Raw genomic sequence first — 230,686 nt, forward strand, 5'->3', positions numbered from 1 at the left:
GCCTGGCCAGTCACGTACCGTGCAGTTGGTGGCCTACGCCGGCAAGCGCGAAGTCTATGGCTTCCAGGGCAAGGTGATGGGCGCGCTGGAGGACAAGGCATGAGCCGTATTTCCCGTCGGGCCTACGCCGACATGTTCGGCCCCACCGTCGGCGACCGCGTGCGCCTGGCCGATACGGCGCTGTGGGTCGAAGTGGAGAAGGACTTCACGATCTATGGCGAGGAAGTCAAGTTCGGTGGTGGCAAGGTCATCCGCGATGGCATGGGGCAGGGCCAGATGCTGGCCGCCGAAGCCGTGGACCTGGTGCTGACCAACGCACTGATCATCGATCACTGGGGGATCGTCAAGGCCGACATCGGCGTTCGAGGGGGGCGTATCGTCGCCATTGGCAAGGCTGGCAACCCAGACGTGCAACCCGGCGTCACCATCCCGGTTGGCGCGTCGACAGAAGTGATCGCGGCCGAGGGCAAGATCGTCACGGCAGGCGGCATCGACTCCCATATTCATTTCATCTCCCCGCAGCAGGTGGATGAGGCCCTGACCAGCGGCGTCACTACATTCATCGGCGGCGGCACCGGTCCGGCGACCGGTACCAACGCCACCACCTGTACGCCGGGGCCTTGGTACCTGGCGCGCATGCTCCAGGCTGCCGACAGCTTGCCGATCAACATCGGCTTTCTCGGCAAGGGCAACGTCTCCAAGCCCGAACCGCTGCGCGAGCAGATCGCGGCCGGTGCCATGGGCATGAAATTGCACGAAGACTGGGGTTCGACGCCGGCGGCCATCGATTGCTGCATGAGCGTGGCGGAAGAGATGGACATCCAGGTCGCGATCCACAGCGATACGCTCAACGAATCCGGCTGCATCGAGGACACCCTGGCAGCGATTGGCGATCGCACCATCCACACCTTTCATACCGAGGGGGCTGGTGGGGGGCATGCACCGGATATCATTCGCGCGGCAGGGCAGGCCAACGTGCTGCCGTCCTCGACCAACCCGACGTTGCCCTACACCATCAACACCGTGGATGAGCACCTGGACATGCTCATGGTCTGCCACCACCTGGACCCGAGCATTGCCGAAGACGTGGCCTTCGCCGAGTCGCGCATCCGCCGCGAGACCATCGCCGCCGAGGACATCCTCCACGACATGGGCGCGTTCTCCATGACCTCGTCCGATTCCCAGGCCATGGGCCGGGTCGGCGAAGTGGTGCTGCGGACCTGGCAGGTGGCTCACCAGATGAAGGTGCGCCGCGGCCCCCTGGCGCCGGACAGCAGCTACAGCGACAACTTCCGGGTCAAGCGCTACATCGCCAAGTACACCATCAATCCGGCGCTGAGCCATGGCATCGCCCATGAGGTCGGCTCGGTGGAGGTGGGCAAGCTGGCCGACCTGGTGGTCTGGTCGCCCGCGTTCTTCGGTGTCAAGCCGTCGGCGGTGATCAAGGCCGGTATGATCGTCACGGCGCCTATGGGCGATATCAACGGTTCGATCCCGACCCCGCAGCCGGTGCATTACCGCCCAATGTACGCAAGCTTCGGTGCGGCGCGCCACGCCACGCGCATGACCTTCCTGCCCCAGGCCGCCATGGACCGTGGGCTGGCCGAGGAACTGGGGCTGCGCAGCCTGATCGGGGTCACCCGCGGCTGTCGCCGGGTACGCAAGGCTGACATGGTGCACAACGGCCTGCAGCCGTTGATCGAGGTCGATGCCCAGACTTACCAGGTGCGCGCCGATGGCGAGTTGCTGGTGTGCGAACCGGCCAGCGAACTGCCACTGGCCCAGCGTTATTTCCTGTTCTGAAGGAGCAAGCATGATTGTCCTGACCCGCCGTGTCGCCGAGGCTGCCTCGGTCAGCGGCACTGTCACCCTGGATGTGGACAGCCGAATCAAGAGCCGCCTGCGCGTGACCCTCGACGATGGCCGCGAAGCCGGTCTGATGCTCGAACGCGGCCACCTGCTGCGCGGTGGCGAACTGCTCGCCGATGCCGATGGCCTGCACGTGGTGCAGGTGCTGGCAGCACCGGAGCGCGTTTCCACGGTGCGCTGCGCCGATCCGTTGCTGCTGGCGCGTGCGGCCTACCATCTGGGCAATCGCCATGTGCCGTTGCAGATCGAGGCCGGCCTTTTGCGCTACCAGCATGATCATGTGCTGGACGAAATGGTGCGCGGCCTCGGTCTTGAGGTGCTGATCGAGCAGGCACCGTTCGAGCCGGAGGCTGGCGCCTACCAGAGTGCTCCTCACGGGCACGCCCACAATCATCCCTTCGTTCGCCTGTAAACACCTTCCGAACTGCCTTGGAGCACACAATGAAAAAAGCCCTTGCCCTCGCTTTACTGATGATCGCCTTGCCAGCCTTCGCTCACCCCGGCCACGACAACAACCCGCTGCAGGACGGTTTGCTGCACCCGCTGACGGGCCTGGACCACCTGCTCATGCTGCTGGGTACCGGCGTGCTGGCGGCACTGACCCGACGCAACCTGAGCTTGCCCCTGGCCACGCTTTCGGCGATGTTCGGCGGCGCGGTGCTGGGGCATCTGTTCGGCGACCTGGTCGGAGTCGAGACCATGATCTCTATCTCACTGGTGGTGGCCGCCTGCGCCATGCTGCTGCCTAATCGCCAGGTACTGCTGGCCCTGGCCATGCCGGTGTTCGCCCTGTTCCATGGCTGGGCCCACGGCGTTGAAGCAACGCCCAGCGCGTTCTGGATGTTCAGCGCAGGCTTCGTCACCGTCAGTGCGCTGCTGCTGGTGGTCGGGTTCGGCGTGGGCTGCCTGCTGCGTCGCCACAGCAAGCTGCAGAAGCTGTTCGGTGGCGGCTTGCTGGCCGGTGCCGCGTTCGTGCTGGCCGGCTGATGAGCAGCGACCTGGCGCTGTTACGCCTGCTGCAACTGGCAAGCCCGGGCCTGCCGGTGGGTGGCTTCACCTATTCGCAAGGCCTGGAGTGGGCCGTCGAGGCGGGCTGGGTGCGTGACACGGCCGGCTTTTGTGCCTGGCAGCGTGAGCAGTTGCACGACACCCTGGGTTGTCTTGACTGGCCATTGCTGGCGCGCCTCTACCGGGCATGCCAGGGCGATGATGCCGAGGCCTTCGCACGCTGGACCCAGTTTCTGCTGGCCAACCGCGAGACGGCTGAGCTGCGGCTGGAAGAGCGCCAGCGAGGTAGCGCCCTGGCGCGGCTGCTCGATGGCTGGCAACTGGCCCAGGCGCCAGCCTGGCGTGAGAGCATCGAACTCTCCCAGCTCGGCGGCATGGCCTGGCTGGGCGCGCATTGGTCGATTCCGCTGCGCGACCTGGCCCTTGGTCATGGCTTCGCCTGGCTGGAAGGCGCCGTCATGGCCGGGGTCAAGCTGGTGCCTTTCGGCCAACAGGCGGCCCAGACCTTGCTGCGCGACTTGGGCGCCGAGCTGCCCGCCGTGCTCGACCAGGCCCTGACCCTGGAGGATGACGAACTGGGCGGCGGCCTGCCGCTGCTGGCCATTGCCTCGTCACGCCACGAAACCCAATACACCCGTTTGTTCCGTTCCTGAGGATTGCCAACATGCAAAGCTATCAGCAACCCCTGCGCGTCGGTGTCGGCGGCCCGGTCGGCTCCGGCAAGACCGCGCTGCTCGAGGCCCTGTGCAAGGCCATGCGTGACCATTACCACATCGCCGTGGTGACCAACGACATCTACACCAAGGAGGACCAGCGCATCCTCACCGAGGCCGGTGCTCTGGAGCCTGAGCGCATCGTCGGCGTCGAGACTGGCGGCTGCCCGCACACCGCAATCCGCGAGGATGCCTCGATGAACCTGGCGGCGGTCGAGGCGTTGGCGCGCAAGTTCGGCAACCTGGAGGTGATCTTCGTGGAGAGCGGTGGCGACAACCTCAGTGCCACGTTCAGCCCGGAGTTGGCCGACCTGACCATCTATGTGATCGACGTCGCCGAAGGCGAGAAGATCCCGCGCAAGGGCGGGCCGGGCATCACCAAGTCGGATTTCCTGGTGATCAACAAGACCGACCTTGCACCTTATGTGGGTGCGTCGCTGGAGGTGATGGAGCGCGACACCAACCGCATGCGTCCCGAGCGGCCCTGGACGTTCAGCAACCTGAAGAAGGGGGAGGGGTTGCAGGCGGTGATCGATTTCATCGTCGATCGCGGGATGTTGGGGGTGAGGGGGTAAGCCTTCTCTGAGCTTTACTCGGCCCTGTGGCAGCGGCGGTTTGCCGCGCCCACAGGTCCTTTGTCAGGCCGCGATCTTCGAAGGGTCGCCCTGCAGCAACCAGCGGCTGCGCTGCGATTGCAGCAGCCCCTCGAGCAGCGACACACCGCGATCGCGTTGGGCGATGCGGTCCTGCTCGAACGCATCCTTGAGCAAGCTCAGCACGTTGCGCGACTGGGTCACGGCCTTGGGCGTGGTCACGTCGCTTTTCAGGTCGCCATCGACATAGGTGAGGATCCGCTCTTTCTGGCTCGCCTGCTGGGTCGCGCTGGCCTCAACCAGTTGGCCTTTGTCATAGGCCAGGCGGGTGGTGCTGCTGGCCTGGTCGTCGATCAGGTGGTAGCTGTAGTTCTGCGACTCGCGGTCGCTGCCCAGTATCAGGTTGGTCAACGGATTGAGGCCGCGGTGGAACGAGGCAGTAAGCTTGCTCTGCTGGTTCTGCTCCACCGAGCGGTCCTGCATGCCACGGCTCTTGACCGTGGTGCTCTGCGAGGCGCTGAAGGTGAAACTGTCGGTTTCGTCCTGGCGCATCGGGTTGCTTCTGCGTGTGGTTTCGCTGATCGATGCGCTGAAGTCGGCCAGGCCGCTGAGCAGGGCACGGTCCTTGTCGTTCAGGGCGGATGGGCTTTGCACCGCAGGTTGGCGATTGTCGTCGATGCTGTTGAGCAGGGTGAACGCGGTCTTGAACAGGTTCATCAGGTTCTCGTCGCCACGACCGCGGCGCTGGGCGGCGTCGAACTGGGTCAGGTAGTTGTCGATCGCCGCCTTGCGCTGCGCCGACTTGCCCAGCAGCTCGGCGTCCTGGGTGTCCAGACTCAGTTGCACCTGGCCGGAAGGGCCCTGCAGGCTGAGGCTGCGCGCCTTGTCATCGAGGCTCAGGGAGAAGGTCTGCTCGCCGCTCAGGGATTGGAACTTGCTGCTCATCTGCAAGGCGCTGAACAGCTTCGGATCGAGCTTGACCAGTGCGCCGAGCTTGAGCTGGGGTGGCACCTCGTTGAGGCCGTCGATGGTAGATTGGAAGGCGTCGGCGAGGTTGCCCAGGCCCTTGAGTTCTTCGGCGCTGAGCGAGCCGCCTTCGACTTCGGCGCTCACCGCCAAGCCCTTCTCGCCACTGGCCAGCGACAAGCGGATGGTCGCGCCGGAAGCGGTGGTCAGGCTGAAGGTGACGCCGCTGTCGGGATTCTCGCGCAGGCGCTGCTGCTGCAGCTTGAGCACGCCAGGGTCGATCGGAGAGTCGTCGCTGAAGGCGAACACCGACTGCGAGATGTTCTTGCCGCCGTTCTGTGCAAGCTGCTCGATCAAGGCCGCACCAATGCCTTTGAAGCGGCCTGCGCTGCTGGACGACTGGAAGGCTGTCTGCAGTGTGGTGGCGAGCTTGTCCTGGCTGTCGTTTTCCCAGACATAGCGGACCTGGCCTGGCAGCAGCCCCTGGCGCGAGTAGGTCTCGGAATCGCTGATGGTGTTGTTCTGGCCGAGAATCACACTGGTGCTCGGGACTGCCGAGACACTGGCGATGCCGGTCGGTTTGCTGGCGCTGGTCGGATCTGGTTGCGGGGCAGCCAGGACCGGGGCCAGGCGCTGTGCTGCTGTTATCGGATTCATTAGCGTCCTGCCGAATTGAGGTGCGGGTACGTCAGTGATATCGGCAGGCCAGCGCCCAACATTAGAAAATCCCGCAAACGAAACGGCCCGCCAGAAGGCGGGCCGTTCGTTACAGCAGGCGGCGATCAACGGCGGCGGAACAGCGGCAGCGGCTCGTCGGTGGCACCCTGGTAGGTGACCGAGAAGTCCTTCAGGCTCTGCAGCGCGTCTTGCGGGTCCTTGTCAGCACGGATCGCGAAGGCGTCGAAACCACAGCGGGCCATGTAGAACAACTGGTCGCGCAGGACGTCGCCGATGGCGCGCAGTTCGCCCTTGTACTGGTAGCGGTCACGCAGCAGGCGCGCATTGGAGTAGTTGCGCCCGTCGGTGAACGCCGGGAAGTTCAGGGCGATGACCTGGAAGTGCTGGACGTCCTCGCCGATTTCCTCGGCTTCTTCGTCGCTGTCCAGCCACACGCCCAGGCCGCCGTCGCGGGCCTTGAGGGCATGGGCATGGTCACGCCACAGCTGCAGCGGAACGATGTAGTCGTCGCAGTTGGTCAGTTCGTCGAACGAGGTACCCTTGGGCAGCAGGTGCCAGGTTTCGTCGACGAGCTGGTTGTTCTTAATGATTCGCTGCATAGACGCGTTCCTTGAATGGGTCGATGCCGATACGCTGGTAAGTGTCGATGAAGCGCTCGTCTTCGTTGCGCTGCTCGACGTACACGTTGATCAGCTTCTCGATCACGTCAGCCATGTCGTCCTGGGCGAAGGAGGGGCCGAGGATCTTGCCAAGGGTCGCATCGCGCGCGGCGTTGCCGCCCAACGACACCTGGTAGAACTCCTCGCCTTTCTTGTCCACGCCGAGGATGCCGATGTGGCCCACGTGGTGGTGGCCGCAGGCGTTCATGCAGCCGGAGATGTTCAGGTCGAGCTCGCCGATGTCGAACAGGTAGTCCAGGTCGTCGAAGCGGCGCTGGATGGATTCGGCGATCGGGATCGACTTGGCGTTGGCCAGGGAGCAGAAGTCGCCACCCGGGCAGCAGATGATGTCGGTCAGCAGGCCGATGTTCGGCGTGGCAAAACCACTTTCACGCAGTTCCAGCCACAGCGCGTGCAGCTGACGCTGCTCGACGTCGGCGAGGATGATGTTCTGCTCGTGGGAGGTGCGCAGGTGGCCGAAGCTGTAGCGGTCGGCCAGGTCGGCGACGGCATCGAGCTGCTTGTCGGTCAAGTCGCCTGGGGCTACGCCGGTGGGCTTGAGCGACAGGGTGACTGCGACATAACCCGGCTTCTTGTGGGCGCGGGTGTTGCGCGAACGCCAGCGGGCGAAGCCAGGGTTTTCCTGGTCCAGGGCGCTGTAGTCGACGTTTTCCAGCGCGAGGTACTCGGGGTCGACGAAGTGACGTGCGACGCGTTGCAGCTCGGCTTCGGTCAGGGTGGTGCTGCCGCCGCGCAGGTGAGCCATCTCGGCTTCGACCTTTTCGGCGAACACTTCCGGGGTAAGGGCCTTGACCAGGATCTTGATCCGCGCCTTGTACTTGTTGTCACGGCGGCCGTAACGGTTGTACACGCGCAGGATGGCGTCCAGGTAGCTGAGCAGGTCCTGCCAGGGCAGGAACTCGTTGATGAACGCACCGATCACCGGGGTACGGCCCAGGCCGCCGCCGACCAGGACGCGGAAGCCCAGCTCGCCGGCTTCGTTGTGCACCGGCTCCAGGCCGATGTCGTGCACTTCGATGGCGGCGCGGTCGTCCTTCGAGCCGTTGACGGCGATCTTGAACTTGCGCGGCAGGTAGGCGAATTCCGGGTGGAAGGTGGTCCACTGGCGGACGATCTCGCACCAGGGGCGCGGGTCGATCAGCTCATCGGCGGCGACACCGGCGAACTGGTCGGTGGTGACGTTGCGCAGGCAGTTGCCGCTGGTCTGGATCGCGTGCATCTGCACGGTGGCGAGTTCGGCCAGGATGTCCGGGACGTCTTCCAGCGCCGGCCAGTTGTACTGCACGTTCTGGCGGGTGGAGATGTGGGCGTAGCCCTTGTCGTAGTCACGGGCGATCTTCGCCAGCATGCGGACCTGGCCGGCGTTCAGCTGGCCGTAAGGCACGGCGACACGCAGCATCGGCGCGAAACGTTGGATGTAGAGGCCGTTCTGCAGGCGCAGAGGGCGGAATTCTTCTTCGCTCAGCTCACCGGCCAGGTAGCGGCGGGTCTGATCACGGAACTGCTTGACGCGGTCCTCGATGATCCGCTGATCGTACTCGTCGTATACGTACATAAAAGTCCTGTCTCAGGCTGCATGCAGCTAATCGCGCGCACGGCCGCGCACTCCGGGTCGGAGCGGGGGAACGATAACAGGTTGTATTTATGCGCTAAAGTGATGTTTTTGCATATGAAAAGAACCAATTGGACTAAGTGAGACTGGCTGCTATTTGTCGGGTGGCTGGCCCGGCGCCGTTATACTGAGCCCCTTTGCATTGCAGGGATGTTGCGCATGTTCATCAGGGCGCTGTGCCGCAGTCTGTGCCTGGGTCTGCCATTGGTGGCGAGCGCCCAGGCGGCTTCGGTGGTGTTTCTCAACCCGGGCTTGTCCGATGAGACGTTCTGGGTCAGTTATTCGCACTTCATGCAGGCCGCCGCCGACGATCTGGGGATGGACCTGCGGGTGGAATACGGCGAGCGCCAGGCCGAGCGGCAACTCGAGCAGGCGCGGGCCGTTCTGCGGGGGGCGCACAAGCCAGACTATTTGGTGTTGGTCAACGAGCAGTACGTCGCGCCGGAGATCATGCGGCTGTCCCAGGGCAGCGGGGTCAAGCTGCTGTTGGTCAACAACGCCCTGACCGAGGGGCAGGCCGAGGAGATTCAGGCGCAGCCGGGCAAGTATGCCGCGCTGCTCGCGTCGCTGGTCGGCAATGACGAACAGGCGGGTTACCAGATGCTGCACGATCTGGTCGCCAGTTTGCCCAGGACTGGCGAACCGATCGAGCTGCTGGCGTTCTCCGGCATCAGCACCACGCCGGCTTCGCAACTGCGCGAGCAGGGCATGCGGCGGGCGTTGGCCGAGCTTGCGCAGGTACGCTTGCGCCAGGTGGTGTATGGCGGCTGGAGTCGCCAACGGGCCTTCGAACAGGCCCAACTGCTGCTGCAGCGCTATCCACGCGTGCGCCTGGTGTGGTCGGCGAACGACGAGATGGCGTTCGGTGCGATGCAGGCATTCGAGGCGGTTGGCCGGGTGCCGGGGCGCGATGTGCTGTTCAGTGCGGTCAACAGTTCACCCGAGGCCTTGCAGGCTCGCGTGGATGGGCGACTGAGCGTGCTCATGGGCGGGCACTTCAGCCTGGGGGGTTGGGCCATGGTGATGCTGCATGACGATGCCCGGGGCCTGGCGCTGAACCGTGACGGGCAACACCTGTACCGCCTGCCGGTGCTGCAGGCCATCGATGCGGTGAAGGCCAGGCGCTGGCTCGAACTGAGCGCCCGTAAAGGCTATGGCGTCGACTTTCAGCGCTACAGCGCCGAGGGACGAGACACCGATTATCGCTACCCGTTCCTGACGTCACCCGTCGATTATTGAAAAACCCTGCTTGAGCAAAGGGCATTGCTGGGCTTAACTGCTGATGTGACGTGCATTCCCATAACCACTACAAGAGGTAATGCAATGGGAAACCCGACCAAGCTCCGCAAGCCTGACAGCAGTGTCGACGCCTGGGCGATCCTGTGCCTGATCGTGCTGGTTGTCGTGACCGCTGTGTATTGGGTCAGCCATCAGTAACGCAAATTTCAGACCGTGAACCGCAACTGAGCCGCCCGCGGGAGGGAATTCCGCGGGCGGATGCGTTTGGGCGGTGGTATCGCGTTTCAAGGGCAATCAGCGCCCCGTCAGGTGCATCGCCAATTGCACCAGCCCCACCAGCACCAGGATGAACACCAGGGTGAACATCACCCCCATCACGATGAAGTGGCTGGCCTTGCCGTGGGTGAAGTCGCGTGCGCGGTTCTTGCCGCTCTGCACACCGAAGGCGGCGGCGAGGATGCTGTGCAGCATCTGCCAGAAGGTTGGCGGCTTGCCTTGGCTGGAATCGTCCATGGTCGCTCCTGGAAAATCTGAGGCAATCAGCGAAAGTGTAGGCAAGAACGGCGCTCAGCGCCCGACCCGCTTGCCTCGCTGCAAGCCCACCTCCAGTGCCTGGCCGTCACGTTGTTTGCCCTGGCGCGCCAGGCTTTCGAGCTGGGGAATGAGCATGCCTTCGGGCAAGTGGCGCCAGAACCGCCCTGGCATGTGCAGGCGCAGGGCATCAGGATTCAACCGCGCCGGATTGAAGGTGGAGCGGTAGTAGGTACGCCACAGTTCGGCGCCGGGATCTTCGGCATGGCGTGCCCAGTCGATCCACTCACCTGGACATTGCCGACGGTAGTCGAGATTGCTGCCGTCGAAACGAATGCCATCGGTGGGCGTTGCGATCAGCCAGCGTTGGCGCCCGAGGCGATCGGCAAAATGGCTACTGGCGCTTTCAAGGATGTCATGGGCGGGTTCGTGGTAGGCCACCAGGTCCAGTTGCAGGCGTTCGGCGACCGCTTCCGGCAGCGGCACGAAGCGCACGAAGGCGTGCAGGTGATGTGCCTCGCGGGAGACCTGCTTGATACGCCGCTGCAACTCGCTGCCCAGGCGATCACCGGCAAGCATTGCCGTGCGATCCCCATGGGCGACGCGCCAGAGCACTTCGTACAGCAGGTTCCAGCGTTGCGCGCCGCGATAGCGCGCCGCCTGCTCGAGTTGTGCGAGCAAGGCCGCCGGTACTCGCGGGCGGAATGGGCCGGGCCCTTCTGGCAACGGCGTGGCAATGGCGAGCAGGTCGTCCATCGGGCCCTGGCTCCAGGTCACGTCGGCCGGGTCGATGCCATGGCCGAGCAGTATCCGTGCTTGCTTGCGCCAGGTGTCGAACAGGTCGTCGCAATTCAGCGCGATCATGCCCAAAGCCCCATCTGCACCGGCGCCTGCGGCTCGCGCAGGCGTTGGCGCAACAGGCCGCTGCGCAGTTCGGCCTGGGCCGGGCGGTAATCACTGGTGACGATGAACGGACGGGCTTTTTCCAGCACGCAACGCAACTGGATCAGGTCGTCGTAGCGAATGCGCCGCTCGCGGCGCAGTGTCACCAGGCGCTGCACGCTGCGCAGGCCGATACCGGGGATGCGGGCGAGCAGGGCGGGTTCGGCGCGATTCAGGTCCAGCGGAAAGACCTCGCGGTTTGCCAGGGCCCAGGCCAGCTTGGGGTCGATGTCCAGCGCCAGGTTGCCGGCCTGGCCGAGCAGCTCGCCAGCCTTGTAGCCGTAGCCGCGCATCAGGAAGTCGGCCTGGTACAGGCGATGTTCGCGCAACAGCGGCGGGGCGGCCAGCGGCACGCTGTTGGGGCTGTCCGGGATGGGGCTGAAGGCGGAGTAGTACACACGCTTGAGGCCATAGCCCTGGTACAGCGATTCGGCGTTGCGCAGCAGGGTGCGGTCGTCGGTGGCGTCGGCGCCGACGATCACCTGGGTGCTCTGCCCGGCCGGGGTGAAGCGTGGCGCCCTGGGTTCGTTGGCCACGGCCTGCTGGCCCTGGTGAATCACGCCCATGGCCTGGCGGATGGTGTGCGCCTGTTTCTCTGGGGCCAGGCGCTTGAGGCTGGCCTCGGTGGGCAGTTCGACGTTGACGCTCAGGCGGTCGGCCAGGCGCCCGGCTTCCTCGATCAGCAGTGGATCGGCATCGGGGATGGTCTTGAGGTGGATGTAGCCACGAAAGCCATGCTCTTCACGCAACAGCCGCGCCACTCGATTCAACTGCTCCATGGTGTAGTCGGCCGAGCGGATGATGCCCGAACTCAGGAACAGCCCGCTGATGCAGTTGCGCCGGTAGAAGTCGAGGGTCAGGCGTACCACTTCCTCGGGGCTGAAGCGTGCGCGAGGCACGTTGCTGGAGCGGCGATTGACGCAGTACTGGCAGTCGTACAGGCAAAAGTTGGTGAGCAACACCTTGAGCAGCGATACGCAGCGCCCATCGGGGGTATAGCTGTGGCAGATGCCCATGCCATCGGTGGCGCCAAGCCCGTCACGCCCCCGCGAGCTGCGCTTGGGCGCGCCGCTGCTGGCGCAGGAAGCATCGTATTTGGCGGCGTCGGCGAGGATGCCGAGCTTGGCGATGAGTTGCATGGGGATGTCTCGTGATACTGGTTTTTCATACAGTATTTCGAGGCGCGTCCGGTTGCAAGTGTTGGCTGTCTTAATCTGCGCGGGTCAGGGTTGTAAAACATCACCTGGTTCAAAGGCGAGTCCAGCCTCTCGGAACGCGGCCTTGGCCAGTCTTTCCCTGGCCTTGAGCACCTTCAATTTGATCTCGTAATCATTCTTGGCCGCGTTGCCGCCCTTGGGTACCGCCGCAGCGGCGGCGTTGAGCGCGTCCAGGGCAGCCTGATACTCGGTCAGTCGGGTTGCGGCCGCCGTGGCGTCGGTGATCTGCGCGGCCTGGGCATCCTGACTGGACAACGAGAGACGAGTCTTGTCCTGTGCAAGTTTGACCAGTTCCTCGCGCTTGCTGGCCAATGCTTCTCCGACCATCTTGCTGAGTGCGCCGGGCTTGCCTGTCTCGATGTATTGGACTTTTAGATTGCCCGGCAAATAGGGCACGCTGCTGTTTTCGGGTGGCATGGTCACTTTTGCATCCACCGGTTGCCATGGCCCGCGGCTGGTACTGCTGACGAGCGGAAGATCACTTTTTTTCACCGACATCCTGGTCGACTCCATGCCGACCAGAACCTGGCCGCCCGGTATTCGTACTTCGGCGCTCAGTCGCACGTCACGCGTGCGGGCCACACCAAAACCTTCGCCGGCGAACTCCCTGATGACGAAGTACGGGGTGTCATACGACAGGAATCGGACATCCTTGGAATAGACCACATTGTATTCGGCGTAGGCATACAGTTTTCTCAAGCGCTGCAGTGTGGCGAGTTGTCCGGTGTCCATCCTCGACAAACGTGCCCGGGCGGTTTCACGAACATCGTCTTCCAGAGGCATCTGGGCAAGGATGTCCTGAGCCCATGTCTCCTGGTACTCCGATTTATCGAAGACGCCCACCACAGCCACCACACAACTGGCCTGGCCGTTCCACAAGGCACTGCCCTCTGTGACCGTCAGCAAATCGCTCGTCCTTTCGGTGGACTCGCTATTCACCTCCTTGTCATCCTTCAATTGAGCCGAAAGGGCATCGATACCTACGCCAATGGCCTGGCCCGCCAGATTTGCCGCGATGCCGATCAGTATTGGCTCCAGACCGGTCGCTTCGGGGCGTGCCGTTTCGCCGGTCACCGGGCACTCGCTGGCCAGGAAGGCGCGCGTTTCCACGCCCGGCGCAATATGGGGGGTGCAGCCGTTCAGCAGCATGGCGGCGGGTAACAAAAGACCCTTACTCAAGTTCATCGAGCATCTCCTTGGGAACAATGGTTGCCACGTTGTTTGCCTGGACGCCGACCGCCCGTTCGGTGCAAGGCCCGCCATCATCGAACCTTCCGGCCTCACCTCGGTTTATCGCAACCAGGTACGACCCACCTGGGGGGCTTGCGGACCTCTGTCGCACCATCAACGGTGCACCGCTGCCACCGGCAATGGTCCCGCATTTGTGCAACAGGCAGCCTGCTTCTGTCGGGTTATTCGGGCCGGCGATCTGGCAGAAACCGCCGCTGTAGCTGCGCAGTTCGTCACGATCCGCCAGCCCCAACGCAGCACTGCCGGGCCATACGCTGGTCACTTGCAGTTCGCTGAGGGGACCATCGCCGGGACGTATTTGCTGCGGGGTGGCGCTTCGCAGAGGGACTTTGTCTGGCCATGGCAGGGTGACCAGGATCACGAAGTCATTGTTTGGCGAAATCGCCTTGCCTATCAGGTCGGTACCCGCCTGGCGGTTTCGGACGATGCCACAGACTGGAAGGGGTTGATCAACCCCGGCGTAGCTGAAGCTTATGGCCAGAGGGGACACTTGGCGCGCCGTGCCTGACTCGGTGAACAGGCAGTGACGGCTGGTTGCCAGATAGCGCTTGCCCAGCCTCACCGCTGTGCAGGTCTGGTTACCTACCGTCAGCTTTCCCACCATGTGGGCAGTGTCCCCCGGCAGCGTGCGACTTGTGCATTTTTCGATCAGATCCCTGTATGCCAATTCGAAAGCTTTGATGCGAGTGTGCTGCGGGTCGTTGTCGGGTACGGGCAATCTTCTTGCGCGCAGCAGTTCGTTGGGTACATCGCCCCAGCGCTGCTGGGAGGCCAAGGTCGGCAGGACCTCACTCACTTGTCTGGAGGTTGTCACGAAGCGGTCGATGACTTGGGCAGTACACAGGCTCGATGACCGACGCAGTCGTTCATCATCGGACGGCTCGTTTCCCGCTTGAGATGGATTGCGCTTGCGCTCGTCCGAATCGGCCAGTGATGGTGGAACTACACGTTGGGGCAATGCGTTGGAGGCAAAATCCTGTAGGTCCAACAGCTTCAACTGCATCGGCGTGCTGCCCACCAGCCCCTGCGCCAATTGGTTCAGGGTCGAGTCACTGAGAGCGACCCTGGCGTTGTCCGGCAGTTTCAGGATGGCTCCGTCTGCGATCGCCAGGCTACCTGTGCGTACCAGGGGTTTGAGCTGCCCGGCTGCGATGGATCGCGCAGCCAGCAAGTCGTCGGCGTCTTCGAGACCACGCTGGGCCACGCGAGTCGTGAAGAGCACACCGAGGTTCTCGACATACAGCAGTTTGCTGGTGGGTTGGGGTAACTGCTCGGGGCAGGCGGTTTGTGGAAAGGCGAGCGACGGCGCCAGGAGCAGTGTCGTCGCAAGCAAACACCGAGCAGGTAAAGACGCATCCATGCTAAGGCCTCGCGGGAGTTAAGACCGTTTTGCCTGGTCGCCACGCCAGGGCGCCGATGTCGAGGTGTAGGTCGAAGTGCCACTATCGACATTGATTTGAGGTATAGCCACTGCGTGAGCCCCTCGCCAGCATCTCTGTTCAGAATCGCGAGGGCTCCAGCGTGCGGCTAACCTGAGTGAATCACTCAGCTAAGCTTGCCTGAGCTTTTGGACACCAAAGGCACGGGTGCGCGGACCAGGGGCAAGGCACATTCACGGACAGGATCGGGGCCAGCGGTGCCTCGACGGAGGGAGCATGAACAGAGGAATCGCATTCAAGCCGGCCCTGGCGGGCCTGGCCCTGGCCTTTGCCCTGACGGGTGTACAGGCTGCCGAGGGCAAGCAGGTTGACGTATTGCTGGTGGGCGGTGGGATCATGAGCTCCACGCTTGCTGTCTGGCTCAACGAGCTCGAGCCCGGATGGTCGATGGAGATGATCGAGCGGCTGGACAAGGTCGCCGAGGAAAGCTCCAACGGTTGGAACAACGCCGGTACCGGGCATTCGGCGCTGGCCGAGCTGAACTACACCCCTGAAAAGGACGGCAAGATCGACATCAGCAAGGCGGTGGAGATCAACGAGTCGTTCCAGGTCACCCGGCAGTTTCTCGCCTGGCAGGTCAAGCAGGGCGTGCTGAAGAATCCACGCTCGTTCATCAACGCCACCCCGCACATGAGCTTTGTCTGGGGCGATGACAATATTCGCTTCCTGCGCAAGCGCTATGAGGCACTGCAGGCCAGCCCGCTGTTCAAGCCCATGCAGTATTCGGAAGACAACGCGCAGATCGCCAAGTGGGTGCCGTTGATGATGGAGGGGCGCGATCCGAACCAGAAGCTTGCAGTGACCTGGACGCCGATCGGCACAGACGTCAATTTCGGCGAGATCACCCGCCAGTACGTGGCGTACCTGCAGACCCGCCCCAACTTCGACCTCAAGCTCTCCAGTGAGGTGCAGGACATCACCCGCAACGACGACGGTTCGTGGCATGTGGAGTACAAGAACCTCAAGGATGGCAGCACGTCGGCCACCGATGCCAAGTTTCTGTTCATCGGCGCCGGTGGCGCGGCGCTGCCGCTGTTGCAGAAATCGGGCATCCCCGAGGCGAAGGAATACGCAGGTTTCCCGGTGGGGGGATCGTTCCTGGTGACCGAGAACGCCGCCATTGCCGATCGCCACATGGCCAAGGCCTACGGCATCGCCTCGACGGGGGCGCCGCCGATGTCGGTGCCGCATCTGGATACCCGGGTGCTCGATGGCAAGCGGGTGATCCTGTTCGGGCCGTTTGCAACCTTCTCGACCAAGTTTCTCAAGGAGGGCTCGCTGCTCGACCTGTTCGGCAGCATGACCCTGCACAACAGTTGGCCGATGGTGCGTGTCGGGGTCCGCGAGTTCGACCTGGTGCAGTACCTGATCGGCCAGGTCATGCAGTCGGACGACGACCGCTTCGCTGCGCTGCAGACCTACTTCCCCCATGCGAAGAAAGAGGACTGGCGCCTGTGGCAGGCTGGGCAGCGCGTACAGATCATCAAGAAAGACCCTGAGCAGGGCGGGGTGCTCAAGCTTGGCACCGAGGTCGTGACCTCTGCCGACGGCAGCATTGCCGGCCTGCTGGGGGCTTCGCCGGGCGCCTCGACCGCGCCGCCGATCATGCTCGACCTGCTGCGCAAGGTGTTCAAGGACAAGGTCGCATCGGCACCGTGGCAGGAGAAGCTGCACCAGATCATCCCCAGCTACGGGCTCAAGTTGAACGAGCATCCTGACAAGGTGCAGCAGGAGTGGGACTACACAAATGAAGTGCTGCAACTGCAGCCTTTGACTTCGCCAGCGGGCTGAGCCCGGCGGGCTGGCGGCCCTGGTGCAGGGCCGCCAGAGGCGTGCCGCCATGCCGCAGGCCGCTTTGCTGTTCGCTTGCTAAGATGCGTCCAATCTCAAGCACTGGACATCCTCGATGAGCGACCGCACTCCGATCATTCCCGCCTCCCAGCAAAAACTTGCCGAGCGCGCCGGTTATCTGCCGGCCTTGAAGGTCGGTAATACGTTGCGGCTGCCGGTTGCAATTTCGCGGATGTGGTGGAACTGACCACCTATCATGTCGGCTTGCGCGAGCACATGGCAGTGTTTCGTGCGGTGAAGGACGAGCTGTTCCCGCGAGGTACCTGCCCCTGGACCTGTGTCGGTGTCAGCGAGCTGGCCCATGACGGGCTGCTGGTGGAGATCAAGTGCGTGGCGGTTGCGCGCCAGGGGTGAAATGCAGAAGGGGCGCCAACGGGCGCCCCTTCCTTTTGCTGCTTAGGCTTCAGCGTCCCATGGACGATCGCCTTTTTCATCCTTGACGCGGGTTGGCAGGCCCATCACGTCCAGCGCCTTGAGGAACGGCTCGGCGGGCAGTTCCTCGACGTTGACCATGCGCCCGGCATCCCACTCGCCACGAGCGACCAGCAGGGCTGCGGCCACTGGCGGCACGCCAGCGGTGTAGGAGATGCCCTGGCTGTCGGTCTCGGCGTAGGCCTCTTCGTGGTCGGCGACGTTGTAGATGAACACTTCGCGCGGCTGGCCGTCCTTGGTGCCCTTGACCAGATCGCCAATGCAGGTCTTGCCGGTGTAGCCCGGTGCCAGGGAGGCTGGATCGGGCAGTACGGCCTTGACCACTTTCAGCGGCACCACTTCAAGGCCTTCGGCGGTCTTGACCGGTTGCTCGGAGAGCAGGCCGAGGTTCTTCAGCACAGTGAACACGTTGATGTAGTGTTCGCCGAAGCTCATCCAGAAGCGCACATTGGGTACGTTCAGGTTCTTCGAGATCGAGTGCACTTCGTCGTGACCGGTCAGGTAGAGGTTCTGCGAACCCACCACCGGCAGGTCGTCGGTGCGCTTGACCTCGAACATGGTGTTGCTGGTCCACTGGCTGTTCTGCCAGCTCCAGACTTGCCCGGTGAACTCGCGGAAGTTGATTTCCGGGTCGAAGTTGGTGGCGAAGTACTTGCCGTGGGAACCGGCATTGACGTCGAGAATGTCGATCGAATCAATGCGGTCGAAATACTGCTGCTGCGCGAGCTTCGCGTAGCTGTTGACCACACCCGGGTCGAAGCCGACACCGAGAATGGCGGTAATGTTCTTCTGCTGGCACTCCTCGAGATGCTTCCACTCGTAGTTGCCATACCAGGGCGGGGTTTCGCAGATCTTGCCCGGTTCTTCGTGAATCGCGGTATCCAGATAGGCCACACCGGTTTCGATGCAGGCACGCAGCACCGACATGTTGAGGAAGGCGGAACCGACATTGATCACGATCTGCGATTCGGTTTCGCGGATCAGTGCCTTGGTCGCCTCGACATCGAGGGCGTTGAGCGAGAAGGCCTGGATGTCGGCGGGCACCTTGAGGCTACCCTTGGCCTTGACGCTGTCGATGATGGCCTGGCATTTGGAGATGTTCCGTGACGCAATCGCAATACGACCGAGTTCGTCGTTATGCTGTGCGCACTTGTGGGCCACCACCTTGGCGACACCTCCTGCACCAATGATAAGAACGTTCTTCTTCAATTTATCCCTTGCTCCTTACTGAAAGCCGGTCTTACGACAGGCTGGAAACGTAGTCTTCGAAACCGAACTCGCGCTTGACCTCGACGCTGCCGTCGAGCTGCTTGACGACGATGGCCGGCATCTTCAGACCGTTGAACCAGTTCTTCTTGACCATGGTGTAACCCGCCGCGTCGATGAACGACAGGCGATCGCCGATGGCCAGCGGACGATCGAATTGGTACTCGCCGAAGATGTCGCCGGCCAGGCACGACTTGCCGCAGACCATGTAGGTGTGCTCGCCGTCGTTGGGGGCCATCTTGGCGTTGAGGCGGTAGATCAGCAGGTCGAGCATGTGCGCTTCGATGGAGCTGTCGACCACGGCCAGATGCTTGCCGTTGTAGAGGGTGTCGAGCACGGTGACTTCCAGCGAGGCGCTGTTGGTGATCGCCGCTTCACCGGGCTCCAGGTAGACCTGCACGCCGTACTTCTGCGAGAACTCTTTCAGGCGTGCGCAGAAAGCGTCGAGTGCATAGCCTTCGCCGGTGAAGTGGATGCCGCCGCCGAGGCTGACCCACTGGACCTTGTGCAGCAGGTGGCCGAAGCGCTCCTCGATGTGCGAGAGCATCTTGTCGAACAGGCTGAAGTCGCCGTTCTCGCAGTTGTTGTGGAACATGAAGCCGGAGATCTGCTCGATCACCGCTTCGATCTTCTCAGGGTCCCATTCGCCCAGCCGGCTGAACGGACGCGCCGGATCGGCCAACAGGTAGTCGGAGCTGCTCACCTGCGGGTTGACGCGCAGGCCGCGGGTCTTGTCTTTGGACTGCTCGGCGAAACGCTCAAGCTGGCCGATGGAGTTGAAGATGATCTTGTCGCAGTTCTCCAGCATTTCCTCGACCTCGTCGTCGGCCCAGGCCACGCTGTAGGCGTGGGTTTCGCCGGCGAACTTCTGGCGGCCGAGCTTGAGCTCGTACAGCGAGGAGGAGGTGGTGCCGTCCATGTACTGCTCCATCAGGTCGAATACCGACCAGGTGGCGAAGCACTTGAGGGCGAGCAGGGCCTTGGCGCCGGAGTGTTCGCGCACGTAGGCGATCTTCTCCAGGTTGCCCAGCAGCTTGGTTTTGTCGATGAGGTAGTACGGCGTCTTGATCATTTCAAAGGCCCCCGGCCAGGCCGGCCAAAAAAAGGACACGCATTGTGCCTTCACTTGCCGCATATCGAAAGAGCGCGAGGCGCATTTCGTCCGAGCTCGCAGGCTGCGTGGCGTGTGAGGGGAGTAGAGCAGGGGAATGTGACTGTCTTAATCGTTGTGGTGGGGCGGATGGCCCATACAGGTACGGCGCTGTACCAGGACTGTCCGGCGATAGGGCCATCTGCCTCGCTACATCAGTGCGGCAACCGCGCAACCACCTTGATCTCGAAATCGAACCCATACAGCCAGGTCACTCCGATCGCCGTCACGGTCGGGTACGGCGCCGGCCCCCAGAATTCCGCCCGCACTAAATCCCAGATGGCCTGGAACTTGTCTTGTGGATCGACGATGAACAGGGTTACGTCCTGTACGTCATCGAAGCTGCAACCGGCGGCGGCGAGGATCGCATTCAGGTTGGCGAAGGCCCGGCGCACCTGATTCTCAAGGCCCGGCTCGGGTGAGCCGTCCTCACGGCTGCCAACCTGCCCGGAGACGAACAGCAAGCCGTTGCTGCGCACGGCCGGGGAGTAGTGGTTGATGTCGTACAGGGCCTGGCGGCCAGCGGGGAATACAACGTCGCGTTGCTTCATGGTGTTTGCCCATCAGTGAGGTGATGGGGCGACTGTACGGGCCCAGACCTGTTCGATAAACGCGCCAGTCTGGTTATCATTGTTTGTCGATTCCAAACAATCGAGGCGCAGATGGACCGGTTCGATGCAATGCGTGCCTTTGCCCGGGTGGTGGAGGCGGGCAGCTTCACCAAAGCTGCCGAGACGCTGCACATGAGTCGCACCAGTGTGACCCAGCTGGTGCAGCAGTTGGAAACGCGCTTGCGCGTGCGCCTGCTCAACCGCACCACACGCAAAGTGAGCGTGACCCGCGATGGCGAGCAGTTCTATCAGCGGGTGTTGCGCCTGTTGGCCGAGCTCGAGGATGCCGAGAGCAGCCTCAGCGGCGCTGCCGGTTTGCCGCGTGGCAAGCTGCGGGTCGATGTACCGAGCCCGCTGGCAAGCCTGGTGCTGGTGCCGGCGCTGCCGGACTTCCATGCCCGCTACCCGGACATCCAGATCGACATGGGCGTCAGCGATCGCATCGTCGACATCATTGGCGAGCACGTCGATTGCGTGGTACGTGGTGGCGAGTTGCTTGACCAATCGTTGATGGCGCGCAAGGTTGCCGACCTGCAGTTGGGGGTGTATGCGGCGCCGGCTTACCTCGAACGCCTGGGCACACCCGCCCACCCTTCGGAACTGGAGGATTCTGACCACCGCACGGTGGGTTTTCTCTGGGCGCGCACCGGCAGACCGCTGCCCTATGCCCTCGTTCGCGGAACCGAGCGGCTGCAGGTCAGGGGTACCCAGGTCTTGGCGGTGGACGACGGCAACGCCTACCTGGCAGCCGGGGTAGCGGGGCTTGGGGTGTTGTGGCTGCCGGACTACATGGCCCGTGCGCCACTGGCCAGTGGCGCGCTGGTGCGGGTGCTCGAAGATTGGCAGTTGGAGTCGATGCCGTTGTATGTCGCTTATCCGCCGAATCGGCATGTGGGCGCGCGGTTGCGGGTGTTCATCGACTGGGTGGTGGAGGTGATGGGCGCTGATCAGGGCCGTTTCCCCAACTCTGGGCTATAACCTTCAAAGGTACCCCATCGCGGAGTCGCCATGGACCTTGCCCCCCGTTCCGACAGCCATGACCTTGCCAGCACCGAGCGGGCGCACAAGCCGTTCGACCTGCTGCGCTGGTATGCCTGGGTCAGCCTGGCCATCATTCTCTCGGTGGCAATGGGGCTGGGGCTGATTTCCAGCCGTTTCGTCATCGACGAGAGTGTCGAGCGCGATGCGCTGCTGACCGCGCAATTCATCACCGCGATTGCCGATGCCGAAGTGCGCCATGTGGCCATCCCCAACGTACGTACCATGGGCGAGCTGCTCGATCCGCGCCTGGACGAGGCCATGCCCGAGGTCGATCCCGAGGCCCGGCGCAAGGCGCGCGGGGAGTTTCTCGACCATATCGCCCATCTGCCGGACATGCTCCTGGCCAACATCTATGCACCCGACCGCACAGTGATCTGGTCGAGCAATCCCGCATTGATCGGCAAGCTGATCCACGTCGATGAAGACCTCGACCGGGCCTTCGAATACAAGATGCGTGTCTCTGCCAGCTATCACAATTTCGAGCAGGCGCGCAGCGAGCAGAAGTTCGTGACGCCGCCGGAGCAATTGTTCATCGAGAACTACATCCCGCTGTTCGATGCCGATGGTGAACGTGTCACGGCGATGGTGGAGATCTACAAGGAGCCCCACGACCTGATCGTGCGCATCGAGCATGGCCTGATGCTGATCTGGCTGGCGATCGTGGTCGGTGCCGGGCTGGTGTACATCGGCTTGTACGGGATCATGCGGCGCGCAGCCAGGGCCCTGGCGGTGCAGCAGAAGCGTCTGGTCAACAGTGAAACCTTCGTGGCGTTGGGCGAGATGTCCTCGGCGGTGGCGCACAGCCTGCGCAATCCGCTGGCCAGCATCCGTTCCAGCGCCGAACTGGCCCAGGCGTTCGACGAGGGGCCCGCGCAGAAGAACATCAACGACATCATCGGACAGGTCGATCGCATGTCCCAATGGGTCCGGCAACTGCTGCAGTCGTTGCGTCCGCTCAATGACAGCGCGGTCCCCGTCGACCTGGCCAAGGTCCTGCATGAAAGCCTGCAGGCCTTTGCCGTCCCCCTGGCCCGCAGCGGTGTGCAACTGGACGTCCAGCCCTTGCCGGTGGTGCAGGTACTGGGCCATCCGGAACTGCTCGGGCAGATCTTCGCCAGTCTTATCGGCAACGCACTGGAGTCCATGGAGCAGGGCGGCCGGCTAAAGGTGGAAGTGGTGCGCCAGGATCGGCGGATGCTGGTACTACGCATGTCGGACACCGGGCGTGGCATGAACGAACAGCAGCAGCGCATGGCGTTCCGTCCGTTCTTCAGTACCAAGCAGGGCGGGCTGGGTGTCGGGTTGGTGCTGGTGAAGCGGATCATGGAGCGCTTCGGTGGGGCGGTCCGCCTGAGCAGTCGGGAGGGGGGCGGCACGCGTGTGTCGTTGAGTTTCCGGATTGCCAGATCTGATATTTTTTAGAGATTTTATCTTTAAATATATGATTTAAATAGGTTTTTGTTTATTGGGCGAAATCCCCCATATGTGGGGCATTATTCTCTAATTTACTTGACGTTATGCTTTCAAGTGCCTGATTTAATTCTATATTTTTTTCATTCATAAGCTGGCTGATTTTTTGCTTCACTGTTTCAAACGCTTCCAGGCCGTTACCCAATCGAGCGACCGACAGCATGCAGACCCTGCAAGACGATGCTTCCGACACCCAACATGTCTCGCCGAGTGCGTTGGCGGTTCCCCTGCGTGAATTCAACCTGTTGCGCTGGTTCTCGATCATCAGCCTGCTGATCATCGCTTCGGTCGCCGGTGGCCTGGGCTATTTCTCTACCCGCTTCGTGGTGCGCGACAGCGTCGAGCGCGACGCCATGCTCACGGCCCAGTTCATCCAGGCCATGGCCCAGGCTGAAGTGCGCCATTCGCAACTGCCCCCGGGAACGACCATGGGTGAGCTGCTCGACCCGCGCATGGATGGCCAGCACTTGCAGATCAGCGAAGCGTTGGTCAGGGCGACCCGGGTGGAGTTCCTCGATCACGTCGAGCACCTGCCCGATACCTTGCTGGCGAATGTCTATGCCCGCGATCACACCATCGTCTGGTCGACCAACAGCGAACTGATTGGCAAGCGCATCGGCGAGGACGACGATCTGCAACAGGCCTTCCATTCGCGCCAGGCGGTTTCGGCCAGCTATCACAAGGTTGATGAGGATCGTGAGGAGCAGAAATTCCTGCGTGAGCCTCAGTACCTGTTCATCGAGAACTACATTCCGCTGTTCGACACCCAGGGCGAGCAGGTGCTGTCGATGATGGAGATCTACAAGGAGCCGCAGGACCTGGTGCGGCGTATCCAGCGCGGTTATGTGCTGATCTGGGTATCGACCCTGGTGGGCGGGGCGCTGATCTACTTCGGGCTGTTCTGGATCGTGCGCCGCGCCGCGCAGTTGCTGCATCACCAGCAGGATCGCCTGGTGGCCAGCGAGACCTATGTGGCGCTGGGCGAAATGTCTTCGGCGGTGGCCCACAGCCTGCGCAATCCGTTGGCCAACATTCGCTCCAGTGCCGAACTTGCCCAGGATATCGCGAGCCCGGCGGCGCAGAAGAACATCACCGATATCATCAGCCAGGTCGATCGCATGTCACGCTGGGTGCGTGAACTGCTGGTGTCGCTGCGCCCGACCAGTGACGACCCCGAAGCCGTGGACCTGGTGGCGGCCCTGGAAGACACCCGCCTGGCGTTTGCCCAGCAGATCGAACGCAACGGTGTGCGGTTCAGCCTGGTTGGCCCACAGGTGCAATGGGTCGCCAGCCAGCCGCTGCAGCTCACGCAGATTCTCAACAGCCTGTTCGCCAACGCGCTGGAGGCGATGCCCAATGGCGGCGAACTGCGCGCCGAGGTCGGCGTTGTGGAGGGGCAGCAGGCGCAACTGGTGCTTAGCGACACGGGCAAGGGCATGACCCGGCAGCAGGAGCGGATGGTGTTCAAGCCGTTCTTCACCACCAAGCAGGGCGGGCTGGGCGTCGGCCTGGCCCTGGTCAAGCGGATCATGGAACGGTTTGGCGGCTCGGTGAGCCTGAGCAGCCGTGAAGAGGAAGGAACCCGCGTCAGCCTGATATTCAAACGTGCAGCGGGAGGGGACCATGGAGCACAGCATCCTGGTGGTCGAGGATGATGAAATCCTTGCCGACAACATTCGCACCTACCTGAATCTGAAAGGTTTCGAGGTCATGGTGTGTCACAGTGCCGAGCTGGCGCTGGAGCAGATCAAGCGCGTCCAGCCCGATGCGGTGCTGACCGACAACTCATTGCCGGGCATGAGCGGCCATGACCTGCTGCGTACCCTGGTGGCGCAGGCGCCGGCATTGAAGGTGATCATGATGACCGGTTATGGCAACGTCGAGGACGCCGTCCTGGCGATGAAGGAGGGGGCCTTCCACTACCTGACCAAACCGGTGGTGCTGGCCGAGCTCAAATTGATCCTCGACAAGGCCCTGGCCGCCGAGCGCATGGAGCGCACCTTGTCGTTCTACCAGACGCGCGAGGCGCAGAAGTCGGGGTTGCAGGCCTTGATCGGCGAGTCGCCGGTCATGCAGGGGCTCAAGCACACCCTGCGTCAGTTGCTCGATGCCGAGCGGCGTATGGCCAGTGACGACCTGCCGCCGGTATTGGTGGAGGGCGAGACCGGCACCGGCAAGGAACTGGTCGCCCGTGCCCTGCATTTCGACGGCGCACGGGCCAAGGGGCCGTTCATCGAGTTCAACTGTGCCTCGATTCCGGCCAACCTGCTGGAGGCCGAGTTGTTCGGGCACGAGAAGGGTGCCTTCACCGACGCCAAGGAGCGCCGGGTAGGGCTGGTCGAAGCCGCCGATGGCGGTACGTTGTTTCTCGACGAAATCGGCGAGATGGACCTGGTGCTGCAGGCCAAGCTGCTCAAGCTGCTGGAGGATCGCAGCATTCGCCGCATCGGTGCGGTCAAGGAGCGCAAGGTCGACCTGCGGGTGATCAGCGCGACCAACTGCAACCTGGAGCAGATGGTCCAGCAGGGCAAGTTTCGCCGCGACCTGTTCTTTCGCCTGCGGATCATTGCGTTGAAGGTGCCGCGCCTTTATGCCCGGGGGCAGGACATCCTGATTCTGGCCCGGCACTTTCTGGCGCACCACGGTCGGCGTTATGGCAAGCCGAACCTGCGCTTCTCAGCCGAAGCCGAAGCCCTGATGTTGGGTTATAGCTGGCCAGGGAACGTGCGCGAACTACGCAACATGCTGGAACAGACCGTGCTGCTGGCACCGACAGAGGTGATTGGCGCGCATCAGTTGAACCTGTGCCTGACCCTGGTCGACGAGCCAGTCGTACCGGCCGCACAACCTGTCTACGAACCCCAGCGTCCCGAGCCCGAGATCGGCGGTAGCTTGCCGGACATGGAGCGAGACATGGTTTGCCGCACCCTGGACCGCACCGACTGGAACGTCACCAAGTCGGCGCGTTTGCTCGGGCTGTCGCGCGACATGCTGCGCTACAAGATCGAGAAGCTGGGGTTGAGCAGGCCTGACAAGCGGCAGTGGTAGGCGTCAGGGCTTGCCGCTGCCGCCCTGGCTACCATTACCTTCCGAGCCGCTGCCATCCATGCCGGGCAGATCGCGGTTGTCGTTCTGCCGTGCTGGCGGGCTTTCCGGGTCGTTGCCCTGAATGCGCGGATCGGTATCGCGCGGCATGGGTTTCTCGACCGGATTGAGGGTGCTGTCTACACCAGGTTGCGGTGCAGGGTTGTGCGGATCGTCCGGGTAGGTGGTGCCGGTGCCAACCGCCATGGCCAGTGGTGAACAGAGCAGGGCGGCGAGCAGGCAGGTACGGGTCAGGGATCGCTTCATGGGGCAAACTCCTTTGCACAGGACAGGGGCGTCTTCCTCTTGGGCCCCGTCCTGCTTAGCAAGGTGCCATTACCCCGACCGGCGGTCACACCACCATCGACAACAGCATGATGAAGATGATGCCGACCACGGACAGGATGGTCTCCATCATGCTCCAGGTCTTGAAGGTCTCGGCCACGGTCATGTTGAAGTACTGCTTGACCAGCCAGAACCCGGCATCGTTGACGTGGGACAGAATCAGCGAACCAGCGCCGGTGGCCAGTACCAGCAACTCACGGTTGACTCCCGGCACCAGCTCGATCACCGGCGCGACGATACCGGCGCCGGTGATGGTCGCCACGGTGGCCGAACCTGTGGCGATACGGATCACCGCCGCCACCAACCAGGCGAGCATGATCGGTGAAATCTCGGCTTGCACGGCCATCTGCCCGATCACGTTGCCGACGCCGGTGTCCACCAGCATCTGCTTGAAGCCGCCGCCTGCACCGACGATCAGCACGATTGCCGCGGTGGGCGCCAGGCTCTGGTCGAGCATCTTCATGATCTGCTGGCGGCTGAAGCCGCGGGCCGAGCCGAAGGTGTAGAACGCCAGCAGCAAGGCGGCGAGCAACGCGCTGATGGGGTGGCCGATCAGGTCCATCCACTGGCGCACGATATGGTCGGTGGGCAGCACCACATCGGCGAAGGTCTTGAGCAGCATGAGCGCCACCGGCAACAGCACGGTGACCAAGGTGATGGTGAAGCTTGGCAGGTTTCTCTGGTCGGACTCGCGGGCGATCTGGTCCATCAGCTCCTGGGACGGGTTGCCGGGGATATAGCGGGAGATGAAATTACCGAACAGCGGCCCGGCGATGACTGCCGTGGGCAGCGCCACCAGCAGGCCGTAGAAGATGGTCTTGCCGATGTCGGCATGGAAGATGCCGATCGCCAGCAATGGCCCTGGGTGCGGCGGCACCAGGCCATGCACCACCGAGAGCCCTGCCAGCAGTGGGATGCCGATCTTCACCAGCGACACCCCGGAGCGGCGGGCGACGATGAACACCAGCGGGATCAACAGCACGAAGCCGATCTCGAAGAACAGTGGGATGCCCACCAGAAACGCGGCGAACATCATCGCCCAATGCACTTTTTGCTTGCCGAAGGCTCGGATCAGCGTTTGTGCGATCTGGTCGGCGCCGCCGGAGTCGGCCATCAGCTTGCCGAGCATGGTCCCCAGCGCGAGGACGATGCCGACAAAGCCAAGCACGCCGCCGAAGCCGTCCTGGAACGACTTCATGACCTTGGCCACCGGCATGCCGGAGGTCAGGCCAAGGAAGCCTGCGGCGAGGGTCAGGGCGACGAAGGGATGAACCTTGAAATGGGTGATCAGCAGGATGAGCCCGACGATGGTAACCAGCGCGTCGAGCAACAGGTAGGTATCAGTAGCCAGTCCGAACATGGGGTCTATGCCTCGGTCTTGTCGTTGTTGTAATGGCGGAGCTTGAGTGAACTTTTGACGCTCGCAGGCGTCGAGACAGCGCTGTCTTTGGTGAGCCGGGAAACCGCCGGGTCAGGCAGTTCGCGCCAGAGGCCGGTCACCGCAGGGCTTTAGCCAGTCATGCACGGATTCGGCGAGTGCCTCGATCGGGCGCGTGGCGTCCAGCGCCAGCGTGAGCGGTTCGCCAAACGGTGCTTCAAGGGTCGCAAACTGGCTGGCGATCAGGCTGGCGGGCATGAAATGGCCGGGGCGGGCGAGCACCCGTTTCTCGGCCTCCTCAGGGCTCAATTCGAGAAAGACGAAGCCCAGGCCTGGCACGGCCTGGCGCAGGGTGTCGCGGTAGCGGCGCTTGAGCGCCGAGCAGGTGAGGATCGGGCGTTCGCCGGCCTGGAGAATGGCCTGCAATTCTTCGCCCAGGCGTACCAGCCAACCGGCACGGTCGTTGTCGTCGAGGGGGATGCCGGCGCTCATCTTCTCGATGTTTTCGGCAGGGTGGAAGGCGTCGCCCTCGATCAGGCGTCCGCCGCTACGCGTAGCAATGGCCTGGCCGACGCAGCTTTTGCCGCAGCCTGCCACGCCCATGACCACGATGGCGCGAGGGGAAAGGTTCATCGATACCTCCTGCGGGGTAAGACAGCGCTGTCTCACGCTCGACGAGCAGTGGGTGCAGGCGCCACCCTCCCGGGTGTTATTGATCTTGTGATACGCAGTATGGACGCTGCGGCAATTATTACGTTGCCTGCGTTCTGAGACAGCGCTACCTTAGTGACCGTTCCCACTTCTTGCAAGTAGTAAAATTACAACATTCATGACCCGCACCGGCTCCCGCACCACAGGTCGTCCCACTCTGGCCGAAGTCGCCAGACTTTCAGGGGTTTCTCCCATTACCGCTTCGCGCGCGCTGCGCGGCGTCAGCACGGTTGCACCGGAGCTGGTGGAAAAGGTCATTGCCGCCGCCGCGAGCCTGGGCTACGTGGCCAATCCGGCCGCCCGGGCCCTGGCGTCGGCGCGCAGCCAGTCGGTGGTGGTACTGATTCCGTCCCTGTCCAACCAACTGTTCATCGACACCCTGGAGGCGATTCACGAGGTGATGCGTCCACGCGGGCTGGAAGTGCTGATCGGCAACTATCACTACGACAGCGCCGAGGAAGAGAACCTGATCCGCAACTACCTCGCCTATCAGCCCTGCGGCATCCTGCTGACCGGGTTCGAGCGCAGCGACGCTTCGCGACAGATGCTCGCCGCCAGCGGTGTGCCCTGTGTACACATGATGGAGCTTGGCGGGGAGCCGGGCGCGTTGTCGGTGGGGTTCTCCCAGCAGCAGGCTGGGCATGCCGCGGCTCGCCACCTCATCGAACGCGGGCGCAGGCGCCTGGGCTTCATCGCTGCGCAGCTCGATCCGAGGGTGATGCAGCGCGCCGAGGGTTTTCGCCAGGCGCTGCTGGAAGCGGGCTTGCAGGCACCGGAGCTGGAGATGCTGGACCCACAACCCTCATCGATCGGCCTTGGGGGCGAGCTGTTCAGTCGTTTGCTGGCCAAGGCACCGGACGTCGATGGCCTGTTCTTCTGCAACGACGACCTGGCTCAGGGCGCAGTGCTCCAGGCGCTGCGCCAAGGTGTAGAGGTGCCGCGGCAGGTGGCGATGGTCGGCTTCAACGACCTGCCGGCCTCGGCGCACATGGTGCCGCGCCTGACGTCGATCCGTACGCCAAGGGCCGCCGTGGGGCGCAGTGCCGCGCAGGCGCTGTTGAGCCTGCTCGATGGCAAGCGGGTCGCGCAGCAGCAGCAGGACATGGGCTTCGAACTGGTAGTGCGGGAAAGTACCTGACCGGGTGTGGGGGCGGTCGAAGCCCTCTGCGAAACCGTCTAATCACAAGGTGATATCAGATCGCTTGCACGGCAGCGGGGCCCATCTATGCTCAGGAAACCCCTGCGCATACAAGGAGGCCCGGCGCATGTTCGAGTACCATCGCAAGTCCGATCTGATCGAGATTCAGCGGTGCCGCCAGGCACTGGCGGGCATGGAAGCCAAATTAGCTGCGATCAGTCGCTCCATGGCGATGATCGAGTTCGCCCCGGATGGCAGCATCCTCGACGCCAACGACAACTTCTGCGCAACGATGGGCTACAGCGCCGAAGAGATCCGCGGCAAGCACCACCGTCTGTTCTGCGACCAGACCTATGCCAAGAGCGCCGAGTACCAGCAGTTATGGCATGAGTTGGGGCAGGGCAAGGCGATCAGCGGTACGTTCGAGCGTATCGACAAGGCGGGGCGCGAGGTGTGGCTGGAGGCGAGCTACATGCCGGTGCTCGATGATCAACAGCAGGTTACCAGCGTGATCAAGGTCGCGGCCGACATCACCCGCAGGGTCAACGAAGAGCACGAGAGCGAAAGCCTGCTCAAGGCCATCGGTCGCTCGATGGCGGTGATCGAATTCACTCCCGAAGGGCGGGTGATCACGGCCAACCAGAATTTCCTCGACACCATGGGCTATCGCCTGGAGGAAGTCACGGGGCGTCATCATGGATTGTTCTGCCTGCCCCATGAGCGCGAATCAGCCCAGTACCGGGAGTTCTGGGCATCGCTCAACCGGGGCGAATATCACTCCCACCGCTTCGAACGGGTCAACAAGCAAGGCCAGACGGTGTACCTGGAGGCCTCCTACAACCCGATCTTCGATGGCAAGGGCCGCCTGTACAAGGTGGTCAAGTTCGCCAGCGACATCACCAGTCAGGTCAGCACCCAGCAGAGCGCTGCCGATGCTGCTCACGCAAGCTCCGTGCAGACCGACGCCTGCGCGCGCAAGGGGACCCAGGTGGTGCAGCAGACGGTGCAGGTGATCGAGCAGATTTCCGAGGAGCTCAATGATGCGGCACGCAGCATCGATGCCGTGAGCAAACAGTCGGAGCTGATTGGGAAGATCGTCCTGACCATTCGCGGGATTGCCGACCAGACCAACCTGCTGGCACTCAATGCCGCCATCGAGGCCGCCCGGGCCGGTGAGCACGGGCGTGGTTTCGCGGTTGTGGCTGACGAGGTGCGCAGCCTGGCGGCGCGCACCAGCAAAGCGACGCTGGAGATCGTCGAGGTGGTGCGACAGAACCACGATCTGTCACTGACGGCGGTGGCCAGCATGCAGTCGAGCCTGTCGCGCACGGGGTTGGGCGTGGAGCTGGCCAACGAGGCCGGCACCGTGATCATGGAGATCCAGCAAGGCTCACGTCATGTGGTCGATGCAATCAGTCAGATCAGTTCGACGCTGCAATTGCATTGAGTCCCTTCCGTAGCTGATGCTCCAGGCCCTGGAGGTTTGCCTCCAGGCGCTCGAGCAATGCATCGCTGGGCGCTTCATCGGCCAGTGCTTGTTCCAGTGTTTCGCAATCGCGAACCACCCCCCTGACCTTGAGCATGCGCGCACCGCCCTTGATCCGGTGCACGAGCGTTTTCACCTGTTCCGATGTGCGGTCTGGCCCCAGTTCTCGCAGGGCCTGCAGATCTTGCGCGGTACTCTGGGCGAGTTGTTCGAGCAGACGCCGGGTCAGGTCCACGTCGTCCTGGGTGAGATGGCGCAGCTGAGCGATGTCGAAACCAGTGGCAGGTGGTGTGTCTTCGGTGAGCGGTGCCTCGGTGGTCGACGCCTGGGGCAAATGGGCTTTGAGGGTGCGCAGATCGATCGGTTTGAACAGGCATTCGTCCATGCCATCGGCCAGGCACTGTGCCTTGGCTTCGGCCTGGGCGTTGGCCGTGACGCCGAGGATTTGGCAGGGTTGCGCGCCGCGCTCGCGTTCCAGTGCGCGGATGCGCCGGGTCAGTTCGTGGCCATCCATGACGGGCATGCTGCAGTCGGTGATCACCAGGTCGAACGTTTCTGCCTGCCAGAGCGCCAGGGCCATCTCGCCATTTTCAGCCAGACGCACTTTGTGCCCGAGGGTGCAGAGTTGCTTTTCGAGGAGCATGAGGTTGGCGGGGTAGTCATCTACGACCAGAACCCGCAAAGGACCGGCCAGGTTGGTGTCGCCAGGTTCAGGCGTGGTCTGCGCGACCAGGGGCTCGGCGCTCGGCAGCGACAGGCTTATATCGACTCGGGTGCCGATGCCCTGCAGGCTCTGCAGTTGCAGGACGCCGCCCATGAGCTGGCACAGCGTACGGCTGATGATCAGCCCCAGCCCGGCACCATGGCGCGCGCGCTGGCCGTCGAGTTGGGCGAAGGCCTGAAACAGCCTGGCCTGATCGGCTTCGCTGATGCCGATGCCGCTGTCCTGCACCTGCAGTTCCACCTGCAGGACACCTTTGGTTTGCGGCTGCGCGCTCAGACTGACTTCGACCTGGCCTTGCTCGGTGAACTTGATCGCATTGCTGAGCAGGTTGGACACCACCTGGCGCAGTCTTACCGGATCGACCGCGGCCCAGACCGGCGTCTCCGGGAGCCTGGTTTGCAATGTCAGCCCCTTGAGCCTGGCATTGGCTTCGAACGCGCGCAGGGTCGAACGGACCAACTCGACCAGGTCGGTGGCTACCGGCTGCAAGACCATGTGTCCGGACTCGATGCGCGAGATGTCGAGAATGTCGCCGATCAGGTCGAGCAGTCCGAGCGCGGCATCGTGTGCAGTCTGCAAACCCTGTGGGTCGCTGCGGCCTTTACGGTTGTCTTCGAGTGCCAGCTCCAGCAGCCCGATCACCGCGTTCATGGGGGTGCGAATCTCATGGCTCATGATTGCCAGGAAGCTGCTCTTGGCCTGGCTGGCACGCTCAGCATCCTCTTTGGCCACGCGCAGTTGTTCGAGCAGGCTGCGGCTGAGTGTGAGCTGCGCTTGCAGCGCTCGTTGTGCTTCGCTGCGTTGGTGGATCAGCTTGCGTAGGTAGCCGTTCCAGAACACCACACCGGCCAGCAGCAGCGTCGAAAGCACCAGTACCTGCAATACCAGCGAGCGGTAGTTGCCCCATAGGCTATCGCTGACGACGGTGCTGGTGCGCCAACGGTTGACCAATTGGTCCAGTTCTTCCGGCGGGATACTCAGCAGCGCCTTGTCCATGATCGACTGCAGTTGTGGCAGGTCAGGCGCTACCGCAAAGGCCATGGCTGTATGACTGTCGTCCTGCAAGCCGGCGATGCGCAACTTGTCCTTGAACACATGGGTCAGGTAGTAGGATGCGCTGATGTTGCTGCTGAGTGCGATATCGGCATTGCCTTTGGCAACCGACTCCATCATTGCCAACACGTTGCTGGCCTCGACCACCCGAGCCTCTGGATAACGCTGGCGCAGCGCGACATGCTGGGAACCATCACGTACGAGCGCGATGCGCTGCCCTTGAAGAGGGGTAGACGAAGTGCTGCCGCGGCGCACGACCTGCACGTTCGGGCTGACCAGGTAGGGGCGGGTGAAACGTAGGCGCGATGCACGTGGCGTGCTGTAGTCCAGAGCTCCGATCATCTGTGCATCGCCCCGTGCCACCTCATCGACCATGGCAGCTACGGAGTCGCGTTCGACGATGTCGAAACGCAGGCCGGTGCGCAACGTGATCTGTTTGAGAACGTCCAGCGTGACGCCGCTGGGTTGCTGCTGGGAGTCGTTGAAAGTCAGCGGTGCAAGGCTGGGATTAATCAGCACCCGTATCCTCGGAGCGCTAGCCAACCAGCGCTGTTCTTCACCGGTGAGCGTGGAAGGGCGCCGTTCAAGGAGCAGGCTGGTGTTGCCGCTGGACCAGCGCCGCAGGATGTTCAGGCGCTCGCTGTCGGTGATCCTTTGCAACGCCTGGTCGACCAGACTCAGCAGCCTGACGTTGTGTTGGTCCAGTGCGAAAGCGAAGGCACCTGCAGGCGTCTGGACGAAATGGTCGATGCGCACCAGGCCTTGATAAGCCCGTCCAATGGCGAAGTCCGAGCTGATGGCATCGCCGATGTAAGCATCGGCATCGCCTAGCGCCACGGCGCTGAGGCCTGCCTGGGTCGAGCTGTAGAGGGTCAGATGCGCCTCGGGGTACAGGGCTTGGACAGTCGTCGTCGGCAGGTAGTGGTCGACCATCGCCAGGCGCAGGCCGGTCAGATCCTCACTGTGTAGTTGGGGACGGTCCTGACGCGTGACGATTACCGGAAGGTCGTCGGCATAAGCTTGGCTCAGGGACAACTGAGCATCGGCCGCTTCGAAACCGTTGGAGCTGCCAAGCAGGTCGATCTCCCCCTTGTGCAGGGCTTCGATGGCCGCCGTGCGGCTGGCGAAACGGCGTACTTCGACCGGAATGCCCAATTGCTCGCCGATCAGGCCTGCATAATCCGCGCTCAATCCCTCGTAGTCGTGCGGGCTGACATTGATTTCGAAGGGCGGATAGTCAGGGCGCGAGCTGCCCAGGATCAGCACCTTGCGCTCGCGCAGCCATTGGCGGTCGCTGTCGCTCAGCGGCAGCGCGGCACTGGCGCTGATCGAGCGGGCCAACAACTGTCGGGGTTCGTTTTCGCCAGCTGCGGCGCCCGATACCAGCAGGACGGCCGCTGCCAGTAGCAGGCCGCCAAGGGTGTGCTTCATGAGCGCGAGGCTCAATTCACGTGGTTGCGTTTGGCCAGGTCGACCATTTCGACCAGCGACTCGGTCTTGAGTTTTTCGCCGATTCGGCCGCGGTAAGTACTGATGGTCTTGGCGCTGAGGTTCATGGCTGTCCCTATGTACTTGTTGTTTTCTCCCCGCGCGAGCCTGCGCAAGACTTCCATTTCCCGGTTCGACAGGCTGTTGAGCCGTACCGTTTCCGATGCCAGGGTGTTGCTGTTCACCGACATCTGCGGAAACGTCGAATAACCTTTGACCAGTGCCTTGAGCGCAAACAACAGGGCATCGAGGTCTTCGTCCTTGTTGACGAAAGCCGCGATCCCGGCATCCAGGCAGCGACGAACATAGAGGTCGGAGGACTGCCCAGTGAGTACCATGATTTTTGGCGCAGGATCGAGCAATTGCAAACGCTTGATCACCTCCATGCCATCCAGGCCTGGTAGCCCAATATCGAGAATCACCACTTTTGGGGCAAGCTGGCGTGCCATCTGTACGGCTTCGATGCCATTACCCGACTCGCCAACGACATCAAAGCGTTCGCGTTCGAGCAGGATGCGCACGGCAAGGCGAACTGTGGGGTGATCATCGACCATCAGTACGGTGGTCATGGGAAAACTCCTGTACGAAGTAATGTTCGTTCCTGACGTTATCCAGGAATGGGTCTGTAGGGCCAATCTGGCTGCAGGCACGATACGTCCATCAGAAAGCTTTGATAATGGCGAGTATAGGCGCGTTGAAAAAGCCGCCACTGGTTGGTGAAAAGTCTTACAAAAAAGCGGCACGTGGGGCGGCGACGCCGCTCACGGGCCGGTATGGGGTGAGGATGCTCAGGTAGAGCGCAGACAAGCTGGGTGAGGTTTGTTCACGCGTTGCGTGGAGGCGGGATTGTTGATCAGCGCAGTGCCGACCCGCGTCGGGCGTTGCCGCAATTGTCCTGCGCAATTCGGGCACTGTCCCTGCAGATGGTGCTCGGCGCAGTGGCGACAGAAGGTGCATTCGAACGAGCAGATCAACGCGTCAAGGGTATCGGGGGGCAAATCGGTATCGCAACATTCGCAATTGGGGCGCAGCTCGAGCATGGCGCAACTCCGGTACGGACAGTGATGCGCCAGTGTCGGTCGCTGGACGCTGGCTGGCAATCCTCAGTCGCCGGGGCGATACAGGTGGGCGTGGCCGGCGCGGTACAAGGCCGAGTCGGCAAATGGCGCGTCGCCTAGCACGTGGCCGACGAGAATCAGCGCAGTGCGTCGGAAGCCTTTGTCGGCAACAGCGTCGACGATATCGGCGAGGCGGCCCCTGACCCAGTCCTGGTCGGGCCAGGTTGCGCGGTGGATCACTGCCACCGGGCAATCTGCCCCGTAGTGCGGCAGCAGCTCGTCGACGATGCGCGGTAGATGGCGTACCCCCAGGTGGATGGCCAAGGTACTGCGGTGGCGCGCCAGGTCCGCCAGTTGCTCGCCTGCCGGCATCGGTGAGCGGTCGCCGTAGCGGGTCAGGATGACGGTCTGCGAGATGTCCGGCAGCGTCAGTTCACAGCCGAGCAGGGCGGCGCTGGCGGCCGTGGCGGTAACGCCAGGAATGATCTGGTAGTCGATGCCCTGTTCGCGCAGGTGGCGGATCTGCTCGCCGATGGCGCCATACAGGCTCGGGTCGCCGCTGTGTACCCGGGCGACATCCAGCCCCTTTTCATGGGCGTCGCGAATGGCGGCGATGATCTGCTCGAGGTGCAGTTCGGCGCTGTTGATCACGGTACTGGCCGTGTGGCCTTCAAGTACCGCGGGCGGTACCAGTGAGCCGGCGTAGATGATCACCGGGCATTGGCGGATCAGGCGTTGGCCCTTGACCGTGATCAGCTCCGGGTCGCCGGGGCCGGCACCGATGAAATAGACCGTCATGGCAAGTCCTTGAACATGAAATGAAAAGCGATTATCCGTTGCTGGCCAGGGCAAGGGTAGCGTCACCGAGCACCTGTCGAGTGACTGTCAGGATCGGCGAGCGCTGACCCTCGTCAGCCAGTGCCAGCGCTGCGCTCTCTGCCACTCCCCAACAGCCTGTGGCGTTGAAGGCCATTTCGGAGCGGTAACTGAGCAGGGGCAGGAATGGGTGCAGTTGCTGGGCGCTGTATAGCGTCAGGGGCAGGCCGAGTTGCTCGGCCAGTTGCCGCAGGCCGGGCTCCTGAGCCTTGAGATCGATGCTGGCGATACCACGCAAGGCGGCCAGCTTCAGGCCGTTGTCGGCCAGCGCACGGTGCAGCAGGGTTTCCAGAACCGCCGCCGGGCAACCCCTGCGGCAGCCGAAACCGACATATAGCGCGGCCATCAGGCCTGCGCGGAGCGACGGTAGAGCCAGGCGCTCAGCAGCCCCAATGCAACCCAGAAGGCTGCGTTGGTCAGCCAGGAGGCAACCTTGAACTGTGCTTCCAGCGCTTCGGGTGCCAGGCTTTCATGCACCAGTGGCTGAGGGGCGCCGATCAGGTGTGGCACGACCAGCAGCGCTGCGCCGAGCACCTTCAGCAGCCAGTGGCGCGCGAAGACCAGCAACGCCAGGCCCACCGCAGTGGCGGCGGCGGTGCCGATCCACCAGGTCTGGCGTTGGCCCAGATCGGCAGCGGCGGTGCCAGGCAGTTCAGGCGGAAGGCCCAGGGTCGGTGCCAGGCAGAACACGGCGAAGCCGCCCAGGCCCCACAACGCGCCAGTACTGACCCGACCAGGTTCGCGCAGGCTGTAGAGTGCGGCGAGGATCAGCGCGAAACCGACTGCCACTACCAGATTGCCGCCGGCAGTCGACAGCACCCGCTGCCAGCCATCTTCCGGCGACCAGGCTTCTGCGTCGTGTTTATGGCCCCCGGCACCTTCACCTGTGTGTTCGTGCTGCTCGGTGGGCGCCGCGTTTTCATAGGTTTCGGCCTGCAGGATCAAGGGCGCGACCCAGAAACTCTGCAACAGCGTCAGCAAAAGTGCGGCGAGCAGGCCACTGAAGCCTGCAGTTCGAGCGATACGCTTGATCATTGTCGGGCACTCAGTGGCAAGGGAAGGCAGCGCTGTGGCGGGTATCGTGGGCAGCGTTGTGCACCGCCTCGAGATGAGAGAACCCGGCGAAGTACACCAGGCACAGGCCCAGCAGGCTGGCGCCGACCGCAACGACGAGGCGCTGGCTGAGGCTGACGGGGGTTGCGATGCTGTGTTTGGCGCTGGTGACGGACATGACGCATTCCTCTGCTTTTTTTCATGGGCGACAGGAAGCGCGGCAACCCCAGGCGAGAACCGCCCAGGGACATGCAACAGCGCCCGCCCACCGCGGGGTGTGATCACAAGACGTCGGGCCGGTCTCCGGGCTGACGAGCAGGAGCATGGCTCCTGGGGAGAGCGTCACCTTCCCATGCCGAACTGCGGACACAGTGGATCAGACGCTCGCTCGCTTACCGTTGCGGGGGCAGCACCGGACTTGTCAGGCCCATGAAGAGCCATTGACGCACCGGTTTCCCGTTTCACCCCTGCAAGGGGCACCCTACGTAATGTATTAGGAAATCATGGCCATGCTTTGGTCGTCAATTCTTGTTACGAATCGCGCAGGCGTAGCGACTGGAAATCATCAACCTGCCTTGCACGTCGCACTTTTTGGCGTTCAGGGGCTCTATGCATGGCCAGGCTGTGCCGATTTCCGGCCCGGCCGCTGACCCTGGACCCCGGTGCAGATGCCTGTTCCTGCCTATCGCCGCCGTGCCCGCCTGTCGCTGGTGGGTGTCTTGATCGCCCTGTGCGCGTGCACCGGGCAGCAGGGGCGCGACGTACTCACCCAGTTAGGCAATGGTCATCCCAGCGAGTTGTTCCAGACCAGTGTCGACCGCATGGCGACCTTGTGCATGCGCGACAACCTGCAGAGCCTGTATCTGCTGATGAACAAGCTCTACCTGCGCAACCCCAATCAGTGGAAGCAGTCCGGCTATCTGGACGCGGCCACCGCCGAGCGCCAGATCCGCCAGGCCATCGAGCAGCGCCAGCCATTGCCGCAACTGGGCGAGCGCCGTGACCTGGCGGCGCTGAGCTACGCCTTGAGCCCGGAGTTTCGTGGAGATCGAGTCGGGGCGTTCATCTATGCCATCGGCAGCATGTTGATTACCGCCCACGGTGGGCGCACCGAGTTCTACATCACCGATGCGATTGATCCACTGTTCGTCAATAACGCCGCGCGCAACATCGAAAAGGCTACCTGGATGCTCAGTCAGCGCCAGGACGCCAATGGTGTGTTGCTACTGTTTTCCAACGAAATCTCGGAGGAGGGCAGCAACCTCAGCTTTGCCGTCGAATTCGGCAAGATCGTGGCGCGCCTCGATCTGCTGGCGCAGATGCTGGATGAGCGTTATCGACGGATCGGCCTCAATTACGCGCAGAGCCTGTTATTGATGAATTTCCTGCCGGTGCAGTGATCGTTACCCGTGGTTTCACAGCAATGCTTCGATCGCGCGTCGATAGCGCTGGCCGGCCAGGCTCATGCTGTTGTTGTGGCTCGCTCCCGGCACCAGGAGCAAGGTCTTGGGCTGTTGGGCCGCCTCGAACAGCGCCTCGCTGAAGCGGGGGGGCACATACCGATCATCCAGGCCATGCACCAGCAGCAGCGGCAAACCGATATCGGCGATCTTGCCCAGCGAGTCGAATTTCTGCGACAGCAGCCAGCGCACCGGCAGTGTGGTATCGGCCACTGATGCCGCCGCGTCGCCAAGGGAGGTGAAGGTGGATTCGAGAATCAGGCCGCGCGCAGGTACAGGCTTACCTTGCTGGCGTGCCTGGCGTGCGAGCTCCGAGGCAAGCTCCACAGCGACCGCACCGCCCAGCGAATGGCCGAAGATCAGGCGCTTGCCCGGCACCGGCTGCAACTGGGCGAAGCGCTCCCAGGCAATTCGGGCGTCCTCGTAAACCGTGGCTTCGGACGGCAGGTCGCCTCGGCTCTGGCCAAAACCGCGGTAGTCCACGGCCAACACCGAATAGCCCATGGCGTGCAACTGCTCGATGCGGAACATCTGGCCGGTGAGGTTCCAGCGTACGCCGTGCAGGTAGAGTATCGCCGGCGCATCGGCGCGTTTGGCCGGCCACCACCAGGCATGCAGGCTCTGGTCGTCGGTGAAGTTGCGCGGGCGCAGGTCCAGTTCCTGTACGTCGGCCGGCAGGCCCCTGAACCAACTGGCCTGGCCCGGCTCGATACGAAACACCAGTTCGCGCTCCTTGTGCTGCAAGACCGCGCAGCCCGCGGGCAGGCCCACCACCAGCAGGGCCATGGCCAGCCACATGAGCCAGCGGCGTTTGAAGTGAGTGAGCAGGGTGTCGGTCATGGGTGTCATCAGGCTGCTGGGAATCGTCGTTTTTAGCAGAAGCCATGGCCTCGCTGCAGGCAATTTTTCCCGAGCGGTGTTGACACATGTTTGCAAGCTGTTTCCCCGGTGCCATCGAGGGGCTCTGCACGCTTGCCGCCGCGGGCGCCGAGGGGTAGGTTTCCCTGACCCTGCCGATGGAAGACTCACCTTGGACTCGATTACTCAAGCCGTACTCGGTGCCGCCCTGCAAGGTACGGTGCTCGGTCGCATCCAGGGCCGCCGTTCGCTGCTGTATGGCGCCGCGCTGGCCACCTTGCCCGATCTCGATGTGGTGATCCGGTATGCGGACCCCGTTTCGCAGATGACCTATCACCGTGGTTTTTCCCACTCGATCTTCGTCCTTACCGGTCTGGCGCTGCTGCTGGCGTGGCTGGTGGCCTGGGTTGGGCAAAGGCGCTGGCCCGACAAGGGATACCGTTGGCCCCGGTTGTTCGTGGCGTTCTGGCTGGTGCTGGTCACCCACCCTCTGCTGGACGCGTTCACGGTCTATGGCACGCAATTGTTCTGGCCGCTGCCGCTCATTCCCGAAAGCTGGGCGGCGGTGTTCATCATCGATCCGGTCTACACCTTGCCACTGCTGGTCGCTGTGATCTATGCCGCGTGGCGAGGGCTGAGCGGCAAGGCGATACCCCTGATGACGGCAGCCCTGGTGTTCAGCACGGCGTATCTGGGCTTTGGGCTGGCCGGGCGCATGGCGGTCGAGCAGCGTTTCCAGGAGGCCTTGGGCCGCCAGGGCGTTGCGGTCGATCACCTGCGTGCAGTGCCCATGGCCTTCAACAGCCTGGTCTGGCGGGTGCTGGCCAAGACACCGGATGGTCATTACTACGAGGGCGTGAGCAGTGTGTTCGACCGCGAACCGCCCGAGATGCAGCGCCTGTCGCTGAACCTGGAGGCCGCCAAGGTGCTCGAGGGCGTCGCGCTGCACGAGCGGCTGCGCTGGTTCACCGATGACTGGCTGCGTTATGACGTGGTGGGCGATGTACTGGTGGTAACCGACCTGCGCATGGGCATTCCCGGTAACTACACCTTCCGTTTCAGCATGGCTCACCGCGACAGCCAGGGACAGTGGGTGGTCGATACCCCGGCGAACTGGAGTGGCGGTGCCGCGATGTTCAACGGCCATGACCTGGGGCTGATCTGGCGTCGTATCCTCCAGCAGCAGCCTCCGCTGCCCCTGGCGGCCTGGACCACACGCTACCTGAACCCCTCGGCGCAATCCGAGGTGGGGCACTGAACGGCCGCTCGAGCGGGCTCGACCTGGTCAAGTGGACGGCGATCCTGAGCATGGTCGCCGATCATTTGCGCTACCTGTGGCCCAGTGCCGACGGGTTGTTCGTGATCGGGCGACTGGCCTTTCCACTGTTCTGCCTGGTCATCGCCTGTCATGTCGCGCGCGGCCAGCCAGGCGTGCTGTACACCCCCGCCAACGCTCGCTACCTGAGCTGGATGCTGGCCTTCTCGATACTTGCCGAAGGCCCGTACCGGTGGCTGGACAATGGCTCGCATACGCTCAACGTCATGCCCACCCTGACCCTTGGCCTGCTGGTCGCCTGGGGGGTGAGGCACCCGCAGCCTGCTGCGCGCATTGTCGGGCTCGGTAGTGCCGGGCTGGCGCTGGTTTTCAGTGATCGACTGATGTACGGCTTGCCGGGGGTGTTGCTGCCGGCGGCCTGCCTGGTGCTGTGGTCGCGAGGTTGGCCGGGATGGCTGGTGCCCTGTCTGTTGGCAATGGGCGCCAACCTGACCAACAGTTGGTTGCGGGCACATCCCTGGCAGCCTTTTTCCCTGCTGGTGCTGGCCACAGCTGCAATGGCGCTGCCATTGGGTTTGCGGATGCTGGCCTACCAGGGGGCGTCCATCGTGCCTGTAGGGCGCTGGGCCTACGGGTTCTATCCCTTGCACTTGATGGCGATCAAGGCCTTGCAATACCTGGATCTGCCCCCATCCTAGGGAGCCTCGGATATCCAGGAACAGTCCCATGGAACCCAACCGCTTCGGCGACATCGCAGCCTTCGTCAGTGCCGTGAAGGCCGGCAGCTTCACTGCAGCCGCCGCGAGCCTGGGCCTGACCCGCTCGGCGGTGGGCAAGAGCATCGCACGCCTCGAATCGCGCATGGCGGTACGCCTGCTCAACCGCACCACGCGCAAACTGAGCCTGACCGATGAAGGCCAAGTGGCGTTCGAACGCTGGCGGCAGATCCTCGAAGACCTGGACGAAGTCGAGACCACCATGGCCCAGCGCCGCGGACGACCGACAGGCACCCTGCGCCTGACGGCCCCGCTGTCGTTCGGCCAGCGTCACGTGCTGCCGATCCTGGATGTCTACCTCAAGCAATGGCCGGAACTGCGCGCCGATATTCGCTTCACTGACCGTTTCGTCGATCTGGTGGAGGAGGGGGTGGACGTTGCCGTGCGCATCGGTGCGCCCAAGGAGGACTCGCAACTGCTGACGCGTACCGTGGCGTGGCAGCAGTTCGTCACCTGCGCTGCGCCCGAGTACCTGCAGCGCCATGGTGTGCCCCAGGTACCGGCAGACCTCTATGGGCACGACAAGATTGCTTTTCTGGCGGGCGAGAAGGCCAGCCCCTGGCGTTTCCACACCGATGAAGGGCTGCACCTGTGCGAAGAGCCCGGGCGCTTGAACATCGACAGCTCCGAGGCCATGCTCGATGGCGCCCGCGCCGGTTTCGGGCTTATCCATCTACCCACCTACATCACCGGCAACGACTTGCGCGCCGGAACGCTGGTCGAAGTGCTCGCAGGTTTCCGGCCGCCGGCCGACCCGATTCGTATCGTCTACCCCAGCAAGCGCCACTTGTCGCCGCGGGTGCGAGGCTTCATCGACCTGCTGGTCGCCCGGTGGGAGCACGGAGTGCCGTGGGAACACTGATTGGGGAATGGAGGGACCGGGTGTAGGGCCCGCCTTGCGGTTTATCGCTCAGGCGTGGCCCGGGACACTGTGCAGTCATACCCGTCACGACTTATGGAGACGCCATGACTGCGTTGTCTGTCCTGGACCTGGTCATGATCGGCGAGGGCAAGACCCTGGCCGATGCGATCGAGGAATCCCGCCAACTGGCACGTCACGTCGAGCAGCACGGTTACGCTCGATACTGGATCGCCGAACACCATGACATGCCCGGCATCGGCTCTGCCGCCACCGCGCTGGTAATCAACGAGATCGCCAATGCCACGCGGCATATTCGCGTGGGTGCCGGTGGCATCATGCTGCCCAATCATGCCCCGCTGGTGGTTGCCGAGCAGTTCGGTACGCTTGATACCTTGCATCCGGGGCGCATCGACCTGGGGCTGGGACGTGCCCCAGGCAGTTCCGGGCCGACCGTACGTGCGTTGCGCGGCGTCGCGCCCGAGCGTGACTTTGGCCAGGATATTGCCGAGCTGCGCGACTACCTGGCCGACAACGGCCAGCGATCGGTGCGCGGGGTGCCGGGCAAGCACGAGGTGCCGGTGTGGATATTGGGCTCCAGCCTGTTCGGTGCCGACCTTGCGGCCCGGCTCGGCTTGCCTTATGCCTTCGCCTCTCATTTCGCCCCGCGCTACCTGTTGCAGGCCATCGCCCATTACCGCGCGAACTTCCAACCCTCGGCGCAACTGGCCAAGCCCTACGTCATGGTGGGCATGAATCTGTTCGCTGCAGCCAGCGATGCCGAAGCCGATTACCTCGCCAGCTCGCACCGCAAATGGATGCTCGATCTGCATGTCGGACGTCATGGCCTGCTGCCCTTGCCGCAGGAAGGTTATGTCCAGGGTTTGCCGGGCCATGAACGAGCGGTGCTGGAGCAGGTGATGGCCTGTACCGTAGTCGGTGGACCGCAGCGGGTGAGGGCTGGGTTGCGCGCACTGATCGAACAGACTGGCGCCGATGAGTTGATGATCGATTGCCGGATCCATGACCCGTTGGCGCGCCTGCGCTCTCACGCGTATGCGGCGCAGGCCCTTGCCGACCTGAACTGAACGGGGTGGCAGGCGCCAAAGCACGGCCTGCCATTGCCGGCCTTCACTGTGCGTCTTTCCAGCCCCCGCCCAGCGCGGCATAGAGGTTCACCTCTGCCAGCAGTTGCGCCAGCCGGTCGTTGATCAACCCCTGCTGAGCGCTGAACAGCGAGCGCTGGGCGTCGAGAAAGGTCAGGCTGCTGTCCACGCCAATGCGGTAGCGGTTGCGGGCCAGGTCGTAGTAACGCTGGGTAGAGGCCACCAGGTCGCGTTGGGCCACCAGTTGCCGCTCATACGTGGCGCGCGCGGCCAGACCGTCAGACACCTCCTGGAACGCGCCCTGAATCGATTTCTCGTAGCGGGCGACCTCGATTTCCTTTTGCAGGCGTGCATAGTCCAGGCTGGCCCGCAGGCTGCCGGCGGTGAACAGTGGCAGGTTGATCTGCGGCTGGAACAACCAGGTTCCGGTGCCGCCGTCGAACAGCCCGGACAACTCGCGACTGCTGCTGCCAGCGTTGGCGGTCAGGCTGATACTGGGGAAGAATGCCGCCCGTGCAGCACCGATGTCGGCATTGGCGGCGCGCAACTGGTATTCGGCTTCGAGGATGTCCGGGCGACGCTGCAGCAGTGCCGAGGGCAGGCCGGCTGGCAAACCGACGATCTGTGGCGAGGCTAGCGGCAAGCTGGGCGTGCGCTCATCGAGGGGCGCGCCGACCAGCAGGGTCAGCTGGTTGATATCCTGGGCAACCTGGCGCTGGTAGCGCGCTACTGCAGCACGGGCGGTGTCGACGCTGGTCTGCGCCTGGATCTGCTGCAATGCCGACGCAGTGCCGGCGCGGCGCTGACCTTGGGTCAGGCGCAGGCTTTCCTGGTCGGCGATCAGGGTCTGGCGTGACAGTTCGAGCAGTTCCAGGTCGGCACGCCAGGTCATGTAGCTGCTGGCCACGCTGGCCACCAACCCCAGTTGCACACTGCGTCGGGCCTGTTCGCTGGCGAGGTAGGTCAGCAAGGCCTTGTCGCTCAGGCTGCGCAGGCGGCCGAACAGGTCAAGCTCATAAGCGCTCACCCCGAGCGTGGCGGCGTAGGTCTGGGTAATGGCGCCTTCACCGGTTCCGGTCATGCGCCTCGGCAGGTACTGACGCTGGCCCTTGGCGTCGGCGGACACCTTGGGCAGCAACTCCGAGCGCTGGATACGAAACTGCGCGCGATAGGCTTCGACGTTGAGCGCTGCGACGCGCAGATCGCGGTTGTTGAGCAATGCGTTATCGATCAATTGGCGTAGCAACGGATCCTGGAACACTTCGTGCCAGTCGTCGTGCTGATGGCCGTGCGTCATGTCGCCCTGGGTGGTCTCCCCCAAGGGAAATTCAGGGGCGACAGGCAGGGCGGGGCGTTGATAGTCGGGGGCCAGGGTGCAGCCGGTCAGCAACACCGCCAACAAGGCAGCAGAGTATTTGGGCATCGCGGGTTCTCTGGGGTCAGGCACCGGCCATCCATCTGGCCAGGCCGTGGCGGCCACTGACGCCAAGCTTGGCGGTGGCGCGTTTGAGGTAGGTTTCCACTGAGCTGTTCTTCACGTTCAGGCGTTGGGCCATTTCCGGCACGGTGCCGCCGGTCAGCAGCCCCAGGCAGACTTCCTGCTCGCGACTCGACAGTTGCACCGCTTCCTGGGCCAGGCGCTCGCCGAAGCCGTGGCGCAACGCATCGGGCATCGCCGCGCCTTCGCCCTGGCCGTGCACCGGGTGTTGTGCATGGTGTTCGAGCAAGGGCAACAGGGTGTCGGAGAGGCGCTTGAGCAGCGACAGTTCGCCGAGGGAAAAGGCTGTCTGGCTGGGCGGGCGATGGAAGCAGATGACCCAACGGCGGTCGCCATTGCATGACACCAGGTTGCACTGGTGCGCGCTGGGTTGCGGGTTGCCGATGACATGCGGCGCCCTGACCTGAATGAGCAGGGGGTCCTTCATCTGCAGAATGTTCTGCAACAGCGGGTGATTGGGCTGATCAGGCGGAGGAAACTCCTGGGCCAGCCCTGCGCCGCCCAGCACCTTGACCCGGGTGACGCCGGTCTGTCGGGCATCCAGGGTCCACTCGCTCAGGTCGAGCCGGTGAATCGGCACGAGGCTGTCGACCAATTGGAGCATGCGCTCGGCAAAATGAACCTCGCCGGTGCTGGCGATCAGTTCTCCCAGTTGCAGGTAGAGGCGGGCGTCGTGGTGATGTTCGAGGCTGCGGGTCAGCTTCATGTCCTGTTCATCCTTGAGTCGGGTGCTGCGCGGGCGGGTGGCGAATGGGCTCACGCCTTGGCCGGTCGAGGGTGCGCTATTCAAGCCCGGGCCCGGCGCCTGCGTCTGTAGTGGAAACCGGGGACAGAAAATGGCATCGATTCGGACAAAATGGGGGGATGAATCGGACAGGTTGAAGGCAGATCTGTCTGTATTAGTCGGCAAATTGACGTCAGAAAGCCGCTGTTGCCACCACGTTTGCCACGGCTGGCGCGGCGGGTAGGCTATAGAAGGGGCTGATATGTAGCTGATTTCCTACAGAAAAATCAGCGACCGTGGATGCGCGGACGACTGTCCGGGTTTCCGGGGCCATACAGGTTACGGAAGCGGTGCTTGAATCCGCGGACGATCAACGGAGAAGGACCCTCCCAGCCCATGCCTGCCGCCGATACCTACCCCCTGACCAGCGCTCAACGGGACATCTGGCTCGACCAGTTGAGCAAAGGCGATTCTCCGCTCTATACCATCGGCGGCTATGTCGAACTCACGGGCGAGCTGCGGCCGGACACCCTGCATCACGCGTTGCAGCAACTGGTGGCGGCCAACCCGGTGTTGCGCACCGAGCTGCTGCCAGGTGCAGGTGCCGACGGCCTGCCGATGCAGCGCTTCGCCGAGCATGCCACGTTGGCGTTGCCTGTGCTGGACCTGTCGATTGAAGCCGACCCGGCAGCCGCGGCCACGGCATTGATCCAGGCGCAAATGGGCCAGGGGTATCGCTTCGACGGCACGGCACTGCTGCGTTTCGCCCTGATTCGCCTGGGCCCCGAACGTCATTGGCTGGCAACCCAGGCCCACCACCTGATCCTCGACGGCTGGGGTTTCGGGCAGATGCTCAAGGCACTGGGCGAGCATTACACGGCGCTGCTCGAGGGTGGCGAGGCGCCACGGGCCCAGGTCGGTTATGCCGATTTCATCGACGAAGACCGCCAGTACCAGGGCTCGATGCGCCAGGCCCGCGATCGCGCATATTGGCTCAAACGCTTCGCCAGTGTGCCGGAGCCGCTGCTGGCAGCGCGTCACCATTACCGTCGAGCCACCGATGAAGCACCTTCGCGCACCTGGGTTCAGGCGTTTCCCGATGCGTTGCATGGGCGCATGAAGCGCCTGGCCGAGGCTCACCAGGCCTCGGCGTTCCATGTCCTGCTGGCTGCACTGCATGTGCTGTTCTCCCGCAGCGCACAACGCGAGGACTGGGTGGTGGGGCTGCCGCTGCTCAATCGTGGCGGTGCACGTTTCAAGGCCACGCTGGGGACCTTCGTGCAGGTCAGTGCGGTGCCCCTGGCGTTTGCCCCGACACTGAGCTTCGCCGAACTGGTGGTTGCGATACGCGATACCCTGCGCCGGGATTTTCGCCATCAGCGACTGGCCGTGAGCGAGCTGAACCGAGCGCTTGGCCTGTTGCGCGAGGAACGCGGGCAATTGTTCGAGGTGTCGGTCTCCTACGAGCAGGACGATCACGACTACCGCTACGGCGAGGCCAGCGCCCACACGGTGAAGGTCTCCAACAGCCACGAATCCACGCCCTTGGCCATCCACCTGCGCAGCAATCGCCATAATGACAAGGCGTGGTTGCATCTGGTGCATCACCGCGCCTGGCTGGCAAGCGAGGAGGCCGAGGCATTGGCGCAGCGGCTGCTGCATGTGCTCGACCAAGGCTTGGCGACACCGGCGTTGGCGGTCGCCGATTTCGACCTGCCGACACCTGCCGAGCATCGCCAGATGCAGGCGTGGAATGCGACGGGGTGTGCCGTTGGCGAGCCGGTCGTGCACCGCCGGATCGAGGCCCACGCGGCGCTGATGCCCGACGCCATTGCCGCTGTGCACGAAGGGCGCAGCCTGAGCTACGGCGAGCTGAATCAGCGGGCAAATGCTCTGGCCCTGCGTCTGATCGAACGAGGTGTGAGGCCCGAGCAGCGCGTGGCAGTGGTTGCCCGCCGTGGCCTTGATACCCTCGTGGGTCTGCTGGCGATACTCAAGGCGGGGGCGGCCTACGTACCGATCGACCCGGCGCATCCGCGCGAGCGCATCGCATATCTGCTTGAAGACAGCGTGCCCGTGGTACTGCTGACACAACAGGACCTGCTGGCGCGTCTGCCGCGCCATGAGCTGCCGCTGATCGAACTCGACGCCTGCCCGGCAGCCACGACCATTGTGGACAACCCTCGCGTGGCGGGGCTTGGGCCCGAGAGCCTGGTCTATGTGATCTACACCTCAGGCTCCACTGGCCAACCCAAGGGGGTGATGGTCGAACACCGCATGCTGGCCAACCTGGTCGATTGGCATTGCGAGGCCTTTGACCTGGGCGTCGGCGGGCACACGTCGAGCCTGGCCGGCTTTGGTTTCGATGCCATGGCCTGGGAGGTCTGGCCAGCCTTGTGTGCGGGGGCGACGCTGCACCTGGCGCCCAGCAGCGACGGTGGCGAAGATATCGACAACCTGCTGCGCTGGTGGCGTGCCCAGCCACTGCAGGTCAGTTTCCTGCCAACCCCGGTGGCCGAACACGCGTTCACCCAGCACGATCACCCGACCCTGCAGACCCTGCTGGTGGGGGGTGATCGGCTGCGCAGCCTGTCGCGTGAGCGGGCCTATGCGGTCATCAACAACTACGGCCCTACCGAAGCCACGGTGGTCGCCAGCTCCGGGCGGGTGACGGCGGGTGGTGCGCTGCATATCGGCACGCCTGTGGCCAATACCCGGCTGTATGTGCTCGATGCGCAGCTCAAGCCATTGCCGGTCGGTATCCCGGGCGAACTCTATGTAGCAGGCCTGGGGGTCGCCCGCGGCTACCTGAATCGCCCGCAGATGACCGCCGAGCGTTTCCTCGACGACCCGTTCAGTGACGAGGTCGGTGCCCGGATGTACCGTACCGGCGACCGCGTGCGCTGGTTTGCCGACGGCACCCTGGAGTACCTGGGGCGCAATGACGATCAGGTGAAGATTCGCGGTGTACGCGTTGAACTCGGTGAGATCGAGGCTGCGCTGACCCGTCACCCGCAGGTGCGTGAAGCGGTGGTGCTGCTGCGCGATGGGCAACTGCAAGCCTGGTTCATTGGCGATGCGGTTACCCCCGGCGACCTGCATGAGCACCTGCGCGGGCTTCTGCCGGTGGCCTTGCTGCCAGCCGGCTACCAACGCATCGAGCACTGGCCGTTGACCGCCAACGGCAAGCTCGACCGTCGCGCCTTGCCGGCGCTGGATGAAACCGCATCGGTACGTCGCGCCCATGAAGCGCCTCGCGGCGACGTGGAGGTCCGCCTGGCTGCGCTCTGGAGCGAACTGCTGGGCGTGCAGCGCATTGGCCGTCACGACCACTTCTTCGAGTTGGGTGGCCATTCGTTGCTGGCGGTGCAACTGGTCGAACGCATGCGCCAGCAGGGCCTGCAGGCTGACGTGCAGGTGCTGTTCGGCCAGCCGACCCTGGCAAGCCTGGCCGCCGCCAGCCAGCGTCTGCTCGCGCAGGTGGAGGATAACCGCGTACCCGCTGACTGCACCCATATCACACCGGCGCTGCTCAGCCTGGCTTCGCTGACCCAGGGCGAAATCGACGCCATTGTCGCGGGCATACCGGGTGGCGCAGGCAATGTGCAGGAAATCTACCCCTTGGCGCCATTGCAGCAGGGGCTGCTTTATCACCACCTGCGCGACAGCCATGACCCTTATCAGCAACAGGCGCTGTTCGCCTTTACCGACCGCACGGCGTTCGAGGCATTTGCTCAAGCGTTGCAGCAGGTGGTCGAGCGTCACGACATCCTGCGCACCAGCCTGGCTTGGGAAGGGCTCGAGCAACCGCAGCAAGTGGTCTGGCGTCAGGCGCAACTGCCCGTCGAGGTGTTGCGGATCGGGCCGGGCGACACGGCGCAGGAGTTGTCTGCACATTACTCAGCAGCCCAGCGCCCGCTGGACCTGCGTCATGCGCCGATGATGGCGCTGGCGGGGGCTGAAGACCGTGAGCACGGTCGTTGGCTGGGGTTGTTGCGCTTCCACCATCTGGTCAACGATGCGGTGTCGGTGCAGGTGTTGCTCGGCGAGCTTCGGGCCTTGATGAGCGATCAGGGGCATGCGCTGCCGGCGCCTGTGCCTTATCGCAACTACGTCGCGCTCAGCGGCGCCGAGGTGCGGCAGCAAGGGCACGAGGTGTTCCTGCGGGCATTGCTGGCAGGTGTCGAGGCACCGCCGACGTTGCCGGGGATAGTAGAGGACCAGGTGCAGGCGGACGCGCTGGAGAGCCTCGCGCATGAGGTTCCGCTGGTGCTGACCGAGGCCTTGCGCCGCCTGGCCAGGCAGCAGGATGTCGGGCTGGCCAGCCTGTTCCACCTGGCTTGGGCGCAGGTGCTGGGGGCACTGGGCGGTCGTGACGACGTGGTGTTCGGCAGCGTGTTGCTGGGGCGGATGATGGCGGGTGAGGGGGCCGACCGAGCGTTGGGCATGTTCATCAACAGCTTGCCCCTGCGGGTGAGCCTGGCGGCGCGCAGCGTGGCGCAGGCGCTGGCCGACACCCATGCCGGCCTTGCCGGGCTGTTGGGCCATGAAGACGCACCCTTGCTGCTGGCCCAGCGTTGCAGTGGGCTGCCAGCGGGTGTGCCGCTGTTCAATAGCCTGATCAATTTCCGCCATGGGCTGGCGGCCGAACAATCGACGTTGCCAGGGGCTCGCTTGTTGGAGGCCAGCGAAGTACACAGCCATGCGCTAGTGCTGTCGGTGGATGATCAGGGTGAGGCCTTGCACCTGAGCGTTCGTGCGCCGCGAGCATTGGGTGCAGCGCGTGTGCTGGCCTATCTCGAACGTACCCTCGAGGGGCTGGCCGAGGCGCTGGAGCAGGGTGGTTCGGCACCGATCGAGCAGTTGTGCAGTGTGCCGGAGAACGAGCTGCACCGGCTGCTGCACGACTTCAATGCCACCGAGGAGCCCCATGAATTGATGCACAAGACCCTGCCGGCGCTGTTCCAGGCCCAGGTGCTGCGCACGCCCGATGCCGTGGCGCTGCAGACCGACGAGGCGACGCTGAGCTACCGTGAACTCGACGAGCAGGCCAACCGCCTGGCCCATCACCTGGTGGCCCTGGGCGTACAGCCTGACACGCGAGTCGGCGTCTGCATCGAGCGCGGCCTGTCGCTGCTGGTCGGGCTGCTGGGCGTGCTCAAGGCCGGCGGTGCCTACGTGCCGCTGGATCCTGGTTACCCGGATGAACGCCTGCGCTACATGGTCGAGGACAGTACACCGCTGGCAGTGCTGGTCCACGGGGCCACACGTGGCCTGTTCGATCCGTTGGCGATGCCGCTGGTGGATCTCGATCAGGGTGTCTGGCAAGCGCAGCCTGCCCAGGCCCCTCAGGTGCCGACACTGACGCCTTCGAACCTTGCCTACGTGATGTACACCTCCGGCTCGACCGGCATGCCCAAGGGCGTGATGATCGAGCACCGCGGGCTGGGCAACCTCATGCACTGGGGCTCGACCATCTGCCCGCCGCGTCCGGGCGATGCGCTGTTGCAGCGTGCGCCGTTCAGCTTCGACGGTTCGGTCTGGGAGTTGTTCTGGCCGTTGTGCGCAGGCTTGCGCCTGGTGCTGGCCCGCCCTGACGGTCATCGCGATCCGGCTTACCTGGTCCAGCTGGTCCAGGCTCGCCAGGTCACCACGATCAAGTTCGTCCCGGCATTGTTGCACCAGTTTCTCGAGCAGCCGGGCGTCGAACGCTGTACGAGCCTGACCGACATCTTCTGTGGCGGGGGGGAGTTGACCTTGACGCTGGCTGCCAGCTTGCGCCAGCGCCTGCCGCAGGTGCGCTTGCACAACGTTTATGGGCCCACCGAGGCTACGGTCGACAGCACGGCCTGGACGCTCGAACCGGATCAACCGCTGCCGAGCACGCCACCGCCGATCGGCCGGGCGATCGCCAACACCCGGCTCTACGTCCTGGATGCCCATGATCGGGCGGTGCCACTCGGCGTGGCAGGTGAGTTGCACATCGGCGGCGTCGGTGTGGCACGCGGCTACCTGGGGTTGCCGGTGCTGCAGGCCGAGCGCTTCATCGACAGCCCGTTCGTCGAGGGCGATCGGCTGTACCGCACCGGGGACCTGGTGCGCTACCGCGAGGATGGCGAGCTGGAGTTCCTCGGGCGCAACGACTTCCAGGTCAAACTGCGTGGTCTGCGCGTCGAGCTGGGTGAGATCGAGGCCCTGCTGGCCGGGCATCCCGCTGTGGGCCAGAGCGTGGTATTGGTGCGCGACGAGCGTCTGGTCGCCTACTTCACCTGCCGGGAGGGGCAACCCGCCCCGGCACTGGATACGTTGCGCAGCCACCTGCTGGCGCGGCTGCCGGAGTACATGGTGCCCTCGGCCTTCGTCGCCCTGGCCGACATGCCGCTCAGCCCCAACGGCAAGATCGACCGCAAGGTGCTGCCTGAGCCTGGTGCGGAATCGGTGATCAGCCGCGTCTACACGGCGCCACGCAACGCACTGGAGCAGACCCTGGCGCAGATCTGGAGCGAGGTGCTGAAGGTCGAGCAGGTTGGGCGGGACGACAACTTCTTCGAACTGGGCGGGCATTCACTGCTGGCGGTGAATCTGGTGGCGCGCATGCGCCAGGCGGGGTTGCAGGCCGACGCACGTACCTTGTTCCGTCAGCCCACGTTGGCGGGCCTGGCGGCCAGTACCGGGTGGGACAAGCCGCAGGTCGAGATCGCGGCCACCACCATCCCGGGGCTGAAGGCACGACGCAGGATCTGAGGCGGGCAAGGGGCTGCGTGGCAGCCCCGCGCTCACTGTGCCGGCGAATGACTGCTCCACTGTGCTTGACCCCATGGCGCCAGGGGGTAAGGCTACCCGGGTCCGCATGGAGAAAAAAAATGGACCTGTCGAGCCTGCTGCTGTTCATCCCCGCCTGTTTCGCCCTGAACATGGCGCCGGGGCCTAACAACCTACTGTCGCTGCACAACGCCAGCCGCCACGGCTTGCGCACTGCCTGCCTGGCGGGGGGCGGGCGTATCCTCGCCTTCAGCGGCATGATCACCTTGGCGGCGATGGGGCTGGCGGTGGTGCTACATACCAGCGAATACCTGTTCCTGAGCATCAAGCTCATGGGCGCGGGCTACCTGTTCTATATCGCCTGGCAATTGTGGCGGGCGCCCGTGGCAGAGGTGGCCCATGCCGGCGGGCAGTCGCGCGGCACCTGGAGCCTGGCACGCCAGGAGTTCTGGGTGGCGGCGGGCAACCCGAAAGCGATCCTCATATTCACCGCCTTCCTGCCGCAGTTCGTGTCGGTCGGCAGTACCACCCCGGTGAGCGAGCAGTTCCTGTGGCTGGGGTTGTGGTTCCTGTTGCTGGAATGGGCGGCGATCGCGATCTATGCGGCGCTGGGTGCCTACCTGCAGCGCTGGTTCAACCAGCCGCGGCCACGGCGGCTGTTCAACCGGATCAGCGCATCGTTGCTGGGATGCGCAGGGCTTGGCTTGCTGGCGGCGCGGCGATAGCCCCTCAAGATAGCCCCTCAACCGGTCTTTTCGCAGGTATCGACAGGCAAAGCGGCTTGCTCGCGCAGCGCCGACGCCACGACGAACGCCAGGGCCACCAGTGTCAGGACCGGCAGCATCGCCAGGCGCAAGCCATGATGTTCGCCGATAAAGCCCAGCAGGGGCGGGCCGACCAGAAACGCCAGGTAACCTGCCGTTGCCGCCAGCCTGACCCGTTGATCGCTGTGAGCACCACTTTCCCCGGCTGCCGAGATCGCCAGGGGAAAACCCAGCGATGCGCCAATGCCCCAGAGCATCACGGCGGCTGCGGCGATCCACTGCACGTCGCAGAACACCACCAATGCCAGGCTGGCTGCGCCAAGCAGTGCGCTGGCGCGCAAGGTGAGCGTCCGGCCAAAGCGGCGCACCACCGGCGCACCGGCGAATCGACCCAGGGTCATGCCCAGGGTGAATACCAGGTAGATCAGCGTGCCGGTGGTTTCTGCGAATCCGTGGCCGTCGATCATCAGCAGCGGCAGCCAGTCATTGGCTGCACCCTCGGCCAGCGCCATGGCCAGCACCACGAAGCCGATCAGCAACAGGCGTCGGTCGCTGAGCAGGGCGCCCCAGGCAAACTCGGCTGTCTGCGTTGTCGGTTGATTCGCTGCTCCTTCACTGGCCCGAGGGGCGTGAGGGGCAAGGGCCAGGGTCACCACGGCCGAAAGCAGTGCGGCGACGATCAGATGCAGGTCCAGGGGCACCTGCAGCGCGGTCATGCCCATGCCGGCCAGCGCGCCCACCAGGGTGCCGAGGCTGAAGAAACCGTGCAGGGTAGTCATGATCGGTGCATCGATTTCCCGCTCCACGGCTGCACCTTCGATGTTCACTGCGATATCCGCCCAACCCATGCCGATGCCGTAGATGAACAGCCCGGCAAAGGCGCACCAGGCACTGTTCAACTCGCTGCTGCCGGCCAGCACCAGCATGCCTGCGGACAGCCCGAGCAGGCCGGTGCGCATCATCCGGTGTGCACCAAAGCGGGCGATCAGGCGTCCGGCACTGAGAATCCCGCACATCGCTCCGGCTGAAAATCCGAACAGGATCATCCCCATCTGTTCGGTGGAGGCCGACAGGCCGTCGCGCAGGGCAGGGGTGCGGGTGACCCAGCTGGCGAGGGTCAGGCCAGGGAGCAGAAACAGCAGATACAAGGCGTAGCGGGCCAGGCGGTAGTTGGCGGGCATGGTACAGACTCGTTGGAAAGGTTTCGTACGGGCGTACGAATAAATCGTACGGATGTCCGAAAAGGGCGTCAATCCTGTATTGAGTCGTGTGCTGGCTGAATGTTCAAAGACTCCAGAGGCAACCGGCGCCTGGCCGGTCGCGGTCAGGAGAACAGGTCGGCGCCGGTGGATGCCGCGTCCAGCATCGCCTGCAACTCGGCTACCCGGCGCTGGTGACGGGCGATGGCCGCAAGGTGTTCATCGATCTGCTGGCGAATGACTGCCGGGTCTTCGGCCTTCCTCGAGAGCCGCTCGATCCGCCTGGACAAGCCAACCTTCTTGTCGGCCTCCAGGCGTGCCGACTCGTCCATCTGGGCGATGAGTGCCTGCAGGTCGTCCAGGCCATGGACGTTGCAGAACAATCCCGTCGCCTGGCGGTAAACCACCGACTTTCGGGCTCTGTCCAGCAGTTCGAAGACATTGCTCAGGGTGCCGGGGCTTTTGCCGTCCCAAATCATCAGGCCGAAATCGGCGGCTTCTGCCATTTCCAGGTCCTTGGCAGTGTAGAACGCGCGGCCCTTGGCATTGGCGGGTGGGCAGACAGCCACGAGTGGCCATGCACCAAGATTGTGGCGAGGCGTGTCACCGGTGCAGTACACCGTGACAGCGGCGTACTGGCGTTTGGCGAAATACTGCTGCACGCATTTGTCCACGCCTGCGGCATCACCGAGCAGCACTTCGTGGCCACTGGCAACGATATTGTCGAGTCGCGCCTCGACCTGAGGGTCGAGGCGCTTGAGCGTGATCGAGCCGGAGATGAAAACCTTCGGCATCAATGCCTCCGTGTAAGGGTGACGACTGCAATTGAGCGGATGCTAGCGTATCCGCGCAGGGCGGTACAGGCGGCTTCCAGCGAGGCGCCAGTGTCGAACAGGTCGTCGAGCAGCAGGACATTGCACGGGTGGAGTTTGTCTTGGGTGACAAAGCAACCTTGCAGTGCAGCGCAGCGCTCTTCATAGGTCGCCAGGTCTTTCATTGCGACGGTGCTGCTGTGCTTGATCAGTGTCTGGTCGCAGTACTCGAGCTCCAGCAACTGGGCTACCCGTTCTGCCACCGCGTGCACGGGCTGGCGAGTACGCTGGCGGCTGGCGGGCATGGGCAGCACGACATCCACCGGGACATTCTGTATCGCCTGGACGACAGATTCTGCGAGGAAGTCCACCAGGTCGTAGTCGTCGCGGTACTTGAGCTGGAACACCGCCTCGCCGATGGCGGTGCGGGTGGTGTCGAACTGCATGTAGCCCTGGGCGTTTTCGCCGACCGGCACGCTGCAGACGATGTGTTTGTCGAGGCTGATACCGTAATCCCAGGCGTCGTTGCCCGGCAGCGTGCGAATGTCCATGTGAGGCTTCCTTGTCGTTGATATGCCAGAGACTTTCTAACGGCCATCAATCAGCCGTGGTGGCAATGTTGCGACGGGGAAGTCCCAATTTCGACTTCACGCTTTCCGTTTTATGGGTAGGAAAATTCTGAGCTATCCGTGTGTCGCCCTCTTCGGCCAGTGGTCACGGGCCCGGCTAGACTGCTCAGGATCATCCACCGATCCGGGGGGCTGCCATGCCCAGCAAGAACACCATCTGCCTGTGGTTCGACAGCGATGCCGAGGCGGCGGCGAAGTTCTACGCCGCTACCTTCCCCGACAGCCGTGTGCTCGCCGTGCACAAGGCGCCGGGCGACTACCCCTCGGGCAAGGAGGGTGATGTGCTTACGGTGGAGTTCATCGTGATGGGCATTCCGTGCCTGGGTCTCAATGGCGGGGCCGCGTTCAAGCACTCCGAGGCGTTTTCGTTCCAGGTGGCCACCGACGACCAGGCCGAGACCGACCGCTACTGGCACGCGATCATCGATAACGGTGGCCAGGCCAGCGTGTGCGGCTGGTGCAAGGATAAATGGGGGCTGTCGTGGCAGATCAGCCCGCGAGTGCTGACCGCCGCGGTCGGCGGTAGCGACCGCGCGGCAGCCAAACGGGCGTTCGAGGCGATGATGAAGATGGACAAGATCGACATCGCCACGATCGAGCGGGCAATCCGGGGCTGACAGGCCTTGCCTGCCAGCCCGCGAGGGTCAGAAGCTGTACTTGGCCGTCAGCATCAGGTTGCGCGGATCGCCGAAGGTGTCGCCGCCGTAGTCCACCGACTTGGAGATGGACGAGTAGTACTTCTTGTCGAAGATGTTGTTGGCGTTGAGCTGCAGGTCCAGATGCTGGTTGACCTGGTAGCCGGCCAGCAGGTCGGTGACCGCGTAGCTGCCCTGTACCAGCCGATAGTTGCCGCCATCGACCGGGATGTCGTTGTACATGCGGCTCTGCCAGGTGATGCCGCCGCCCACCCGCAGCTTCTCCAGCGGGCCCTGGAAGCGGTAGGTGGTGAACAGCTTGAACTGGTGCTCGGGCGTGTCGGATTTGAGCGGCTTGTTGACGCTGGCCGGGTTCTTCTCGTCCTTGATGGTGTGCACGCGCGCGTAGGTGTAGCCAGTGCCGATCTGCCAATGGTCGGTCAGTGCGCCCTGCAGCTCGAAATCGATACCCTGGCTGCGGACCTCGCCCGAGGCTTCGTAGCAGGTCATCTGCGGGCAGTTGGCCGCACCGATCTCGACCTGGCGGTTTTCCTGATCGATACGGAACACCGCAAGGCTGGCGTTCAATGCACCGTCGAAGTATTCGCCCTTGATGCCGACTTCATAGTTCTTGCCGACGATCGGGATGATCGGCTTGCCGGAAACGTCCTTGCCGCTCTGCGGGGTGAAGATGTCGGTGTAGCTCACATACACCGAGTGATGCTCGTCCAGGTCATAGATCAGGCCGCCGTAGCGGGTGACGTTGCGGGTCACCTTGTAGTCGCCGTCGTTGCTGTCGCGCTGGTCGTAGTCGTACCAGTCCAGGCGCCCCCCGAGAATCAGCTTGAGCGGGTCGGCCAGGCTCAGGCGGGTGGTGGTGTAGACGCCTTCCTGGTTGATCAGGTAGCGACTGTTTCCGGTGTGCAGGAAGTTCGGCTTGCCGCCGTCGAGCGGATAGTTGGTGTCATAGGGGCTGTAGTCGCGCTCGTTCATGTCGTAGATGCGCTTGCTGGCACCCAGCACCAATTCATGGGTGCGGCCCAGCAGTTCGAAGGGGCCGCTGGCGAAGGCGTCCAGGCCCAGCTGGTTTTCGTCGTGCGCGGACTGGTAGACCGTCCTGCTCAAGGTCTTGGCAGTGTTCCAGCGCGACTGGTAAGAACCGCGGAACAGTGCGTTCTGCTCGCTGTAGTTGGCGTTGACCTGCAGTTTCCAGTCGTTGGCCAGGTGCTGGCGCACTTCGGCGAAGAGGGTGTTGATCTCCTGGTCCTTGTCTTCCCAGTCGGTGCCGGGGTTGTACGAACGCGACACATCCAGGTGATGGCCGCTGAGGTCGGTGGGGATCGCGCCCCAGAAGAAATTGGTCTTGTCCTTCTGGTGTGAAAAGCCCAGGGTCAAGGTGGTGTCATCGCTCAGGTCGGCTTCGCTGATGGCATAGAACAGCCCGTGGTTTTCTTCCTGGCCATCACGGAACCCGTTTGCATCGCGGTAGGAGGTCACGATTCGGCCGCGCAGGGTGCCGCTGTCGTTGAGCGGGCTGGAGGCGTCGAGTTCGCCACGGTAGTTGTCCCAGCTCCCGGCCGCGCCGGTCACGGTGACTTTCTGCTCGGCCAGCGGGCGCTTGCGCACCAGGTTGATGGCCGCTGAGGGTGTACCGGCGCCTGTGACCAGACCGGTGGAGCCGCGAACCACTTCGACGCGGTCGAACATCGCCAGGTTGGGTTGGGCGCCAACCACCGATCCGGTATAGGCGCTCGGGATGCCGTCGTACATCAGGTTGTCGACGTCGAAGCCCCGGGCGGTGTAGCTCTGGCGGCCGGGGCCGCTGGACTGGTTGAGGAACAGCCCAGGGGTGTAGCGGGCGACGTCGTTGATGCTGGTCATGTTCTGGTCGTCCATGCGCTGACGAGTGATCACCGTGACCGCCTGTGGCGTCTCGCGCATGGTCAACGGCAGCTTGGTCGCGGTGTTCATGGCGCCGGTGGTGTAGGACGTGCTGCCTTCGGTGGTGCTGCCCAGCCGGTTGTCAGTGATCTCGGTGGCGCCCAGTTCCAGTGTTCCGGCTGGTTGCTGGTCGTCGGCCATGGCATGGGGCAAGGTGCTGATACAGATGGCCAGGGTCAACAGGTTGGGCGCGAAACGACGAGGCGGAGCAGCAGGAGTCATGCCAGATATCCTTGTTGCTAGTACTTATGAGAACGATTAGCAATAAGTGTGTCAGGATTTGTCGCGGTCCGAAAGCGTGGTATGCCAAAAAAATCGCCAAATTTTTCACATTCGTCCGTGGGTTGCAGGATCGCGGGGCGTCCCGAGGCTTGCGCAAAGCGAGTAGAATCCGCGCTTGATCAAGTGTGTGAGGTCCATGTGGAGCTGCAGCAGGGTTTTGTCCTGACCCGTCATTGGCATGACACCCCCGACGGCACGTGCGTGGAGTTCTGGCTGGCCACCGACCAGGGCCCCCGGCGCGTGCGCCTGGGCGCGCAGGTTTCGGTGGCGTTCGTGCCCGCACAGCAGGCCGCCCACGCGCAACTGTTGCTCGCCGATGAGCCGGGCGCAGAGTTGCGCCCCCTTGAGCTGCGCGACTTTCAGCAGCGGCCGGTCATGGGCCTGTACTGCCGCCAACACCGCCAACTGATGGCCTTGGACAAACGCCTGCGCACGGCCGGCGTCGAGGTGCTGGAGGCTGATATCCGGCCGCCGGAGCGCTATCTGATGGAGCGCTTCATTACCGCGCCGGTGTCGTTCGGTGGTCGTGTCGATGCCCAGGGAGCGGTCGTGGATGCACAGCTCAAGCCTCATCCGGACTACCGACCGAGCCTGCGCCTGGTGTCTCTGGATATCGAGACCAGCGAACGTGGCGAGTTGTACAGCATCGCGCTGGAGGGGTGCGGCCAGCGTCAGGTCTATATGCTCGGCCCTGCCAACGGCCAGGCGCAGGTAGAGGATTTCGACCTGCACTACTGCGCCGACCGTGGCCAGTTGCTCGAATGCCTCAACCACTGGTTGGCACGCCATGACCCGGACGCGATCATCGGCTGGAACCTGGTGCAGTTCGACCTGCGCATCCTTCACGATCACGCTCGGCAATTGCAGGTGCCTCTGTGCCTGGGTCGCGACGGTGCGCCGATGACCCTGCGCGAGCATGGCAGCCGTACGCATTTCTTCGCCGACGCGCCGGGGCGGCTGTTGATCGACGGCATCGAGGCCCTGCGCTCGGCGACCTGGAGCTTCCCCTCGTTCAGTCTGGAAAACGTTGCCCAGACCCTGCTGGGGGAAGGCAAGGCCATCGACACCCCCTACCAGCGCATGGATGAGATCAACCGGATGTTCGCCGAGGACAAGCCGGCCCTGGCGCGCTACAACCTCAAGGATTGCGAACTGGTCACCCGCATCTTCGAGCACACCCGGCTGCTCGACTTCCTTCTTGAACGTGCCACGGTGACTGGCCTGCCGGTGGACCGCAGCGGCGGCTCGGTGGCGGCGTTCTGTCACCTGTACATCCCGGCCATGCACCGGCTGGGCTTCGTCGCGCCGAGCCTGGGCAGCCGCGAGGGGGAGGCCAGCCCGGGCGGGTTCGTCATGGACTCGCAGCCAGGCCTTTACGAGTCGGTGCTGGTGCTGGACTACAAGAGTCTGTATCCATCGATCATCCGTACCTTCCTGATCGACCCGGTGGGGCTGGTGGAAGGCTTGCGTGAGCCCGATCAGGCCAGCTCGGTCGAGGGCTTTCGTGGCGCTCGCTTCTCGCGTACCCGCCACGCTTTGCCGGCCATCGTCGAGCGCGTCTGGCAGAATCGCGAGGCGGCGAAGAAAGCGGGTAACGCCCCGTTGTCCCAGGCCCTGAAGATCATCATGAACGCCTTCTACGGTGTGCTTGGCTCCAGCGGTTGCCGGTTCTTCGACCCGCGCCTGGCCTCGTCGATCACCCTGCGTGGGCACCAGATCATGCGCCAGACCCGCGCCTTGATCGAAGCACGTGGTTATGACGTGATCTATGGCGACACCGACTCCACCTTCGTCTGGCTCAAGGGCGCGCATGACGAGGATCAGGCGACGAGTATCGGGCGTGCACTGGTGGCCGAGGTCAACCAGTGGTGGCGCGAACACCTGCGCCAGGAGATGGGCCTGCACAGTGCGTTGGAGCTGCAGTTCGAAACCCACTACCGGCGCTTCCTGATGCCGACCATCCGCGGCACCGAGGAGGGCAGCAAGAAGCGCTATGCCGGGTTGGTGCAGCGCGCCGACGGTCAGGACGAGGTAGTCTACAAAGGGCTGGAGTCGGTACGCACCGATTGGTCGCCGCTGGCCCGGCAGTTCCAGCAGGAACTGTATGGCCGGATTTTCCGTGGCCAGCCCTATCGCGACTATGTGCGCGATTATGTACGACGCACGCTGCTGGGCGAGCAGGATGAACTGCTGGTGTATCGCAAGCGCTTGCGTCGTCCGTTGCAGGACTACCAACGCAACGTGCCACCCCATGTGCGCGCCGCGCGTCTTGCCGATGAATACAATTTGCGCCTGGGGCGCCCGCTGCAATACCAGCGCGGCGGCTGGATCAGCTACGTCATCACCACGGCTGGCCCGGAGCCCCTGGAGAACCTGCAGTCGCCAGTCGATCACGAGCACTACCTGAGCCGTCAGTTGCAGCCGGTGGCGGATGCGATCCTGCCGTTCGTGGGGGATGACTTCGCCAGCCTGACCGATCGCCAGCTCCTGCTCTTCTGAGGGGGGGCGGCTGCCGCCGGGGTGGCATCTATCTACTGCCCGAGCATGGCCGCTGCCACCTAGCCTGCGCTTCTTTTCCAAGGAGCGCTACGCCATGACGACCCCCCGCGTACAGCACGAACAAGACGCCACCGCCGTCCCTGATGTTCACGCACTGCATCAGGACGCCGTGATTGGTCAGCGTTTGCCGGACTGGCTACGCCAGGCTTCCCCGGAGCAGGTCAAGCACCTGTACGAGGCGATGAGGCTCAGCGTGTATTTCCAGGCGCGGGCCCAAGCCATCATGGGGCAGTTGGACGCCCTGGACAGCTTTGCCGAAACGCGTTTGGCCGAGGCCCTCAGGCCCCATGTCGGTGGGCCGTTCGATGTCCGCGCGTTGCAGTTTCGTCGTGGTCACCGCGAGCCAGTGCTCACCTCGATACCCATCGGTTACCCGGTGACGGAGCCGGTGTACACGCAAATGCCCCTGGTCGAGGCGGCGCTGCGCAATTTCCGCGAGGAGGAAACCGAGGACGGCGGGCAGTTACCCGGCAACCGGCTAAGCGATCCTCGCAATGCATCTGCCCGGCTGCCCAACGCGCGCCGTTTTGCTGCATTGTGCCGGTCTCTGGACCTGGGCGGTCAATACCAGCGCCATTTGCACACCGTGCTGGAGCGGGACAGCCATTCGGGCGCTGCCGCCGAATCGGTGTTCGGCCGGGCCCATCGCTACGGCATGCTGGCTGATGCCTGCGTTGCGCGGCTCAAAGGTGTTCTGAGCGAGGACGAATACCTGCTGGTGCACAATCTCTGCGCGCAGAAAGCCTCGTTGACCTTCGAAGGACGTCCGGTGCAGTACAAGCGCCTGAGCCTGCTGGCGTGCACCCTGGAGCAGATCGTGGTGCTGGATGTTCGTGACGAGATCTTCAGCCCGCTGTACAGCTCCAGCTACCGCGTGCTGGTCCACATTCCGGGCGATCCGACGACTCCGTGGAGCGCATTCCCCGACCTGCGCCACTTTGCCAATGACCTGGGCAAGCGCCTGCGCCTGCCCGGGTACCAGCGTTTCTTCAGCCGCTTTGTGTTGCGCCGCGATGCGCAGTCGTTCTTTTCCGCCGTTGTTTCGGGCTACCAGGGCGTGTCGGATCTGGCAAACATTGCACTGGAAGAGCATATGCACCCCTGGGAGATCACCGACCAGGCTACTGCCAGTACCCTGGAAGGCTCGCTGTTCAGTGCGCTGGGCCGTGCGCGCATTGCGCAGGTCAAGGCCGATGCGGCGATGATTGCCGTGCCCTCGGCTGCGGTGGATGAACAGGTCCGGCGCGAGCACGATCAGCGCTTGTCCGCAGAAGGCTGGGCTTTGCTCAATATAGCGGGGCTCTTCGTGCCGGCCCTGGGCGCGGTGTTGCTCGCAGTGACCGCATGGGAACTGCTGGGTGAGGTCTACCACGGTGTCGAGGCCTGGCACGAGGGGGATAGCAGCGAGGCCCTCGATCACCTGCTCAACGTCGCCGGCGATGTAGCCATGATTGCAGCCACGGCGGCAGGTGCGCAGGTGGCGCGAGCGGCCTGGAGCCGTTCGGCGCTGGTCGATAGCCTATTGCCGGTCCGGCTGGAGGACGGCAGCACGCGGCTATGGAAGGAGGACCTCACGCCATTTCGCAATGCGCCGCCTGCCGGGGCGCTGCGTGACGACCAAGGTGTATACCGTGCTGGCGAAGGTTGCTGGATTGAAATGGATGGCCAGCACTATCGGGTTGCGCAGGGTAGCGATCAGCGCTGGCGCTTGCAGGGTGACGACAACCACGCGCCTGTGCTCAGACACAATGGTGCGGGCGGCTGGCGGCTGTGGTGGGAGCAACCACTGGAGTGGGATGAGCCTCGGCGTTCGTTCCGGCGCCTGGGGCATGACTTTGCCGAGCTGGACGACGACCAGATCGACGAAATCCTGCTCGCCCACGACATACAACCGCAGCATCTGCGCGCGGTCCATGTCGAGGGACGTGTGGCCGATGGCGAATGGCTGGACAGTGTCGTCCGCTATCGGCTGGACCTGCGCATCCGTCGAGTGGTCAGCCAATTGCGCAGTGGGATCATAGCCACCGACGAGGCTGTACTCGGTCAGGCACGGTTGCTGTCCGGCGGCGCTGATGCTTCCGATCAGGCATTGGCGGAGCTGATCTGGTCCGAACGCAGGCGTCTGTTCGAGCAGTTGTATGCGTTGGAGCAGCCAACCGGAGACGCGGGCGTCGAGCGTCTGTGCCGACAGTTCTCTTCACTGCACAGTCGGGCGGCCTCGCAACTGTTGCGCGAAGCCAGTGTGGTCGATCGTGGGCGCTTGCTGGACAACGGCCGGGTGGCGATGGACCTTGCCTCTCAGGCGGGCGCTGCGGTGTGGCGTATCAGGGTGGCCCGGGTGTTCGAAGGGTTGTACCTGGATGCCAGCCAGAATGCCGATCTTGCCCGCGTTGCGCTGCAGGTGCTGGACACACTGCCGGGTGCTTCGCGCAACGTGGCCTGGCGCTTGTGCGAGGGCTCGGCGGACGGCCCGGTATTGCTGTCGATAGACCGCGCACAGGCCGTTCGCACACTGACCCTGGTTCACACCGGTGGGCATTTCCAGTTGCTCGACGGTGCAACAGAGGTGGTGCTCAAGGAAGGCGAACTGTTCGACGTCCTGAGTGGCGCGGTGGACGACGGGCAGCGGGAGGCCCTGGGGTTGACCGAGCCCCTGGCCCACAACCTGCGTGTGACCCTGGCGCGCGCGACGGCGGCCCGTCGCTCGCAAGTGGTGGGGATGCTCGGCAAGCGCGCCTCTGCAGGCTGGTTCCGGGCGCCGCAACGTCTGGCGGATGGGCGAGTCGGTTACCCGTTGAGCGGTCGCGGCGCCGGACGTGGGCGATGCCGGCCGTTGTTCGGCAGGGTGCGTAACCTGTACCCGAACCTGAGCGACAACGAGGTGCGAACCTGGCTGGTCACGCTCGGCAACAGCGGCACAAACATTCACACCGAGCTGACTCGGCTAGAGGATGAAATGGCTTTGCTGGAGACGCACCTGCAGTTGTGGGCCAATCAGCCTGGCGGCCTGAGCGCCCGTGGAGAGCGAGCCTACCTGCGCGATGCCTTGCTCGCGGCCTGGCGGCGCACCCTGCCCAGAGTGTACGACCAGTTCGGGCGCGTGATCGGTCAACGTCTGAACCTGTGGGCCGTGTCATTGCAGTCGCTCCCGGAGATTGCGCAACAGGTCAGTTTCGATCATGTGGTGTCGTTGTCGTTGCGCGGCATTGGCTTGACCGAGATTCCCAGCACCTTCATGCGGGCGTTCGGTCGCCTGGAAGTCCTCGAGTTACCCAGCAACAGGCTTACCCGCCTGCCGCCGCGGTTACGTCACCTCTCGCGACTGCGGGAACTGGACCTCACCGGCAATCGGATCGTGCTGGACGATCGCCAGGCAGCCACGCTGTTGCAACTGACGCATCTGAGGTTACTGGATTTGTCGTACAACCCGTTGGGGCGTAGTTTTTCCGTGGCAAGCATGCCACATCTGAGCTCCCTTCAGCTGGCGCACACCGGAATCAGCCAGTTGCCTGACGGTTTGCTGAGTCGCGGCTCTCTGGCGATCGCTGACCTGCGTCACAACGCAATTGTCGAACTTCCCGACCACTTCTTCAGTGCCCCTAGGTGGTATGCCCGCTCGGTGCTGTTGAGCGATAACCCGCTGAGCGCCACCTCTACCCAGCGCCTGCGCAGCTTCATGATTCGTCATCAACTGATGGTTGAAGAGGAGCTGGAAGCCGAGAATGCCGGCGATCAAGCGGGGGATGTCGCTGCTACGCTCGACAGAGCACACGGTATCTGGAGACAGGTGATCGATGCAGGTTCCACCGCACTGTTCGACGAGCATTGGAATGGGCTGGCCGAGGCGCCGGGCAGCGCCGATTTCATGGACCTGTTGCGCCGCCTGCCCGAAACGCTGGATTTTCGCAATCACGGCACAGACCTTGGGCGGCGAGTGAACAGCATGATTCTGGCGATGCGCGAGCATGAGCAGTTGCGCGAGGAACTGTTCACCCAGGCGATGTTGCCCAGGACCTGCCAGGACAGTGTCATCGGGAACTTCAGTCGGCTGGAAGTGCGCATGCTGGTCTGGAAGGCACTGGTTGACGCCCGGGGCGGTGCCCAGGATGCGGCATTGGTGCACCTGGGGCGGCAGCTGTGGCGCCTGGATGAAATCGAACGGATTGCCGTCGATGACATTGCCGGTCGTGTGGTCGCGGGGAGCGACCCCGATGAAATCGAGGTCGAATTGGCCTACCGGGTCATGTTGCGCGATGAGTTCGATCTGCCTGCACAGCCGTCAGACATCGCCTACCAGCAGACTGCCGGCTTGAACCCTGAGCGTTTGGCTGCGGCCCGCCGGCGGCTGCGCGAGGGGGAAACCGAGCAGGCCATGGTCGAGTCGCTGTTCATGCGTGAATTCTGGACCGAGCACCTCAAGAACAGCCATCAAGAGGAATTCGACGCCATCAAGAGGCCGTTCTTCGAGCGTATCGAGGTGGCTCAGGAGATGGCTGGCGATGACTCGACAGGCACCCGGTCCTATGACGATACCTTGCAAGCCTTGAGTATCGAGGTTCAACGACTTCAGGCTCAGTCCGCCGAGCTTGACCTTCAACGCGGCGGCCTGACGGGGGATGCCCTGGAGGCCCATCTGCAGCGGCACGCGGATATCGACCGACAACTGCGCGAGCAGCGTGCCAGCCTTCAGATGCGCTTGGCCGATGGCGAATTTGCCGAGCGCATGCGCGCCTTGGGCACTGGCATGGATTCCCAGACCTTTCGCGAAACGATGGACCTGTTGTCGACCGAGCACGATGCGGCGGTGCAGGCACGCATCATCGAACTGACCCGAACGGCGCTGGCGCAGAACCCGTCGCAGGTAACACCGCCGACTTCCGAGCCGCAGCCGGGGCCGAGCCGTGGCAGCGGCATGGGCTGAGAGGCGAGGGTGCCAGCGTTCATTGTTAGGCTATGCTCTGCAGTGGGGGGCGGGCATTTCCGCACGTCCCGAGCGAAGGCCTGGACACCGGAAGTTACCTTTGCACAGCGCATGTTCCACTTCAGGTGGTTTAGGCTCCGTGTCGGATCTTTCTCTATGATCTGTAGTCATTGATATATCGAGAGAACAAGGAGATACACATGCTCGTCCGGTCACTGACCCTCGCCACTCTGCTTGCCGTCGCTGCCCCGCTGCTGGCTGCCGACAGCGATGCGCCCCTGGCCAAGGAGCTGGGCAAGGCACGGCCATTGGTCGTGATCGCCCCCAGCAGCGCCGACCCGACGTTGCGCGGGTTGGAGGAGGCCATGAAGGATCCGGCCACCCAGGCCGGGTTCAAGGAGCGCAACCTGGTGCTGTTCAGCGTCGCCCAGATGATGGGTAAACGCGAAGACAAGAACCTCGAGCAGCAGACCACCATGGCGCTGATCCGCGAACTCAAGCTTGGCGCGAGCAAGGGCACCAAGGTGATCCTGATCGGCAAGGATGGCGAGCGCCACATGCTCAAGGATGATGAAAGCGGTGAGAAGATCGACCCGCAGGCGATTTTCAAGGCCGTTGACGAACTGCCGGCGGCAGAGAAAGCCATTGCTGCCCCCGAGCCGGTAGCCGCTGCCCCGGCCTCGGAGCCCAAGGCGAAAGAAACTGGCAAGGCCGCCAAACCGGCCAAGCCGGCAGCACCGCCCAAGCCACTGGACGACTGAACCGCCAGCGCCGGTCTTTGCAGACCGGCGTTTTTGTATCCCACTGTATCAGCGGGCCCCGGTGACCGATTGCCATACAAATTCCTTCGCTTCTCGATACATCGGGGACACACCACTGCGGCGAAATGAGCTGACCTTTCGACCGACGTGGAGCTTCGCCATGACCGCCATCTGCAATCTTCTCCCGCCGCTCTGCCGTCTCATTCGAAACATCTGACTTTTCGCCGGTTAGCGCGCGGGGCAAGCCATCTTCCATCGTTCAACGGGAGGCGGCTTGCCCCGCGGTCGTTTCCGGCCCCTGCGGAGACTTTCCCCATGCATTCCGAACCCTTGCTCACCGGTCTTGGCTTGCGCCGCGGCCTGCTGGCTGAACTGCTGAAACTGGAGCCGGGCACCGTGGACTTCCTCGAGTGCGCCCCGGAGAACTGGATCAATGTCGGTGGCGCCTTTGGCCATGGGCTGGCGCAGCTCGCCGAACGTTTCGCAATCGCCTGCCATGGCTTGTCACTGTCGCTGGGCGGGCCGGAGGCGCTGGACTTGAAGCTGCTCGATGGCACCCGGCGCTTCATGGACCGTTACCAGGTGAAGCTGTACAGCGAGCACCTGAGCTATTGCAGCGATGACGGTCACCTCTACGACCTGATGCCGATCCCTTTCACCGACGAAGCGGTCCGCCATGTCGCTGCGCGTATCCGTCAGGCCCAGGATTGCCTGGGCAGGCGCATCGCCGTGGAAAATATCAGCTACTACGCCGCGCCCTACCAGGCGATGAGCGAGTTGTCGTTCATCTGCGCGGTGCTAGAGGAAGCCGACTGTGACCTGTTGCTGGACGTCAACAATGTCTTCGTCAATGCCTGCAATCACCGGTACGACGCATTGACCTTCCTCGAAGGGCTGCCGCGCGAGCGAGTGGTTGGCATGCATGTGGCGGGGCACTACGACGAGGCAGCGGACTTGAAGGTGGACACCCACGGCGCTGCGGTGAAGGAAGACGTATGGACGCTGTTCTCGATTGCGTGCCAGCGCTTCGGCAATCAGCCGACCGTACTGGAACGCGACTTCAACTACCCGCCCATGGCCGAGCTGCTCGCCGAGACTGCACGCATCCGGGCGCTGCAACAGGCTGCCGGAGGGTTGCGCCATGACTGAACTGCGCGAGCAACAATTCACCCTGGCCCGTCACCTGCGCGACCCGCAGCGTCATCCGGCGCCACCCGGTATCGAGGAGCGGCGGTTGAAGGTCTACCGCGAGCTGTTCTACGGGGCCATCGAGGGCCTGCTGGCCGGCGGTTTCCCGGTGATGCGCAAGACGTTGGGCGATCAGGTCTGGCATGCCCGGGTGCGTGATTTCTATGCCAACTATCGCAGCCAGACCCCGTTGTTCACCGAGGTCGCCGAATGCTTCATCGACTACCTGCAGGGTGTCGAGCTGGACGCACCCTGGCAACTGGAACTGGCGCATTACGAGTGGATCGAGGCGTACTTGAGCCTCACGGATGCGCAGGACCCCGCACACGATCCGCACGGCGACCTGCTTGACGGGGAACCGCTGCTATCCTGTGTGGCCCAGGTGCTGGCTTATCAATGGCCGGTAGAGCGAATCGGCCCTGACTATCAGCCAGAACAGGCGCCTGAGGTGCCGACTCTGCTGCTGGTGCACCGCGATGCAGGATTCAAGGTGCACTTTTCCCGCCTGGCACCCTTGGCGTGGCAGCTGTTGAACGCATCGGGCAGCGGGCGTGAGCGCTTGCTGGCACTGGGCGGCGAGGCGTTGCTCGAAGGCGGCAAAGCGATGCTTGAAGGGTTGCGCGCCCAAGGTGTGATCATCGGAACCCGGGCGGCCTGACGAGTCGCCTCAAGCTTTTCGGGAAGACACAAAGCCCACGCCTGTTGCCAGGCGTGGGCTTTGTGTTCTGCGGGCCTTGATCAGCCGTGCTGCCAGCGACGGGCCAGCCAATGATCCAGGCTCAGGCGGCCGGATCCCTTGAGTATCAGCGGCAGCAACGCCACCAGGTAGATCAGCGGCAGCTTGAAGTTGCCGAAGCCGCGGTCGGTAATGGTATAGCCCTGGGCCAGCTCAGCCAGCGATGACCAATGTGCCGGCCAATGCACGGAGGCGATCGCGACGACCGTCACCACGGCCAACACCACCGAGGCCAGCCGTGTACCGAAGCCCAGCAGCAGGAGCAGCGGGCAGATCAGCTCGGCCCACATCGACAGTTGCCAGTTGAATTCAGCGGGCAGCACGTTGAACGGGAAGGGGAAGTTGGCCTGCAAGTCGACGAACCAGTTGTTGCCGTTGAACTTCTCAAGGCCTGATTCGAAGAACTCCCAGGCCAGGAACAGCCGAAGGGGCAGGTCTGCGCTCCAGTTGCCGGTGTTGTCGATGCGTGAAAGGGTGCGGTTGATCAGCGTTGTCATGGTGCAGGTCTCGCTTCAGCAGGAAAGGGCAGGTTTGGCGCGGCGCAGGTGTTGAGCGCGCTTGGCGGTGAGCTTGAGGACGATGGCAGCGAACATCAGGGCGAATGCCAGCGGATACCAGCCGCCCATCGGGATGCGCTTGTAGAACGACAGGCAGAACACCCCGGCCAGCACCCAGGTGCCGGTGCTGTGCAGGCCTCGCCACAGACGGCCGCCGAGCAGGCGCATGGCGCCTTTAAACGAGGTCAGGGTCAGCAGCAGGATGAACAGGTAGCCAACACTGCCGGGAATGTTGGCCACTGCGGTGCGGCCGGCCCAGAACAGCTCCGGGAAGCGTTGCGCATAGAGGTAGATCAGTACCCCGTGAACCGTGTGGGAGAAGGCGAAGGCCAACCCGAGGAAGCGTCGCTCACGCAGCACCTGGCGACTGAAGACTCCAGGTAACAGGGTCACCAGCGAGGAGGCGAGAAACGTCAGCAGGAACAGCGCGAAGGAGCTGCGTGCGGTGGCGCGGATGGCTGTGCGCAGGGCTTCGGCAGAGCCGACGGGGTGCATCGACAGGGCCAGCCCGGTCATCAGCAGGGTCAGGCCGGCAAGGGCAGCGAACAGCTTCCAGCCGGAGGGTAACGCGAGGTTTTTCATGAGCAGCTCCCAGGTCTGCGACGGCGAAGGCCGTGGCGTTGTTGTGGCTGGGAGTGTGTTGGCGAGGGGTATCTGCAGTGTGTCGGCGGGGCGGGGGTTGTGTATCGGTGTGTAGCGTTGGGCGGGTGTGCTACAGATCCATACATGAACCGACCGTGGGAGGGAAGCCCGCTCCCACAGACAGCCCCACTTCTACAGGTGGGAGGGTGGCAGTTCTACCTGGGCGCACAGCCCGCCGCTTTCACGATTGCTCAGACTCAGTCGTCCACCCATGGCCTGGGTCAGTTGATGGGCAATGGCCAGCCCGAGTCCGGTCCCGCCGGTGCTGCGATTGCGCGAGCCTTCGACCCGATAGAAGGGTTTGAGCACCTCGCTCAATTCCTGTTCGGGAATCCCCGGGCCGTCGTCGAGCACTCGAATCAGGGTGTCGCCGGTACTGCCGTGGCTGACTTCCAGGCGCGCAGAGCCGGTGAACTTCAAGGCGTTGTCCAGCAGGTTGACCAGGACTCGGCGCAAGGCATGCGGGCGGGTGTGCAGCACCGTGTCGGTGTCACCGCAGCGCACGACCTGCGCGCCGCTGTCCTGGTAGTCGAACACCAGGCTGTCGAGAAACGCGTCGAGATTGACCTTGCAGGGCTGTTCGGTGCTGCTGTCCATGCTGCGGGCGTAGGCCACCCCCTCGCGCACCAGGTGCTCCATGGCGCTCAGGTCGTTCCACAGTTTGTCCTTTTCCAGCCCGTCATCCATCACTTCCACGCGCAGCTTCATGCGTGTGATCGGTGTCTGCAGGTCATGGGAGATGGCCGCCAACAATTGCATGCGCTCCTTGAGATAAGCGGCGATGCGTGCCTGCAGGGCGTTGAAGGCCACGGCGGCGTACTTCACCTCGCGCGGGCCGCTCTCATCCAGCTGTGGGCCGGGCTTGTCGGGGTCGAGGTGATCGACGGCCTGGGCCAGGCGCGTCAGGGGGCCGATCGCCAGGCGTACCGCAAGCCAGGTGCACAGCAGCAGGACCGCCAGCTGGAACAACAGCACCACGGGTAGCCAGGTGGCCAGTGGCACCGGCGCCGGGGTGACGTCGATGGTCAGCGGCGCGCCGTCGGCGAAGTGGAGATGAGCTTGGAAGTGTGCGTTTGGCCCAGGGATTTCCTGGAAGGTCAGTTGATAGTCCTTGCCAATCGCCTTGACGATCGACTCTGCTGCCATGGGCGGGTCGGCGCTGGGCATGCTCTGGCCGGCGAGGCCTTGGTCGAGGCGGTAGCGGTAGTTGTGACGCTCCAGGCGCGGCAGCCACGCAGCACGTTCGGCGGCGGGCAGGCGGTCGAGGATGGCCACCGAGGTGGCGACGTCCATTTCCAGGTTGCTCAGCATCATCGAGCGGCTGCTGACGTAGCGCTCGTAGAACTGAAGGCCGAACGACGAGCCGTAGGCCAGCACCAGCCCGGTCAGGAAGATCAGCGCCAGGCGCGAAGCCAGAGTGCCTGGCCACTTCATGTCGGCGACTCGATCAGCGAGACCGGCAGCGAGAACACATAGCCCTCGCTGCGCACGGTCTTGATGCAGGTCGGCTCGCGCGCGTCGTCGCCCAGGCGCTGGCGCAGCCGGCTGACCAACAGGTCGATGGAGCGGTCGAAGATGTCGGCTTCACGGCCCTGGGTGAGGTTGAGCAGTTGCTCGCGGCTGAGCACCCGCTGCGGATGGTCGAGGAATACCCGTAACAGGCGGTACTCGGCACCGCTCAAGGCCACGAGGGTGCCTTCGTCGTCGAGCAGGTGGCGGGCGGTGGTGTCCAGGCGCCATTGGCCGAAGGCGATCAGCCGGCTGCTTTCGCTGATGGTGAGGTTGGGCGGCAGCATGCGCGTGCGACGCAGCACTGCATTGATGCGCGCCAGCAGCTCGCGGGCGGAGAACGGTTTGGTCAGGTAGTCGTCGGCGCCCATTTCCAGGCCGATGATGCGGTCGGTCTCGTCGTTGCGGGCGGTCAGCATCAAGACGGGCGTGTTGCGGTGCTTGCCGGCACGGAGTTCGCGACACAGCAGCAGGCCGTCATCGCCGGGCATCATGATGTCGAGCACGATCAGGTCGACGGAGTTGCCTTCGAGAAAGCTGCGCATCTGCCGGCCGTCGGCGACGATGCTCGTGCGCAGGCCGTTCTTCTTCAGGTAGTTGCCGACCAGCTCGCGAATTTCGCGGTCGTCGTCGACGATCAGGATGTGATCGACGTGTTCCATCATGGTGGTCCTGTAATGAGTGCGATGGGCACAGTGTAACGAGGCTCGGCTCGCTTGCCTGCGGGTGTTTGTATTGCAGTGTATCCGCCTGCGACACAGATACAGAACGAAGCAGCACGGGCATTTCTCGACACATGGCCGATACCTGGCGGGCTTCAAATGGCTCTCGACCGGGGAGCGAACAGCTTCCCACCCAAAGCCCCCGCAGGAGATCCATCATGAACTTCAAGACCCTTGCCAGTGCCAGCCTGTTCGCCGTACTCAGCGTCGGCGCCATCGCCGCCCAGGCCAGCACCCAACCGATGCCCGACAGCCAGGCCATGCAGTACCGCTACGGTGATCACCTGGACGTCAAGCGCGTATTGTCGGTAAAGAACGACCGCAGCAACGCGTGTGGCGTGGTCAACACCCGCATGGACTACCTGGACTCGCAGGGCCAGACTCAGAGCGTCGAGTACCGTACCTACGCCACCGGCGGTTGCCATGACAACTGATCGTACCCAGGCCGAGCCAGGCAGCCCCTGGCGACGCCGCTGGCTCAAGCTGGGCGGTGTCGTCCTGGCGCTCGCTGGCCTGGGCCTGGCCGGGCACCTGTTGGCGCGGGACGACCTGGGGCCAATGCCTTCGCTGGCAGGTGCCCAGGCGTGGATCAACTCGCCGCCGCTGGATGCTCCGGCGCTCAAGGGCAAGGTCGTGCTGGTGGACTTCTGGACCTGGGACTGCATCAACTGCAAGCGCAGCATGCCGTACGTCAACCAGTGGGCCAAGCGCTATGCCGACCAGGGGCTGGTGGTGGTGGGCGTGCATACGCCGGAGTACGACTACGAGCATGATGTGGGCAATCTCAGGCAGAAGGTACGCTCGCTCGACATCGGTTACCCGGTGGCGGTCGACAACGATTACCGGATCTGGAATGCCTGGGGCAATCAGTTCTGGCCGGCGCATTACTTCGTCGATCGCAAGGGGCAAGTGCGCCATGTGCATTTCGGTGAAGGGGACTACGCCGGTCAGGAACGGGTGATCCGCGAGCTGCTGGCCGAGCCATCGACGTAGGCCCAGGCTAGCGCTGGCGCAGGAGACGACTCACCGCAAACTGGCAAAGTGTGCCTGCATCCGTATCGAGTCGGCCTTGCGACCGCTGAACAGCTCGAATGCCTTGACCGCTTGGAACACAGCCATGGTACCGCCGTCGAGTGTCTGGCAGCCCAGCGCCCGGGCATGGCGCAACAGCTCGGTTTCGAGCGGGAAGTAGATGATCTCGGCCACCCACAAGCGCCTGTGCAGCAGTTCGACCGGCAACGGTGTACCCGGCAGCTTGGCCATGCCCACTGGCGTGGTGTTGACCAGCCCGTCGGCTGCCGCCAAGGCGTCGGCCAGGTTCTCGCCCAATTGTGCGCGGCCGGTTCCGAAGCGTGTGTTGAGGTTGTCCACCAGCGCTTGCCCGCGTGCGCGGTCTATCTCGAACAGCACCAGGCACTCGACTTCTTCGGCCAGCAGCGCATGGGCCACTGCTGCCCCCGCGCCGCCAGCCCCCATTTGCACCACCTGACGCCGGGCAACGCCGGGCAGGCCTCGGCGCAGGCCTTCGGCGAAACCCAGGCAGTCGGTGTTGTGGCCGATGCGCCTGCCGTCCTTGAACAGCACTGTGTTGACGGCGCCGATGCCGCGCGCCTCGTCTGACAGTTCATCCAGAAACGGCAGGATCGCCTGCTTGAACGGGAAGGTGATGTTCAACCCGGTAAAGCCGGTGTGCTGTGCCGCGTCGAGCAAGCGGGGCAGGGCGCTGTCGTCCAGGCCCAGCTGGTCGACATCGATCAGCCGATACAAGTAGCGCAAGGTCTGGGCATCACCCTCTTGCTCGTGCAGCGCAGGTGTGCGCGAGGCCTGGATGCCGCGCCCGATCAGGCCAGCGAGGATGCTGTGCGGCCTCATGCAGCCACCTCCTGCAGCAGTTGCTGGAAATGCGCCAGCGCTGCGCGGTAGCCCTGGCTGCCCAATCCGCAGATCACCCCCACGGCCACCGCCGATACGAACGAAAGGTGTCGGAACGGTTCGCGCTTGTAGATGTTGGACAGGTGCACCTCGATCACCGGCAGCTCACAGGCGACCAAGGCGTCACGGATGGCAACCGAGGTGTGGGTCCAGGCACCGGGATTGATCAGGATGCCGGCGCAGCGACCACGGGCGCCATGGATCCAGTCGATCAATTCACCTTCATGGTTGGTCTGGCGAAACTCGGTTTCCAGGCCCAGCTCGCGGGCGCTGGCGGCGCACAGGTTCGCAAGGTCGGCGAGGGTTTCCCGGCCATAGTGACCGGGTTCGCGCGTGCCCAGCAGGTTGAGGTTGGGGCCGTTGAGTACAAGGATTGGGCATGACATGGCGCAGCATCGCTTTTATTGTTGGCTGCAGTAAGTTTTGTACTATCTGGTTAGTTTTGTAAATCGGTGGCACCATTCGGCATCAAAATCGGGGGCGATAATCGCCCATCGTTCCGGCTGAATTACAGAATCGTAATCTTCACGCCACCGCCACGATAACCGCCGCGCCCTAGAGTCCCTCGCCAGCAACCGCCAGCCGTCGAGGATCCCAGACCGTGCCGTTCAAACCCTCCCGCTCCCTTGTCCTGATTTGCCTGCTGTCGGCCAGTGCTTTCGCCCAGGCAGGACAGGGCCTGACCCTGGGCCAGGCGCTCGATGCGGCGTTTGCCGATAACCCGGACCTGGCTGTCGTGCGCCAGGGACTGGGCATCGCCGATGGCGAACGGCGCCAGGCCGGGCTGATACCTAACCCGGAGCTTTCCTGGGAGCGTGAAGACACTCGCCGCGATACCAGTACCACCACGGTCATGCTCAGCCAGGCGCTCGAGTTGGGTGGCAAACGGGGCGCGCGTGTCGAGGTGGCCAAGGCCGGTCAGGATATCGCCCGGCTGGAGCTCGAGCGCCAAGGCAATGGCCTGCGTGCCGATGTGACCCAGGCGTTCCATGCTGCACTGCGGGCGCAGACTGCGGTGGAGCTGGCCGAGCAGTCCAAAGCCTTGACCGAACGGGGCCTGCGGGTGGTACAGGCGCGGGTCACGGCGGGCCAGTCATCGCCGGTCGAGGCCACTCGCGCCGAAGTGCAGTTGGCCCAGGCCCTGGCGCAACTGCGTCGCGCCGAAGCGGATCGCGTGGTGGCCTGGCAGGCGCTGGCGCGCTTGACCGGCAGCGCCGAGGTGGCGTTCACACAGCTTGATGGCAGCGGCTTGTTGCCTGGCCCGGCGCCACAGGCCGAGGTCTTGCTGGGCAAGGTCGAACAGACTGTCGAGTGGCGCCTTGCCGCCGCGCAGATCGAGCGCTCAGAGGCTGCGCTAGGTTCGGAAAAAGCCCAGCGTATCCCCAACCTAACGGTCAGCCTGGGCAGCCAGTACAGCCGCGAGGACCGCGAACGGGTCAACGTGGTTGGCCTGTCCATGCCGCTGCCGCTGTTCGATCGAAACCAGGGCAACGTGCTGGCGGCCTCGCGTCGCGCCGACCAGGCCCGCGACCTGCGCAACGCGGTGGAACTGCGCCTGCGCAGCGACACCCGCAGCGCCCTGAGCCAGTGGGCCATGGCCATGGCCGAGGTCAATGCCTACGACCGCACAATTCTGCCCTCGGCACGCCAGGCGGTAGATACCGCCACGCGCGGCTTCGAGCGCGGCAAGTTCGCGTTCCTCGATGTCCTGGACGCCCAGCGCACGCTGATCGAAGCCCGTGGGCAGTACCTCGACGCCCTGGCTTCGGCAAGTGATGCGCGGGCCCAGATCGAGCGGATCTATGGCCAGCTGGATGCCGGGCGCTGAGGCGCGAATCGAGCGTTCCACCTTCTTCATTTGCAGCAGGAGCCCCCATGAACACCACCCGCAAGTTCGCCCTCCTTGCCACCCTGGTCGCCGTGATCGGCGCCGGTGGGTTGGCCTGGACCGGCAACCTCGGCCCCGGAAAGACCAGTGAGTCCGGCCATGACGACCACGGCAACGACGGCCACGACCACGGCAGCGCGCCGGCAGCGTCCGGCGAGGAAGGGCACGACGAAGAGGGCGAGCTGCACCTTTCCGCCGCGCAGATCGAGGCGGCCGGGGTCCAGTTGGTCACCGCCGGCCCGCGCGCCCTGGGGACGTCGATCAGTTTTCCTGGCGAGATCCGTTTCGATGAGGACCGTACCGCCCACGTGGTGCCGCGTGTTCCTGGTGTGGTCGAGTCGGTGCAGGCCGACCTGGGCCAGCCGGTCAAGCGTGGCCAGGTGCTGGCGGTGATCGCCAGCCAACAGATTTCCGAGCTGCGCAGCGAGCAGCAGGCGGCGCAGCGGCGGGTCGAGCTGGCGCGGCTGACGTTCGAGCGTGAAAAGCAGCTGTGGCAGGAGCGCATCAGCGCCGAGCAGGATTACCTGCAGGCTCGCCAGGTCTTGCAGGAAGCTGAAATCGCCTTGGCCAATGCCGGGCAGAAGGTGGCTGCCGTGGCCCCGGCGGGGGCGGGCAATCGCTACGAACTGCGTGCACCGTTCGATGCGGTGGTGGTGGAAAAACACCTGGCCGTTGGCGAGGTGGTGAGTGAGGCCAGCAACGCCTTCACCCTGTCTGATTTGAATCGGGTCTGGGCCACGTTCGCCGTAACCCCGCGTGATCTGGACAAAGTTACCAGCGGGCGCGCCGTGACGGTCAGTTCGCCGGACCTCGATGCGCAGGTCGAGGGCACCATCAACTACGTCGGCAACCTGCTCGGTGAGCAGAACCGCGCCGCCACCGCTCGCGCCACGCTGGCCAACCCCAAGGGGTCGTGGCGCCCAGGGCTGTTCGTCAATATCGCGGTGACTGTCGAGCAAGCAGAGGCTGCCGTGGTGGTTCCGCAGGTTGCGCTGCAGACCCTCGAAGAGCGCAGCGTGGTGTTCGCCCGCACCCCTGATGGCTTCCAGGCGTTGCCGGTCAGGACGGGTCGTCGCGATGGCGGTTTCGTCGAAATCACCGAAGGCCTGGCCAGCGGCACCCAGGTGGCGGCGGCAGGTAGCTTTGTCCTCAAGTCCGAGCTGGGCAAGGGCTCGGCCGAGCACAGTCACTGATCCGGGAAACCCTCATGTTCGAACGCCTGATTCAATTTGCCATCGAGCAACGCCTGGTGGTGATGCTTGCCGTGGTGCTGATGGCTGCGGTGGGCATCCACAGCTACCAGAAGCTGCCGATCGACGCGGTGCCCGATATCACCAACGTGCAGGTGCAGATCAACACCGCTGCACCCGGCTATTCGCCGCTGGAGACCGAGCAGCGCATCACCTACGCCATCGAGACAGCCATGGCCGGCCTGCCCGGGCTCAAGCAGACCCGTTCGCTGTCGCGTTCAGGGTTGTCGCAGGTGACAGTGATCTTCGATGACGCTACCGATATCTTCTTCGCCCGGCAACTGGTCAACGAACGCCTGCAAGTCGCTCGCGAACAATTGCCAGAGGGCATCGAAGCCAGCATGGGGCCGATCTCGACGGGCCTGGGGGAAATCTTCCTGTGGACGGTCGAGGCCCAGGACGGCGCACTCAAGGAGGACGGCACGCCCTATACCGCTACCGACCTGCGGGTGATCCAGGACTGGATCATCAAGCCCCAACTGCGCAATGTGCCGGGTGTGGCCGAAGTCAACAGCATCGGGGGCCACGCCAAGCAGTACCTGATTGCACCGGATCCCAAGCGCCTGGCGGCGTACAAGCTCACCCTCGACGACCTGATCGCGGCGTTGCAGGGCAACAATGCCAACGTCGGTGCCGGCGCCATCGAGCGCAACGGCGAGCAGTTGCTGGTGCGCGCGCCGGGGCAGGTGGCGTCGATCGAGGATATTGCCAATATCGTCATCTCCAGTGCCGATGGCGCGCCAATTCGTGTCAGCCATGTGGCCCAGGTCGGCCTGGGCGAGGAACTGCGCTCGGGCGCGGCGACCGAGAATGGCCGCGAGGTGGTACTGGGCACCGTGTTCATGCTGATTGGCGAGAACAGCCGCACAGTGTCCCAGGCGGTCGCGGCGAAGCTTGCCGAGATCAACCGCAGCCTGCCCAAGGGGGTGATGGCGGTCACGGTGTACGACCGCACCAACCTGGTGGAAAAAGCCATCGCCACGGTGAAGAAAAACCTGTTCGAAGGCGCCATTCTGGTGGTCGCGGTACTGTTCCTGTTCCTGGGCAATATCCGTGCGGCATTGATCACAGCCATGGTCATACCGCTGTCGATGCTGTTCACCTTCACCGGCATGTTCGCCAACAAGGTCAGCGCCAACCTCATGAGCCTGGGGGCGCTGGACTTCGGCATCATCGTCGACGGTGCCGTGGTGATCGTCGAGAACGCCATCCGCCGCCTGGCTCATGCCCAGCACAAGCACGGGCGCATGCTGACACGTGCCGAGCGCTTCCATGAAGTGTTCGCGGCCGCTCGCGAGGCACGCCGGCCCCTGATCTACGGGCAGTTGATCATCATGGTGGTGTACCTGCCGATCTTTGCCCTGACCGGTGTGGAAGGCAAGATGTTCCACCCCATGGCGTTCACCGTGGTCATGGCCTTGCTGGGGGCTATGATTCTTTCGGTGACCTTCGTGCCGGCGGCGATTGCGTTGTTCGTTACCGGCAAGGTGAAGGAGGAGGAAGGTGTGCTGATGCGTACTGCTCGCCAGCGTTACGCTCCGGTGCTCGCCTGGGTGCTGCAGCGACGCAAGCTGGCCTTCACCGCCGCTGCAAGCCTGGTGCTGCTGTCGGGTGTATTGGCCAGCCGCATGGGCAGTGAGTTCATCCCCAGCCTCAGCGAGGGTGACTTCGCCCTGCAGTCGCTGCGGGTGCCGGGCACCAGCCTGAGCCAATCGGTGGACATGCAGCAACGCCTGGAACGGGCGATCATCGCCCAGGTGCCCGAGGTCGAGCGGGTATTCGCCCGCACCGGTACTGCCGAGATCGCCTCGGACCCGATGCCGCCGAACATCTCCGACGCCTATGTGATGCTCAAGCCGCGTGAGCAATGGCGCGATCCAGGCAAGCCGCGCGAAGCGCTGATTGCCGAGGTGCAGCAAGCCGCCGCCAGTGTGCCTGGCAGCAACCATGAACTGTCGCAACCCATCCAACTGCGCTTCAACGAACTGATTTCCGGGGTGCGCAGCGATGTGGCGGTGAAGGTCTTCGGCGACGACATGGACGTGCTCAACGCCACGGCGGCGAAAATTGCCACCACCTTGCAGCAGGTGCCGGGGGCATCGGAGGTCAAGGTCGAGCAGACCACCGGGTTGCCGGTACTGACCATCGATATCGACCGCGACAAGGCGGCACGCCACGGTCTGAACATTGCCCAGGTGCAGGATGCGGTGGCCATCGCTGTCGGCGGGCGCAAGGCGGGGACGCTGTACGAGGGTGACCGGCGCTTCGACATGGTGGTGCGCCTGTCCGAAGCCCTGCGCACGGACGTCGACGGGCTGGCGAACCTGCTGATACCGGTGCCGGCCGGTGCTGGCGCGGCACAAATCGGCTTCATCCCGTTGTCGCAGGTGGCGAGCCTCAACCTGCAATTGGGCCCGAACCAGGTCAGCCGCGAGGATGGCAAGCGTGTGGTGGTGGTCAGTGCCAACGTGCGTGGCCGCGACCTGGGCTCGTTCGTCGAGCAGGCCGAGCAGGCCCTGATCGACCAGGTGCAGGTCCCGCCTGGGTACTGGACACGCTGGGGCGGGCAGTTCGAGCAGTTGCAGTCGGCTGCCGAGAGGCTGCGGGTAGTGGTGCCGGTTTCACTGCTGCTGGTGATGGCGTTGCTGCTGATGATGTTCAACAACCTGCGCGACGGCTTGCTGGTGTTCACCGGGATTCCCTTCGCCCTGACCGGAGGGGTGCTGGCCTTGTGGCTGCGGGACATTCCATTGTCGATTTCGGCAGGGGTCGGGTTTATCGCGCTGTCGGGGGTTGCGGTACTCAACGGCCTGGTGATGATCGCCTTCATTCGCAGCCTGCGAGAAGAGGGGCGATCGCTGCGGGTGGCGGTCGAGGAGGGCGCATTGACCCGCCTGCGGCCGGTGTTGATGACCGCGCTGGTGGCGTCGCTGGGGTTCATCCCGATGGTACTGGCCACCGGCACGGGCGCCGAGGTGCAGCGGCCGCTGGCGACAGTGGTGATCGGCGGGATCCTGTCGTCGACGGCCTTGACCTTGCTGGTGTTGCCTGCACTCTATCGCTGGGCGTATCGGCGGGAAGAAGAGTGAGGTGGCTGCCAGTCGGCTCCGGTGATGTCAGGCCTGGGCTGGCTGGCTCCCCAGCGATTCCTCATGCAGGGAAATGCGCGAAGTCTCTGGCAGCGCCAGCCCGCCAACCAGCGCCACCAGGGCGATGATCACCAGGTAGAAGGCGGGTGCCAGGCTGCTGCCTGTCAGTCCGATCAGCCAGGTCGCCACCAGCGGCGCGGTGCCGCCGAACAGGGTATAGGCGACGTTGTAGGTGATGGCCGAGGCGGTGTAGCGGGTGCGGGTCGGGAAGCTCTCCGACAGCAAGGCCGCTGTCACCACTCCGCTGGACAAGGCGCCTACCGCCAGCAGGATCACGCCCAGCAGCGCGCCTGGCATCGAGCCGGAGCTGGCCAGCCAGTACGCGGGGAACACGCAGACCATCACCCAGATGCACGTGAAGCCGATGGTGCGGCGGCGTCCGATCCGGTCCGAAAACGCACCTGCCAACGGGCAGCCGGCTGCTGCGAACAGCAGCGCCACGGTGGTTACCAACAGCGACTGGGCGCGGCTGAGGTTGCCGACCAGTTGCAGGTAGGTGGCGAAGTAGGTGGTGAACATGTAGAACGACAGCGCCGTCAGTGAAATGAATGCGCCCAGGTTGCGGATCGCCCGGCCATGGTGGCGAAGCGTTTCCTTGAGTGGCGAATGTTCATGCTCGCGGCCCTCGGCGATGGCCTCGCGGAAGGCGGGTGTTTCTTCCATGCGCCAGCGCAGGTAAAGCCCGACCAGGCCCAGCGGTGCGGCGATCAGGAAGGGCACGCGCCAGCCCCAGGTGTTCATGGCGTCCGGCGTCAGGCTGGCTTCAAGGGCATAGGCGATGACCGCCGCGCAGGCAAATGCCGAGAAGGTCGAGACCGGCACGAAGCTGCCGTAGAACGCACGTTTTTCCCGAGGCGCATGCTCCATCAGGTAAGCGCAGGCCCCGGCGTATTCGCCACCTGCGGAAAAACCTTGCAGGCAGCGCGCCAGGGTCAGCAGTGCGGGCGCGGCGATGCCGATGCTGGCGTAGGTCGGCAGCAGCCCGATGAGTGTTGTGGAACCGGCCATGAGCAGGATGGTCAGCGACAGGATGCGCTTGCGCCCCAGGCGATCGCCCAGTGCACCGAACACGATGCCGCCCAGCGGACGCAGGGCGAAGGCCACGGCGAAGACGGCGAAGGTCTTGAGCAGGGCGACGCTGGCGTCCTGGCTGGCGAAAAACTGGCTGGCGATCAGCGTGGCGAGAAAACCGTACACCGCGAAATCGAACCACTCGACGAAGTTACCGATGGCCGATGCGGCAATCACCCGACGCAGGGTGGCGGGCGATACCTCATGGGATACAGACATGCGAATGCTCTCCGGTTGTCATAGGCAGCCTGGCAGGGGGTGGACACGGTCGAGCCGTGTCGTCTGGTTGTCAGGGCCAGTAGAGCGGAGGGCGGGGGGCGGTGCATCCTTGAGGGCGACACCGGGATATCTGTTTCGACCGCGGATCTATCGCGAACAGGGCACGACAGTCGCCGCTCAGACAGCGAACACCACCCCGGTACGCGAGGCGGCGTTGCGGATATGCTCCTGCATCGCTCGCTGAGCCCCGGCTTGCGACCGGCGCTCGAGGGCCTTGAGGATCTTGCGATGTTCCTGCCAGGTCTCCATGGCCCGCTCAGGGCGAATGAACGGCAGCTTCTGGCTCTCCAGGAAAATTTCCTGGCTCGCGGTGATGACCTGCAGCATCGCCTGGTTGCCGCAGGCCTGCAGCAGCAATTGATGGAACTCGAAATCGAGCCGCGCCGCGTTCTCGAAGCGCCCCTCGCGCAGCTCCTGGCGCATGGCTTCGACATTGGCCTGGAGCCGGTCGATATGGTCGGCGGTCAATGCCAGCGCCGCTTGCCCGGCGGCAAAACCCTCCAGTGCATAGCGCAGTTGGAACGTATCGGCGGCCGATACCTGCTCGGCATAGGGCCAGGAGAACCCACTGGGTGCCGGACTCTGTACGAATACGCCCTTGCCGGGCTGCACGCTCACCAAGCCCAAGGCGCTGAGCGACGACAGCGCTTCACGCAGTGAGGCGCGGCTGACCCCGAGTCGCTCTGCCAGGTCACGTTGCGAAGGCAGGGCATCGCCCGGCTGGTAACCGCCTTCATCGATGAGCTTGCGGATGGCCTGCAGGGCCAGTTCCGGGACGGCGCGGGGGAGAGTGTCGAGCATGCTGTTCAGACCAGTCAGAGGGCAATGACGCTGACGTTTTACGGTGAACCGACCGTGCTGGCAAGCGTTGCGCCAACCTGGCGCAGCCCCGAAAGGCCTTGCACGAAAGCAGGGCGCGCTCCAGGTCAGAGGACGACCATGCGGTACAACTGTTCAGACCAGTAAGACCTTGCAGCCACGGGCCTGGCGGCCTTTCGCAAAGGGCGTGGGCGCATACTGGCATGCCCCCTGCAATGGCCAGGTCAGTCCCATCACCCGAATTCCAGCGAGGCCTTTTCATGACGACGTTCCGCTCCCTGTTCCTGGCGACTCTGTTCTGTGGCACCACTCTTGCGCTGCCCTTGGCCCAGGCCGACGCCTTGGCCGATATCAGTGCCCGTGGCGTGCTCAAGGTCGCCGTGCCCCAGGACTTCCCGCCGTTCGGTTCGGTCGGCCCGGACATGAAACCGCGTGGTCTGGATATCGATACCGCGCAACTGCTGGCCGACAAGCTTGGCGTCAAGCTGGCCCTGACCCCGGTCAACAGCACCAACCGCATCCCGTTCCTGACCACCGGCAAGGTCGATCTGGTGATCTCGAGCCTGGGCAAGAACCCTGAGCGTGAGGCGGTGATTGACTTCTCGCGCCCCTACGCGCCGTTCTACCTGGCCGTTTTCGGCCCGGCCGAAGCGAAGATCGATGACATTGGTGCAGTCGCCGGCAAGACCATCAGCGTCACCCGCGGCTCGATCGAGGACATGGCCCTGACTGCCGTGGCGCCCAAGGATGCGGTGATCAAGCGCTTCGAAGACAACAACTCGACCATCGCCGCCTACCTTTCCGGGCAGGTCCAGTTGATCGCCAGCGGCAGCGTGGTGATGTCGGCCATCGCCGAGAAGAATCCGGCCAAGGTGCCGGTGGTGAAGGTCAAGCTGAAGGACTCGCCGGTCTACGTGGGGGTGGCCAAAAATGAGGCGGCGCTGCTGGATAAGGTCAACAGCACCCTGGCTGCGGCCAAGGCCGACGGTAGCCTGAACCGCAATGCCGAGAAATGGCTCAAGCAACCTCTCCCAGCCGATCTTTGAGCGGCTGCGGACACCTCTAGCCATGGCTTATCAATTCGACTTCGCCCCCGTCCTTGCCCAGAGTGACCTGCTGCTCAAGGGGGCCTTGTTCACCCTGCAGCTGACCGCCATCGGCACCGTGCTCGGCCTTGCCATCGGCGTGATCGGCGCTGGTGTGCGGGCCTGGCGCCTGCGCCCGTTCGACCTGCTGTTCGGCCTGTACGTGGAACTGATCCGCAACACGCCGTTCATCGTGCAGCTGTTCTTCATCTTCTTCGGCCTGCCCGCATTGGGCGTGCGCCTGAGCGAATGGGAGGCGGCCGTGCTGGCGATGGTGATCAACCTGGGCGCCTATTCCACCGAAATCATTCGCGCCGGCATCCAGGCCATTCCCAGGGGGCAACTGGAGGCCGCAGCGGCCCTGGCCATGAGTCGTTTCGAGGCGTTCCGTCACGTGGTCCTGCGTCCTGCGCTGGCCAAGGTCTGGCCGGCGCTGTCCAGCCAGATCGTGATCGTCATGCTCGGCTCGGCGGTGTGTTCGCAGATTGCCACCGAGGAACTGTCGTTCGCCGCCAACTTCATCCAGTCGCGCAACTTCCGCGCCTTCGAGACCTACCTGCTGACCACCGTCCTGTACCTGCTGATGGCCATCCTCGTGCGCCAACTGCTGAACTGGATCGGGCAGCGCCTGCTGATGGGGAAACGCTGAATGGACTTCACCTTCTGGGACATCCTGCGCAACCTGCTGACGGGGCTTCAGTGGACACTGGCGTTGTCGCTGGTGGCATTCGCCTGTGGCGGCCTGGCCGGGTTGCTGGTGCTGATCGGGCGCATTTCCGAGCGGGCGCTGCCACGGCGCCTGGCGCGAGGCTACATCGAGCTGTTTCAGGGCACACCGCTATTGATGCAGTTGTTCATGGTGTTCTTTGGCATTGCGCTGTTCGGTATCGACGTTTCTGCGTGGATGGCGGCGGCCATTTCCCTGACGCTGTTCACCAGCGCGTTTCTCGCCGAGATCTGGCGCGGGTGTGTGGAGTCGATTCCACGTGGCCAGTGGGAGGCCTCCGGCAGTCTGGCGCTCAGCCGTATGGAGCAGTTGCGCCACGTCATCCTGCCCCAGGCACTGCGCATCGCCATCGCGCCGACCGTGGGCTTCTCGGTGCAGGTGGTCAAGGGCACGGCGGTGACCTCGATCATCGGCTTCACCGAGCTGACCAAGACCGGCGGCATGATCGCCAACGCCACCTTCGAACCCTTCATGGTCTATGGCCTGGTCGCACTGGGTTATTTCATTCTCTGTTATCCGCTCTCGCTGAGCGCCCGTTATCTGGAAAGGAGGCTGCATGCCCCTGCTTAGAGTGTCCGCGCTGCATAAATACTACGGCGACAACCACGTGCTCAAGGGCGTCGACCTGAGCATCGAAGAGGGCGAAGTGGTCGCGATCATCGGCCGCAGCGGTTCGGGCAAGAGCACCTTCCTGCGCACCCTCAACGGCCTTGAGTCGATCAGCGACGGGGTGATCGAGGTGGACGGTGAATACCTCGACGCCAGTCGCGCCGACCTGCGCGCATTGCGTCAGAAGGTCGGGATGGTGTTCCAGCAGTTCAATCTGTTCCCGCACCTGACCGTGGGCGAGAACGTGATGCTGGCACCGCAGGTGGTGAAAAAGGCCGACAAGGCCCAGGCGCGCGAGATGGCTGAGCGCATGCTGGCCAGGGTGGGGCTGGCGGAGAAATTCGACGCCTACCCGGATCGCCTCTCCGGCGGGCAGCAGCAGCGTGTGGCGATTGCCCGCGCACTGGCAATGTCGCCCAAGGTCTTGCTGTGCGACGAGATCACCTCGGCGCTGGATCCGGAGCTGGTCAATGAGGTGCTGGGCGTGGTGCGACAACTGGCCAGCGAAGGCATGACCCTGATCATGGTCACCCACGAGATGCGCTTTGCGCGTGAGGTGGGCGACAAGCTGGTGTTCATGCACCAGGGCAAGGTGCATGAAGTGGGGGACCCGAACGCACTGTTCGCCGCCCCGCGTACGGCGGAGCTGGCGAACTTCATCGGGATGACGGCGATGGTGTGAGCAAGACCGTGACAGGTGAGGGTCAACCAGTTCTCGCCCAGCCATCGCGTGGCGTGCAGTGACCTCCAGGCTTTCAGTGTTCGCGCAGATCGCTCAGCAGGCGCTCGAGCGTGGCGCGAGCTTGTTCATCCAGCCCGAACACCGGCCGACGCGGTTCGCCCACCGGCAGCCCGGTCATGGCCAGTCCGGCCTTGATGGTCGCTGGCAAACCGCCCTTGAGAATGAAGTCCAGCAACGGCAACTGGTGGTAGAACAGCGCCTGGGCCTGCTTGAGGTCGGCGTCGCGTACCGCCTGGTACAGCTGCAGGTTCAATTGGGGAATGAGGTTGGCCGCAGCAGTGCACCAACCTTTTGCCCCGGCCACGAAGGCTTCCAGTGCCAGCGGGTTGCAGCCGTTGTAGAACGGCACCTGGCCCTCACCGAGCAGTTGCAGCCTGTGCATGCGCTGGATGTCGCCAGTGCTCTCCTTGACCATGGTGACGTTGTCCACCTCGCGCACGATGCGCAGGATCAGTTCCACTGGCATATCAGTGCCGCTGGTGGCGGGGTTGTTGTAGAGCATGATCGGCAGGTCTATGGCCGCGCCGATGCTGCGGTAATGCGCGAGGATCTCGTTGGGGCTGAGTTTCCAGTACGCCGAAGGCAGCACCATCACCGCATCGGCGCCATGCTGTTGGGCGAAGCGGGCGCGACGGATCGCACCGACGGTGGTCAGATCGGAGACGCTGACGATGCTGGGCACACGCCGAGCGATGCGTTCGAGGCTGTACTGGGCGACCTGATGCCATTCGCTGTCGCTCAGGTAGGCGCCTTCACCCGTGCTGCCCAGCGGGGCGATGGCCTGGACGCCACTGTCGATGAGGCGATCGATGGACTGGCCCAGGGCAGGCAGGTCGAGCTGTTCGCCACTCTGGCTGAACGGGGTGATGGTGTAGCCGATGATGCCGTGGAATTCTGTGGTCATGAGGTGTGGCTCCGCAAGCAAGGCATTCAGGGGTCAGTCAAGGCAGTTGGCGTGTTTGCGCAGGCTCTGCCGGGCGAAATAGTTGAACGAGGCGCCGTGGCGCTTGGGGCGGTCGATCCAGTCGTGGGCTTCACGGCCAAGCTTGGGGTCGATGGGTTTGATGCTGCCGGCCGACATCGCCAGCAGCTGCAGGCGCGCGGCACGTTCGATCAGTTGGGCATAGACGCACGCCTGCTCGATACTGGTGCCGGTGGACAATTGGCCGTGGTGCGAAAGCAGGATGGCGCGCTTGTCGCCCAGGGCCTGACTGATGATCTCGCCTTCTTCGTTACCCACTGGCACGCCGGGCCAGGCACCGAGGAACGCGCAATCGTCGTACAGCGGGCAGAGGTCCATGTGCGAGACCTGCAGCGGCACCTCCAGCATCGACAGGGCGGCAACATGGGTGGGATGGGTGTGGATGATGCAGTTAACGTCTGGCCGGGCGCGGTACACCCAGCTGTGAAAGCGGTTGGCGGGGTTGGGCATGCCTTGGCCTTCGAGCACCTCCAGGTCTTCGTTGACCAGCAGCAGGTTGCTGGCACTGATCTCGTCGAAGCCCAGGCCCAGTTGCTGGGTGTAGAAAGTGCCAGGCTCCGGGCCGCGGGCGCTGATCTGCCCGGCCAGGCCTGAGTCATGGCCATGGTCGAAGAGAATTCGACAGGTCAGGGCCAGCTTTTCGCGTACAGTCCACGTATTATCGGCGAGTGAGCCTTGCATCTGTGCCAGCGCTTTGTGCACCAGTTGCTCTTTGCCGAGTGTCAGGGTGTTGGCCATGGGGATATCCTCTGTGGCGTGCTGTTGATGCCAGTGCTTGCCCGCCCCGCTGCTTTGATCGGGAGAGGGGCGGTCAATTGCATGACACAAATAAATCTACATGACACAAAGTGTCATTAGCAAGCCGTTCACTCGGGAAAACCGCGTCGCATGTCTATCCGCTTGAAACTGCTGAGAAAAAAACTGGGCATTACCCTGGAAGTGCTGGCTGAGAAATCCGGCATGACCAAGAGCTACCTGTCGAAGGTCGAGCGTGGGTTGAACACGCCTTCGATCGCGGCGGCGTTGAAGCTGGCCAGGGCACTGAACGTCAATGTCGAAGAGCTGTTTGCCGAAGATCACAACGTCCAGGCACGCTACAGCCTGGTGCGCTGCAGTGAGCGCCAGGCGCTGGTGGGAGAGGGTGGGGGCCCGGGTTATGCGGTGCTGACTTCGCAGATCGGTCAGCGCAGCCTGTTACCCTTTCTTGTTCAGCCACCCCGAGATTTCAGTGATCCCACGTTCAAGGAGCACCAGGGCGAGGAGTTCCTGTTCGTCCATGCGGGCCAGGTCGAGGTCGACTTCATGTCTGAACGGGTGTTGCTGGAGCAGGGTGATGCCCTGCATTTCAACGCGCAGACACCGCACCGCCTGCGTTCGGTCGGCGAGTGCCAGGCGCAGTTGCTGGTTGTGGTACAAGGCGGTGAGGCGTGAGGCGCGGACGATGATCGAAGTGTCGCGGTTCTGGCGCGATCCAGCGCTGCCCTTCGTCGAGGCGCGGCGGGTGGGTGATGGGCGCCAGGTCTGTTATGGCCCGCATTCGCATGAAGGTTTTTCCATTGGCGTGGTCACGGGCGGGCGCAGCAGCTACCTGTCCGGTGATACCTGGCGCGAGCTTGCGGCCGGGGCCACGGTGCTGATGAACCCTGGCGTGGTACATGCGTGCAATCCGATTGAGGGAGGGGTCTGGTCGTATCTGATGTTGTACGTCGACCTGCCCTGGCTGGAGGCGCAGGGCTTCGTCCTGCCTCAGGCCACCTACAGCGAGTCGCCAGCGCTCTATGCGCGACTGTTGCAACTCTTTGCTGGACTGTTCGATGGCGACACGGACGTCAGCGAGGTGATGCTGACGGCGTTCTTCAAGGCGCTGCCGGGATACCTCGAAGCGGCGCCAGACGCGCATTCCCAGGCACATCCGCGTCTGGAGACGGCAGCGGCCTTCATTCGTGCCCATCGCCTCGACCCTTTGAGCCTCGACGATATTTGCGCCGCCGCGGGGTTGTCGCGGGCTTATCTGATTCGCGCGTTCCGCCGACGCTTCGGCTTGACGCCCCATGGGTATCTGGTCGATCAGCGGGTACAGCACGCCCGGGCGCAGTTGCGCCGCGGACGCGGGATCGCCGAGGTGGCGCTGGAGGCGGGTTTTGCCGATCAGGCGCACCTGCAGCGTGCCTTCAAGCAGCATCTGGCGGCCACGCCGGGGCATTACCGCAGCGGCGGTTGTGCGCGTTAACCCAGCACCAGGTACAGCGCACTGGCGACCAGCAATACCGCCAATCCGCGATTGAACAGACGCATGTGGCGCGGGTTGCCCAGGTACTGACTGATCACGCTGCCAGCCCAGGCCCAACTGGCCACCGAGACGAAGCAGATGGGCGCATACAGCCAGGTGAACAGCCACAGCAGTTGGTGATCGCCGCCAGTGTAGGCGCCGATCCCGGCCACTGAAGCCAGCCAGGCCTTGGGATTGAGCCACTGCATCACAGCGCCGTGCCAGAACGACGGCGCTTGCGCCTGATGACCGGCGTTCAGCTGGCCGTTGTCGCTGGACAGTTTCCAGGCCATGTACAACAGGAACAGCACCCCACCCCAGTGCAGCAGGCGACTTAGCACTGGCCAGCGCAGCAGCACTTCATGCAGCCCCAGGCCGATCAGTACCAGCAGCAGGCAGAATCCCACGCTGGCGCCTGCGGCATGGCCCAGGCTGGCGCGCAGCCCGTGACGTGCACCGCTGCCGAGGGCGACGATATTCACAGGGCCAGGAGAAATCGAGGCCGCGAGGGCGAAGGCGGCCATGGACAGGGACAGGCTCATGAAGGGCTTCCTTGGTGTCGAATGAGGTCAGCATCCTGTGTCACCCTTGAGGTTCTGGTATTGAACGAAAGTGCTCAATCGACGCTGTTACAGCTTTTGTAATAGTTTCACACTGTCAGAAAAACCTGCTTCGATTGTAGGATCACCTTCCCAAATTTCTATCAAGGTATCTATGAGCACCTTCGCGGAGCCCCCTAGTCCTCGGCCGTCCTGGCCATCCTTTCCGCGTCTTCGTGACGTCTCTCCCGAGAGTACCCGCTAATGGAATGGCTAGCTGACCCTACAGCCTGGCTAGGCCTGCTGACGCTTATCGTCCTTGAGCTGGTGCTGGGTATCGACAATCTGGTGTTCATCGCCATCCTCGCCGACAAGTTGCCGCCGCATCAGCGCGACCGTGCCCGGGTGATCGGCCTGACCTTGGCCTTGCTGATGCGCCTGGGCCTGCTTGCCTCCATCTCGTGGATGGTGACGCTGACCGCGCCGCTGTTCGAGGTCTGGGGCAAGAGCTTCTCTGGCCGTGACCTGATCATGCTGTTCGGTGGTGTGTTCCTGTTGTTCAAGGCCACCATGGAGTTGCACGAGCGTCTGGAAGGGCATGTGGCCCAGAGTACCGGTGTTGTGCGTCACGCTGCCTTCTGGCCGATCGTCGCGCAGATCGTCGTGCTTGATGCGGTGTTCTCGCTGGATGCGGTAATCACGGCCGTGGGCATGGTCGAGCAGCTCTCGGTGATGATGATCGCAGTGATCTTCTCCATCGGCATCATGATCGTTGCCAGCAAGCCGCTGACCCGTTTCGTCAACGCCCACCCGACGGTGATCATGCTGTGCCTGGGCTTCCTGATGATGATCGGTTTCAGCCTGACTGCCGAAGGCCTGGGCTTCCATATCCCCAAAGGCTATCTGTATGCGGCGATCGGTTTCTCGATCCTGATCGAGCTGTTCAACCAGGTGGCAAGGGCCCGCCGCAAACGCAGCCTGCAACAGCACAAGCCGCTGCGTGAGCGCACGGCCCATGCGGTGCTGCGTTTGCTGGGTGGTCGACGGATGGAGGCTGACGAGGTGGGCGAGGAAATCGCCGACCTGGTCGAAGGGGGGGACGAACAGGTGCTGTTCGACCGCCGTGAGCGGGTGATGATCAGCGGTGTGCTGAACCTGGCCGAGCGACCGATCCGCACCGTGATGACCGTGCGTGCCGAGGTGGATGCGATTGATCTGGCTCTGCCGGATGAGGTCATTACCCAGGCCTTGGTCAACTCGCCCTACTCGCGACTGCCCCTGATTCGTGACGGTCGTATCGATGAGCCGCTGGGCTTCGTGCACAAGAAGGAGTTGCTCAAGGAGTTGCTCTCGGGCAACCAGCCAGACCTTGAAAGCATGGTGCGTACGCCGCTGAACCTGCTGGAGAGTTTCAGTATTCTCAACGCGTTGGAGCAGATGCGTGGTCAGTCCACTCACATCGCCTTCGTGGTCAACGAATTTGGTGACTTCACCGGCGTGCTGACCATGACCGATATCCTCGAGTCCATCGCTGGCGAATTGCCGGACGCCAGTGAGGTGGAAGGGCCGGGGATCGTCGAGGAGGCGGGCGGTTTCGTGGTCAGTGGTGCTCTGAACCTGAGCCAGGTCCAGGCGCGCACCGGCTTTGTCGCCCGCGCCACCGAGGATTACCAGACCCTGGCCGGCCTGGTGATGAGCCTGCTCGATCGTCTGCCGGTGGTGGGCGATCGGCTGGCCTGGAACGGTTGGACCATGACGGTAGTGGCAGTGGAGGAGCGCCGGGTACGCCAGGTGCGTCTTACACCGAGCGACGTCGCTGACGCAGCAGGTGCTTGATGCCTTCGAGCACCAGTACCAGCACCGCAGCCCAGATCGGCAGGTAGGTCAGCCACTGGTCAGGCGCGATGCTCTCGCCCAGGAGCAAGGCTACGCCGACCAGCAGCACCGGTTCGACGTAGCTGAGCAAGCCGAACAGGCCGAATGGCAGCAGGCGACTGGCGAGCACGTAGACGATCAGCGCCGAAGCGCTGATCGCGCCCAGCAGTGGGATCAGGCCATACAGGCCTGGATGTGCAGCCAGGTCGGCGCTCGACAGCGGGCCCTGGATCACGAAGTACAAGGCCCATGGCAGCAGCAGGCACATGTCGCACCACAAGCCACCCAGGTGGTCGGTGCGGCAGCGTCGGCGCAGCACGAAATAGATCGGGTAGCCGATCACCACCACCAAGGTCTCCCAGGCGAAACTGCCATGCTGGTAGAGCTCGTGACCGACGCCAAGTGCCGCGCAGCCTACTGCCAGCTTCTGCAGGCGTGACAGGCGCTCGCCATAAGCCACCCTGCCGGTCAGGACCATGGCCAGCGGCAGCAGGAAATACCCCATCGACACCTCCAGGCTACGCCCGTGCAGCGGCGCCCAGAGGAACAGCCACAACTGGACTCCCAGCAGCCATGACGTGCCAACCATGCCCAGGAACAGACGAGGGGCCTGGCGAACACGTGCCAACAGTTCGCCGACATGCCTCCAGTCCTTGCTGAGCAGCATGAACAGGGTAAGGCATGGCAGGGTCAGCAGGGTGCGCCAGCCGAAAATCTCCTCGCCGTCGAGCGGCGCGAGCATGGAGGTATAGAAGTACATCACGGCGAACAGACAGGATGCCATGACAGACGAGATGATGCCTTTTGACACGAAAGCCTCGGTTGCAGAAGGTGAGCGGACGAATCAGCCGGGCATGATCTCAGGGGGCACGCCCTGGGGCAACCGCAAGCTGGCGGGCTGTGCAGCGAGCGCCTTCAGGAATTCTTCCAGCGGCATTGGCCGGGCATACAGGTAGCCCTGTTGGAAGTCCACCTGGTGGCGCGCCAGGTAATCACGCTGAACGTCGGTTTCCACGCCCTCGGCGACCATGCCGAGCCCCAGCTTGGTCGACAGTTCGATGATGGTGTCGAGGATGTGCTGCGACAGCGCATCGCTGCCGATCATGGCGACGAAACTCTGGTCGATCTTCAGGTAGTCGATCTTGAACTGGCGCAGGTAGTTGAGGCTGGACTGGCCGGTGCCGAAGTCGTCCAGGGCAATCATCACGCCCATCTGGTGGAGCTTTTCGAACAGCTCCAAGGTGATGGGCGTCGCTTCGATCAATTTGCGCTCGGTCAGCTCCAGGGTCAGGACCACCCGGCCAGGTGGAAAATGCTGGAGAAAGGTGCGGCAATCGTCAAGCAGTCGCAGGTCGCGACAGTGGTCGGCGGTGATGTTGATGCCAATGTGGAAGCCGTCCTCCATCAGCGCCGAATAGGGCGCCAGGCCTTGGGCGGTAAGCAGCATCAGGGCACGGGTCATGGGCACGATCTGCCCACTGTGCTCGGCGTAGGGGATGAACAGATCGGGGCGTACCAATCCTTCGTGCGGATGTTGCCAGCGCATCAACACTTCGGCACCGGCCCAGCGGTAGTCACCCTTGCGCACCACCGGCTGAAAGTATGGGATGAACTCGTTCGCCTCCAGCGCCCGGTTCAACTCGGCCCTTGACGACGAGGCGCGTCGCAGTTGCCAGCGACAGGCCAGACCGATAAGTACACCGATGACCAATAGAAGACTGAGCAGCGCCGGGTACTGGCTGCGCAGCACTTCCATCGGTTTGTCCGGGCCGTAGCCTCCATGGACGCTGAACGGGTAGCGCACCGAATGTTGAGAGACTGGTGCGCTGGGGGCTGTTGGGGGGACGCCGGTATGGACCAGGCCATCGGCGCTCAACCAATGCTTGCCGATATGAATCTGCAGGGTTTCGTCATCGGCGATCAGGCGCAGGGCCGTCAGCAGGTGGTCGCCGTCGAGCGTTACGATGGCGCCGCGGCCCTCTTGACCGGTGCGATACACCAACAGCGGATGGCCCGGCGTGACCGAGTTGCCATCCATCAGCCATAGCTGGCCCTCAGTGTAGTCGAGGGTGTTGACCGGTTCGTCGTAATCGCCGAACAGCGAGGAGCAATACAGGGTGTCGTGGTCGAACAGGTTGGTTGAGCGCACGAACGCATTGCGTGTCACTTGCTCGCGCAGGGCCAGTGTGACTTCGCTACAAGGGCGTCCAGCCAGAGGCAACAGTGCTTGTGCTGCCGTGGAGAGCCCGCCCAGGATACGCTCCATGTGGCTGACGACCTGCTGCACGGTAGCCTGGCTGTTCTCTCGCAGGTCGCGTTCGATCTGCCAGTGCATGATCGCCAGGCCGCACAGCATTGGCAGTGCGCTGACGGCCCAGGGCAGCAGGCTGCGCCAGCTCCAGCGGGCAGAGCGTTTAACCGTAAGAGGCATGCGGGTCTAGACTTGAATGGCTGGTGGTAGCACAAGGATAGCTCGGACCTTCGGCACATTGCCGAACTAAAGCGCGACAAAGGAAATTACGCCCTGTAGAATCAGTTTACGAATACAAGAATAAGGTCTTCCCCTCCTGGGAGGCCGACCCAGCCGAGACCAGGTTCATATGGCATATCACGGGTTCAAGCTGCTCTTTGGCGATTTTCTCTCCCGCAGCGTGAGGGGTATTCCCTGCTCACCACCTTGTCTGTCCGACATCCCAAGCGTTTGACACCGTTTTTTCTGCTGTAGATGAGGACACGAACATGGCTGATATCTTCGACAACCCGATGGGCCTGATGGGCTTTGAGTTCATCGAGTTCGCTTCGCCCACGCCTGGCGTGCTGGAGCCGGTATTCCAGGCACTGGGCTTCACCAAGGTGGCGACTCACCGCTCCAAGGATGTCCACCTTTATCGCCAGGGTGGCATCAACCTGATCCTGAACAACGAACCCAAGAGCATCGCTTCGTACTTTGCTGCCGAGCATGGCCCGTCCGTCTGCGGCATGGCATTCCGCGTGCGCAATGCGCATGAAGCCTATGCCCGTGCACTGGAGCTGGGGGCCCAGCCGGTGGAAATCGAAACCGGCCCGATGGAGCTGCGGCTGCCAGCGATCAAGGGTATCGGCGGTGCGCCGCTGTACCTGATCGACCGCTTCGAGGAAGGCAGCTCGATCTATGACATCGACTTCAACTTTATCGAAGGCATCGACCGCAATCCGGCAGGCGCGGGGCTGAAGATTATCGATCACCTCACGCACAACGTCTACCGCGGGCGAATGAGCTATTGGGCTGGCTTCTACGAGAAGCTGTTCAACTTCCGCGAGATCCGCTACTTCGACATCAAGGGCGAGTACACCGGGTTGACCTCACGTGCCATGACTGCGCCGGACGGCATGATCCGTATTCCGCTGAACGAGGAATCGTCGAAGGGATCGGGCCAGATCGAAGAGTTCCTGATGCAGTTCAACGGCGAAGGCATTCAGCACGTAGCCTTCCTCACCGACGACCTGCTCAAGACCTGGGATGCCCTGAAGGCCATCGGCACACGCTTCATGACCCCGCCGCCACAAACTTACTACGAGATGCTCGAAGAGCGCCTGCCGGGGCACGGCGAGCCGGTCGACCAGTTGCAGGCTCGGGGTATTCTGCTCGATGGTGCGTCCGCGCCAGGCGACAAGCGCCTGTTGTTGCAGATCTTCTCGGAGACCCTGCTGGGGCCGGTGTTCTTCGAATTCATCCAGCGCAAAGGTGACGATGGCTTTGGCGAAGGTAATTTCAAGGCTCTATTCGAGTCCATCGAGCGCGACCAGGTCCGGCGCGGTGTGCTGAACGTCGAATAAGCCTTGAGAACAGGGCGTTACCGGTCAATGACCGGCAACGCCTTATTTGACTGGGTTCCGGTTACGCAAGAGGCTCCAGAGTACGAGCACCGAGGTGAACAGGCCGATGAGCACAAGGGACGGCATGATATTTGTCTTGACCTGTCGTGCCTCACGAGCGGTAAAACCGGCGGGGTAACCTGCTCTGATCATGTAACCGTACTTTTCCGAGACCCCGTTCTGGGGGAACTCCGACAGCGAGGGGCGTCCTGCGTCACGGCTGTCACCTTCGGCCCAGAGGTAGAGGCCGCCAAACTCCAGCAGCAATACAAGCCCGTCCTTGAAGCCGCGCAGTTCGTTACGCAGTTCAAGCCCGTAGGTGCTGGCGATTACCGCATGGGTGTCGGCGACCAAGCGGTACTCCACGAGTACACCATTGGGGATGGTCGGTGAATTCATGTTGAGTCGCAGGTATTCGCCCTTCGCGAAGCGAGGCGTGTGCAAGGGTTTTGTGCCCAGGCTGCTGCAAAACCCGGCATCGTTGCGGGTCAGCACCAACGAGTGAACCCGCGGGTTGCGCCTGGCCTGGCTTTCCAGTTCCTGTTGAACCTCCTTGCATGGCCGGGTGCCCAGCGGCTGCGCGTGCAGTGCCGCGCGATGCAGGCTATCGAAGACACGATCGATAGCGAACACGGCTTCTTCGATGGATACCTTCGCGTTTTCCTCGAGCTGTTTGTTCAATTGGTAGTCCATGACCACCAAACCCGAGATCACAGGGGCTGTGCCGATCAGCATGGAGACCATGAGATTTGTCATGCGGTGGCTCAGATGCCTGGATATGCTCATCGAACTTCTCCCTATCGCTTTGATGTAGGGAGAAGCTTGCTCTGGGCCCCTTGGTGGCGCTGTAAGTCATGTCGTGAACGGATAGGCACAAACCATCTCTTATCTGTGCGATTGATTACGCCTGATGTAGTCGCTAGACCACTTGGTCAGTGGCCAGCGCTTGTGAAACAGACCTGATGACAGGTACAAGCGCAGACTGATCAGCAGAATCGTGTTCGGGGCGGCCTATATAGCGATGTGCTAGCCTTCAGATACTTCATGATCTTCAGGAGTTGCCATGGATTCGGAAACCCTGTCTGCCAGGAGCATTGTTCTTGGCTGCTGACGAACAGGCGCAAAGGAGCGCCACACAAGTCATTCATCTGGTTCCTCCGTCGTCTTCGGTCGAGGTGCGCGCTGAGCATATTCTCCGCTTCGACTGGGGCAGCACACCGTTGGGGGCACTATCGCAATGGCCTCCCTCGCTGCGCATCGCGGTGGATATCATGCTGTTGTCGCCGTTTCCCTGTGCGCTGGCCTGGGGTAAGGAACTGACCCTGATTCCCAGCCAGAACTACCTGGCATTGCTGGCTGACGACCAGTCCCAGGTGGGCGTGCGCTTCGATCAGCTGTGGCAGGTCGAATGGGAACGCATTGGCCCACGGGTGTTCCAGGCACTGGACGGGCGCGCCAGCTTTGTCGACGAATCCCCCCTCCAGGTGCGTTATCGGGAGAACGGTGACTATGCCTGGTTCGCGTTCGGCTACGCCCCCCTGCATGATGAGCAAGGCGTGGTCGCCGGGATTTTGCACACAGCGATCAATACCACCGCCAGCGTGGAGCAAATCCGCCAGTGGCGTGAACTGGCGCAGGGCTTTCAGCAACAGATCGGATGTCATCTGCCCAATAGCGACTATCTCTGGCGCTTTTCACGGGATGCGATGATCATCGTCAGCCGCGATCTTGAACTGCTGGCCGCGAACGACGCGTGGCGTCGCGTGTTGGGATGGGACCAGCAGTCATTGAGCGCGATCGCGGTCGTCGATTTTGTCCATCCCGCTGATCGTGCGGAGGTCCGGCTGGCGATCAATGAGCTGCTGCTTGGCGAGGTCGTCGAACAGGTGGAATCGCGGCTCAGGCACAAGGATGGGTACTACCGCTGGATGAGTTGGAGTGCGCGGCCCGAGGGTGATGTACTGATTGCGGTAGGGCGGGATATTACCGAAGAGCGCACGACGATCTTGCGCGAGGCCGAGAACCTGCTGCGCGATAGTCAACGAATGGAAACCGTTGGCCAATTGGCAGGCGGCATGGCGCACGAGATGAATAACTTGTTGGCGGGCATTGGCGGTAGCCTGGAGTTGCTCCAGCGCCGCTTGGGCCAGGGGCGCCTGGAGCGCATCGACGAGTACGTGCATGTGGCGCGGGATTCGGTACAGCGTGCGATGGCGTTGACCCATCGGCTATTGGCATTTTCCAGCAGCCAGCCACTGCAGCCGCGTCTACTCGATGTGAATAGCCTGTTGCGCGGCCTTGAACCATTGATTCATCAGGCACTCGGGCCCGAGTTCGTTCTGAACTGGCAACTGGATCTCGCGCCCTGGCCAGTGCAGGTGGATCCTGGGCAGTTGGAAGTCGCGATTCTCAATCTGTGCAGCAATGCCCAGGATGCGGTCGTTGAACGGGGTCGCCTGACCATCCGGACGGCCAACGAACGATTTGTGAGTGGGGATAAGCACGGTGAAAGCATCCCAGCTGGGGATTATGTCGCCATTCATGTCGAAGACGAGGGGCAGGGTATGCCCGCAGACGTCGTAAGCCGTGCGTTCGAGCCGTTCTTCACTACTAAGCCCAAAGGTCGTGGCGCCGGGCTCGGGCTGCCGATGATCTATGGGTTTGCCCGCCAGTCTGGGGGCTATGTGTGGATCCAGTCGATGCCAGGGAAAGGCACCCAGGTTACCCTTCTGTTCCCGCGCCACCCAGGCGAGTTGCCGGTGGTCAGTGAAGGGGTGGAGGTGCCTGTGTTGAAGCGTGGCAGGAGTGAGCGAATACTGTTGGTCGATGACGAGGTCAATTTGCGGGCCTTGATGAAGGAGGTGCTGGTAGAACATGGCTTTGACGTCACCGAAGCCGGCGATGCCGGTATGGCATTGGAGCGCTATCGTGAGGGTGGTCTCTTCGATCTGGTGATCACGGATATCGGGTTGCCGGGTGGTATGAGCGGACGCCAGGTGGGCAAGACGATTCGCCAGGCCAAACCCCTGCAGAAAATCCTGTTCATTACCGGCTATACCGCGCAGCCCATCGAGCGCAGCCTTCTCGACCAGCCGGGAACAGCACTGATGCTCAAGCCATTCTCGCTCGAGAGCCTCGCGGTCCAGGTTCAGCGGATGCTTGAGCCGTGACGGCGATCATGCCTCGCCGAGCATCTGCGCTACGCGCTGGCTCAGTTGGTGCAACTCGAAGGGTTTGCAGATCAATTGCATGCCTGGGTCGAGGAAGCCCTCGCGGGACATGGCCGTTTCCGCGTAGCCGGTAATGAACAGGACCGGCAGGCTCGGGCGTAGTGCGCGGGCAATCTCGGCCAGCTGTCGGCCATTCATGCCTGGCAGCCCGACATCGCTGATAAGCAGCGCAATGGGCTGTGAAGAGCGCAAAAGATTCAGCGCCTGCGTAGCGTCGCAGGCGCTCTGGCATGGAAAACCGTCATCGCGCAGCGCTTGGCAGAGCAGCTCGCGCACTTCGCGGTCGTCCTCCACGATCAGCACCTCGCGGCAGCTTCCTGCGATGGGCGTGCTTGCAACTTCCAAGGCCTGCGGTGGGGTGCTCAGGCAGCGTGGCAGGTAGAGATCGACCCGTGTGCCCTGGCCAATCTGGCTTTCCATCGTGACATGGCCGTGGGACTGCTTGCTGAATCCGTAGACCATCGACAAGCCCAGGCCTATGCCCTGGCCCACAGGCTTGGTACTGAAAAAGGGTTCGAAGGCATGTTCCAGGGTGGCGTGTGACATGCCCTGGCCAGTGTCGCTGAAGGTCAGTTGCAGGTAGTCACCACTGCTCAGGCCTGCGCCCTCAAACTGTTCCGCGTCGATATGCTGATTGCGGGCTTCGATGGACAAATGCCCACCACTGGGCATGGCTTCACGGGCGTTGACCAGCAGGTTGTCCAACGATTCGCGCAACTGCTTGTCGTCTGCCTGGACTGGCCAGAGTGCGTCCGCCATGCGCAAGGATAGTTTCACCGAGTTGCCCAGTGTCGCCTGCAGCCGCGCAGGCTGCAGCAAGGCATGCAGGTCCACTGCTTGGCTCTGCAGCGATTGACGGGAAGAAAAAGTCAGTAGCCTGTGGGTCAGCATTGCTGCGCGGGCTACGGCGTCCTGGCCCATGCGCAGGACTTTGTCGAGCCCTTCGGTACGCCCCTGCTGCAGACGCCTGTCGATCAATTCAAAGCTGCCACCAATGCTGGTCAGCAGGTTATTGAAGTCATGGGCAACGCCGCCTGCCAACTGGCCGATGGCTTCCATCTTGCGTGTCTGGTGCCGGGCCTGGCCGTCAGCCTGTTGACTCTCCAGGCGCTCGCGCAGCGCGCTCAGCGCATTGCGCGCCATGTACTGACGACGTCGAGCGCGCAGGGCCTGGTTCGCCGCACCCAGCAGTTGTTGTTCATCGAAGGGGTAGCTCAGGTGCGACAGGTTGCCCAACCGTTGAGGCATCGAACCATTGTCGGTCGTCGCATGGGTGTTCAGCAGCAATACCGGCAGATCTGACCACTCCGGCTGCTCATCGATGAACCGGTGCAGGGGCGACTGTGGGTCATCGGTCAAGGTCTGCAGGTCGACGATTACCACGGCGACACCCTCGGCCAGCCATAGGCCGAAACGGTCCTTGTCGCCTGTGCACAGGCACCCGATACCGCTTCCAGACAACAGTTTGGCAGCGGTCGCTGCAACCTGCTCGGGTGCGAGGATGAGGGTGCGTTCGTCCAACGACAACGAGCCGGACAAGACAAATCTCCCATGGCAGTCGCCCGGCCGGAAATAGCCGAGCATTCAGCGAGCTACTACCCACTGGACCACCAGGGTTCTGTCAGGGTTCAAGCGAGTTCTACAAACCTTGTTGCAAATAGGGGTCGTCTGGATTCTGTCGCTCAAGTTCGGCCAGCAAGACTTGTACGTTCTGCAATTGGCCAGTTTCCTTCCAGTAGCGAATCAGCAACACCCGCGCACGGCGATTGGCGGGCTGGCGATCGAGCAGGGTTTCCAGTTGCTTCTGCGCTGCTTCGACTTGCTCAAGGTCATGCAGGGTGACGGCCAGCGTGTAGCGATAGTCGGCGTTGTCCGGTTCCAACTCCACGGCACGGGAAAAAGCCAGCAAGGCATATTCCCGTTGATCGTGGCGGCTGAGCCAGAGACCCAGCTCATATTGCAGAAACGCGGAGTCAGGGCGCAGGGCCAAGGCTTTGCCCAACACCTCGCGGGAGGCGTCGTGCTGGCCTTGCCGTTCCAGCAATCGTACCTGCGTTGCCAGCGCCTCCAGATCCTGCGGCGCCAGAGCCAGGCTGCGCTGAAGGGCTGCTTCGGCCTGCGGATAGTCCTGTTCATGAAGGTACAGGCGCGCCAGGTGGACTTGTGCCTCGGCATCGTCGGGCTGTTGTTCGAGTGCTTGCTGATATTGCTCAAGGGCTGCCTGCAGCGATCGGAAGTACAGGCCGATGGCATCGGGGTCGAGGCCCAGTAGTGCATCCACCACGGCGAACCGTACGCTCTGGTCGTCATCCTCCAGCAAAGGGCCGAGGACCAGGCTGCGTTGGGCGGGTGGCAGCAGGCGCCGGATGCTGGTGATCGCCGCACGACGTACCAGGGGGGCACCATGGTCGAGATCCTGCTGGGCCAATTTCAGCGCCTGTGGGGAGGGGTAGTGAGGCAGTTCGGCGTAGAGCGCAGCACGCCTGATAGGTGGCAGGTCATCGCGTTGCAACTGTTGGTACAGCACCCGTGCCGCACCCGGAAGACCTTCGTGGGCCTGGCGCAGCGCCTTGGCATAGCTCTGTGGCGGCTGGCTGGAGGGCTCTGGTTTCTGGTCGCGCCACAAGTAACCGATCACCCCCGGGATCGCCAGGACGAGCAGCAGTGCGATCAGATAGCGGCGACGTTTGGGCATTAGCGGTACCGGGGGTCAGGAGGGAGTGAGCTTGGGGCAGCTGGCGGTTAAATGCAACGGGGCCAGGCAAGCCTTAGTGTCGTGGGGTTTAGAGGGAGACTGTCCTGCATATGAGACGAATAAGGCTATTTTGCCCGCCTAATTCACGATTGTTTTCATCGGTAGAATGTTCGCCAGCCAAGAGAGGAGATATCTCATGAAAAAGATCCTGGGTATTTACCGTAGCCCCCATGCCCATTGGGTAGGGGATGGTTTCCCCGTGCGCAGCCTCTTCACCTACGACCAGCTCGCACGCCATATCAGCCCGTTCCTGATGCTGGACTACGCCGGCCCTCATACATTCACACCGACCGACGCCCGTCGCGGGGTTGGCCAGCATCCACATCGCGGCTTCGAGACCGTGACCATCGTCTATCAGGGTGAACTCGAACACCGCGACTCCACTGGCGCCGGTGGCTTGATCGGTCCTGGCGACGTGCAGTGGATGACCGCAGCCAATGGCATCATTCATGAGGAATTTCATTCCCCGGCCTTTGCTCGCAGCGGTGGCGTCCTTGAGATGGTGCAACTGTGGGTCAACCTGCCTGCACGTGACAAACTCAGCCCGGCGGGGTACCAGACGCTGCTGGATGCCGAGATTCCACAGGTAGCGCTCGACGAGGGTGTCGGCAGCCTGCGGGTGATCGCAGGTGATTACCAGGGGCATCGGGGGCCTGCCCGGACGTTCACGCCCATGGATGTGTGGGATGTGCGTATGAACGCTGGGGCAACGCTGCAATTACCGATTGCCGAGGGGCGGAATGCCGCACTGGTCGTACTGCATGGGTCGATACAGGTAAACGACCAGCAGGACGTCAGTCCAGCCAGCCTGGTGTTGCTGGAGCGCGAGGGTGAGCATGCCAGGGTCACTGCATTGGAGGACGCCACGCTATTGCTGCTCAGTGGCGAGCCGATCGATGAGCCGATCGTGGGTTATGGCCCCTTCGTAATGAACACCCAGGCTGAAATTGCCGAAGCATTCGACGACTTCCATGCAGGGCGTTTTGGGCAGATGGTGCCGTCTTGACAGCACACCACGCGGGGTAGCCGGAGCCTTCAGCCAGAAGCGCGCCAGCTTACCTCGCTGATGCCATAGCGCTCGGCCATGGGTCTGCTGACTTTCTTGATCTTCTCTCGGCCATAGCGCCCGATCTTGCCAACACCGGCATCGCAGCTTGCCCAGTGCCACGCTTCGGCATTATCCATGCGCTCGGCGCGAATGATGAATGACTTGTGCTGGCCATGCAGCGCATAGTCGATCACGAAAAGTTTTGCATCAATCATCGCTACCCGATTCCTCAGCGCAACGCGCAACACGACGGTCCATGGCTTGATGTTGTGAAATCGAGACGGCCGATAAAGTTTGCGCCATCTTCGTCGAACACGACGAACGGTAGTTTTACCGCCGTTTGTCGCATCGCCCAGGTAACCGATTGAACGGGCCATCGTGCAACGGTTTCACTCGCTAGAGTGGATAGGGCTTTTACATCACAGGCCAATATTGAAGAGAGGGTCATGACATGTCGTTGATCGGCGTTTCGATGCTGGAAATGCGTCAGATGATCGAGCAGGCCTGTCTGCCCGATCGTTGCGAGGTGAGCAGCCCGGATGGCGTCAACCTGACCATCCGCGTGGGGCGTGGTGAGAGCCTTGAAGAGGGTTACACGCTGACTGGAATACCGCTGGCCAGCCTGAACAGTTGTCGTGACCTGGTAGCCTTGGTCTGGCAGTTGCGTGAGGGGCAACGAGCAGGGCATGGCCCTGACGTCAAACTGACTACGCAGAAGGTAGCGTTCTAGCGCGCTACCGGCCGTTGACCGAATCACTGCAGCTCAAGCAGCAGATTCAAACCACCATCGCCGCATTTGCCCCGGTCCCGCACTATCCCCCGATATCGGCGTCCCTCCCACGCGAAGGTAACGCTATGGGCACGTTCAACCTTGTCGGGAAGTGGCGGGTGTATGTGCAAGCGCAGCGCGGGACGCCCTTGTAGATCAAGAGCGGCGAGCTGGGCGTGACATTCGACACTCTGTGCCACCGGGCCGAACAGCGTGTCGCGAACATAGTCGAGCTGCAGGCAACTGCTGGGCGCGCGGCCGGGCATCTTCATGGCTGTTGCCTGCGCGTCCGGTGATCATACGCACCAAAGAGTGATTGCATGGGGAATTCTCCGAAGGACCTAAGCATGTTGAGGGCGGCGGCCGGGCGGTGTTCCATTGGTATTTTCTACCGCCGTCCAGGTTCATCGTCCGGCTGCTGGCGCCAGGCTGACAGACGCCGTTCCAGGCCGGCGAGCAAGACATCGAAGAGCAGGGCACAGCATGTGAGAACGATGATGCCCGCCAACACGGTGTTGACATCGAAGGTGGCCTCGGCTTGCAGGATGAGGTAGCCGATTCCGCGAGTCGATCCCAGGTATTCACCCACCACGACCCCAACGAACGCCAGGCCGATGACGGTGTTCAGGCTGGAAAACACCCAACCTAGGGCGGCAGGCAGATACACGATACGAACCAGTTGCCAACGGTTGGCGCCAAGCAGTCTCACGTTAGCCAACAATGCAGGGCTTACCTCGCGCACACCCTGGTAGACATTGAAGAACACCGCAAAGAATACCAGCGTGATACCCAGCGCGACTTTCGAGGCGATGCCCAGCCCCAACCACATCACCAGCAAGGGCGCCAGCACCACCCTGGGGACCGCATTGGCGGCCTTGATGAACGGTGACAATACCCGTGCCAGCGTGGGGGTCAGCCCTAACCAGAGGCCGACTGCCAAGCCTGAGGCGAGTCCGAGCAAAAAAGCCAGTATCGTTTCGGTCAGTGTGATCAGCAGGTGAGGGTAGAGCGTGCCGGGAAAATTCAGTGTAGTCAGCAGGTGGTCCCGCCAGTACAGCTCCAACGAGCCGTTGCCAGTGCTCAACCAGCGCCAGAGTTGCTGCAGAACTGCGTGGGGGTGACCGACAAAGAACGCCAGATCGTCGTCGGCAGCCAACCACGACCAGAGTGAAAGCATTGCGAGCAGCAGGGCGGCGCGCAGTAGCCAGAGGGTGGTCCACGACATGTCAGCCTCGGTCGTTTGTGGGGGTGGGAGGCAGGTGCCCCAGCGCGTGCCAGAGACGCTGGTACAGGGCTGCGGACTCGGGATCCTTGCGTAGTGACAACGTGTCGCGTGGGCGTGGCAGGGGAATTCGAATGTCTTCGATGCACCGGGATGCGGGGCCGGCGTTGAATACCAGGACGCGGTCAGCGAGGGTGATGGCTTCGTCGAGATCATGGGTGACGAATAGCACCGATTTGCGTCGTTCGCCCCACAATTCGAGCAACAATTGCTGCATGGCTTGGCGCGTTTGCGCATCCAGCGCAGCGAAAGGCTCATCCATGAGCAGCAGCGAAGCGTTGTGGATCAGCGCCTGGGCTAGGGCAACACGTTTGCGCATGCCGCCGGACAATTGATGAGGGTAGTGATCGGGAACGTCGGTCAGCCCGACCCGCCTCAACCATTGAGCGGCTTGCTGGTTGGCGTGTCGCTTGTCCAAGCCGCGCAGTTGCAGGGGGAGGCTCACATTGTCGAGCGCCGTGCGCCACGGCAACAGCGCATCGTGTTGAAACATGTAGGAGGCGTGGCGGTTCAACCCGAGCAAGGGTTTTCCATGGCAGCGGATCTGCCCGCCGTGGGCCGGTTTGAGCCCTGCGGCGAGGTCGAGCAGGGTCGATTTGCCGCAACCGGTAGGGCCAAGCACGCAGACGAACTCACCTTCACGTACAGTGAGATCGACCCGTGCCAATGCCAGCAAGCGATCGTGGCGGGCTTCCACGTCGAGCATTTCCAGAGCGAGGGTGGATGTCATGGTTGCAAGGCTTGATCAACGAATTGATTGGTCCAGGTTGCCTGGAGGTCGATCTGGCGTTCGGCCATGATCGGGTCGAAACTCTGCAGTGCCTGCAAGGCGTTGCGCGCCCCCTCTTCAGGGAAGCGGCCGTTTACGCTGAGGGATGACTGGATGTTTCGAAACGCCTGGCGATAAAGCGGCGCGTCGCCCATCAGGTAGGGTGTTGGCACCAGTTCGGCGACTTCGGCATCCGTGGCGTCGTGTAGCCAGGTCAGTGCCTTGAGCATGGCATTGGTCAGGGCTTGGATGGTCTGTGGGTTGTTCTGGATATAGGTGCTTTTGGCATAGAGGGTGTTCGCCGGCATGGGGCCGCCGAACAGGGCTGCGGTGCCGGCTGGCGTGCGCGCATCTGCGATCAGGCGTATTGCCTGTTGTTGTTCCAGCAGGCTGATCAAGGGTTCGGCGTTGGCCAGTGCGTCGATCTTGCCGCTCAGCATCGCCTGCACGGCTGTCGCGCCGGTGCCAACGGTGGCAAATGCAACGTCCTCGGGGCTGAGCCCTCCCTGTGCCAGCACGCGGTTGGCGAGCATCTGGGTTGAGGAGCCGGGCGCACTGATGCCGATGGTCTTGCCTCGCAGGTCTGCGATCGACCGATAACTCGACAGAGTTTTGGAGGAGATGCCCATGGCGAGCTGGGGGGTCTCGCTTGCCAGCACGAACGCCTGAAGTGCCTGGCCGCGAGCCTGCAGACGCAAGGTGTGCTCGTAGGCACCGCTGACCACCTGTACGGCATCGGCCACCAGCGCTTGCGCCGCCTTGCCGCCACCGGTGAAGTCGATGACTTTCACATCGAGGCCTTCATCGCGGAAATAACCCTGCTCCAGTGCGACTGTCAGCGGCAGGTTATAAATGACCGCCTGGCCACCGACGCCCAGGTGGACAGGGGTCAGAGCCTGGGGTTGCTTCTTGGCCGTGGCGGATGCTGCAACCAGCAGCATCAAGCAACTGAAAACAAATGCGCGCATGGCACCTCCTTGTTGTGGAGGTTCACAGGGTAGGGCATCAAGGCTTGGGTGAGAGGGTGAGACGCTCCGAATTGCGTGTAGGAGTGCTCCTAAAACCCCTTTGGCTACTGAGCGTCAGGGTTGACGTTCGGCTACTGCTCTCAGCGTTCTGAGCGTGACCATTGGCGCGTCGACCACAAAGCGATTGGCCAGCCAGCCCGGTACATCGCCAGCGGGATCGGCTTGCAGGCGATAGGTGACCTGGGTATCGCGTTCGGCCAGTGGGTGCATGATCCACTCACCTTGCAATTGGCGCACGCGAATGAAGCCAGGGGCCTCGGGCACCTTTTCCGGGTCAGCGCTGAGCCTGCGAACCAGCGAGCCGTCGTCCAGCCGCTCGGTGCGTACGCGCAGGACCATGTCCCGCGGTTGCGCGGGCCAAGGCAGCTCGGTGGTGAGGTAGACCCAGGTACTGTCGCCATCGACCTCCAGCAGGCGCATCTGTGCGCAGGCATACAACCACTTGCAGGCGACACGCAGGTTTTCCTGAAGGTCGCTCAGGGTGCGAACACTGGCCTTGATCCGGACAACGCCGCGAAATTGCTGGTAGGGGGAGCCCTGGACGTCGCCAAGATAAATGTCGATGCCGCTTTCCTGATGGGCGAGGCGCCAGTTGTCGGCAGACAACGCAAGCGTCGGCAGCAGGAGTGCGCAGAGCAGGGCGAGGTGAAGTCGGGACAGGAGCTGCGGCATGTTCGGGCGCCACACTGGGGATCACCGTAGTATGCGCGGGAACAGGTAGAACGATCATGAAGATGGTGTTGCGCCGATCAGGGCCGTGGCCGACCCCGATCGGTTGATGCAGGCGGGCGCCTCAGCGCTGCGGATTGAGCGTCAGGTGCACGTGGCGGTTCACGTCCTTGTACAGCAGGTAGCTGAACGGACCTGGACCACCCGAGTAGCAGGCTTGCGGGCAGAACGCACGCAGCCACATGAAGTCACCGGCTTCGACTTCCACCCAGTCCTGGTTGAGGCGATATACCGCCTTGCCTTCGAGCACATACAGGCCGTGTTCCATGACGTGGGTTTCGGCAAACGGAATCACGCCGCCTGGCTGGAAGGTCACGATGTTGACGTGCATGTCGTGACGCATGTCGGCCATATCGACGAAGCGGGTGGTGACCCAGCGTCCTTCGGTGCCTGGCATCTCGATGACCGTGGCGTTATCGCGGTGGGTGACGAACGATTCTGGAACCGCCAGGCCTTCGACCTTCTGGTAGTGCTTGCGCAGCCAATGGAACGTGACGTTGGCCTTGCTGTTGTTGCGCAGGCTCCACTCGGCCCCTGGCGCGAGGAAGGCATAGCCGCCAGGCACCAGGGTGTGGTGCTTGCCTTCGACAGTGATGTCGATCTCACCTTCGACGACGAACACCACGGCTTCGGCATTAGGGTCCAGCTCAGGGCGTTCGCTGCCGCCCTCAGGGGCGACTTCGACGATGTACTGCGAGAAGGTTTCGGCAAAGCCGGTCAGCGGGCGAGCGATGACCCACATGCGCATCTTGTCCCAGAACGGCAAGTGGCTGGTGACGATGTCACGCATTACGCCCTTGGGAATGACGGCATAGGCCTCGGTGAACATGGCACGGTCAGTCAGCAGCTCGGTTTGAGCCGGGTGCCCACCGTGGGGGGCGAAGTAGGAGTGATTCGACATGGACAGTCTCGACTTGTTGTTCTCTCCCCGTGCCGTGAACCGCACCGGCCGGTGCGGCGCAGGGGATGCACGGACAGCATAGGGGCGAGGCCCTGGCATCCACAAATTAAATGTTGGAATACCCGGTATTTTCTTGCTGAATGCTGAGCGGCCGTGCTGTCAGCGATTGCTGGTCAGCCGCTGCTGGGCCGCCACGCAACCGTTGATCTCCACCGCCTTCTGCAGCAGCGCCTGACGCCGTTGTGGGTCGAGTTCACCTAGCAGGCGATAGACCTCCGCCTGGTAGTCACGCTGACGCCCCCACTGGAGCTCCAGGCCTTGCGGACGACTGCGGTTGCAAGCCAGGCGAGTGGCGGGCTGCGGATAGTAGGCGGCGTAAAGGGTCGCCATGCTCGGAATGGCTTCCAGCGCCTCGCGGTAGGCGGGGGTGGTGTTGTAGGACGGACACCAGTTGGCGATCGCCGTCGCTGGTGGGGCGAAACCCTGGCGCAGGCTGGCTTCGAGCAGTGGACAGGCCGCGTCGGCAATCTTCCCGGCGGGCAGGTAGGTCATGTAGTACAGCGCCAGACGGTACTGCGCCACGGGATGGCCCAAGGCAACCGACTTTTCCAGCAAGGCTACCGCCGTTGGCAATGTGCGTGCCATCGCCTGGCCCTGGCGGCTGAGCTCCGGATCATTGGTATCGGCTGTGCGCAGGGGGCTGGCGCTGTCATCCTCGGTGTCGGCCTGCTCGAGCAATGGCAATGCCTGGCGGTAGAGCAGGTCGGCATGGGGATCGATGCGAACGTCGAGCGCCTGGGCGGCAAACGGCGTCAGCGCCGCGAACAAGCCCGAAAGGAAGACGGCTCGACTCACGAATGGGCCTCGCAGGCTGGCGCCCAGGTGAGACGAACCAGAAGCGTTTGGGCAGCAAGAGTGTTCATGACGTGTACGCGTTTGCCTCGGGCGACCGGGAGCGGTGATGGATCATTCTAGCCATCCCGAGGTGCTGTCGAAAGAGTCTTTGTTTGCTGTCAGACGAGCTTGAAAGGCGTGACCTTGCGGTTAGCGCACTTTTCCTGGGCCAACCCCAGCTTTGCGGTGATGACCTTGGCCAAGGCGTTGTTGCCCAGATCATTGAAATGCAGACGATCGATGAACAGATGCTCATTGAATACCGGTGAGCTGCTGAGCATGCCGTTCATGTCATAGCAGGGTACGGTCTGCGCCTGACTCTTGATGCGCCGGAAGAAGGTTGAATGCAATTGACTGTCGTAGACACCCTCCAGCAAGCGGTCGAAGTTGCCCGGCTGACGGTCCAGCGCCGACAGCATGGCATGTTCGCTGGCGGGCAACTGCTCGCGGCACCAGGGCAGCAGTGGCTGAAGGATGAACGTCAGGGTGGTATGGCTGTCGGCCAGTAGCCGCTCCCATTGGCACAGGGTGCGGCCGATGCAATCGGCGGCACGAAGCAGGCGTTTTTCCGGCGCTGACAGCGGCCAGGCGCAGAGTGACGGTGGCGAACGACGGGGCGCGAGACTTTGCCCCAGGCGCTGCCAAAACGAGGCCCGCCCAGGTTTGGCCGGTAGTTGCACGCCTTCGTTGAAACTGTTGAGAAAACGCTGGTACGGCCGTGCTCCTTCAGGTTCCTGGTCGCCTGCGAGGATTTCGCCAAGCCCTTCCTGGGCCAGGGTGTTGAGGCCACTGAGGACCACGACATGGCCGATCTGGCCGAGGCGATGCTGATGACTGAGGAACATCAGCAGCTCCTGGGTGGCGTTCAGACCGCAGCCGGCCAGGTTCAACCAGATCTCGCCGGTGAGCATCGACAGGTAGGACGCCACGGTGTGTTCATCGGAACTGGCGCCGATACCCAGGGCGGTAGAGCCGCCCACCAGCAGGTTGATACGCGCCGCGCCGCCGCGCTCGGCCAGTGAAAAGCGCTTGCCGGCACAGTGGCTGTAGCGCAGGCCCAGGGCGTCGGTGTTGATGGTGTCGGAGCGGTAGCCACGCTCATGCACGTAAAGGGTATGCGGCGCGCGACGTCCGCCCAGCAGCAGGAAGCGCTGGTAGTCTTCTCGCAGGGGAATGGCGCTGCCCACGTCCGGGGTGATGTCGATCGGTGTCATGGGCGCTCCTGGGTATCGGGCGGGCTCAGGCGGCCAGTTCCTTGAGGTTGTAGAGCAGCCCCCCCGCGGCGATCAGCAGCAGGGCGACGCCAGACGCCAGGCTGATCAGGCGGTTGCTGCGCTGCGAGGCGATCTTGCCGATGGCGAAGATGTAGAGGCTCAAAACCGCGAAGTCGATGGCGATCCACAGCAGCGACAGCACTACCATGCTCTTCTCGAAGGATTCAGTGACCTGGATGAACTGCGGGAAGAAGGCAATGAAGAAGATGATGTCCTTGGGATTGGAAATGCCCACCATGAAACCTTGCAGCAGGCCGCCTCGGCCAGTGCTGCGCGGTGTTTCGACCGTTTCGGCAGCGTGCTCCCGGGGTTGCTGCTGCAGGGCTTCGCGCAGCGTGCCCACGGCAATGTAGCCAATGAACAGGCAGCCCAGCAGGCTCATGCCGCTGAGCCAGGCTTTGTCGATGGCGGCGCTGGTCATGATGATCCAGGCTGCAGCACCAATCAGCACCAGTGACGCCCAGTTGGTGCCGACGGCGGTGAACAGGGCTTTGCGCGAACCGGAGGCGGCAGCGGTATTGACGATCAGCGCCACTACCGGGCCTGGCGTGGCGATCAGCAGCAGGACGGTGAGGGCGTAGGTAGCAGTCAGTGCGGTATTCACGTTCAGTTCTCGATCTGGTTTTCAGGCGTTGCGGTGGCATGGAAGGGGCAGCGCGAGGGTTTGAGCGAGCCCATCTCCTGGAGTTGATATTGCTTCCATTCGAAGTTGTCGTCCTGGCCGAAGAAACCCAGGCTGTCGGGTATTACCCCGTCGTTGTACTGCGCAACCCGTTCACGGATCCGCGCGCGGATGCGCTGGCCACTTTCGGTGCTGGCACTGGCCACTTCGTCGAAGCTTTCCCGTGGATTGATGACGAAAGCGATGCTGTTGCCCAGGTTGCGGCTTTTCATCTGGCGATGGGCGGGAAAACTCATGTTGATGAACAGTGGCATGCCGGCAAAGCAGAATGACCATTGGGTGTCATGCGGGTCACGGGGCACATCCTGCGGCCAAGGCTGGGGATCGCGGGCGTGGACCTGCTGGAGGATCTTCCAGGCTAGCGCTTGCTGTTCGGCCAATGTGCCGTCGATGGTGGTTTCAAGAAACACCAGCAGCGGGTTGCCGATGCGCTGCTTGAGCGGGATCGGCGCGATGGTGCGGACATAGTCGGCGAGACCGCGGGCGATGTCATTGGCAGGATCATCGGCGCGTGCGAAAAGAATGTGGCAGGTGGCGGCGGCGACCGCCTTGCGTCCGAAGAGGCAGGGAAAGCCAGGGTTGCCGAGGATTTCCTTGAAGTGCTCTATGGTCTTGTACGTCCAATGCTGCTTGTTCCGAACATGTTCATCGGCCAGCTCTAGCGCATCCAGGCGATAGCAGTTTCCATAACCCGTAAACATGGTTTCCCCAGGAAATTTCTATAAAGTGGTTTTTCTGCCTTATCGCGGCGTGTTGGTTAGCTGTAATTGTTATTTACCGGCATTTTCGAAGAACCTCCCTAGGTTGTAAAATGCCTGGAACTATGACCTACTATTAGTTTCACTCATGCTTTGGAAGGCGACGATGTCAGAACGGATTCAAGCCCTGCATGCCTTGCGTGCCTTCGAAGTGGCTTCTCGTTACGGCTCTTTCACCCGCGCAGCGGAAGAACTGGCCTTGACCCAAGGGGCGGTAAGCCATCACATCAAGACCCTCGAAGCCATGTTCGGTTGCGACCTGTTCGAGCGCCGCGGCCCCAAGCTGCGCCTGACCGAGCACGGTCGGTTGCTGGCCCAGGAGCTCAAGGTCGGTTTCAAGATCATCGAGAATGCGTGCGCCTTGTTGCGCCAGGACCGTTACGGCCTGCGTCTGAAAGCCGCCTCTACGCTCACCGTGCGCTGGCTGCTCAAGGCTTTGGATGGTTTCAAGAAGATCGACGACAGCTGTAGCGTGCAGTTGTCGAGCGTCTGGATGGACATCGACACGGTGGATTTCTATTCCGAGCCCTACGATTGCGCCATCCTGCTGGGCAGCGGCAAGTTCCCTGCCGATGTCGAGAGCCTGAAGCTGTTCGATGAGTGGCTGATCCCGGTCTGTCACCCCGACTACCTCCAGGAGCCTGAGCCAGACCTGTCGGTGCTGCGCAACTGCGAATTCCTCCATCCCTCGTCCGATCGCCGAGACTGGCGGCGTTGGCTGGCGCGGGTCGATGCACTGGACATCAGCATCGATCAAGGGCAGGTGTTCGACACCCTTGACCAGGGAATTTCCGCGGCGCAGCAGGGCTTGGGCATTTCGGTGGTCGATCTGGTGCTGGCCAGTGCCGACCTTGCCGCCGGGCGCCTGATCACACCCTTCAAGCAGGCCGTGGCGACGGGCGATGGTTACTACATGACCTGGCTCAAGGCCAGCCCCAAGGCCCGGCAGATGAGCAAGCTTCGTGATTACCTGCTTGGCCAGGTACCAGCGCTGGCGCTCAAGGACATCAACTATCTGTACGGCTGAATACCGTTAAAGCACTTCGCCCAGGCCTGTCACGACAGGCCTGGGCGAATGCGTTCGCGAGGTCAGAAACCGAAGCTGCTCAGCCCCGGATGGTCATCCGGACGACGCCCCAGCGGCCAACGGAACTGGCGTTCCTCTTCGGTGATCGGCATTTCATTGATGCTGGCGTGGCGGTTCTGCATCAGCCCATCGGCGGCGAACTCCCAGTTCTCGTTGCCATAGGCGCGGTACCACTGGCCGCTGTCATCGCGGTACTCATAGGCATAGCGCACGGCGATGCGGTTTTCGGTGAAGGCCCAGAGCTCCTTGATCAGGCGGTATTCGTGCTCACGATTCCACTTGCGGGTCAGGAAGGCCTGTGCCTCGTCGCGGTTGGTGGCGAAGTCGACCCGGTTACGCCAGCGGGTGTCTAGGGTGTAGGCGAGGGCAACCTTGGCCGCATCGCGGCTGTTCCAGCCATCCTCGGCCAGGCGGACTTTCTCGATGGCGGTTTCGCGGGTAAACGGCGGCAATGGTGGGCGGGACATCGCGGTACTCCTCATGTGCAGGTCCGGAAGAAGTGGCCTGATGGATGAAGCGTAGGCTCAAGCGTGTTCGGAGGGAATCGATGCTGGTGGCAGTTCATAATTGCGGCAAGTGGAATAATCCGACCCGTTTCAGGGCTCGACCTCGTCCACATACGCTTCGAAGAACCAGTCCGGGATCTCCTCGGTGCGATATTGCAACTGCGTACCCGCGCTGACCCTGACCAACTCGCCGTCGTCAGTGGTCAGCACGCCCTGCTGGCTCACCTGCAGGGCGCGCTGATAGGCGCTGAGTGTCGCTTCACGGGCATGCTCGGGTACTGTCTGCTCGAGGGGCATCATAGCGCTGGCGGTGCAGGAAAACATCAGGCGGTGTCATGGCGAAGGTCCTGGGGAGGGCCTATTGGAGACTGGCAGAAGACGCGGTTCAGCGTTTCCCCATTACCTGTAGTCCCCCTCCGAAGAACCCTGGACGGCGCTTACAGCGCTTCGCTGATGGTGCCGTTCGCCACCTTGTTGCGTCCACCCAGCCACACCAGCAGCAGCGCGGTCGCCGCCAGCAAACCGCCGGCCATCGGCACCGCGGCGTAGCCCAGGTCGAGGCTGATCACCGCGCCGCCCAGGGCGGCACCGACAGCATTGCCCAGGTTGAACGCGCCCACGTTGATCGAAGAAGCCAGGCCTGGGGCCTCGGCAGCCGCGATCATCACTCGCATCTGCAGCGGCGGTACCACGGCGAAGGTGAACACCCCCCAGACCAGCAGGGCCAGCGCAGCACCGACATGGCTACCCAGCACCAGCGGCATGAGCAGCATGATCACCGCCAAGGTGCCGAGGAAGATCCGTGCCGCGCCGTCCAGTGACCAGTCGGCCAGACGACCGCCGAGGTTGTTGCCGATGGTGAAACCGACACCGATCAATACCAGGCCGAGTGTGACGAACGCATTGGAGGCGCCGGTCAGTTCCGCGAGCACCGGGGCAACATAGGTGTACAGCGTGAACATGGCGCCTGCGCCGAGCACGGTGGTGGCCATCGCCAGCAGCACGCTGGGGCGGGCGATCACCGCCAGTTCCTTGCGCACGTGGGGCACGCTGCCGCGCTCGCCCTTGGGCAGGGCGTACCACAAGGCACTGATGGCGATCAGGCCGAGTACGGCGGTGCCGGCAAAAGCCATGCGCCAGCCGATCTGCTGGCCGATCCAGGTGGCGGCCGGGACGCCGCCGATATTGGCGATGGTCAGGCCCATGAACATGGTGGCAATGGCACTGGCCTGCTTGTCCTTGGGCACCACACTGGCCGCGACCACCGCACCCAGGCCGAAGAAAGCACCGTGGTTGAGGCTGGTGATCAGGCGCGAGGCCAGCAGGGTGTAGTAGTCCGGCGACAGTGCCGACAGCAGGTTGCCGACGGTGAAGATGCTCATCAGCATCATCAGTGCAGCACGCTTGCCGAAGCGGCTGAACAGCAGGGTCATGATCGGTGCGCCGACCATCACGCCAATGGCGTAGGCGGTGACCAGCATGCCCGCAGTAGGGATGCTGGCGTTGACACCTTCGGCAATGACCGGCAGCAGGCCCATGGGGGCGAATTCGGTGGTGCCGATGCCGAAGGCGCCGATGGCCAGGGCAAACAGGACCCGTTTAGAGGAAAGCGCGCTCATCGGAAACTCCGGGTTATGGCGAATTCAGGAATGTCGGGTGTGGCGTCGACCGCAGTCGACGCCCAAGTGCGGTGAGGGATCAGTCCCAGGCCGGCGCCAGGCCATCCGGGCTGACCTCGCGGCCGTTGCGTTCCAGGTCTGCGATCTGCGCCATGTCTTCTTCGTCCAGGCGCAGGTCACGGGCAAGCAGGTTGCTGGCCAGGTTCTCGCGCTTGGTGGAGGAGGGGATGACGGCATAGCCAAGCTGCAGGGCCCACGCCAGGGCGACCTGGGCCACCGTGGCCTTGTGCTTGGTAGCGATGCTGGCCAGTACCGGGTCCTTGAGCACCTTGCCATAGGCCAGAGTCATGTAGGACGTGACGGTGATGCCCTGTTCCTTGAGGAAAGCCGTGAGCTTGCGGTTCTGCAGGTACGGGCTGAGCTCGATCTGGTTGGTGGCGATCTCGCCCTTGCCGACCACCTCGATGGCCTGGCGGGTCAACTCGATGTTGAAGTTCGAGATGCCGATCTGGCGGGTCAGGCCAAGTTTCTTGGCTTCGGCCAGGGCGCCCATGAACTCGCGCAGCTCGACACCGTTGCCTGGGGCTGGCCAATGGATCAGGGTCAGGTCGACATAATCAGTGCGCAGCTTGGCCAGGCTCTCGCGCAGGCTGGGGACCAGCTTGTCGGCAGCGTAGCTGTCGGTCCAGATCTTGGTGGTGATGAACAGCTCGTCACGAGGCACACCGCTTTCGGCGATGGCCTGGCCGACGTCGGCTTCGTTCTTGTAGATCTGTGCGGTGTCGATGACACGGTAGCCCAGCTCCAGTGCGGACTTGACCGAGTCGATGACGGCTTGGCCGGTGAGACGGAAAGTGCCGAGGCCGAAGGATGGAATGCTCATGGATCTGCTCCTGCTATGGGGGAATTCGGGGTCGATCGAGAGGCATTGGCGCCTGGATACATCGACCATTCGAGTGGGGAGCAGTTTGAAGGTTGCAGCGGGGTTGATTAAGAGGGGCGTGGGGCAAGGTCTTTTGACCTGGAATCATGAATAGCCGGTGATTGCTTCGCGCAGCGGGCATTTCCACGGCCTCAGAGCACATCGGGCCTGGCTGGCAGGCCCGATGTGGCAAGGGTTACAGCGTCCACCTCATGGTGACGGTGAAGTTGCGCGGATCGCCGAAGATGTTGGCCCCGGCCGGGTTGCTGATGTTCTGGTAGTAACGTTTGTCGAACACGTTGTTCAGGTTGCCTTGCACGGTGAAGTGCTTGTTGATCCGGTAGGCGGTCATCAGGTCGGTCACGCTGTAGCCGCCCTGCTGCACACCGAAGCTGGTGTAGGCCCGGCTCTGGGTACGGAAGCCGCCACCGATGCTCCACTGGCTCAGGTCACCCGGCAACTGGTAAACGGTGTTGACCTTGAACAGGTTGTAAGGGGTGTCGCTGTCGAAGCGGTCGCCCTTCTGTTGAGTACCGGTTTCCTTGGTGTACTTGGCGGCGGCATAGGTGTAGCCGACCGACGCCTGCCAGCCCTCGGCGAGCATGCCTTGCACTTCCAGCTCGACGCCCTTGGTCTCGACTTCGCCCGCCGCCTCGTAGCAGCTATCGGAGAGGTCCTGGCAGGACGACTGTGGCAGGGCCTTGGCGAGGTTTTCCTGGTTCAACTGGAAGTAGGCCAGGCTCACGTTCAGCGCGCCGCCGAAGTATTCGCCCTTGATGCCGGTCTCGTAGTTGCTGCCGGTGACCGGATCGAGGATGGAGCCGGTGGCCGAGCGGGATTCCTGAGGCTTGAAGATGCGCGTCCAGCTGGCGTACACCGAGTAGGTGTCGTTCAGGTCGTAGACCACGCCGGCATAGGGCGTGAACTCGCGGGTGGCCTTGGAGCTGTTGCCGAAGGCGTAGGTGCCGGATTGGGTCTGCTGTTCGTATTCATACCAGTCCAGACGCGAGCCAAGAGTCAGCTTGAGGTCGTCCTGGATGTTGAAGCGAACGGTGGCGTAGGTGCTGGACTGCTCGACCTTGCCCTTGCGCGACCAGTTGAAGTCGATCTCGGGCTTGGGCACCGAGCCGAAGTCGAACGACAGCGGATCGACCGGGTAATCGAAGGTGCCCAGCGGGCCGCCGCCAGGGCCGTCGTCGGTGCGGTCGTGGCGGTAGCTGCCACCGAGCACCAGTTCATGGGTGCGACCGAACAGGCTGAACGGGCCGCTGACATAGCCATCGACGCTCTTCTGGGTGTGCTCGTAAGTGTAGCGGCCTACGTTGAGCTGCAGCGTGTCGGCGGCCTGGTCGAGGCGATAGAAGCTGGTGCCGAGCATGTCCATCTCGCCACGCAGCCAGGTGGTGTTCAGGCGCAGCTTCCAGTCGTTGTCGAAGCGGTGCTCGATCTCGGCGAAGACGCTCTTGTTCTTCTTGTCCCAGTAGGTCCAGGACGGGCTCATGCGGTGCGAGCGGGAGATCGGCAGGAAATTGCCGTTGGCGAAGGTCGGCAGGCCGGACCAATCGGCACCAGGGTTGTCCTCGCGGTTGTAGTAGCCGCCCAGGGTGAGGGTGGTGTCCTCAGTCAGGTCGAATTCGGTGATGCCATACATCAACTGGCGTTTGTTGCTGTAGTCGTCGACGAAGCTGTCCTTGTCCTGCAGGGCGACGACAGCGCGACCGCGTATGCTGCCACTGTCGTTCAGCTTGCTGCTGGCGTCGAGCTCGGTCCGAAAGTTGTTCCACGAGCCTGCGCTGGTGGTGATCGACATCTGCGGCTCGACGGTCGGCCGCTTGCGGATCAGGTTCAGCGTACCCGACGGGTTGCCGGCGCCGACCATCAGGCCGGAGGCGCCGCGCACCACTTCCACGCGATCGAACATCGACAGCATCGAGGTGCCGAGGGTGTCGGTGTCGTAGGCCACCGGCAAGCCGTCGATCATGATGTTGTCGACCGAGGTGCCGCGCGAATAAAAGGTCGGACGTTCACCGCCGGTCTTGCGCAGGGTGAGGCCAGGGGTATACAGCGAGACGTCTTCGAGGGTCTGCATGTTCTGGTCGTTCATGCGCTGGCGGGTCAGTACCGTGACCGACTGCGGCGTGTGGCGCAGGGACGTCGGCAACTTGGTCGCCGTGCTCATCGAGCCTGTGGTGTACGAGCCTGTGCCTTCGGTGGTCTCGCCCAGTACGCCGGCGTTGACGTTGGTCGCCCCCAGTTCCACCGCGCCGCCTTCCCTACGGCCGCTGATGGTCACTGTGGTGCCGTTGACGCTGTAGCCAAGGCCCGTGCCGCCGAGCAATTGGCGCAACGCGGCATCGGGCTCCAGCGAACCCTTGACCGCGGTGCTGCGTAGGCCGCTGATCTGGTCGGGGGAGTACAGCAGTTGCCACTGGCTTTGCTGCCCAAACGCAATCAACGCGCTACCAAGCGCCTGCTGGGGGATGTTGAAGGCCACTTGCTGGGCCTGGGCAACCATCGGCGCTGCCAGCATCATGCCGACAGCGGTGGCGGGCAAGCCGGACGCCATGAGGCGCCGGACAAGCATGGCCTTTGACAACGGGCGAAGGGTAGGGAAGAAGTGCATTGGCAGACTCTATGATTATGTTGTAGATAATGATTTGCATTACATGTAGTGAGACGCACAAACACAGCAGAACCGGAAAAATCCGGTTCTGTTTTTTTTCAGGCGTGTGTTAGCTCCTCGACGACCTTGCCGGCCTCCAGCCTCACGAGCTGGTCGGCCATGTCGAAGTAGCGGTCATCGTGGGAGATCACGATGATGGTCTTGCCCAGGCGCTTGAGGTCCGGGAGCAGCTCGGTATAGAAGATGCGACGGAAGGTCGGATCCTGGTCGGCGGCCCATTCGTCGAAGACCAGCACCGGGCGTTGTTCGATCCAGGCATTGACCAGCGCCAGGCGCTTGCGTTGCCCGGTGGACAGGTCGGTGGTGCTGAACTGGCCGTCGCTGACCTTGACCTTGTGGGCGATTTCCAGACGCTCCAGGTACTGGTTGGCATCCTCGGGAATCGCCTGGTCACCCTGCACCAGATCGTCGAACAGGTAGTAGTCGGCGAAGACCGTGGTGAACAGCTGGCGGTAATCGTCCCGCGATTCGGCATCCACAGCCTTGCCATTGACCTTGATCTGGCCCTGCTGTGGGGCATACAGCCCCAGCAGCAGCTTGATCAGGGTGGTCTTGCCGCAGCCGTTTTCGCCGACGATGAACACGATGTCGCCCTGGGCGATCTTCAGGTTCACAGGCCCAAGGGTGAAGGGGCGCGCATCACCGACCGGCGGGAAGGCAAAGCCGACATTGCTCAACTCCAGGCTGTGCACCTGCGCTGCGGCCTGTCCGGAGTCGGCCAGCAACAGGTGAGGCTCGGGGGTGGCGAAACGCTCCGACAGCTCGGCAATGCGCTGGAAGGCGATGCGCGCCCGGCCGATGATCGGCAGGGTGCTGATCAGGTGCTCCAGCGGCCCTTTCATGTACAGCAGCACCAGCACGAAACCGCTCATGACGCTGGCGTCGGCACTGGGCCACAGCGACTGCAGCACCAGGGCCAGACCGATGACCACGAAGAACAGCATCGAGCCCAGGCTCTTGGCGACCACGAAGGTGTTGATCGAGCGTGTCTGCAGATCGCGGATCCGTTCGGCCGTGTCGCTGATGCCATGCTGGAACATGCGCTGGCGGCGCGGACGGTGGATACGCAGCTCCTTGGCACCGGCGGCGATTGCACTGTAGTGCTTCTGCAACTGGTCTTCGGCATCGCGCGCTGCCATGAACCCGCGAATGCCACGGGACTGCGCCACCGACTGGATAGCGATGCCGATGGCCAGCGCGGCCAGCATCATCAGGAACATCGGCCAGGACAGCATCGCCAGGTAGCTCAGGCAGCCCAGGGTGACGGTCAGCGAAATCGCCAGTGGCGCGAAGGCGAAAGCGAAGTCGCTGATGGTGTCCACATCGTGGGTCAGGACCGGGATCAGGCGGTGGCTGCGAAAGCGCTCGATCTGTTCGATCGGTGCCGCCAGCACCTTCTCGCCCAGCTCCTTGCGCAGCTTGGCGATGATGTGCTGGCCCACCTGGTTGGTGCCGATGTCGGAGAGGATGCTGCTGACCAACGCCAGGGCGCACAGCCCGACGAAGCCCAGCACCAGCCCCTGGCTCAGCCCGCCTTCGGTGTGCAGCCCGTTGTTGATGGTGGCCAACAGGGCGGTGACGCTCAAGCCACCGACCATGCCCAGGGCAATCGACAGGGCGACCACCGGCCAGAAGGGCCGCAGCAGCGTCAGCAGCTCGCGCACGGCCCCACGGGGTTGTTTGCTCATCGGAAGGTTCCTGTCTTCAGGCGCTGGTCATGCGCAGTGCGGCCGGGGCGTTGCTGGCGTGCTTGCCCAGGTGCTGATACAGCGACTGACCGATTTCTGCGGCACGTGCCGGCAGCACCGACAGCAGGGTGTCGCTGAGCCCGTGCGAGGCTTCGCAGAAGCCTTGCAGGTAGACGCTGGCACCGAACTCGGGGCTCGCCAGGGCGCGGTAGTCGCGGTCGACCTCGAAGTCTTTCAGGTGCTGCTGCAGCGGAGCCAGCAGGTCGCGGTGGGAGCGACGCTCGTAGCCGGTGGCGAGGATCACCGCGTCGTAGCGGTGGGTCTGGCGAACGTCGGTGGCCAGGTCGCGCAGGGTCAGCTCGATGCCTTCGGCGGTGTCTACCACTGCTTCGATGGTGCGGCGGCACAGCACGGCATGGCGATACTGATGGGCGACTTTCTGGCGATACAGGATGCCGTAGATGCGCTCGAGCAGGTCGACGTCGACCACCGAGTAGTTGGTGTTGTGGTACTCGCCGATCAGTTTCTCGCGTTCGGCGTGCGGCTGGTTGAACACCAGGTCGGTGTACTCGGGGGCGAAGATTTCATTGACGAAGGGGCTGTCGTCGGCAGGCTTGAGTGCCGAGGCGCGCAGGATCATGTCGACCTTGACCGACGGGTAGCTGTCGTTGAGGTCGATGAAGGCCTCGGCGGCGCTCTGGCCCGAGCCGATCACGGCGATGCGCATGGGCTTGCCGCTGTTGCACGGCAGTTGCTGGAGGGCGCTCAGATACTGGGAGTGGTGGAACACGCGCGGGTCGTTCTTGAACGGGCGGAAGGCATCGGGAACCTTGGGCGTGCCGCCGCTGCCGACCACCACCGAGCGGGCCCGGCGCTGGTGCTCCTGGCCGTGCTGGTCACGCGAGACCAGGCGCAGGTGATCGACCCGGCCATCACGCAGTTCCGGTTCGATGCGCAGCACTTCTTCGCCATACACCGCCTGGGTGGCGAAATGCTCGGCGGCCCAGCGCAGGTAGTCGTTGTACTCCAGGCGGCAAGGGTAGAAGGTGCCCAAGTTGATGAAGTCGGCCAGGCGCTGCTTCTGGTGCAGGTAATTGACGAAGCTGTAGGGGCTGGTGGGATTGCGCAGCGAGACCAGGTCCTTGAGGAAGGAAATCTGCAGCTCGCTCTGGGTAGCCAGGGTATTGCCGTGCCAGCGATAGTCGCTCTGCTTGTCGATGAACAGCGCGTCGAGGGCGTGGCCGTTGGTTTCGGCGAGCTCTTCCAGGGCAATGGCCAGTGCCAGGTTGGAAGGGCCGAAGCCAACGCCGATGAGGTCGTGGATTTTGTCGGGCGAAGAGGTCTGGCTCATGGTTGCGGTTCCTTGGATGGTCGAGTGGGGGCGCCGCGTGGGGCGCCCCGAGTCCTGCGCAAGTACACCGATAGGAACGAGCCGGGGGTGGGAGAATTTACCGCCGCGTGGCGCCTCAGAGCTCGCGGGCTACCCGGAAACCAAGCCAGTCGCCACGGTCTTCGCGTACCGTGGTGTTGCGGTTGCCTGAACGCGAGAAGATCGGCGCTTCACCCCAGTCGTTGCCACGGATGGAGATCTGCTTGCAGCCCGCCTCGGTGCGCGCGCTGCCGTCGGCGGGGGCGCCGAAATAGCTGTCGTGGTAACAGTCGGCGACCCATTCGTAGACATTGCCGTGCATGTCGTATACGCCGAAGGCGTTGGCCGGGAAGCTGCCGACCGGCGAGCTGAAGCTGTAGCCATCCTTGGGGCCATAGACGTTGGCGTTCTTGCTGATCTCGAAGTTGGCGTCCGGCTCGAATGGGAACATGCCGGTGCTGCCGCCGCGTGCGGCGTATTCGCGCTGGGCTTCGCTGACCATGGCGTAGTGCTTGCCGGTCTTCTTCGACAGCCAGGCGACATAGCGCTCGATGTCGACGTAGCTCATGCACACCGCCGGCTGGCGAGGGCCTTGCGGGTAGCTGGGCTTGCTGTTGGTGCAGCGCCGCCCAGGACGATCGTCGCCGTCGGCGATGACGATGCCAGTGGCCTTCTGGTAGTCGGCCCATTCACCGGCGGTGATCTGGAAGCGACTGATGGCGAACGGCTTGGCGAAAGTCACCGGGTGCTGTGGACCTTCGTCGTCCTGGCGGCCCATCTCGTCGGGCGGGGTGCCCATGGTGAAGGTGCCGGCAGGCAGCACGACCATTTCCGGGCAGGTCTTGTCGCAGTCGCGGAACACTGTGCCGGGCTGGTCCGACGGCTGCGCGGCCAGGGCCGGCAGGCTGCAGGCGGCCAGCACGGCGGCCAGGGTGAGGCGGTGCAGAGGTGCGCTCATGGGAGATGCCTTGTTCAAAGTTGCTGGGTAATCAGGTTCATGACCCGGTCGATCTGCTCTTCGTCGTTGAGCAGGCCTGGCGCCAGGCGGATGACAGGGCCAACGTCGCGTTCGACGGCATCGCACATCACCTTGCCGGCGATCAGCTTGGCGGCGAAGGCATCAGGGTCTTTGCCGGGCACACGGAAGAAGGTGAAACCTGCCGAGAACTGCGCGCTGCGCGGCGTCACCAGCTCGATGCGACGATCTTCAAGCAGGCGCTCCTTGAGCCGGGCGTTGAGCTGGTGGATGCGCGCCTGCACATCGGCCTTGCCCAGTTGCAGGTGCAGCTTGAACGCCTCGCCCAGCGACCAGCGGTATTCGAAGGCGTGGTAGCCGCCGGGGGTCATGATGGTGGCGAAGTCTTCATCGCGGGAGAAGGTGGCGACGCTGGGGGTGAGGTGATCCATGCTGGTCGAGGCTGCGCAGATGATGCCGGTGCCGCGCGGGCCGAACATCCACTTGTGGGTGCCGGCGATGAAATAGTCGCAGTTGAAGTCGGCGAAGCGCTGGTTTTCCACGCCGAAGCCATGCACGCCATCGACCACGTAGAGGATGCGCTCGGCCTCGCTGCGGTCGCGGTTGTGACGGCGCACCAGTTCGCCGATCTCGCCGACCGGCAGCTTGACGCCGCTGCTCGAGTGCACCCAGGTCATGCCCAGCACGCGGGTCTCGGGGCGGATGTTGCGCTCCAGGGTGGTCAGCACCTGGTCGGTGGACACCTCCCAGGGGTTGTCGAACAGGCGGATCTTGCGCACCTGCGTACCCTGGCGCTGGGTACGGAAAGCCAGGGTCTTGTGGGTGGAGTAGTGCTCGTGTTCGGTGGTGAGGATCTCTTGTCTGGCGCCGACCTGCAGGCCGCCATAGATCATGGCCAGGCCTTCGGTGGTGCTGCCGGTCAGGGCAATCTGCCGCGGGCCGACTTCCAGGTAGCGTGCGGCCCAGTCACGCACTTCGTCCTCGCGCTGCCATTCGTACTGGCTTTCCCAGTCCATCAGGGCCGCGGGGTTGCGGTCGAGGTCGGCGCGGTGGCGGTCGATCGCTTCCTGCACCGGACGCGGGTGGGCGGTGACCAGGAAGTTGGCGAAGTGGGCGATGTCCGGGTCCAGCGGGAACAACGTGCGCAGGTTGCGCCATTTGTCCGTGCCGGTGAGCGCTGCTGGCGACGAGGTTGCAGCCAGGGCGCCAGGCAGCAGCGGCAGGCTTGCGGCGACCAGGCCGGCCTGCTTGAGAAAGGTACGACGGTTGCTCATGCGGGCAGGCCTTGATCAGTGTTGGGTGGTGGCGACAGGTTGACCGGCTCTTTGCACCTGGTCCCAGACCCGCAGGAAGTTGCCCGCCCAGAGTTTGGCGATATCGGTTTCGCTATAGCCGCGGCTGAGCAGCTCGGCGGTGACATTGCGGATCTCGCTGACATCCTTCCAGCCATCGAGGCCGCCGCCGTCGTTGAAGTCCGAGCTGAGGCCGACGTGGTCGATACCCACTTTCTTCACCGTGTAGTCGATGGCGTCCGCGTACTGCTTGAGGGTCGCCTTGGGTTCTTCTTCAAGAATCCCGTACAGGCTGCTGGCGTACTCGCCGAAACGTGACTCAGGCCAGATGGCGATCACCGCATCGCCCGGCATCAAGGCATTGGCCAGGCCCTGCAGGGGCTGCAGGTCGAAGCGCGCGCGCAGCGCCTCGAGTTTTTCCAGCACCGGCTTTTCCAGCGGCTTGAGGTACTGGCCGAAGCCGACCACCTGGATCACGCCGCCGCTGTCCTTGATCAGTTGCATTTCCTTGTCGGAGAGGTTGCGCGGGATGTCCACCAGCGCCCGTGGCGCGGAATGCGAGGCCACGATTGGCGCGCGGCTCAGGCGCACGACGTCTTCCAGGGCCAGGGTCGACATCTGCGAGACATCGATGATCACGCCCAGGTCGTTGAGTCGCTTTACCGCCTGCTCACCCAAGGGTGACAGGCCGCCCAGGGCGTCGGCGGTGTCATTGAAGAACGGCAGTGGGCGCGAGGAATCAGCCCAGTCGTTGTTGCCGGTGTAGCTGAAGCCGAACATGCGCATGCCGCGAGCAGCCCACAGATCGAGCTGGGACAGGTCATGGCCCAGCGGGTAGGCGTTGAGCATGCTGATGAAGATGGCGAACTTGCCTTCGCCGTTCAGGCGCCGGAAGTCGTCGGGGGTATAGGCGATACCGACCTGGTTGGGGAAGTCGCGGACCATGCCGCTGATGATCTTGTAGCGCACTTCCTGCTGCTGGCGCGCCTCGTCGACGAAGCCCGGGGTTGGGCGGTGCGGGGCGTTGGGGCCGTTCCAGATCTCTGGCCAGCCGAAGATGGTAAGGGCCGCACCGGAAAGACGACCGCGATTGGCCTTGACCAGGTCGAACTGCCCCGGGCCATCCTTGTCGATCTCGTTGCCGGCGCTGCCCAAGTCCAGCGGCACCGTGATATGGCTGTCGAACGAGAGCATGTGTTCATGCAGGGCGTTGGCCTGTTCGACGATCTTGTGCGGGTAGCCGGCATCCTGGCGTTGCCAGTAGAAGTAGCCGGCGGCACTGCCCAGGGCGGCCACCAGGGCCAGAGGCAGGCCTATGTACAGGGCTTTGCGGGAGCGGGTCTTGGTCATTGCCATCTCGTTGCAGGGCTGATCGCAACCGCCTGGCGGGCAAAGGGCGGCGCCGGGCAGGGTTCGGGTATCAGGTGGACGAATGGCGTGGGGAGAGATTTACGTGCAGCAGCGGGTTTACCCGCGAAAAGCGCACCACGGCGGGTGACGCAGGCCTCGCCAGCGCAAGGCCATGGGCGCAGGCAATGACGCGATCAGATCGACAGGCGCACCATCCGGTTGTCCAGCGGCTGCTCCGGTGCGCGGCGCTTGTTCACCACCAGCTCGCCAATGGCGATCAGCCGCGTACGCGTGACGTTGCGCGACAGCCCCAGCAACTGCGCGGTATGCACCTGGTTGTAATGGCAGAAGTGATAGGCCGAGCGCAGCAACGCATTCTCTACCTTCTCGTACAGGTCGCCCGGCTGTTCCTCGTACAACCGGCTGAACGCCTGCTGCAGCAGTTCATCGATGCCGCCGCCCCTGCTGGCAGAGGCCGTCGAAGGCGGATCGTCCTGACGCTCCAGGCGCAGGTTCGACAGGCGCAAGTCGCGGGCATGGATCAACCCGTCGCCGCAGGTCAGCAGGCTGTGGTGAATCACGTTCTCCAGCTCGCGGATGTTGCCCGGCCAGCTATAGGCCACAAGCTTTGCCTGGGCGTCGGCTGCCAGCTCCACCGGGCCGTAGCCCAGGCGTTCGCTGTAGCTGCGAATGAAGTGGCGCGACAGCGGCAGGATATCGCCCGGCCGCTCACGCAGCGGGTGCAGCGAGAGGGTGACAACGTTCAGGCGGTAGTACAGGTCTTCGCGAAAGTGCCCGGCGTTGATCGCCTTTTCAAGTTGCACGTTGGTGGCGGCCAGTACCCGCACATTGATCGGAATGCTCTTGCGTGACCCCAGGCGCACCACCTCGCGCTCCTGCAGCACGCGCAGCAGCTTGACCTGGATGGGCAGCGGCAGGTCGCCGATTTCATCGAGGAACAACGTGCCGCCGTTCGCCTCCTCGAACCAGCCGGCCTTGGACGCCAGGGCGCCGGTGAAGGCGCCTTTCTCATGGCCGAACAGCTCGGCCTCGACCAGCGACTCGGAAAAGGCGCCGCAGTTGACCGCAACGAACGGGCCGTCGCGGCGAGCGCTGAGGTTGTGGATGTGGCGTGCGACCAACTCCTTGCCCGTGCCGGTCTCGCCAATGATCAGGACGCTGGCCTCGCTGGGAGCGACCTGTTGCAGGTGGGCGAGCAGCGCCTGCGACCTGGTGTCTTCGAAGACCTGTGCGGTCGCCCTGATCGAGGTAGCCAATGATGGTGAAGGGGGGAGGGTCAGCAATTGCATGGACGTGCCTTTAGGAATAGAAGGACGGGGCAGGGCGTTTGTCGTTCAGCGCCCACTCGCCGAGCTCATGGATGCGGTAGTCCACCGGATCGTGCAGGGTCTGGGTCCTGAGGTTGCGCCAGTGCCGATCGAAGCGCAGCGAGGCATGGGTGGCGCGGGCGCCGGTGACTTCGAACAGACGGTTGCAGATGTCCAGCCCATGGCGCGTTGCGGCAACCTTGGCGGTGCCGATGGCCAGGGCCAGGTCGCCACGCGCCTCGGCGCTCAGGTTGTGTTCGAGGGCCCAGGCCGCATCGAGCTGGTCGCTGGCGCGGCGGATCAGCAGGCGCACGCTTTCCAGACCCACCCAGAACTCACCATAGTGGCGCAGCACATAGGGGTCTTCGCGGCTCTCACTGGCGCTGGAACGGAACCAGGGGCGACTCTCCTTCAGCGTGTACTGGCGCGCTTCGTCGAAGGCGCCTTCGGCGATACCCAGGAACAGGTTGGCGAAGTGCAGTTGCGCGATCAACGGACGCAAGGCGGCGAACGGCGTGCTCAGCGGGCCGGGGTCGAGCAGCAGTTCGTTGTGCTCGACCCGCACCCGTTCGAAGGTGGCACTGCCACTGTCGGTCTGGCGTTGGCCGATGTTGTCCCAGTCACCGTGCAGGCTGATGCCGGTACGGCCACTGGGGATTGCCGCGATCAGCAACTTGCCGCCGGCGCGCTCGTCCACCGCCGAGGCGATGAGCATTTCCGAGTCGCTGGCGCCGGAGCAGAAGCTCTTCTTGCCGGAGAATTCGCACCACCCCTCGAAATGCTTGGCCTGGGTTCGCGTATCCAGCGGGTTGAGGGCATTGCCCCAGAACCAATGCTTGCGCGCGGTCTGCTCGAACCAGGGCTGCCATTGGTCAGGGCGGGAGAACAGGCGCACGGTGGCCAGCATCAGGTGGTGGAAACCGAACACGTGGGCAATGGAACTGTCGACCCGGGCGAACTCACGCACCACATCGAAGGTTTCGCGCCAACTCGCGCCCTGGCCACCGAAGGCCGTGGGGATGGCCAGTGACAGCAGGCCGCTGTCGCGCAGGGCATCACGCTCGGCCTTGGGGGTGCCGCCGCGTTCGTCGCGTTCGACAGCCGTGAGGGCGAATTGGGCGGCCAGGTCGCGGGCAATGGCAAGCGCCGGACGCGTGGTGGGGGTCACGGGTGCATTCATGGCGGTCACTCAGGCACTCTTGCGCAGCTGATGGTGGGGGGCGAACAGCGGTACGGCACGTTCGGCGGCCAGGCCGATGCGCGCAGCCAGGGCATCACTGGAAACGCGATAGTCCTGCAGCTCGGCCTGACTGGCATAGACGCCGATGGGCAGGGTCAGTGCCTGCAGGAAACTGAACAGTGGCCGCAACTGATGATCCAGCACCAGCGCGTGGCGCTCGCTGCCGCCGGTTGCGGCCAGCAATACCGGGGTGTCGACCAGGGCGTCCTGGCCGATCAGGTCGAACAGGTGCTTGAAGTGCCCCGGGAAGCTGCCCCGGTAGACCGGCGTGGTCACCACCAGCAGGTCGGCCTGTTCGATGTGCTGCAGTTGCTGCTCGACGGTGTCGGGCAGTTCGCTACGCCACAGTGCAGCACCCAGTGGGCGGGCAATATCGCCCAGCTCGATGAGGTGCGGCCGGATGTGCAGATGCTGGCCAAGCTCGGCGAGGATGGCTTCGGTCAATGCCAGGGTGCGCGAAGGGCGGGAAGTACCACCTGAGAGGGCAACGACGTTCAAGGGGGTGCTCATGGCGAGTCTCCTGTTCGGGTGAGCGGGGGACTTTGCTTGAGCAATCGTCGTGCCGAAGTTTCGATTCCTTTTGAATCAGCGCGTTGCCGCGTTTTCTGCGACAACCGCCGTGTTGCCGGAGCAGCGGGGTTGTTGATCGGGTGTTGCGCTGCAAACAGTTGGCCGGTGTTGGCTGCTGCACAGTTGGGAACGTTATAGAGGAAGTTTTAACCGCATAAAACGAATAAGAATTCATATTCTTATTCGTTTATTTGTAGTCCGCGCTTTGTCCCCCCTTACCCTGTCACCCCTTGCACCCCTGATCCTTTAGCTTGGCGCCATTTCCGACTGGCAAAAGCAGGATGCTTACCCATGCGCTTCAGCGAACTGATGGCTGTGCTCTCCACCCGTGCAATCCGACTTCAGCGTGACGATCAGGACCTCGTCGTCCATGGTGACGACGATGCCCTGGAGGACGCCCTGTGGGATGCATTGGCCGCACACAAGCCGGCGTTGCTGGAGATGCTCGCCCAACAGAACGACGACTGGCTGAGCCCGGCGTTCAAGATCACCCCGCAGATGCTGCCGCTGGTGGACCTCGACCAGCAGGCCATCGACCGCATTGTCGCCAGCATTCCCGGCGGCGCGGCCAACGTGCAGGACATCTATCCCCTGGCCCCGCTGCAGGAGGGCATGCTCTACCACCACCTGTCGGCCGATGCTGGCGACCCCTACCTGTTGCAGGCACAACTGCGCTTTGCCGACCAGGCGCATCTGGAGGCCTTCGCCGGTGCGCTGGACTGGGTGATCCAGCGCCACGACATCCTGCGCACCTCGATGTACTGGGAGCGCCTGGACGAGCCGGTGCAGGTGGTCTGGCGCGAAGCACCGCTGGGGCGCGAAGCGCTGCAACTGCCTGGCCAGGACGAGCCGCTGGCGCAATTACGCAGGTTGCATGACTCCCGCCACTATCGCCTCGACCTGCGCCAGGCGCCGCTGTTGCGCCTGGTGCATGCCCAGGGTACGGGCAAGGAGGTCGCCGCTCTGTTGCTGTTCCACCACACGGTGATGGACCACACCGCACTCGACATCGTGCGCCGCGAGATCGGCGCCTGGCTGGCCGGCAATGCCGAACAGGTCGGGCCGGCGGTGCCGTTTCGCAACCTCCTGGCGCAGGCGCGTCAGGCGCTGGACGTGCCGGCGCATGAAGCGTTCTTCTCCGCGATGCTGGCCGATATCGACGAGCCTACCCTGGCCTTCGGCGTGGCCGAGGTCGAGGACCCGTCGGTGGAAGACGCCCGCCTGACCCTCGAGCGTGGGCTGAGCCTGCGCCTGCGCGCCCAGGCACGCCGTCTGGGCGTGAGCCCTGCAGCCATCACCCACCTGGGCCTGGCCCGTGTCCTGGGGCAATTGTCGGGGCGCGAAGCGGTGGTGTTCGGCACCGTGCTGCTCGGGCGCATGGAAGCCGGCGAGGGCGGCGAACAGGCGCTGGGCATGTTCATCAACACCCTGCCGCTGCGCATCGACGTCGGCGAGCAAGGCGTGCGCCAGGGGCTGCAGGCGACTCACACGCGCTTGACCGGCGTGCTCGGCCATGAACAGGCGCCGCTGGCGCTGGCCCAGCGCTGCAGTGCGGTGGCGGCGCCTGCGCCGCTGTTCAACACCGTCCTCAACTACCGCCATAGCGATGCCGCCGACGCCGCCGAAGTCATTGACATCGCCCCTGGCATCCAGGTGCTGGGCGCCGAAGAACGCACCAACTACCCGCTGACGATCAACATCGACGACCTCGGCGAAGACCTGCGCATCACCGCCCTGGTCGGCGGCGGGCTGGGCGCCCAGCGGATCGCGGGTTACCTGGCGCGGGCACTCGAGCAGATCGTCGAGGCCCTGGACAACGACCCGGATGCTCCGCTGAACAGGATCGATATCTTGCCTGCCGACGAGCGTGAGCAACTGATCCATGGCCAGAACCGTCCCTTGCTCGAGTTCGCCCTGACGCCGCTGGTGCACCAGCGCTTCGAGGCCCACGCCCAGGCGCGCCCGCAGGACACTGCGCTGATCTTCGAGCAGCAGAGCCTGAGCTACGGCGAACTCAACCAGCGGGCCAACCAGCTCGCTCATCGCCTGATCGAACTGGGCATCGGCCCGGATGACCGCGTGGCGATCTGCGTCGAGCGCGGCCTGGGCATGCTGGTCGGCCTACTGGGCGTGCTCAAGGCCGGTGCGGGCTATGTGCCTATCGACCCTGCCTATCCTGCCGAGCGGATTGCCTTCACCTTGAGCGACAGTGCCCCACGGGCCATCCTCACCCAGGCCGACAGCCTGGCGCTGCTGGGCGAGGTGACGGCACCGGTGATCGACCTGGACGACCCGTCGTTGCAGCTACAGCCCACTGGCAATCCGAAGCTCGCCGGACTGCTGCCTTCGCACCTGGCCTATGTGATCTACACCTCCGGCTCCACCGGGCTGCCCAAGGGCGTGATGGTCGAGCATGGCAATGTCTCGCGCCTGTTCTCGGCGACCCACGACTGGTTCGCCTTCAACCGCCAGGACACCTGGGCGCTGTTCCACTCCTTCGCCTTCGACTTCTCGGTGTGGGAAATCTGGGGCGCGCTGGCCTTCGGAGGCCAGTTGCTGATCGTGCCGCAACGCATCAGTCGCTCGCCGGACGAGTGCTATGCCTTGCTTTGCCGCACGGGCGTCAGCGTTCTCAACCAGACGCCCAGTGCCTTCCGCCAACTGATCGCAGCGCAGGAGCGCAGCGAACTGCAACACTCCCTGCGCCAGGTGATCTTTGGCGGTGAGGCGTTGGAGCCCGGGATGCTCAAACCCTGGTACGCGCGCATCGGCAATGCCGGTACGCGTCTGGTGAACATGTACGGTATCACCGAAACCACCGTGCACGTCACCTACCGACCGCTGCAGGCCGCCGACGCGCAACTGGTTGGGGTAAGCCCGATCGGTTCGCGCATTCCCGACCTGCAGCTCTATGTACTCGACGCCCGCCGCCAGCCTGTGCCGACCGGTGTCACCGGTGAGCTGTACGTGGGCGGTGCCGGTGTCGCCCGCGGCTACCTGAACCGCGAAGCGCTCAGTGCCGAGCGCTTCATCGCCGACCCGTTCAACCCTGGCGGGCGTCTGTACAAGACTGGCGACCTGGCGCGCTGGGCCGCCGATGGCAGCCTGGATTACCTGGGCCGCAACGACGATCAGGTGAAGATTCGTGGCTTCCGCATCGAGCTGGGCGAGATCGAAGCACGCCTGGCGGCTTGTGCGGGGGTACGCGAGGCCGTGGTCATGGCACGTCGCGACAGCGCCGGCGAGCAGCGCCTGGTCGCTTACTGGCTGGCCGCCGCAGGCGCCGAGCCCGATGCTGCCGCGCTGCGTGACAGCCTGCTGTGCCACCTGGCCGAGTACATGGTGCCGGCGGCCTTCGTGCGCCTGGAAAGCTTCCCGCTGACCGCCAATGGCAAGCTCGACCGCAAGGCCTTGCCCGAGCCCGATGGCGAGGCCTTCGCCCGTCGCGCCTTCGAAGCGCCGCACGGGGAAGTGGAACAACGCATCGCGGCGATCTGGCAGCAATTGCTGGGCCTGGAGCAGGTGGGCCGGCACGACAACTTCTTCGAGCTGGGCGGCCACTCGCTGTTGGCGGTCAAGCTGGTGGAGCGCATGCGTCAGCAGGAACTGGCGGCCGACGTGCGCGTGCTGTTCGGCCAACCGACGTTGTCGGCGCTGGCGGCTGCGGTGAGCGCCGATCTACCGACGCAGGTGCCGATCAACCGCATTCCGCCGAACTGCCTGCGCATCGAACCGCACATGCTGCCACTGGCCGACCTCAGCCAGGACGAGATCGACACATTGACCGCCGGCATTCCGGGGGGTACGACCAATGTCCAGGACATCTACGGCCTGGCACCGCTGCAGCAGGGCATTCTCTACCACCATCTGGCCAGTTCCGGCGCCGACCCCTACGTGTTGCGGGCACGCTTCGCCTTTGCCGGCGAAGTGGAGCTGCAAGGCTTCGTCAAGGCGCTGGATTTGGTGATCGCCCGTCACGATATCCTGCGCACCAGCCTGCACTGGGAGGGACTGCAGGAAGCGGTGCAGGTGGTGCATCGCCAGGCGCAACTGCGCATCAGCGAGCAGGCCGACCTGCATCGCCTGGACCTGACATGCGCGCCGTTGATGCAACTGGTGCGTCATGCCCAGGGTGAGCGGCTGGAGGCGACCTTGTTGCTGCACCATATCCTGCTCGACCATACCGCCGTCGAACGGCTGGTGGCCGAGGTGGGTGCCGCACTGCGGGGCCAGTCGCTGCACATCGACAGCGTGCCGTACCGCAACTACGTGGCGCGTGCGCGGCTGGATGCCGATCCTGCGGCCGATGAAGCGATGTTCCGCGAGATGCTCGCAGATATCGACGAGCCGACCGAGGTGTTCGGCCTGCGCGATGTGCAGGGCAATGGCGTGGAGGTGATCGACAGCCACCAGGCGCTGGACGCCATGCTGGCCGGGCGCCTGCGGGTGCAGGCCCGCGCGCTGGGGGTGAGCGTCGCCAGCCTGGTGCACCAGGCCTGGGGGCAGGTATTGGCGCAACTGAGCGGGCGCAGCGAGGTGGTGTTCGGCACTGTGCTGCTGGGCCGCCTGCAGGGTGGCGCCGGGGCGGATCGGGCGCTGGGCATGTTCATCAACACCTTGCCGCTGCGGGTCAGTGTCGATGCCGTTGGCGCCGCCGAGGGTGTGCGTCGTACCCATCAGCGTCTGGCACGCCTGCTCGGCCACGAGCAGGCATCGCTGGCGCAGGCCCAGCGTTGCAGCGGTGTTCCGGCGTCCCAGGCGCTGTTCACCAGTTTGCTCAACTTCCGCCACAGCAGCGCCAAAGGCGCAGGGGATGGCCTGGGTTGGTCGGGCATCGAACTGTTGGCTTCGCGTGAACGCAGCAACTACCCGCTGGTGGTCAACGTCGATGATCTGGGGCAGGGCCTGGAACTGACCGTGCAGGCTGTGCCGCAGGTCGATGGCGTTCAGGTGTGCGCCTTGCTGGGCAGCGCCCTGGCGAACCTGGCCGATGCCCTGGAGACGGTTCCGGAAACACCCCTGCATGCGGTGTCCTGCCTGTCGCCCGAGGCGCGCGAGCAGGTGCTGCACGGATTCAACGCCACCGGCCGCGCCTACCCGCGCGAACACGCGGTGCAGAGCTTGTTCGAGGTGCACGCCGCCCAGACCCCGGACGCGGTTGCCGTGGTGCACGGTCAGTGCCAGTGGCGTTACGGCGAGCTCGATCAGCACGCCAACCGGCTCGCTCGTCACCTGCTGGAACTGGGCGTGCGCCCGGGGCACCGTGTGGCGCTGCTGCTGCCGCGCTCCTTCGACCTGCTGGCCAGCCAGTTGGCCGTGATCAAGTGCGGCGCGGTCTATGTGCCACTGGATGCCAATGCACCGGTCGAGCGTCAGGCCTTCATGCTCCAAGACAGCCGTGCCACGCTGCTGCTGACCCAGGCCGATCAGCCGCAGGTCGGCGCAACACGCAGGCTAGAGCTGGATACCTTGGATCTGGCGGCCTATCCCGCCCACGGCCTGGACATTCCCGTGGATGCGCGGGCTGCGGCCTACATCATGTACACCTCCGGCTCGACCGGCCTGCCCAAGGGTGTGTTGGTGGCCCATCGCTCGATCGTGCGGCTGGTCATCAACAACGGCTTCGCCGACCTGCAAGGCGAGGACCGCGTGGCCTTTGCCTCCAACCCCGCGTTCGACGCCAGCACCCTGGAGGTCTGGGCGCCGCTGCTCAACGGCGGGCGCGTGGTGGTGATCGATCAGCATCAGGTGCTGTCGCACGAGGCCCTGGGCCAGGCATTGCTGGAGCATGAAGTCACGGTGCTGTGGCTGACCGCCGGGTTGTTCCACCAGTACGCCGCGCACCTGCTGCCGGTGTTCCGTTCGCTGCGTTACCTGATGGTCGGTGGCGATGTGCTCGACCCCCAGGTGATTGCCCGTGTACTGCGCGAAGGCGCTCCGGCGCACCTGCTCAATGGCTATGGCCCGACCGAAGCCACGACCTTCAGTACCACCCATGAAATCCTCGCAGTGGGCGAGGGGGCGATCCCGATTGGCCGGCCGATTGGCAACAGCCTTTGCTATGTGCTCGATGCCTGGCGCCAGCCGGTGCCGATCGGCGCCGTCGGTGAGCTGTACATCGGCGGGGACGGGGTTGCCCTGGGCTACCTGAATCAGCCGGCCTTGACCGCCGAGCGCTTCTTCGAGGATCCGTTCAGCCAGACGCCGGGCGCACGCCTGTACCGTAGCGGCGACCTGGTCAGTTGGCAGGCTGACGGCACCTTGCGTTACCTGGGGCGCACCGACCAACAGGTCAAGCTGCGCGGCTTCCGTATCGAGCTGGGTGAAATCGAAGCGCGCCTTGCGGCGTGCGCCGGGGTGCAGGAAGCCGTGGTGCTGGTGCGCGAAGAGGGCCCGGGCGACAAGCGCCTGGTGGCCTGGTTCAGCACCGAAGACCGCGTCCCGCCGATCACCGAGCTGCATGCGCAATTGCAAGGCCAGTTACCCGACTACATGCTGCCGTCGGCCTATGTCCATGTCGGCCAGTGGCCGTTGACCGCCAACGGCAAGCTGGATCGCCAGGCGTTGCCGCAACCGGGCCAGGCCGCGGTGGTGAGTCGTGCCTTCGCCGCGCCTGAGGGCGAGGTGGAGATCGCGCTGGCGGCGATCTGGGCCGAAGTGCTCAAGGTCGATCGTGTCGGCCGACACGATCACTTCTTCGAGCTGGGTGGCCATTCGCTGCTGGCGGTCAGCCTGATCGAGCGCATGCGCAAGGCCGGCCTTGCCGCCGATGTGCGCGTGCTGTTCGCCCAGCCGACGCTGGCCGCGCTGGCCGCTGCGGTGGGCAGCGGACGCGAGGTGCGGGTGCCGGACAATCGCGTACCCGCCGGCGCCCAGCAGATCACCCCCGACATGCTCAGCCTGATCGAACTGGACCAGGCCACCATCGAGCGAATCGTCGCCACGGTGCCCGGCGGGGCAGCCAATGTGCAGGAGATCTACCCCCTGGCCCCACTGCAGGAGGGCATCCTGTACCACCACCTGAGTGCCGGACAGGGTGACCCCTACCTGCTGCAGTCGCGCCTGGCCTTCGACACCCTCGAACGCCTGCAGACCTGGGCTGATGCCCTGCAACAGGTCATCGATCGGCACGACATCCTGCGCACCTCGCTGGTCTGGGAAGGCCTGGCACAGCCGGTGCAGGTGGTTTGGCGCCAGGCGAAGCTGGCCGTGATGCCGGTCGAGCTGGAGGGCGAAGGCGAGGTCATCGACCAATTGCAAGCGCGCTTCGACGCCCGCCAGCACCGGCTCGACCTGTCCCAGGCACCCCTGATGCGCCTGGTCTACAGCCAGGATCCGCGCAACGGCCAGGTCGTGGCAATCCTGTTGTTCCACCACCTGGCCCTCGACCACACCGCGATGGACGTGGTCGGCGCCGAAATGCACACCCTGCTGTTCGGCGACGTGGCCAACCTGAGCGCGCCGGTGCCGTACCGCAACTACGTGGCCCAGGCGCGTCTGGGCAGCGATGCGGCGGGCGCCGAGGCGTTCTTCCGCGACATGCTCGGTGATATCGACGAACCGACCCTGCCATTTGCCCAACAGGATGTTCAGGGCGAAGGCCACGGCATCGCCGAGGCGCACCAGGCCCTCGATGGTACGCTGGCCCGACGCCTGCGCGAACAGGCGCGTACCCTGGGCGTAAGCGCCGCGAGCCTGATGCATCTGGCCTGGGCGCGCCTGCTCGGTGTGCTGGCCAACCGCAGCGAGGTGGTGTTCGGCACGGTGCTGATGGGCCGCCTGCAAGGTGGTGAGGGGGCCGACCGGGCACTGGGCGTGTTCATCAACACCTTGCCGCTGCGGGTCGACACCCAGGTGGCGGTGGCCGAAGCAGTGCGTGCTACCCATACCCGGCTGTCGGCACTGCTCGGCCATGAGCACGCGTCGTTGGCCATGGCCCAGCGTTGCAGTGGCGTACCGGCCGGGCAACCGCTGTTCAGCGCCTTGCTCAACTACCGCCACAGCGCTGCAGATGCGCCACGCGATGGCGAGGGTATCTGGCAGGGTGTGCGTCTTCTGGGCGGCGAAGAGCGCAGCAACTACCCGCTGACCTTGAGTGTCGACGACCTGGGCGAGGGGTTCACCCTGAGCGTGCTGGCCGTCGCCGACATCGGCGCTGAACGTGTTGCGCAGTGGATGACCAACAGCATCGCGCAACTGGTCGCGGCCCTGGAACAAGCGCCGGGCACGCGGCTGGATGACCTGTCGGTGCTGGGTGCCGATGAACGTCGCCGCCTGCTGGTCGATTTCAACACCAGTGCCCGTGGCTATCCGCAGGGCCAGACCGTGCATGCGCTGGTCGAAGCCTGCGCGGCCTGCTCACCAGAAGCTCAAGCGGTAGTGCAGGGTGACGAAGTGCTCAGCTATGGCGAACTCAATCGTGCCGCCAACCGCCTGGCCCACCACCTGATCGGCCTGGGCGTGCGGCCCGGTGCCCGGGTTGCGTTGTGCCTGCCGCGCACGCCGCAGCGCCTGGTGGCATTGCTGGCGGTGCTCAAGGCGGGCGCCGCCTACGTGCCGGTCGACCCCGGTTACCCGGCCGAGCGTATTGCCTATCTGCTCGAGGACAGCGCCCCGGCACTGGTGCTTGCCGACACGCGCCAGCACAGCCTGGCGCAGCACATCGCACGCCTGGACCTGGACCGCGGCGACTGGCAGTCCGCTGCCGAGCATGATCCGCAGGTGCCGGGCCTGGAGGCCGATGCGCTTGCCTATGTGGTCTACACCTCCGGTTCCACCGGCCAGCCCAAGGGCGTGATGGTCGAGCACCGTACCCTGGCCAACCTGGTGCACTGGCACTGCGAGGCCTTTGCCCTGCGCGCCGGTAGCCACACCTCCAGCGTGGCCGGCTTCGGTTTCGACGCCATGGCCTGGGAAGTCTGGCCGGCCCTGTGCGCAGGCGCCGTGGTGCACCTGCCGCCTGCTACGCTTGCCAACGAACAGGTCGATGCCTTGCTCGACTGGTGGCTGGAGCAGCCGCTGCAGGTCAGCTTCCTGCCAACCCCGGTAGCCGAGCAGGCCCTGCGCCGCGAGCGTCAGCACGCCAGCCTGCGTACGTTGCTGATCGGTGGTGACCGCCTGCGTCAGTTCGAGCGTGATCCGGGCTTTGCCGTGATCAATAACTACGGCCCGACCGAAACCACCGTGGTTGCCACCTCGGGGCAGGTGCAGGTCGGTGGTGCGCTGCACATCGGCACCGCCATCGCCAATACCCAGATCTATGTGCTCGACGAGCGCCGCCAGCCGGTGCCGGTAGGCGCGGCGGGCGAGCTGTACATCGGTGGCGACGGGGTTGCCCGCGGCTACCTGAACCGGCCCGAACTGACCGAGCAGCGTTTCGTCGCCGATCCGTTCAGCGCGCGAGCTGATGCGCGGATGTACCGCAGTGGCGACCTGGTGCGCTGGAACGCCGACGGCACGCTCGACTACCTCGGACGTAACGACGACCAGGTAAAGATCCGTGGTGTGCGCGTAGAACTTGGCGAGATCGAAGCGGCCGTGGCCGCCCAGCCTGGCGTGCGTGACGCGGTGGTACTGGTACGCGGCGAGCGCTTACTGGCCTGGTACACCGAGTACGCACCGGTCGAGGGCTTGCGCCAGGCCTTGCAGGCCAGTCTGCCGGGCCATCTGGTGCCGTTGGCGTTCATCCGCCTGCAGGCCTTGCCGTTGACCAGCCACGGCAAGCTCGACCGCAGGGCGCTGCCAGATCCGGATCCGGCCGATCTGCCGGTGGCGGCCTATGTAGCCCCGCAGGACGAGACCGAGCAGGTCATGGCGCAGGTCTGGGCCGAGCTGCTGGGCCTGGAGCGGGTAGGGCGGCATGACAACTTCTTTGAACTGGGTGGGCATTCGCTGCTCGCTGTCAGCCTGATCGAGCGCCTGCGCCAGCTGGGCCTGGAGGCTGATGTGCGCTTGCTGTTCAGCCAGCCGAGCGTGGCGACGCTGACCGCAGCGCTTGGCCAGGGCCGCCAGGTACAGGTGCCGGCCAACCGCATTGCCCCCGGCTGCACCCGTATCACACCCGACATGCTCAGCCTGATCGAACTGGACCAGGCCGCCATCGACCGTGTGGTGGCGAGCGTGCCCGGCGGTGCGGCCAATGTGCAGGACATCTACCCACTCGCACCGCTGCAGGAGGGCATTCTCTACCATCATCTGAGCGCTGCCGGTGCCGACCCGTACCTGCTGCAATCGCAGCTGGTATTCGACAGCCCGGCGCGGCTGCAGGCGTTTGCCGGCGCGCTGCAAAGCGTCATTGCCCGTCACGATATCCTGCGCACCGCCGTGCTGTGGGAAGGGCTGGCGCAGCCGTTGCAGGTGGTCTGGCGCCAGGCCGAACTGCCGATGATCGACACCGCCTGCGAGTCTGCGCAGCGTTTCGACACCCTGGCGCTGAACCAGGCGCCGCTGGTGCGCCTGCTCTATCGCCGTGCAGGGGAGCGCATCGAGGCGACCTTGCAGTTCCATCACCTGGTGCTCGACCACACGGCGCTTGAGGTGGTGCGCGCAGAGATGCTCGGTTACCTGCACGGGCTGCCCGCGCCGAGCGAGCCGGCCGTGCCGTACCGCAACTACGTGGCCCAGGCGCGCCTCGGCGTCAGCGAGGCCGAGCACGAGGCGTTCTTCCGTGAACAACTGGCCGATATCGACGAGCCGACCCTGCCGTTCGGCCTGCGTGACATCCAGGGCGACGTGCACAACATCGAGCAGGCCCAGGTGCACCTGGACCCGCAGCTGAACCAACGCCTGCGCAGCCAGGCACGCCAGCTCGGCGTGAGTACTGCCAGCCTGCTGCACCTGGCCTGGGCGCGCCTGCTGGGCAGCGCCAGTGGTCGCGACAACGTGGTGTTCGGCACGGTGCTGCTGGGGCGCATGCAAGGTGGCGCGGGCAGCGGGCATGGCCTGGGCATGTTCATCAACACCTTGCCACTGCGCGTTGACCTGGCGGGGCACGGTGTCCGTGAAGGTGTGCGAGCCACCCACGCACGGCTGAGCGCGCTGCTGACCCATGAGCATGCAGCGCTGGCCCTGGCCCAGCGTTGCAGCGGCGTGGTCGCACCGATGCCGTTGTTCAGCGCCATGCTCAACTACCGGCACAGCGCCGGCGCTGAGGAGGCCGAAATCCAGCGTCAGGCCTGGCAGGGTATCGAGACACTGGCCAGCGAGGAGCGCACCAACTACCCCTTGAGCCTGAACGTGGATGACCTGGGCGATGGCCTGCGCCTGACCGTGCAGGTACTGCCTGCGGTAGGTGCCGAGCGGGTCTGCGGGCAACTGCAGCAGGTGCTGGCGGGCCTGGTGGATGCCCTCGAGCGTCAGCCCGACCTGCCGCTGAACCAGCTGCCGGTGCTGGAGCACGAGGAACGCCAGCGCCTGCTGCTCGGCTTCAACGCGACGGCCGTGGACTACGACCTCACGCAGACCGTGCACGGCCTGTTCGAGGCCCAGGTCGAGCGCACGCCTGAGCGCATCGCGCTGATCGCTGAGCAAAGCCAACTGAGCTACCGCGCGCTGAACGCGGAGGCCAACCGCCTGGCCCATCACCTGATTGCACTCGGGGTGAAGCCGGATGATCGCGTGGCGATCTGCGTCGAGCGCGGTCTGTCGATGGTCATTGGCTTGTTGGCGATCCTCAAGGCGGGCGGTGCCTATGTGCCGGTCGATCCGGATTATCCGGCCGACCGCATCCGCCATATGCTCACCGACAGCGCGCCGGTGGCGGTGTTGGGGCATGCGGCTACCCGCGGGGTGCTGGCAGCGTTCGAGGTGCCGCAGGTCGATCTGGACCTGCCCGTGTGGCATGCGCTTTCCAGCGACAACCCAGAGGTTGTGGGCCTCACCCCACAACACCTGGCCTACGTGATCTATACCTCTGGCTCCACCGGCCTGCCCAAGGGCGTGATGAACGAGCACGCCGGGGTGGTCAATCGCCTGCTCTGGACCCAGGACGCCTATGGCCTGGGCGCTGACGACGTAGTACTGCAGAAAACCCCGTTCAGCTTCGACGTCTCGGTGTGGGAGTTCTTCTGGCCGCTGCAGACCGGTGCACAACTGATCATGGCGTGCCCAGGTGGCCATCGCGATCCGCAGTACCTGGCTGACGTCATCGCCGAGCGTGGTATCACGACCCTGCACTTCGTGCCGTCCATGCTCGATGTCTTCCTGGCCCACGGCGACCTGCAGGCCGCACGCCTCAAGCGCGTGCTGTGCAGTGGTGAAGCACTGCCCGGCAGCCTGGTACGGCGTTTCAAGGCGCAGTTGCCGAGCGTCGAGTTGCACAACTTGTACGGCCCGACCGAAGCTGCAGTTGACGTCAGTGCCTGGCACTGCGCCGAGCCACTGGAGCAGACCCCAGATAACACCCCGATCGGCAAACCGATCGCCAACACCACGCTTTACGTGCTCGACGCGCAGGGCCAGCAAGTGCCGCAGGGCGTTGCCGGTGAGCTATATATCGGCGGCGTACAGGTTGCCCGTGGTTATCTGAACCGCGAGAAACTGAGTGCCGAGCGCTTCATCGAAGACCCGTTCAGCACCCGCCCCGGCGCACGCCTGTACCGCACCGGAGACCTGGCCCGGCATCTGGCCGACGGCACCCTGGAGTACCTGGGGCGCAACGACGACCAGGTGAAGATCCGCGGCCTGCGCATCGAACTGGGCGAGATCCAGGCCTGCCTGACTCGCATTGCGGGGATCAAGGAGGCGGTGGTGCTGGCCGTGGATCAGCGCCTGGTCGCTTATTACACCGGCGCCATGCAGCCCGTCGAGGGCCTGCGCCAGCAGCTGTCGGCGCAACTGCCGGAATTCATGGTCCCGGCGCTGTTCATGCACCTGGACGCCTTGCCACTGAGCCCCAACGGCAAGCTTGACCGCAAGGCGCTGCCGGCCGCCACCGTGGCCGACGCGCGTCCCTATGAGGCCCCCCAAGGCGACACCGAGCAGTTGCTGGCTGCGCTCTGGTGCGAGCTGCTGGGTGTGGAGCGGGTAGGGCGGCACGACAACTTCTTCGAACTGGGTGGCCACTCGCTGCTGGCGGTGACCCTGACCGCCCGCCTGCGCCAGGAGGGTCTGGAGGCCGATGTGCGCGCGCTGTTCGAACAACCGACCTTGGCGGGCTATGCCGCCATCACAGACAGAATGGAGATCGTCCTGTGAGCATCAACGACCTACTGGCGACATTGTCAGCCAACGATATCCAGCTGGCGCTCAAGGATGACCAGCTGGTGGTCCAGGGCAACCGCCAGGCGCTGACCGATGCGAGCCTGGTGGCGCGCCTGCGCGAGCACAAGCCGGCGCTGATCGCACTGCTCGAGCGCGGTGAGTACGTGGCCAGGGCCGGCAATGCCGGCGCCCCGGACAACGCCATCCCGGCCGACTGCACACGGATCACCCCGGCGCTGCTCAACCTGGTCGAGCTCGACCAGTGCGCCATCGATGCGCTCGCCGCGCAGATTCCCGGCGGCCACGCCAATGTGCAGGACATCTACCCGCTGGCGCCCTTGCAGCAGGGCATTCTCTATCATCACGCCAGCGCAGAGGGCAGCGACCCCTACGTGATGCAGTCGCAATTCGCCTTTGCCAGCCAGGCGCACCTGCAGGCGTTCGTCCAAGCGCTGCAGGCGGTGATCGACCGCCACGATATCCTGCGCACTTCGGTGCATTGGCAGGGACTGGAGGCGCCGGTGCAGGTGGTCTGGCGCGAGGCCCGGCTGCAGGTGTGCCGCGGCAGGCCAATGGACGAGCGTATCGATCTCGACCAGGCACCACTGATCCGCCTGCATTGCGCGCCTGCGGCCAGCGACGGTCGCGTGCAAGCCACGCTGCGGTTCCACCATATCGCCATGGACCACAGCGCCCTCGAGGTGGTGCGTCACGAAATGCAGGCCGTGTTGCGCGGTGACGGCCACCTGTTGGGCGCGGCAGTACCGTTTCGCAATTACGTCGGCCAGGCCTTGCTGGGCGTCAGCCAGGCACAGCACGAGGCGTTTTTCCGCGAGCAACTGGGCGATATCGTCGAGCCGACGCTGGCCTACGGCCTGCAGGACGTGCAGGGGGACGGTAGTGCACCGCACGAAGAGAGCCTGACGCTGGCGCCGGCCCTGTGCGATGGCCTGCGCAGCCAGGCGCGGGCGCTGGGCGTGAGCCTGGCGAGCCTGTTCCACCTGGCCTGGGCACGGGTTCTTGGAGGGCTGACCGGGCGTGAGCAGGTGGTGTTCGGCACCGTTTTGATGGGCCGCCTGATGGGTGCGGAGGCCAACGACCGTGCACTGGGGATTTTCATCAATACCTTGCCGCTGCGGGTGGATCTGGCCGATCTGGACCTGGTCACGGCGATCAAGGCCACTCACCAGCGCCTGACCACGCTGATGCGTCACGAGCACGCCCCGCTGGCCTTGGCCCAGCGTTGCAGCGGTGTGGCCGCGCCCACGCCACTGTTCAACGCCTTGCTCAACTATCGGCACAGTGCGCCGGTTGCCGATGGCCAGGCCCGCGCGGCGTGGGATGGCATCGAAGTACTGGCAAGCGAAGAGCGCACCAACTATCCGCTGACCTTGAGTGTCGACGACCTGGGCGACGCTCTGCGCCTGACCTTGCTGGCGACTGCCGAAGTGCCGAAGCAGCGGGTCTGCGCCTATCTTGAGAAAACCCTCGAAAGCCTGGTAAAGGCCCTGGCGCAGACGCCAGCGCTGGGTGTCGATCGGCTCGACATGCTGCCTGCCGCCGAGCGCGAGCGAGTGCTCGAGACCTTCAACGATCGCCCAGGTGACACCGAAACCATGCTCACGGTGCACCAGCGTATCCAGCTCCAGGCCCGCGCGCAGCCCGAAGCCGTGGCCGCCACCTGCGCAGGCAGCGCGCTGAGCTACGGTGAGCTGGAGCAACGTGCCAACGCCCTGGCCCAGCGCCTGGTCATGCTGGGCGTGCAGCCTGAAGACCGCGTGGCGATTCTGGCCCGTCGTGGTCTGGACACCTTGATCGGCCTGGTGGCCATCCTCAAGGCCGGCGCGGGTTACGTGCCGATCGATCCGGCGCATCCCGATGAACGCATCGCCTACCTGCTCGATGACAGTGCCCCGGCCGCGCTGCTCACTCAGCACGACCTGCGCGCACGTCTGGGCGAGTGTTCGGTGCCGGTGGTCGAGCTCGACCGGGCAGACTGGCCGTCGAGCGAGCACGCCCCGCAGGTCGATGGCCTGGCTGTCGGCAACCTGGCCTACGTGATCTACACCTCCGGCTCCACCGGCCTGCCCAAGGGCGTGATGGTCGAACACCGCACCCTCAACAACCTGATCGACTGGCATTGCCGCGCCTTCGACCTGTGCCAGGGGCGCCACACTTCGAGCCTCGCCGGATTCGGCTTCGACGCCATGGCCTGGGAAGTCTGGCCGGCCCTGTGCGCCGGGGCCACCCTGCATATCGCGCCGCCCAGCGAACAGGGCGAGGATATCGACGCCTTGCTCGCCTGGTGGCGCGGCTGCCCGCTGGATGTCAGTTTCCTGCCGACACCCGTGGCCGAATACGCCTTCAGCCACCAGATCGATCACCCGACCTTGCGCACCCTGCTGATCGGCGGTGACCGCCTGCGGCAATTCACCCGTCACCCCGGTTTTGCCGTGATCAACAACTACGGCCCCACCGAAACCACGGTGGTCGCAAGCTCCGGGGCGATGACCCCTGGCGGTGTGCTGCATATTGGCGCGCCGGTCGACAACGCCCGGCTCTACGTGCTCGATGCGCACCGCCAGCCCGTGGCACAGGGCGTAGCCGGCGAGCTGTACATTGGCGGCGCCGGGCTTGCCCGTGGCTACCTGAACCGTGCACAGATGACTGCCGAGCGTTTCCTCGACGATCCGTTCAGCGCGCAACCGGGCGCGCGCATGTACCGAACGGGTGACCTGGTGCGCTGGCTGGATGACGGCACCCTCGACTACCTCGGGCGCAACGACGACCAGGTGAAGATCCGTGGCGTGCGCATCGAGCTTGGCGAGATCGAAAGCCGCCTGGCAGCGCTGCCAGGCATCAACGAAGCCGTGGTACTGGCCCGCGAGGACCAGCCGGGGCAGGCGCGCCTGGTGGCCTACTTCACCGGCCAGGACAGCGTCGAGGTGGCCGCGCCTGCGCAACTGCGTGCACAGCTGCAGGCGCACTTGCCCGATTACATGGTGCCGGTCGCCTTCGTGCGGCTCGAGTCGCTGCCGCTGACGGCCAACGGCAAGCTTGATCGCCGCGCGCTGCCGGCCCCCACCCGCGCCGACCTGTTCGAGCGTCGCTTCGAGGCGCCCCAGGGCGAGCTGGAGCAGACCCTGGCGCAGATCTGGCAAGGGTTGCTGCAGGTCGAGCGGGTCGGTCGACAGGATCACTTCTTCGAGTCGGGCGGTCACTCGCTGCTGGCCATGCGCCTGGTCGCGCAGGTTCGTCAGCGACTCGGCGTGGAGCTCACGCTGGGGACACTGTTCGCCCAGGCCGAGCTGGCGGCGATGGCCGAGGTGGTGGCGGGGGCTGCGCGCAGCGAGCTGCCGCCGGTGCTGGCAGTGGCACGCGATCAGCCGCTGCCGTTGTCGTTCGCCCAGCAGCGTCTGTGGTTCCTGGCACAGATGAACGGTGCCAGCCAGGCCTACAACATTCCCCTGGCGCTGGAGCTGCGCGGCGAACTGGACGCCGACGCCTTGGCGCAGGCCCTGGTGGCACTGGTCGAGCGTCACGAGGCGCTGCGCAGCGAGTTCTTCGAGGTCGATGGCGAGCCGCAGGTGCGGTTGTCGAGGCAGCGCTTGGTGTTGCTGCGCGAGCAGGTGGCCAGAGCCGATGAGCCGCGCCTGGACGAGGTGATCCGCGCAGAAGCTGCGCGGCCGTTCGCGCTGGGCGTGGCATTGCCGTTGCGGGCTCGCCTGCTGCAGGTCGCGCCACAGCACCATGTGCTGCTGCTGACGCTGCACCATATCGTCGCCGATGGCTGGTCGATGGGCGTGCTGACCCGTGAGCTGAGCGCGCTGTACCAGGCCTTGCGCGAGGGCCGCGAGGCGCTCCTTGCGCCGTTGCCGATCCAGTATGGCGATTACGCGGTGTGGCAGCGCCGTTGGCTGCAGGGCGAGGCACTGCAGCGCCAGGGCGAGTTCTGGCGCAACAACCTGGCCGGTGCGCCAGCGCTGCTGAGCCTGCCGACCGACCGGCCGCGTCCAGTGCGCCAGGATTACACGGGTGACAGCGTGCGTATCCGCCTGGACGCGCGCCTCGCAGACGATCTCAAGACCCTGTGCAAGCGTCACCAGGTCACGCCGTTCATGCTGTTCATGGGCGCCTGGTCGGTGCTGCTGGCACGTTTGTCGGGGCAGGACGAGGTGGTGATCGGTACGCCGGTGGCCGGGCGTCGACAGGCAGAGGTCGAAGGGCTGATCGGATTGTTCGTCAACTCCCTGGCCATCCGCCTGGACCTGGCGGACGCGCCGGATGTCGGCACCTTGCTGGCGCGGGTCAAGACCCAGGTACTGGCCGCGCAGGAGCATCAGGACCTGCCGTTCGAGCAGGTGGTGGACCTGATCAGGCCAGCGCGCAGCCTGGCCCACACGCCGCTGTACCAGGTGTCGCTGGAGTGGGAGGGCGTCCATGATTTCGCCACTGGGCTGGACGGCCTGAGCCTGCGCAACCTCGGCCAAGGGCAGGGCTTTGCCAAGTTCGACCTGAGCCTGAGCCTGGGCGAGACCGCAGAAGGCTTTGGCGGCGCGCTGAACTATGCCACCGCCTTGTTCGAGCGGGCCACGGTGGAGCGCTACTGCGGGTATCTGGAGCAACTGCTGTGGGCCATGGCCGGCAGCGACGGTGCAGTGCTGGCAAGCATTGCCCTGCCGGATGCGCTGGAGCGTCGCCGACTGTTGGTCGACTACAACGACACTGCCGTGGACTATGACCTGGAGCAGACCGTTCACGGGATGATCGAGGCTCAGGTTGAACGCACGCCCGAGCGCATCGCCCTGCGTGCCGAAACCGGGCAGATGACTTACCGCGCACTGAACGCCGAGGCCAACCGCCTGGCCCATCACCTGATTGCACTCGGGGTGAAGCCGGATGACCGTGTGGCGATCTGCGTCGAGCGCGGTCTGTCGATGGTCATTGGCTTGTTGGCGATCCTCAAGGCGGGCGGTGCCTATGTGCCGGTCGATCCGGATTATCCGGCCGACCGCATCCGCCATATGCTCACCGACAGCGCGCCGGTGGCGGTGTTGGGGCATGCGGCTACCCGCGGGGTGCTGGCAGCGTTCGAGGTGCCGCAGGTCGATCTGGACCTGCCCGTGTGGCATGCGCTTTCCAGCGACAACCCAGAGGTTGTGGGCCTCACCCCACAACACCTGGCCTACGTGATCTATACCTCTGGCTCCACCGGCCTGCCCAAGGGCGTGATGAACGAGCACGCCGGGGTGGTCAATCGCCTGCTCTGGACCCAGGATGCCTATGGCCTGGGCGCTGACGACGTAGTACTGCAGAAAACCCCGTTCAGCTTCGACGTGTCGGTGTGGGAGTTCTTCTGGCCGCTGCAGACCGGTGTACAGCTGGTCATGGCACGCCCGGGCGGGCACCGTGACCCTGGCTACCTGCGCCAGGTGATGGCTGCCGAGTCGGTCACGACCCTGCACTTCGTCCCTTCGATGCTCGACGTGTTCCTCGCCTATGGCGATGCCGAACCTGCAGCGCTGCGTCGGGTGCTGTGCAGCGGCGAAGCGTTGCCCGGCAGCCTGGTACGGCGCTTCAAGGCGCAGTTGCCAAGTGTCGAGTTGCACAACCTGTACGGCCCGACCGAAGCTGCAGTTGACGTCAGTGCCTGGCACTGTGCCGAACCACTGGAGCAGACGCCGGACAACACCCCGATCGGCAAGCCGATCGCCAACACCACGCTGTATGTGCTCGACGCCCAGGGTCAGCCAGTGCCGCAGGGCGTTGCCGGCGAGCTGTACATCGGCGGCGTACAGGTCGCCCGCGGCTACCTGAATCGCGAGCAACTGAGCGCCGAGCGCTTCATCGAAGACCCGTTCAGCACCCGCCCCGGCGCACGTCTGTATCGCACTGGAGACCTGGCTCGGCACCTGGCCGACGGCACCCTGGAATACCTGGGGCGTAACGACGACCAGGTGAAGATCCGCGGCCTGCGCATCGAACTGGGCGAGATCCAGGCCTGCCTGACCCGCATCGCAGGCATCAAGGAAGCCGCTGTATTGGCTCTGGACTTGCCGCCAGCCGGCAAGCGCCTGATGGCGTACTACACCGGGGGCGTGCACACGGCAGATGCCTTGAGGGGGCAGTTGCAGGTTCAACTACCCGAATTCATGGTGCCAGCACAGTTCGTGCACCTGCCGGCCCTGCCGCTGAGCCCCAACGGCAAGCTCGACCGCAAGGCACTGCCTGTTCCCGCCGTCGAGGCCTTGCAACGCCAGGCCTACCAGGCCCCCGAAGGTGATACCGAGCGCCTGCTCGCCGAGTTGTGGGGCGAGTTGCTGGGCGTGGAGCGGGTGGGGCGACACGACAACTTCTTCGAATTGGGAGGCCATTCGCTGCTGGCCGTGACCCTGGTCGCTCGCCTGCGCACCCGGGGGTTGGCCTTGGATATCCAGGCGCTGTTCACCGAGCCGGACCTGGCGGCCCTTGCCGCGACGGTCGAGACCCTCGACCAGGTGCAGGTGCCTGCCAACCGCATCGCCGCCGATTGCCCGCGCATTACGCCTGAGCTGCTGCCGCTGGTGGCGCTGACGCAAGAGGCGATCGAGCGCATCGTCGGCCAGGTGGATGGCGGTACCGCCAATGTCCAGGACATCTATCCGCTCGGGCCGCTGCAGGCGGGCATGCTCTATCACCACCTGGCCGGAGAAGGTGAGGCGGCCTATGTGCTGGAGGTGCGTTTCCTGCTCGCCGACCGGGGGCGTTTGCAGGCTCTGCACCGCGCCTTGGACCAGGTGATTGCGCGTAACGATATCCTGCGCAGTGCCTTCCACTGGGATGGGCTGGCCGAACCTGTGCAGGTGGTCTGGCGCCATGCACCGCTGGATGTGGTGCAGGAGGACGATGCCATCGAGCCGCGCCGCTTCGACCTGGCCCGCGCACCGTTGCTGCGCCTGGTACACCGTACTGACCCGAGTACCGGACGAATCAGCGCTACGCTGCTGTTCCACCATCTGGTCATGGATCACGTCGCCCTCGAGGTGTTGCGCAGCGAGCTGCAAGCCTGTCTGCTCGAACAGGCCCATGCGCTGCCAGCGGCGGTGCCTTACCGCAACTACATCGCCCAACTGCAGCGTGGGGCGGGCGAGGCGGCCCATGAAGCCTTCTTCCGCGAGCAACTGGCCGATATCGACGAACCCACCCTGCCTTACGGCGGCTATGCAACGCCACACCAGGATGCCCAGGCGCAGCACCATCAGCGTCTGGACCATGCGCTGAACCTGCGCATCCGCGAACAGGCCCGTCGCCATAACGTCAGTGCTGCCAGCCTGATGCACCTGGCCTGGGCCCAGGTACTCGGACAACTGAGCGGGCGCGACAGCGTGGTGTTCGGCACCGTGCTGCTCGGTCGGCTGCAGGGCGGCGAGGGCGCAGAGCGGGCCTTGGGGGTCTACATCAATACCTTGCCGCTGCGCCTGGACCTTGTCGGACAGCCCGTGCTCGCGGCGTTGCAGCAAGCCCACCAACGCCTGACCGGCCTGCTGGCCCATGAGCAGGCACGCCTTGCGCTGGCCCAGCGCTGCAGTGGCTTGCCTACGGGGGCTGCGTTGTTCAGTGCGTTGCTCAACTATCGCCATGGCACGCTGGCCGGGCAGGGCGAGGCTGCGCGCAAGGCGTGGGACGGTATCGAGTTGGTCGAGGCGCACGAGCGCAGCAACTACCCGTTGGCGTTGAGCGTCGATGACCTGGGCCAGGCGTTCGAGCTGACCGCGCAAACCGAGCAGGGCATCGATGCCCGGCGGATCTGCGGTTACGTGGAGCACGCCCTGCATCTGCTGTTGCAGGCACTTGAGACGGGCGCCTGCGAAGGGCTCGAGCGCCTGAGCGTGGTGCCGATGGCCGAGGCCCGGCAGTTGCGCGAGGCCTTCAACGCCACCACGCGTGACTACCCGCGCGACCTGCCGGTGCATCGCCTGTTCGAACAACAGGTGGCGCGGCATCCATTGTCCATCGCCGCCCGTGACGGGGCGCACAGCCTGACCTACGGCGAGCTCAACGAGCAGGCCAACCGCCTGGCCCACCACCTGATCGAGCAAGGCGTGGCACCGGGCGACCATGTGGCGATTCTGCTGCCACGTTCGTTGGCACTGCTCCAGGCCCAGCTGGCCGTCGCCAAGTGCGGTGCGGCCTACGTGCCGCTGGACATCCATGCGCCGGCCGAGCGACAGGGCTTCATGGTGCAGGACTGCCAGGCCGTAGCGCTGATCTGCGACAGCTCGGCGACCCTGAGCTACCACGCGCGCCGCATCGACCTCGATCGCCTGGATCTGAACCGTCAGCCCGGTCACAACCCGGGGCTGGCCCAGGGTGGGGATACGGTCGCCTACGTCATGTACACCTCAGGTTCCACCGGTACGCCCAAGGGCGTGCGTGTGCCCCATCGTGGCATCGCCCGCCTGTTGCTCAACGATGGCTACGCCGACTTCAGCGCCCAGGACCGCATCGCTTTCGCCTCCAACCCTGCGTTTGATGCCAGCACCATGGATGTCTGGGGGGCGTTGCTCAACGGTGGCCAGGTGTTGGTCATCGATCACGACACCTTGCTCGATCCCGTGCGACTGGGCGCGACCCTGCGTGAAGGAGGCGCCACGGTGCTGTTCGTCACCACGGCGTTGTTCAACCAGTATGTGCAGATGATTCCTGACGTGCTGGCAGGGTTGCGCGTGCTGCTGTGCGGTGGCGAACGGGCGGATCCGGCAGCGTTTCGCAGCTTGCTGGCGCAGGCACCGGGCCTGCGCCTGGTGCATTGCTACGGGCCGACGGAAACCACCACCTATGCCACCGCCGGGCAGGTTCGCCACGTGCCGGCGGACGCCGAACTGGTGCCGATCGGAGGGCCGGTCGGCAGTACCCAGGTGCATGTGCTGGACGCGCACCTGCGTCCGGTGCCGCTTGGGGCTGTAGGTGAGTTGTACATCGGTGGCGATGGAGTGGCGCTGGGCTACCTAAACCGTCCGGAACTCACCGCCGAGCGCTTTGTCGACGACCCGTTCAGCGCGCAGCCGGGCGCACGCCTGTACCGCACCGGCGATCTGGGCCGCTGGCGCGACGACGGCCAGCTGGAGTGCCTGGGGCGCAACGACGACCAGGTGAAGATCCGCGGTTTCCGTATCGAACTGGGCGATGTCGAGCAGCACCTGGCGCTGTGTCCGGGCATCGGCGACGTGGTAGTCATGGCCCTGACCCTGACGCAGGGACCGGCTCAGCTGGTCGCCTGGTTCACCCGCACAGACCCGACTCTCGATGCCGCCGCTGTGCGGGGTTGGCTGCAGGGACGCCTGCCGGCGTACATGGTGCCGTCGGCCTGCGTCGTGCTCGATGCGCTGCCGCTGACCAACAACGGCAAGATCGACCGCAAGGCGCTGCCGCGTCCAGCGATGCAGGACCTTGCCGAGAGCCGTTACGAGGCCCCGGCCACCGCGCTGGAGCAACAGCTCGCGACGCTCTGGGCGCAGGTGCTGGAGGTCGGGCAGGTGGGGCGCCATGACAGCTTCTTTGCTCTGGGCGGTCATTCGCTGCTGGCGATCCGGCTGGTGGGCCTGTTGCGCGAACAGGGGCTGCAGGTATCGCTTGCCGAGCTGTTCCAGCATGCCAGCGTGGCGGCGTTGGCCGGGCATCTGCAGGCGGCAACGCCGGAGACGGACCTGGTGTGCGTGCGCGCTGAGGGCGACGAACCGGCGCTGTTCCTGATCCACGAGTTCAGCGGCATGGACTTCTACTTCCCGGTACTGGGCCAGCAACTGGACGGTGATTTCCCGATCTACGGCGTGCCGGGCCTTGCCTTGGGCGAGGCGCAGCCGGACACCCTGGAGGCCCTGGCCCGCGCACAACTGGAGCGTATCCGCAGGGTCCAGCCACACGGGCCATACCGGCTTGCCGGCTGGTCGTTCGGCGGCGTGCTGGCCTATGAAATCGCCGCGCAACTGCTGGGGGCGGACGAGCAGGTCGAGTTCCTGGGCTTGATCGACACCTGGCAGCCGCGCCTGGTCGACCAGGGTAAGGCACGCTGGCAGGGTGCGCGCCTGCTGCAACAGCAACTGCTGCTGCACTGCGCCGGGCACTGGCAAGGGCTCGGCGCAAACGGCGCGGCGCAACTGGCCAGGGTCAATGCCCTGGAGGCTGGGCAAGCCGACTTCGCCACCTTGCTGGCGGCCTGTCGTGAGCAGGGGTTGCTGTATCCGCAACTGGCCGCCGCAAGCGATGACGCACTGAAATTGTTCTTCGAGCGCGAGATCGCCCACGGCCATGCCATGGCCCACTACCGCCCGGAACCGCTGGGCATTGCCATCCACCTGCTGCGTGCCGAGCAGGGTGGGCCGCGTCACGCCGAGCAGCCGAACCTTGGCTGGGAGCGCACTGTGCCGGCTGGCCAGTTGCAGTGCATCGCGGTGCCCGGCGATCACCTGAGCATGATGCAGGCGCCTCACGTGCAGGGCCTGGGACGTGCGCTCGGTGCAGCGCTGCGGGCCGCCCGTGCGGGCATCGGCGAGAAACCGGTGGTGGCTTATCAGCCGCTGGTGGCGATCCAGAGCGGGCAGGTCGGCCATGCGCCGCTGTTCTGTGTGCCGGGGGCCGGCGACAGTGTGACCAGCTTCATCGGCCTGGCCGAGGCGCTGGGGGCCAACTGGCCGGTGTACGGCCTGCAATCGCGTGGCCTTGATGGCACCGCCACACCCCACAGCAGCATCGAAGCTGCGGCGGCCTGCCATATCCAGGCCATCGAAGCCCTGTACCCGCAGGGGCCGTTGAACCTGGTCGGGCATTCCTTCGGTGGCTGGGTGGCGCATGCCATGGCGGCGCGGTTGCAGGCACAGGGGCGCGAGGTGCGCTCACTGACCTTGATCGACAGCGAGTCACCGGGTGGCAACAGCGTCTGCGGTCGGCCCTACACCGCAGGTGCAGCGCTGAATCGGCTGATCGAATCGTTGCAGCTGGCCAGTGGGCGCTCGCTGGACATCGACGGCCAGGCCTTTGCCGCGCTGGACGACGAGCAGCAGCTCGAGCGCTTGCACCAGGCCATGGTTCGCGTCGGGCTGATGCCCGCGCGTTCTTCCGCCAGGGCGCTGCATGGGATCGCCCGGACCTTCTCCAGCGCGCTGCGTACGCCGTACCCGGCGCAGGCCGATTACAGCGGCCCGGCAAGCCTGGTGCTGGTGGCCGACGCGACCCTGGATGCGGCCGGCAACCAGCGCGAACAGTCGGCGATGCTTGCCGGTTGGCAGCGTCTGCTGCCGCAACTGGCGGTGTGGTACGGCCCTGGCAACCACTTCAGCATCCTCAAGGCACCGGATGTGTTCAGCCTTGCGGCCTGGTGGCATGACGGGCAGGCGCTGCAGCGGGTAACTCATTGATTGTGGGAGCGGGCTGGTCCCGCGATTGCAGCACCGCGGTATCTGGCACCGGCTTGACCGGTGATTGCGAGGCCAGCCCGCCCCCATAAGGGGCGGTGCGGCACGCAGGCCTTTGGAACGGATGAACGAGCATTTATGGACAAGAGCAGATTTCGCAAGATAAGCCTGGGCTGCGCCCTGGCGCTGGTGGCCGGGATCACGCTGTACGCGATACAGGCCCCGGCCACGCCGCCGCGCTACATCACTGCCACGGTCGAGCGTGGTGACATCGAGAACGCGGTGCTGGCCACTGGTGTGCTCGAGGGCATCCGCCAGGTGGATGTCGGGGCGCAGGTTTCCGGGCAGTTGCGCTCGCTGAAGGTCAAGCTGGGCGACAAGGTGACCAAGGGCCAGTGGCTCGCCGAGATCGATCCGCTGGTGCTGCGCAACACGCTGCGCCAGGCCCAGGTCGATGAAGAAAAGCTGCAGGCCGAGCGGCGCTCGACCCTGGCCCGGGTCAACCAGACCCGTCGGGTCTACGAGCGTTACAGCGCCTTGCAGGACGACGAGTCGATCTCGCGCCAGGACTTCGAGAACGCCGAGTCCGAATACCAGGTGCAGCAGGCCACCCTGCACTCGCTGGACGCGCAGATCAAGAGTGCCCAGGTGCAGATCGACACGGCCAAGGTCAACCTCGACTACACCCGTATCAGCGCGCCCATCGACGGCGATGTGGTGGGCATCGTCACCCAGGAAGGGCAAACCGTGATCGCCCAGCAACTGGCGCCGGTGATCCTCAAACTGGCCGACCTGGACACCATGACGGTCAAGGCTCAGGTCTCCGAAGCCGACGTGATCCATATCAGCCCCGGCCAGCAGGTGTACTTCACCATCCTCGGCGAAGACAAGCGCTACTACGCGACCTTGCGCGGCACGGAACCGGCGCCGCAGAACTACCTGGAGAGCACCGACAAGAGTGGCGCTGGCGCGCCGAAGCAGAACACCGCGGTGTTCTACAACGCCTTGTTCGAAGTGCCCAACCCTGACCACCGCCTGCGCATCTCCATGACCGCCCAGGTGCGCATCGTGCTGGCCACCGCCGAGGCGGTGCTCAGTGTGCCGGTGGCGGCGCTTGGGCCGCGCAGTGGTGACGGCAGCTTCCCGGTGCGGGTGGTCGACGCCAAGGGCTTTGCCCAGGTGCGCCAGGTGCAGGCCGGGATCAACAACAATGTCAGGGTCGAGATCAGGCAGGGGCTGGACGAGGGCGACCGGGTCGTAATTGGCGAGCCCATCGGCGACGCGGCGGGGGCATGAGCATGAACATGAACGTCGAGCTGGCCTCGCAGCGCACCACCGCCGTCGAAACCGGCCAGCCGCTGCTGCGCCTGGAGGGGGTGAGCCGCAGTTTCATGGCGGGAGATCGCGAGTTTCTTGCCCTGCGCCATATCGATCTGGAAATCAACGCGGGCGAGCTGGTGGCGATCATCGGCGCCTCGGGCTCGGGCAAGTCGACGCTGATGAATATCCTCGGCTGCCTGGATCATGCCAGCGCCGGTTCCTATCAGGTGGGTGGCCAGGAAACCCGCGACATGGACGATGAGGCGCTGGCAGCGCTGCGCCGTGACCATTTCGGCTTCATCTTCCAGCGTTATCACCTGCTGCCGCATCTGGACGCCCTGCGCAATGTCGAGATCCCGGCGGTGTATGCCGGTACGCCCCAGGCGCAGCGTCACGAGCGGGCCCAGGAACTGCTCAAGCGCCTGGGCCTGGCCGGGCACCTGACGCATCGCCCCAGCCAACTGTCGGGCGGTCAGCAGCAGCGGGTGAGTATCTGCCGGGCCTTGATGAACGGCGGCGAGGTGATCCTCGCGGACGAGCCTACCGGCGCCCTCGACACGGCCAGCGGCAAGGAAGTGATGGCCATCCTGCTGGAGCTGCACGCAGCCGGGCACACCGTGATCCTGGTGACCCACGACCCCAAGGTCGCAGCCCATGCCGAGCGCATCATCGAGGTCAGCGACGGGCAGATCGTCAGCGATCAGCGCAACACGCCGCAGGCCTCGCCCGATGCGGCCATCCCCGAGCCGCAACGCAAGGCCCGTCCGCCACGGCGCCTGGTGGCCAGCCTGGGCTTGTTCCGTGAAGCGTTCAACATGGCCTGGATCGCATTGATCTCGCACCGCATGCGCACGTTGCTGACCATGCTCGGGATCGTCATCGGCATCACCTCGGTGGTGTCGATCTCGGCGATCGGCGAGGGCGCCAAAGGCTACGTGCTCAAGGATATCCAGGCGATCGGCAGCAACACCATCGACATCTATTCAGGCAGCAACTTCGGTGACAGTCGGGCCAAGGCCATCGAGACCCTGGTGCTGGCCGACGTCACTGCGCTCAACCAACTGTATTACGTCGACAGTGCAACGCCGGTGATCGGCCGCAGCATGCTGGTGCGCTACCGCAACCTGGACCTCGACGTACAGCTCAATGGCGTCAGCGAACGCTACTTCCAGGTGCGCAACATCAACCTGTCTGCCGGCATCGCCTTCAGCGAAAGCGATGCCCGGCGCCAAGCGCAAGTGGTGGTGATCGACCACAACACGCGCTTGCGGCTGTTCGGCGAGGGGGGCGATCCGCTCGGGCAGGTGATCCTGATCGGCAATCTGCCGTGCACGGTGATCGGCGTGACCACCGAGAACAAGAACCTGTTCGCCGCCAGCAACGCGCTGAACGTCTGGGTGCCCTACGAAACTGCTGCCGGGCGCCTGCTGGGGCAGCGTCACCTGGATAGCATCAGCGTGCGAATCAAGGACGGCATGCCCAGCAAGCGGGTAGAAGAGGAGGTCAACAGCTTGATGCTGCAGCGCCACGGCACCAAGGACTTTTTCACCAACAACCTCGACAGCATCATGCAGACGGTGCAGAAAACCAGCCGTTCGCTGACCCTGCTGCTGTCGTTGATCGCGGTGATTTCATTGGTGGTGGGTGGTATCGGGGTGATGAACATCATGCTGGTGTCGGTCACCGAACGTACCCGTGAGATCGGCATCCGCATGGCCGTCGGTGCCCGGCAGTCGGACATTCGCCAGCAGTTCCTGGTGGAGGCGGTGATGGTCTGCCTGTTCGGCGGGCTGGTGGGGATCGCGTTGTCGTATGGGATTGGCTACCTGTTCACACTGTTCGTCAAACAGTGGGAGATGGTGTTCTCGCCCGCCTCGATTGCCACCGCGTTCGCCTGTTCGACGTTGATCGGCATCGTGTTCGGGTTTGTGCCCGCACGAAACGCCGCACGGCTGGACCCGATCGAAGCCTTGGCGCGGGATTGAACTGACGTGTCGCTGACGCACGGCTTTGGTCAGCGACACGTTCAATGGGGCGTTAATCGAGGACTTTGAACATTATTGGTTCCTGGCTCGAAAACACGTTGCCTACCCCACGGATTTCATTGCCGTTCAAAAACATGTGCTTGAATGCCACCACACCCGAAAGTACGAACCTGCCGTCACCGTTAAACGTCAGGTCCGCGTTGCCCGCCCAACTGAATCGATAGATCATCGCCACGAGGGGGTCAGGGGATGTACCGAGCTGCATGTCACCGGTCAAGCCGACGAGGATACGGTTCTTCGCATCGACGGCGATATGTGGTGAGGAAATATACACCGCGTTTTTTACCGCATCGTTCCTATTCGTGAATGTACTGTCACGTTCTCCTGACAAGAGGTAAGCGTCCAACTTCAGCAGCGGCTCAGATTGGTGGTCATTCTTTTTTGTGTGTGTTAATGGGTCCATAGAAGCGATCAGGATTCGCTCTTGATGTACGTGCATGCAGCTATTTTTATAAGCAAGACCCGGCATTTCAACGTAGCCGGAATCGTTGAATGTCTTGTCGAGCATTCCCGAGTCAGTGAACTTCGTCAGGTAAGCCTGTTGTTCTCTGTAGGCCAGCATGATAAATCCACCGCCCTCGAAGAAATGGACATCGACCGGCTCCCATGGCTTGCCTTCCAGGGGCTGCAGCGGGAGAACCGACAGCAGCTTCCCTGTGTCTTGAGCAAATTTGGAAATCCAACTTTTGAACGGTGGATCCTCATACTCGTGGTAGCTACTGGATACTGACCACAGCGCGCCATTGATGAGTTGGGCCTCTCCACTGTTCACATCGTAGACGTGTTTTTCTGGTGTTTCGGTATGTCCGGCGGCGGGCGCTTCAGACTTGCGCGGCGCGCGGCGATCGGGGCTGTTCTTGGCCAGGTCTGCTGGTTTGATTGTCGTAATACCATTTTCGCCGAATCCTTCCTGCGGTTTCAGATTTGTCTCGAAACAACCAACGGCTGAAGTGTGGACGATGGGATCGTGCTCTTCGGATGGCCAGCGTATATCCGGCACGTAACAGGCTATCCGGTCGAGTTGGTTGTATTTGAGTCGGAAGAAATAGTTGGTATTCTGTTGGTTTTCATCGGGCAGGATGACGTGTTCCAGATGGGTCCGTTTGCCGTCTTGATTGAAGCTGGCCAGGTAGTTCTCTTTCTTCTCGTGAGTCTGGATAACATGCACGCTCCCGCCATCTTGCAGGCCCGCAGAGTCGATGATTTCAAAACCGCGATCCTCATCGAGTGGACGCAACTCCACGATGCCCCCAACTCCGAAATTCGGGTCCAGTTGCCCTGCTTTATCGCCGGTATTATCTGTCGTTTTCATGAGGCTTACTCTCGTTGGCTGGTAAGTGGTAGGAACTATTCACGGTACTGGCAAGAGTCTGCGGTACGCAGGGTGCTGCAGAAGCCGGTCAGTCGTGCAGCTTGAGCACCCTTTCCAAGAAGTACGGGCCGCTGGTAGGGAACAGCGTCAGGATGTGTATGCCGTGCTCACTGGCCAACACCTTGTTCGCCGTCCTGTAGTCAGGGCCACCGTCAAAGAGGCCCTCGTTGCCGAAGGCGCTGTCGAACTCTCCCGACCGTGTCAGGCGATACACATGCAAACGGCCGACGTTGATGGCGGTGAGCAGGGCGCCACCGAGCAAAATGCGACCCTGATCATCGATGTGAAGCTCGCCCAGGGCCAGGCCATGGCCGTCGCTGCCGAGCATCAGGGGGTGGCCGCTATTGAAGGTCGTGTCGTTCGTACCGGACTCGGTCAGTACGAACACTGTCGTGGGTTGTTGGAGCTGGAATTCCACGCCCCGGGACACAGCGATCCGACCGTTCCTTGCGAACATGCCGAGGCGCATGCTTGCTTCAAAGGCGAACAGTTCCCGCTGACCCTGGTCATCATTGAAGCGTTCATCGGCGATGGCGTGTCGGTCGTAACGCCTCACGATGACTCGCTTGGTGGCGTTCTCTGCTAGCACCAGGAAACTACCGTCGGCGAAGAAGTGCGCACGCAAGACCCGCAACGAAAAACCAGCCTTGTCGGTCAGTGGCAACATGCCGAGATCACGCGCCTCGCCGAGCTCAGGTGCCAGCTCGCCAGTCACGGGGTTGAAGACCGCCAACCAGCTTTCAGTGTGCTCGTCGTTCCCGTCGCCGAGGGTGTAGGGGAAGATGGCTCGCAACAAGCCGTTCGCTAATACCGGTGGGCGCTCCTCGGACGACAGAAGCGCGTTCGTCGAGCGCTTGATCCGATGCTTTTTGGGGGCACCTACGTCACCCTTCTGCCAACCTTCGCCCGGGTCTGGTAAAGCATGACCGTTATCGCCAAAAGACGTTACCGGTTGGAAGCTTTCATCAAAACGGCTGATACCGACGAAGTTCAGATAGCGTTCGATTTCGGCATCGAAATAGGTGGGCACGCCAACGGCGAAATAGGTCTGCTGGCCATTGATCGTGGCGCCGACAAGCCCTTTGAAGTCCAGTGCCTCATCGGGCAGATTCGCAGCGTCTACGACCACATGGCCGATGCTTTCGTCCCAGTGGCCATCGGCGTTGAGCCGGGTGAGCAATCCTGGGCTGGAGTCTGCGGGGTTACGGCCGAATACCACCAGCCTCCCCTTGGCGTCGAGGGTTGATGGCCCGACCTGGAGAGAGGCCATGTCCGGGTTGTAGGGAGGCTCGGGCGGAACATTGGCCACTCCTTGCGTGCCGTAGGCGTGGTCAGGCGTGCCGGAAGACTGCACAGACATGCTGATGAGCTCCACCGTGTGAGGGTGGCTAGAAACTAACGCAGTCGATGTGGCACTCCAACTGGCAAAAATGATAGGTGGGGTACTGCGCCACATCGGCGGCGGGGATTGAATACCCCGGCTGCGGATGGCTTAGAGGGGTATCGATGGATGGGCGCCATACATCCAGCGCATCAACGAATGCCGCCCGCTGATCCCCAGCTTGATCGCCGCGCGACGCAGGTAGCTTTCCACCGTATTGACCTTCAACTGCAGGCGTTCGGCCTGCTGCGGTGCAGTGTGACCGGCCAGCAGGCCCAGGCAGACCTGCATTTCCCGTTCTGACAGTGCAAGGCCAGTCTGGCCCAGGCGCTCGCGGAAACGCTCCTGCAGGCTATCGCTCTGTCGTTCGCTGATGCTGGGCTGCAAGGCATCCAGGTGCTTTTGCAACATGGGCAGCAGCAGCGGCGAGATATCCTGCAGGCAGTCGCGCTCGCGCGGCGAGAAGCTGGCGCGATCAGCGCGCAGGACGTGCAATTCGTAGTGATAATCGGCAGTGCGGCGCACCAGATGCAGACGGGCTGGGTCCAGAAGCTCGTCGCAGGCGGGTTCGCCGGTGCTGAACACGGTTTCACTGAGCAGGGTGGTGCTGTCGTGCAAACCGGGTGAGGCCAGGCGCACCTGGCGGATATGCGTAGCATCGATGCTCAGGTGAGTCTGGATCAGGTCATGCAGCAGGCGCGGGAATTGGCGGCTGCCGGTGCTGGCTATGACTTTGCCGATCTGCGGAAAGAGCAGGTGAGAATTCATCGTATCGTCCATGAGTAGCGGTAATCCGAAAGTCGCGATATGGCTTTTGGCCATTATTTGGGCGCGACTGCTTGCTATCCTAGTACAACGATTCAGCTCCCGCTTGATGAAATGGTCATAACCCCATGCCCGAAAGTGAGGTGCTTGTGCGCCTGCGCCGCTGGGCTGGGGTATCATGGCCGCCTTTTTCCTACGAGGCCCGCCCCATGTCCCTGAACGCTGAGCAGATCACAGAATTCCGTGCTTTTGCCGAGCAATTGGCCGATGCCGCTGCCTTGGCGATCCAGCCGTATTTTCGCGCGAGCCTGGAGGTCGAGGACAAAGGCGGGCGCCTGTACGATCCGGTGACCGTGGCTGACAAGGCCGCCGAAGACGCCATGCGTGCGCTGATCCAGGCGCGGTATCCGGCGCATGGCATCCTGGGCGAGGAGCAGGGCGTGGCACAGGGCAGCAGCCCGTTGACCTGGGTGCTGGACCCGATCGATGGCACCCGGGCCTTCATCACCGGCTTGCCGCTGTGGGGCACGCTGATTGCCCTGAACGATGGCGAGCAGCCGGTGGTGGGGGTGATGAATCAGCCCTTTACCGGCGAGCGTTTCGTCGGCACGCCCGAGGGCGCCTGGCGTAGCGGTACACCGCTGAAAACCCGCGCCTGTGGGGCGCTCGAGGCGGCCACGCTGATGTGCACCACGCCGGACATGTTCGACACTCCGGCGCGCAAGGCGGCATTCGAGCATGTGGCGGGGCGGGCGCGACTGATGCGTTATGGGGGCGACTGCTACGCCTATTGCATGCTGGCGTCGGGGTTTGTCGATGTGATCGTCGAGGCGAGCCTGCAACCCTACGACGTGCAGGCACTGATGCCGATCATCCAAGGGGCGGGCGGTGTGATCACGGCGTGGGATGGCAGCTCGGCGCAGAACGGTGGCTGCATCGTGGCCTGCGGCGATCCAGCGCTTCATACACAGGTCGTGGAGATGTTGCGCGCAGCGATGTAACGCTCAGTCGCGGTAGAACACCTGCACCAGGTGATAACCGAACTTGGTCTTGATCGGCCCATGCACCACGCGCAGGGCCTTCTTGAAGATCACCTGGTCGATGGCGCCGACCAGCTGGCCAGGACGCACCTCGCCCAGGTCGCCACCGCGCTTGCCCGATGGACAGGTCGAGAACTTCTTCGCCAGCACGTCGAACGCCTCGCCCTTGGCCAGGCGTTGCTTGAGTTGTTCGGCCTCATCGGCGGTCTTGACCAGGATATGGCGCGCTTGTGCTTTCATGGGACACCTGTGCTTCGGGCAAAAAAGGGCGCCATTATGCCTGATCGCGCAGCTCGGCGCGGTCACGGAAATACGCCAGCGCCTCGGGGTTGGCCAGGGCATCGGTGTTCTTCACCGCCAGCCCGTGCACCACGTTGCGCACCGCCAGCTCCACCAGCTTGCCGCTGGCGGTGCGCGGGATGTCTGGCACCTGGGCAATCACCGCTGGCACATGGCGCGGTGTGGTGTATTGGCGGATCACCTGGCGGATGCGCTGACACAGGGCGTCGTCCAGTTGCAGGCCCTCGCGCAGACGCACGAACAACACCACACGCACGTCGCCTTGCCAGTCCTGGCCGATGGCGATGCTCTCGAGCACCTCCTCGATTTTCTCCACCTGGCGATAGATCTCCGCCGTACCGATGCGCACGCCGCCGGGGTTGAGCACCGCGTCGGAGCGACCGTGGATCACCAGGCCGCCGCTGCTGGTTTCTTCGGCATAGTCACCCTGTGCCCAGACGCCGGGAAACAGGCTGAAGTAAGCCTCGTGATAACGACTGCCGTCGGTATCGCCCCAGAAACCCAGCGGCATCGACGGAAAATGGCGGGTACAGACCAGCTCGCCTTTCTCGCCCACCACCGCCTGGCGTTGTTCGTTCCACACCTGCACGGCCATGCCCAGGCCCCGGCATTGCATTTCCCCGCGCCGTATTGGCAGGGTCGGGTTACCCAGCACGAAGCATGAGACGATGTCGGTACCGCCGGACATCGACACCAGGCGCACATCACGCTTGATCTGACGGTAGACGTAGTCGTAGCTGTGCGGCGACAGCGGCGAACCGGTGGACAGCAACAGGCGCAGGCTGTCGAGGCGGTGGCTGCGTATCGGCACCAGGCCTTGCTGTTCCAGCGTGGCCAGGTACTTGGCGCTGGTGCCGAACACCTGGATGCCTTCGGCGTCGATCAGGTCGAGTAGGCGCTCGGGGCCGGGGTGCAGCGGTGAGCCGTCGTACAGCACCAGGGTGGCACCGACCGCCAGGCCGCTGGCCAACCAGTTCCACATCATCCAGCCACAGGTGGTGTAGTAGAACAGCACGTCGTCGGCCTTCAGGTCGTTGTGCAGGCCGTGTTCCTTCAAATGCTGCAGCAGTACGCCTCCTGCTCCGTGGACGATGCATTTGGGCACGCCGGTGGTGCCGCTGGAATAGAGGACGTACAGCGGATGGTCGAAGGGCAGGGCAGCAAACTCAGGTTCGCCACCGGCCTGAAAGAAGTCCTGCCAGAGGCTGACCCTGGGTGCGACGAACTCATCGGTGCGCGTCTGCTCGCGGGTGTAGGGCACGACCAGCAGGTGCTCCAGCGCTGGTAACCGGGCGCAGACCTGATTGATCTTCTCGACCTGGTCGATCACCTTGCCGGCATAGTGATAACCCGCACAGACGATCAGCAGTTTCGGCGCGATCTGGCCAAAGCGGTCGATGATGCCGTGCAGCCCGAACTCGGGGGACGAGGTGGACCAGATCGCCCCCAGGCTGGCGCTGGCGAGCATGGCCACCAGGGTTTGCCAGGTGTTGGGCATGACCGCGGCGATACGATCGCCTGGCTGGATGCCGGCGGCCTTGAACGCGCGTTGCAGGCCGGCGACCTCGGCGGCGAGCTGCCGGTGGGTGAGCACCTGACGTGTACCGTCCTCGCGCACGGCGATCAGCGCCGGGTGCGTGTCGCGTCGACGCAACAGGTGTTCGGCATAGTTGAGCGTGCCATCTGCGAACCAGCGCGCGTCCGGCATCTGCGGGCCTTCGCTGAGCACCTGCGACGGCAGATTGTGCCAGCGCACTTCGAAGCACTTGCAGAGCCTCTGCCAGAACGCTTCGCGCTGCTCGATGCTCCAGCGGTGCAGGTCTGCGTAGTTGGCGAGCTGCAGGCCAAGGTCCTGGTTCACCTGTCGGCGGAAGTGGTCCATTCGGCTGGCCTGGACCTGTGCGGGGCTGGGACGCCACAGTACTTCGCTCATGCGAGCCTCCTCGGTCGGTGGGGAATCGACACGGCCTGCTAGTTGAACTCTAGCCCTTACTGCGCCAACCAGCCGCCGTCCACGTTCCACGCGGCACCACGTACCTGGCTGCCGGCCTCGCTGCACAGAAACAGTGCCAGCTCGCCCAGGTGCTCGGGGGTGACGAAGGCCAGCGAGGGCTGCTTCTCGGCCAGCAGGTCATGCTGGGCCTGCCGAGGGTCGCCGCCTGCCGCTGCGCGGTCGTCGATCTGCTTCTGCACCAGTGGGGTCAGCACCCACCCGGGGCAGATGGCATTGCAGGTGACGTTGCTGGTCGCGGTTTCCAGCGCCACCACCTTGGTCAACCCGATCACCCCGTGCTTGGCCGCCACGTAGGCAGCCTTGCCGGTGGAGCCTACCAGGCCGTGCACCGAGGCAATGTTGATGATCCGCCCCCAGCCGCGTTCGCGCATCCCCGGCAGGGCCAGGCGAGTGCCGTGGAACACGGCCGAGAGGTTCAAGGCGATGATCTTGTCCCAGCTCTGTACCGGGAAGGTCTCCACCGGCGCGACGTGCTGGATGCCGGCGTTGTTGACGAGGATGTCGACGCCGCCGAACTCGCGCTCGGCCAGGGCGAACAGGGCCTCGATCTGCGTCACCTCGGACAGGTCTGCCGGATGGTGGGCGACCTCCACGCCGTGGCGGGCGATCTCGGCGAGCGCCGGTTGCGGATCGCCGAAGCCGTTGAGCAGGATGTTGGCACCTGCCTTGGCCAGTACCTGGGCGATGCCCAGACCGATGCCGCTGGTGGATCCGGTGATGAGTGCCGTCTTGCCGTCTAGAGTCATGTGCCGCTCCTTACACGATGCCGATAGCGTTCAAACGATCAGTGTGTCTTTCAGTCGAGGGCCGAATCAGCGCCGCGGGTCGAATGCCTCCCGCAGCGCATCGCCGATGAATACCAGCAGCGACAGGATCACCGCCAGCGCGAAGAATGCGGTGAAGCCCAGCCAGGGGGCTTGCAGGTGCTGCTTGCCCTGGGTGACCAGCTCACCCAACGACGCGGTGCCGGCCGGCATGCCGAAGCCGAGGAAGTCCAGCGCTGTCAGGGTGGTGATGGCACCGGTCAGCATGAACGGAATGTAGGTCAGTGTGGCGTTCATGGCATTGGGCAGGATATGCCGCAGCATCACCTGGGTGTCCGGCAGGCCCAGTGCACGGGCGGCCTTGACGTACTCAAGGTTACGCCCACGCAGGAATTCGGCGCGCACCACGTCGACCAGGGTGAGCCAGGAGAACAGCGCCATGATCCCCAGCAACCACCAGAAATTCGGCTCGACGAAGCCGGACAGGATGATCAGCAGATACAGCACCGGCAACCCCGACCATACCTCCAGCAGGCGCTGGCCGAGCAGATCGACCCAGCCACCGTGGTAGCCCTGCAGTGCGCCGGCGGCAACACCGATCAGCACACTGACCAGGGTCAGGGCGAAGGCGAACAGCAAGGAAATGCGTGTGCCATACAGCACCCGTGCGAGCACGTCGCGGCCCTGGTCGTCGGTACCCAGCCAATTGCTGGCACTGGGCGGGCTTGGGGTGGGCACCTGCAGGTCGTAGTTGGGCGTGTCGGCACTGAAGGGGATGGGGGCGAACAGCATCCAGCCGCCCTGGCCTTCAATCAACTGGCGCACATAGGCGCTGCGGTAGTCGGGCTGGAACGGCAGTTCACCGCCGAACTGCTGCTCGGTGTAGCGCTTGAGCGCCGGGGTGTACAGCTCGCCCTTGTACGACAGCAGCAACGGCTTGTCGTTGGCCACCAGCTCTGCGCCCAGGCTCAGCAGCAGGATGGCAGCGAACAGCCATAGCGACACCCAGCCCAGGCGGTTATGGCGAAAACGCTGCAGGCGGCGCCGGGCGATGGGTGAGAGCATCAGTGCGCCCTCGTGTCGAAGTCGATGCGTGGGTCGAGCAAGGTGTACGACAGGTCGCCAATCAGGCGGATCAGCAAGCCTGCCAGGGTGAAGATGAACAGGGTGCCGAACACGACCGGGTAATCCCGCGAGACGGCCGCTTCATAGCTCATGCGCCCCAGGCCGTCGAGCGAGAAGATCACCTCGATCAGCAATGAACCGGCGAAGAATACCGTGATCAACGCCTGCGGCACCCCAGCCACCACCAGCAGCATGGCATTGCGCAACACATGGCCGTACAGCACCCGGCGTTGGCTCAAGCCCTTGGCCCGGGCGGTGACCACATACTGGCGCGAGATCTCGTCGAGGAAGGCGTTCTTGGTCAGCAGGGTGAGGGTGGCAAAGCCGCCGATCACCAAGGCACCGACCGGTAGCACCAGGTGCCAGAAATAATCGGCGACCTTGCCCAGCAGGCTCAACTGGTCGAAGTCCTCCGAGACCAGCCCGCGCACCGGGAACCAGTTCAAGGACGTGCCGCCGGCGAACAGCACGATCAGCAGCAGGGCGAAGAGGAACGAGGGCAGCGCGTAGCCGACCACGATCAGCGCGCTGCTCCAGGCATCGAAACGGCTGCCGTGGCGCACGGCCTTGCGGATACCCAACGGGATCGAGACCAGGTAGGTGATCAGCGTCGCCCAGAAGCCCAGCGACAGGGTAACGGGCAACTTGTCGAGAATCAGGTCGGTAACCTTGGCGCCACGGAAGAAGCTCTGGCCAAAATCGAGCCGGGCGTACTGGCCGAGCATCAGCCACAGGCGCTCCGGGGCGCTCTTGTCGAAGCCGTACTGGCGCTTGATCTCCTCGATCAGCTTGGGGTCAAGCCCACGACTGGCGCGGGACTCGCCCTGCATCACTTCGACCCGGGCGCCTGGGGCGCCGCCGCCGATGCCTTGCAGGCGCGCCACCGCCTGCTCCACAGGGCCGCCGGGAGCCGCCTGGACGATGGCGAAGTTCACCAGCAGGATCGCCAGCAGAGTCGGAATGATCAGCAGCAGGCGCCGCAGGATATAGGCGGTCATGGTGCAACCTTGGAGCGTTCAGCCATCTGCTGATTGGTCAGCGCCGTTGGGCTGAGTTCCCACCAGGTATCCAGGCCTTCGTCGTAGGCGGCCTGCACCTTGGGCAGGCCGAAGCGGTTCCACCAGACGGTCGAGCTGCCGGGCGGGTAATAGTTTGGAATCCAGTAGTAGTTCCACTGCAGCACGCGGTCCAGGGCGTGGGCGTGGCGCAGCATGTCGGCCTGGTTCGAGGCGCGTACCAGGCCGTCGAGCAGGTGGTCCACCGCCGGGTCCTTGAGCACCATGAGGTTGTTCGAGCCAGGGTCGTTGGCGGCGGCTGAGCCGAAGTAGTTGTACTGCTCCGAGCCGGGTGACAGCGTGACCGGGTAACCGGTGACGACCATGTCGTAGTCGCGCGCCATCAGCCGGTTGATGTATTGGGCCGAGTCGACATTGCGGATGTTCAGCTCGATGCCGATTTGCGCCAGGTTGCGTTTCCAGGGCAAGAGCAAGCGCTCCAGGCCCGATTGCCCGTTGAGGAAAGTGAAGCTCAGCGGCGTGCCTTCGGCGTTTACCAGGCGATCACCCTCAGGGCGCCAGCCGGCGGCCTGGAGCAACTCCAACGCCTGCAACTGCTGCTTGCGGATGATGCCCGAACCATCGGTCACTGGTGCCGTGAACACCTGGGTGAAGACTTCGTCGGGGATCTGGCCGCGTAGCGGCTCGAGCAGTTTCAGTTCCTCGGTGTCGGGCAACTCGCGCGCCGCGAGCGGGGTGTTGGAGTACAGGCTTTGCTGGCGGATGTACAGGTTGCGCATCATCTGCCGGTTGCTCCACTCGAAGTCCCAGAGCATCGCCAGCGCCTGGCGCACACGGCGGTCGCGGAACACCGGCTTGTCGAGGTTGAACACGAAGCCCTGGGCGTTCTGTGGCTTGGCAGGGCCCAGGTGGGCGCGCTGCAGGCGGCCGTCGTCGAGCTGGGCGCCGTCGTAGCCCAGGGTGTAGGCGGTGGCGGAGAACTCGCGGTTGTAATCGTATCCGCCGCCCTTGAGTACCTGGCGGGCAACCTCGGTGTCGCCGAAGTACTCGACGCGCAAGCGCTGGAAGTTGAAGCGCCCGCGGTTGACCGGCAGGTCCTTGGCCCACCAGTCGGGGTCGCGCTCGAAGGTGATGCTGCGGCCGTTGTCGATCCGGCTGATGCGGTAGGGGCCGCTGCCTACCGGTTTTTCGAACCCGGCGCCGTTGGCGAAGTCGCGTGTCTGCCAGTCGTGCTCCGGCAGTACCGGCAGGCTTGCCAGGTCCAGCGCGAGGGTGCGTCCGTGGGGTTGCTTGAAATCGAAGCGCACGCTGCGCGGGCCTTCCACGGTGACCCCGGCAACCTCGGCGAACTGCGTGCGGTATTTGAGGCTGCCCTTGCTCATCAGCAGCTCGAAAGTGAAGCGCACATCTTCGGCGCGCACCGGCTTGCCGTCGGCGAAGGTGGCACGCGGGTCGATCTCGAAACGCAGCCAGGCGTCGTCCGGGCCACGCTCCATCCGGTGGGCGATCAAGCCATAGACCGTGTACGGCTCATCGAACGAGCGTACCGCCAGCGGGGCATACAACCAGCCATCGACCTCGCTGACACCGGTGCCCTTGTCGATATACGGCAGGATATGGTCGAACTGGCCGATCTCGATGGCCGAGCGCCGCAAGCTGCCGCCCTTGGGGGCGTGCGGGTTGACGTAGTCGAAGTGCGTGAAGTTCGCGGGGTAGCGCGGGGCTTCGCCGTAGACGGTGAGGGCGTGGGAGGGGGCGGCCTGGAGGGTCAATGCCAGGCATGACAGCAAGCATCCCACCAACAGACGGCCCAGCCCCCTGCAAGAGCGAGCTTGCCCCGCGATGAGGCGCGGCGAGACATGGGGGGATACTGAACGGGCCCTGTCGCGGGACAAGCCCGCTCCTACAAGGGCACTGCAGGGGCGGGCGAACAAGACCGAATCAGTCCTGGCGGCTGGTCACTTCCAGCAGGTGGTAGCCGAACTGGGTCTTGACCGGGCCTTGCACAGTGTTGACTGGCGCGCTGAACACCACGGTGTCGAATTCCTTGACCATCTGGCCTGGGCCGAAGGAACCCAGGTCACCGCCCTGGCGGCTGGACGGGCAGGTGGAGTTGGCCTTGGCGATTTCGCCGAAGTCGGCACCGGCTTCAATCTGAGCCTTGAGTTCGTTGCACTTCTCTTCGCTGCTGACGAGGATGTGGCGGGCGGTGGCACGTGCCATGGGAACTACTCCTTGATGTGAAACGGCAAGCCTAGCGCAATTGGCTGCGAAATGTCTCGCAAGGCTTGCCGTGAGCCTCCTACAACTTATCTGCCGCCTGGCGCAGCAAGGTGTCGGTCGAATCCCAGCCCAGGCAGCCATCGGTGATCGACACGCCGTATTTCAATGTGCCCTTGCCCAGCGCCTGGCAGCCGTCGAACAGGTGCCCCTCGAGCATCACGCCGACGATCGAGGTGTCACCGGCCAGGCGTTGGCTCAGCACATCCTCGAATACCGCGGGTTGGCGCGCCGGGTCCTTGCCGCTGTTGGCGTGGCTGCAATCGACCATGATCCGCGCCGCAAGCCCGGCCTTGGCCAGCCCCTGGCGGGCCAGGGCGATGCTGTCGGCATCGTAGTTCGGGCCCTTGTGGCCGCCGCGCAGCACCAGGTGGGTATCCGGGTTGCCGAAGGTCTCGATGATCGCCGGGTAGCCTTGCGCATCCATGCCGAAGTGGCGGTGCGGTGCTGCGGCGCTGCGCATGGCATCGGTGGCGATGGCGACGCCGCCGTCGGTGCCGTTCTTGAAGCCGACGGGCAGCTCCAGGCCGCTGACCATCTCGCGGTGAATCTGCGATTCGGTGGTGCGTGCACCGATGGCCGCCCAGCTCAGCAGGTCATCGAAGTAGCCCGCAGCCATCGGCTGGAGCAGTTCGGTGGCGATCGGCAGGCCGCGCTCGAGCATGCCCAGCATCAAGCCCCGGGACAGGGCGATACCGGCGTGCATGTCGTCGCTGCCGTCCAGGTGCGGGTCGTACGCCAGGCCTTTCCAGCCTACGGTGGTGCGCGGCTTTTCCACGTAGGCACGCATCACCAGCAGCAGCTTGTCATCGACTTCACGGCTCAGGGCCGCCAGGCGGTCGGCGTATTCAAGGGCCGAGCGTGGGTCGTGGATCGAGCATGGGCCGACGATCACCAGCAGGCGTGGGTCGCGGCCTTCGAGAATGGCGCGCACGGCCTGGCGATGGGCGTGGACTTGCTGGGCGAGTTCACTGGAAAGCGGCATCTGCTGCTTGAGCAGGTGAGGGCTGGGCAGGCGCTGGCTGACGGAGGTGTTGGCAGCGGCAGGTTGGGTCAGGGGCAGAGCGAGATTCGAAGCTTGCATGGCGTTGTTTCCCTGGGCGGACGGCGGGTGCTTCCCGCGCTGTCGGCCCTATCGAGGTGTTCGACAGGTATTCGGATGATTGCTGTGTGCAGCGTCGCCACCAGTGATGGACCGTACGGAGGCGGCAGGCTGGCCCGAACGGGATTGGCTAAATCGCCAGGCGTAGGTGTCTGCGTAGGGGTAGCTGGTGTAGTTCATGAATCTGTCCTCGGAACGAATGGATGTTTTTCAGGGCCTGGAAACGCAAAACCCCCGGTCGGGGAGCCGACCGGGGGTTTGAGTATTCTCATGTTCGGCGGCCCCTCGAAGGTGGGCGCCGTGTGGGTATCGGCGCCTAGTGGCTAAACCAATACCCAAAATAGGAGCAGGCGACGTTACGACCGGCAACGGCCAGCACAGGGCGCGCGGTGCGACCGGTGGTGTTGGCGTGATTGCAGGTGTGTTTCGACATGTTGCTCTCCACTGAATGGGGTCGAGCTTACTGCACCAGGTACAGGTATTCAATAAAGAAATTCAATCAGCTCGATATCCGCCGGTGTGCAGAGAGAGGCAAGCGTGCTCTGCAGACGACTGGGTAGATAGCCAGAAACGCCTGCGCCACCTGATAAATATGCCAGTTGTGGCGCTTAGGACCTTCAAACTAGTCTTGAAATGCCATTCCGGCCGATCGCTAGAAAGGGAATTTACAATGAACTCATTTTCGCAAGGCACAGGGCTTGATCTGAAAAATGCAGTGATTGACGACTCTGACGGAACAGAACTCACCAAGGCGAATATGGCCGCTTTCGAAAAGCACATGGCCAGCACGTCCGCAAAGCCACCAACCGGGTTATCGTGGCCGTATGTCAACGGCGCCGTCGAGCATTTACCCAATGCGAACTTCGGTATCAGTGATGAACTGATCGATGAGGATCCCAAAGGCGTTATCGTGACAATCAAAGCCTGGGCAGGTATCCAAGAGCGGGATACGCTGCTGCTCTACTGGGACGACTTTTTGGTCGCGAGCCTGCGCATCGATCATGAAAGGCTCAAGAAAACCGAGTTTTCCTTGATTGTTGCTGATGATTACATACCGAGAGGTTTAAAGGTCCTGCGCTATGAGGTGCTATCGAAGGACTGCCGGACACGATCGTTGACGGTGACCACCCTGGTCCGTTTCGGACAGCCGGGCGTCGAAGGTGAAAAAGGCAAGGGGCAGGAACTGGCGGCACCTATCGTCAGCCTGCCTGCATCTGGCGAGATCGGCATGGCGGATGCCGAAGGCAAGATCAAAGTCACTATTCCGCGATACCTGAGTGCCCATGCAGGCGACCGAATCCATCTCTTCTGGGGGCATGATCATTCTGTCGAGCATTTCGTTTCTGCGGACGAAGCCCGTGGCAAGGCCATCGTCATCGAAGTGGATGCAAGTGTCATCAAGCAGGCAGGCGATAGCGACGCCTTGCCGGTTTATTACTATGTATGCGATGAGGTTGGCAATGAGTCGGAATGGTCTGTCAACGCGTGGGCCAAGGTCAATCTGACAGGCTTGGAACTGGCCGCTCCGGTTGTGCTTGATAGCGATGGCGCCGTGATTGAAACGGGGGTGATTGATCCTTTCATATTCGGGAAGGATGCAACGCACCTGGAAGTCAGAGTGTCGGGGGCGTTCCAGAGTGGTGACAGTATCACCCTGCACTGGAATGGCACCACCGAAGCCGGGCAGGCTATTCCGGCGACCTATGGGCCAGAAGTCATCACCCGCGCAACGAAAGAGCACATGTTCAAGGTGCCTTTCGAGGTCTTGGTTGCACTGGCTGGAGGTGGCGCTGACTTGAGCTATACCCTGACCCGGAACGGCTTACGGGCAGTTTCCAAGGTGGCCTTCTTCGATATAGCAGGTGAGGGCGCCGGGCTAGTGGCTCCACTGTTGGATCCGGCGGACGGCTTCTGGGTCGATGCAAACCACCGAGTGGTTCACGTATTGATCCCGGTACAGGCAATGCTTGAAGAAAGAGACCAGGTCACCGTGAATTGGATGGGCACCCCGTGTTCCGGCGATGAGCATCTCAACTTGAACAGCAGGATGTTCCGCGTTTCCTCGCAACGGGTAGGCAAACAAATCCCGATTCGGCTCTCCGGCCCGGATTTTCTCAAGCCACTCGATGGTGGGTGGGTTGATATCTCATACACGGTCGTACGAGGGGGGAAAACGTTCCATTCGGAGGTTGTCAGATACTACATCGGTGACCCTGCCGTGACGCTGCCGGCCCCCTTCCCCGGGCGTGAACTACCCGATGGTATCCTCGATCCGAAATTGCCCGAGTACGCATTCGGTATGCAGATTGATATTCCGCAAGAAGGGGTGGACCCAACGCCATGCACAGTGGCGGTTGTTTGGGAAACCAGCGAGGGCGGATACTACGAGGATGAAGAAGACGTGGAGTCTGGTGGTGAAGTCTCGCCCTTCCTGATTCCCGAACACCTACTGGCGATAGAGAGCGACGAACCCGTTACGGTATGGGTTACTTATTATGTTGATCGGGCGTCAAAGCCGACCCACGCCTCCGAAACGCTCACCTTTAGGATCGCCACAGAGCAGATGTTGGCTAAGACGTTTGCCCTGCTTAACGTGCCTGCCGCCCAGAATGGCAAGCTTGACCTTGGGCAGATTGGACTAAGTGGATTAGTAGTCGAAGTTCCCCAGTATGCAGGTATGGCTGTGGGCGACCGAATTCGTATCAAATTTAGCGGGGCAAGCGTCACAGTGCATACGGTGGAGGTAATTGGCAAACAAAGTGTCAATATTCCGATGAGCGCTTGGCGGGGAGTGAGTAATTCGAAAAGCGTGGTGATGACGTATGAAGTCGAGCGAAATCCATCTGGAAGCAGATTGGAATCACGTTCGGTGACAGTGGATTTGCTTGGGGTATTGGTATCTGCAACCTTCGAGGATTTTGAATCCTGCAAGCCTCAGAACATTCTGGAAGATTTTGTATTGCCTGCCTTGACCGTCCAGCGATTTCATGGGGTTGTGTCTCTGATGAGTGGCGTGACTAGTGCCAGTTACTTGCCGATTAAAAATAATTGCTTGGTTTTGAGCGCGGGTACGGTAAAGATTTTACTTCGTAGTGGGGCGTCAGCAGTAAGTTTTGATACTAGCGGGAGTCATGGTATGGTTCATGAGGTTTGTTTTTATAGTGCCGAAAATAAGTTGATCAAAAATGTGAAGGTGACTGTGGGATCTACTTCCTACGCTACTAAGGTCACCTGCGCTTCGCTGGATGTGCCTATTAAATATTTCACCATGAAGAGGCCAGACACGTGTGGTACGGTCTTAATTGATAACGTTGACTATGAATTAGCGTGATCATGCTGTTGGTCGATTCAGTATAACCAAGCCGAATGCTGCCATAGGTTGCCTGCGGCAGCATTCGTAACCCTCAAAGCATATAATGCCTCAACTCGCGCGCAATCAGCATCCGCTGAATCTCGCTTGAGCCCTCGTAGATCTGGGTAATGCGCGCATCGCGGTAGTACTTCTCCACCGGATAGTCCTCAAGATAGCCATAGCCGCCATGCACCTGGATGGCCATGGAGCACACCCGCTCGGCCATTTCCGAGGCGAACAGCTTGGCCTGCGAGGCTTCCGACAGGCACGGCTTGCCGGCCGTGCGCAGGCGTGCGGCGTGGAGGATCAGCAGGCGTGCGGCATTGACCTGCACCTGCATGTCGGCCAGCAGGTTGGCGATGCTCTGGTGCTCGTTGATCGGTTTGCCGAACTGGATGCGCTCGCGCGAATAGGTCAGCGCTGCTTCGAAGGCTGCGCGGGCGATGCCCAGTGCCTGGGCGGCGATGCCGATGCGCCCGCCTTCGAGGTTGGACAGGGCGATGGCCAGGCCCTTGCCGCGCTCGCCCAGCAGATTGGCGGCGGGGATGCGGCAGTCGTCGAGGGTGACCGCACAGGTGTCCGAGGCGCGGATGCCCATCTTGTGTTCGCTGCGATCGACCTTGAACCCTGGGTTGTCGGTCTCTACCAGAAACGCCGACAGGCCCTTCTTGCCCAGCTCCGGGTCGGTGACGGCAAAGACGATGGCCAGCCCTGCGCGGCGGGCGTTGCTGACGAACTGTTTGGCGCCGTTGATCACCCAGTGGCCATCGACCAGCTCGGCGCGGGTACGCAGGTTGTGGGCTTCGGAGCCAGCCTGGGGCTCGGTCAGGCAGAAGCAGCCAATCACTTCGCCACTGGCCAGGCGCGGCAGCCATTGCTGCTGTTGCTCAGCGCTGCCGTAGGCCAGCAGCGGGCCGCAGCCGACCGAGTTGTGGATGCTCATCATCGCACCGGTCGCGCCGTCGCCAGCCGAGATCTCTTCTACCGCCAGGGCATAGGCGACGTAGTCGGTGTAGCTGCCACCGAAGGTGTCGGGCACGACCATGCCCAGCAGGCCCAGCTCACCCATGGCGCGGACGACGTCATCGTCGATCCAGCCAGCCCTCTCCCAGGCCTGGGCATGCGGCGCGATCTCGCCACGGGCAAAGTCCCGGGCCATGTCGCGGATCATGATCTGTTCTTCGCTCAGTTCCAGGTCTTGCATGCTGTGTACTCCCGGGCTCACAGGCCTTCGAAGAATTGATCGACCCGCTGGCGCGACAGCGCGGCGAGGGTGGGCGGGTTCCAGCGAGGTTGCTTGTCCTTGTCGACGATCAGCGCACGCACGCCCTCGATGATGTCGCCATGGGCGAACCACTGGCGGTCCAGGTGCAGTTCCATGGCGAAGCAGTCTTCCAGGCTCAAGTGGCGGCCGCGGCGCAACATTTCCAGGGTAACCGCCATCGCCAGCGGCGAGCGGGTTTCCAGCTGATCGGCGGTGGCCAGTGCCCAGGGGCGGCTGTCGCCGATGCTCACGGCGCGTAGTTGCTCGATGATGCTGGCCAGGTCGGGCTGGGCGAAGAAGTGATCGATGGCCGGGCGCAGCTTGGCCAGCGGCGCGTCGTCCAGCGTCTGGGAGCCAAGTTTGGCGAGCAGACCTTGCAGATCCTTGAGTGGCTGGTCGCCGAAGTTCAGATGATCCAGGCCTTCGTCCAACGCGGTCAGTTTTGCGCTGTCCACGTACCAGTCCGCCAGCCCACAGTACAGGGCATCGGCGGCCTGGATCTGCGCGCCGCTGACACCCAGGTAGATGCCCAGCTCGCCGGGGATGCGCGACAGGAAGTAGCTACCACCCACATCGGGGAAGTAGCCGATACCGACCTCGGGCATCCCCAGGCGGCTGCGTTCGGTGACGATGCGCAGGTCCGCGCCCTGGGCCAGGCCCATGCCGCCGCCGAGGGTGAAGCCGTCCATCAACACGAGGATCGGTTTGCGGTAATGATGGATGCACAGGTCGAGGGCGTATTCCTCGACGAAAAAGCGCTCATGCAGGTTGCTGCCGGCCTTGAAGCTGTCATGCAGCGAACGGATGTCGCCCCCTGCGCAGAAGCCCTTGGGGCCTTCGCCGCGCAGGACCACGGCCTTGACTTGCGGGTCTTGCGCCCAGGCGTCGAGGTGGCGCTGCAGGCTGCGCACCATGTCGAGGGTCAACGCGTTGAGGCCGGCGGGCCGGTTGAGGGTCAGGTGGCCGATGTGGTTGCGGGTGTCGGCCAGAACATGATCCGTGGCCGTTGGTTGAGCGTGCGCGGTCATCGCGGTCTCCCTGCTTTGTTATTGATTTTCCACGTTAAGTCTGGAAATACGCTGGAGGATCAACGGATCCTGCCATGCGTATTTGCCTGACACAATTGGTAAATCTGCAGGGGTGGGGTGCATTTTTGTGGCAGATGATCAGGCATCTGCGGTGTGGGTGCTGGCCTCTTCGCGGGCAAGCCCGCTCCTACTGAGGATCACACTAGACCCTGTGGGAGCGGGCTTGCCCGCGAAAAGAGCGGCGCGCACTCGCCTCAGTTGCGATCCAGCCACACCGTCTGCACGTTGCAGAACTCGCGCACACCAAAGTGCGACAGCTCACGCCCGAAACCGCTCTTCTTCACGCCACCGAACGCTACGCGGGGGTCAGAGGCGCAATAGCCGTTGATGAACACACCGCCGGTGTCCAGTGCCGAGGTCATGCGCTCGGCCCGTGCCAGGTCAGCGGTGTAGATCGTCGCCGCCAGGCCGAATTCGCTGTCGTTGGCCAGTTCTACCGCGTGCTCGGCGTCACGGGCGCTGATGATCGCCGCCACCGGACCGAACAGCTCCTGCTTGAAGGCGGTCATGTCGGGGGTGACGTTGGCGAACACGGTCGGCTCGTAGAAGTTGGCGCTGCCTTCGACCTTCTTGCCGCCCAGCAGCAGCGTGGCGCCTTCGGCGAGAGTCGCCTGGACCTGGCCATCGAGTTCGTCGCGCAGGTCGAAGCGGGCCATCGGGCCGAGGTAGGTGTCATCCTGCAGTGGGTTGCCGATTTTCAGGGCGCGGGTCGCTTCCACGAACTTCTGCGTGAAGGCCTCGACGATGCTGTCTTCCACGATGAAACGCTTGGCCGCGGCGCAGACCTGGCCGGTGTTCTGGTAGCGGCCGATCACTGCAGCTTTGACGGCGGCATCGAGGTCGGCATCGGCCAGCACGATGAACGGATCGGAACCGCCCAGTTCGAGCACGCACTTCTTCAGCGCAGCGCCCGCTTGAGCGCCGATGGCCATGCCTGCACGTACGCTGCCGGTGAGGGTAATGGCGGCGATGCGCGGGTCATTGATCGCGCGGGTGACGCCATCCGGGGTGACATTGACCACCTCGAACACGCCTTGCGGCAAGCCAGCCTGCTTGAACAGGTCGGCCAGCAGGTAGGCGCTGCCCATCACGTTCGGTGCGTGCTTGAGTACGTAGGTGTTGCCAGCCAGCAGGGCGGGGACGGCACCACGCAGCACTTGCCAGATCGGGAAGTTCCACGGCATCACCGCGAGGATCGGGCCGAGCGGGCGGTATTCGATGCGCGCTTTCTCGATCTGGGTGGCCTCGGGGGCGAGCATGGCCGGGCCGTGTTCGGCGTACCACTGGCACAGGCCGATGCACTTGGTCACTTCGCCGCGAGCCTGGGTGATCGGCTTGCCGATCTCGCGGGTGATCATCACCGCGAAGGCTTCATGGTTGGCCTGCAGGGTATTGGCCAGGGCGATCAGGTATTCGCTGCGCTGACCCAGCGACACATGGCGCCACTGGGCGTAGCCGACCTTGGCGCGTTGCAGGGCAGCGTCCAGTGCGGCATCGGTGTCGTAGGGGTAGGCGCCAATCTGTTCGCCGCTGTACGGGTCGACGGAAATGGCATGGGTCAGGCTGCTGATCTCGCTCATGGCGGGTCCTCTTGTTGTCTTGGCGGTGTCGTATTCGACTGAAGGCCAGACTAGAGGCGTGCAGCTTTAATGAAAACTGAATAATAATGAGCGAAACATTCACGAATGGAGAATGGCTGTGGACCTGGTGCAACTGGAAATGTTCAAGGCGGTGGCCGAGCACGGCAGCATCAGCGCTGCCGCCCAACACATCCATCGGGTGCCGTCGAACCTGACCACCCGTATCAAGCAGCTCGAAGAAGACCTGGGGGTGGAGCTGTTCATCCGCGAAAAGAGCCGCCTGCGCCTGTCTCCTGCGGGCTGGAACTTCCTTGGATACACCCGGCGCATCCTTGAGCTGGTGCAGGAGGCACGCTCGACCGTGGCCGGCGAAGACCCGCAAGGCACCTTTGCCCTCGGCTCGCTGGAGAGTACTGCGGCGGTACGCATCCCGGCAGTGCTGGCAGCCTATAACCAGCGTTATCCGAAGGTCGACCTGGATCTTTCCACCGGCCCTTCGGGGACCATGCTCGAAGGGGTGCTGTCGGGGCGGCTGGTGGCAGCCTTCGTCGATGGCCCGGTGCTGCACCCGACACTGGAAGGCATGCCGGTGTTCGAGGAGGAGATGATGGTCATCGCCCCCTTGAACCACGCTCCGGTCAGCCGCGCCCAGGACGTCAACGGCGAAAGCATCTATGCCTTTCGCGCCAACTGCTCGTACCGGCATCACTTCGAGAGCTGGTTCGTCAAGGACAAGGCCGTCCCGGGCAAGATCCACGAGATGGAGTCGTACCACGGCATGCTCGCCTGTGTCAGCGCCGGTGCAGGCCTGGCCCTGATGCCGCGCAGCATGCTCGACAGCATGCCCGGCGCCAGTACCGTCAGCGCCTGGCCGTTGTCCGAGGATTTTCGTTACCTCAAGACCTGGCTGGTGTGGCGTCGCGGGACGGTGTCACGCAGCCTGAGCATGTTCATCCGTCTGCTGGAGGAGCAGGCCGGCTGAAGGGTTCAAGGCGAAAAAACCGATACCTTGCTAACTTTTTTCCTGTTCGATAGTGGCAAATGACTTTCATCTTTTATCGCGGCTGACGATAATCAGAAAAGTATTACTACTTGTGACCCCAGGTGGGATGGCCTGGGGCGCAAGCGAAGAACGAGAGGCCAAGCCTCCACTTGCTGCAGGCACGACCCACCAGGGCACCTGCCCGTGAAGACCTTCTGGAGTAGTCATTGATGAAAACCCGTCTTGCCACCTCGCTGGCCGCCGCCGTGCTGGCCCTTGCCGGTACCAACCTGGCCCAGGCCGCGCAAATCTCTGGCGCCGTGGGCGCCACCAGTCAGGGCGACATGACCTATCGCATCGGCCTGTCGTTCGACTGGGACAAGAAGTGGCTGCAGAGCAGCACCGGTCACCTGACCGGTTACTGGGATGGCGCCTACACCTACTGGGAGGGCGGTGACTACAGCGGCGCCCACTCCCTGTCGTTCAGCCCGGTGTTTGTCTATGAGTTCGGCGATTCGGGCTACGTCCCGTTCATCGAGGCCGGTATCGGCCTGGCCGCCTTCTCCAAGACCGACGTCGGTGATCAGAAGCTGGGCTCGTCGGTCAACTTCGAAGACCGCATCGGTTTCGGCCTGAAGCTGCCGGGTCAACAGAAGATCGGCATCCGCGCCACGCATTATTCCAACGCCGGCATCAAGCAGCCGAACGACGGCATCGAGTCGTACGCGCTGTTCTACAGCGCCGGCTTCTAAGCGCTGCCTGTGCACCGTCGGTATCGGGCCGACGGTGCATCACTGGCGGGCGATCAGCACCTGCCGTGCCACCCGATGTTCGAGCAGTTGCTCATCCACCCTTCGATCCACGTCCGTGCGTGTCAGGCCTTGCGCCTCAGCAAGAGGATGAAGAACAGGCCGCCGATGGCCGCCGTAGCGATGCCGATTGGCAGATCCTGCGGGGCGATCAGGGTGCGTGCGCCGACATCGACCCAGATCATGAACAGCGCCCCGAGCAAGGCGCAGGCCGGCAGCAGGCGGCGATGCTCGGCGCCCACCAGGCGACGAGCCACGTGGGGCAGCATCAGGCCGACGAAACCGATGGCGCCCGACAGCGACACCAGCACACCGGTCAGCAACGCCGTACCGACGAACACCTTGGCCCGCACGCGCCGGGTGTCGAAGCCCAGGCTCACAGCGGTCTGCTCGCCACTCATCAGCGCGTTCAGCGCCCGCGCCAGGCTCATCAACAGTACGAAGCCCGCCAGCACGCAAACGGCCGGCAGCCACAACAGCGACCACTGCGCCAGGCCCAGCCCGCCGAGCATCCAGAACATCACCGAGGCGGCGGCATGCGGGTCGCCGGTGTAGAGCAGCAGGTTGGCGGCGGCCATCACCACGAACGACACCGCCACCCCGGCCAGCAGCAGGCGATCGCTCTCCAGGCGCCCACCGCGGCTGGCCACGCCGAGCACCAGCAACATACTGCCCAACGCGCCGATGAACGCTGCCAAGGGCAGGCTGAAGGCCCCGGCGAACGGGCCGAGAAACAGCACCACCAGCACTGCGCCGAACACCGCCCCGGAGCTGACACCCAGCAGGTGCGGATCGGCCAGGGGATTGCGGGTCACCGCCTGCAGGGCGCCGCCGACCATTGCCAACCCTGCGCCGACCAGCGTCCCCAGCAACACGCGCGGTGCGCGGATCTGCCAGACGATCTGCGCCTGGCCGCGGCTCCAGTCGCCGTTTTCCCCCAGCCCCACCTGCTGCAGGACAATGCCGACCACTTTGCCCAATGCGACCTGCGCCGAGCCGAACCCCAGCGACAGCAGGCACGACAGCAGCAAGGCCAGCAGCAGCGAAACGATCAGCAGGCGATAGCCCGCAGGGCTGCGAATCGGCATCAGCGGCGGGCCTCGGCGAAGCGCTGCGGATGCAGGGCCGTGGCCAGGGTCTCGATGGCCTGGGCGTTCTCCACCGACGGTGTCACCTCCAGGTACGACAGCACCACGAAGCGCTGCTTGCGGATCGCCTCGACACTGCCCAGCGCCGGGTGGTGCAGGAGGAAGTCGCGTTTGTGCTGCCAACTGGTGGGCCCGTAGTCGACGATCACGATCACCTGCGGATCGCGTTCCACCACGCTCTCCCAGTTCACCTGGGTCCAGCTGGCGGCCACATCGCTCAAGACGTTATCGCCTCCTGCCGTGCTGATCAGCGCCTGCGGCATCCCCAGGCGCCCGGAAGTGGTGGGGCGGTCTTCACCGCTGTCATAGAGGAATACGCGCGGCCGTTGCTTGACCTCGGCCATCTGCGCCGCAACACGCTCGACGCGTTGGCGCAACTGGCCAACCAGCGCAGTGGCGCGCTCGCGCACATCGAAGATCCGGCCAAGGTTGTCCAGGTCGCGGTAGAGGTCCTCGAGGCTGGCCTGGCGCTGGGGCATGATCCAGGAGCACGACTCGCTCAGTTCATACACCGGGATATCGAAGGGCGCGAGGGTCTGTGGGGTGACCGGCCCGCCGATGCGCATGCCATAGCTCCAGCCGGCGAGGAAGAAGTCGGCGTTGGCATCGAGCAGGTTTTCCACCGACACGTAGCGCGGCGCCAGCTCTGGCAGCCCGTCAAGTGCTTCGCGCAGGTTTGGGTCGAGGGTTTTCCAGCCGCTGATGCCGCTGTAGCCGGCCATGTGGTCGCGCAGCCCGAGGGCCAGGAGCATGCCGGTGAGATTGATGTCATGGCTGACGGCATGCTGCGGCGCATGGGTGAAGGTGACGTCGCGCTCGCAACTGCGCACGGTCAGTGGATAGTTGTCGGCCTGGGCGGCCAGGGGCAGGGCGGCCAGCAGGGCCAGGCTGGTGAGCAGCGATTTCATGCAGGGCTGATCCAGGTAATGCGTGGATGGGAGGCCAGCGGGTGGCGGTCGACCAGGGCCTGTACGCCGAACACCTCGGCCAGGCATTGCTCGGTGAGCACGTGTTCTGGCGTGCCGTGGGCGACGATGCGCCCGGCATCGATCACGTACAGCCGATCGCAGAAGGCGGCGGCCAGGTTCAGATCGTGGAAGCTGGCCAGCAGGCTCAGGCCGGTGCTGCGCAGTTGCTGCAACAGGGCCAGCTGGAAGCGTGGGTCGAGGTGGTTGGTCGGCTCGTCGAGGATCAGCAGCCGAGGTTGCTGGACCAGTGCCCGCGCCAGCAGCACGCGCTGCTTTTCGCCGCCCGACAGGCAGACGAAGGCGTCGAGGGCGCGCGGCAGCAGGTCGAGCCTGGCGAGGGTGTCGTCGATCAGGCTCGGCTCGCCGTCGCCCTCGAACCAGCCCAGATGCGGGGTGCGGCCCATGGCAACGACGTCACGTACGCTCAGGCCAAAATCTTCGGGGAACTCCTGCAGCATCACCGCGATGCGCTGGGCGACCCAGCGTGGGTTGCGCTGCCAGATATCCTCGCCATCGAGGTGCACCTGACCGGCGCTGGGGCGATTGAAGCGGTAGGCGCAGCGCAGCAGGCTGGTCTTGCCACTGCCGTTGGGGCCGATCAGACCGACGAATTCACCGGCGCCGATCTGCAGGTCGATACCCTCCAGCAGCGGCTGCCCACCGCTGTGCGGCGACCAGTGCAGGCCTTGGATGTGCAGGGTAGGGCATGACATGGATGAACCAACCGTCGCAGGGTGAGTGATACCCGAACGGTGGAGGTGCGCGCAGCTGTCGCGGGCGCGCGGCCGCCGCGAGAACCGGCCTGCGCCCGCCCACCGCGGGAGTTGCCAACTGCTGTGACAGGCCGGTCTCCGGGCTTGCGAGGGGCATGAGGCATTCACCTTCCCATGCCGTTGGCACAGTGGTGTATCGAATGCATCGCTCGCTTACCGTTGCGGGGGCAGCGCCGGACTGCTCGCAGGAGCGAGGCACCGGCTTCCCGTTTAATCCCCGGCTCGGCGGCAGGGGACACCTGAAACAAGGGGCGCATCTGAGCATTTATGGGGTGGGGAGTCAACCGGCCCTGTCGCGGGGCACACCCGCGCCAGGGCCGACACGTCAGGCCGGCAATGATCAGCTGCGCTTGAGCACCAGCGTCAGGATGTCGTAACTGGCCACCAGTTCACCGAGCTGGTTGGTCACCTCCACATCCCAGGCCACCACCCCTTGCGGCTGCCCCAACGGGCTGGTCTTGCCCTGGTCGATTTTGCGCTTGCAGGTCAGGCGCGCCTGGATCGTGTCACCGATCCCCACCGGGTTGATAAAGCGCAGGGTGTCCAGCCCGTAGTTGGCCAGTACCGGCCCTTCACCCGGCGACACGAATAGTCCGGCCGCCGCTGACAGCACGAAGTAGCCATGGGCGATGCGCTTGCCGAACTGCGACTGCTTGGCGGCGATCTCGTCGAAATGCATGTAGAAGTGGTCGCCCGACAGGCAGCCGAAGTTCACCAGGTCCGCCTCGGTGACGGTACGTCGGTGGGTCAGCAGCGACTCGCCGATGCGCAGTTCATCGAAGTAGCGACGGAACGGGTGCACCTCGGTCTCGATCACTTCAGCGCCACGCACGTGCTCGCCAGTGATCGCCGCCAGCATGCTCGGCGAACCCTGGATCGCGGCACGCTGCAGGTAGTGCTTGACCGCACGCAGGCCACCAAGCTCTTCGCCGCCCCCGGCACGCCCGGGGCCGCCGTGCTTGAGCTGCGGCAATGGTGAACCGTGGCCGGTGGACTCGGGCGCAGCCTCGCGGTCGAGCACCAGCAGACGGCCGTGCCAGGCGGCCGCCGCGGGAATGGCCTTGGCGGCGATGGCGCGGTCGCGGGTCACCAGGGTCGCCACCAGGCTGCCCTTGCCTCGTGCGGCCAGGGCCAGGGCTTCGTCCAGGTCGTCGTAGGCCATCAGGGTGCTGACCGGGCCGAACGCCTCGATATCGTGGGCGCCGCCCTCGGCGTGCGGGTCGCGTGCGTGCAGCAGGGTCGGGGCGAAGAACGCACCTTCGGCCACGCCTTCGCCCACCGGCGAAAAACCGTCGCTGGCGCCGAACAGTTGGTCGCAGCTTTGCAGCAGGCTGCGCACGCGCTCGCCGACATCACGCTGCTGGTCGTGGGAGGCCAGCGCGCCCATGCGTACGCCTTCGACCGCCGGATCACCCACCACCACCTTGGCCAGGCGTTCGCGCAGGCGGGTGGCGACGGCATCCAGGTGCCTGGCCGGCACGATGGCGCGGCGAATGGCCGTGCACTTCTGGCCTGCCTTGGTGGTCATCTCGCGCACCACCTCTTTGATGTACAGGTCGAACTCCTCGTCGTCCGGGGTTACATCCGGCCCGAGGATGGCGCAGTTCAGCGAGTCGGCTTCAGCCGTGAAGGGCACCGAGTTGCGCACCAGGTTCGGCGTCATGCGCAGCTTGGCGGCGGTGTCGGCGGAGCCGGTGAAGGTCACCAGGTCCTGGCCCTGCAGGCGTTCGAGCAAGTCGCCGGTGCTGCCGATCACCAGTTGCAGGCTGCCGGGTGGCAGCAGGCCGGATTCGTCGATCAGGCGCACCACGGCTTCGGTCAGGTAACTGGTAGACGTCGCGGGCTTGACGATGCACGGCATGCCGGCGAGGAAGGTCGGCGCGAACTTCTCCAGCATGCCCCAGATCGGGAAGTTGAAGGCGTTGATGTGCACCGCCACGCCTGCCCGTGGCACCAGGATATGGCTGCCGGCGAAACGCCCTTGCTTGCCCAGCGGGATGGCCGGGCCTTCGTGCAGCAGGTTGCCCGAGGGCAACTCGCGGGTGCCGATGCCGGAGTAGGAAAACAGCGTGGCATTGCCGCCTTCGATGTCGATCCAGCTGTCGGCCCGGGTCGCGCCGCTGTGGTGGGAGAGGGCGTAGAGCTGTTCCTTGCGCTCGGCCAGGTACAACGCCAGGGCCTTCAGGCGTGCGGCGCGCTGTTGAAAATCCAGGGCCATGAGCCCGGCGAGGCCCTGGCGGCGGCCGAAATCCAGCGCTTCGGCGAAGTCCGGGCGTTCCTCATGGCTATAGGCCAGGACCTGCCCATCGAGGGCGCTGCGCAGGGCCTGGGCGCCGTGCTGGCCGATCCAGCGGCCGGCGATGAAACTCTGCAGGGTGTGGGCGTCAGACATGCTGTTCTCCTTTGAAGGGCGCGGTTACCACAGCGCCAGGGTGTAGCCGATGATCAGGCGGTTTTCGTCCACGGCGTTGGTCAGGCCATTGCCGGAACGGAAGGTGACGTTGCGCCAGCGCAGGCTGACGTCCTTGAACGGGCCGCTCTGGATGACGTAGGTGATGTCGGTGTCGCGCTCGCGTTCGCGGCCATTGCTGAGGGTCGCGGTTTCGGCGTGGCGACCGTCGGTATAGCGGGTCATGAAGCTCAGGCCCGGAATGCCCATCGCGACGAAGTCGTAGTCGTAGCGCACCTGCCAGGAGTCGAGACCTGCGCGGGTGAAAGTGTTGTAGGTGACCAGGTTGACGGTGTAGGGGTCGCCGCCGTTGAGAAACGGAAACGCGCTGTCGCCGGACATCTGCTGCCAGGTGGCGGTGAACTTGTGGGCCTTCACGCCCAGGGTGAACATGGCGTTGAAGTTGCGGTTGTCGATGCGCCCGGCGCGTTCGGCGCCGTCGCCGCGGCTGTCGAAGTAGCGCAGGTCGCTGCGCAGGCTCAAACCCTCGCCCAGTGGCTGGGTGTGCAGCAGGCCCAGGTACTGCTGGCGGTAGATCTCGTCGAGCTTGGCGTAGTAGTAGCTGACGCTGGTCTGCGGGGTGATCGCGTAGCTGCCGCCACCGAAGTCGAAGTGGTCGCTGCTGGCCGCGCCGTAGCCAATGTCGTCGCGCCCGGAGGAGTCGCGCAGGTTGGCCTTGGTCAGGCGTCCGGCGTTGACGGTCAGCCCCTCGAGCTCCTGGCTGGTCAGCAGGCCGCCCTGGAAGGTCGATGACAGCAGGCGGGTGTCGTTGTACACCACCACGGGCAGAATCGGCTGCAGGGTGCCCAGGCGCAGGGTGCTCTTCGATACCCGTAGCTTGCCGGTCAGCCCCAGCTCGCTGTAATCGTCCACCGGCTCCAGGCTGTGCGGGCCGAAGGGCAGCAGGCCGGTGTTGCGCCGGTCGCGGCTGGAGTCGAGCTTGATCCCCAGTTGCCCCATGGCATCCACGCCCAGCCCTACCGGGCCCTCGCTGAAGCCCGATTCGAAGCGTGCGGTGAAACCTTGGGCCCATTCTTCGGCCTTGGCTTGCGGTGCGTTGGACTGGCGGAAATCACGGTTGATGTAGTGGTTGCGCAGTTCAACGCGGGCGTGGCTGTCAGCGATGAAATCCGCCATGGCGGGCAAGGGCAGGGCGAGGGTGGCCAGCCAGGCGGCCGACTTGAGACGAGTGTGGTTCATTGTTGTTATATCCGACATTCGAGGTTCAAGGGTTCAGTGCTTGCTGGCGCCCGCGGCGCCGATCCCGGTCATGGAGCGAATGAACTGGCCAAGGTAGCGGCCACGTTCTTCGCTGGCCCGTTGCGAGCTGTCGGTGACCGAGAAGGCCCAGGCACCGAGGAAGGCCAGGCTCATGGAGAACAGCGCCGGGTTGCTGTAGGGGAACAGCGCGCGCTCGTTGTGCAGCACGTTGACCCACACCGCCGGGCCCAGCACCACCAGCACGATGGCCGAGACCAGCCCGGCCATGCTGCCGGCTACTGCGCCACGGGTGGTCAGGCCCTTCCAGAACATCGAGAGCAGCAGCACCGGGAAGTTGACCGAGGCGGCGATCGCCAGCACCAGGCCAGAGAGGAAGGCAATGTTCTGCGATTCGAACAGCAACCCCAGCAGCACCGCGAGCAGGCCGATCAGCAGAGTGGCGATGCGCGACATGCGCATTTCTTCCTGCTCGCTGGCCTGGCCCTTGCGCACGACGCAGGCATAGAGGTCGTGGGAGATCGCCGAGGCACCGGACAGCGCCAGGCCTGCGACCACGGCCAGAATCGTGGCGAAGGCCACCGCCGAGATGAAGCCCAGGAACAGGTTGCCACCCACGGCCTGGGCCAGGTGCACGGCGACCATGTTGCCGCCGCCGATGATCGCGCCGCTGGCGTCTCGGTAGGCCGGCTCGGTCCCCACCATGACGATGGCGCCGAAACCGATGACGATCAGCAGCAGGTAGAAGTAGCCGATGAAACCTGTGGCGTAGAACACGCTCTTGCGTGCTTCCTTGGCGTCGCTGACGGTGAAGAAGCGCATGAGGATGTGTGGCAGCCCGGCGGTGCCGAACATCATGCCCAGGCCCAGCGAGATGGCGTCGATGGGGTTGGACAGCAGTGCCCCGGGGGCCATGATCGCCTGGCCCTTGGCATGCACCGCCACGGCGCTGGCGAACATTGCCTCGGTGCTGAAACCGAAATGCTTGAGCACCATGAACGCCATGAAGGTGGTGCCCGACAGCAGCATCACCGCCTTGATGATCTGCACCCAGGTGGTGGCGAGCATGCCGCCGAAAGTCACGTACAGCACCATCAGTACGCCTACCAGGGTGACGGCGTAGAGGTAGCTGATACCGAACAGCAACTCGATCAGCTTGCCGGCACCGACCATCTGCGCCACCAGGTACAACAGCGCGACGGTCAGTGTGCCGAACGCTGCGCTCAGGCGCACCGGGGCCTGGGCCAGACGATAGGAGACCACGTCGGCGAAGGTGTACTTGCCCAGGTTGCGCAGGCGCTCGGCGATCAGGAACAGGATGATCGGCCAGCCGGCGAGTACGCCCAGGGCGTAGAGCAGGCCGTCGTAGCCGTTCATGAACATCATCGCCGAGATGCCGAGGAAGGACGCGGCGCTGATCATGTCGCCCGCGATCGCCAGGCCGTTCTGCATCCCGGTCAGGCCGCCGCCTGCCGTGTAGAAATCACTGGTCGAGCGGGTGCGCGCTGCGGCCCAGCGGGTCACCAGCAGGGTGAAGCAGACGAACACCATGAACATCGAGATGGCAGTCCAGTTCATTGCGCGCACTCCTGGCGAACCTTGTCGTTGAGCGGGTCGATGACGCGGTTGGCACGGTGCATGTAGATGCCGGTCAGGGCGAACGACAACAGCACCATCAGCACCCCCACCAGCATGCCGACGCTGGTGACGCCGCCACTGAGCGACTGGCCGAGCAGGCCGGGGGCGAAGGCCACCAGCAGCACGAAGCCGTAGTAGGCGGCGAGCATGGTGAGGGTGAGGCTGCCGTTGAGGCGGCGCTTGCGGCGGATCAGTTGCTGGAAGTCGGGGTGCTTGCTGATGGAATCGATGTGCTCGGGTGTCATGGGAAGCGGTCCTCTGTCTTGTAATTGTTTTTCAGGTCACGCAGGGTGTTGCAGATGGCCTCAACGCGGGACGAGCCCGCTCCCACAAGACCTGTGGGCACCGCTGTACCTGTGGGAGCGGGCTCGTCCCGCGATGAAGGCGACGCGGTCTCAAAGCTGATCGAAATCCAGCACCACGCGATCGCTCAGCGGATACGTCTGGCACGACAGCACATACCCCGCCGCCACCTCGTAGTCCTCCAGCGCATGGTTGCTGTCCATTTCCACCTCGCCCTCGATGACCCGGCACTTGCAGGTCGAGCACACCCCGGCCTTGCACGAATAGGGCAGTTCGGCACCGATGGCATTGCCGGCATCGAGGATGTTCTGGCTGTTGCGCGGCAGGTCGAAGGCCAGTGCGCGGCCATCGCTGATCACGGTGATATGGCTCAGCGCCGAGTCCAGCTGGCGCGCCGCCTCGCGGGCTTCGCGCCGGGTTTCGCTGCCGGCGGCGGCGAACAGCTCGAAATGGATGCGCTCGCGTGGCATGCCGTTGTCTTCGAGGCTGGCACGCACGGTTTCGGTCATCGCCTGCGGCCCGCAGATAAAGGCGGCATCGAGGGCCTGCACGTCGAACCAGCGAGAGAACAGCTGGCCGCACTTGTCGGCGTCGATACGGCCGTTGTACAGGTCGACATCCTGCTGTTCGCGGCTGAACACGAAAATCAGGTTCAGGCGGTCCAGATAGCGGTTCTTCAGGTCTTCCAGGCGATCGCGAAACAGTGCGCTGTTGCTGGCGCGGTTGCCGTACAGCAGGGTGAAGCGGCTGTTGGGCTCGCAGGCCAGGGTGGTGGCGATGATCGACAGGATCGGGGTGATGCCGCTGCCTGCGGCCACTCCCAGGTAATGGCCGTAGCGCTCGGCCTGCAGCGGCACGAAGAAGCTGCCGCTGGGCGGCATTACCTCCAGTTGCTGGCCGGCCGCGAGCACGTCGTTGGCGAATGCCGAGAAGCGCCCGCCTGGCACGCGCTTGACCGCCACGCGCAGCTCGCCGTCCTGCACGGCACTGCAGATCGAGTAGGAACGGCGCACCTCCTCATCGTCGAGAAAGGTACGCATCACCAGGTACTGGCCCTGGGTGAAGCGGAACGCGTCCTGCAGATGGGCGGGGACGTCGAAGGCGATCGACACGGCGTCGCGTGTCTCGTGGCGCACTTGCTTGATGGTCAGGCTGTGAAACTGGCTCATGGTCGTCTCCACGGCTCAAATGCATTTGAAATAGTCGAACGGCTCCAGGCACTCGCGGCAGCGATAAAGCGCCTTGCAGGCCGTGGAGCCGAACTGGCTGAGCAGTTCGGTATGGGTGCTGCCGCATTGCGGACAGCGCACCTGGGGGGCTTCGCCGAGCAGGCTGCGCTTGCTGGCACTGCCCTGGGGCGGCGCGATGCCATAGACCCGCAGGCGCTCGCGGCCCTGGTCGCTGATCCAGTCGGTGCTCCAGGCTGGGGTCAGACGGCGTTCCAGCGCAGGCTGGGCAAAACCGGCCTGTTCCAGGGCCTGGCGGATATCGCCCTCGATCACCTCGGTGGCCGGGCAGCCGGAGTAGGTGGGGGTCACCACCAGGTGCAGGTGGCCGGCGCGCCAGTCGAGGTCGCGCACGATCCCCAGATCGACCACGCTGACCACCGGCACCTCCGGGTCCATGACCTGCTCCAGCACCGCCCAGGCCCGCGCCAGGTCGCCCTCGCGCAGGCTGCGGGCGCCACGGTCGCCGGCGATCAGCTCACCAGGCCGCATCGGGGTAGGCTCGTGGCAGGAACTGCATCTCGGCCAGCAGCAGGCCCAGATGTTCGGTGTGCAGTCCCTTGCGACCGCTCAGGTAGAAATGGCTGGCAGGCGTGGGCTGCGGCAGCTCGACCGAGGCGAACACGGCGCTGACCTGGGCAAGCCAGGCTTGACCCACCTGCGCCGGGTCGGCGGCAATACCCGCGGCGGCCAGGCGCGTCTCGCTTTCACTGCCCTGGCTCAGCTCCACGGTGAAGCGCCACAGTGCCGGGATCGCCGCGAGCATGCGGCGACGGCTTTCGTCAGTGCCACCCCCCAGACGCTGCACCCACTCAGCGGAGCGGCGCAGGTGATAGGTGACCTCCTTGAGCGCTTTGGCCGCGATCCCGGCGATGCGCGGATCGCTGGAGGCGCACAGGCCCTCGAGCATCGCCAGGTGCCAGGCGTCGTAGAGGAACTGCTTGGTCATGGTCACGGCAAAATCGCCGTTCGGTTGCTCGACCAGCAGCAGGTTGTGGAAGGCGCGCTCGTCACGGCGAAACGCCAGGGCGTCGGCATCGCGGCCGTCGTCGAGCAGTTCGGCGGCATACTCCAGCCAGTTGCGCGCCTGGCCGACCAGGTCGAGGCCGACATTCATCAGCGCCAGCTCTTCTTCCAGTGCCGGGGCGTGGCCACACCATTCGCACAGGCGCTGGCCCTGGATCAGGGCGCTGTCACCGAGCAGCAGCAGGTAGGGAATCAGATCGTCGTTGTGCATGGCGGGCCTCACATGTGTCCGACTTCGTCAGGCAGCTCGTAGAAGCTGGCATGGCGATAGACCTTGTCGTCCGAAGGGGCGAACAGCGGGTCTTTTTCGTCAGGCGAAGAGGCGGTGATCAGCGCCGAAGGTACCACCCACAGGCTCACGCCCTCGCTGCGCCGGGTGTACAGCTCACGGGCGTTCTCGATGGCCATGGCCGCGTCGGCGGCATGCACGCTGCCCACGTGCTTGTGGTTCAAACCGTGCTTGCTGCGCACGAATACTTCGTAGAGGGTCCAGACAGACATGTTCGATCTCCGCATCGGTCGCCGCTTCAGGCGGCGTTCTTGTTCTGTTGCTTGCGCGCATAGGCCACGGCGGCCTCGCGTACCCAGGCACCGTCTTCGATGGCCTGGCGACGGGTGGCGACCCGCTCCTGGTTGCAGGGGCCGTTGCCCTTGATCACTTCGTAGAATTCGTCCCACTGGATTTCACCGAAGTCGTAGTGGCCGCGTTCGGCGTTCCACTTCAGTTCCGGGTCAGGGGCGGTGCAGCCGAGCAGTTCGAGCTGCGGTACGGTCTGGTCGATGAAGCGCTGGCGCAGTTCGTCGTTGGTCTGGCGCTTGATCTTCCAGGCCATCGACTGCGCGCTGTTGGGGGAGTGTTCGTCGCTGGGGCCGAACATCATCAGCGAGGGCCACCACAGGCGATTGATTGCGTCCTGGACCATGTCCTTCTGCGCCTGGGTGCCGTGGCGCATCATGGTCAGCAGCAGTTCGTAGCCTTGGCGCTGATGGAAGCTCTCTTCCTTGCAGATACGGATCATCGCGCGCGAGTAGGGACCGTAGGAGGTACGTTGCAGTACCACCTGGTTGACGATCGCCGCTCCGTCGACCAGCCAGCCCACCGCGCCCATGTCGGCCCAGCTCAGGGTCGGGTAGTTGAAGATGCTCGAGTACTTGGCCTTGCCGCTGTGCAGCTTGGCGATCTCTTCGTCGCGGTCGGCGCCCAGGGTCTCCATGGCGCTGTACAGGTACAGGCCGTGGCCGGCTTCGTCCTGGATCTTGGCCATCAACTGCAGCTTGCGCTTGAGGCTCGGGGCGCGGGTGACCCAATTGCCCTCGGGGAGCATGCCGACGATTTCCGAATGGGCGTGCTGGGAGATCTGGCGAATCAGGGTCTGGCGATAGGCCTCGGGCATCCAGTTTTTCGGTTCGATCTTGATCTCGGCGTCGATCTTCTCCTGGAAATGGCGCTCTTCGGGCGACATCTCTTCCAGTGACTTGACACGTTTGACGCCGGTTTCGACTAGCTGTGCGTACATGTTCGGGCTCCCGCCTCAGGGGTGGTTGGGGCATGGAGTTCTTTATAAGTGATACGCGATCCAACATCAAACATAAAAACATGTATCAGATAAAATTGTGTATCACGTTGCGGCCCTATCGCGGGACGAGCCCGCTCCCACAGGCGGCTCGATAATCTTGGAGTCAGTGGGAGCGGGCTCGTCCCGCGATAGGGCCGGCAAATACGGCGCAAAAAAAAGCCCCGGACAAGGCCGGGGCAGAAAAAGGCAGCCGAATCGAAAGTCAGCTGGCCAACCTTTTGTCGTAGACGTGGCAAGCCTTGCCCTCGGAGCGCTTCAGCGTCCCGCAGGGCTGCAGGCGAATCTGCGTGCTGATGCCGATGTAGGTCTTGATCTGCTTGCTCAGCTCACCCACAAGCGCCTTGCGCGTAGCGTCGTCCAGGTACTGGCTGTCGGCACGTAACTCCACGTGCACTTCCACACTATCGAGATTGCCATTGCGATACAGATGAATCTCGTAAAGCTCGGAAAGCTGTTTTATTTTCAGCACCTGCTCTTCGATCTGCGTGGGGAACACATTGACCCCGCGGATGATCAGCATGTCGTCGCTGCGCCCGGTGATCTTGCCGATCCGCCGCATCGGCCGTGCCGTGCCGGGCAGCAGGCGGGTCAGGTCGCGGGTGCGGTAGCGCACCATCGGTAGCGCCTCCTTGCTCAGTGACGTGAACACCAGCTCGCCCAGTTGCCCATCCGGCAGGACCTCGCCAGACACCGGGTCGATGATCTCGGGATAGAAATGGTCTTCCCAGATGGTCGGGCCGTCCTTGGTCTCGATGCACTCCATGGCCACGCCCGGCCCCATGATTTCCGACAGGCCATAGATATCCAGGGCGTTGATACCCAGGCGTTGTTCGATGGAGCGGCGCAGCTCGTCGGTCCAGGGTTCGGCACCGAAGATGCCCAGCCGCAGCTTGAGGTCGTTGGGGTCGATGCCCTGGCGTTCGATCTCGTCGGCCAGGTTGAGCATGTAGGACGGCGTGACCATGATGATGTCGGGCTGGAAGTCGCGGATCAGCTGCACCTGCTTCTCGGTCTGGCCGCCGGACATGGGGATCACCGTGCAGCCCAGGCGCTCGGCGCCGTAGTGAGCGCCCAGGCCACCGGTGAACAGGCCGTAGCCATAGGAGACATGCACCTTGTCGCCCTTGCGTCCGCCTGCGGCGCGGATCGAACGGGCGACCACGTTGGCCCAGGTGTCGATATCGTTCTGGGTGTACCCGACCACCGTGGGTTTGCCCGTGGTGCCGCTGGAGGCGTGCAGGCGTACCACTTCCTCCTGGGGGACGGCGAACATGCCGTAAGGGTAGTTGTCACGCAGGTCGCTCTTGCCGGTGAAGGGGAAGCGCGACAGGTCTTCGAGCGACTTCAGGTCGTCCGGGTGGGCGCCGCAGGCGTCGAAACGCTGGCGGTACAGCGGCACCTTGTCGTAGGCGTGGCGCAGGCTCCAGCGCAGGCGTTCGAGCTGGTGCTGGCGCAGGGCGTCGACACTGGCGGTTTCCATGGGGTCAAGCAGGGCGCGTTCGGCATCGTGGTACATGTTCATGGCTTCACTCGAGTTGTTCTTGTACGCCGGCCCGTCGAGGAGCCGTGAGTGTCATGGTGGGCAGCATACTGCCCGTTGCAGCGTGGGTCGCGGTCCGTTGGTCGAGGTGCCTCAAAGGCGCTCGATCACCATGGCGATGCCCTGGCCGACGCCGATGCACATGGTGCACAGGGCGTAGCGCCCGCCGGTCAGTTCCAGCTCGTGCAGGGCGGTGGTGACCAGCCGTGCGCCACTCATGCCCAGCGGATGACCCAGGGCGATGGCGCCACCGTTGGGGTTGACCCGTGGATCGTCGTCGGCAACGCCCAGCTCGCGCAGCACTGCCAGCCCTTGGGCGGCGAAGGCTTCGTTGAGCTCGATCACGTCCATGTCGGCCAGGGCAAGGCCGGTCAGTTCCAGCACTTTGCGCGTCGCTGGCACCGGGCCGATGCCCATGATGCGCGGCTCGACTCCGGCTGCGGCCATGCCGACGATCCGCCCGCGAGCCTTCAGGCCGTGGCGGCTGGCTGCGCTGCTGCTGGCCAGCAGCAGTGCGCAAGCACCGTCGTTGACCCCCGACGCGTTGCCGGCGGTGACGCTGCCACCTTCGCGAAACGGCGTACCAAGGCGCGCCAACTGCTCCAGGGTGGTGTCGCCGCGCGGGTGCTCATCCTGTTCGACCACCTTGGCCGGGCCCTTGCGCTGGGCGATCTCGACCGGGACGATTTCGCGCGCCAGGCGGCCATTGGCCTGGGCGGCGGCAGCCTTGTGCTGGCTGCGCAGGGCAAAGGCATCCTGGTCGGCGCGCGAGATGCCGAACTGCTCGGCAACGTTCTCGGCGGTCTCGGGCATCGAATCGATGCCGTATTGCGCTTTCATCAGGGTGTTGACGAAGCGCCAGCCGATGGTGGTGTCGAACAGTTCCGCACTGCGGCCGAAGGCCTGTTCGGCCTTGCCCATGACGAAGGGCGCGCGGGACATGGATTCGACGCCGCCGGCCAGCATCAGCCCGGCCTCGCCACAGCGCAGGGCGCGGGCGGCGTTGCCGATGGCGTCCAGGCCCGAGCCGCACAGGCGGTTGAGGGTGGTGCCCGGCACCTCGACAGGCAGCCCGGCCAGCAGCGTCGCCATGTGCGCAACGTTGCGGTTGTCTTCGCCGGCCTGGTTGGCGCAGCCGAGGATCACATCGTCGATGGCGTGCCAGTCCAGCTCTGGATGGCGGGCGATCAATGCCTTGATCGGGATCGCCGCCAGGTCGTCGGCACGCACGCTGCTCAGGGCGCCGCCGTAGCGGCCGATGGGCGTGCGTACGGCGTCGATGATCAGGGCGTCGTTGAGGGTCGGTTCAGTCATCTTGCGTCTCCTGCGTCAGCACGCTGCCGCGCAACGTGTAGGACTTGCCATGGAACAGCGCCACCAGCTCGCCACGCTGGTTTTCCAGGCGCACGTCGTAGAGGCCGGTGCGGCTCTTGCGCACCTGTTCGTGGGCGGTGGCGGTCAACTGGTCGCCGAGCAGCGCCGGGGCCACATAATCGATGCTGCAGCCCAGGGCCACGGTGGCCTCGTCGTGGCTGTTGCAGGCAAAGGCGAATGCCGAATCGGCCAGGGCGAAGAGAAAGCCGCCGTGGCAGGTGCCGTGGCCCTGGATCATGTCGGCGCGCACGGTCATGCGCACCGTGGCGCTGCCGGGGCCGGCCTCGAGCAGTTCGATGCCCATGCCTTGGGTCGCAGGGTCACGGGCGTACATGGCATTGGCACAGGCGCGGGCCAGCGCTTCGGGTGTGCGAGGTGTGTCAGTCATGCAGGCGGCCTCCTTCGGCATGGGTGCGGCGCAACAGCAGGGAAGGGCGATAGCGTTCTTCGCCGTAGGCCTGTTGCAGGTGTTCGAGGGTGCGCAACGTGTGGGTAAGGCCCATGCGGTCGGCCCAGGCCAGCGGCCCCAGTGGATAATTGACCCCGGCGCACATGGCCAGGTCGATGTCGGCCGCCGAGGCGACGCCTTGCAGCACGGCATCGGCGGCTTCGTTGGCGAGCATGGCCACCGTGCGCAGCACGGCGAGCCCCGGCAGATCAGCCAGGGCGCTGACGGTGAATCCGGCGCGCTGGAGCAGTGCGACAACCTGATCGCGGGCTTCGATCGTGGTGCTCCTGGCCCAGGTGATGGCGATGCGGGTAGCGCTGCTGTAGTCCAGGGCGAGGTCGATCAGCACCAGATTCTGCAGGCCGTCGTCGCGGGCGCGCTGGCTGGCCAGGCGACCGTCGGACAGGGCCAGGGTGGCGTCGCCAATGCGCAGCAAGCCCTGGCCGGCGCGCTGGGTAAGCTCGATGCCGCTGGCGTTCAGGCGTTGCACCAGCGGCTGCATGACGCCGAGGTCGCCCTCGACCACGCAGCGCGTGACCTCGGCAGCGCTGCGCAATTCGGCAGGCTGCGGGCGTTCGGCGCCCTCGCGGTAGTCATGGAAACCCTGGCCGCTCTTTCGTCCCAGGCGCCCGGCCGCCACCAGTTCCTTCTGTACCTGCGAGGGTTGGAAGCGCAAGTCCCCGTAGTAGGCGTCGAACACCGAGCAGGTGACGGCGTAGTTGACGTCGTGGCCGATCAGGTCGGTGAGTTCGAACGCGCCCATGCGGAACCCGCCGGCCTCGCGCAACAGCGCATCGAGGGTGGCGCAGTCGGCTGCACCTTCCTGCAACAGGCGCAGGCTCTCGGCGTAGAACGGACGGGCTACGCGATTGACGATGAAACCAGGGGTGGAGCGCGCATGCACCGGCTGCTTGCCCCAGGCCTTGGCGGTGTCGTACAGCGTATCGGCCACGGCCGGTTCGGTCGCAAGCCCCGACACGACTTCGACCAACGCCATCAAGGGGGCAGGATTGAAGAAGTGCATGCCGCCCACTTGCCCGGGACGGGCCAGCCCCGCTGCGAAGCGGGTAATCGACAACGAAGAGGTGTTGCTGGCGAGGATGCAGGTTTCTGCGCAGAGGGCTTCGAGCTGGTGCAGCAGTTGCTGCTTGATCTCGAGGTTTTCCACGATCGCCTCGATCACCAGCGCTGCATCGGCCAAGGCCTCGAGGGACTCGGCAGGTTGCAGGCGGGCAGTGATCAGCTCGCGCTCACAGGCGCTCAGCTTGCCTTTTTCCACCTGGCGCGCCAATTGCCGGGCGATGCCGTCGATGGCCTGCGCTGCAGCGCCCGGGCGATTGTCATAAAGCCGGACTGGATGCCCGGCCTGGGCTGCAACCTGGGCAATGCCGGCACCCATGGCGCCAGCACCGATCACCGCAACCTGAGCGTCAATGTGCAAGGCGCTCATCTCAGCACCCCTTGAACGTCGGCGTACGTTTTTCCATGAAGGCGCTGACGCCTTCGCGGTAGTCGTCGCTGCGCCCCGCCAGGCGTTGCAGGTCGCGCTCGAGCGTCAGTTGCTGGTCGAAACTGTTGTCGAAGCTTGCGTTGAGGCTGCGCTTGATCAGTGCCAGGCCATAGGTGGGCTGAGCGGCCAGGTGCCGCGCCAGGCGCAGTGCTTCGTCGCGCAGCTCGGCATCGTCCACCACGCGGTGAATCAGCCCCCATTGCTCGGCCTGTTCGGCGCTCAGACGCTCACCCAGCATGGCCAGGGCTTTCGCGCGGGCCATGCCGACCAGTCGCGGCAGCAGCCAGGTGCCGCCGGAATCCGGAATCAGGCCGATGCGGCAGAACGCCTGGATGAAGCTGGCCGAGCGGGCGGCCAGCACCAGGTCGCAGGCCAGTGGAATATTGGCGCCGGCGCCGGCGGCCACGCCGTTGACCGCGCAGATCACTGGCATCGGCAAGTCGCGCAGGCTGCGGATCAGCGGGTTGTAGAACTGCTCGATCGAATGACCCAGGTCGGGGCGCTCGGCGCCGGGGGCGACATTGCGATCGGACAGGTCCTGGCCGGCGCAGAAGCCCCGGCCCTCGCCGGTCAGCAGCAGCACCCGCGCCTGCGCGCTCTGGCGCACCTGCTTGAGCGCCTCGCGCACCTCGAGGTGCATGTCGGCGTTGAAACTGTTGAGTTGCTCGGGGCGGTTGAGCGAGAGGAGGGCGACGCCGTCCTCGATGGAAAACAGGATGTGCTGGAAGCTCATGGCAAGCGCGCTCCGTCAGTCGGTGGAATCGAGTGGTTCAGCGGCCGATGAAGTTGGCCGGGCGTTTTTCCTGGAAGGCGCGGATGCCTTCGTCGCGGTCGGCAGTGCCGGCCAGCAGGGTGAAGGCATGTCGTTCGAAGCGCAGGCCGCTGGCGAGGTCCGTATCCTGGGCCTTGAGCAGGGCCTCTTTGGCCAGGCGCACGGCCAGGGGCGCCTTTTGCGCGATGCTGCGGGCCACCTGCAGGGCGCGTTCGACGGTCAGTTCGGGCTGGGTCATTTCGCTGATCAGCCCGGCCTGCAAGGCATGGCGGGCATCGAGGGTTTCGCCGGTGAGCACCAGTTGCATGGCCAGGGGCTTGCCGACCGCGCGAAGCAGGCGCTGGGTGCCACCCGCGCCGGGGATGATGCCGAGGTTGATCTCTGGCTGGCCGAAGCGTGCGTCGGCCCCGGCGATCACGATATCGGCGCACATCACCAGCTCGCAGCCACCGCCCAGGGCGAAGCCGTTGACGGCTGCGATCAGGGGCTTGGGGAAGGCGGCGATGCGTTGCCAGTGGGCGACGCGTGGGTCGTTGAGGATGCCGACCAGGTCGCGCTCGGCCATCTCATTGATATCGGCGCCGGCGGCAAAGGCCTTGCGATTACCGGTGATGACCACCGCGCGGGTGTGTTCGTCATGGGCAGCGGCGTCGAGTTCGTTGGCGAGTTCTGCCAGCAGCTCGGTATTCAGGGCGTTGAGGGCTTTCGGGCGGTGCAGGGTGATCAGGCGGACACCGTCCGCCGGAGCCTGCACAACGAGGTTGCTTGGCATGGTGGTACCTCAGGCTGCACGTTTGGCGCCGGTCAGGGCCGGCCAGTTCTTGGAATCGGTTGCAGTGGTGGCGCAAGTATAGGCTCAAAGCGATACGGAATATCAATATCAAAATTAAATTGGCGTATCTAAATATTCAGTGGTGATCGGTGAGGCTACTGGAGACCCTTTGCACATAGGGATTTGGTCTGGCTTGCGGTGGGTGCGCAGGGCGAATCACAAAGCGATACAGCAATTTCAAAATTGACTGACTCATTTGAAGTGATACATGATCCTCTGACATCATGAATCACATTGAGTCGCTCCCATGCCCTGCTATCGCCTCGACGGCTTGACCCCCGTGGTCCATCCCACTGCCTACGTCCACCCCAGTGCCGTACTGATCGGCGATGTGATCGTCGGCCCCGGCTGTTATGTCGGGCCTCTCGCTGCATTGCGGGGCGACTTCGGGCGCATCGTCCTGGAGGAGGGCGCCAATCTGCAGGACACCTGCGTGATGCATGGCTTTCCGGGTGGTGACACGGTCATCGAGCGCAATGGTCATGTTGGCCATGGCGCAGTGCTGCATGGGTGCCGAGTGGGGGCGGATGCGCTGATAGGCATGAATGCGGTGGTGATGGATGGTGCGCACATCGCGCCACGCTGCATCGTTGCGGCCACGGCATTCGTCAAGGCGGGCTTCACCTGCGAGGCGCAGAGCCTGGTGGTGGGCTCGCCGGCCCAGGTCAGGCGTGCACTGAGCGACGAGGAGGTCGCCTGGAAGCAGCGCGGCACTCAGGAGTACCAGGCACTTGCCAGGCGTTGCATGGCATCGATGGTGGAGTGTCCGCCGCTGAGTGCGGCCGAACCCGGGCGCCCGCGCATGGGCGATACGGGGCTGCGGCCGAAGGCGGGGCATGGCGCATGAGCATTGCCGTGTCGCGCCATGGTCAGGCGGGGCGGGGTAAAGGTATAGTCGGGGCTTTCCCCGCGCCCAGTTCCCCCATGAGCAGCCTCGTACCCCTGAATCACCTGATCACCCGCTTCCAGGAGCAGACGCCGATCCGCGCCAGCTCGCTGATCATCACGCTGTATGGCGATGCCGTCGAACCCCATGGTGGCACGGTGTGGCTGGGTAGCCTGATCGGTTTGCTGGAGCCCTTCGGTATCAACGAGCGGTTGATTCGCACCTCGATCTTCCGCCTCACCAAAGAAGGCTGGCTGACTGCTGAAAAGGTCGGTCGCCGCAGCTACTACAGCCTCACCGGCACCGGCCGACGACGCTTCGAGAAGGCATTCAAGCGGGTCTACAGTGCCAGCTTGCCAGCCTGGGACGGCGCCTGGACGCTGGTGCTGCTCTCGCAGTTGGACGTTGCCAGGCGCAAGGCAGTACGTGAAGAGCTGGAGTGGCAAGGCTTCGGAGCCATCGCCCCTAACGTGATGGGATGCCCGCGCGCCGATCGCGCGGACCTTGCGGCGACCCTGCGCGAGCTGGAGGCCGAGGAAGACAGTATCGTCTTCGAGACCCATGCCCAGGAAATTCTCGCCTCCAAGGCCATGCGTGCGCAGGTCAAGGAGAGCTGGGGAATCGACGAACTGGGCCAGCACTACAGTGAGTTCATTCGGCTGTTCCGCCCGCTGTGGCAGGCACTGCGCGAGCAGGAAGCGCTGGAGGCGCAGGATTGCTTCCTGGCGCGCACCTTGTTGATCCACGAATACCGGCGTTTGCTGCTGCGGGATCCGCAGTTGCCCGACGAACTGTTGCCCGGCGATTGGGAAGGTCGCGCAGCGCGCCAGTTGTGCCGCAACCTCTATCGCCTGGTGTCGCCCAAGGCCGAAGCCTGGCTCAATGACACGCTGGAGACGGCGGACGGACCGCTACCGGATGCCAGTGAAAGTTTCTATCGTCGTTTTGGTGGTTTGAGCTGAAACGATACGTGGTACGTATCACGGTACATCTTAAGATTCGAGGCCGACGTACTGTTTTGGCCAACACCTGAAAGCTGGCGCGCCCTGCAGGGCGCGGACCAGCCAGAGCGCATTGCTCAACCGCGTTCGACCAACCCCGCCAACACCGTCTGCAGATCGGTATGCGCCTGGCGCGGCGTGCCTTCAAAATCGATCCAGCCTGCATTGAAGCCATCCAGCATTTGCATGCGCGGTAACGGGTTCTGCATTCCCTGCGCAAGGAACAGTGCCTCCCAGCTATTGTTCCATTTCACCCAGCTGCGATAGCAGGTTGGGGTGGCTGGCCTGCGCGCCAATGGTGGACAGGCACACCACGCGTGACGGTTTGCTGGCCAGCAGTGCTGCGTGCAGATTGGCGAGTATCGCGCGGGTTTCCGGGAAATCAGGGCGAGGGTCGAAGTTCGGCGGCAGCAGCACGAACACGGCAGTGGCGTCTTGATTGGAGGATTGATTGGGGGAGGGGGTTGGCGTAGCGCTGCCCCCTTCACCAATTAATCCATTTTTCCCGGACTCTTTCTCATGACTACATCTAATATTTTTTGCCGCTTCATCATTGCATTATCCTTCTCAGCCTTTCTCTCGCAGGCTAATGCTTCTGAAACTACCCAACCATTGACGTTTGATTTCCAAACTATCCAGGTATCTGCTGCACTTCAGCTTCTTGCAGACTATCGCGGGCTTAATCTAGTCCTGGGAGAAGGCGTTACCGGCTCCATGTCGATGCGTATGAAGGACGTTAGTTGGGACGATGCTATTGAATTCGTCACGGGTCCTCGCGGTCTTCTGTACACGGTCGACGGTAAGTTTCTTCGCGTCAGCGCATAACACCAGCTGCTATCGCTGGGTTTGGGATTACATCCAGGTCGTTCAATTTGGATGCTGAGCTGAACGCAATGGAGCAAGCGGGCAGGGGGCGTGTAATCTCCAGCCCGCGCGTGTTCACCACTGATCGGCATCAGGCGAAAATCATCAAAGGCTCTCAGGTTCCATACCAACAGTCGGCCGGTGACGGGGCTACATCCGTCTCTTTTAAAGAGGCTGCGCTTTCGCTCGATGTCACTCCGCTTGTGAACGATACCGGCGTGCTCCTGGACGTGATCCTTTCAAAGGATGAACCTGATTATTCGAAGGCAATGAACGGGGTGCCACCGATCAACACCACGTCGCTGACGTCCCGGGTGTTTTCGGGCTTTGGGAAAACTGTGGCGTTGGGAGGCGTGTACTCGGATACGGATAGCACCGTTGTGCGTAGCGTGCCGTTTTTTGGGCAGATCCCAGGGCTCAAATGGCTGTTCAACAGCAGTTCGACCGTGAAGACTGAAACCGAGCTAGTTTTGTTTCTGACGCCGCGCTTGGTAGATGCGCCTATATAACTCAACTAAATGAATATTTAGTCGAGTTATTCCGTGAAGGCATAACGCGAAGGGTAGGGTTATTCCTTTTTTGGGCCCGGTCGATCCCAACTCTTGAAGAGCGTTAAGCGCGTTCTGGGTAGCATCCTCGGACTGCTGGATTTTTTGTATCACCGATCCGACATGCTTTGAAATGTCTTCATCTTTGGCTGAGTTGGGTAGGTCGGCGGTCATCATGACTATTTGCTTCAGGTTGTTCACATGAAAAAACGCGCTAGCCAATTCGTTGTTAATTTTTTCACTGAATATGTCTGCTTTATCTAGAAACTGAGACGGCAGATCAATCGTAATTGACGACACTTTTTCACCTAGCGTCTTTCGAGCATTCTCATCGATCAGTAATCGCTTGATTTGGACGGCTGAAAAATTGTCGCATCGGAACCTTGCAACTTCGACGCGCGTAGCTCCGATTGGTGTTTTCATGATTTGAGCCAAGAGCTTCGCGCTCGCTGAGCGTTCACGTTTTCTTTGCTGGTTATCACGATACCAAACACACACTGCGAAGATTGCTGCGACGGCCGTCGCCACGGCGCTGATTGCATTCCAGTCAATTTTCCAATCTGTACAAAGCCACATTCCGTTTCTCCGGCGCCGAGTGGAAGCAACAGCGTTGCTAAAGGCGGGCATTCAAGCATGCGGGGAACGCATCGCCAAGCGGTGCCTGTAGGAGCTGGAGCACAGCGATCAAGGCCAAGAGCTGGCTTCAAATCTGTCCACCCAGAGCCCCGGCAGCTCCATACGAAGGTGCGCATAATGTATATTATGTTAAATCATGTGCTATGTAATAAATGTTCATGAGCCTTGTAAGGCCTTGGCGTTCATGGTGAACCATAGAATTAGGTGGCTGCCGATGAGTCTGATTCAGTGCCGTCTTTCTTCAGGTCAGCGTGTACCGCTGCTCTTGCAGGCTGGTAACGCCGCGGCTAAGGTTCTAAGCACGCCTATGTCACCACCAATGACCGCGAACATGACCCCGCCAACCCGCGTACTGAAGAGCCTGCGCTGAAAACCCACGGACGAACCGTAGGTGTTTCTGCGCAGCTGCATGAGGTCTACGAGCACTACATCCAGAGCGAACGTCTGCGGTTGGACTGAGACCTCGGCGAGGCCACGTCGTTATCTGGCCGAGTCTACGAACCGCCATAACGCACAGCGTGCCTCGGCAGCTTGGGGCCGACTTGACAGTCAAGAAGGTTCGTCGTGACTCAATCAGCCGATCACGAACAGGCATCACCCTCCTCCCCTCCAGCCTACGTGTTCAAAGGACCGGCTCATGTTGCGATTCGAACCCGCACCAATGACCAACCAAGGTACGCAGATTCTTCTCGCGACGCATCTCAGCCATACGGACTTGGCCGTAGAGCTCCAGATAGCGGTTAAGGAAACTCTGAACAAGTTGCCCATCAGCCGGAAATGGGCGGCTTGGGGACGCCGAAAAGACCGATTTTCAGCCGCAGATTATTGGAAAACCAAGACAACGCACCAGCACTACCGATGAGGTGCATTGTCGAACCAAGCATCTTGAAACGCGCGCATTCACCCTGCAAACAATCTTCGCTCCCGAGCCCAGACGATCGCCTCACTACGGCTGTGTACGTCGAGTTTGGAATACACTGTGGCTACATGGTTGCGCACGGTGTTGAGTGCCAGGTTCAACCGCGCTGCGATTTCCTTGTCGGCAAGACCTTCGCAAATGAGTGCCAACACATCACGCTCTCTTCGCGTAAGGTTGGTAAACGACGCATCAGGCAAACGGCCTGTGTTAATGCGCTTGGCATTGGCCAACTTTTCTATCAGGGTTTGGCTAAACCACGATGCATCCTGCATGACTGTCTCGATCGCCTCGACCAGCTCGAGTTCCGAACGTTTGCGCTCGGTGATATCCATCATGACTAGCAGGTAGCATGGAGTGTCCTGCAGGCTTACGGTGTCAGCTTGCAGGACGCAGTGGAGTCGGTCGTCATTTTTTTTACGCAGTTTCAGGTCCAGCCCCTCAATCCGCCCTGTTTTTTCCAACACGTCGAACACCTGAGCCGTAATGCGGCTATCGTCCATGAAATTGATTTCAGCCACCGTTTTGCCTAGCAGTTCCTGCGCGGTGTACCCCAGAGTGTCGAGAAAGGCTTCGTTGGCATCGATCAGTTGCTGCCTGTCAGCGCTGCACAATAAGGTAGGCACGGGGCTCAGGCGAAACGCCTTGGCGAAGCGCTCCTCGCTCTGACGCAGTGCATTTTCCGCCTTGCGCCTGGGCTCAAGGTCGGTGAATGAGAACAACATGCAATCTTCCTCATGCATGTCCAGTGGTTGTCCCGCCACGATGACCAGCTTCGTGCCTCCATCCGGCAAGCGCAATTCAGCCTGCATCTGCGGGATAGTTGCCCCCTCTATGAGGCGCTCGATCGCCAATTCCTTGCGCTCGGCGTTTTCCAGCACATCTACCTCATAGACAGACCTGCCGATGACGTTATCCCGCACATGGCCGGTCATTTCCAGAAAGCCTTGATTGACTTTGATAAAACGTAGATCGCTGAGCCGGCAGATAACCGCAGGCGCCGGGTTGGCATTGAAGGTTTTTTCGAAGCGCTGCTCGGCGCTGGCCCATTCAGTGGCATCGGCGATGATCAGCACCAGCGATTCAGCGTCGCCCTTGCTGTCCGCCAGCACCATGCTGCGCACCCTGTGTACCCGGCTGCGCGCCTCCTCGTCGCCAACGGCCGTAACCTCTACCATCACATCGCTGAAGACCTCTCCAGCGGCCACCCGGGCAATAGGGTACTGCTCGGGTTCAAGCGGGTGATTGTTGCGGTAACGCAACGTGAATCGCTCGCGGTAAGCCTCAGCGTTGCTGCCCAGCTGTTCCAGGCTGTCGACGTCATGCATGCGCAGGGCCGCTTCGTTTGCCCAGATTATCGATTGGTCGACTTCCAGCAGGATCACACCATCGGACAAGCCGGCGATGATTTGCTGAAGCTGGCGGCGGTTGGTCTCGCGTGCGAGCACGGCGTCACTCATGGCAGTTCTCCATTGCGCATGTCGGTGTTACCTGGAGCTTAATCGCTGCAACCAGGCCAAGGGTGGTGCCAATGCACTAGTCGATCAGGTGCAGATGCGCCATTACAGCCTTGCATGAGACCTGCAAACTGGCCCTGACGTTGCACCAGAGGTATCAGTTGCTGGTGCTGCCAGTCCAAACTCTCGAGGATGCATAGATGACGGAATCGTATGTGACCACCCCAGCCAACGCTGTCAGCACGCTGAGGGTATCCTGGAGCGCCGTGTTCGCAGGCGGCGCCATCGCCTTGGCCAGCTACCTGATACTCAGTGTGCTGGGAACGGCCATCGGCGCCGGGGCCGTTGACCCTATGGCTGAAGGCAATCCCTTACGCGGCTTCGGTACGGGCGCGGGGGTTTGGTTGTTCATCAGCACGGTGATCTCCGTGGCAGCCGGCGCCTGGGTGGCCGGCCGTACCGCCCCTACCCGAGGAGGCCTGCATGGCCTGTTGAGTTGGACGCTGACCACGCTGATGGCTACCTGGCTGCTGGCTTCTTTGGCGGGTAGCGTGGTCGGCACCGCAGGCAACATTGCCGGCAAAGGCCTGTCGCTTGCAGCCGATGGCGTCGCTGCTGCTGCGCCTGGTGTTGGCCAAGGCATCAAGGAGCAACTGAACAGACAGGGTATCTCGCTTGACTGGGACAGCCTGGAAGCTGAGCTGAACAAAACGCTTGAGCAGTCCGGCAAGGCTGAACTTAACCCCTCGACCTTGGAGCAAAAGACCGATCAGCTTCAAGCCCAAGGTGAGTCTGCGGGTCAAGTCGCAGCCGAAAACCCGACCCTGACGATCGACCAGCTCAAGCAGTGGTTCGAGCGAGTACGCAAAGCCAGTGAGCCTGCTCTGAGTGCGGCAGACAAGGAAGCCTTGGTCAATATCGTCGCTGCGCGCACCGGAAAGAGTCAGCAAGAGGCCGAGCAAGTGGTTGATAACTACGCCCGCGCTTATCAACAGGCGGCTGAACAGGTGAAGGCTCTGAAAGAACAGGCAGAGCAGCAGGCACGCGAAGCTGCTCAAGTCGCTGCTAGCAACGTATCGAAAGCCGCCTGGGGCACCCTGGTAACGCTTCTGATCGGTGCTGCCTTGAGCTTTGCAGTCGGCCGCTTCGCGTTGTTGTCACGCAAGACACGTGTCATCGCTGAATGACATGCAACTCAACCGATGCACGCACGGTTCTTCCAACCCACGTTTCACTGATGATTGTCGCAGGAGAAAAATGATGAGCAGCGCTTCGGACAAAGTTAAAGGCATGGCTAACGAGGCTGTCGGCAAGGTCAAACAAGCCGTAGGCAAGGCCACCGGGAACACGGACCTCGAGTTAAAAGGCAAACTGCAGGAGAAAAAAGGGGAAGCACAGCAAGTAGTCGGTGATGTCAAGGATGCGCTCACCAAGGATTAACCTCGTCAACTGTTGTGAATGAGCGGTCGTCAGCGGACGACCGCTCATTCATTGCGTGCTTTGCTGGCTTGCGCAAGCATGAATGCCAATCAGCGCGTAGCCAGCGTTACCGACCAGCTCATGCCAGTCCTTCAGCGTTCTGACCAATGCAGGACAGGCTGTGGGCACGATGCTCGATCAACACAGCTCTAATGCATCCATTTGAGTGCTCGCTGACGAGGTCTACGCCCGCTTCATCCACCAGACCAACACCCAGTATTACCTGGGTGAACCGCGCAGCCTGGAAGTCGCTGTGCAGTGGCGCTACTGATGGGCCTGAAGCGCCAGTTGTATCTCTGGCACCGCTGGCTGGGCATCGTCGCCTGCCTGTTCATGGCGCTGTGGTTCGTCTCCGGGGTGGTCATGCTGTATGTCGGCTACCCCAAGCTGACCCCGGCTGAGCGCCTGGGCCATCTGCCGGCGTTGCCGGCAGGGTGCTGCGCCGAGTTGCCGGCCAGCTGGGCGCAGCAGCCAATGAAAGCCCTGCGCCTGACCAGCCTGGGCGGGCGACCCTATTACCTGCTTGAACTGGCCGACGGCCGCCGTGTCACCCTCGATGCTGCAAGCGGTGATCAGTTGGCCAGCAGCGACCCTGCCTGGGCGCTGGCCACTGCTCGACAGTATGCCGGTGACGCGGCATTGACTTACCTGGGGACCGTGGATGAGGACATGTGGACACACTCACGCGCCCTGGACAGCGATCGGCCCTTGCACAAGGTGCAGGTAGCAGATGCTGCCGGTACCTGGCTGTACCTGTCCGGACGCACCGGCGAGGTGGTGCGCGACGCCACCGCCCAGGAGCGCGCCTGGAACTGGGTCGGTGCCTGGCTTCACTGGCTGTATCCCTTGCGCGGGGGATTCGGCTTCGACAATGGCTGGCGCACGCTGGTGATTGGTCTCTCCCTGCTCGGTACGCTCATGGCGGTCCTGGGCATGACGGTGGGGGTCCTGCGTCTGCGGTTGCGCAAACGCTATCGCAGCGGGTCATGCAGCCCCTACCCCGGTGGCTGGTTGCGCTGGCATCACATCGGCGGGCTGTTGTTCGGCGTGGTGCTGGTGTTATGGGTGTTCAGTGGGCTGATGTCCATGCGCCCCTGGGGCCTGACCGACAGCCATTCGCGCCTCGACCTGTCGGCCCTGCGCCAAGGGCCATTGCGCCCCGACGATTTCGCTATGCCGCTGCGCCAGGTCATGGCGCGCCTGGCCGAGGAGGATGGATTCGTTCCGGTCGAGCTGCAATGGCAGCGGCTCGCTGGCGTCACGTTCGTGGTCGCACGCAGCGCCAGCGGCGACAGCCGCCTGGTCGAAGCCGGCATGGCACCGAAGCGAGCCTTGTCCAGGCAGCGGCTGCTGGCCGCCGCCCAGGCCATCGCGCCGGGAGGCGCTGTCGAGGATTACTGGCAGACCGCCTACGACTTCCACTACTTTGCCCGTGATCCGCAAAGCATGTACGGCTTGCAGATGCGCCCACTGCCCGTGTTGGGCCTGCACTTCGCTGACCCTGCGCGCACGTGGGTATACCTGGACCCGGCCAGCGGCGAGGTGGTGGTCAGCTTCGACCGCACGCAACGGGTCGGCCGCTGGTTGTTCAACCTGCTGCACAGCTGGGATTGGCAACCTCTGCTGGCCAGGCCGCTGCTGCGAGAGAGCCTGCTCATTACCATGAGCATCGGTGGCCTGGTAATCGCGCTCAGTGGTGTCGTGCTGGGCTGGCGACGTCTGCGCAGGGTGTTCAAGCTGCCGTTACGTTGATTGCACGCTTGGTGAACAGCGCTGTGGTGTTCACACTACAGCGGCTTTATGCCGGAGGCGGGCTCGACTGGCTCACGCCGTTCAGCCTGTTCTGCGGGCTAGGCCTGGTGGTTGCCTACACCCTGCTCGGTTGCACCTGGCTGGTGATGAAGACCGAAGGGCCGCTGCAGCAACGCATGCACGATGTTGCCAGGCCTCTGGCGCTGGTGCTGCTGGTGGTGATCGCCGTGGTCAGCCTGTGGACACCGCTGGCCTACCCGCAAATCGCCGCCCGCAGGTTCAGCATACCCAACCTGCTCTGGTTCATGCCGGTGCCGATCCTGGTACTGGTGACCTTCTACGGGCTGCTGCGTGCCGTGGCACGCAACGCGCACTACACGCCGTTCTTGCTGACCCTGGCGCTGATCTTCCTGGGCTACAGCGGGCTGGGCATCAGCTTGTGGCCAAACATCATCCCGCCGTCGATCAGCATCTGGGAGGTCGCAGCGCCGCCGCAGAGCCAAGGCTTCATGTTGGTGGGCACACTGTTCATTCTGCCTATCATCCTCGGCTACACGTTCTGGAGCTATTACGTGTTCCGCGGCAAGGTGAGCCATGAAGACGGCTATCACCAGGGGCCCAACGTGATGACACCCAGTGTGAAGCAACCGATGTGGCGCCGCGGTGCGCCTGCGACAAAAAAGCGCACCACGGAACTTGTACAGCCCGCAACGGATGCGGCTTAATGCGCGCCACATTCGTTCGGGTGGCTCATGCTTTCACGTGCACGTGCACATCTTTGTCTGTTCGCCTGCTTCGCCGTGCTGTTCAACCTGCTGGCGATGCCGCTCGACCGTGCCTTGCAAACACCCCGTATCGACAGCCAATCGCTGATCCTCGGCAGCTTCTGCAGCCTGCACGGTGCACAGAGCCTGCCCAAGTCACTGCTGGCCCAGCTCAAGGCCGAGCTGCCGCAACTCGACGATCAGCCAGAAATGAAACACCAGGCTGGCGACTGCTGCTGTGGCCATGCCGGGCATGCCTTGCTGGCCAGCGACTACTATCGTCACCTGCTCCCCCGCTTCTGGCCCGATGCACTCCTGCTCGGTGACAGCCACAGGTTGCCACTGCCACGCGATCAGTGGCCAAAGCTCAACCCCCGCGCCTCTCCCCTGGCCTGACCCGTCGTTACTTGCCCATAGCTGCCCCGTGACCTGCGGTGCGCAGCCCTGCCCGACCGTCTCCAGGAAACACTCATGTCCGCATTCCGCTGCACCGCTCGCGCCGTCCTGCCCGTGCTCGCTTTCTATAGCCTCAGCCCATTGTCATTGGCCGTTGCCGAAACACTGCCCGCTGAAAACTCCACCCTCACCCTTGGCGCGGTCAACGTGACCAGTACCGAAAGCGGCCCGCTGGCCACCAGCAGCGTGCTCAGTTCGGTAGACATCCTGGGCGGCGATATCCTCGAAAAAATGCCGGTGACCTACAGTTGGGAACTGTTCAGCCGTGCACCCGGGGGGATGCTGACCGAGTTCAACCAGGGCACCACCTCGGGCAAACTGTCGTTTCGCGGCTTCAATGGCGAAGGCGAAGTGAACGCGGTCAAGTTGCTGATCGATGGCATCCCCAGCAACACCAACGACGGCAACATGCCCTTCATCGACTCGGTGTTCCCGATGGACATCGACAGCATTGAGGTAGTGCGCGGCACCAGCGACCCCCGCTACGGCCTGAACAACATCGCCGGCAACGTCAATATCAACACCCGTACCGGCGGTAACTACAACAAGGCGCGCGTGCGCTACGGCAGTTTCAACACCCGCGAGGTGCAACTGGCCAAGGGCATCGAGACCAGCAACTGGACGCAGAACTATTTCTTCGGCCGCCAGCAGGTCGACAGCTATCGTGACCATGCCGACACCGAGCGCTACAGCTTCGGCGGCAAGTGGTTCTACACCCCTGACGATGGCAGCTACCGCCTTGGCCTGATCGCCCGCCACTACGAGTCCGAAGCCCAGGAGGCCGGCTACCTGACCGAAGACGATGCCCGCCATCATCCGCGCATGAGCAACGCCTACAACGCCACGGACAAAGGCACGCGGCGCATGAACCAGGTCAGCGTGCACCTCGACACGGACCTGGCCGACAACTTGTCCTGGTCGGCCAAGACCTACCTCAACACCTACGATGACCGTCGCTGGACCCAGTACTGGCGCACCAGCTCACAGCAGGAGCGCGACACCTACGAAGACCAGTACGGCGCCATCACCTCGCTGACCTGGCGACCCCAGGTGGACTGGCTGCACGCTTTTGCGCTTGAAGGTGGCAGCGATGTGCAAAAGCAACAGAACCGCAGCGAGCGCTATCGCACCGTGGAGCGTGTACGCCAGGCGCAGACACGCGATCAGGACTTCGACTTCAACACGGTCGGTGCCTACGTGCAGGCGGAGATCGAGCCATTCGAATCGTTGAAGATCGTACCGGCGTACCGGGTGGACAAGATCAGTGGTGACTTCACCAACAAGATGACCGGGCAAGACTATGACATCAACGACTACGGGCTGATCAAGCAGCCCAAGCTCAGCGTGGTCTACTCGCCGTGGCGCTTTGCCAGTGTCTACGCCAACTGGGGCCGCACCTTCCAGGTCGGTACCGGTGCAGCGGCCTACAAGGTGCCACCGCGTAATGAAGACCTGGCCCCGTCGATCAACGAAGGCTGGGAGACCGGCATCAAATTCATCCCGGCCAGTTGGGTCGATGGCCGCGTAGCCTACTGGCGCCAGGATGCCAGCGGTGAAGTCAGCCGTCGCCTCAACGACCCTAGCGGCGAGTCGGACAACGTCGGCGAAACACGGCGCTGGGGCTACGACCTGCAGGTCAACCTGCACCCAAGCGAACGCACCGAGATGTGGATGTCGTACTCCTGGCAATACTCGAAGATTCTTCAGCCCAGCAGCACGCTGCCTGACAGCAAAGGCAAGGAGATCGACCACGTGCCGCACCACCTGTGGAACACCGGCATCAGCTATCAGGCCACCCCTGCCCTGCAACTGAGCGCCTGGGCGAACGGCCAGACCAACTACTACCTGGAGCGTGAGAACACCCAGGGCACCTACGGCGGCTACGTGCTGATGAACCTGGGCGCGACCTACAAGCTCAGCGAAACCATGAGCGTAGACCTGCAACTGAAGAACCTGACCAACCGCTACTACGAGTACGTCTGGTACGACCCCGATGGCGCCGATGCCTCGCTGCATTCACCGGGTGACGGTCGGGCCCTGTATGCCGGGATGACCTTCGATTTCTAAAGGGGATCTGCGTTCTGCCTGGTGAGTGGCCTGTTACGCCAAAACGCTAGCGTTCTGGCGATCACTTGCATCAGTTGAGCGGGGTGGGTGGGAGTGTACCCAGCAGTGAGACCGCTGCGACTGCCGCCACCCCACAAAACCATTCAACCAGGATGCTGGTGCGCAGTACGTGGATAAAGCTCCATGCACGGCCGGCACCACTAACCTAACGTCCACTTGCAGCCCGGATTTCAAGCGGACACTGGCGCGCACGGGCCCCTTGCTCAGTGCTTCTGCGATGTCTGGGAAGCGCAAGAACTGCGCGATGATATCCGCGCCGGCCTCGGCTTCGATGAGTATGTCGATATCGCCTACCGTATCGCGCAGGCGACGTATGCTTCCTGCGGTTGTCGCCTGCGCACCCCCTGGAATTTGCCGCACATAGCCAAGCACAAGGTTGGCGACGGGTTCAATAATCCCCAGTGGAAAGCGTTCAGGGAGGGTCATGGTGCGACCTCGCTCGCGCGGTGAGCCTGCAGATACAAGGTCCACGGCGCGTCAACCGATCCAGTGAATCTCCGGCGCCTTGCGCTGCACATCAGCTGCCACTGAGCAGGGATAACCTACAATCACCGGCGCGACAGGGGCGCATTCATCGGGCAAGTGCAAAGCCTGCCTGCCAGCCGGCGTGGCGAGATAACGCTGCGCCAGCCCTATCCAGCAACTGCCCAGGACCTCGGCATGCGCCGCGAGCATCAGGTTCTGCGCGGCCAGCGCGCACTCTTCAACGGCCCAGTCACTGGCCGTCTTCGCAGCGATCACGATGAGCGCAGGAGCGTGGTAGAAGATCTGAAAGCGCTCATCATTCAACATCGCTTGCAAAGATTCAGGCAACTGATCGCCACAGTGCTTTGCCAGGTACGCTTTCGCATCGGACGATACCCCTGCTCCAGAAGTGCCTGGTCGCGTACCACGGTGAACACCCAAGGTTGCAGGTTCATCGCGCTCGGTGCCTGTGCCGCGGCTTCGATCAGGCGGACGATCAGATGCTGCTCGACAGGCTCGGCGGTGAACGCACGGGTCGAGCGACGCTCGTGAATCGCCTCATAGATATTCATGGCTCAGCCTCGAAAGTATTCATCCGGACCGTAGCCCGCCTTTGAGCTCCGGAATATCCGGGATCAGCCGGTCACGCTTGAGCTTGTAGAGGTAATACATCAGCAGTTGGGCGCGCCCCACTGCGAATGAGGGAACCAGAATGATGCCATGACGCAGGAGAGTCTGGTTGATGGCTTGGGCCAGAGACTGCTCGGTCAGATCAATGCGCCCTGCCCTTCAACGTGCCGCCCCTGCCACCTCATATCAAGCTTTCGGCGAGCCGACTGAACGTTTATTCAGCCGCCCCGGTCGCACAACAAAGACGCAGCACAATGCGCGTACCCTGACCGTGAGGACCTCACCATGAGCGCGATCTCTTCCAATGGGGCTGAAACGCACCCCATCTGTCTGACCCTCAATGGTCAGCCCCGAACACTGCAGGTGCATCCTTGGGTCACCTTGCTCGACCTGCTTCGTGAGCAGTTGGACCTGGTCGGTACCAAGAAGGGTTGCGACCATGGCCAGTGCGGCGCCTGCACGGTGCTGCGCGATGGCAAGCGCGTCAATGCCTGCCTGACCTTGGCCATCATGTGCGACGGGGCCGACCTGGTGACCATCGAAGGGCTGGCCAGCGGCGACGTTTTGCACCCCATGCAGCGCGCCTTCATCACCCACGATGCATTCCAGTGCGGTTACTGCACCCCGGGGCAGATCTGCTCTGCGGTCGGGCTGGTTTACGAAGCACGTGCCGACACCCGCGAGGCCATTCGTGAGCAGATGAGCGGCAATCTCTGCCGCTGTGGCGCCTACGGCAACATCGTCGCGGCGGTGGAAGAAGCCCTGCCGTTGATGAGGGATGGGATCGAGCCACAACGAGGGCAGAATCCATGACACCTTTCAGCTACCACAAGCCCAACTCGGTCAGCGAAGCCGTAAACCTGGCTGACGCCTGCTCGCACTTCATCGCTGGTGGTACCAACCTCGTCGACCTGATGAAGGAAAACGTGGTTCGCCCCAAGCGTTTGATCGACATCTCCGGACTCGGGCTGAACGGTATCCACCCCACGCCCGGCGGCGGCGTGCTGATCGGTGCACGGGTGAGCAACGCCGACCTGGCCTGGCACCCGATGATCGAGCAGCAATACCCGCTGCTGTCCGACGCGATCCTGGCTGGGGCATCGCCGCAGTTGAGGAATATGGCCAGTACCGGTGGCAACTTGCTGCAACGTACCCGCTGCTACTACTTCTACGACACCGGCACCGCCTGCAACAAGCGCGAACCGGGCAGCGGATGCCCTGCGCGCACAGGCATGAACCGCATCCATGCCATTCTCGGCGCCAGCGATGCCTGTGTCGCGACCCATCCCTCGGACATGTGCGTCGCATTGGCAGCGCTCGAAGCCGTGGTGCACGTACAGGGGCCGTCCGGTGAGCGGCAGATACCCTTCGCGGATTTCCATCGCCTGCCCCAGGACACCCCCGAGCGCGACAATCAACTGGCATTCGATGAACTGGTGACAGGCATCGAGCTGCCGCCCCCAATGTTCGAACACCATTACCGTTACCTGAAAATACGCGACCGCGCCTCCTACGCGTTCGCGCTGGTATCAGTCGCTGCAGCCTTGAGCTTCGATGGCGAAGTGATCCGCCAGGCGCGCCTGGCGTTGGGCGGCGTTGCCCACAAGCCCTGGCGGGACCTGGCTGTCGAGCGCATGTTGGTCGGCCAGGTGCCTTCTGAAGCACTCTTTACCCGCGCTGCGCAAACGTTGCTGCAAGGTGCACAACCTCTGCGCCACAACGGTTTCAAGGTAACGCTCGCTCAGCGAGCAATCGTGCGCGCATTGGATGACGCGGCGCGCGGTGCCGCTGACGGAGGAGCACGACCATGATCAAAAGCACACCAGTAGTCGGCACGCCCCTGGACCGGGTGGAGGGTGTGGCGAAGGTCACCGGGCAGGCCCGCTATGCGGGCGAATATCCCGAAGCGGGCCTGCTACACGGCAGCGTCGTGTCCAGTACCATCGCCCGCGGTCGGGTAGTCGATATCGACAGCACACAGGCTTTGCGCGTACCCGGGGTAATCGCCGTGCTCGACCATGGCCATCGTCCGCATATATCGAGTTATGACGACGACTATAGCGATGCCGACTCTGCCGAGGGCTCGCCGTTTCGGCCCCTATTCAATGATCGAGTGCTCTATAGCGGGCAACCGGTAGCGCTGGTGGTCGCTCAAACCCTCGAACTGGCCCGATATGCCGGCTCGCTGCTCAAGATTGAGTATGCCGAGGAGGCTCACCAGACAGACCTGGGCGCATGCCAGCAGTCGCATCCGGCACCCGCCGAAACACCGGCGCCACGTGGCGACTTCGCCGGGCAGTTTGCCGGTGCGCCGGTGCAGGTGGATGCGACCTACCTGACGGCCAACGAGCACCACAACCCGATGGAGCCCCATGCGTCGACCGTGCACTACAAGGCCGATGGCACGCTGGAAATCCACGACAAGACCCAAGGCACGCAGAACTGCCAGGACTACCTGCACAAGGTGTTCGGCCTGCCCAAGGCAAACATTCGTGTACGCGCGGCGTTCGTCGGCGGAGCCTTTGGCTCGGGCTTGCGCCCGCAGTACCAGTTGCCGGTGGCAGTGATGGCGGCGTTGCACCTGAAGCGCTCGGTGCGCGTGACCCTGACCCGTCAGCAGATGTTCACCTTTGGCTACCGGCCCCGCACCGAGCAACGCTTGCGCCTGGGGGCAGACGCAAACGGGCGCTTGCTGGCAATCGCTCACGATGCGCTCGGCCAGACCTCCCGCTTCGAGGACTTCACCGAGCACCTGGTGGAATGGAGCGGCATGCTCTACCAATGCGACAACGTCGCGCTCAGCTATCGCTTGGCCTCGCTCGATGTGTACACCCCGCTGGACATGCGGGCACCTGGGGCCGGGTCCGGGATGATTGCGCTGGAATGCGCCATGGATGAGCTCGCTTGTGCTGCGAAGATCGACCCGGTAGAGCTGCGCCGGCGTAATTTCGCCGCTAACAATGGCAACGAGGGCAAGCCCTACTCCAGCAAGGAATTGCTGGCCTGCTACCAGCAAGGTGCCGAGCGTTTTGGCTGGCATGAGCGCCCCCCCCAACCGCGCAGCATGCGCAATGGCAACCAATTGATCGGCTGGGGCATGGCCGGTGGCGTCTGGGAAGCCATGCAGATGAAGGCCAGCGCCAAGGCGCGCATCGATGCCAAGGGCCACCTCACCGTCAGCAGTGCCACCACCGATATCGGGACCGGCACCTATACCGTCATGACACAGATCGCAGCCGACGCTGCCGGCACCAGGGTGCAGGACGTCACCTTCGTGCTGGGTGACTCTTCACTGCCCACCGCACCGCTTCAGGGCGGATCGTTCACGGTGTCGTCAGTGGGCTCGGCCGTGCGCCAGGCCTGTCAGGTACTGCGTGCCAAGGTGCTGGAGCATGCACGCAAAATGCACCCGCAAGTGGCCAACACACCCCGGGAGCAGTTCGTTTTCGCCGATGGCTACCTGCACGCGGACAGCCATCGCATGGCCATGGCGGACATCGTCGCCAGCGCCCCCGACGGTGAGTTTGAAGTGCAGATCGAGGCAGAGCCCGGCGCCAGGCGCCAACCGTTCTCCACCGCCACCCATTCGGCAGTATTCGTGGAAGTCCACGTCGACGAGGACCTTGGCACAATCAAGGTGGTACGTGTGGTCAGCGCCGTGGCGGCTGGGCGTGTGGTCAACCCGAAAACCGCGCGCAGTCAGATCCTCGGAGGCGTGGTGTGGGGGGTGGGCATGGCTCTGCATGAAGCAGCGCTGACCGACCATCGGTTAGGCCGCATCGTCAATCACAACCTGGCGGAATACCACATCCCGGTGAACGCAGACATCGAGGATATCGATGTGATCTTCGTTGAAGAGCACGACGAGATTGTCAATGAGCTCGGGTCCAAGGGCGTGGGCGAAATTGGCGTTGTCGGGGTGGCCGCTGCGGTGGCCAACGCGATCTACCATGCCACGGGCAAGCGTGTGAGGGAGTTTCCCATCACGCTCGATAAAGTGCTCTGATCGGGTGGGGCCAGGTCCCCATCCGCCTTGCGCTGTCGGCAGCGCGCTCGGACCTTGTCGGCTTCAGGTGTTATAGGACCACCTCAGCGGCCACGGTTGCGTATGAGGGGGTGGTTCTACGGATAGCCGAATCAAGGTAATAGGCAAACACCACAATTGCATTCAAGACCCTCCTCCTCATCACTCAAGATTTTTCTTGTTCCCGTCTCCAACCCTTATTCCTAGAATTTCGTGTCGTGTGCTGGTCTTCGGCATCAAAAAAGAAGGCTGGCTGAAAGTGAAGTGGGCTGCCGGTATCTGCTTGCGTCTTATCGACTCCCCCCAGATGAACATGGCCTGCGGTCTGCAGGCTGATCAAGGAGTGAACAGTTGAAGTTTGCGCCACATATCATTTTGACGCTTTTATCCATTGTAGCCAGCGGTACCGCTAACGCAGATAACACGGCCGGTTGCTGGTGGTCGCCACAAACGACAGACCAAAAAAAGGTGTACTTTAGTTTAGCCATGACGCCTAAAACGCTGCATCTGGCCCCCATCGGCCAACGCATGAATTATCAGGCATTCTCCTTGGCATCCGTGAACAGGTTCATTGATTTCAAATGTCCGACAAAAATAAACCCCATTCACTACAGTTATAAAGTGGATGCTCCTTTGGAGGACGGATACGACGATGTCTATCGAACCAATTTATCCGGCGTTGGAATTCGGCTTGTAGATTTTCGATTGAACAGAGCTCTACCTTTTGAAAATAGTTATCAGAATGCTCCAAGAATGATCGGGCGGCTACCAGAGCCTCTGCATGTAGAACTCATACGTACAGCCCGTGGCATCGAGAAAGGCAATCTCAACGTAAACTTCAAGGTACACGCGCAGGTTGAAGACTGGGATGCCGCAGAAATAGAAATTATTGGGCAGGTGGAGCTGACCTCCAGTAACTATTTCTCAGGATGCACGGGTGAAAAACGTCAAGACATCCCACTTGGCAGAGTAGCTATTGCACTTCTCGAAGAACAGACACCACGCACTGTTGGCTTGAGCGTACTGTGCACGGGCCTTCTTCCGGGATCGAATTTACCCGTTAAAGTATATTTTGAAGGTAGCAACGAAGGCTCCGGCATGCTCAACTTGACCCCCGGAGGAGCAGAGGGCATTGGTGTCGCCCTCACGACCCCCACGGGCGTAAAGCTTCCGTTTAGTAAATGGGCCGGGTTAGCGATGCAATGGGTAAAAAGTGAAGAAGATGGCGAGCGTTATACGTTCGAGTTCCAGGCGAAATATACGCGTAAAGGCAGCGCCAAGATTAAACCCGGCAGAGCCGATGCGGTACTGAATTACGTCCTCGATTATAACTGACCGGGTAATGATGCCAGGTCGGTCAGCGATTGTTCGACCTGCCCCTGTGCGATGCTGAGTGCCATCTGCGAAAGGCACAAACGCCACGGCGTCTCAATGCCTTCGACAACCAGATTAGCCAGTACCTGACGGGTTACTACAACTGGATCCGACCTCATCAACTCAGCGATGGACTGGCTGAGGCGAAAGCTGAAAAAATGCGTTCGATATGAGTTGACCACCGCCCTTCAATAACGAGCCGATAGGACCATCCTCCCCGACCTGTTTAGACGTGCGCGGCTGCTCTCGCTTACCAGAGTGTTGGACGCTCTGAGAGCATGGCAAGGCCTGCTTGCCTAGGGATAAATAATATTGACGATTGCGGATGCCTTGAGCGGACCAATCGACACTTTGTTCGGTGCGAAAGGGAAGTAGAACGCCCCCATTGAGGCGGTAAAGCGATCAGGCGTATAGCTACCGGGGGATAAGCTATGTATCGAAGTACCCCTTCCACGTATAATTGACGACCTTGAGAATATCACCGGTGTGGAGGGGTCGTCAGCAGTAACAAGCATGATTCCGACGCCTTGCGCTGCACCGGGCCGTTGATCGATGAGATAAGTGTCTTGGGTGCCCAGATCATTGCTGGAAAGGAAGATGTCGACAGCGCGGTCCGCAACCCCATTGCCATGAAGGTTTGCGCAGCTAAAATTCAAGTTGAATGGCGTATAGCCAGCCCGCGGAACAGCAGTCACACTTGAAATGCTCACATCTGGAAGAGTGACGGTGAGCCCTGGGTTGTCCAGTTTGCAAGTAGTAGAGGTGGGCGTGTAGATCAACTCCAAGTTTTGAGTGAACATATTTCTTTTCCAATCGGGGGCCCCGGCCACCAGATAGTATGCCGAGCTGAAAATTGAACCAAGCCATTCAAGCCAACTCATGCCGGAGTCGTCGACGACATTTACGAAATTTTTGAGTAGCGCCACGCTACTTTGAAATTTTGTCTCGTCAGGTCCAGGCCCATTTTCCAAGGTAAAGCGCATTGTAATGGGTGTGTTCACCTCGGCGCCTTGATGTGAGCCCGATTTCATGGGTATGGATTCTGGCATCGAGATGATTTCCACCCGGATCCAATAGGTGCCATTCTGAAACCCGATCAATACCCCGCCAGATTTTTTTAGAGCAGATTGGTACTTCAGATTTTCGCCCCCAGAACATTTAAACGACCGACTCGGAAAGTTGGTATAGACCGTCGTCATCCACGTAGGAGAAATATTCTTTTTCACGCGCTCCGAAAGGTCCAGCACAATATTGGGCCCTCGGGATGTGATGTCGTCATAGCACGTTGCATTGGCGGCACAGTTGAAAATAAGGCTCAATAGCAAAATAGCAAAACACAACTTATTTTTTGACCAAGCAGACATTAGCACATCTCCACTCATCGACACGAAACGGACGCGCGAGGTGCGAGTACATCCGGCAGGTTCATCGCGCAGGCACTGTCATGCATGCGCACCGTTAATCGCGAAGGGCGTTCTTCATAGTTTATAAATACCGTGCTGGCCTGACCTACATAACCGATCGAGTTCCCAGCCTGGTCCAGCACCTCGGCGCCGAAGGGCAATGGGGAGCCATTATCATGTACAGCACGGAAGTTAAGCGCCTGGCGCACGTCAGTTTTGAACGTGACCTTCGCCACTGCGTCAGCGAAGGGCACGCTGTGCGCAACGTTGCCGATGACCCGCCCGCCCGAGGTATTCTCGCCTTCGGACAGCACGATCGAATTTGAGCGGTACGGGCTTGCGTAAGGTACAAGCGCGAAACCATCTTCATCGGTGACGACACTGGTATCACCATTGACAATCAAACCCTTTGCCTTCGGCGCCTCGACAACAATCATCGTGTTGCCTATTTCATTGGAGGCCAGAATCTTTCCTGGAATCATGACCACGGTACCGCGTGCGTCCAGACCAAACTGACGGTAATCGGATGCTTCACCGAGTGTCGCTCCGATCGTGGCGTTCTGGGCACGGTAGGAACTACCCACACTGACCGCACGGTTCTCAGGGTCATGGCTCGCAGCTACGCTGTAACTCAGTCGTTGAGATTGCAAAGCACTCCCGCTCACGCTTGTATTACTTTGTGAATAACGTGAGTCGGTAAATGAAACATTGCTGGCGATCGTGGCACGATTGGAAAACATTTCGAATGGAATGGTAAAGCCAATAGACGATCGTGTCTGGTCACGCCCATGTGAATCACGCACCTTGTTGACAGACACGTTGACGGATACTTGGCTGAATGATTTTGAAAACCCAAACTGATACTCCCGGCTCTTTCTATCGGAGCCCCAGTAGTCCCGTTGCACTCCCGAAAAATATACAGATCCCCATTCGCCGGGAAGCCGTTGGCTGACGTTGAGGCTGAGGTTATTACGAGGTCGTGCGCCTGTCAGCGAATCCCAGGTCTTCATGTCGATGACAGCAGCTTCCTCGCTCTGATGTATGTCAAAGCGTTCCTGGTGTTTTTTCCGAGCCTTGCTGAAATTGTTTTCTGTTGCATAAATCGCATCATCAAACGTATAGAAATCTGCGCTTGAGTAACGGAAAGCGCCCAGCGTGAAATTGGTATCCGTGGCATCGAGCAGTTTGCTGTAGGTGATTCGAATACTCTGGCCGGTGAAATCTTGCTGTTTGAGCTTCGTCCGCGCATGCGTCACATCCAGCGAGAGTGCTCCCACCGGTAAATTAAAAGCGCCGCCGACCAAGTAGGCTTGATATTCGCTGCTGACAGTGCTGCCGAGATAGCCCGTGGCGAGGTTGTCAAGACCGCGTTGCCAGGTGGCCTGAAAAAAATCAGGCGTATAGTTCGTATTGGCTTGTACCGCAGAGCCCAACGTCAACGCGTATTTACTGACACCGGCTTTCAGCATGCTAGGCACAGACGAAAAGGGTATTGTGAATGAGGTGATCTCTCCAGTGGCCTCTTGAACAATGGCGGTCAGATCCCCCGCCGAACCGGTATGTGGCAAGGCATCGATCACGAAGGGACCAGGCGGCACGTTTTCCTGATAGATAATGCTGCCGTTCTGCTTCACGATCACCAGTGCATTGGTTCTGGCAGTGCCTCGGACAACGGGAGAGAATGCCTGCATCGACTGGGGGAGCATGTTGATGTCCGAAGACAAGGTGACCCCTTTGGTTTTGACAGAGTCAAATAAGTCTCCGCCAGAATAAAATTCGCCAATTTTTACCACCGACTTCAGCGGCGCAATATTTTTCTGCGCGTAGCGAAGGTTGGACTGATACTGCACCTGCTCGGCGGACCGTTTACGCACCGAGCCAAATTCTCTAATCTGCCAACCACCGATATTCACGCCAACATTCAGGCCCGAATAGATATTGTTGGTCACGGCCTTGGTACGTTGTGTTTGCAACCGGTTATAGACCGCATTGTAGCTGACCAGCAATGCTGGCAGACCTGGGTCCCAGAATTTCGGGTCAATGTAGCTTTCATCAGCACGTCGCATATAGGCTTGAGGGACACTCACGCGCAGACTTTGTGCACTGACATCCAATACAAAGGTTGCACCCTCTGAAATTTGGTTGATCGGAATCCAATCACTAACGCCAACGACGGGTGATGCCAGAGACGTATCCAATCCCAAATCCGAGATTGCCGTAGAGGTGATTTTCACATCCTCACGGGCAGTGCCCAGCAGGACCTTGAAGCGCCCCTTCCATAGTTCATTTACATAAACATCCAATGTATGCTGGCCAGCAGGCAATTCCACATCGTTCAAGAATCGAGAAAGATCTGATTCTTTCGACCTGCCCGCCAGAAGCGAGGTGTCGAAAAACTCCGCGCGCACCTCATGCATCATGATTGAAGAACCCAGCAACACACTGAAAAAAACAGCGGCCTTTGTTTTTTTTGTGTGGGCCATCAAGTTACCGCAACGTGACCACTTCATCTCGGTACGCACCCAGGTCGTCAACATAAGTCAATACATATTGAGCGCCCGGCACAGGTTTATGCTCACCCGGTATATCCAGCGAAGCATGAGGTGCAATCATACTTGCGCCCGCAAGTTCGACACTCGAGTCTTTGACCGCAATGCGTACAATTGTCAGGTGATAAGCGCTGTCATTGAAAATAGACACACCCGTACCGTGCGCCACTGCCCTGATATTTTTAGTGCTGAAGTCAGGGCTGGATTTCAAGGCATCCGGACGATAGAAGAGCTTGACACGCGTTCTCAGCGCAAGTTGCAATGTATTTTGCTCCTTCAGGTGATCCGGAAGTGCAGGTATCTCCAACACATTCAGATAGAAAATACTTTCGCGATCGCTGGGCAACGCTGCGTCCGTTTTTTCAATCCTGAGTTGTTGCCCGCCATGACCAAGCACTTTGACGATCGGCGGGGATAATAGAAAAGGCACGTGCGCTGTTTCAGGCGTAGAGTTGACATCTCCGTCGTCAATCCAGGCCTGAACCAAGGAGGCGTCTGGCCCTGTGCTGGTCAACTGTACGGATACGAAACCCTTGCGTTCGTGGTAAATAATTCGCGTACCATTCAAGATTATGTTTGCCTGGGCATAGGCCGAGCCCAGGACTAAACACACGCCTATGAGCAACTTAAACATTATGTGCCTCAAACCAGGCCTGCGGTCGCGGCCTGGATCTTCGAAGGGCGTATCAGAGATACGAGATGGTGTAAATCAAGCTGGAGCTTACGACCCCTACCCTCGCCGCTGCAGTATTTGTTTTGTAGTAGTAAGCGTCGAACACCAAGGTGTCTGATTCGGGAGACTTCTTTGCGCCAGTAATCCCGGTGTTGAACGGCGTGTTCAATTGCAGCGGCGTCTGCGCTCCGGGCAAACTCAGGGAGAAACCAACGTTTTTCGCTACCGCCGCGTCGCTTTCATTTACCGAGGTATTCACCAGGTACTTACCATCGGTTGAGATATTGTCCGCTGACGAAAAATACATGATCAGCGGCGTAGTCGGCGCCGCGGGGGTCGTTGCACTACTGCTGGCCGCATTACACCCTGAGAACGTCATAGAGAACGACTTTTTGTTCTTCGCGATCGGACCCACAGTCGTCCCCGCGTCTGCGACTGTGATCGGCGCAAGTGCGACAGTAAAGTCGGCGCTCTTGCCACCATTGATCGTGCAGGTTGTGTCGGTGATCATACCGCTAAAAGAGATTACACCACCTGACACATTGGTGGCTGCTACGGACTGGGCACATACAATAGCGGCGGATACGGCCACGAGTGTTTTGAGGTAAAATTTCATAAGTTTTCCAATGTTATTTAAAAGTTTCAATGAGTCATTTTCGCGGCACGATGATCCCGACGTTTCACATTGACTAACGGGGCGCCCCAGAAGCCTGTCTGCTCCCCTAATTCAGAATACGCGAGACCCTACATTAGGGACGGCTCTACCGAACTTACCGCAGTACTCAACGAACATCTCAGAAGGCATTGGGCGGGCAAAGAAGTACCCTTGTGCATAATGCACTCCGATCTGCATCAAATGCTGGCATTGTGCAGCTGTTTCGACGCCCTCGACGACCATTGACATACCCAGCTTTTCCGTAAGTGCAAGTACACAGGAAATAATCGCCTCAGCCTGAAAGTCGTCCTGAATCCTTTGGATAAATGCCCGATCGAGTTTCACCTCGGTAAACGGCAATACGATCAGCCTTTCCAGCGTTGAGTACCCTGAGCCAAAATCGTCCAATGACAATCCACATCCTGCGCGCCTCAAATACCGTGCATTTTCGTAGGCAGCGGAACTGCTGGGGAGCGTCGCAGACTCCAAGATTTCAAACACGATGCTGTTATGAACGACACGACACCTTTCTATTTCTGCAATCAACCTCCCTACCAAGTCGTTATTTGCCAGTTGCACCGGATGTAAATTGAAGGAAAGGGGCACCAAAGCCTCTGTGTGCTCCAACCGCTTCTGGAGTGACAGCCCCTGCTCGAACAACGTCCAGAACAGAGAATCGACCAGCCCATGCCGCACCATCACGGGGATGAATTCCCCGGCTGCAAGAACACCCCTGACAGGATGGTTCCAGCGGGCCAGCAGCTCACCGCCCACGACCTGACGATCAAGCAGATGGATCTTGGGCTGTATGAATGCCTTAAATTCCTGCGACTCCAAGCCTCGCTTGATATCAGCGACGAGAGGTAGCTCCAACTCCGTAGAGTCTGATGCAGCCCTGACTCCCAGATCGCTTCTGCCGAATGTTGGGAATTGACGTTCCACGGTATTTCAAATCCCTATAGGAGAGGAGTGAGAGGGGCGCTCAAATCGTTCTGGCGGCACTGTAAGCAGGAAAGGCTGGTGCATCTGTAGGAAATTTCCCAAGCGGCGCGAGATGAAAAACGAGTCGGCTTCTTCCGTTTCATGCCGCTCGCGCTGCAGATAAGCCTGCTGGAGCGTAGGCACACCCTGCGAACGAGCTTGACCGCGCAGCACGAGAATGAACCGGCATACCGTAAGAAATTTCCTACATTTATGTAGATCAGATCTGACCTATGCTTGCCGTGCTCGTGGCGAGAGCCTGACGCTCTCCGTGGCTTGGTGGCTTGGCAGTGCAGAGGAATAGATGTGAAAGCGATGATTGTGGACGATCACCCTGTTATTCGTGTGGGCGTACGTATGCTCTTGCAGGAAGAGAAATTCGATATAGTCGCTGAAACCGGGGATGGGGCTGAGGCGGTGCAGATGGTGCGCGAGCATGCCCCTCAGCTATTGGTGCTGGACATCGCAATGCCAATGTTAGATGGCTTGGAGGTCCTGACGCGTATAGGCACCTATGGACTGACCACCAAGGTATTGATCTTCACGTCGCAGGAGCCAAGCTTTTTTGCTCGTCGGTGCATGCAGGCCGGCGCCGCCGGTTATGTGTGTAAAACTGGCGATTTTGCGGAACTGCGTAGAGCGGTCAGGGCCATCATGAGTGGCTATCCGTTCTTCCCCGAGCTGCCGACAAGTTCTGTGTGTCGGACGGACACCGAGAAATCCGAACGGTTGATGATCGAGAATCTTTCAAACCGGGAGCTCGCTATTTTACAGCAGCTGGCGCGTGGCTTCAGCAATAAGGAAATCGGTGACGCCATGCTGTTGAGCAACAAGACGGTCAGCACCTATAAAACTCGACTTGCCGAAAAGCTCGAAGTACGGTCAGTCGTTTACCTTGCTGATTTCGCCAAACGAAATAACTTAATTTAAATGAAGTATCGAACCGGCCTACTGTGCGTCTTGGCGCTGTGGAACTTGGCATGGCATTCATTTGCCGCAAACGACGCCGTCGAGTCGTTACCGCTGAATGGTCAATCGCACATGGTACCCCTTAGACACTTGGACACCGTTGTCAACAAGGCGTGGTTACAGAAAAATAAAACCATCCGGTTTGGTACCTCCCTGGCGGGAGCTCCGCCTCTAGAGATAAGAACATTAAAGGGTGAGTACGGTGGTATCACGGCCGATTATCTTGAGCTGATCGCCGACGCACTAGGTGTGGAAGTTCGCGTGCAACGATATGTTGATGAAGCGGCGGCTCAGAGGGCCCTACTTAACGGTGAAGTCGACATGTTGGGGCCTGCGGGACGGCAACGAGAGCCTACAGCGTCCTTTATTGAATCGTCTTCTTACTGGGTGGATCCCAATGTGATCGTGACACGACAGAAAACCATCCCGCCCCTCAGCGCTTCACAACGGACGCTTCATTTGTCTTCCGTCGCGTCATCGACTATGCAGGCCGCCCAGCAAAAGGCATACCCCAACGCGAAAATTATAAGTTATCCCAGCCCACTGGAAGCGATTGCGGCTGTCAAATTCGAGTTGGTGGATGGCTTTGTAGGTAGCGCACTGGATGCCGCGCACGTGATCAACACCAATTTTTTTTCTGGTCTGTATTTGAGCCCGATCGAAGGCGTCTCGAGCACAACACACTTCAGGTTTCGTCGAACCGATCCACATCTGCAGCGCGCTGTTAACCTGGTGTTATCGGCTGTCAACCAAGAGAAACAAGCAGGCATCATACAGCGCTGGACCGGTGCTTCGATCACCTATTCCCCGCCCTCTGAGCTGAATTTGACTCCCGCACAGCGGCGCTGGATTACTGAAAGTTCCCCCGTGAAAATTGGTCTACTCACCGACTACCCGCCCATCTCCTTTCACGATCGAAACTATGCCTATCGAGGTATCGCTGCCGATGTGTTCGAATACATAAGCGAGGTCACCGGGTTACATTTTACCATCGTAGAGTGCGCATCGGGAAAAGAGGTCAGAACTAAGCTCGCCAAGGGCGAGGTCGATATCGTACTCAATTTATCCGGTATTCGATCCGATATTGGAATCCTGTACACCCGCGCGTTTCTTTCAACCCCGAGAGTTCTGATTTCACGAGCATCGGATACATCGATCACCCAGATTTCTGATCTGGCTGGGCGTCGCGTTGCTTTTAACACTAATAATCTTGAATTCCTGGATTATCTGAGAAAAAAATACCCGGACGTCATACCGGTAGCCTCCGACGATATCTATACCTCTCTTCAGTTACTCAGAACACAGCAGGTGGATGCCAGTATCGGAAATTTTGCAACGGCCAAGTATGCGCTTGCCAAAGAGCAGAGGAACGATTTTCGCATCGTCAATGTTGTGGATGGCAAATATTCTCACTTCGCGCTGGGGACACGCCCTGAAAGCAAGGTTCTCTATTCCATTCTTGATGCTGCGATTGCATCACTTACTCCGGAACGACTGAGGGCATTGACCAGTCGATGGGGCGGTGATGTGGCTATCGATAGAACCGAGCTGGTCGCTGCGCGCAGTATCTACGTCCGCTGGATAGTGTCGGCTGTTCTTCTTCTCGCGGTCGCCATTGCCTGGATCCTGTACCTTCGGCGACTGATCAACCAGCGCGCCATCGCTGAAAAAGCGCTGCGGTCTCAAATGAAGTTCATGGAGACGCTGATCAATAGTCTCCCGCACTCTATCTATGTCAGGGATCGATCTGCACGTCTGCTTACCTGTAATCAACGTTACCTGGCTGAAACAGGGCAATCATCGAGCGATGTCACGGGTACGCTCCTGACCGACTATTCGTTCATACCGCCGGAGTACGCCAGCGCCTTTCAGAATCGATACCTGCATGTGATGGCGGAAGGCGAACACTATTCGGAGGACATGAAAATGTACCTCCCGGGGGGGCGCTCGATTACCGCGTTCCATTGGATTGTCCCCTACCAGGATGATGATGGCGTGATCAAGGGGGTTATTGGTGGATGGATCGATGTCACAGAGCGTGAAGCGTTACTTTTGAAACTCATCGAAGCCAAGCACGAGGCCGATAGTGCCAGCCAAGCTAAAACGAAATTTGTGGCGACTGTGAGCCATGAGATCAGGACACCGATGAATGCGGTCGTCGGCATGTTGGAACTTGCCATGATCAAAGCCCGGCAAGGAGTGCTTGATCGACTGGCGATCGAGGTCGCCTACGATTCCTCGAAGAGCCTGGTAGGTATCATCGGGAATACATTGGACATCATACGCGTCGAGTCGGGCCATCTGACGCTCGCACCTGAGCGCGTGGTGCTGAAGGATCTGATCATTTCGACCACGCGCGTTTTTGACGGCCTCGCTCGGCAGAAAGGTCTCAGTGTGGAGGTCAAGGTTGATACGTTGGCCGAATGCGAGGTGTTTATAGATCCCTTGCGATTCAAACAGATCCTTTCCAATTTGTTGAGCAATGCGATCAAGTTCACTGCACAGGGCGGTGTCACCGTCGAGGCCAATGCGCATCGGTGGAGCACCAGTCAATTGTCATTGAGCGTCTATGTTCGTGATACCGGCGTAGGTATCGCGGCCGAAGATATACCAAAGCTGTTTACACCTTTTAGCCAGGTCGGTGCTGATAGCGCGTCACTTTCAGCGGGCTCAGGATTGGGGTTGAATATCAGCAAGGCACTGTGTTCGATGATGGGGGGCAGCTTGAATCTTCGAAGTGTTTTTGGACAAGGTACGGAGGTTGAACTTACGCTGAATGTGGAAGCTGCACCTTCCGAAGTACGTAATGCGATCAGCATCCTAGAGATGCCTATGAGTCGCGAACTGAAGATCCTTGTCGTGGATGATCATCCGGCCAATCGCTTGTTGCTCACCCAACAACTCATCTACCTAGGCCATCAGGTAGCCGATGAAGTTGATGGTGTCAGTGGTTTTCGTGCCTGGAGCACGGGCGGTTACGACGTCGTGTTCACAGACTGCAATATGCCCATCCTGAACGGCTACGACCTGGCCAAAAAAATCCGTCACGTGGAGAAAGCATCAAACAGCCCCCCTTGCCTGATCCTAGGGTTTACCGCAAATGCGCAGGCGCGCGAAGTGGAGATGTGCAAGGCAGCAGGAATGGATGACTGTCTGTTCAAACCAGTCAGCCTGGATGACTTGGCAAAACGCCTACAACACCTGGCAACGCCGTTCGATGCACGCGACTCAGAGCACGATTTTCCGCAAGATCAGACAAGCTTTGACATTACCAACCTGACGCAACTCGCCAGTCACGATGCCGGTCTCATGAATAAGTTACTGCATGACATCATCAGCGAGAGCGAGGAAGACTTACGACATATTCTCAGGTTGTTCGCCTTGGACGACCATATCGGCTTATATGACTTGGCCCATCGCGTGAAGGGTGTAGCACGAATCATAATGGCCAAGCGCGTGATCACCGCCTGTGATCAATTGCAAGTTGCTTGTTCAGGACCTGACAATACAGCGTTTGCGAAAGTCGTCGATGAACTGTATCAGTCCGTCGAGACGCTTCTCAGTGATCTGAATGACTTCCTCCAGGCCTCGGCAAATTCGTGAATTCCAGACTACCGACTGTTTGACCCCGTCAGCACCTGTCCACCCTATTTATTTCATTCGGAGAATGGCATGCCCGTTGCGCGGATCATCGTGTTCAATCCTTATCATATCCATCGTTTGTTGTTGGAACGCCTGCTTAACGGACTTGGGCAATTTCAGGTGTTGCCGGTAGGCTCGTTTGACGAGCTTTATTCGGTGGCAGGTAACGATAAAATGCATTTTGACTTACTGATCATGAGCGAGATGGATTTTCAGCAGTCCGACATTCCCACGTGCGGTTTCGGTAACTTATTGCCGGGTGTACGCCATGCCATGATTTACGGCGTTGCAGACTCGATGGTGCAGATAGAGCAGTCGTGTGGCACTGTAGAAAGCGCCTACCTCGCCCGCGTCCCGCAGATCAGTATGGTCGAGCAGTTTCTGAAGGAGCGCTTCTCGGCCTTGGCTACAGTTGATCTGCTCAAGGATGCCGAAGCCCCAACGCTTCATAGCACCGCCGAAGATAAAGATCAGCCACCGCCCAAATTAACGGGGTAGAAGGTCATGCATGTTCTGGCGACACGAGAGCTCTACAGACGCACATCGGCAAATAGTGACTACGCCTCGCACGCAGGCATCTGTGCCAGGCACAAGAAACGTCTTGTCTGGCGCGTGAAAAACTCTCGAAAATCCGTTGCCGCGATAAATGAGTCATGAGTCGGGGGCATCGTGAGATAAGATTGTGTCGAAGCACCGCCCTGCTGTAATCGGACCGTCAACGCGCATAACCCGGTGATGATATGAGTAAAAAAGTCCTGATCGTCGATGATCACCCATTGATTTGCCAAGCCATCCGCCAAGCGCTCGAGCCCATTGGCTTCGAGGCAGTGGGCGAGACCGCCGACGGTGTCGACGCCTTGCGAATGATTGAGTCGCTCAAACCCGACATTGTCATATTGGATATCGGGTTGGAGAAGGTCGATGGCCTGAGCGTGCTCAAACGCATCAGGAGAGAAAAGCTCGATGTCCGGGTACTTGTGTACACCTCCCAGGCCAAAGAAAGCTACGCTGCCCGCTGCCTGCATGCAGGAGCAAGTGGATTCGTGAGCAAGAACGAGGCGACTGGCAAGCTGGTTCAAGCGGTGGAAACAATCGCCGACGGCTACATATTTTTCCCCAAAGCCGCCATGCCATTGCTTGGCAGCACTCCCGCGACAACCCTCGACGATCTCACTGACAGAGAGATGCAGGTGCTCAGGATGCTGGCTGAGGGAATGTCCAATGGCGAGATCGCAGTCCGTCTTAGCGTGAGCAACAAAACGGTCAGTGGCCACAAGGTCAGTATTCAAAGCAAGCTCGGCGTGGCTTCCGTGGTTGAGCTGGCCGAAATCGCCCGCCAACACGCCATTATCTGACTACCTTTCTGTGAAACGACATCTGCGCCGTCTAGACTCTGTTCTGCTGGTACTGCTCTTGGTCCATGCTTCTGGCAACCTGGCGCAGGCTCAGGACCTGCAGCCCGTTGGCCGTCAATCGCTCAATGAACTGAAGGTGCAGCTATCCGCACCTGAGCGACGGTGGCTTGCACAGAAGCGGGTACTGGTCGTGGGGGTTACCGAAGAACCGCTGCCGCCGTATCGCATCTTTACAGAAAATCACCAGTTCGAAGGGCTGATGGCCGACTATCTCGCGACCCTGCAGCGGCGATTGGGCGTTACCATTCGGCTGCGCACCTTTGCCACCCGGGACGCTATGTATGACGCGTTGCGCGACGGGCGCATCGATATGGTCAACAACGTTAGTCGCCTGATGGCCAAAAGTCAGCAGTTCAACCTCAGTGCCCCTTACATACTGACTGAACTGGCGCTGTTTTCCGAAGCGGGTGACTTGCGTGAATACAGCAGCCGTAATGCGAAGACACGCATTGCATTCTCCAACCCCATGGTTCTTGCGCTATTCAAAAGTACCGGAGGTACCGGCCGTTTCCAGCACTACGCCTCCGAGTTCCAGGCAATGGCATCCGTCATGACCGGGGAAAACGATGTGTTTCTCGGCGACACCCTCGCCACGCATTACCTGTCCAGCCAACTGTTCAGCAGCCAGTTGGTGATCAACCAGAGCGCAACGCTGCCCGATATCGAAGTAGGTTTCGGCATCCGACCGGGCGATGATGTATTGAAGGGGATACTGGATCGTGCGCTGGGCGGCTTGACCCGCTGCCAGATCATCAATGCCCAGCACTTCTGGGGTGACATCGAAGACTGCAACCCCACCGATTTCCGTAATCGCCTCACCAGCGCCGAGCGTGCCTGGCTGGAGCGAGCTTCCACGGTAAAACTGGCAGTCAGTGAAGACCTGGCGCCCTACGCTTTCTTCAACAGCCGTGGCCGTTTCAATGGCGTAGCGTCCGATGTGCTCGACATCATTCGGCGCAAGGCCGGGATCCACTTCGAGATCCAACGTGTCAGCTCTATCCGCGAGGCCAATGAATTACTCAGCCAAGGGCGGACGACCCTGAGCATTCTTCCCGAGACACCGCCATCCTCCCTCCCCTACCTGCATACCCGGCCACTGACGTCTGCGCCCTACCTGTTCGTCCAGCGTCAGGATGAAACCCGCGATGCACCCGATCAAAACACTCATGCAGTGGTGGCGGTTGCAGACGGTTACATCGACCGAAGAATGCTCGGAAACCAGTATCCGAACCTGGTGTTCAAACAGACCGAGACCATGGGCGAAGCCTTCAAGCTGGTCCGCGAAGGCGATGCCGACATGGTGTTGGCACCCGCCAATGTGGCGCGGTACTACCTGTCCTACAAATACGAAAACAGCTTGAAGATCGGTGGCGTCTTCGCCGGACCCGGCGTACGCATCGTATTCGCAGCACCGCAGGATCAGGCGGTGTTCATATCAATCCTCGACAAAGCGATGCTGGGCATTTCACCACGCGAGAATCTGCAGATCATTGGTCGCTGGCGAGCCAACTCGGCAACCGACGACAGGTACTGGGAAGGTATCGCCTCATATATCCGGCATTCCTTCGAGGCGCTGGGGTTGATGCTGGTTATCGCGGGCGGACTGATATTCGCGCAACGCCTGCGTATTCGTCGCAAACGCCGGGACCTGCAGCAGCGCCAGCGCTTGCTGGATGAGTTGCAGGACGCCAAGGAGTCTGCAGACCGCGCCAGCCGAGCAAAGACGGTGTTCCTGGCGACCATGAGCCACGAGATCCGTACGCCGCTCAACGCCATCCTCGGCATGCTGGAACTGGTGCTGACCCGCAAGGGCGATGCCGAACTCAACGATCAATCGCTACACATTGCCTACGAATCGGCAACCAGCCTGCTGGCGTTGATCGGCGACATTCTCGACATCTCGCGCATCGAGTCGGGCAAGCTGGTTTTAACCCCTGAGCCCATGTGCATGAAGACATTGCTGGAGTCAGTGGGCAATGTATTTTCCGGGCTCGCTCGGCAGAAGCATCTGCGCCTTTGCATGCACATCGATCCGTTAGCGGCGCAGCAGGTATGGGGCGATGCGCTGAAGATCAAGCAG

Annotated in this window: 180 protein-coding genes, 6 pseudogenes and 2 riboswitches (2 of these 188 running past the window's edge); of the genes and pseudogenes, 72 read left to right on the plus strand and 114 right to left on the minus strand. The window is 62.9% G+C overall.

Annotation, left to right across the window (positions count from 1 at the left end; all coding sequences use genetic code 11):
- The 6 genes in view from HU748_RS03405 to ureG are tightly spaced (at most 29 nt apart) and all read left to right on the plus strand, a layout consistent with a single transcriptional unit that may run on beyond the window.
- Positions 1-103: the 3' portion of an urease subunit beta gene (locus tag HU748_RS03405; protein WP_186665089.1), read on the plus strand. It extends 215 nt beyond the left edge of the window; only the last 103 of its 318 coding nucleotides appear in the window; its start codon lies off the left edge, out of view; it ends in the stop codon at positions 101-103.
- Positions 100-1,803, plus strand: coding sequence for an urease subunit alpha (ureC, locus tag HU748_RS03410; RefSeq protein WP_186719187.1), 1,704 nt, complete (start codon positions 100-102; stop codon positions 1,801-1,803). The genes HU748_RS03405 and ureC overlap by 4 nt, the downstream gene beginning before the upstream one ends.
- A gap of 10 nt (positions 1,804-1,813) precedes the next feature.
- Positions 1,814-2,281, plus strand: a complete 468-nt coding sequence (ureE, locus tag HU748_RS03415; protein WP_186719188.1) for an urease accessory protein UreE — start codon at positions 1,814-1,816, stop codon at positions 2,279-2,281.
- A 29-nt stretch (positions 2,282-2,310) separates the two neighbouring features.
- The gene (locus HU748_RS03420; protein WP_063545045.1) at positions 2,311-2,856 is read left to right on the plus strand and encodes a HupE/UreJ family protein; all 546 of its coding nucleotides are present in this window, start codon (positions 2,311-2,313) and stop codon (positions 2,854-2,856) included.
- Positions 2,856-3,530, plus strand: a complete 675-nt coding sequence (locus HU748_RS03425) for an urease accessory protein UreF (protein ID WP_186665079.1) — start codon at positions 2,856-2,858, stop codon at positions 3,528-3,530. The genes HU748_RS03420 and HU748_RS03425 overlap by 1 nt, the downstream gene beginning before the upstream one ends.
- 11 nt (positions 3,531-3,541) lie before the next feature.
- Positions 3,542-4,165: an urease accessory protein UreG gene (gene ureG, locus HU748_RS03430; protein WP_186665077.1), complete on the plus strand. Its 624-nt coding sequence runs from the start codon at positions 3,542-3,544 to the stop codon at positions 4,163-4,165.
- A 63-nt stretch (positions 4,166-4,228) separates the two neighbouring features.
- Here ureG and HU748_RS03435 read toward each other — a convergent pair whose 3' ends face one another.
- The 3 genes from HU748_RS03435 to HU748_RS03445 form a co-directional block, all read right to left on the minus strand.
- Complete coding sequence (locus HU748_RS03435; RefSeq protein WP_186719190.1) at positions 4,229-5,806, minus strand: hypothetical protein; 1,578 nt, start codon at positions 5,804-5,806, stop codon at positions 4,229-4,231.
- Positions 5,807-5,931: 125 nt separating this feature from the next.
- Positions 5,932-6,426 (minus strand): DUF934 domain-containing protein, encoded by a 495-nt coding sequence (locus tag HU748_RS03440; RefSeq protein WP_186665073.1) that lies wholly within the window; start codon positions 6,424-6,426, stop codon positions 5,932-5,934.
- Positions 6,410-8,062, minus strand: a complete 1,653-nt coding sequence (locus HU748_RS03445; RefSeq protein WP_186709650.1) for a nitrite/sulfite reductase — start codon at positions 8,060-8,062, stop codon at positions 6,410-6,412. Before HU748_RS03445 ends, HU748_RS03440 begins: the two co-directional genes overlap by 17 nt.
- 216 nt (positions 8,063-8,278) lie before the next feature.
- Here HU748_RS03445 and HU748_RS03450 point away from each other — a divergent pair, with 216 nt between their 5' ends.
- Entirely contained in the window at positions 8,279-9,358 is a 1,080-nt protein-coding gene (locus HU748_RS03450) for an ABC transporter substrate-binding protein (RefSeq protein WP_186709651.1), read from the plus strand.
- 294 nt (positions 9,359-9,652) lie between these two features.
- On the opposite strand, the gene HU748_RS03455 is transcribed toward HU748_RS03450, so the two are convergent.
- The 5 genes from HU748_RS03455 to HU748_RS03475 form a co-directional block, all read right to left on the minus strand.
- Entirely contained in the window at positions 9,653-9,871 is a 219-nt protein-coding gene (locus HU748_RS03455) for a DUF2970 domain-containing protein (protein WP_054890753.1), read from the minus strand.
- Positions 9,872-9,925: 54 nt separating this feature from the next.
- Positions 9,926-10,759: a TIGR03915 family putative DNA repair protein gene (locus tag HU748_RS03460; RefSeq protein ID WP_186719192.1), complete on the minus strand. Its 834-nt coding sequence runs from the start codon at positions 10,757-10,759 to the stop codon at positions 9,926-9,928.
- Entirely contained in the window at positions 10,750-11,970 is a 1,221-nt protein-coding gene (locus tag HU748_RS03465; RefSeq protein WP_186665064.1) for a putative DNA modification/repair radical SAM protein, read from the minus strand. Before HU748_RS03465 ends, HU748_RS03460 begins: the two co-directional genes overlap by 10 nt.
- A gap of 84 nt (positions 11,971-12,054) precedes the next feature.
- Positions 12,055-13,233, minus strand: coding sequence for a hypothetical protein (locus HU748_RS03470; RefSeq protein WP_186719194.1), 1,179 nt, complete (start codon positions 13,231-13,233; stop codon positions 12,055-12,057).
- Positions 13,220-14,659, minus strand: a complete 1,440-nt coding sequence (locus HU748_RS03475; RefSeq protein WP_186719196.1) for a hypothetical protein — start codon at positions 14,657-14,659, stop codon at positions 13,220-13,222. The genes HU748_RS03470 and HU748_RS03475 overlap by 14 nt, the downstream gene beginning before the upstream one ends.
- Before the next feature lie 295 nt (positions 14,660-14,954).
- Between HU748_RS03475 and mqo the strand changes: the two genes are divergently transcribed.
- Both mqo and HU748_RS03485 read left to right on the plus strand, forming a co-directional pair.
- Entirely contained in the window at positions 14,955-16,529 is a 1,575-nt protein-coding gene (gene mqo / locus HU748_RS03480) for a malate dehydrogenase (quinone) (protein WP_186719198.1), read from the plus strand.
- A gap of 115 nt (positions 16,530-16,644) precedes the next feature.
- A pseudogene (locus HU748_RS03485) lies at positions 16,645-16,943 on the plus strand (Rid family hydrolase).
- A gap of 42 nt (positions 16,944-16,985) precedes the next feature.
- On the opposite strand, the gene HU748_RS03490 reads toward HU748_RS03485, so the two are convergent.
- The 3 genes from HU748_RS03490 to HU748_RS03500 form a co-directional block, all read right to left on the minus strand.
- Complete coding sequence (locus HU748_RS03490) at positions 16,986-18,230, minus strand: saccharopine dehydrogenase family protein (protein WP_186719200.1); 1,245 nt, start codon at positions 18,228-18,230, stop codon at positions 16,986-16,988.
- A gap of 31 nt (positions 18,231-18,261) precedes the next feature.
- On the minus strand, positions 18,262-19,359 hold the full coding sequence (locus HU748_RS03495) for a carboxynorspermidine decarboxylase (protein WP_186719202.1): 1,098 nt from the start codon (positions 19,357-19,359) through the stop codon (positions 18,262-18,264).
- 233 nt (positions 19,360-19,592) lie between these two features.
- Positions 19,593-19,988, minus strand: coding sequence for a RidA family protein (locus HU748_RS03500; protein ID WP_186719204.1), 396 nt, complete (start codon positions 19,986-19,988; stop codon positions 19,593-19,595).
- Between the two features lie 111 nt (positions 19,989-20,099).
- Between HU748_RS03500 and HU748_RS03505 the strand changes: the two genes are divergently transcribed.
- The 4 genes from HU748_RS03505 to HU748_RS03520 all read left to right on the plus strand — a co-directional run bounded on the left by HU748_RS03505 (position 20,100) and on the right by HU748_RS03520 (position 25,607).
- Positions 20,100-21,026 (plus strand): LysR family transcriptional regulator, encoded by a 927-nt coding sequence (locus HU748_RS03505; RefSeq protein ID WP_186709656.1) that lies wholly within the window; start codon positions 20,100-20,102, stop codon positions 21,024-21,026.
- A 30-nt stretch (positions 21,027-21,056) separates the two neighbouring features.
- On the plus strand, positions 21,057-22,511 hold the full coding sequence (locus HU748_RS03510; protein ID WP_186719206.1) for an ATP-binding protein: 1,455 nt from the start codon (positions 21,057-21,059) through the stop codon (positions 22,509-22,511).
- Positions 22,512-22,720: 209 nt separating this feature from the next.
- On the plus strand, positions 22,721-24,214 hold the full coding sequence (locus HU748_RS03515) for a HAMP domain-containing sensor histidine kinase (protein WP_186719208.1): 1,494 nt from the start codon (positions 22,721-22,723) through the stop codon (positions 24,212-24,214).
- The gene (locus HU748_RS03520) at positions 24,183-25,607 is read left to right on the plus strand and encodes a sigma-54 dependent transcriptional regulator (RefSeq protein ID WP_186665052.1); all 1,425 of its coding nucleotides are present in this window, start codon (positions 24,183-24,185) and stop codon (positions 25,605-25,607) included. Before HU748_RS03515 ends, HU748_RS03520 begins: the two co-directional genes overlap by 32 nt.
- A 3-nt stretch (positions 25,608-25,610) precedes the next feature.
- Here the strand turns inward: HU748_RS03520 and HU748_RS03525 are convergent, their stop codons facing one another.
- From HU748_RS03525 to HU748_RS03535, 3 genes are all read right to left on the minus strand, one after another.
- Entirely contained in the window at positions 25,611-25,910 is a 300-nt protein-coding gene (locus HU748_RS03525; RefSeq protein WP_112898371.1) for a hypothetical protein, read from the minus strand.
- A gap of 85 nt (positions 25,911-25,995) precedes the next feature.
- Positions 25,996-27,348: a GntP family permease gene (locus HU748_RS03530; protein ID WP_186665050.1), complete on the minus strand. Its 1,353-nt coding sequence runs from the start codon at positions 27,346-27,348 to the stop codon at positions 25,996-25,998.
- A 111-nt stretch (positions 27,349-27,459) separates the two neighbouring features.
- The gene (locus HU748_RS03535) at positions 27,460-27,999 is read right to left on the minus strand and encodes a gluconokinase (RefSeq protein ID WP_186665048.1); all 540 of its coding nucleotides are present in this window, start codon (positions 27,997-27,999) and stop codon (positions 27,460-27,462) included.
- A gap of 196 nt (positions 28,000-28,195) precedes the next feature.
- Between HU748_RS03535 and HU748_RS03540 the strand changes: the two genes are divergently transcribed.
- On the plus strand, positions 28,196-29,215 hold the full coding sequence (locus tag HU748_RS03540) for a LacI family DNA-binding transcriptional regulator (protein WP_186665046.1): 1,020 nt from the start codon (positions 28,196-28,198) through the stop codon (positions 29,213-29,215).
- A gap of 127 nt (positions 29,216-29,342) precedes the next feature.
- Complete coding sequence (locus tag HU748_RS03545; protein ID WP_186719210.1) at positions 29,343-30,662, plus strand: PAS domain-containing methyl-accepting chemotaxis protein; 1,320 nt, start codon at positions 29,343-29,345, stop codon at positions 30,660-30,662.
- Here the strand turns inward: HU748_RS03545 and HU748_RS03550 are convergent.
- The 7 genes from HU748_RS03550 to HU748_RS03580 form a co-directional block, all read right to left on the minus strand.
- Positions 30,637-33,909, minus strand: a complete 3,273-nt coding sequence (locus HU748_RS03550) for a transporter substrate-binding domain-containing protein (RefSeq protein WP_186719212.1) — start codon at positions 33,907-33,909, stop codon at positions 30,637-30,639. The two genes, HU748_RS03545 and HU748_RS03550, sit on opposite strands and share 26 nt — an antisense overlap.
- 11 nt (positions 33,910-33,920) lie before the next feature.
- Positions 33,921-34,535, minus strand: coding sequence for a response regulator transcription factor (locus tag HU748_RS03555; protein ID WP_186665040.1), 615 nt, complete (start codon positions 34,533-34,535; stop codon positions 33,921-33,923).
- A gap of 219 nt (positions 34,536-34,754) precedes the next feature.
- Complete coding sequence (locus HU748_RS03560; protein WP_186719214.1) at positions 34,755-35,006, minus strand: DUF1272 domain-containing protein; 252 nt, start codon at positions 35,004-35,006, stop codon at positions 34,755-34,757.
- Between the two features lie 63 nt (positions 35,007-35,069).
- The gene (cobM, locus tag HU748_RS03565) at positions 35,070-35,822 is read right to left on the minus strand and encodes a precorrin-4 C(11)-methyltransferase (RefSeq protein ID WP_186665036.1); all 753 of its coding nucleotides are present in this window, start codon (positions 35,820-35,822) and stop codon (positions 35,070-35,072) included.
- A gap of 31 nt (positions 35,823-35,853) precedes the next feature.
- Positions 35,854-36,246, minus strand: coding sequence for a cobalamin biosynthesis protein (locus HU748_RS03570; protein WP_186665035.1), 393 nt, complete (start codon positions 36,244-36,246; stop codon positions 35,854-35,856).
- Positions 36,246-36,935, minus strand: coding sequence for a CbtA family protein (locus HU748_RS03575; protein WP_186719215.1), 690 nt, complete (start codon positions 36,933-36,935; stop codon positions 36,246-36,248). Before HU748_RS03575 ends, HU748_RS03570 begins: the two co-directional genes overlap by 1 nt.
- A gap of 10 nt (positions 36,936-36,945) precedes the next feature.
- A complete protein-coding gene (locus tag HU748_RS03580) occupies positions 36,946-37,131 on the minus strand; it encodes a CbtB-domain containing protein (RefSeq protein ID WP_063545029.1) in 186 nt (61 codons plus the stop codon).
- Between the two features lie 98 nt (positions 37,132-37,229).
- A riboswitch (cobalamin riboswitch) is annotated at positions 37,230-37,452 on the minus strand.
- Between the two features lie 169 nt (positions 37,453-37,621).
- On the opposite strand from HU748_RS03580, the gene HU748_RS03585 reads away from it, so the two are divergent.
- Positions 37,622-38,353, plus strand: coding sequence for a hypothetical protein (locus HU748_RS03585; protein ID WP_186719216.1), 732 nt, complete (start codon positions 37,622-37,624; stop codon positions 38,351-38,353).
- A gap of 15 nt (positions 38,354-38,368) precedes the next feature.
- On the opposite strand, the gene HU748_RS03590 is transcribed toward HU748_RS03585, so the two are convergent.
- Positions 38,369-39,253, minus strand: coding sequence for an alpha/beta hydrolase (locus HU748_RS03590; RefSeq protein ID WP_186665029.1), 885 nt, complete (start codon positions 39,251-39,253; stop codon positions 38,369-38,371).
- 190 nt (positions 39,254-39,443) lie between these two features.
- On the opposite strand from HU748_RS03590, the gene HU748_RS03595 reads away from it, so the two are divergent.
- The 4 genes from HU748_RS03595 (at position 39,444) to HU748_RS03610 (ending at position 43,270) form a co-directional block, all read left to right on the plus strand.
- Entirely contained in the window at positions 39,444-40,529 is a 1,086-nt protein-coding gene (locus HU748_RS03595; RefSeq protein WP_186719217.1) for a metal-dependent hydrolase, read from the plus strand.
- A gap of 23 nt (positions 40,530-40,552) precedes the next feature.
- A complete protein-coding gene (locus HU748_RS03600) occupies positions 40,553-41,245 on the plus strand; it encodes a TraX family protein (RefSeq protein WP_346655456.1) in 693 nt (230 codons plus the stop codon).
- 28 nt (positions 41,246-41,273) lie between these two features.
- Positions 41,274-42,185: a LysR family transcriptional regulator gene (locus tag HU748_RS03605; protein ID WP_186665023.1), complete on the plus strand. Its 912-nt coding sequence runs from the start codon at positions 41,274-41,276 to the stop codon at positions 42,183-42,185.
- Positions 42,186-42,289: 104 nt separating this feature from the next.
- A complete protein-coding gene (locus HU748_RS03610) occupies positions 42,290-43,270 on the plus strand; it encodes an LLM class flavin-dependent oxidoreductase (protein ID WP_186719219.1) in 981 nt (326 codons plus the stop codon).
- A 43-nt stretch (positions 43,271-43,313) separates the two neighbouring features.
- Here the strand turns inward: HU748_RS03610 and HU748_RS03615 are convergent, their stop codons facing one another.
- Positions 43,314-44,711, minus strand: coding sequence for an efflux transporter outer membrane subunit (locus HU748_RS03615; protein ID WP_186719220.1), 1,398 nt, complete (start codon positions 44,709-44,711; stop codon positions 43,314-43,316).
- 16 nt (positions 44,712-44,727) lie between these two features.
- Complete coding sequence (locus HU748_RS03620) at positions 44,728-45,492, minus strand: helix-turn-helix transcriptional regulator (RefSeq protein ID WP_186719553.1); 765 nt, start codon at positions 45,490-45,492, stop codon at positions 44,728-44,730.
- 414 nt (positions 45,493-45,906) lie between these two features.
- Between HU748_RS03620 and HU748_RS03625 the strand changes: the two genes are divergently transcribed.
- Positions 45,907-52,254: a non-ribosomal peptide synthetase gene (locus tag HU748_RS03625; RefSeq protein WP_186719222.1), complete on the plus strand. Its 6,348-nt coding sequence runs from the start codon at positions 45,907-45,909 to the stop codon at positions 52,252-52,254.
- Between the two features lie 119 nt (positions 52,255-52,373).
- Positions 52,374-52,997: a LysE family translocator gene (locus HU748_RS03630; RefSeq protein ID WP_186709683.1), complete on the plus strand. Its 624-nt coding sequence runs from the start codon at positions 52,374-52,376 to the stop codon at positions 52,995-52,997.
- A gap of 17 nt (positions 52,998-53,014) precedes the next feature.
- On the opposite strand, the gene HU748_RS03635 is transcribed toward HU748_RS03630, so the two are convergent.
- The 3 genes from HU748_RS03635 to HU748_RS03645 all read right to left on the minus strand — a co-directional run bounded on the left by HU748_RS03635 (position 53,015) and on the right by HU748_RS03645 (position 55,598).
- The gene (locus tag HU748_RS03635; protein WP_186665011.1) at positions 53,015-54,217 is read right to left on the minus strand and encodes an MFS transporter; all 1,203 of its coding nucleotides are present in this window, start codon (positions 54,215-54,217) and stop codon (positions 53,015-53,017) included.
- Positions 54,218-54,360: 143 nt separating this feature from the next.
- Positions 54,361-55,029, minus strand: a complete 669-nt coding sequence (locus tag HU748_RS03640; protein WP_186719224.1) for a hypothetical protein — start codon at positions 55,027-55,029, stop codon at positions 54,361-54,363.
- Positions 55,029-55,598 (minus strand): ComF family protein, encoded by a 570-nt coding sequence (locus tag HU748_RS03645; protein WP_186665008.1) that lies wholly within the window; start codon positions 55,596-55,598, stop codon positions 55,029-55,031. Before HU748_RS03645 ends, HU748_RS03640 begins: the two co-directional genes overlap by 1 nt.
- Positions 55,599-55,813: 215 nt before the next feature.
- Here HU748_RS03645 and HU748_RS03650 point away from each other — a divergent pair, with 215 nt between their 5' ends.
- A complete protein-coding gene (locus HU748_RS03650; RefSeq protein ID WP_186719226.1) occupies positions 55,814-56,293 on the plus strand; it encodes a VOC family protein in 480 nt (159 codons plus the stop codon).
- A gap of 27 nt (positions 56,294-56,320) precedes the next feature.
- On the opposite strand, the gene HU748_RS03655 is transcribed toward HU748_RS03650, so the two are convergent.
- The gene (locus HU748_RS03655; RefSeq protein ID WP_186719228.1) at positions 56,321-58,474 is read right to left on the minus strand and encodes a TonB-dependent siderophore receptor; all 2,154 of its coding nucleotides are present in this window, start codon (positions 58,472-58,474) and stop codon (positions 56,321-56,323) included.
- 198 nt (positions 58,475-58,672) lie between these two features.
- Between HU748_RS03655 and HU748_RS03660 the strand changes: the two genes are divergently transcribed.
- The 5 genes from HU748_RS03660 to HU748_RS03680 all read left to right on the plus strand — a co-directional run bounded on the left by HU748_RS03660 (position 58,673) and on the right by HU748_RS03680 (position 68,621).
- Entirely contained in the window at positions 58,673-61,033 is a 2,361-nt protein-coding gene (locus HU748_RS03660; RefSeq protein WP_186719230.1) for a DNA polymerase II, read from the plus strand.
- A gap of 94 nt (positions 61,034-61,127) precedes the next feature.
- On the plus strand, positions 61,128-66,014 hold the full coding sequence (locus tag HU748_RS03665; protein WP_186719232.1) for an NEL-type E3 ubiquitin ligase domain-containing protein: 4,887 nt from the start codon (positions 61,128-61,130) through the stop codon (positions 66,012-66,014).
- Between the two features lie 200 nt (positions 66,015-66,214).
- A complete protein-coding gene (locus HU748_RS03670; RefSeq protein ID WP_186708203.1) occupies positions 66,215-66,775 on the plus strand; it encodes a DUF4174 domain-containing protein in 561 nt (186 codons plus the stop codon).
- 315 nt (positions 66,776-67,090) lie between these two features.
- The gene (locus HU748_RS03675; protein ID WP_186664996.1) at positions 67,091-67,924 is read left to right on the plus strand and encodes a DUF692 domain-containing protein; all 834 of its coding nucleotides are present in this window, start codon (positions 67,091-67,093) and stop codon (positions 67,922-67,924) included.
- On the plus strand, positions 67,917-68,621 hold the full coding sequence (locus HU748_RS03680; protein WP_186719241.1) for a putative DNA-binding domain-containing protein: 705 nt from the start codon (positions 67,917-67,919) through the stop codon (positions 68,619-68,621). Before HU748_RS03675 ends, HU748_RS03680 begins: the two co-directional genes overlap by 8 nt.
- A gap of 80 nt (positions 68,622-68,701) precedes the next feature.
- Here HU748_RS03680 and HU748_RS03685 read toward each other — a convergent pair whose 3' ends face one another.
- The 4 genes from HU748_RS03685 to HU748_RS03700 form a co-directional block, all read right to left on the minus strand.
- Positions 68,702-69,196, minus strand: a complete 495-nt coding sequence (locus tag HU748_RS03685) for a DoxX family protein (protein ID WP_186664987.1) — start codon at positions 69,194-69,196, stop codon at positions 68,702-68,704.
- Positions 69,197-69,211: 15 nt separating this feature from the next.
- Positions 69,212-69,838, minus strand: coding sequence for a ferric reductase-like transmembrane domain-containing protein (locus HU748_RS03690; RefSeq protein WP_186664985.1), 627 nt, complete (start codon positions 69,836-69,838; stop codon positions 69,212-69,214).
- A gap of 192 nt (positions 69,839-70,030) precedes the next feature.
- Positions 70,031-71,332, minus strand: coding sequence for a HAMP domain-containing sensor histidine kinase (locus HU748_RS03695; RefSeq protein WP_186719243.1), 1,302 nt, complete (start codon positions 71,330-71,332; stop codon positions 70,031-70,033).
- On the minus strand, positions 71,329-72,069 hold the full coding sequence (locus tag HU748_RS03700) for a response regulator (RefSeq protein WP_186664981.1): 741 nt from the start codon (positions 72,067-72,069) through the stop codon (positions 71,329-71,331). Before HU748_RS03700 ends, HU748_RS03695 begins: the two co-directional genes overlap by 4 nt.
- A gap of 218 nt (positions 72,070-72,287) precedes the next feature.
- On the opposite strand from HU748_RS03700, the gene HU748_RS03705 reads away from it, so the two are divergent.
- Together HU748_RS03705 and HU748_RS03710 are read left to right on the plus strand one after the other, a co-directional pair.
- A complete protein-coding gene (locus HU748_RS03705; protein ID WP_186719245.1) occupies positions 72,288-72,563 on the plus strand; it encodes a DUF2790 domain-containing protein in 276 nt (91 codons plus the stop codon).
- Positions 72,553-73,122, plus strand: coding sequence for a thioredoxin family protein (locus tag HU748_RS03710; protein ID WP_186719247.1), 570 nt, complete (start codon positions 72,553-72,555; stop codon positions 73,120-73,122). Before HU748_RS03705 ends, HU748_RS03710 begins: the two co-directional genes overlap by 11 nt.
- A gap of 30 nt (positions 73,123-73,152) precedes the next feature.
- Here HU748_RS03710 and HU748_RS03715 read toward each other — a convergent pair whose 3' ends face one another.
- Positions 73,153-74,001 carry a shikimate dehydrogenase gene (locus tag HU748_RS03715; RefSeq protein ID WP_186719248.1) on the minus strand — a complete coding sequence of 283 codons (849 nt, stop codon included), beginning with the start codon at positions 73,999-74,001 and terminating at the stop codon, positions 73,153-73,155.
- Positions 73,998-74,447, minus strand: coding sequence for a type II 3-dehydroquinate dehydratase (gene aroQ / locus HU748_RS03720; protein WP_186664973.1), 450 nt, complete (start codon positions 74,445-74,447; stop codon positions 73,998-74,000). The genes HU748_RS03715 and aroQ overlap by 4 nt, the downstream gene beginning before the upstream one ends.
- Positions 74,448-74,692: 245 nt before the next feature.
- Here aroQ and HU748_RS03725 point away from each other — a divergent pair, with 245 nt between their 5' ends.
- From HU748_RS03725 to HU748_RS03735, 3 genes are read left to right on the plus strand one after another with little or no spacing between them, the layout of a single operon-like run.
- A complete protein-coding gene (locus HU748_RS03725; protein ID WP_189657552.1) occupies positions 74,693-75,889 on the plus strand; it encodes a TolC family protein in 1,197 nt (398 codons plus the stop codon).
- Positions 75,890-75,936: 47 nt separating this feature from the next.
- Positions 75,937-77,142 (plus strand): efflux RND transporter periplasmic adaptor subunit, encoded by a 1,206-nt coding sequence (locus HU748_RS03730; RefSeq protein WP_186664969.1) that lies wholly within the window; start codon positions 75,937-75,939, stop codon positions 77,140-77,142.
- A 14-nt stretch (positions 77,143-77,156) separates the two neighbouring features.
- Positions 77,157-80,288, plus strand: a complete 3,132-nt coding sequence (locus HU748_RS03735) for a CusA/CzcA family heavy metal efflux RND transporter (protein ID WP_186719250.1) — start codon at positions 77,157-77,159, stop codon at positions 80,286-80,288.
- A gap of 27 nt (positions 80,289-80,315) precedes the next feature.
- Here HU748_RS03735 and HU748_RS03740 read toward each other — a convergent pair whose 3' ends face one another.
- Both HU748_RS03740 and HU748_RS03745 read right to left on the minus strand, forming a co-directional pair.
- On the minus strand, positions 80,316-81,638 hold the full coding sequence (locus HU748_RS03740) for an MFS transporter (protein ID WP_186719251.1): 1,323 nt from the start codon (positions 81,636-81,638) through the stop codon (positions 80,316-80,318).
- A gap of 177 nt (positions 81,639-81,815) precedes the next feature.
- Positions 81,816-82,499: a FadR/GntR family transcriptional regulator gene (locus HU748_RS03745; RefSeq protein ID WP_186719256.1), complete on the minus strand. Its 684-nt coding sequence runs from the start codon at positions 82,497-82,499 to the stop codon at positions 81,816-81,818.
- A gap of 278 nt (positions 82,500-82,777) precedes the next feature.
- On the opposite strand from HU748_RS03745, the gene HU748_RS03750 reads away from it, so the two are divergent.
- The 4 genes from HU748_RS03750 to HU748_RS03765 are packed head-to-tail and all read left to right on the plus strand — an operon-like array spanning position 82,778 to position 85,620.
- The gene (locus HU748_RS03750; protein ID WP_186664961.1) at positions 82,778-83,563 is read left to right on the plus strand and encodes a transporter substrate-binding domain-containing protein; all 786 of its coding nucleotides are present in this window, start codon (positions 82,778-82,780) and stop codon (positions 83,561-83,563) included.
- A 22-nt stretch (positions 83,564-83,585) separates the two neighbouring features.
- Positions 83,586-84,251 (plus strand): amino acid ABC transporter permease, encoded by a 666-nt coding sequence (locus HU748_RS03755; RefSeq protein WP_186719257.1) that lies wholly within the window; start codon positions 83,586-83,588, stop codon positions 84,249-84,251.
- Entirely contained in the window at positions 84,252-84,899 is a 648-nt protein-coding gene (locus tag HU748_RS03760; protein ID WP_054890698.1) for an amino acid ABC transporter permease, read from the plus strand.
- Entirely contained in the window at positions 84,886-85,620 is a 735-nt protein-coding gene (locus tag HU748_RS03765; RefSeq protein ID WP_186664957.1) for an amino acid ABC transporter ATP-binding protein, read from the plus strand. The genes HU748_RS03760 and HU748_RS03765 overlap by 14 nt, the downstream gene beginning before the upstream one ends.
- A 73-nt stretch (positions 85,621-85,693) precedes the next feature.
- On the opposite strand, the gene HU748_RS03770 is transcribed toward HU748_RS03765, so the two are convergent.
- On the minus strand, positions 85,694-86,584 hold the full coding sequence (locus HU748_RS03770; RefSeq protein ID WP_186664955.1) for a dihydrodipicolinate synthase family protein: 891 nt from the start codon (positions 86,582-86,584) through the stop codon (positions 85,694-85,696).
- A 33-nt stretch (positions 86,585-86,617) separates the two neighbouring features.
- Positions 86,618-87,400: an aldolase gene (locus tag HU748_RS03775; RefSeq protein ID WP_186664954.1), complete on the minus strand. Its 783-nt coding sequence runs from the start codon at positions 87,398-87,400 to the stop codon at positions 86,618-86,620.
- A gap of 150 nt (positions 87,401-87,550) precedes the next feature.
- Between HU748_RS03775 and HU748_RS03780 the strand changes: the two genes are divergently transcribed.
- A complete protein-coding gene (locus tag HU748_RS03780) occupies positions 87,551-88,093 on the plus strand; it encodes an XRE family transcriptional regulator (protein WP_186719259.1) in 543 nt (180 codons plus the stop codon).
- 10 nt (positions 88,094-88,103) lie between these two features.
- Positions 88,104-88,892 carry an AraC family transcriptional regulator gene (locus HU748_RS03785; RefSeq protein ID WP_186719261.1) on the plus strand — a complete coding sequence of 263 codons (789 nt, stop codon included), beginning with the start codon at positions 88,104-88,106 and terminating at the stop codon, positions 88,890-88,892.
- Here HU748_RS03785 and HU748_RS03790 read toward each other — a convergent pair.
- Complete coding sequence (locus HU748_RS03790; protein ID WP_186664951.1) at positions 88,889-89,473, minus strand: LysE family translocator; 585 nt, start codon at positions 89,471-89,473, stop codon at positions 88,889-88,891. The genes HU748_RS03785 and HU748_RS03790 overlap by 4 nt on opposite strands.
- Before the next feature lie 261 nt (positions 89,474-89,734).
- Here HU748_RS03790 and HU748_RS03795 point away from each other — a divergent pair, with 261 nt between their 5' ends.
- Positions 89,735-91,306 carry a TerC family protein gene (locus tag HU748_RS03795; protein ID WP_186664950.1) on the plus strand — a complete coding sequence of 524 codons (1,572 nt, stop codon included), beginning with the start codon at positions 89,735-89,737 and terminating at the stop codon, positions 91,304-91,306.
- Here the strand turns inward: HU748_RS03795 and rarD are convergent.
- Both rarD and HU748_RS03805 read right to left on the minus strand, forming a co-directional pair.
- Positions 91,269-92,156, minus strand: coding sequence for an EamA family transporter RarD (rarD, locus tag HU748_RS03800; protein WP_186708175.1), 888 nt, complete (start codon positions 92,154-92,156; stop codon positions 91,269-91,271). The two genes, HU748_RS03795 and rarD, sit on opposite strands and share 38 nt — an antisense overlap.
- A 33-nt stretch (positions 92,157-92,189) precedes the next feature.
- Positions 92,190-93,776: an EAL domain-containing protein gene (locus HU748_RS03805; protein WP_186719263.1), complete on the minus strand. Its 1,587-nt coding sequence runs from the start codon at positions 93,774-93,776 to the stop codon at positions 92,190-92,192.
- A gap of 308 nt (positions 93,777-94,084) precedes the next feature.
- Here HU748_RS03805 and hppD point away from each other — a divergent pair, with 308 nt between their 5' ends.
- Positions 94,085-95,161, plus strand: a complete 1,077-nt coding sequence (gene hppD, locus HU748_RS03810) for a 4-hydroxyphenylpyruvate dioxygenase (protein WP_186664947.1) — start codon at positions 94,085-94,087, stop codon at positions 95,159-95,161.
- A 42-nt stretch (positions 95,162-95,203) separates the two neighbouring features.
- Here the strand turns inward: hppD and HU748_RS03815 are convergent, their stop codons facing one another.
- Positions 95,204-95,986, minus strand: coding sequence for a CSS-motif domain-containing protein (locus tag HU748_RS03815; protein ID WP_186664945.1), 783 nt, complete (start codon positions 95,984-95,986; stop codon positions 95,204-95,206).
- 314 nt (positions 95,987-96,300) lie between these two features.
- Between HU748_RS03815 and HU748_RS03820 the strand changes: the two genes are divergently transcribed.
- Positions 96,301-98,370, plus strand: coding sequence for an ATP-binding protein (locus HU748_RS03820; RefSeq protein WP_186719265.1), 2,070 nt, complete (start codon positions 96,301-96,303; stop codon positions 98,368-98,370).
- 6 nt (positions 98,371-98,376) lie between these two features.
- Here the strand turns inward: HU748_RS03820 and HU748_RS03825 are convergent, their stop codons facing one another.
- Together HU748_RS03825 and HU748_RS03830 are read right to left on the minus strand one after the other, a co-directional pair.
- Positions 98,377-99,969 carry a response regulator gene (locus tag HU748_RS03825; protein ID WP_186719267.1) on the minus strand — a complete coding sequence of 531 codons (1,593 nt, stop codon included), beginning with the start codon at positions 99,967-99,969 and terminating at the stop codon, positions 98,377-98,379.
- 100 nt (positions 99,970-100,069) lie between these two features.
- Positions 100,070-101,125 (minus strand): tetratricopeptide repeat protein, encoded by a 1,056-nt coding sequence (locus tag HU748_RS03830; protein WP_186719269.1) that lies wholly within the window; start codon positions 101,123-101,125, stop codon positions 100,070-100,072.
- A gap of 196 nt (positions 101,126-101,321) precedes the next feature.
- On the opposite strand from HU748_RS03830, the gene HU748_RS03835 reads away from it, so the two are divergent.
- Entirely contained in the window at positions 101,322-102,191 is an 870-nt protein-coding gene (locus HU748_RS03835; RefSeq protein ID WP_186719271.1) for a pirin family protein, read from the plus strand.
- A gap of 29 nt (positions 102,192-102,220) precedes the next feature.
- Here HU748_RS03835 and HU748_RS26685 read toward each other — a convergent pair whose 3' ends face one another.
- The gene (locus HU748_RS26685) at positions 102,221-102,448 is read right to left on the minus strand and encodes a DUF6555 family protein (RefSeq protein ID WP_186665429.1); all 228 of its coding nucleotides are present in this window, start codon (positions 102,446-102,448) and stop codon (positions 102,221-102,223) included.
- A 236-nt stretch (positions 102,449-102,684) separates the two neighbouring features.
- Here HU748_RS26685 and HU748_RS03845 point away from each other — a divergent pair, with 236 nt between their 5' ends.
- Positions 102,685-102,963, plus strand: a complete 279-nt coding sequence (locus HU748_RS03845; protein WP_186664940.1) for a DUF1652 domain-containing protein — start codon at positions 102,685-102,687, stop codon at positions 102,961-102,963.
- A 23-nt stretch (positions 102,964-102,986) separates the two neighbouring features.
- On the opposite strand, the gene HU748_RS03850 is transcribed toward HU748_RS03845, so the two are convergent.
- The 10 genes from HU748_RS03850 to HU748_RS03895 all read right to left on the minus strand — a co-directional run bounded on the left by HU748_RS03850 (position 102,987) and on the right by HU748_RS03895 (position 111,262).
- On the minus strand, positions 102,987-103,274 hold the full coding sequence (locus HU748_RS03850) for a hypothetical protein (protein ID WP_186664939.1): 288 nt from the start codon (positions 103,272-103,274) through the stop codon (positions 102,987-102,989).
- A 116-nt stretch (positions 103,275-103,390) separates the two neighbouring features.
- Positions 103,391-104,227 carry an ABC transporter permease gene (locus tag HU748_RS03855; protein ID WP_186719272.1) on the minus strand — a complete coding sequence of 279 codons (837 nt, stop codon included), beginning with the start codon at positions 104,225-104,227 and terminating at the stop codon, positions 103,391-103,393.
- Between the two features lies 1 nt (position 104,228).
- Positions 104,229-105,014: an ABC transporter ATP-binding protein gene (locus tag HU748_RS03860; protein ID WP_202885220.1), complete on the minus strand. Its 786-nt coding sequence runs from the start codon at positions 105,012-105,014 to the stop codon at positions 104,229-104,231.
- Positions 105,011-106,021: an ABC transporter substrate-binding protein gene (locus tag HU748_RS03865; RefSeq protein ID WP_186719277.1), complete on the minus strand. Its 1,011-nt coding sequence runs from the start codon at positions 106,019-106,021 to the stop codon at positions 105,011-105,013. Before HU748_RS03865 ends, HU748_RS03860 begins: the two co-directional genes overlap by 4 nt.
- A gap of 114 nt (positions 106,022-106,135) precedes the next feature.
- Positions 106,136-106,753: an START domain-containing protein gene (locus tag HU748_RS03870; RefSeq protein WP_186664932.1), complete on the minus strand. Its 618-nt coding sequence runs from the start codon at positions 106,751-106,753 to the stop codon at positions 106,136-106,138.
- Positions 106,754-106,874: 121 nt separating this feature from the next.
- Complete coding sequence (locus HU748_RS03875) at positions 106,875-107,711, minus strand: bifunctional allantoicase/(S)-ureidoglycine aminohydrolase (protein ID WP_054890674.1); 837 nt, start codon at positions 107,709-107,711, stop codon at positions 106,875-106,877.
- Between the two features lie 159 nt (positions 107,712-107,870).
- The gene (locus HU748_RS03880; RefSeq protein ID WP_186664928.1) at positions 107,871-108,566 is read right to left on the minus strand and encodes a sel1 repeat family protein; all 696 of its coding nucleotides are present in this window, start codon (positions 108,564-108,566) and stop codon (positions 107,871-107,873) included.
- Between the two features lie 158 nt (positions 108,567-108,724).
- Positions 108,725-109,819: a hypothetical protein gene (locus HU748_RS03885; RefSeq protein WP_186719278.1), complete on the minus strand. Its 1,095-nt coding sequence runs from the start codon at positions 109,817-109,819 to the stop codon at positions 108,725-108,727.
- A gap of 25 nt (positions 109,820-109,844) precedes the next feature.
- Positions 109,845-110,483, minus strand: coding sequence for a LysE family translocator (locus HU748_RS03890; protein ID WP_186664924.1), 639 nt, complete (start codon positions 110,481-110,483; stop codon positions 109,845-109,847).
- A gap of 2 nt (positions 110,484-110,485) precedes the next feature.
- Positions 110,486-111,262 (minus strand): YqcI/YcgG family protein, encoded by a 777-nt coding sequence (locus HU748_RS03895; protein ID WP_186719279.1) that lies wholly within the window; start codon positions 111,260-111,262, stop codon positions 110,486-110,488.
- A 163-nt stretch (positions 111,263-111,425) separates the two neighbouring features.
- Between HU748_RS03895 and HU748_RS03900 the strand changes: the two genes are divergently transcribed.
- The gene (locus HU748_RS03900; RefSeq protein WP_186708153.1) at positions 111,426-112,346 is read left to right on the plus strand and encodes a LysR substrate-binding domain-containing protein; all 921 of its coding nucleotides are present in this window, start codon (positions 111,426-111,428) and stop codon (positions 112,344-112,346) included.
- Between the two features lie 62 nt (positions 112,347-112,408).
- Here the strand turns inward: HU748_RS03900 and HU748_RS03905 are convergent, their stop codons facing one another.
- The 13 genes from HU748_RS03905 to msuE form a co-directional block, all read right to left on the minus strand.
- Complete coding sequence (locus tag HU748_RS03905; RefSeq protein WP_063544979.1) at positions 112,409-112,873, minus strand: DUF1348 family protein; 465 nt, start codon at positions 112,871-112,873, stop codon at positions 112,409-112,411.
- 129 nt (positions 112,874-113,002) lie between these two features.
- The gene (locus tag HU748_RS03910) at positions 113,003-113,236 is read right to left on the minus strand and encodes a hypothetical protein (RefSeq protein WP_186708151.1); all 234 of its coding nucleotides are present in this window, start codon (positions 113,234-113,236) and stop codon (positions 113,003-113,005) included.
- A 113-nt stretch (positions 113,237-113,349) separates the two neighbouring features.
- The gene (locus HU748_RS03915; RefSeq protein ID WP_186664917.1) at positions 113,350-114,531 is read right to left on the minus strand and encodes an MFS transporter; all 1,182 of its coding nucleotides are present in this window, start codon (positions 114,529-114,531) and stop codon (positions 113,350-113,352) included.
- 79 nt (positions 114,532-114,610) lie between these two features.
- A complete protein-coding gene (gene dkgB, locus HU748_RS03920; RefSeq protein WP_186719280.1) occupies positions 114,611-115,414 on the minus strand; it encodes a 2,5-didehydrogluconate reductase DkgB in 804 nt (267 codons plus the stop codon).
- Positions 115,415-115,649: 235 nt separating this feature from the next.
- Positions 115,650-118,007: a TonB-dependent siderophore receptor gene (locus tag HU748_RS03925; RefSeq protein WP_238343276.1), complete on the minus strand. Its 2,358-nt coding sequence runs from the start codon at positions 118,005-118,007 to the stop codon at positions 115,650-115,652.
- Positions 118,008-118,174: 167 nt separating this feature from the next.
- A complete protein-coding gene (locus tag HU748_RS03930) occupies positions 118,175-119,824 on the minus strand; it encodes a cyclic peptide export ABC transporter (protein WP_186708147.1) in 1,650 nt (549 codons plus the stop codon).
- A gap of 16 nt (positions 119,825-119,840) precedes the next feature.
- The gene (locus HU748_RS03935; RefSeq protein ID WP_186664914.1) at positions 119,841-121,175 is read right to left on the minus strand and encodes a SidA/IucD/PvdA family monooxygenase; all 1,335 of its coding nucleotides are present in this window, start codon (positions 121,173-121,175) and stop codon (positions 119,841-119,843) included.
- Between the two features lie 115 nt (positions 121,176-121,290).
- Positions 121,291-122,151, minus strand: a complete 861-nt coding sequence (locus HU748_RS03940; protein ID WP_186719282.1) for a formylglycine-generating enzyme family protein — start codon at positions 122,149-122,151, stop codon at positions 121,291-121,293.
- A gap of 14 nt (positions 122,152-122,165) precedes the next feature.
- On the minus strand, positions 122,166-123,443 hold the full coding sequence (locus HU748_RS03945) for an aminotransferase class V-fold PLP-dependent enzyme (RefSeq protein WP_186719284.1): 1,278 nt from the start codon (positions 123,441-123,443) through the stop codon (positions 122,166-122,168).
- Between the two features lie 15 nt (positions 123,444-123,458).
- Positions 123,459-124,811: a pyoverdine-tailoring dipeptidase-like protein PvdM gene (gene pvdM / locus HU748_RS03950; protein WP_186719286.1), complete on the minus strand. Its 1,353-nt coding sequence runs from the start codon at positions 124,809-124,811 to the stop codon at positions 123,459-123,461.
- A gap of 194 nt (positions 124,812-125,005) precedes the next feature.
- On the minus strand, positions 125,006-126,121 hold the full coding sequence (locus HU748_RS03955) for a sigma-54 dependent transcriptional regulator (RefSeq protein WP_186719288.1): 1,116 nt from the start codon (positions 126,119-126,121) through the stop codon (positions 125,006-125,008).
- Between the two features lie 10 nt (positions 126,122-126,131).
- Positions 126,132-127,319 (minus strand): acyl-CoA dehydrogenase family protein, encoded by a 1,188-nt coding sequence (locus HU748_RS03960; RefSeq protein WP_186708137.1) that lies wholly within the window; start codon positions 127,317-127,319, stop codon positions 126,132-126,134.
- Between the two features lie 9 nt (positions 127,320-127,328).
- Complete coding sequence (gene msuE / locus HU748_RS03965; protein ID WP_054890659.1) at positions 127,329-127,889, minus strand: FMN reductase; 561 nt, start codon at positions 127,887-127,889, stop codon at positions 127,329-127,331.
- Positions 127,890-128,240: 351 nt separating this feature from the next.
- On the opposite strand from msuE, the gene HU748_RS03970 reads away from it, so the two are divergent.
- The 4 genes from HU748_RS03970 (at position 128,241) to HU748_RS03985 (ending at position 155,844) form a co-directional block, all read left to right on the plus strand.
- The gene (locus tag HU748_RS03970) at positions 128,241-141,143 is read left to right on the plus strand and encodes a non-ribosomal peptide synthetase (protein WP_186719290.1); all 12,903 of its coding nucleotides are present in this window, start codon (positions 128,241-128,243) and stop codon (positions 141,141-141,143) included.
- Positions 141,140-152,542 (plus strand): non-ribosomal peptide synthetase, encoded by an 11,403-nt coding sequence (locus HU748_RS03975; RefSeq protein WP_186719292.1) that lies wholly within the window; start codon positions 141,140-141,142, stop codon positions 152,540-152,542. Before HU748_RS03970 ends, HU748_RS03975 begins: the two co-directional genes overlap by 4 nt.
- 135 nt (positions 152,543-152,677) lie before the next feature.
- Entirely contained in the window at positions 152,678-153,835 is a 1,158-nt protein-coding gene (gene macA, locus HU748_RS03980; RefSeq protein WP_186719294.1) for a macrolide transporter subunit MacA, read from the plus strand.
- Between the two features lie 2 nt (positions 153,836-153,837).
- Positions 153,838-155,844 carry a MacB family efflux pump subunit gene (locus HU748_RS03985; RefSeq protein WP_186719296.1) on the plus strand — a complete coding sequence of 669 codons (2,007 nt, stop codon included), beginning with the start codon at positions 153,838-153,840 and terminating at the stop codon, positions 155,842-155,844.
- 52 nt (positions 155,845-155,896) lie between these two features.
- Here the strand turns inward: HU748_RS03985 and HU748_RS03990 are convergent, their stop codons facing one another.
- From HU748_RS03990 to HU748_RS04000, 3 genes are all read right to left on the minus strand, one after another.
- The gene (locus tag HU748_RS03990) at positions 155,897-157,216 is read right to left on the minus strand and encodes a hypothetical protein (protein ID WP_186719298.1); all 1,320 of its coding nucleotides are present in this window, start codon (positions 157,214-157,216) and stop codon (positions 155,897-155,899) included.
- Between the two features lie 88 nt (positions 157,217-157,304).
- Positions 157,305-158,636: a hypothetical protein gene (locus HU748_RS03995; RefSeq protein ID WP_186719300.1), complete on the minus strand. Its 1,332-nt coding sequence runs from the start codon at positions 158,634-158,636 to the stop codon at positions 157,305-157,307.
- A gap of 132 nt (positions 158,637-158,768) precedes the next feature.
- Positions 158,769-159,425, minus strand: coding sequence for a LuxR family transcriptional regulator (locus tag HU748_RS04000; protein WP_186711607.1), 657 nt, complete (start codon positions 159,423-159,425; stop codon positions 158,769-158,771).
- A 206-nt stretch (positions 159,426-159,631) separates the two neighbouring features.
- On the opposite strand from HU748_RS04000, the gene hisN reads away from it, so the two are divergent.
- Entirely contained in the window at positions 159,632-160,423 is a 792-nt protein-coding gene (hisN, locus tag HU748_RS04005) for a histidinol-phosphatase (RefSeq protein WP_186719302.1), read from the plus strand.
- A gap of 3 nt (positions 160,424-160,426) precedes the next feature.
- On the opposite strand, the gene HU748_RS04010 is transcribed toward hisN, so the two are convergent.
- The 8 genes from HU748_RS04010 to HU748_RS04045 all read right to left on the minus strand — a co-directional run bounded on the left by HU748_RS04010 (position 160,427) and on the right by HU748_RS04045 (position 169,045).
- The gene (locus HU748_RS04010; protein WP_054890650.1) at positions 160,427-160,702 is read right to left on the minus strand and encodes a peptidylprolyl isomerase; all 276 of its coding nucleotides are present in this window, start codon (positions 160,700-160,702) and stop codon (positions 160,427-160,429) included.
- Between the two features lie 34 nt (positions 160,703-160,736).
- Positions 160,737-162,695 carry an acetoacetate--CoA ligase gene (locus HU748_RS04015; RefSeq protein ID WP_186719304.1) on the minus strand — a complete coding sequence of 653 codons (1,959 nt, stop codon included), beginning with the start codon at positions 162,693-162,695 and terminating at the stop codon, positions 160,737-160,739.
- Between the two features lie 56 nt (positions 162,696-162,751).
- On the minus strand, positions 162,752-163,522 hold the full coding sequence (gene hbdH, locus HU748_RS04020; protein WP_186719306.1) for a 3-hydroxybutyrate dehydrogenase: 771 nt from the start codon (positions 163,520-163,522) through the stop codon (positions 162,752-162,754).
- 66 nt (positions 163,523-163,588) lie between these two features.
- Positions 163,589-164,605: an ABC transporter permease gene (locus HU748_RS04025; protein ID WP_186664874.1), complete on the minus strand. Its 1,017-nt coding sequence runs from the start codon at positions 164,603-164,605 to the stop codon at positions 163,589-163,591.
- Entirely contained in the window at positions 164,605-165,663 is a 1,059-nt protein-coding gene (locus HU748_RS04030; protein WP_186664871.1) for a microcin C ABC transporter permease YejB, read from the minus strand. The genes HU748_RS04025 and HU748_RS04030 overlap by 1 nt, the downstream gene beginning before the upstream one ends.
- The gene (locus tag HU748_RS04035; protein WP_186719555.1) at positions 165,660-167,459 is read right to left on the minus strand and encodes an extracellular solute-binding protein; all 1,800 of its coding nucleotides are present in this window, start codon (positions 167,457-167,459) and stop codon (positions 165,660-165,662) included. The genes HU748_RS04030 and HU748_RS04035 overlap by 4 nt, the downstream gene beginning before the upstream one ends.
- Before the next feature lie 163 nt (positions 167,460-167,622).
- Positions 167,623-167,904, minus strand: a complete 282-nt coding sequence (locus tag HU748_RS04040; protein ID WP_054890645.1) for a peptidylprolyl isomerase — start codon at positions 167,902-167,904, stop codon at positions 167,623-167,625.
- A 79-nt stretch (positions 167,905-167,983) separates the two neighbouring features.
- On the minus strand, positions 167,984-169,045 hold the full coding sequence (locus HU748_RS04045; protein ID WP_186664868.1) for a 3-deoxy-7-phosphoheptulonate synthase: 1,062 nt from the start codon (positions 169,043-169,045) through the stop codon (positions 167,984-167,986).
- Positions 169,046-169,733: 688 nt separating this feature from the next.
- Here HU748_RS04045 and HU748_RS04050 point away from each other — a divergent pair.
- The gene (locus HU748_RS04050; RefSeq protein WP_186719308.1) at positions 169,734-172,394 is read left to right on the plus strand and encodes a hypothetical protein; all 2,661 of its coding nucleotides are present in this window, start codon (positions 169,734-169,736) and stop codon (positions 172,392-172,394) included.
- 73 nt (positions 172,395-172,467) lie between these two features.
- On the opposite strand, the gene HU748_RS04055 is transcribed toward HU748_RS04050, so the two are convergent.
- From HU748_RS04055 to HU748_RS04065, 3 genes are all read right to left on the minus strand, one after another.
- Positions 172,468-173,619 (minus strand): acyl-CoA dehydrogenase family protein, encoded by a 1,152-nt coding sequence (locus HU748_RS04055; protein ID WP_186719310.1) that lies wholly within the window; start codon positions 173,617-173,619, stop codon positions 172,468-172,470.
- 17 nt (positions 173,620-173,636) lie between these two features.
- Positions 173,637-174,707, minus strand: a complete 1,071-nt coding sequence (locus HU748_RS04060) for an enoyl-CoA hydratase/isomerase family protein (RefSeq protein WP_186719311.1) — start codon at positions 174,705-174,707, stop codon at positions 173,637-173,639.
- A gap of 254 nt (positions 174,708-174,961) precedes the next feature.
- The gene (locus HU748_RS04065; protein ID WP_186719312.1) at positions 174,962-176,347 is read right to left on the minus strand and encodes an aldehyde dehydrogenase family protein; all 1,386 of its coding nucleotides are present in this window, start codon (positions 176,345-176,347) and stop codon (positions 174,962-174,964) included.
- Between the two features lie 118 nt (positions 176,348-176,465).
- On the opposite strand from HU748_RS04065, the gene HU748_RS04070 reads away from it, so the two are divergent.
- Entirely contained in the window at positions 176,466-177,329 is an 864-nt protein-coding gene (locus HU748_RS04070; protein WP_288377558.1) for a LysR family transcriptional regulator, read from the plus strand.
- Between the two features lie 230 nt (positions 177,330-177,559).
- Positions 177,560-178,081 (plus strand): acyloxyacyl hydrolase, encoded by a 522-nt coding sequence (locus HU748_RS04075; protein WP_186719314.1) that lies wholly within the window; start codon positions 177,560-177,562, stop codon positions 178,079-178,081.
- A gap of 122 nt (positions 178,082-178,203) precedes the next feature.
- Here HU748_RS04075 and HU748_RS04080 read toward each other — a convergent pair whose 3' ends face one another.
- The 18 genes and pseudogenes from HU748_RS04080 to paaF form a co-directional block, all read right to left on the minus strand.
- Positions 178,204-179,226 carry an iron ABC transporter permease gene (locus HU748_RS04080; protein WP_186719315.1) on the minus strand — a complete coding sequence of 341 codons (1,023 nt, stop codon included), beginning with the start codon at positions 179,224-179,226 and terminating at the stop codon, positions 178,204-178,206.
- Positions 179,226-180,194 (minus strand): ABC transporter substrate-binding protein, encoded by a 969-nt coding sequence (locus tag HU748_RS04085; protein ID WP_186719316.1) that lies wholly within the window; start codon positions 180,192-180,194, stop codon positions 179,226-179,228. Before HU748_RS04085 ends, HU748_RS04080 begins: the two co-directional genes overlap by 1 nt.
- Positions 180,191-180,967 (minus strand): ABC transporter ATP-binding protein, encoded by a 777-nt coding sequence (locus tag HU748_RS04090; RefSeq protein WP_186719318.1) that lies wholly within the window; start codon positions 180,965-180,967, stop codon positions 180,191-180,193. The genes HU748_RS04085 and HU748_RS04090 overlap by 4 nt, the downstream gene beginning before the upstream one ends.
- 111 nt (positions 180,968-181,078) lie before the next feature.
- Positions 181,079-181,285: riboswitch (cobalamin riboswitch) on the minus strand.
- A gap of 82 nt (positions 181,286-181,367) precedes the next feature.
- Positions 181,368-183,419 carry a phenylacetic acid degradation bifunctional protein PaaZ gene (gene paaZ / locus HU748_RS04095; RefSeq protein ID WP_186719320.1) on the minus strand — a complete coding sequence of 684 codons (2,052 nt, stop codon included), beginning with the start codon at positions 183,417-183,419 and terminating at the stop codon, positions 181,368-181,370.
- A 24-nt stretch (positions 183,420-183,443) separates the two neighbouring features.
- Positions 183,444-184,676 carry an OprD family porin gene (locus HU748_RS04100; protein ID WP_186664843.1) on the minus strand — a complete coding sequence of 411 codons (1,233 nt, stop codon included), beginning with the start codon at positions 184,674-184,676 and terminating at the stop codon, positions 183,444-183,446.
- Between the two features lie 33 nt (positions 184,677-184,709).
- Positions 184,710-186,278 (minus strand): annotated as a pseudogene (locus tag HU748_RS04105) (cation acetate symporter); the annotation flags it as partial.
- Positions 186,269-186,577: a DUF485 domain-containing protein gene (locus HU748_RS04110; protein WP_054890632.1), complete on the minus strand. Its 309-nt coding sequence runs from the start codon at positions 186,575-186,577 to the stop codon at positions 186,269-186,271. The pseudogene HU748_RS04105 and the gene HU748_RS04110, both read right to left, overlap by 10 nt.
- A gap of 150 nt (positions 186,578-186,727) precedes the next feature.
- A complete protein-coding gene (paaE, locus tag HU748_RS04115) occupies positions 186,728-187,804 on the minus strand; it encodes a 1,2-phenylacetyl-CoA epoxidase subunit PaaE (protein WP_186719322.1) in 1,077 nt (358 codons plus the stop codon).
- Positions 187,805-187,819: 15 nt separating this feature from the next.
- A complete protein-coding gene (paaD, locus tag HU748_RS04120; RefSeq protein WP_186719324.1) occupies positions 187,820-188,353 on the minus strand; it encodes a 1,2-phenylacetyl-CoA epoxidase subunit PaaD in 534 nt (177 codons plus the stop codon).
- Positions 188,340-189,098, minus strand: a complete 759-nt coding sequence (gene paaC / locus HU748_RS04125; protein WP_186719326.1) for a 1,2-phenylacetyl-CoA epoxidase subunit PaaC — start codon at positions 189,096-189,098, stop codon at positions 188,340-188,342. Before paaC ends, paaD begins: the two co-directional genes overlap by 14 nt.
- A gap of 8 nt (positions 189,099-189,106) precedes the next feature.
- On the minus strand, positions 189,107-189,388 hold the full coding sequence (gene paaB, locus HU748_RS04130) for a 1,2-phenylacetyl-CoA epoxidase subunit PaaB (RefSeq protein ID WP_004374528.1): 282 nt from the start codon (positions 189,386-189,388) through the stop codon (positions 189,107-189,109).
- A 26-nt stretch (positions 189,389-189,414) separates the two neighbouring features.
- The gene (gene paaA / locus HU748_RS04135; RefSeq protein ID WP_065863738.1) at positions 189,415-190,404 is read right to left on the minus strand and encodes a 1,2-phenylacetyl-CoA epoxidase subunit PaaA; all 990 of its coding nucleotides are present in this window, start codon (positions 190,402-190,404) and stop codon (positions 189,415-189,417) included.
- A gap of 262 nt (positions 190,405-190,666) precedes the next feature.
- On the minus strand, positions 190,667-191,986 hold the full coding sequence (paaK, locus tag HU748_RS04140; protein WP_186664829.1) for a phenylacetate--CoA ligase PaaK: 1,320 nt from the start codon (positions 191,984-191,986) through the stop codon (positions 190,667-190,669).
- Positions 191,987-192,097: 111 nt separating this feature from the next.
- Positions 192,098-193,318, minus strand: coding sequence for a 3-oxoadipyl-CoA thiolase (gene pcaF, locus HU748_RS04145; protein ID WP_186719328.1), 1,221 nt, complete (start codon positions 193,316-193,318; stop codon positions 192,098-192,100).
- Positions 193,311-193,766 carry a hydroxyphenylacetyl-CoA thioesterase PaaI gene (gene paaI / locus HU748_RS04150; RefSeq protein ID WP_186719330.1) on the minus strand — a complete coding sequence of 152 codons (456 nt, stop codon included), beginning with the start codon at positions 193,764-193,766 and terminating at the stop codon, positions 193,311-193,313. The genes pcaF and paaI overlap by 8 nt, the downstream gene beginning before the upstream one ends.
- On the minus strand, positions 193,759-195,276 hold the full coding sequence (paaH, locus tag HU748_RS04155; RefSeq protein ID WP_186719332.1) for a 3-hydroxyacyl-CoA dehydrogenase PaaH: 1,518 nt from the start codon (positions 195,274-195,276) through the stop codon (positions 193,759-193,761). The genes paaI and paaH overlap by 8 nt, the downstream gene beginning before the upstream one ends.
- 1 nt (position 195,277) lies before the next feature.
- Positions 195,278-196,069: a 2-(1,2-epoxy-1,2-dihydrophenyl)acetyl-CoA isomerase PaaG gene (paaG, locus tag HU748_RS04160; protein WP_186664819.1), complete on the minus strand. Its 792-nt coding sequence runs from the start codon at positions 196,067-196,069 to the stop codon at positions 195,278-195,280.
- A 37-nt stretch (positions 196,070-196,106) separates the two neighbouring features.
- Complete coding sequence (gene paaF / locus HU748_RS04165; protein ID WP_186719334.1) at positions 196,107-196,880, minus strand: 2,3-dehydroadipyl-CoA hydratase PaaF; 774 nt, start codon at positions 196,878-196,880, stop codon at positions 196,107-196,109.
- 307 nt (positions 196,881-197,187) lie between these two features.
- Between paaF and paaY the strand changes: the two genes are divergently transcribed.
- On the plus strand, positions 197,188-197,787 hold the full coding sequence (paaY, locus tag HU748_RS04170) for a phenylacetic acid degradation protein PaaY (RefSeq protein ID WP_186711692.1): 600 nt from the start codon (positions 197,188-197,190) through the stop codon (positions 197,785-197,787).
- Between the two features lie 77 nt (positions 197,788-197,864).
- Complete coding sequence (gene paaX / locus HU748_RS04175; RefSeq protein WP_186664811.1) at positions 197,865-198,788, plus strand: phenylacetic acid degradation operon negative regulatory protein PaaX; 924 nt, start codon at positions 197,865-197,867, stop codon at positions 198,786-198,788.
- Between the two features lie 116 nt (positions 198,789-198,904).
- Here paaX and HU748_RS26285 read toward each other — a convergent pair whose 3' ends face one another.
- Together HU748_RS26285 and HU748_RS26290 are read right to left on the minus strand one after the other, a co-directional pair.
- Positions 198,905-199,081, minus strand: coding sequence for a hypothetical protein (locus HU748_RS26285; RefSeq protein ID WP_202885221.1), 177 nt, complete (start codon positions 199,079-199,081; stop codon positions 198,905-198,907).
- Positions 199,065-199,250, minus strand: a complete 186-nt coding sequence (locus HU748_RS26290) for a hypothetical protein (RefSeq protein WP_202885222.1) — start codon at positions 199,248-199,250, stop codon at positions 199,065-199,067. The genes HU748_RS26285 and HU748_RS26290 overlap by 17 nt, the downstream gene beginning before the upstream one ends.
- A 96-nt stretch (positions 199,251-199,346) precedes the next feature.
- Here HU748_RS26290 and HU748_RS04185 point away from each other — a divergent pair, with 96 nt between their 5' ends.
- Together HU748_RS04185 and HU748_RS04190 are read left to right on the plus strand one after the other, a co-directional pair.
- Positions 199,347-199,652 (plus strand): hypothetical protein, encoded by a 306-nt coding sequence (locus HU748_RS04185; RefSeq protein WP_186719336.1) that lies wholly within the window; start codon positions 199,347-199,349, stop codon positions 199,650-199,652.
- A 47-nt stretch (positions 199,653-199,699) separates the two neighbouring features.
- Entirely contained in the window at positions 199,700-200,200 is a 501-nt protein-coding gene (locus HU748_RS04190) for a hypothetical protein (protein ID WP_186719337.1), read from the plus strand.
- On the opposite strand, the gene HU748_RS04195 is transcribed toward HU748_RS04190, so the two are convergent.
- Both HU748_RS04195 and HU748_RS04200 read right to left on the minus strand, forming a co-directional pair.
- A complete protein-coding gene (locus HU748_RS04195) occupies positions 200,156-200,815 on the minus strand; it encodes a hypothetical protein (RefSeq protein WP_186719340.1) in 660 nt (219 codons plus the stop codon). The genes HU748_RS04190 and HU748_RS04195 overlap by 45 nt on opposite strands.
- Positions 200,816-201,775: 960 nt before the next feature.
- The gene (locus HU748_RS04200) at positions 201,776-203,251 is read right to left on the minus strand and encodes a helix-turn-helix transcriptional regulator (RefSeq protein WP_186719342.1); all 1,476 of its coding nucleotides are present in this window, start codon (positions 203,249-203,251) and stop codon (positions 201,776-201,778) included.
- Positions 203,252-203,448: 197 nt separating this feature from the next.
- Here HU748_RS04200 and HU748_RS04205 point away from each other — a divergent pair, with 197 nt between their 5' ends.
- The 6 genes and pseudogenes from HU748_RS04205 to HU748_RS04230 all read left to right on the plus strand — a co-directional run bounded on the left by HU748_RS04205 (position 203,449) and on the right by HU748_RS04230 (position 209,766).
- The gene (locus tag HU748_RS04205; RefSeq protein WP_186664786.1) at positions 203,449-204,435 is read left to right on the plus strand and encodes a hypothetical protein; all 987 of its coding nucleotides are present in this window, start codon (positions 203,449-203,451) and stop codon (positions 204,433-204,435) included.
- Between the two features lie 73 nt (positions 204,436-204,508).
- Positions 204,509-204,688, plus strand: coding sequence for a CsbD family protein (locus tag HU748_RS04210; RefSeq protein WP_186664783.1), 180 nt, complete (start codon positions 204,509-204,511; stop codon positions 204,686-204,688).
- Between the two features lie 315 nt (positions 204,689-205,003).
- A complete protein-coding gene (locus HU748_RS04215) occupies positions 205,004-206,479 on the plus strand; it encodes a PepSY domain-containing protein (RefSeq protein WP_238343286.1) in 1,476 nt (491 codons plus the stop codon).
- A pseudogene (locus HU748_RS04220) lies at positions 206,476-207,090 on the plus strand (cytochrome d ubiquinol oxidase subunit II); the annotation flags it as partial. The gene HU748_RS04215 and the pseudogene HU748_RS04220, both read left to right, overlap by 4 nt.
- 141 nt (positions 207,091-207,231) lie before the next feature.
- Positions 207,232-207,639, plus strand: coding sequence for a DUF2946 family protein (locus HU748_RS04225; protein WP_186664724.1), 408 nt, complete (start codon positions 207,232-207,234; stop codon positions 207,637-207,639).
- A gap of 75 nt (positions 207,640-207,714) precedes the next feature.
- Entirely contained in the window at positions 207,715-209,766 is a 2,052-nt protein-coding gene (locus tag HU748_RS04230) for a TonB-dependent receptor (RefSeq protein ID WP_186719344.1), read from the plus strand.
- Between the two features lie 70 nt (positions 209,767-209,836).
- Here the strand turns inward: HU748_RS04230 and HU748_RS26340 are convergent.
- The 5 genes and pseudogenes from HU748_RS26340 to HU748_RS04245 all read right to left on the minus strand — a co-directional run.
- A pseudogene (locus tag HU748_RS26340) lies at positions 209,837-209,932 on the minus strand (copper resistance protein CopD); the annotation flags it as partial.
- Between the two features lie 161 nt (positions 209,933-210,093).
- A pseudogene (locus tag HU748_RS26690) lies at positions 210,094-210,252 on the minus strand (hypothetical protein); the annotation flags it as partial.
- Between the two features lie 51 nt (positions 210,253-210,303).
- Positions 210,304-210,639, minus strand: coding sequence for a nitroreductase family protein (locus tag HU748_RS26695; protein WP_346655454.1), 336 nt, complete (start codon positions 210,637-210,639; stop codon positions 210,304-210,306).
- A complete protein-coding gene (locus HU748_RS26700; RefSeq protein ID WP_346655455.1) occupies positions 210,612-210,863 on the minus strand; it encodes a nitroreductase family protein in 252 nt (83 codons plus the stop codon). Before HU748_RS26700 ends, HU748_RS26695 begins: the two co-directional genes overlap by 28 nt.
- Before the next feature lie 49 nt (positions 210,864-210,912).
- A pseudogene (locus HU748_RS04245) lies at positions 210,913-211,065 on the minus strand (MBL fold metallo-hydrolase); the annotation flags it as partial.
- 141 nt (positions 211,066-211,206) lie between these two features.
- Here HU748_RS04245 and HU748_RS04250 point away from each other — a divergent pair.
- The 4 genes from HU748_RS04250 to HU748_RS04265 all read left to right on the plus strand — a co-directional run bounded on the left by HU748_RS04250 (position 211,207) and on the right by HU748_RS04265 (position 216,280).
- Positions 211,207-211,734, plus strand: a complete 528-nt coding sequence (locus tag HU748_RS04250) for a (2Fe-2S)-binding protein (protein WP_186719346.1) — start codon at positions 211,207-211,209, stop codon at positions 211,732-211,734.
- A complete protein-coding gene (locus HU748_RS04255) occupies positions 211,731-212,732 on the plus strand; it encodes a xanthine dehydrogenase family protein subunit M (RefSeq protein ID WP_186719347.1) in 1,002 nt (333 codons plus the stop codon). Before HU748_RS04250 ends, HU748_RS04255 begins: the two co-directional genes overlap by 4 nt.
- On the plus strand, positions 212,729-214,927 hold the full coding sequence (locus HU748_RS04260; protein ID WP_186719348.1) for a xanthine dehydrogenase family protein molybdopterin-binding subunit: 2,199 nt from the start codon (positions 212,729-212,731) through the stop codon (positions 214,925-214,927). The genes HU748_RS04255 and HU748_RS04260 overlap by 4 nt, the downstream gene beginning before the upstream one ends.
- A gap of 369 nt (positions 214,928-215,296) precedes the next feature.
- Positions 215,297-216,280 carry a type 1 fimbrial protein gene (locus HU748_RS04265; RefSeq protein ID WP_186719349.1) on the plus strand — a complete coding sequence of 328 codons (984 nt, stop codon included), beginning with the start codon at positions 215,297-215,299 and terminating at the stop codon, positions 216,278-216,280.
- A 335-nt stretch (positions 216,281-216,615) separates the two neighbouring features.
- Here HU748_RS04265 and HU748_RS04270 read toward each other — a convergent pair whose 3' ends face one another.
- From HU748_RS04270 to HU748_RS04290, 5 genes are all read right to left on the minus strand, one after another.
- The gene (locus HU748_RS04270) at positions 216,616-217,683 is read right to left on the minus strand and encodes a fimbrial protein (RefSeq protein ID WP_186719351.1); all 1,068 of its coding nucleotides are present in this window, start codon (positions 217,681-217,683) and stop codon (positions 216,616-216,618) included.
- A gap of 14 nt (positions 217,684-217,697) precedes the next feature.
- Complete coding sequence (locus tag HU748_RS04275) at positions 217,698-220,205, minus strand: fimbria/pilus outer membrane usher protein (protein WP_186719353.1); 2,508 nt, start codon at positions 220,203-220,205, stop codon at positions 217,698-217,700.
- Positions 220,206-220,209: 4 nt separating this feature from the next.
- Entirely contained in the window at positions 220,210-220,905 is a 696-nt protein-coding gene (locus HU748_RS04280) for a molecular chaperone (RefSeq protein ID WP_186664700.1), read from the minus strand.
- 52 nt (positions 220,906-220,957) lie between these two features.
- Complete coding sequence (locus HU748_RS04285; protein WP_186719355.1) at positions 220,958-221,560, minus strand: fimbrial protein; 603 nt, start codon at positions 221,558-221,560, stop codon at positions 220,958-220,960.
- Positions 221,561-221,671: 111 nt separating this feature from the next.
- Positions 221,672-222,541 carry an EAL domain-containing protein gene (locus HU748_RS04290; protein WP_186719356.1) on the minus strand — a complete coding sequence of 290 codons (870 nt, stop codon included), beginning with the start codon at positions 222,539-222,541 and terminating at the stop codon, positions 221,672-221,674.
- A gap of 354 nt (positions 222,542-222,895) precedes the next feature.
- On the opposite strand from HU748_RS04290, the gene HU748_RS04295 reads away from it, so the two are divergent.
- The 5 genes from HU748_RS04295 to HU748_RS04315 all read left to right on the plus strand — a co-directional run.
- Positions 222,896-223,510 (plus strand): response regulator transcription factor, encoded by a 615-nt coding sequence (locus HU748_RS04295; RefSeq protein ID WP_189657556.1) that lies wholly within the window; start codon positions 222,896-222,898, stop codon positions 223,508-223,510.
- Positions 223,511-227,152: a transporter substrate-binding domain-containing protein gene (locus HU748_RS04300; RefSeq protein ID WP_186719357.1), complete on the plus strand. Its 3,642-nt coding sequence runs from the start codon at positions 223,511-223,513 to the stop codon at positions 227,150-227,152.
- 69 nt (positions 227,153-227,221) lie between these two features.
- On the plus strand, positions 227,222-227,689 hold the full coding sequence (locus HU748_RS04305; RefSeq protein ID WP_186664693.1) for a hypothetical protein: 468 nt from the start codon (positions 227,222-227,224) through the stop codon (positions 227,687-227,689).
- A 242-nt stretch (positions 227,690-227,931) separates the two neighbouring features.
- The gene (locus tag HU748_RS04310; RefSeq protein WP_186664691.1) at positions 227,932-228,546 is read left to right on the plus strand and encodes a response regulator transcription factor; all 615 of its coding nucleotides are present in this window, start codon (positions 227,932-227,934) and stop codon (positions 228,544-228,546) included.
- A protein-coding gene (locus tag HU748_RS04315) for a transporter substrate-binding domain-containing protein (protein WP_202885223.1) crosses the window boundary here: on the plus strand, positions 228,506-230,686 show its 5' portion. The gene runs 1,077 nt beyond the window's last position; the window shows 2,181 of its 3,258 coding nt (coding positions 1-2,181); its start codon is at positions 228,506-228,508; its stop codon lies off the right edge, out of view. The genes HU748_RS04310 and HU748_RS04315 overlap by 41 nt, the downstream gene beginning before the upstream one ends.

This window comes from Pseudomonas sp. RW3S2, from assembly GCF_014268955.1.
In the GTDB taxonomy this organism is placed as follows: domain Bacteria; phylum Pseudomonadota; class Gammaproteobacteria; order Pseudomonadales; family Pseudomonadaceae; genus Aquipseudomonas; species Aquipseudomonas wayambapalatensis.

What these genes read in the sequence shown, in the direction of transcription:
- ureC (WP_186719187.1), top strand. Translation starts at nt 100, where the DNA reads ATGAGCCGTATTTCCCGTCGGGCCTACGCCGACATGTTCGGCCCCACC.
- ureE (WP_186719188.1), top strand. Translation starts at nt 1,814, where the DNA reads ATGATTGTCCTGACCCGCCGTGTCGCCGAGGCTGCCTCGGTCAGCGGC.
- HU748_RS03420 (WP_063545045.1), top strand. Translation starts at nt 2,311, where the DNA reads ATGAAAAAAGCCCTTGCCCTCGCTTTACTGATGATCGCCTTGCCAGCC.
- HU748_RS03425 (WP_186665079.1), top strand. Translation starts at nt 2,856, where the DNA reads ATGAGCAGCGACCTGGCGCTGTTACGCCTGCTGCAACTGGCAAGCCCG.
- ureG (WP_186665077.1), top strand. Translation starts at nt 3,542, where the DNA reads ATGCAAAGCTATCAGCAACCCCTGCGCGTCGGTGTCGGCGGCCCGGTC.
- HU748_RS03435 (WP_186719190.1), bottom strand. Translation starts at nt 5,806, where the DNA reads ATGAATCCGATAACAGCAGCACAGCGCCTGGCCCCGGTCCTGGCTGCC.
- HU748_RS03440 (WP_186665073.1), bottom strand. Translation starts at nt 6,426, where the DNA reads ATGCAGCGAATCATTAAGAACAACCAGCTCGTCGACGAAACCTGGCAC.
- HU748_RS03445 (WP_186709650.1), bottom strand. Translation starts at nt 8,062, where the DNA reads ATGTACGTATACGACGAGTACGATCAGCGGATCATCGAGGACCGCGTC.
- HU748_RS03450 (WP_186709651.1), top strand. Translation starts at nt 8,279, where the DNA reads ATGTTCATCAGGGCGCTGTGCCGCAGTCTGTGCCTGGGTCTGCCATTG.
- HU748_RS03455 (WP_054890753.1), bottom strand. Translation starts at nt 9,871, where the DNA reads ATGGACGATTCCAGCCAAGGCAAGCCGCCAACCTTCTGGCAGATGCTG.
- HU748_RS03465 (WP_186665064.1), bottom strand. Translation starts at nt 11,970, where the DNA reads ATGCAACTCATCGCCAAGCTCGGCATCCTCGCCGACGCCGCCAAATAC.
- HU748_RS03470 (WP_186719194.1), bottom strand. Translation starts at nt 13,233, where the DNA reads ATGAACTTGAGTAAGGGTCTTTTGTTACCCGCCGCCATGCTGCTGAAC.
- HU748_RS03475 (WP_186719196.1), bottom strand. Translation starts at nt 14,659, where the DNA reads ATGGATGCGTCTTTACCTGCTCGGTGTTTGCTTGCGACGACACTGCTC.
- mqo (WP_186719198.1), top strand. Translation starts at nt 14,955, where the DNA reads ATGAACAGAGGAATCGCATTCAAGCCGGCCCTGGCGGGCCTGGCCCTG.
- HU748_RS03495 (WP_186719202.1), bottom strand. Translation starts at nt 19,359, where the DNA reads ATGATCAAGACGCCGTACTACCTCATCGACAAAACCAAGCTGCTGGGC.
- HU748_RS03500 (WP_186719204.1), bottom strand. Translation starts at nt 19,988, where the DNA reads ATGAAGCAACGCGACGTTGTATTCCCCGCTGGCCGCCAGGCCCTGTAC.
- HU748_RS03505 (WP_186709656.1), top strand. Translation starts at nt 20,100, where the DNA reads ATGGACCGGTTCGATGCAATGCGTGCCTTTGCCCGGGTGGTGGAGGCG.
- HU748_RS03510 (WP_186719206.1), top strand. Translation starts at nt 21,057, where the DNA reads ATGGACCTTGCCCCCCGTTCCGACAGCCATGACCTTGCCAGCACCGAG.
- HU748_RS03515 (WP_186719208.1), top strand. Translation starts at nt 22,721, where the DNA reads ATGCAGACCCTGCAAGACGATGCTTCCGACACCCAACATGTCTCGCCG.
- HU748_RS03520 (WP_186665052.1), top strand. Translation starts at nt 24,183, where the DNA reads ATGGAGCACAGCATCCTGGTGGTCGAGGATGATGAAATCCTTGCCGAC.
- HU748_RS03525 (WP_112898371.1), bottom strand. Translation starts at nt 25,910, where the DNA reads ATGAAGCGATCCCTGACCCGTACCTGCCTGCTCGCCGCCCTGCTCTGT.
- HU748_RS03530 (WP_186665050.1), bottom strand. Translation starts at nt 27,348, where the DNA reads ATGTTCGGACTGGCTACTGATACCTACCTGTTGCTCGACGCGCTGGTT.
- HU748_RS03535 (WP_186665048.1), bottom strand. Translation starts at nt 27,999, where the DNA reads ATGAACCTTTCCCCTCGCGCCATCGTGGTCATGGGCGTGGCAGGCTGC.
- HU748_RS03540 (WP_186665046.1), top strand. Translation starts at nt 28,196, where the DNA reads ATGACCCGCACCGGCTCCCGCACCACAGGTCGTCCCACTCTGGCCGAA.
- HU748_RS03545 (WP_186719210.1), top strand. Translation starts at nt 29,343, where the DNA reads ATGTTCGAGTACCATCGCAAGTCCGATCTGATCGAGATTCAGCGGTGC.
- HU748_RS03550 (WP_186719212.1), bottom strand. Translation starts at nt 33,909, where the DNA reads ATGAAGCACACCCTTGGCGGCCTGCTACTGGCAGCGGCCGTCCTGCTG.
- HU748_RS03555 (WP_186665040.1), bottom strand. Translation starts at nt 34,535, where the DNA reads ATGACCACCGTACTGATGGTCGATGATCACCCCACAGTTCGCCTTGCC.
- HU748_RS03560 (WP_186719214.1), bottom strand. Translation starts at nt 35,006, where the DNA reads ATGCTCGAGCTGCGCCCCAATTGCGAATGTTGCGATACCGATTTGCCC.
- cobM (WP_186665036.1), bottom strand. Translation starts at nt 35,822, where the DNA reads ATGACGGTCTATTTCATCGGTGCCGGCCCCGGCGACCCGGAGCTGATC.
- HU748_RS03570 (WP_186665035.1), bottom strand. Translation starts at nt 36,246, where the DNA reads ATGGCCGCGCTATATGTCGGTTTCGGCTGCCGCAGGGGTTGCCCGGCG.
- HU748_RS03575 (WP_186719215.1), bottom strand. Translation starts at nt 36,935, where the DNA reads ATGATCAAGCGTATCGCTCGAACTGCAGGCTTCAGTGGCCTGCTCGCC.
- HU748_RS03580 (WP_063545029.1), bottom strand. Translation starts at nt 37,131, where the DNA reads ATGTCCGTCACCAGCGCCAAACACAGCATCGCAACCCCCGTCAGCCTC.
- HU748_RS03585 (WP_186719216.1), top strand. Translation starts at nt 37,622, where the DNA reads ATGCCTGTTCCTGCCTATCGCCGCCGTGCCCGCCTGTCGCTGGTGGGT.
- HU748_RS03590 (WP_186665029.1), bottom strand. Translation starts at nt 39,253, where the DNA reads ATGACCGACACCCTGCTCACTCACTTCAAACGCCGCTGGCTCATGTGG.
- HU748_RS03605 (WP_186665023.1), top strand. Translation starts at nt 41,274, where the DNA reads ATGGAACCCAACCGCTTCGGCGACATCGCAGCCTTCGTCAGTGCCGTG.
- HU748_RS03610 (WP_186719219.1), top strand. Translation starts at nt 42,290, where the DNA reads ATGACTGCGTTGTCTGTCCTGGACCTGGTCATGATCGGCGAGGGCAAG.
- HU748_RS03615 (WP_186719220.1), bottom strand. Translation starts at nt 44,711, where the DNA reads ATGCCCAAATACTCTGCTGCCTTGTTGGCGGTGTTGCTGACCGGCTGC.
- HU748_RS03620 (WP_186719553.1), bottom strand. Translation starts at nt 45,492, where the DNA reads ATGAAGCTGACCCGCAGCCTCGAACATCACCACGACGCCCGCCTCTAC.
- HU748_RS03625 (WP_186719222.1), top strand. Translation starts at nt 45,907, where the DNA reads ATGCCTGCCGCCGATACCTACCCCCTGACCAGCGCTCAACGGGACATC.
- HU748_RS03630 (WP_186709683.1), top strand. Translation starts at nt 52,374, where the DNA reads ATGGACCTGTCGAGCCTGCTGCTGTTCATCCCCGCCTGTTTCGCCCTG.
- HU748_RS03635 (WP_186665011.1), bottom strand. Translation starts at nt 54,217, where the DNA reads ATGCCCGCCAACTACCGCCTGGCCCGCTACGCCTTGTATCTGCTGTTT.
- HU748_RS03640 (WP_186719224.1), bottom strand. Translation starts at nt 55,029, where the DNA reads ATGCCGAAGGTTTTCATCTCCGGCTCGATCACGCTCAAGCGCCTCGAC.
- HU748_RS03645 (WP_186665008.1), bottom strand. Translation starts at nt 55,598, where the DNA reads ATGGACATTCGCACGCTGCCGGGCAACGACGCCTGGGATTACGGTATC.
- HU748_RS03650 (WP_186719226.1), top strand. Translation starts at nt 55,814, where the DNA reads ATGCCCAGCAAGAACACCATCTGCCTGTGGTTCGACAGCGATGCCGAG.
- HU748_RS03655 (WP_186719228.1), bottom strand. Translation starts at nt 58,474, where the DNA reads ATGACTCCTGCTGCTCCGCCTCGTCGTTTCGCGCCCAACCTGTTGACC.
- HU748_RS03665 (WP_186719232.1), top strand. Translation starts at nt 61,128, where the DNA reads ATGACGACCCCCCGCGTACAGCACGAACAAGACGCCACCGCCGTCCCT.
- HU748_RS03670 (WP_186708203.1), top strand. Translation starts at nt 66,215, where the DNA reads ATGCTCGTCCGGTCACTGACCCTCGCCACTCTGCTTGCCGTCGCTGCC.
- HU748_RS03675 (WP_186664996.1), top strand. Translation starts at nt 67,091, where the DNA reads ATGCATTCCGAACCCTTGCTCACCGGTCTTGGCTTGCGCCGCGGCCTG.
- HU748_RS03680 (WP_186719241.1), top strand. Translation starts at nt 67,917, where the DNA reads ATGACTGAACTGCGCGAGCAACAATTCACCCTGGCCCGTCACCTGCGC.
- HU748_RS03685 (WP_186664987.1), bottom strand. Translation starts at nt 69,196, where the DNA reads ATGACAACGCTGATCAACCGCACCCTTTCACGCATCGACAACACCGGC.
- HU748_RS03690 (WP_186664985.1), bottom strand. Translation starts at nt 69,838, where the DNA reads ATGAAAAACCTCGCGTTACCCTCCGGCTGGAAGCTGTTCGCTGCCCTT.
- HU748_RS03695 (WP_186719243.1), bottom strand. Translation starts at nt 71,332, where the DNA reads ATGAAGTGGCCAGGCACTCTGGCTTCGCGCCTGGCGCTGATCTTCCTG.
- HU748_RS03700 (WP_186664981.1), bottom strand. Translation starts at nt 72,069, where the DNA reads ATGGAACACGTCGATCACATCCTGATCGTCGACGACGACCGCGAAATT.
- HU748_RS03705 (WP_186719245.1), top strand. Translation starts at nt 72,288, where the DNA reads ATGAACTTCAAGACCCTTGCCAGTGCCAGCCTGTTCGCCGTACTCAGC.
- HU748_RS03710 (WP_186719247.1), top strand. Translation starts at nt 72,553, where the DNA reads ATGACAACTGATCGTACCCAGGCCGAGCCAGGCAGCCCCTGGCGACGC.
- HU748_RS03715 (WP_186719248.1), bottom strand. Translation starts at nt 74,001, where the DNA reads ATGAGGCCGCACAGCATCCTCGCTGGCCTGATCGGGCGCGGCATCCAG.
- aroQ (WP_186664973.1), bottom strand. Translation starts at nt 74,447, where the DNA reads ATGTCATGCCCAATCCTTGTACTCAACGGCCCCAACCTCAACCTGCTG.
- HU748_RS03730 (WP_186664969.1), top strand. Translation starts at nt 75,937, where the DNA reads ATGAACACCACCCGCAAGTTCGCCCTCCTTGCCACCCTGGTCGCCGTG.
- HU748_RS03735 (WP_186719250.1), top strand. Translation starts at nt 77,157, where the DNA reads ATGTTCGAACGCCTGATTCAATTTGCCATCGAGCAACGCCTGGTGGTG.
- HU748_RS03740 (WP_186719251.1), bottom strand. Translation starts at nt 81,638, where the DNA reads ATGTCTGTATCCCATGAGGTATCGCCCGCCACCCTGCGTCGGGTGATT.
- HU748_RS03745 (WP_186719256.1), bottom strand. Translation starts at nt 82,499, where the DNA reads ATGCTCGACACTCTCCCCCGCGCCGTCCCGGAACTGGCCCTGCAGGCC.
- HU748_RS03750 (WP_186664961.1), top strand. Translation starts at nt 82,778, where the DNA reads ATGACGACGTTCCGCTCCCTGTTCCTGGCGACTCTGTTCTGTGGCACC.
- HU748_RS03755 (WP_186719257.1), top strand. Translation starts at nt 83,586, where the DNA reads ATGGCTTATCAATTCGACTTCGCCCCCGTCCTTGCCCAGAGTGACCTG.
- HU748_RS03760 (WP_054890698.1), top strand. Translation starts at nt 84,252, where the DNA reads ATGGACTTCACCTTCTGGGACATCCTGCGCAACCTGCTGACGGGGCTT.
- HU748_RS03765 (WP_186664957.1), top strand. Translation starts at nt 84,886, where the DNA reads ATGCCCCTGCTTAGAGTGTCCGCGCTGCATAAATACTACGGCGACAAC.
- HU748_RS03770 (WP_186664955.1), bottom strand. Translation starts at nt 86,584, where the DNA reads ATGACCACAGAATTCCACGGCATCATCGGCTACACCATCACCCCGTTC.
- HU748_RS03775 (WP_186664954.1), bottom strand. Translation starts at nt 87,400, where the DNA reads ATGGCCAACACCCTGACACTCGGCAAAGAGCAACTGGTGCACAAAGCG.
- HU748_RS03780 (WP_186719259.1), top strand. Translation starts at nt 87,551, where the DNA reads ATGTCTATCCGCTTGAAACTGCTGAGAAAAAAACTGGGCATTACCCTG.
- HU748_RS03785 (WP_186719261.1), top strand. Translation starts at nt 88,104, where the DNA reads ATGATCGAAGTGTCGCGGTTCTGGCGCGATCCAGCGCTGCCCTTCGTC.
- HU748_RS03790 (WP_186664951.1), bottom strand. Translation starts at nt 89,473, where the DNA reads ATGAGCCTGTCCCTGTCCATGGCCGCCTTCGCCCTCGCGGCCTCGATT.
- HU748_RS03795 (WP_186664950.1), top strand. Translation starts at nt 89,735, where the DNA reads ATGGAATGGCTAGCTGACCCTACAGCCTGGCTAGGCCTGCTGACGCTT.
- HU748_RS03805 (WP_186719263.1), bottom strand. Translation starts at nt 93,776, where the DNA reads ATGCCTCTTACGGTTAAACGCTCTGCCCGCTGGAGCTGGCGCAGCCTG.
- hppD (WP_186664947.1), top strand. Translation starts at nt 94,085, where the DNA reads ATGGCTGATATCTTCGACAACCCGATGGGCCTGATGGGCTTTGAGTTC.
- HU748_RS03815 (WP_186664945.1), bottom strand. Translation starts at nt 95,986, where the DNA reads ATGAGCATATCCAGGCATCTGAGCCACCGCATGACAAATCTCATGGTC.
- HU748_RS03830 (WP_186719269.1), bottom strand. Translation starts at nt 101,125, where the DNA reads ATGCCCAAACGTCGCCGCTATCTGATCGCACTGCTGCTCGTCCTGGCG.
- HU748_RS03835 (WP_186719271.1), top strand. Translation starts at nt 101,322, where the DNA reads ATGAAAAAGATCCTGGGTATTTACCGTAGCCCCCATGCCCATTGGGTA.
- HU748_RS26685 (WP_186665429.1), bottom strand. Translation starts at nt 102,448, where the DNA reads ATGATTGATGCAAAACTTTTCGTGATCGACTATGCGCTGCATGGCCAG.
- HU748_RS03845 (WP_186664940.1), top strand. Translation starts at nt 102,685, where the DNA reads ATGTCGTTGATCGGCGTTTCGATGCTGGAAATGCGTCAGATGATCGAG.
- HU748_RS03850 (WP_186664939.1), bottom strand. Translation starts at nt 103,274, where the DNA reads ATGAAGATGCCCGGCCGCGCGCCCAGCAGTTGCCTGCAGCTCGACTAT.
- HU748_RS03855 (WP_186719272.1), bottom strand. Translation starts at nt 104,227, where the DNA reads ATGTCGTGGACCACCCTCTGGCTACTGCGCGCCGCCCTGCTGCTCGCA.
- HU748_RS03860 (WP_202885220.1), bottom strand. Translation starts at nt 105,014, where the DNA reads ATGACATCCACCCTCGCTCTGGAAATGCTCGACGTGGAAGCCCGCCAC.
- HU748_RS03865 (WP_186719277.1), bottom strand. Translation starts at nt 106,021, where the DNA reads ATGCGCGCATTTGTTTTCAGTTGCTTGATGCTGCTGGTTGCAGCATCC.
- HU748_RS03870 (WP_186664932.1), bottom strand. Translation starts at nt 106,753, where the DNA reads ATGCCGCAGCTCCTGTCCCGACTTCACCTCGCCCTGCTCTGCGCACTC.
- HU748_RS03875 (WP_054890674.1), bottom strand. Translation starts at nt 107,711, where the DNA reads ATGTCGAATCACTCCTACTTCGCCCCCCACGGTGGGCACCCGGCTCAA.
- HU748_RS03885 (WP_186719278.1), bottom strand. Translation starts at nt 109,819, where the DNA reads ATGACACCGATCGACATCACCCCGGACGTGGGCAGCGCCATTCCCCTG.
- HU748_RS03895 (WP_186719279.1), bottom strand. Translation starts at nt 111,262, where the DNA reads ATGTTTACGGGTTATGGAAACTGCTATCGCCTGGATGCGCTAGAGCTG.
- HU748_RS03900 (WP_186708153.1), top strand. Translation starts at nt 111,426, where the DNA reads ATGTCAGAACGGATTCAAGCCCTGCATGCCTTGCGTGCCTTCGAAGTG.
- HU748_RS03905 (WP_063544979.1), bottom strand. Translation starts at nt 112,873, where the DNA reads ATGTCCCGCCCACCATTGCCGCCGTTTACCCGCGAAACCGCCATCGAG.
- HU748_RS03910 (WP_186708151.1), bottom strand. Translation starts at nt 113,236, where the DNA reads ATGTTTTCCTGCACCGCCAGCGCTATGATGCCCCTCGAGCAGACAGTA.
- HU748_RS03915 (WP_186664917.1), bottom strand. Translation starts at nt 114,531, where the DNA reads ATGAGCGCGCTTTCCTCTAAACGGGTCCTGTTTGCCCTGGCCATCGGC.
- dkgB (WP_186719280.1), bottom strand. Translation starts at nt 115,414, where the DNA reads ATGAGCATTCCATCCTTCGGCCTCGGCACTTTCCGTCTCACCGGCCAA.
- HU748_RS03930 (WP_186708147.1), bottom strand. Translation starts at nt 119,824, where the DNA reads ATGAGCAAACAACCCCGTGGGGCCGTGCGCGAGCTGCTGACGCTGCTG.
- HU748_RS03935 (WP_186664914.1), bottom strand. Translation starts at nt 121,175, where the DNA reads ATGAGCCAGACCTCTTCGCCCGACAAAATCCACGACCTCATCGGCGTT.
- HU748_RS03940 (WP_186719282.1), bottom strand. Translation starts at nt 122,151, where the DNA reads ATGAGCGCACCTCTGCACCGCCTCACCCTGGCCGCCGTGCTGGCCGCC.
- HU748_RS03945 (WP_186719284.1), bottom strand. Translation starts at nt 123,443, where the DNA reads ATGAGCAACCGTCGTACCTTTCTCAAGCAGGCCGGCCTGGTCGCCGCA.
- pvdM (WP_186719286.1), bottom strand. Translation starts at nt 124,811, where the DNA reads ATGACCAAGACCCGCTCCCGCAAAGCCCTGTACATAGGCCTGCCTCTG.
- HU748_RS03955 (WP_186719288.1), bottom strand. Translation starts at nt 126,121, where the DNA reads ATGCAATTGCTGACCCTCCCCCCTTCACCATCATTGGCTACCTCGATC.
- HU748_RS03960 (WP_186708137.1), bottom strand. Translation starts at nt 127,319, where the DNA reads ATGAATGCACCCGTGACCCCCACCACGCGTCCGGCGCTTGCCATTGCC.
- msuE (WP_054890659.1), bottom strand. Translation starts at nt 127,889, where the DNA reads ATGAGCACCCCCTTGAACGTCGTTGCCCTCTCAGGTGGTACTTCCCGC.
- HU748_RS03970 (WP_186719290.1), top strand. Translation starts at nt 128,241, where the DNA reads ATGCGCTTCAGCGAACTGATGGCTGTGCTCTCCACCCGTGCAATCCGA.
- macA (WP_186719294.1), top strand. Translation starts at nt 152,678, where the DNA reads ATGGACAAGAGCAGATTTCGCAAGATAAGCCTGGGCTGCGCCCTGGCG.
- HU748_RS03985 (WP_186719296.1), top strand. Translation starts at nt 153,838, where the DNA reads ATGAACATGAACGTCGAGCTGGCCTCGCAGCGCACCACCGCCGTCGAA.
- HU748_RS03990 (WP_186719298.1), bottom strand. Translation starts at nt 157,216, where the DNA reads ATGAAAACGACAGATAATACCGGCGATAAAGCAGGGCAACTGGACCCG.
- HU748_RS03995 (WP_186719300.1), bottom strand. Translation starts at nt 158,636, where the DNA reads ATGTCTGTGCAGTCTTCCGGCACGCCTGACCACGCCTACGGCACGCAA.
- HU748_RS04000 (WP_186711607.1), bottom strand. Translation starts at nt 159,425, where the DNA reads ATGAATTCTCACCTGCTCTTTCCGCAGATCGGCAAAGTCATAGCCAGC.
- hisN (WP_186719302.1), top strand. Translation starts at nt 159,632, where the DNA reads ATGTCCCTGAACGCTGAGCAGATCACAGAATTCCGTGCTTTTGCCGAG.
- HU748_RS04010 (WP_054890650.1), bottom strand. Translation starts at nt 160,702, where the DNA reads ATGAAAGCACAAGCGCGCCATATCCTGGTCAAGACCGCCGATGAGGCC.
- HU748_RS04015 (WP_186719304.1), bottom strand. Translation starts at nt 162,695, where the DNA reads ATGAGCGAAGTACTGTGGCGTCCCAGCCCCGCACAGGTCCAGGCCAGC.
- hbdH (WP_186719306.1), bottom strand. Translation starts at nt 163,522, where the DNA reads ATGACTCTAGACGGCAAGACGGCACTCATCACCGGATCCACCAGCGGC.
- HU748_RS04025 (WP_186664874.1), bottom strand. Translation starts at nt 164,605, where the DNA reads ATGCTCTCACCCATCGCCCGGCGCCGCCTGCAGCGTTTTCGCCATAAC.
- HU748_RS04030 (WP_186664871.1), bottom strand. Translation starts at nt 165,663, where the DNA reads ATGACCGCCTATATCCTGCGGCGCCTGCTGCTGATCATTCCGACTCTG.
- HU748_RS04040 (WP_054890645.1), bottom strand. Translation starts at nt 167,904, where the DNA reads ATGGCACGTGCCACCGCCCGCCACATCCTCGTCAGCAGCGAAGAGAAG.
- HU748_RS04045 (WP_186664868.1), bottom strand. Translation starts at nt 169,045, where the DNA reads ATGCAAGCTTCGAATCTCGCTCTGCCCCTGACCCAACCTGCCGCTGCC.
- HU748_RS04050 (WP_186719308.1), top strand. Translation starts at nt 169,734, where the DNA reads ATGAACTCATTTTCGCAAGGCACAGGGCTTGATCTGAAAAATGCAGTG.
- HU748_RS04055 (WP_186719310.1), bottom strand. Translation starts at nt 173,619, where the DNA reads ATGCAAGACCTGGAACTGAGCGAAGAACAGATCATGATCCGCGACATG.
- HU748_RS04060 (WP_186719311.1), bottom strand. Translation starts at nt 174,707, where the DNA reads ATGACCGCGCACGCTCAACCAACGGCCACGGATCATGTTCTGGCCGAC.
- HU748_RS04065 (WP_186719312.1), bottom strand. Translation starts at nt 176,347, where the DNA reads ATGAGCGAGATCAGCAGCCTGACCCATGCCATTTCCGTCGACCCGTAC.
- HU748_RS04075 (WP_186719314.1), top strand. Translation starts at nt 177,560, where the DNA reads ATGAAAACCCGTCTTGCCACCTCGCTGGCCGCCGCCGTGCTGGCCCTT.
- HU748_RS04080 (WP_186719315.1), bottom strand. Translation starts at nt 179,226, where the DNA reads ATGCCGATTCGCAGCCCTGCGGGCTATCGCCTGCTGATCGTTTCGCTG.
- HU748_RS04085 (WP_186719316.1), bottom strand. Translation starts at nt 180,194, where the DNA reads ATGAAATCGCTGCTCACCAGCCTGGCCCTGCTGGCCGCCCTGCCCCTG.
- HU748_RS04090 (WP_186719318.1), bottom strand. Translation starts at nt 180,967, where the DNA reads ATGTCATGCCCTACCCTGCACATCCAAGGCCTGCACTGGTCGCCGCAC.
- paaZ (WP_186719320.1), bottom strand. Translation starts at nt 183,419, where the DNA reads ATGTCTGACGCCCACACCCTGCAGAGTTTCATCGCCGGCCGCTGGATC.
- HU748_RS04100 (WP_186664843.1), bottom strand. Translation starts at nt 184,676, where the DNA reads ATGAACCACACTCGTCTCAAGTCGGCCGCCTGGCTGGCCACCCTCGCC.
- HU748_RS04110 (WP_054890632.1), bottom strand. Translation starts at nt 186,577, where the DNA reads ATGACACCCGAGCACATCGATTCCATCAGCAAGCACCCCGACTTCCAG.
- paaE (WP_186719322.1), bottom strand. Translation starts at nt 187,804, where the DNA reads ATGAGCCAGTTTCACAGCCTGACCATCAAGCAAGTGCGCCACGAGACA.
- paaD (WP_186719324.1), bottom strand. Translation starts at nt 188,353, where the DNA reads ATGCGGCCTGGTGAGCTGATCGCCGGCGACCGTGGCGCCCGCAGCCTG.
- paaC (WP_186719326.1), bottom strand. Translation starts at nt 189,098, where the DNA reads ATGCACAACGACGATCTGATTCCCTACCTGCTGCTGCTCGGTGACAGC.
- paaB (WP_004374528.1), bottom strand. Translation starts at nt 189,388, where the DNA reads ATGTCTGTCTGGACCCTCTACGAAGTATTCGTGCGCAGCAAGCACGGT.
- paaA (WP_065863738.1), bottom strand. Translation starts at nt 190,404, where the DNA reads ATGTACGCACAGCTAGTCGAAACCGGCGTCAAACGTGTCAAGTCACTG.
- paaK (WP_186664829.1), bottom strand. Translation starts at nt 191,986, where the DNA reads ATGAACATGTACCACGATGCCGAACGCGCCCTGCTTGACCCCATGGAA.
- pcaF (WP_186719328.1), bottom strand. Translation starts at nt 193,318, where the DNA reads ATGACTGAACCGACCCTCAACGACGCCCTGATCATCGACGCCGTACGC.
- paaI (WP_186719330.1), bottom strand. Translation starts at nt 193,766, where the DNA reads ATGACTGACACACCTCGCACACCCGAAGCGCTGGCCCGCGCCTGTGCC.
- paaH (WP_186719332.1), bottom strand. Translation starts at nt 195,276, where the DNA reads ATGAGCGCCTTGCACATTGACGCTCAGGTTGCGGTGATCGGTGCTGGC.
- paaG (WP_186664819.1), bottom strand. Translation starts at nt 196,069, where the DNA reads ATGAGCTTCCAGCACATCCTGTTTTCCATCGAGGACGGCGTCGCCCTC.
- paaF (WP_186719334.1), bottom strand. Translation starts at nt 196,880, where the DNA reads ATGCCAAGCAACCTCGTTGTGCAGGCTCCGGCGGACGGTGTCCGCCTG.
- paaY (WP_186711692.1), top strand. Translation starts at nt 197,188, where the DNA reads ATGCCCTGCTATCGCCTCGACGGCTTGACCCCCGTGGTCCATCCCACT.
- paaX (WP_186664811.1), top strand. Translation starts at nt 197,865, where the DNA reads ATGAGCAGCCTCGTACCCCTGAATCACCTGATCACCCGCTTCCAGGAG.
- HU748_RS04185 (WP_186719336.1), top strand. Translation starts at nt 199,347, where the DNA reads ATGACTACATCTAATATTTTTTGCCGCTTCATCATTGCATTATCCTTC.
- HU748_RS04195 (WP_186719340.1), bottom strand. Translation starts at nt 200,815, where the DNA reads ATGTGGCTTTGTACAGATTGGAAAATTGACTGGAATGCAATCAGCGCC.
- HU748_RS04200 (WP_186719342.1), bottom strand. Translation starts at nt 203,251, where the DNA reads ATGAGTGACGCCGTGCTCGCACGCGAGACCAACCGCCGCCAGCTTCAG.
- HU748_RS04205 (WP_186664786.1), top strand. Translation starts at nt 203,449, where the DNA reads ATGACGGAATCGTATGTGACCACCCCAGCCAACGCTGTCAGCACGCTG.
- HU748_RS04210 (WP_186664783.1), top strand. Translation starts at nt 204,509, where the DNA reads ATGAGCAGCGCTTCGGACAAAGTTAAAGGCATGGCTAACGAGGCTGTC.
- HU748_RS04225 (WP_186664724.1), top strand. Translation starts at nt 207,232, where the DNA reads ATGCTTTCACGTGCACGTGCACATCTTTGTCTGTTCGCCTGCTTCGCC.
- HU748_RS04230 (WP_186719344.1), top strand. Translation starts at nt 207,715, where the DNA reads ATGTCCGCATTCCGCTGCACCGCTCGCGCCGTCCTGCCCGTGCTCGCT.
- HU748_RS26700 (WP_346655455.1), bottom strand. Translation starts at nt 210,863, where the DNA reads ATGAATATCTATGAGGCGATTCACGAGCGTCGCTCGACCCGTGCGTTC.
- HU748_RS04250 (WP_186719346.1), top strand. Translation starts at nt 211,207, where the DNA reads ATGAGCGCGATCTCTTCCAATGGGGCTGAAACGCACCCCATCTGTCTG.
- HU748_RS04255 (WP_186719347.1), top strand. Translation starts at nt 211,731, where the DNA reads ATGACACCTTTCAGCTACCACAAGCCCAACTCGGTCAGCGAAGCCGTA.
- HU748_RS04260 (WP_186719348.1), top strand. Translation starts at nt 212,729, where the DNA reads ATGATCAAAAGCACACCAGTAGTCGGCACGCCCCTGGACCGGGTGGAG.
- HU748_RS04270 (WP_186719351.1), bottom strand. Translation starts at nt 217,683, where the DNA reads ATGTCTGCTTGGTCAAAAAATAAGTTGTGTTTTGCTATTTTGCTATTG.
- HU748_RS04275 (WP_186719353.1), bottom strand. Translation starts at nt 220,205, where the DNA reads ATGGCCCACACAAAAAAAACAAAGGCCGCTGTTTTTTTCAGTGTGTTG.
- HU748_RS04280 (WP_186664700.1), bottom strand. Translation starts at nt 220,905, where the DNA reads ATGTTTAAGTTGCTCATAGGCGTGTGTTTAGTCCTGGGCTCGGCCTAT.
- HU748_RS04285 (WP_186719355.1), bottom strand. Translation starts at nt 221,560, where the DNA reads ATGAAATTTTACCTCAAAACACTCGTGGCCGTATCCGCCGCTATTGTA.
- HU748_RS04295 (WP_189657556.1), top strand. Translation starts at nt 222,896, where the DNA reads ATGATTGTGGACGATCACCCTGTTATTCGTGTGGGCGTACGTATGCTC.
- HU748_RS04300 (WP_186719357.1), top strand. Translation starts at nt 223,511, where the DNA reads ATGAAGTATCGAACCGGCCTACTGTGCGTCTTGGCGCTGTGGAACTTG.
- HU748_RS04305 (WP_186664693.1), top strand. Translation starts at nt 227,222, where the DNA reads ATGCCCGTTGCGCGGATCATCGTGTTCAATCCTTATCATATCCATCGT.
- HU748_RS04310 (WP_186664691.1), top strand. Translation starts at nt 227,932, where the DNA reads ATGAGTAAAAAAGTCCTGATCGTCGATGATCACCCATTGATTTGCCAA.